At 65.1% G+C, this 227451-nt stretch carries 215 protein-coding genes and 3 tRNA genes (2 of these 218 running past the window's edge); 107 read left to right on the top strand and 111 right to left on the bottom strand.

Going from position 1 to position 227451, the window contains the following annotated elements; genetic code table 11:
* The 12 genes from J2805_RS02155 to dacB form a co-directional block, all read right to left on the bottom strand.
* Positions 1 to 1433 carry the 5' portion of a PH domain-containing protein gene (locus J2805_RS02155; RefSeq protein ID WP_309968435.1) on the bottom strand. The gene continues 205 nt to the left of window position 1, outside the view, so 1433 of the gene's 1638 nt are visible here — the first part of the coding sequence; its start codon is at positions 1431 to 1433; its stop codon lies beyond the left edge, outside the window.
* 14 nt (positions 1434 to 1447) lie between these two features.
* Positions 1448 to 1960, bottom strand: coding sequence for a PH domain-containing protein (locus tag J2805_RS02150; RefSeq protein WP_309968432.1), 513 nt, complete (start codon positions 1958 to 1960; stop codon positions 1448 to 1450).
* Positions 1941 to 2468: a DUF3180 domain-containing protein gene (locus tag J2805_RS02145; RefSeq protein WP_309968428.1), complete on the bottom strand. Its 528-nt coding sequence runs from the start codon at positions 2466 to 2468 to the stop codon at positions 1941 to 1943. The genes J2805_RS02150 and J2805_RS02145 overlap by 20 nt, the downstream gene beginning before the upstream one ends.
* Positions 2469 to 2471: 3 nt before the next feature.
* Positions 2472 to 3026: a 2-amino-4-hydroxy-6-hydroxymethyldihydropteridine diphosphokinase gene (gene folK, locus J2805_RS02140; protein WP_309968425.1), complete on the bottom strand. Its 555-nt coding sequence runs from the start codon at positions 3024 to 3026 to the stop codon at positions 2472 to 2474.
* Positions 3023 to 3382, bottom strand: coding sequence for a dihydroneopterin aldolase (folB, locus tag J2805_RS02135; protein WP_104175608.1), 360 nt, complete (start codon positions 3380 to 3382; stop codon positions 3023 to 3025). Before folB ends, folK begins: the two co-directional genes overlap by 4 nt.
* A gap of 13 nt (positions 3383 to 3395) precedes the next feature.
* Positions 3396 to 4331, bottom strand: coding sequence for a dihydropteroate synthase (gene folP, locus J2805_RS02130; protein WP_309968420.1), 936 nt, complete (start codon positions 4329 to 4331; stop codon positions 3396 to 3398).
* Positions 4332 to 4342: 11 nt separating this feature from the next.
* On the bottom strand, positions 4343 to 4996 hold the full coding sequence (gene folE, locus J2805_RS02125) for a GTP cyclohydrolase I FolE (RefSeq protein WP_309968417.1): 654 nt from the start codon (positions 4994 to 4996) through the stop codon (positions 4343 to 4345).
* A 9-nt stretch (positions 4997 to 5005) separates the two neighbouring features.
* The gene (gene ftsH, locus J2805_RS02120) at positions 5006 to 7075 is read right to left on the bottom strand and encodes an ATP-dependent zinc metalloprotease FtsH (protein ID WP_309968413.1); all 2070 of its coding nucleotides are present in this window, start codon (positions 7073 to 7075) and stop codon (positions 5006 to 5008) included.
* A 207-nt stretch (positions 7076 to 7282) separates the two neighbouring features.
* Entirely contained in the window at positions 7283 to 7834 is a 552-nt protein-coding gene (hpt, locus tag J2805_RS02115; RefSeq protein ID WP_011690021.1) for a hypoxanthine phosphoribosyltransferase, read from the bottom strand.
* Between the two features lie 29 nt (positions 7835 to 7863).
* Positions 7864 to 8925, bottom strand: coding sequence for a tRNA lysidine(34) synthetase TilS (tilS, locus tag J2805_RS02110; RefSeq protein ID WP_309969097.1), 1062 nt, complete (start codon positions 8923 to 8925; stop codon positions 7864 to 7866).
* 122 nt (positions 8926 to 9047) lie between these two features.
* Positions 9048 to 10163 carry a zinc-dependent metalloprotease gene (locus J2805_RS02105; protein WP_309968405.1) on the bottom strand — a complete coding sequence of 372 codons (1116 nt, stop codon included), beginning with the start codon at positions 10161 to 10163 and terminating at the stop codon, positions 9048 to 9050.
* Positions 10164 to 10290: 127 nt separating this feature from the next.
* Entirely contained in the window at positions 10291 to 11898 is a 1608-nt protein-coding gene (dacB, locus tag J2805_RS02100) for a D-alanyl-D-alanine carboxypeptidase/D-alanyl-D-alanine endopeptidase (RefSeq protein ID WP_309968401.1), read from the bottom strand.
* Between the two features lie 150 nt (positions 11899 to 12048).
* Here dacB and J2805_RS02095 point away from each other — a divergent pair, with 150 nt between their 5' ends.
* The 3 genes from J2805_RS02095 (at position 12049) to J2805_RS02085 (ending at position 14915) form a co-directional block, all read left to right on the top strand.
* Positions 12049 to 12537 (top strand): inorganic diphosphatase, encoded by a 489-nt coding sequence (locus J2805_RS02095; protein ID WP_214842693.1) that lies wholly within the window; start codon positions 12049 to 12051, stop codon positions 12535 to 12537.
* Positions 12538 to 12759: 222 nt separating this feature from the next.
* Complete coding sequence (locus J2805_RS02090; RefSeq protein ID WP_309968394.1) at positions 12760 to 14085, top strand: carboxylesterase family protein; 1326 nt, start codon at positions 12760 to 12762, stop codon at positions 14083 to 14085.
* Between the two features lie 77 nt (positions 14086 to 14162).
* A complete protein-coding gene (locus J2805_RS02085) occupies positions 14163 to 14915 on the top strand; it encodes a DUF429 domain-containing protein (protein WP_309968391.1) in 753 nt (250 codons plus the stop codon).
* Here the strand turns inward: J2805_RS02085 and J2805_RS02080 are convergent.
* On the bottom strand, positions 14912 to 17320 hold the full coding sequence (locus J2805_RS02080) for a phosphoketolase (protein WP_396134180.1): 2409 nt from the start codon (positions 17318 to 17320) through the stop codon (positions 14912 to 14914). The two genes, J2805_RS02085 and J2805_RS02080, sit on opposite strands and share 4 nt — an antisense overlap.
* Before the next feature lie 209 nt (positions 17321 to 17529).
* On the opposite strand from J2805_RS02080, the gene J2805_RS02075 reads away from it, so the two are divergent.
* From J2805_RS02075 to J2805_RS02065, 3 genes are read left to right on the top strand one after another with little or no spacing between them, the layout of a single operon-like run.
* On the top strand, positions 17530 to 18147 hold the full coding sequence (locus J2805_RS02075; protein ID WP_309968385.1) for a hypothetical protein: 618 nt from the start codon (positions 17530 to 17532) through the stop codon (positions 18145 to 18147).
* Positions 18140 to 18826 carry a hypothetical protein gene (locus J2805_RS02070; protein ID WP_309968383.1) on the top strand — a complete coding sequence of 229 codons (687 nt, stop codon included), beginning with the start codon at positions 18140 to 18142 and terminating at the stop codon, positions 18824 to 18826. The genes J2805_RS02075 and J2805_RS02070 overlap by 8 nt, the downstream gene beginning before the upstream one ends.
* A 54-nt stretch (positions 18827 to 18880) precedes the next feature.
* Positions 18881 to 19480 carry a MarR family transcriptional regulator gene (locus tag J2805_RS02065; RefSeq protein WP_309968379.1) on the top strand — a complete coding sequence of 200 codons (600 nt, stop codon included), beginning with the start codon at positions 18881 to 18883 and terminating at the stop codon, positions 19478 to 19480.
* A gap of 39 nt (positions 19481 to 19519) precedes the next feature.
* Here J2805_RS02065 and J2805_RS02060 read toward each other — a convergent pair whose 3' ends face one another.
* Positions 19520 to 20383 (bottom strand): HAD family hydrolase, encoded by an 864-nt coding sequence (locus tag J2805_RS02060; protein ID WP_309968376.1) that lies wholly within the window; start codon positions 20381 to 20383, stop codon positions 19520 to 19522.
* A gap of 232 nt (positions 20384 to 20615) precedes the next feature.
* Positions 20616 to 21899 (bottom strand): serine--tRNA ligase, encoded by a 1284-nt coding sequence (gene serS, locus J2805_RS02055; protein ID WP_309968374.1) that lies wholly within the window; start codon positions 21897 to 21899, stop codon positions 20616 to 20618.
* A 77-nt stretch (positions 21900 to 21976) separates the two neighbouring features.
* Between serS and J2805_RS02050 the strand changes: the two genes are divergently transcribed.
* The gene (locus J2805_RS02050) at positions 21977 to 23065 is read left to right on the top strand and encodes a diacylglycerol/lipid kinase family protein (protein ID WP_309968370.1); all 1089 of its coding nucleotides are present in this window, start codon (positions 21977 to 21979) and stop codon (positions 23063 to 23065) included.
* Positions 23066 to 23101: 36 nt separating this feature from the next.
* Here the strand turns inward: J2805_RS02050 and J2805_RS02045 are convergent, their stop codons facing one another.
* The 3 genes from J2805_RS02045 to J2805_RS02035 form a co-directional block, all read right to left on the bottom strand.
* Positions 23102 to 23311 (bottom strand): hypothetical protein, encoded by a 210-nt coding sequence (locus J2805_RS02045; RefSeq protein WP_214951831.1) that lies wholly within the window; start codon positions 23309 to 23311, stop codon positions 23102 to 23104.
* A gap of 93 nt (positions 23312 to 23404) precedes the next feature.
* Positions 23405 to 24388 (bottom strand): prephenate dehydratase, encoded by a 984-nt coding sequence (pheA, locus tag J2805_RS02040; protein ID WP_309968367.1) that lies wholly within the window; start codon positions 24386 to 24388, stop codon positions 23405 to 23407.
* 74 nt (positions 24389 to 24462) lie between these two features.
* Positions 24463 to 24789, bottom strand: coding sequence for a rhodanese-like domain-containing protein (locus J2805_RS02035; protein WP_309968364.1), 327 nt, complete (start codon positions 24787 to 24789; stop codon positions 24463 to 24465).
* A 114-nt stretch (positions 24790 to 24903) separates the two neighbouring features.
* On the opposite strand from J2805_RS02035, the gene J2805_RS02030 reads away from it, so the two are divergent.
* The 4 genes from J2805_RS02030 (at position 24904) to J2805_RS02015 (ending at position 29567) form a co-directional block, all read left to right on the top strand.
* Complete coding sequence (locus tag J2805_RS02030) at positions 24904 to 25644, top strand: Type 1 glutamine amidotransferase-like domain-containing protein (protein WP_309968359.1); 741 nt, start codon at positions 24904 to 24906, stop codon at positions 25642 to 25644.
* A complete protein-coding gene (locus J2805_RS02025) occupies positions 25637 to 27073 on the top strand; it encodes an amidase (RefSeq protein WP_309968356.1) in 1437 nt (478 codons plus the stop codon). The genes J2805_RS02030 and J2805_RS02025 overlap by 8 nt, the downstream gene beginning before the upstream one ends.
* A 147-nt stretch (positions 27074 to 27220) precedes the next feature.
* Positions 27221 to 28690 carry a peptide MFS transporter gene (locus J2805_RS02020; RefSeq protein WP_309968354.1) on the top strand — a complete coding sequence of 490 codons (1470 nt, stop codon included), beginning with the start codon at positions 27221 to 27223 and terminating at the stop codon, positions 28688 to 28690.
* A gap of 4 nt (positions 28691 to 28694) precedes the next feature.
* The gene (locus tag J2805_RS02015; RefSeq protein ID WP_309968351.1) at positions 28695 to 29567 is read left to right on the top strand and encodes a phosphotransferase; all 873 of its coding nucleotides are present in this window, start codon (positions 28695 to 28697) and stop codon (positions 29565 to 29567) included.
* A gap of 82 nt (positions 29568 to 29649) precedes the next feature.
* Here the strand turns inward: J2805_RS02015 and J2805_RS02010 are convergent, their stop codons facing one another.
* The gene (locus tag J2805_RS02010; RefSeq protein ID WP_309968348.1) at positions 29650 to 30087 is read right to left on the bottom strand and encodes a DUF4190 domain-containing protein; all 438 of its coding nucleotides are present in this window, start codon (positions 30085 to 30087) and stop codon (positions 29650 to 29652) included.
* Positions 30088 to 30209: 122 nt separating this feature from the next.
* Positions 30210 to 31154 (bottom strand): NERD domain-containing protein, encoded by a 945-nt coding sequence (locus J2805_RS02005; RefSeq protein WP_309968345.1) that lies wholly within the window; start codon positions 31152 to 31154, stop codon positions 30210 to 30212.
* 259 nt (positions 31155 to 31413) lie between these two features.
* Here J2805_RS02005 and pgm point away from each other — a divergent pair, with 259 nt between their 5' ends.
* Positions 31414 to 33075, top strand: a complete 1662-nt coding sequence (gene pgm / locus J2805_RS02000; protein ID WP_309968342.1) for a phosphoglucomutase (alpha-D-glucose-1,6-bisphosphate-dependent) — start codon at positions 31414 to 31416, stop codon at positions 33073 to 33075.
* Here pgm and J2805_RS01995 read toward each other — a convergent pair.
* Positions 33065 to 33589 carry a 2'-5' RNA ligase family protein gene (locus J2805_RS01995; protein ID WP_309968340.1) on the bottom strand — a complete coding sequence of 175 codons (525 nt, stop codon included), beginning with the start codon at positions 33587 to 33589 and terminating at the stop codon, positions 33065 to 33067. The genes pgm and J2805_RS01995 overlap by 11 nt on opposite strands.
* 190 nt (positions 33590 to 33779) lie before the next feature.
* Positions 33780 to 34385, bottom strand: a complete 606-nt coding sequence (locus tag J2805_RS01990; RefSeq protein ID WP_309968336.1) for a malonic semialdehyde reductase — start codon at positions 34383 to 34385, stop codon at positions 33780 to 33782.
* Positions 34386 to 34589: 204 nt separating this feature from the next.
* Between J2805_RS01990 and J2805_RS01985 the strand changes: the two genes are divergently transcribed.
* On the top strand, positions 34590 to 35945 hold the full coding sequence (locus tag J2805_RS01985; RefSeq protein ID WP_309968332.1) for a uracil-xanthine permease family protein: 1356 nt from the start codon (positions 34590 to 34592) through the stop codon (positions 35943 to 35945).
* A 195-nt stretch (positions 35946 to 36140) separates the two neighbouring features.
* Here J2805_RS01985 and J2805_RS01980 read toward each other — a convergent pair whose 3' ends face one another.
* A complete protein-coding gene (locus tag J2805_RS01980; protein ID WP_309968329.1) occupies positions 36141 to 36656 on the bottom strand; it encodes a prolipoprotein diacylglyceryl transferase in 516 nt (171 codons plus the stop codon).
* Positions 36657 to 36733: 77 nt separating this feature from the next.
* Positions 36734 to 37633: an SDR family oxidoreductase gene (locus tag J2805_RS01975; RefSeq protein WP_309968326.1), complete on the bottom strand. Its 900-nt coding sequence runs from the start codon at positions 37631 to 37633 to the stop codon at positions 36734 to 36736.
* Between the two features lie 195 nt (positions 37634 to 37828).
* On the opposite strand from J2805_RS01975, the gene J2805_RS01970 reads away from it, so the two are divergent.
* A complete protein-coding gene (locus tag J2805_RS01970) occupies positions 37829 to 38320 on the top strand; it encodes a DUF6328 family protein (protein WP_309968324.1) in 492 nt (163 codons plus the stop codon).
* A 57-nt stretch (positions 38321 to 38377) separates the two neighbouring features.
* Positions 38378 to 39040 (top strand): DUF6766 family protein, encoded by a 663-nt coding sequence (locus J2805_RS01965; RefSeq protein WP_309968321.1) that lies wholly within the window; start codon positions 38378 to 38380, stop codon positions 39038 to 39040.
* Positions 39041 to 39053: 13 nt separating this feature from the next.
* Here J2805_RS01965 and J2805_RS01960 read toward each other — a convergent pair whose 3' ends face one another.
* The gene (locus J2805_RS01960; protein WP_309968318.1) at positions 39054 to 40178 is read right to left on the bottom strand and encodes a glycerate kinase; all 1125 of its coding nucleotides are present in this window, start codon (positions 40176 to 40178) and stop codon (positions 39054 to 39056) included.
* A 156-nt stretch (positions 40179 to 40334) separates the two neighbouring features.
* Here J2805_RS01960 and J2805_RS01955 point away from each other — a divergent pair, with 156 nt between their 5' ends.
* Both J2805_RS01955 and J2805_RS01950 read left to right on the top strand, forming a co-directional pair.
* Entirely contained in the window at positions 40335 to 40661 is a 327-nt protein-coding gene (locus J2805_RS01955) for an ArsR/SmtB family transcription factor (RefSeq protein ID WP_309968316.1), read from the top strand.
* Positions 40658 to 41407, top strand: a complete 750-nt coding sequence (locus J2805_RS01950) for a cation efflux transmembrane domain-containing protein (protein WP_309968312.1) — start codon at positions 40658 to 40660, stop codon at positions 41405 to 41407. Before J2805_RS01955 ends, J2805_RS01950 begins: the two co-directional genes overlap by 4 nt.
* Here J2805_RS01950 and J2805_RS01945 read toward each other — a convergent pair.
* Both J2805_RS01945 and J2805_RS01940 read right to left on the bottom strand, forming a co-directional pair.
* Positions 41404 to 42243, bottom strand: a complete 840-nt coding sequence (locus J2805_RS01945; protein ID WP_309968309.1) for an alpha/beta fold hydrolase — start codon at positions 42241 to 42243, stop codon at positions 41404 to 41406. The two genes, J2805_RS01950 and J2805_RS01945, sit on opposite strands and share 4 nt — an antisense overlap.
* Positions 42244 to 42277: 34 nt before the next feature.
* Positions 42278 to 42529 (bottom strand): DUF6480 family protein, encoded by a 252-nt coding sequence (locus J2805_RS01940; protein WP_309968306.1) that lies wholly within the window; start codon positions 42527 to 42529, stop codon positions 42278 to 42280.
* A gap of 179 nt (positions 42530 to 42708) precedes the next feature.
* Here J2805_RS01940 and J2805_RS01935 point away from each other — a divergent pair, with 179 nt between their 5' ends.
* The 4 genes from J2805_RS01935 (at position 42709) to J2805_RS01920 (ending at position 45376) form a co-directional block, all read left to right on the top strand.
* A complete protein-coding gene (locus J2805_RS01935; protein WP_309968301.1) occupies positions 42709 to 43482 on the top strand; it encodes a histidine phosphatase family protein in 774 nt (257 codons plus the stop codon).
* A complete protein-coding gene (locus tag J2805_RS01930) occupies positions 43466 to 44410 on the top strand; it encodes an ADP-dependent NAD(P)H-hydrate dehydratase (protein WP_309968298.1) in 945 nt (314 codons plus the stop codon). The genes J2805_RS01935 and J2805_RS01930 overlap by 17 nt, the downstream gene beginning before the upstream one ends.
* A 137-nt stretch (positions 44411 to 44547) precedes the next feature.
* Complete coding sequence (locus J2805_RS01925) at positions 44548 to 44778, top strand: hypothetical protein (RefSeq protein WP_309968295.1); 231 nt, start codon at positions 44548 to 44550, stop codon at positions 44776 to 44778.
* A gap of 166 nt (positions 44779 to 44944) precedes the next feature.
* Positions 44945 to 45376 (top strand): hypothetical protein, encoded by a 432-nt coding sequence (locus J2805_RS01920; RefSeq protein WP_309968292.1) that lies wholly within the window; start codon positions 44945 to 44947, stop codon positions 45374 to 45376.
* Between the two features lie 27 nt (positions 45377 to 45403).
* Here the strand turns inward: J2805_RS01920 and J2805_RS01915 are convergent, their stop codons facing one another.
* Both J2805_RS01915 and J2805_RS01910 read right to left on the bottom strand, forming a co-directional pair.
* Complete coding sequence (locus tag J2805_RS01915; RefSeq protein ID WP_309968289.1) at positions 45404 to 46213, bottom strand: class I SAM-dependent methyltransferase; 810 nt, start codon at positions 46211 to 46213, stop codon at positions 45404 to 45406.
* A gap of 54 nt (positions 46214 to 46267) precedes the next feature.
* Complete coding sequence (locus tag J2805_RS01910) at positions 46268 to 46639, bottom strand: DUF7793 family protein (protein WP_309968286.1); 372 nt, start codon at positions 46637 to 46639, stop codon at positions 46268 to 46270.
* Between the two features lie 132 nt (positions 46640 to 46771).
* Between J2805_RS01910 and J2805_RS01905 the strand changes: the two genes are divergently transcribed.
* Positions 46772 to 48376: an ATP-binding protein gene (locus J2805_RS01905; protein ID WP_309968281.1), complete on the top strand. Its 1605-nt coding sequence runs from the start codon at positions 46772 to 46774 to the stop codon at positions 48374 to 48376.
* Positions 48377 to 48425: 49 nt separating this feature from the next.
* Here the strand turns inward: J2805_RS01905 and J2805_RS01900 are convergent, their stop codons facing one another.
* Positions 48426 to 48578, bottom strand: coding sequence for a hypothetical protein (locus J2805_RS01900; protein WP_309968278.1), 153 nt, complete (start codon positions 48576 to 48578; stop codon positions 48426 to 48428).
* A 143-nt stretch (positions 48579 to 48721) separates the two neighbouring features.
* Here J2805_RS01900 and J2805_RS01895 point away from each other — a divergent pair, with 143 nt between their 5' ends.
* The 3 genes from J2805_RS01895 (at position 48722) to J2805_RS01885 (ending at position 51745) form a co-directional block, all read left to right on the top strand.
* Positions 48722 to 49750, top strand: coding sequence for a hypothetical protein (locus tag J2805_RS01895; RefSeq protein WP_309968276.1), 1029 nt, complete (start codon positions 48722 to 48724; stop codon positions 49748 to 49750).
* Positions 49751 to 49878: 128 nt separating this feature from the next.
* Positions 49879 to 50217, top strand: coding sequence for a DUF7793 family protein (locus J2805_RS01890; protein WP_309968273.1), 339 nt, complete (start codon positions 49879 to 49881; stop codon positions 50215 to 50217).
* Positions 50207 to 51745: a putative bifunctional diguanylate cyclase/phosphodiesterase gene (locus tag J2805_RS01885; RefSeq protein ID WP_309968270.1), complete on the top strand. Its 1539-nt coding sequence runs from the start codon at positions 50207 to 50209 to the stop codon at positions 51743 to 51745. The genes J2805_RS01890 and J2805_RS01885 overlap by 11 nt, the downstream gene beginning before the upstream one ends.
* On the opposite strand, the gene J2805_RS01880 is transcribed toward J2805_RS01885, so the two are convergent.
* From J2805_RS01880 to J2805_RS01850, 7 genes are all read right to left on the bottom strand, one after another.
* Positions 51742 to 52542, bottom strand: a complete 801-nt coding sequence (locus J2805_RS01880) for a glycerophosphodiester phosphodiesterase (protein ID WP_396134178.1) — start codon at positions 52540 to 52542, stop codon at positions 51742 to 51744. The two genes, J2805_RS01885 and J2805_RS01880, sit on opposite strands and share 4 nt — an antisense overlap.
* 14 nt (positions 52543 to 52556) lie before the next feature.
* On the bottom strand, positions 52557 to 53375 hold the full coding sequence (locus J2805_RS01875) for an HAD family hydrolase (protein WP_309968267.1): 819 nt from the start codon (positions 53373 to 53375) through the stop codon (positions 52557 to 52559).
* Between the two features lie 86 nt (positions 53376 to 53461).
* The gene (locus J2805_RS01870) at positions 53462 to 53971 is read right to left on the bottom strand and encodes a YbhB/YbcL family Raf kinase inhibitor-like protein (protein WP_309968265.1); all 510 of its coding nucleotides are present in this window, start codon (positions 53969 to 53971) and stop codon (positions 53462 to 53464) included.
* A gap of 10 nt (positions 53972 to 53981) precedes the next feature.
* A complete protein-coding gene (locus tag J2805_RS01865) occupies positions 53982 to 55001 on the bottom strand; it encodes a carbohydrate kinase family protein (protein WP_309968262.1) in 1020 nt (339 codons plus the stop codon).
* 2 nt (positions 55002 to 55003) lie between these two features.
* Complete coding sequence (locus J2805_RS01860) at positions 55004 to 56428, bottom strand: MBL fold metallo-hydrolase (RefSeq protein ID WP_309968259.1); 1425 nt, start codon at positions 56426 to 56428, stop codon at positions 55004 to 55006.
* Positions 56429 to 56516: 88 nt separating this feature from the next.
* The gene (nhaA, locus tag J2805_RS01855; RefSeq protein ID WP_309968255.1) at positions 56517 to 57866 is read right to left on the bottom strand and encodes a Na+/H+ antiporter NhaA; all 1350 of its coding nucleotides are present in this window, start codon (positions 57864 to 57866) and stop codon (positions 56517 to 56519) included.
* 81 nt (positions 57867 to 57947) lie between these two features.
* On the bottom strand, positions 57948 to 58745 hold the full coding sequence (locus J2805_RS01850; RefSeq protein WP_309968252.1) for an alpha/beta hydrolase: 798 nt from the start codon (positions 58743 to 58745) through the stop codon (positions 57948 to 57950).
* A 77-nt stretch (positions 58746 to 58822) separates the two neighbouring features.
* On the opposite strand from J2805_RS01850, the gene J2805_RS01845 reads away from it, so the two are divergent.
* The 4 genes from J2805_RS01845 to J2805_RS01830 all read left to right on the top strand — a co-directional run bounded on the left by J2805_RS01845 (position 58823) and on the right by J2805_RS01830 (position 62920).
* Positions 58823 to 59929: a GTP pyrophosphokinase gene (locus J2805_RS01845; protein WP_309968249.1), complete on the top strand. Its 1107-nt coding sequence runs from the start codon at positions 58823 to 58825 to the stop codon at positions 59927 to 59929.
* A gap of 6 nt (positions 59930 to 59935) precedes the next feature.
* Positions 59936 to 61438 (top strand): SulP family inorganic anion transporter, encoded by a 1503-nt coding sequence (locus J2805_RS01840; RefSeq protein WP_309968247.1) that lies wholly within the window; start codon positions 59936 to 59938, stop codon positions 61436 to 61438.
* Positions 61439 to 61564: 126 nt separating this feature from the next.
* Positions 61565 to 61759 carry a YegP family protein gene (locus J2805_RS01835; protein ID WP_309968244.1) on the top strand — a complete coding sequence of 65 codons (195 nt, stop codon included), beginning with the start codon at positions 61565 to 61567 and terminating at the stop codon, positions 61757 to 61759.
* 120 nt (positions 61760 to 61879) lie between these two features.
* On the top strand, positions 61880 to 62920 hold the full coding sequence (locus J2805_RS01830; RefSeq protein ID WP_309968240.1) for a bile acid:sodium symporter family protein: 1041 nt from the start codon (positions 61880 to 61882) through the stop codon (positions 62918 to 62920).
* An 85-nt stretch (positions 62921 to 63005) separates the two neighbouring features.
* Here J2805_RS01830 and J2805_RS01825 read toward each other — a convergent pair whose 3' ends face one another.
* From J2805_RS01825 to J2805_RS01815, 3 genes are all read right to left on the bottom strand, one after another.
* Positions 63006 to 63620 carry a TetR/AcrR family transcriptional regulator gene (locus J2805_RS01825; protein WP_396134176.1) on the bottom strand — a complete coding sequence of 205 codons (615 nt, stop codon included), beginning with the start codon at positions 63618 to 63620 and terminating at the stop codon, positions 63006 to 63008.
* A 102-nt stretch (positions 63621 to 63722) separates the two neighbouring features.
* Entirely contained in the window at positions 63723 to 64442 is a 720-nt protein-coding gene (locus tag J2805_RS01820; RefSeq protein ID WP_309968237.1) for a PAS and ANTAR domain-containing protein, read from the bottom strand.
* Positions 64436 to 64849 carry a YegP family protein gene (locus J2805_RS01815; protein ID WP_309968234.1) on the bottom strand — a complete coding sequence of 138 codons (414 nt, stop codon included), beginning with the start codon at positions 64847 to 64849 and terminating at the stop codon, positions 64436 to 64438. Before J2805_RS01815 ends, J2805_RS01820 begins: the two co-directional genes overlap by 7 nt.
* A gap of 326 nt (positions 64850 to 65175) precedes the next feature.
* Between J2805_RS01815 and J2805_RS01810 the strand changes: the two genes are divergently transcribed.
* Complete coding sequence (locus J2805_RS01810) at positions 65176 to 65541, top strand: ArsR/SmtB family transcription factor (RefSeq protein ID WP_309968231.1); 366 nt, start codon at positions 65176 to 65178, stop codon at positions 65539 to 65541.
* A gap of 104 nt (positions 65542 to 65645) precedes the next feature.
* Here J2805_RS01810 and J2805_RS01805 read toward each other — a convergent pair whose 3' ends face one another.
* Both J2805_RS01805 and J2805_RS01800 read right to left on the bottom strand, forming a co-directional pair.
* Positions 65646 to 65855 carry a hypothetical protein gene (locus tag J2805_RS01805; protein ID WP_309968228.1) on the bottom strand — a complete coding sequence of 70 codons (210 nt, stop codon included), beginning with the start codon at positions 65853 to 65855 and terminating at the stop codon, positions 65646 to 65648.
* Positions 65852 to 67900: a beta-galactosidase gene (locus J2805_RS01800; RefSeq protein WP_309968225.1), complete on the bottom strand. Its 2049-nt coding sequence runs from the start codon at positions 67898 to 67900 to the stop codon at positions 65852 to 65854. Before J2805_RS01800 ends, J2805_RS01805 begins: the two co-directional genes overlap by 4 nt.
* A gap of 193 nt (positions 67901 to 68093) precedes the next feature.
* Here J2805_RS01800 and J2805_RS01795 point away from each other — a divergent pair, with 193 nt between their 5' ends.
* The 4 genes from J2805_RS01795 to J2805_RS01780 all read left to right on the top strand — a co-directional run bounded on the left by J2805_RS01795 (position 68094) and on the right by J2805_RS01780 (position 72448).
* The gene (locus tag J2805_RS01795; RefSeq protein ID WP_309968222.1) at positions 68094 to 69422 is read left to right on the top strand and encodes an ABC transporter substrate-binding protein; all 1329 of its coding nucleotides are present in this window, start codon (positions 68094 to 68096) and stop codon (positions 69420 to 69422) included.
* A gap of 113 nt (positions 69423 to 69535) precedes the next feature.
* Positions 69536 to 70504, top strand: coding sequence for a carbohydrate ABC transporter permease (locus J2805_RS01790; RefSeq protein WP_309969089.1), 969 nt, complete (start codon positions 69536 to 69538; stop codon positions 70502 to 70504).
* A 17-nt stretch (positions 70505 to 70521) separates the two neighbouring features.
* On the top strand, positions 70522 to 71412 hold the full coding sequence (locus J2805_RS01785; protein WP_396134198.1) for a carbohydrate ABC transporter permease: 891 nt from the start codon (positions 70522 to 70524) through the stop codon (positions 71410 to 71412).
* 19 nt (positions 71413 to 71431) lie between these two features.
* Complete coding sequence (locus J2805_RS01780; protein ID WP_309968220.1) at positions 71432 to 72448, top strand: LacI family DNA-binding transcriptional regulator; 1017 nt, start codon at positions 71432 to 71434, stop codon at positions 72446 to 72448.
* Between the two features lie 18 nt (positions 72449 to 72466).
* Here the strand turns inward: J2805_RS01780 and J2805_RS01775 are convergent, their stop codons facing one another.
* Positions 72467 to 72856, bottom strand: a complete 390-nt coding sequence (locus J2805_RS01775; RefSeq protein ID WP_309968217.1) for a nuclear transport factor 2 family protein — start codon at positions 72854 to 72856, stop codon at positions 72467 to 72469.
* Between the two features lie 166 nt (positions 72857 to 73022).
* Between J2805_RS01775 and J2805_RS01770 the strand changes: the two genes are divergently transcribed.
* Positions 73023 to 73835, top strand: a complete 813-nt coding sequence (locus tag J2805_RS01770; protein WP_309968213.1) for an SDR family oxidoreductase — start codon at positions 73023 to 73025, stop codon at positions 73833 to 73835.
* Positions 73836 to 73888: 53 nt separating this feature from the next.
* Here J2805_RS01770 and J2805_RS01765 read toward each other — a convergent pair whose 3' ends face one another.
* The 4 genes from J2805_RS01765 to J2805_RS01750 form a co-directional block, all read right to left on the bottom strand.
* Positions 73889 to 75652, bottom strand: coding sequence for an acetyl/propionyl/methylcrotonyl-CoA carboxylase subunit alpha (locus J2805_RS01765; RefSeq protein ID WP_309968210.1), 1764 nt, complete (start codon positions 75650 to 75652; stop codon positions 73889 to 73891).
* A gap of 7 nt (positions 75653 to 75659) precedes the next feature.
* Positions 75660 to 77369: a 5-oxoprolinase subunit B/C family protein gene (locus J2805_RS01760; protein WP_309968206.1), complete on the bottom strand. Its 1710-nt coding sequence runs from the start codon at positions 77367 to 77369 to the stop codon at positions 75660 to 75662.
* A gap of 48 nt (positions 77370 to 77417) precedes the next feature.
* Complete coding sequence (locus J2805_RS01755; protein WP_309968204.1) at positions 77418 to 78755, bottom strand: MFS transporter; 1338 nt, start codon at positions 78753 to 78755, stop codon at positions 77418 to 77420.
* A gap of 140 nt (positions 78756 to 78895) precedes the next feature.
* Positions 78896 to 79654, bottom strand: a complete 759-nt coding sequence (locus J2805_RS01750) for a LamB/YcsF family protein (protein ID WP_309968201.1) — start codon at positions 79652 to 79654, stop codon at positions 78896 to 78898.
* Positions 79655 to 79760: 106 nt separating this feature from the next.
* Between J2805_RS01750 and J2805_RS01745 the strand changes: the two genes are divergently transcribed.
* Positions 79761 to 80450: a GntR family transcriptional regulator gene (locus tag J2805_RS01745; RefSeq protein WP_309968198.1), complete on the top strand. Its 690-nt coding sequence runs from the start codon at positions 79761 to 79763 to the stop codon at positions 80448 to 80450.
* Positions 80451 to 80501: 51 nt separating this feature from the next.
* Positions 80502 to 81917 carry an MFS transporter gene (locus tag J2805_RS01740; RefSeq protein ID WP_309968195.1) on the top strand — a complete coding sequence of 472 codons (1416 nt, stop codon included), beginning with the start codon at positions 80502 to 80504 and terminating at the stop codon, positions 81915 to 81917.
* Between the two features lie 88 nt (positions 81918 to 82005).
* Here the strand turns inward: J2805_RS01740 and J2805_RS01735 are convergent, their stop codons facing one another.
* Genes J2805_RS01735 through uriH form a run of 3 tightly spaced genes read right to left on the bottom strand, consistent with a single transcriptional unit; the run spans position 82006 to position 85475 of the window.
* Entirely contained in the window at positions 82006 to 83013 is a 1008-nt protein-coding gene (locus J2805_RS01735) for a ribokinase (protein ID WP_309968193.1), read from the bottom strand.
* Positions 83010 to 84437: a uridine transporter UriT gene (uriT, locus tag J2805_RS01730; protein WP_309968189.1), complete on the bottom strand. Its 1428-nt coding sequence runs from the start codon at positions 84435 to 84437 to the stop codon at positions 83010 to 83012. The genes J2805_RS01735 and uriT overlap by 4 nt, the downstream gene beginning before the upstream one ends.
* Complete coding sequence (gene uriH / locus J2805_RS01725; protein WP_396134175.1) at positions 84438 to 85475, bottom strand: uridine-preferring nucleoside hydrolase UriH; 1038 nt, start codon at positions 85473 to 85475, stop codon at positions 84438 to 84440.
* 255 nt (positions 85476 to 85730) lie between these two features.
* Between uriH and J2805_RS01720 the strand changes: the two genes are divergently transcribed.
* Complete coding sequence (locus J2805_RS01720) at positions 85731 to 86708, top strand: LacI family DNA-binding transcriptional regulator (protein WP_309969080.1); 978 nt, start codon at positions 85731 to 85733, stop codon at positions 86706 to 86708.
* A 7-nt stretch (positions 86709 to 86715) separates the two neighbouring features.
* Here the strand turns inward: J2805_RS01720 and J2805_RS01715 are convergent, their stop codons facing one another.
* From J2805_RS01715 to J2805_RS01705, 3 genes are read right to left on the bottom strand one after another with little or no spacing between them, the layout of a single operon-like run.
* A complete protein-coding gene (locus J2805_RS01715) occupies positions 86716 to 87369 on the bottom strand; it encodes a DedA family protein (protein WP_309968183.1) in 654 nt (217 codons plus the stop codon).
* Positions 87366 to 87923, bottom strand: coding sequence for a hypothetical protein (locus J2805_RS01710; protein ID WP_309968180.1), 558 nt, complete (start codon positions 87921 to 87923; stop codon positions 87366 to 87368). Before J2805_RS01710 ends, J2805_RS01715 begins: the two co-directional genes overlap by 4 nt.
* Before the next feature lie 57 nt (positions 87924 to 87980).
* Positions 87981 to 89084 (bottom strand): FAD-dependent oxidoreductase, encoded by a 1104-nt coding sequence (locus J2805_RS01705; RefSeq protein WP_309969076.1) that lies wholly within the window; start codon positions 89082 to 89084, stop codon positions 87981 to 87983.
* Between the two features lie 317 nt (positions 89085 to 89401).
* Between J2805_RS01705 and J2805_RS01700 the strand changes: the two genes are divergently transcribed.
* From J2805_RS01700 to J2805_RS01685, 4 genes are all read left to right on the top strand, one after another.
* Positions 89402 to 89734: a YegP family protein gene (locus J2805_RS01700; protein ID WP_309968176.1), complete on the top strand. Its 333-nt coding sequence runs from the start codon at positions 89402 to 89404 to the stop codon at positions 89732 to 89734.
* 284 nt (positions 89735 to 90018) lie between these two features.
* Positions 90019 to 90420, top strand: coding sequence for a hypothetical protein (locus J2805_RS01695; RefSeq protein WP_309968172.1), 402 nt, complete (start codon positions 90019 to 90021; stop codon positions 90418 to 90420).
* A gap of 92 nt (positions 90421 to 90512) precedes the next feature.
* Entirely contained in the window at positions 90513 to 90914 is a 402-nt protein-coding gene (locus J2805_RS01690) for a YidH family protein (RefSeq protein ID WP_309968169.1), read from the top strand.
* A 2-nt stretch (positions 90915 to 90916) separates the two neighbouring features.
* A complete protein-coding gene (locus tag J2805_RS01685) occupies positions 90917 to 91264 on the top strand; it encodes a DUF202 domain-containing protein (protein WP_309968167.1) in 348 nt (115 codons plus the stop codon).
* Positions 91265 to 91305: 41 nt separating this feature from the next.
* On the opposite strand, the gene J2805_RS01680 is transcribed toward J2805_RS01685, so the two are convergent.
* Complete coding sequence (locus tag J2805_RS01680) at positions 91306 to 91482, bottom strand: hypothetical protein (RefSeq protein WP_309968164.1); 177 nt, start codon at positions 91480 to 91482, stop codon at positions 91306 to 91308.
* Positions 91483 to 91637: 155 nt separating this feature from the next.
* On the bottom strand, positions 91638 to 93122 hold the full coding sequence (locus J2805_RS01675) for an MFS transporter (protein WP_309968161.1): 1485 nt from the start codon (positions 93120 to 93122) through the stop codon (positions 91638 to 91640).
* Positions 93123 to 93206: 84 nt separating this feature from the next.
* Between J2805_RS01675 and J2805_RS01670 the strand changes: the two genes are divergently transcribed.
* A complete protein-coding gene (locus tag J2805_RS01670) occupies positions 93207 to 93584 on the top strand; it encodes a MarR family winged helix-turn-helix transcriptional regulator (RefSeq protein ID WP_309968158.1) in 378 nt (125 codons plus the stop codon).
* Here J2805_RS01670 and J2805_RS01665 read toward each other — a convergent pair.
* Together J2805_RS01665 and J2805_RS01660 are read right to left on the bottom strand one after the other, a co-directional pair.
* Positions 93581 to 94852 carry an FAD-dependent oxidoreductase gene (locus tag J2805_RS01665; protein WP_309968155.1) on the bottom strand — a complete coding sequence of 424 codons (1272 nt, stop codon included), beginning with the start codon at positions 94850 to 94852 and terminating at the stop codon, positions 93581 to 93583. The two genes, J2805_RS01670 and J2805_RS01665, sit on opposite strands and share 4 nt — an antisense overlap.
* Positions 94845 to 96164, bottom strand: coding sequence for an MFS transporter (locus J2805_RS01660; protein WP_309968153.1), 1320 nt, complete (start codon positions 96162 to 96164; stop codon positions 94845 to 94847). The genes J2805_RS01665 and J2805_RS01660 overlap by 8 nt, the downstream gene beginning before the upstream one ends.
* 48 nt (positions 96165 to 96212) lie before the next feature.
* Between J2805_RS01660 and J2805_RS01655 the strand changes: the two genes are divergently transcribed.
* The 5 genes from J2805_RS01655 (at position 96213) to J2805_RS01635 (ending at position 100373) form a co-directional block, all read left to right on the top strand.
* Positions 96213 to 97034, top strand: coding sequence for an IclR family transcriptional regulator (locus tag J2805_RS01655; protein WP_309968150.1), 822 nt, complete (start codon positions 96213 to 96215; stop codon positions 97032 to 97034).
* Between the two features lie 130 nt (positions 97035 to 97164).
* Positions 97165 to 98295 (top strand): cupin domain-containing protein, encoded by a 1131-nt coding sequence (locus tag J2805_RS01650; RefSeq protein WP_309968146.1) that lies wholly within the window; start codon positions 97165 to 97167, stop codon positions 98293 to 98295.
* A complete protein-coding gene (locus tag J2805_RS01645) occupies positions 98295 to 99131 on the top strand; it encodes a fumarylacetoacetate hydrolase family protein (RefSeq protein WP_309968143.1) in 837 nt (278 codons plus the stop codon). The genes J2805_RS01650 and J2805_RS01645 overlap by 1 nt, the downstream gene beginning before the upstream one ends.
* Positions 99131 to 99895, top strand: coding sequence for a maleylpyruvate isomerase family mycothiol-dependent enzyme (locus tag J2805_RS01640; RefSeq protein ID WP_309968140.1), 765 nt, complete (start codon positions 99131 to 99133; stop codon positions 99893 to 99895). Before J2805_RS01645 ends, J2805_RS01640 begins: the two co-directional genes overlap by 1 nt.
* 223 nt (positions 99896 to 100118) lie before the next feature.
* Entirely contained in the window at positions 100119 to 100373 is a 255-nt protein-coding gene (locus J2805_RS01635) for a hypothetical protein (RefSeq protein ID WP_309968137.1), read from the top strand.
* Between the two features lie 443 nt (positions 100374 to 100816).
* On the opposite strand, the gene J2805_RS01630 is transcribed toward J2805_RS01635, so the two are convergent.
* Together J2805_RS01630 and J2805_RS01625 are read right to left on the bottom strand one after the other, a co-directional pair.
* The gene (locus tag J2805_RS01630; protein ID WP_309968133.1) at positions 100817 to 102115 is read right to left on the bottom strand and encodes an Nramp family divalent metal transporter; all 1299 of its coding nucleotides are present in this window, start codon (positions 102113 to 102115) and stop codon (positions 100817 to 100819) included.
* Positions 102116 to 102262: 147 nt separating this feature from the next.
* Positions 102263 to 103198 (bottom strand): dihydrodipicolinate synthase family protein, encoded by a 936-nt coding sequence (locus tag J2805_RS01625; protein WP_309968130.1) that lies wholly within the window; start codon positions 103196 to 103198, stop codon positions 102263 to 102265.
* A gap of 164 nt (positions 103199 to 103362) precedes the next feature.
* On the opposite strand from J2805_RS01625, the gene J2805_RS01620 reads away from it, so the two are divergent.
* The 6 genes from J2805_RS01620 to ykgO all read left to right on the top strand — a co-directional run bounded on the left by J2805_RS01620 (position 103363) and on the right by ykgO (position 109071).
* A complete protein-coding gene (locus tag J2805_RS01620) occupies positions 103363 to 104385 on the top strand; it encodes a LacI family DNA-binding transcriptional regulator (RefSeq protein ID WP_309969073.1) in 1023 nt (340 codons plus the stop codon).
* Between the two features lie 316 nt (positions 104386 to 104701).
* A complete protein-coding gene (locus J2805_RS01615) occupies positions 104702 to 105667 on the top strand; it encodes a permease (protein ID WP_309969070.1) in 966 nt (321 codons plus the stop codon).
* 25 nt (positions 105668 to 105692) lie between these two features.
* The gene (locus J2805_RS01610) at positions 105693 to 106472 is read left to right on the top strand and encodes a TIGR03943 family putative permease subunit (protein ID WP_309968127.1); all 780 of its coding nucleotides are present in this window, start codon (positions 105693 to 105695) and stop codon (positions 106470 to 106472) included.
* A complete protein-coding gene (locus tag J2805_RS01605) occupies positions 106462 to 107712 on the top strand; it encodes a hypothetical protein (protein ID WP_309968124.1) in 1251 nt (416 codons plus the stop codon). Before J2805_RS01610 ends, J2805_RS01605 begins: the two co-directional genes overlap by 11 nt.
* A 74-nt stretch (positions 107713 to 107786) precedes the next feature.
* Complete coding sequence (locus J2805_RS01600) at positions 107787 to 108899, top strand: GTP-binding protein (protein WP_309968121.1); 1113 nt, start codon at positions 107787 to 107789, stop codon at positions 108897 to 108899.
* A gap of 49 nt (positions 108900 to 108948) precedes the next feature.
* On the top strand, positions 108949 to 109071 hold the full coding sequence (gene ykgO / locus J2805_RS01595; RefSeq protein WP_307050472.1) for a type B 50S ribosomal protein L36: 123 nt from the start codon (positions 108949 to 108951) through the stop codon (positions 109069 to 109071).
* 26 nt (positions 109072 to 109097) lie between these two features.
* On the opposite strand, the gene J2805_RS01590 is transcribed toward ykgO, so the two are convergent.
* Entirely contained in the window at positions 109098 to 109787 is a 690-nt protein-coding gene (locus J2805_RS01590; protein WP_309968114.1) for a GntR family transcriptional regulator, read from the bottom strand.
* A gap of 170 nt (positions 109788 to 109957) precedes the next feature.
* Here J2805_RS01590 and J2805_RS01585 point away from each other — a divergent pair, with 170 nt between their 5' ends.
* Positions 109958 to 111178, top strand: coding sequence for a glycerate kinase (locus tag J2805_RS01585; RefSeq protein WP_309968112.1), 1221 nt, complete (start codon positions 109958 to 109960; stop codon positions 111176 to 111178).
* A gap of 97 nt (positions 111179 to 111275) precedes the next feature.
* Here J2805_RS01585 and J2805_RS01580 read toward each other — a convergent pair whose 3' ends face one another.
* Both J2805_RS01580 and J2805_RS01575 read right to left on the bottom strand, forming a co-directional pair.
* Positions 111276 to 112307, bottom strand: coding sequence for a sugar phosphate isomerase/epimerase family protein (locus J2805_RS01580; RefSeq protein ID WP_309968109.1), 1032 nt, complete (start codon positions 112305 to 112307; stop codon positions 111276 to 111278).
* Positions 112304 to 113482: a Gfo/Idh/MocA family protein gene (locus J2805_RS01575; protein WP_309968106.1), complete on the bottom strand. Its 1179-nt coding sequence runs from the start codon at positions 113480 to 113482 to the stop codon at positions 112304 to 112306. Before J2805_RS01575 ends, J2805_RS01580 begins: the two co-directional genes overlap by 4 nt.
* Positions 113483 to 113634: 152 nt before the next feature.
* Between J2805_RS01575 and J2805_RS01570 the strand changes: the two genes are divergently transcribed.
* From J2805_RS01570 to J2805_RS01550, 5 genes are all read left to right on the top strand, one after another.
* Entirely contained in the window at positions 113635 to 114648 is a 1014-nt protein-coding gene (locus J2805_RS01570) for a LacI family DNA-binding transcriptional regulator (protein ID WP_309968104.1), read from the top strand.
* Positions 114649 to 114901: 253 nt separating this feature from the next.
* Entirely contained in the window at positions 114902 to 115900 is a 999-nt protein-coding gene (locus tag J2805_RS01565; protein ID WP_309968101.1) for a sugar ABC transporter substrate-binding protein, read from the top strand.
* 5 nt (positions 115901 to 115905) lie between these two features.
* Positions 115906 to 117435: a sugar ABC transporter ATP-binding protein gene (locus J2805_RS01560; RefSeq protein WP_309968099.1), complete on the top strand. Its 1530-nt coding sequence runs from the start codon at positions 115906 to 115908 to the stop codon at positions 117433 to 117435.
* Complete coding sequence (locus tag J2805_RS01555; protein WP_309968097.1) at positions 117432 to 118439, top strand: ABC transporter permease; 1008 nt, start codon at positions 117432 to 117434, stop codon at positions 118437 to 118439. Before J2805_RS01560 ends, J2805_RS01555 begins: the two co-directional genes overlap by 4 nt.
* 150 nt (positions 118440 to 118589) lie before the next feature.
* Positions 118590 to 118925 (top strand): hypothetical protein, encoded by a 336-nt coding sequence (locus J2805_RS01550; RefSeq protein ID WP_309968095.1) that lies wholly within the window; start codon positions 118590 to 118592, stop codon positions 118923 to 118925.
* A gap of 74 nt (positions 118926 to 118999) precedes the next feature.
* Here the strand turns inward: J2805_RS01550 and J2805_RS01545 are convergent, their stop codons facing one another.
* A complete protein-coding gene (locus J2805_RS01545; RefSeq protein WP_396134173.1) occupies positions 119000 to 119749 on the bottom strand; it encodes a LysR family transcriptional regulator substrate-binding protein in 750 nt (249 codons plus the stop codon).
* Between the two features lie 67 nt (positions 119750 to 119816).
* On the opposite strand from J2805_RS01545, the gene J2805_RS01540 reads away from it, so the two are divergent.
* Positions 119817 to 120221 (top strand): DUF5997 family protein, encoded by a 405-nt coding sequence (locus J2805_RS01540; protein WP_043479868.1) that lies wholly within the window; start codon positions 119817 to 119819, stop codon positions 120219 to 120221.
* An 85-nt stretch (positions 120222 to 120306) separates the two neighbouring features.
* Here the strand turns inward: J2805_RS01540 and J2805_RS01535 are convergent, their stop codons facing one another.
* Positions 120307 to 120780, bottom strand: coding sequence for a hypothetical protein (locus J2805_RS01535; protein ID WP_309968088.1), 474 nt, complete (start codon positions 120778 to 120780; stop codon positions 120307 to 120309).
* 306 nt (positions 120781 to 121086) lie between these two features.
* On the opposite strand from J2805_RS01535, the gene J2805_RS01530 reads away from it, so the two are divergent.
* Positions 121087 to 121728: a nucleoside/nucleotide kinase family protein gene (locus tag J2805_RS01530; RefSeq protein ID WP_309969067.1), complete on the top strand. Its 642-nt coding sequence runs from the start codon at positions 121087 to 121089 to the stop codon at positions 121726 to 121728.
* Here J2805_RS01530 and J2805_RS01525 read toward each other — a convergent pair.
* The 7 genes from J2805_RS01525 to J2805_RS01495 all read right to left on the bottom strand — a co-directional run bounded on the left by J2805_RS01525 (position 121697) and on the right by J2805_RS01495 (position 130017).
* Positions 121697 to 122635 carry a hypothetical protein gene (locus tag J2805_RS01525; RefSeq protein WP_309968085.1) on the bottom strand — a complete coding sequence of 313 codons (939 nt, stop codon included), beginning with the start codon at positions 122633 to 122635 and terminating at the stop codon, positions 121697 to 121699. The two genes, J2805_RS01530 and J2805_RS01525, sit on opposite strands and share 32 nt — an antisense overlap.
* A 91-nt stretch (positions 122636 to 122726) precedes the next feature.
* A complete protein-coding gene (locus J2805_RS01520) occupies positions 122727 to 124262 on the bottom strand; it encodes a glycoside hydrolase family 32 protein (RefSeq protein ID WP_309968082.1) in 1536 nt (511 codons plus the stop codon).
* The gene (locus J2805_RS01515; protein ID WP_309968079.1) at positions 124259 to 125329 is read right to left on the bottom strand and encodes a LacI family DNA-binding transcriptional regulator; all 1071 of its coding nucleotides are present in this window, start codon (positions 125327 to 125329) and stop codon (positions 124259 to 124261) included. The genes J2805_RS01520 and J2805_RS01515 overlap by 4 nt, the downstream gene beginning before the upstream one ends.
* A gap of 16 nt (positions 125330 to 125345) precedes the next feature.
* Complete coding sequence (locus J2805_RS01510; RefSeq protein ID WP_309968077.1) at positions 125346 to 126728, bottom strand: right-handed parallel beta-helix repeat-containing protein; 1383 nt, start codon at positions 126726 to 126728, stop codon at positions 125346 to 125348.
* A gap of 27 nt (positions 126729 to 126755) precedes the next feature.
* On the bottom strand, positions 126756 to 127769 hold the full coding sequence (locus J2805_RS01505) for a carbohydrate ABC transporter permease (RefSeq protein WP_309968075.1): 1014 nt from the start codon (positions 127767 to 127769) through the stop codon (positions 126756 to 126758).
* Positions 127769 to 128656, bottom strand: coding sequence for a carbohydrate ABC transporter permease (locus tag J2805_RS01500; RefSeq protein ID WP_309968072.1), 888 nt, complete (start codon positions 128654 to 128656; stop codon positions 127769 to 127771). Before J2805_RS01500 ends, J2805_RS01505 begins: the two co-directional genes overlap by 1 nt.
* A gap of 83 nt (positions 128657 to 128739) precedes the next feature.
* On the bottom strand, positions 128740 to 130017 hold the full coding sequence (locus tag J2805_RS01495; RefSeq protein ID WP_309968068.1) for an ABC transporter substrate-binding protein: 1278 nt from the start codon (positions 130015 to 130017) through the stop codon (positions 128740 to 128742).
* A 355-nt stretch (positions 130018 to 130372) separates the two neighbouring features.
* Here J2805_RS01495 and J2805_RS01490 point away from each other — a divergent pair, with 355 nt between their 5' ends.
* The 4 genes from J2805_RS01490 (at position 130373) to J2805_RS01475 (ending at position 135746) form a co-directional block, all read left to right on the top strand.
* On the top strand, positions 130373 to 130564 hold the full coding sequence (locus J2805_RS01490) for a hypothetical protein (RefSeq protein ID WP_309968066.1): 192 nt from the start codon (positions 130373 to 130375) through the stop codon (positions 130562 to 130564).
* 171 nt (positions 130565 to 130735) lie between these two features.
* The gene (locus J2805_RS01485) at positions 130736 to 131941 is read left to right on the top strand and encodes a NosD domain-containing protein (protein ID WP_309968063.1); all 1206 of its coding nucleotides are present in this window, start codon (positions 130736 to 130738) and stop codon (positions 131939 to 131941) included.
* A 96-nt stretch (positions 131942 to 132037) separates the two neighbouring features.
* Entirely contained in the window at positions 132038 to 134629 is a 2592-nt protein-coding gene (locus J2805_RS01480; protein ID WP_309968061.1) for a GH32 C-terminal domain-containing protein, read from the top strand.
* 58 nt (positions 134630 to 134687) lie between these two features.
* Positions 134688 to 135746, top strand: a complete 1059-nt coding sequence (locus tag J2805_RS01475; protein ID WP_309968058.1) for a LacI family DNA-binding transcriptional regulator — start codon at positions 134688 to 134690, stop codon at positions 135744 to 135746.
* Here the strand turns inward: J2805_RS01475 and J2805_RS01470 are convergent.
* Complete coding sequence (locus J2805_RS01470; protein ID WP_214952027.1) at positions 135736 to 135915, bottom strand: PspC domain-containing protein; 180 nt, start codon at positions 135913 to 135915, stop codon at positions 135736 to 135738. The two genes, J2805_RS01475 and J2805_RS01470, sit on opposite strands and share 11 nt — an antisense overlap.
* Positions 135916 to 135975: 60 nt before the next feature.
* Positions 135976 to 136365, bottom strand: a complete 390-nt coding sequence (locus J2805_RS01465) for a VOC family protein (RefSeq protein ID WP_309968055.1) — start codon at positions 136363 to 136365, stop codon at positions 135976 to 135978.
* A gap of 168 nt (positions 136366 to 136533) precedes the next feature.
* Here J2805_RS01465 and J2805_RS01460 point away from each other — a divergent pair, with 168 nt between their 5' ends.
* Together J2805_RS01460 and J2805_RS01455 are read left to right on the top strand one after the other, a co-directional pair.
* On the top strand, positions 136534 to 137115 hold the full coding sequence (locus J2805_RS01460) for a hypothetical protein (protein ID WP_309968052.1): 582 nt from the start codon (positions 136534 to 136536) through the stop codon (positions 137113 to 137115).
* A 96-nt stretch (positions 137116 to 137211) separates the two neighbouring features.
* Positions 137212 to 137817 (top strand): DUF6919 domain-containing protein, encoded by a 606-nt coding sequence (locus J2805_RS01455; protein WP_309968050.1) that lies wholly within the window; start codon positions 137212 to 137214, stop codon positions 137815 to 137817.
* 3 nt (positions 137818 to 137820) lie between these two features.
* On the opposite strand, the gene J2805_RS01450 is transcribed toward J2805_RS01455, so the two are convergent.
* The gene (locus tag J2805_RS01450) at positions 137821 to 138303 is read right to left on the bottom strand and encodes a pyridoxamine 5'-phosphate oxidase family protein (protein WP_309968047.1); all 483 of its coding nucleotides are present in this window, start codon (positions 138301 to 138303) and stop codon (positions 137821 to 137823) included.
* Positions 138304 to 138423: 120 nt separating this feature from the next.
* Between J2805_RS01450 and J2805_RS01445 the strand changes: the two genes are divergently transcribed.
* Positions 138424 to 138654, top strand: a complete 231-nt coding sequence (locus J2805_RS01445) for a hypothetical protein (protein WP_309968044.1) — start codon at positions 138424 to 138426, stop codon at positions 138652 to 138654.
* Here J2805_RS01445 and J2805_RS01440 read toward each other — a convergent pair.
* Positions 138651 to 140165 carry an APC family permease gene (locus J2805_RS01440; protein WP_309968042.1) on the bottom strand — a complete coding sequence of 505 codons (1515 nt, stop codon included), beginning with the start codon at positions 140163 to 140165 and terminating at the stop codon, positions 138651 to 138653. The genes J2805_RS01445 and J2805_RS01440 overlap by 4 nt on opposite strands.
* A gap of 84 nt (positions 140166 to 140249) precedes the next feature.
* Entirely contained in the window at positions 140250 to 141635 is a 1386-nt protein-coding gene (locus J2805_RS01435) for a flavin monoamine oxidase family protein (RefSeq protein ID WP_309968040.1), read from the bottom strand.
* A 140-nt stretch (positions 141636 to 141775) separates the two neighbouring features.
* Here J2805_RS01435 and J2805_RS01430 point away from each other — a divergent pair, with 140 nt between their 5' ends.
* Positions 141776 to 142465, top strand: a complete 690-nt coding sequence (locus tag J2805_RS01430) for a TetR family transcriptional regulator (RefSeq protein WP_309968036.1) — start codon at positions 141776 to 141778, stop codon at positions 142463 to 142465.
* Positions 142466 to 142608: 143 nt separating this feature from the next.
* Here the strand turns inward: J2805_RS01430 and J2805_RS01425 are convergent, their stop codons facing one another.
* Genes J2805_RS01425 through J2805_RS01410 form a run of 4 tightly spaced genes read right to left on the bottom strand, consistent with a single transcriptional unit; the run spans position 142609 to position 146152 of the window.
* A complete protein-coding gene (locus J2805_RS01425) occupies positions 142609 to 143013 on the bottom strand; it encodes a universal stress protein (protein WP_309968033.1) in 405 nt (134 codons plus the stop codon).
* A complete protein-coding gene (locus J2805_RS01420; RefSeq protein WP_309968031.1) occupies positions 143010 to 144542 on the bottom strand; it encodes a tripartite tricarboxylate transporter permease in 1533 nt (510 codons plus the stop codon). Before J2805_RS01420 ends, J2805_RS01425 begins: the two co-directional genes overlap by 4 nt.
* Positions 144543 to 144551: 9 nt before the next feature.
* Positions 144552 to 145127 carry a tripartite tricarboxylate transporter TctB family protein gene (locus tag J2805_RS01415; RefSeq protein WP_309968028.1) on the bottom strand — a complete coding sequence of 192 codons (576 nt, stop codon included), beginning with the start codon at positions 145125 to 145127 and terminating at the stop codon, positions 144552 to 144554.
* 23 nt (positions 145128 to 145150) lie between these two features.
* Positions 145151 to 146152 carry a Bug family tripartite tricarboxylate transporter substrate binding protein gene (locus J2805_RS01410; protein WP_309968025.1) on the bottom strand — a complete coding sequence of 334 codons (1002 nt, stop codon included), beginning with the start codon at positions 146150 to 146152 and terminating at the stop codon, positions 145151 to 145153.
* Between the two features lie 142 nt (positions 146153 to 146294).
* On the opposite strand from J2805_RS01410, the gene J2805_RS01405 reads away from it, so the two are divergent.
* The 5 genes from J2805_RS01405 (at position 146295) to J2805_RS01385 (ending at position 152306) form a co-directional block, all read left to right on the top strand.
* Entirely contained in the window at positions 146295 to 147182 is an 888-nt protein-coding gene (locus J2805_RS01405) for a LysR family transcriptional regulator (protein ID WP_309968022.1), read from the top strand.
* A gap of 146 nt (positions 147183 to 147328) precedes the next feature.
* The gene (gene kdgD / locus J2805_RS01400) at positions 147329 to 148243 is read left to right on the top strand and encodes a 5-dehydro-4-deoxyglucarate dehydratase (RefSeq protein WP_309968020.1); all 915 of its coding nucleotides are present in this window, start codon (positions 147329 to 147331) and stop codon (positions 148241 to 148243) included.
* A gap of 28 nt (positions 148244 to 148271) precedes the next feature.
* On the top strand, positions 148272 to 149888 hold the full coding sequence (locus J2805_RS01395; protein ID WP_309968017.1) for an aldehyde dehydrogenase (NADP(+)): 1617 nt from the start codon (positions 148272 to 148274) through the stop codon (positions 149886 to 149888).
* Positions 149885 to 151213 (top strand): enolase C-terminal domain-like protein, encoded by a 1329-nt coding sequence (locus tag J2805_RS01390; protein ID WP_309968015.1) that lies wholly within the window; start codon positions 149885 to 149887, stop codon positions 151211 to 151213. The genes J2805_RS01395 and J2805_RS01390 overlap by 4 nt, the downstream gene beginning before the upstream one ends.
* A gap of 172 nt (positions 151214 to 151385) precedes the next feature.
* Complete coding sequence (locus J2805_RS01385; protein ID WP_309968012.1) at positions 151386 to 152306, top strand: AEC family transporter; 921 nt, start codon at positions 151386 to 151388, stop codon at positions 152304 to 152306.
* A 32-nt stretch (positions 152307 to 152338) separates the two neighbouring features.
* Here the strand turns inward: J2805_RS01385 and J2805_RS01380 are convergent, their stop codons facing one another.
* A complete protein-coding gene (locus J2805_RS01380) occupies positions 152339 to 153166 on the bottom strand; it encodes a sulfurtransferase (protein WP_309968010.1) in 828 nt (275 codons plus the stop codon).
* Positions 153167 to 153348: 182 nt separating this feature from the next.
* Here J2805_RS01380 and J2805_RS01375 point away from each other — a divergent pair, with 182 nt between their 5' ends.
* Both J2805_RS01375 and J2805_RS01370 read left to right on the top strand, forming a co-directional pair.
* On the top strand, positions 153349 to 154476 hold the full coding sequence (locus tag J2805_RS01375) for an L-talarate/galactarate dehydratase (RefSeq protein WP_309968007.1): 1128 nt from the start codon (positions 153349 to 153351) through the stop codon (positions 154474 to 154476).
* 10 nt (positions 154477 to 154486) lie between these two features.
* Positions 154487 to 155182 (top strand): FadR/GntR family transcriptional regulator, encoded by a 696-nt coding sequence (locus J2805_RS01370; protein WP_309968005.1) that lies wholly within the window; start codon positions 154487 to 154489, stop codon positions 155180 to 155182.
* Between the two features lie 46 nt (positions 155183 to 155228).
* On the opposite strand, the gene J2805_RS01365 is transcribed toward J2805_RS01370, so the two are convergent.
* Positions 155229 to 156164 carry a LysR family transcriptional regulator gene (locus tag J2805_RS01365; protein ID WP_309968001.1) on the bottom strand — a complete coding sequence of 312 codons (936 nt, stop codon included), beginning with the start codon at positions 156162 to 156164 and terminating at the stop codon, positions 155229 to 155231.
* Positions 156165 to 156284: 120 nt separating this feature from the next.
* Between J2805_RS01365 and J2805_RS01360 the strand changes: the two genes are divergently transcribed.
* Both J2805_RS01360 and J2805_RS01355 read left to right on the top strand, forming a co-directional pair.
* Complete coding sequence (locus J2805_RS01360) at positions 156285 to 157586, top strand: glucarate dehydratase family protein (RefSeq protein ID WP_309967998.1); 1302 nt, start codon at positions 156285 to 156287, stop codon at positions 157584 to 157586.
* A complete protein-coding gene (locus J2805_RS01355) occupies positions 157580 to 158698 on the top strand; it encodes a 2-hydroxyacid dehydrogenase (RefSeq protein WP_309967995.1) in 1119 nt (372 codons plus the stop codon). The genes J2805_RS01360 and J2805_RS01355 overlap by 7 nt, the downstream gene beginning before the upstream one ends.
* On the opposite strand, the gene J2805_RS01350 is transcribed toward J2805_RS01355, so the two are convergent.
* From J2805_RS01350 to J2805_RS01325, 6 genes are read right to left on the bottom strand one after another with little or no spacing between them, the layout of a single operon-like run.
* Positions 158607 to 159332: a sulfite exporter TauE/SafE family protein gene (locus J2805_RS01350; RefSeq protein ID WP_309967991.1), complete on the bottom strand. Its 726-nt coding sequence runs from the start codon at positions 159330 to 159332 to the stop codon at positions 158607 to 158609. The two genes, J2805_RS01355 and J2805_RS01350, sit on opposite strands and share 92 nt — an antisense overlap.
* Positions 159329 to 160354 carry an ABC transporter ATP-binding protein gene (locus tag J2805_RS01345; RefSeq protein WP_309967988.1) on the bottom strand — a complete coding sequence of 342 codons (1026 nt, stop codon included), beginning with the start codon at positions 160352 to 160354 and terminating at the stop codon, positions 159329 to 159331. Before J2805_RS01345 ends, J2805_RS01350 begins: the two co-directional genes overlap by 4 nt.
* Positions 160347 to 161501 carry an ABC transporter ATP-binding protein gene (locus J2805_RS01340; RefSeq protein ID WP_309967985.1) on the bottom strand — a complete coding sequence of 385 codons (1155 nt, stop codon included), beginning with the start codon at positions 161499 to 161501 and terminating at the stop codon, positions 160347 to 160349. The genes J2805_RS01345 and J2805_RS01340 overlap by 8 nt, the downstream gene beginning before the upstream one ends.
* A complete protein-coding gene (locus tag J2805_RS01335) occupies positions 161498 to 162496 on the bottom strand; it encodes an ABC transporter permease (protein ID WP_309967982.1) in 999 nt (332 codons plus the stop codon). The genes J2805_RS01340 and J2805_RS01335 overlap by 4 nt, the downstream gene beginning before the upstream one ends.
* An 8-nt stretch (positions 162497 to 162504) precedes the next feature.
* Positions 162505 to 163434: an ABC transporter permease gene (locus tag J2805_RS01330; protein ID WP_028272355.1), complete on the bottom strand. Its 930-nt coding sequence runs from the start codon at positions 163432 to 163434 to the stop codon at positions 162505 to 162507.
* A 28-nt stretch (positions 163435 to 163462) separates the two neighbouring features.
* On the bottom strand, positions 163463 to 165019 hold the full coding sequence (locus tag J2805_RS01325) for an ABC transporter substrate-binding protein (RefSeq protein ID WP_309967978.1): 1557 nt from the start codon (positions 165017 to 165019) through the stop codon (positions 163463 to 163465).
* Between the two features lie 311 nt (positions 165020 to 165330).
* On the opposite strand from J2805_RS01325, the gene J2805_RS01320 reads away from it, so the two are divergent.
* The 3 genes from J2805_RS01320 to J2805_RS01310 all read left to right on the top strand — a co-directional run bounded on the left by J2805_RS01320 (position 165331) and on the right by J2805_RS01310 (position 168227).
* Positions 165331 to 166281, top strand: coding sequence for a 2-hydroxyacid dehydrogenase (locus J2805_RS01320; protein ID WP_309967975.1), 951 nt, complete (start codon positions 165331 to 165333; stop codon positions 166279 to 166281).
* Positions 166278 to 166670 (top strand): universal stress protein, encoded by a 393-nt coding sequence (locus J2805_RS01315; RefSeq protein WP_309967972.1) that lies wholly within the window; start codon positions 166278 to 166280, stop codon positions 166668 to 166670. Before J2805_RS01320 ends, J2805_RS01315 begins: the two co-directional genes overlap by 4 nt.
* 174 nt (positions 166671 to 166844) lie before the next feature.
* On the top strand, positions 166845 to 168227 hold the full coding sequence (locus tag J2805_RS01310; protein ID WP_309967968.1) for an MFS transporter: 1383 nt from the start codon (positions 166845 to 166847) through the stop codon (positions 168225 to 168227).
* Between the two features lie 148 nt (positions 168228 to 168375).
* On the opposite strand, the gene J2805_RS01305 is transcribed toward J2805_RS01310, so the two are convergent.
* A tRNA-Leu gene (locus tag J2805_RS01305) sits at positions 168376 to 168458 on the bottom strand.
* A 353-nt stretch (positions 168459 to 168811) separates the two neighbouring features.
* Here J2805_RS01305 and J2805_RS01300 point away from each other — a divergent pair.
* From J2805_RS01300 to pknB, 7 genes are read left to right on the top strand one after another with little or no spacing between them, the layout of a single operon-like run.
* Positions 168812 to 169558 (top strand): DUF3662 and FHA domain-containing protein, encoded by a 747-nt coding sequence (locus J2805_RS01300; RefSeq protein WP_309967965.1) that lies wholly within the window; start codon positions 168812 to 168814, stop codon positions 169556 to 169558.
* Positions 169555 to 170037 carry an FHA domain-containing protein FhaB/FipA gene (locus tag J2805_RS01295; RefSeq protein ID WP_104174632.1) on the top strand — a complete coding sequence of 161 codons (483 nt, stop codon included), beginning with the start codon at positions 169555 to 169557 and terminating at the stop codon, positions 170035 to 170037. Before J2805_RS01300 ends, J2805_RS01295 begins: the two co-directional genes overlap by 4 nt.
* Before the next feature lie 2 nt (positions 170038 to 170039).
* Positions 170040 to 171755, top strand: coding sequence for a PP2C family protein-serine/threonine phosphatase (locus J2805_RS01290; RefSeq protein WP_396134170.1), 1716 nt, complete (start codon positions 170040 to 170042; stop codon positions 171753 to 171755).
* Positions 171752 to 173212 (top strand): FtsW/RodA/SpoVE family cell cycle protein, encoded by a 1461-nt coding sequence (locus J2805_RS01285; RefSeq protein ID WP_309967962.1) that lies wholly within the window; start codon positions 171752 to 171754, stop codon positions 173210 to 173212. Before J2805_RS01290 ends, J2805_RS01285 begins: the two co-directional genes overlap by 4 nt.
* A complete protein-coding gene (locus J2805_RS01280; protein WP_309967958.1) occupies positions 173209 to 174669 on the top strand; it encodes a peptidoglycan D,D-transpeptidase FtsI family protein in 1461 nt (486 codons plus the stop codon). Before J2805_RS01285 ends, J2805_RS01280 begins: the two co-directional genes overlap by 4 nt.
* Positions 174666 to 176492, top strand: coding sequence for a protein kinase domain-containing protein (locus tag J2805_RS01275; RefSeq protein WP_309967954.1), 1827 nt, complete (start codon positions 174666 to 174668; stop codon positions 176490 to 176492). The genes J2805_RS01280 and J2805_RS01275 overlap by 4 nt, the downstream gene beginning before the upstream one ends.
* A gap of 56 nt (positions 176493 to 176548) precedes the next feature.
* Entirely contained in the window at positions 176549 to 178447 is a 1899-nt protein-coding gene (gene pknB, locus J2805_RS01270; RefSeq protein WP_309967951.1) for a Stk1 family PASTA domain-containing Ser/Thr kinase, read from the top strand.
* Positions 178448 to 178452: 5 nt separating this feature from the next.
* Here the strand turns inward: pknB and J2805_RS01265 are convergent, their stop codons facing one another.
* Entirely contained in the window at positions 178453 to 179094 is a 642-nt protein-coding gene (locus J2805_RS01265) for an aminodeoxychorismate/anthranilate synthase component II (RefSeq protein ID WP_309967948.1), read from the bottom strand.
* Between the two features lie 172 nt (positions 179095 to 179266).
* The gene (locus J2805_RS01260) at positions 179267 to 180061 is read right to left on the bottom strand and encodes a class E sortase (RefSeq protein WP_309967945.1); all 795 of its coding nucleotides are present in this window, start codon (positions 180059 to 180061) and stop codon (positions 179267 to 179269) included.
* A gap of 176 nt (positions 180062 to 180237) precedes the next feature.
* Here J2805_RS01260 and J2805_RS01255 point away from each other — a divergent pair, with 176 nt between their 5' ends.
* A complete protein-coding gene (locus tag J2805_RS01255) occupies positions 180238 to 180492 on the top strand; it encodes a cell division protein CrgA (protein ID WP_214843062.1) in 255 nt (84 codons plus the stop codon).
* A gap of 102 nt (positions 180493 to 180594) precedes the next feature.
* Here J2805_RS01255 and J2805_RS01250 read toward each other — a convergent pair whose 3' ends face one another.
* Entirely contained in the window at positions 180595 to 182877 is a 2283-nt protein-coding gene (locus tag J2805_RS01250) for an immune inhibitor A domain-containing protein (protein WP_309967942.1), read from the bottom strand.
* Positions 182878 to 183028: 151 nt separating this feature from the next.
* On the opposite strand from J2805_RS01250, the gene J2805_RS01245 reads away from it, so the two are divergent.
* On the top strand, positions 183029 to 183640 hold the full coding sequence (locus tag J2805_RS01245; RefSeq protein WP_309967938.1) for a DNA-3-methyladenine glycosylase I: 612 nt from the start codon (positions 183029 to 183031) through the stop codon (positions 183638 to 183640).
* A gap of 1184 nt (positions 183641 to 184824) precedes the next feature.
* Here J2805_RS01245 and J2805_RS01240 read toward each other — a convergent pair.
* Positions 184825 to 185694, bottom strand: coding sequence for a rhomboid family intramembrane serine protease (locus tag J2805_RS01240; protein ID WP_309967934.1), 870 nt, complete (start codon positions 185692 to 185694; stop codon positions 184825 to 184827).
* A gap of 6 nt (positions 185695 to 185700) precedes the next feature.
* Positions 185701 to 186246, bottom strand: a complete 546-nt coding sequence (locus J2805_RS01235; protein ID WP_028271893.1) for a peptidylprolyl isomerase — start codon at positions 186244 to 186246, stop codon at positions 185701 to 185703.
* Between the two features lie 154 nt (positions 186247 to 186400).
* Here J2805_RS01235 and J2805_RS01230 point away from each other — a divergent pair, with 154 nt between their 5' ends.
* Complete coding sequence (locus tag J2805_RS01230) at positions 186401 to 187366, top strand: hypothetical protein (protein WP_309967925.1); 966 nt, start codon at positions 186401 to 186403, stop codon at positions 187364 to 187366.
* 123 nt (positions 187367 to 187489) lie between these two features.
* Positions 187490 to 188365, top strand: coding sequence for a glycosyltransferase family 2 protein (locus J2805_RS01225; RefSeq protein WP_309967922.1), 876 nt, complete (start codon positions 187490 to 187492; stop codon positions 188363 to 188365).
* A gap of 51 nt (positions 188366 to 188416) precedes the next feature.
* Here J2805_RS01225 and J2805_RS01220 read toward each other — a convergent pair whose 3' ends face one another.
* Complete coding sequence (locus J2805_RS01220) at positions 188417 to 189331, bottom strand: DMT family transporter (RefSeq protein ID WP_309967920.1); 915 nt, start codon at positions 189329 to 189331, stop codon at positions 188417 to 188419.
* Positions 189332 to 189445: 114 nt separating this feature from the next.
* On the opposite strand from J2805_RS01220, the gene J2805_RS01215 reads away from it, so the two are divergent.
* Complete coding sequence (locus tag J2805_RS01215) at positions 189446 to 189814, top strand: cupin domain-containing protein (protein WP_309967919.1); 369 nt, start codon at positions 189446 to 189448, stop codon at positions 189812 to 189814.
* Positions 189815 to 189866: 52 nt separating this feature from the next.
* Here the strand turns inward: J2805_RS01215 and J2805_RS01210 are convergent.
* The 11 genes from J2805_RS01210 to dnaA all read right to left on the bottom strand — a co-directional run bounded on the left by J2805_RS01210 (position 189867) and on the right by dnaA (position 202168).
* Positions 189867 to 189942, bottom strand: a tRNA-Ala gene (locus tag J2805_RS01210).
* A gap of 72 nt (positions 189943 to 190014) precedes the next feature.
* Positions 190015 to 190167, bottom strand: a complete 153-nt coding sequence (locus J2805_RS01205; protein WP_309967916.1) for a DLW-39 family protein — start codon at positions 190165 to 190167, stop codon at positions 190015 to 190017.
* Between the two features lie 23 nt (positions 190168 to 190190).
* Positions 190191 to 190264: transfer RNA gene (locus tag J2805_RS01200), tRNA-Ile, on the bottom strand.
* Positions 190265 to 190363: 99 nt separating this feature from the next.
* Positions 190364 to 191011 (bottom strand): DUF3566 domain-containing protein, encoded by a 648-nt coding sequence (locus tag J2805_RS01195; RefSeq protein ID WP_309967913.1) that lies wholly within the window; start codon positions 191009 to 191011, stop codon positions 190364 to 190366.
* Complete coding sequence (gyrA, locus tag J2805_RS01190; protein WP_309967910.1) at positions 191008 to 193716, bottom strand: DNA gyrase subunit A; 2709 nt, start codon at positions 193714 to 193716, stop codon at positions 191008 to 191010. The genes J2805_RS01195 and gyrA overlap by 4 nt, the downstream gene beginning before the upstream one ends.
* Positions 193717 to 193778: 62 nt before the next feature.
* The gene (gene gyrB / locus J2805_RS01185; RefSeq protein ID WP_309967908.1) at positions 193779 to 195869 is read right to left on the bottom strand and encodes a DNA topoisomerase (ATP-hydrolyzing) subunit B; all 2091 of its coding nucleotides are present in this window, start codon (positions 195867 to 195869) and stop codon (positions 193779 to 193781) included.
* Positions 195870 to 196281: 412 nt separating this feature from the next.
* The gene (locus J2805_RS01180) at positions 196282 to 196836 is read right to left on the bottom strand and encodes a DciA family protein (protein ID WP_309967906.1); all 555 of its coding nucleotides are present in this window, start codon (positions 196834 to 196836) and stop codon (positions 196282 to 196284) included.
* The gene (gene recF / locus J2805_RS01175) at positions 196833 to 198038 is read right to left on the bottom strand and encodes a DNA replication/repair protein RecF (RefSeq protein ID WP_309967902.1); all 1206 of its coding nucleotides are present in this window, start codon (positions 198036 to 198038) and stop codon (positions 196833 to 196835) included. Before recF ends, J2805_RS01180 begins: the two co-directional genes overlap by 4 nt.
* Positions 198039 to 198074: 36 nt before the next feature.
* The gene (gene gnd, locus J2805_RS01170) at positions 198075 to 198959 is read right to left on the bottom strand and encodes a phosphogluconate dehydrogenase (NAD(+)-dependent, decarboxylating) (RefSeq protein ID WP_309967899.1); all 885 of its coding nucleotides are present in this window, start codon (positions 198957 to 198959) and stop codon (positions 198075 to 198077) included.
* 126 nt (positions 198960 to 199085) lie between these two features.
* Positions 199086 to 200210: a DNA polymerase III subunit beta gene (gene dnaN, locus J2805_RS01165; protein ID WP_309967896.1), complete on the bottom strand. Its 1125-nt coding sequence runs from the start codon at positions 200208 to 200210 to the stop codon at positions 199086 to 199088.
* 536 nt (positions 200211 to 200746) lie between these two features.
* Positions 200747 to 202168 carry a chromosomal replication initiator protein DnaA gene (dnaA, locus tag J2805_RS01160; protein ID WP_309967893.1) on the bottom strand — a complete coding sequence of 474 codons (1422 nt, stop codon included), beginning with the start codon at positions 202166 to 202168 and terminating at the stop codon, positions 200747 to 200749.
* A 469-nt stretch (positions 202169 to 202637) separates the two neighbouring features.
* Between dnaA and rpmH the strand changes: the two genes are divergently transcribed.
* The 8 genes from rpmH to J2805_RS01120 all read left to right on the top strand — a co-directional run bounded on the left by rpmH (position 202638) and on the right by J2805_RS01120 (position 208353).
* The gene (gene rpmH / locus J2805_RS01155) at positions 202638 to 202775 is read left to right on the top strand and encodes a 50S ribosomal protein L34 (RefSeq protein WP_003800212.1); all 138 of its coding nucleotides are present in this window, start codon (positions 202638 to 202640) and stop codon (positions 202773 to 202775) included.
* A 42-nt stretch (positions 202776 to 202817) separates the two neighbouring features.
* Positions 202818 to 203228 carry a ribonuclease P protein component gene (gene rnpA / locus J2805_RS01150; protein WP_309967890.1) on the top strand — a complete coding sequence of 137 codons (411 nt, stop codon included), beginning with the start codon at positions 202818 to 202820 and terminating at the stop codon, positions 203226 to 203228.
* Positions 203221 to 203616 carry a membrane protein insertion efficiency factor YidD gene (yidD, locus tag J2805_RS01145; RefSeq protein ID WP_309967887.1) on the top strand — a complete coding sequence of 132 codons (396 nt, stop codon included), beginning with the start codon at positions 203221 to 203223 and terminating at the stop codon, positions 203614 to 203616. Before rnpA ends, yidD begins: the two co-directional genes overlap by 8 nt.
* Positions 203617 to 203632: 16 nt before the next feature.
* Positions 203633 to 204613, top strand: a complete 981-nt coding sequence (gene yidC / locus J2805_RS01140; protein WP_309967883.1) for a membrane protein insertase YidC — start codon at positions 203633 to 203635, stop codon at positions 204611 to 204613.
* Positions 204613 to 205179: a Jag family protein gene (locus tag J2805_RS01135; protein ID WP_309967880.1), complete on the top strand. Its 567-nt coding sequence runs from the start codon at positions 204613 to 204615 to the stop codon at positions 205177 to 205179. The genes yidC and J2805_RS01135 overlap by 1 nt, the downstream gene beginning before the upstream one ends.
* A gap of 19 nt (positions 205180 to 205198) precedes the next feature.
* Positions 205199 to 205849: a 16S rRNA (guanine(527)-N(7))-methyltransferase RsmG gene (gene rsmG, locus J2805_RS01130; RefSeq protein WP_309967877.1), complete on the top strand. Its 651-nt coding sequence runs from the start codon at positions 205199 to 205201 to the stop codon at positions 205847 to 205849.
* Positions 205850 to 205936: 87 nt separating this feature from the next.
* Complete coding sequence (locus J2805_RS01125; protein ID WP_309967874.1) at positions 205937 to 207004, top strand: ParA family protein; 1068 nt, start codon at positions 205937 to 205939, stop codon at positions 207002 to 207004.
* 65 nt (positions 207005 to 207069) lie between these two features.
* Complete coding sequence (locus tag J2805_RS01120; protein ID WP_309967871.1) at positions 207070 to 208353, top strand: ParB/RepB/Spo0J family partition protein; 1284 nt, start codon at positions 207070 to 207072, stop codon at positions 208351 to 208353.
* Between the two features lie 7644 nt (positions 208354 to 215997).
* Here the strand turns inward: J2805_RS01120 and trxA are convergent.
* The 5 genes from trxA to J2805_RS01095 form a co-directional block, all read right to left on the bottom strand.
* Entirely contained in the window at positions 215998 to 216324 is a 327-nt protein-coding gene (trxA, locus tag J2805_RS01115) for a thioredoxin (protein WP_309967868.1), read from the bottom strand.
* A gap of 36 nt (positions 216325 to 216360) precedes the next feature.
* The gene (gene trxB, locus J2805_RS01110) at positions 216361 to 217317 is read right to left on the bottom strand and encodes a thioredoxin-disulfide reductase (protein WP_309967866.1); all 957 of its coding nucleotides are present in this window, start codon (positions 217315 to 217317) and stop codon (positions 216361 to 216363) included.
* Between the two features lie 222 nt (positions 217318 to 217539).
* Positions 217540 to 219165: an ABC transporter substrate-binding protein gene (locus tag J2805_RS01105; RefSeq protein ID WP_309967863.1), complete on the bottom strand. Its 1626-nt coding sequence runs from the start codon at positions 219163 to 219165 to the stop codon at positions 217540 to 217542.
* 165 nt (positions 219166 to 219330) lie between these two features.
* On the bottom strand, positions 219331 to 221430 hold the full coding sequence (murJ, locus tag J2805_RS01100; protein ID WP_309967860.1) for a murein biosynthesis integral membrane protein MurJ: 2100 nt from the start codon (positions 221428 to 221430) through the stop codon (positions 219331 to 219333).
* Positions 221431 to 221496: 66 nt separating this feature from the next.
* Positions 221497 to 221997: an NUDIX hydrolase gene (locus J2805_RS01095; RefSeq protein ID WP_309967857.1), complete on the bottom strand. Its 501-nt coding sequence runs from the start codon at positions 221995 to 221997 to the stop codon at positions 221497 to 221499.
* Positions 221998 to 222205: 208 nt separating this feature from the next.
* Here J2805_RS01095 and J2805_RS01090 point away from each other — a divergent pair, with 208 nt between their 5' ends.
* From J2805_RS01090 to J2805_RS01070, 5 genes are all read left to right on the top strand, one after another.
* Positions 222206 to 223696: a CCA tRNA nucleotidyltransferase gene (locus J2805_RS01090; RefSeq protein ID WP_309967855.1), complete on the top strand. Its 1491-nt coding sequence runs from the start codon at positions 222206 to 222208 to the stop codon at positions 223694 to 223696.
* A complete protein-coding gene (locus J2805_RS01085) occupies positions 223697 to 224281 on the top strand; it encodes a histidine phosphatase family protein (protein WP_309967852.1) in 585 nt (194 codons plus the stop codon).
* Positions 224282 to 224998: 717 nt separating this feature from the next.
* Positions 224999 to 225139, top strand: a complete 141-nt coding sequence (locus J2805_RS01080) for a hypothetical protein (RefSeq protein WP_309967848.1) — start codon at positions 224999 to 225001, stop codon at positions 225137 to 225139.
* A gap of 208 nt (positions 225140 to 225347) precedes the next feature.
* Positions 225348 to 226817 (top strand): glycosyltransferase family 87 protein, encoded by a 1470-nt coding sequence (locus J2805_RS01075; protein ID WP_309967845.1) that lies wholly within the window; start codon positions 225348 to 225350, stop codon positions 226815 to 226817.
* Positions 226810 to 227451 carry the 5' end (the start) of a phytoene desaturase family protein gene (locus tag J2805_RS01070; RefSeq protein ID WP_309967842.1) on the top strand. The gene runs 822 nt beyond the window's last position, so the window shows 642 of its 1464 coding nt (coding positions 1-642); it begins with the start codon at positions 226810 to 226812; its stop codon lies beyond the right edge, outside the window. Before J2805_RS01075 ends, J2805_RS01070 begins: the two co-directional genes overlap by 8 nt.

Below are 227451 nucleotides of genomic sequence, written 5' to 3'. Positions count from 1 at the left end.
GCCTGGGCGTCGAACAGTGCACGGGCTTCGTCCAGGCCGGCCTGGATGAGTCGCGGCGACACCGGGCCGGCTGTGGTGTGCAGGACCAGGTCCGCCACACGGAAGCGGCGTGCCAGCGGCCCCTGGTGCAGGGCCATCGACTGGGTACGCTGATGCGGAACCACCACCAGCTCGCGCCACAGCCGGCCGGAACGGATCAGCAGCGCCGTATCGGTGGCGGCGAAGCCGTTGCGGCGCCAGCCCAGCGGAGCCAGCAGCCGCACGCGCCGGGGACTGGTGACGAACCCGCCGTCGGACTCTCCGGACGAAGCGCCCCCGGCGGAAGTCCCTCCGGCAGGAGCCAGGCCGGCCAGGCCGGCGGTAAAGACGCGTGCCGGATCCTGCGTTCCCGGGTCCGGGAGCACCAGCGACAGCATCCTCATAACGTCGGCCAGGAGGCCCACCGGGAGAAGCGTGGTGCGTGAGGCACCCTCGCCATTGCTGCCGGGACCGCCGTACCCGGCCACGTTCACCTGCATCCGGTACCACCCGAAGATCCGCCACAGCGGCGGCTGCGTCACCTTCAGGGCCTGGATCCGGCCGGGTGGGAGGGTCTGTGCCTGCGTGTCCAGCAGCCCGTAGCGGAGCCGGATGCCGTCCGGCGAAATGGCGGCGGTGAAGTTGTAGCCCTTGTTGAACGATCCCCAGTACGCGGCGGCCAGGCCGAGCGCGGCCGGGATCAGGTAGAGGAAGAAGCCGCGGTTTTCGGTGATGGCGGACAGCACCACGGACGCCACCGCGCCGAGCACCACAAAGAAGCTTTGCTCGCTGAGGAGCAGCGAACCGACCAGGCGCGACGGCGGGACGGACAGGACCGGGAATTCCGGTGCCTCGGGCAGGGCTTCTTCGGGGCGCTCCGGATCGGGCTCCAGGCCGGCCGCGCGGGCCAGGATGGTGGCCCGGAGCTGGCGGGCGTCGTCGATGCGGAGGTAGGCCAGGCGCACGGCTGATTCGCCGGCGTCGGCCACTTCGAACTTGAGTTCGGCCAGGCCGAAGATCCTGGCCAGCAGCGGCTGGACGATGTCGATGGCCTGCACGCGGTCCAACCGGGCCTGGCGCTGCTGTTTAAACAGGAAGCCCGTGTTCACCCTGACGTAGCCCTCGGCGACCTGGTAGCGGGTGAAATACCACGTCAGGATGAATCCCAGCACGGACAGCACCAGCACCAGCCCGCCGCCGGCGATCAGGAAAGGCACCCGGCCCGAATACATCTCGTCCATGAGGGGCCGACCCTGCAGCATCCGTTCGAAAAAGTCGCGGCCGAAGAAGAAGCCGATGGCGGCCAGCGCCACCCAGCCCCGGATGAACGGTGACGCCGGATGCACGCGCAGCCACTCGCCGTCGGGCTTGACGGCAGCCTGCCCGCCCGCCGGCCCTGCGTCGTCAGAAGTCACAGCGGGCCCGGAGGTCACAGGCCGGCCAGCCGTGCCGCGCCCCGGGCGGACAGCTGTTCGCGGAGCCGTGCCCCTTCTTCAGCCGGCAGGCCGGGGATCTCCGCGTTGGTGCCGGCTGAGGCGGTGTGCAGCTTCAGCGTGCACAGACCAAGGCCGCGTTCCACCGGGCCCACGCCGATGTCCACGTACTGCATCCGGCCGTAGGGAACAACCAGGGTGCGCTGGAAGAAGATGCCGCCGCGGATCAGGAGGTCGTCGTCGCGCTCGGCGTAGCCGATGGCCCGCACCTGCCTCGGAATCAGCAGCAGCCGCCAGACAGCCAGGAGCAGCATGAACGCGGGGACCGCGATGGCCAGCCAGAGCGGCGGCCAGTACCACCAGCCAATCAGCGTGAACACCAGCGGCAGGGACAGCAGCCCCACTGCGATCAAGTTCCCGATAGCCCATTCGACCAGGCGGACGGTTACGTATTTGGGCGAAACCCGGAGCCAGGAGATCCCCGGCGGATCAATCGCCTCTGTAGGCATATTCGCCTTCCCCCTTGGGTTTACGTGCGCCCCGGCCGGGCATTCCCGTGGCGCCGTCGGCGTCGCCGTCCTCCGGCGGGATCCGGCAGAAACGTTCCACCACGAGTCCCACGATGATCATGGCCAGTCCCCCGCCGCCCATGGACAGGGCCAGCCAGGTGATTCCCTGGTCGCTGCGCAGGTTCCAGAGCCGCAGCAGGTCCAGGAAGATTCCCGCATGCCAGCCCAGCAGCACAGTCCCGGTGTAGGCGCAGGCCTGGGCGAGGACCAGGGTCCACGCGGCCAGGATGGGGTTGAGCATTTTCTTTTTCTTGCCGTTCCGCCAACGCAGCACTCGGATCCCCAGCACCAGCGTGAGCGCCACAATCACTCCCATGGTCACCAGGCCGGTCTGGGGCAGCACCGGTGTGGCCAGGCCGTAGCGGGTGGTCATCACCGCCGCGAACCAGCCGGCAATGGCCAGGACCAGCCCCACAACGATCAGCAGGAACGGATTGACTGGTTTCACGGGCTACTCCACCGCTCCGGCAGTGGGCATGCCGTCGAAGTCCCCGAAGCCGTCAAACGGAGCCAGGTCAGGGAAATCGGCGGCCCTGGCCGCCAGTTCCCCAACACGTACGCCGTTGAGCTCGGCCGCGGGGTCGATGAGCGACCAGGGGTACAGCACGAACGCCCGTTCCGCGGCGCGCGGATGCGGCAGCGTCAGCACAGGGTCAGCGCTCACCACATCCGCGTAGGTGATGATGTCCACGTCCAGGGTCCTCGGACCCCACCGCACCTCACGGACCCTGTGGTGCTTGTTTTCAACAGCCTGGCAATGGCGCAGCAGCTCCAACGGCGGCAGCGAGGTCTCCACCGTGATCACCATGTTCAGGAAATCCGGCTGCCCCTCGGGTCCGCCCACGGCCTTGGTCTGGACCACCGGGGACACCGCCGTCAGCCGCACTTCCGGGCGGTCCACGAGGTCGGCGACGGCGCTGGAGAGAGTGTCGTTCCGCTCCCCCAGGTTGCTGCCGAGCGCCAGGACGGCACGGACGTACGGGTTGTTCGAATACGGAGGGTTCATGACCGCCGCCGATGCACGCTGACGGATACGTCGCCGAACTCAACCTCGATGGGCGCCTTGGGTTTGTGCACCGTGATGTCCACGGCGGCCAGCGGGAACTCCTGCAGGAGGTCGTCGGCGATGCGCACGGCAAGGGCTTCGATCAGGTTCAGCGGCTCGCCCGTGATCCAGTGCTTGATGCGTTCGGCCACCTCGCCGTAGTGCGCGGTGTCCAATACGTCATCCGATGCGGCGGCCTTGGTGAAATCCAGGTGCAGCACTGCATCAACGATGAACGGCTGGCCGTTGCGGCGTTCGAAATCGAACACCCCGTGATGGCCGACGGCGGTAACACCGCTCAGCGTGATTGTGTCCATCGTGGCTGCCTGCCTAGTTGGTGGGACTGGGGTCGCCGAGCGGTCCGGGCGACATCCGTGCGGCAACCTTCACCGCGTCAAGGCTGGGTCCGACGTCGTGCACCCGCACCGCCCACGCGCCACGGACGGCGCTGATGGACGTGATGGCGGCGGTTGCGTAGTCCCGTTCCTCGGGAGCGGCGGCTTTGCCCGCCACGGACAGGAGCGTCCCGAGGAAGCGTTTGCGGGACGCGCCCACCAGGATCCTGTGGCCAAGGCCTTCCAGCGGCCCCATGTTGCGCAGCAGTTCCCAGTTCTGGGCATCGTTCTTGGAGAAACCCAGGCCCGGGTCCACGATGATCTGTTCCGGTGCCACACCGGCCGCGTACAGCTTGTCGCGCACACCCACCAGTTCGGCGGCGACTTCCTCCGCCACGTTGCCGTAGTCGGAGAGCGAGTTCATGGTCTTGGCGTCGCCGCGGCGGTGGGTCAGGACGTACGGCGCGCCCGTTCGCGCTGCCAGTTCCGCCATCTCGGGCTCAACCGTCAGCCCGGACACGTCGTTGATGATGGTAGCGCCGGCCTTGAGGGCGGCGGCCGCGGTTGCCGCGTGCGTGGTGTCGATGCTGACCAGGGCGCCGGCCTTGACCAGGGCAGCGACCACCGGCAGTACACGCCGCTGTTCCTCTTCAGGGCTGACTTCCTCCGCGCCGGGACGCGTGGATTCACCGCCGACGTCGATGATGTCGGCGCCGGCGTAGAACATCCGGAGGCCGGCCGCGATGGCTGTGTCCGGCGTCGGGTGCTTGCCGCCGTCGCTGAAGGAATCCGGGGTGACGTTCAGGATGCCCATCACCAGCGTGCGGTCCGTGGGGAGATCTTCAAACTTGGCTGCCGGCCGCGGTTTACGCAGGATTGGCAATGGGCTTGTTGCGGGTCCGGTTCCAGGGGCTGCAGCTAGGGAATCCATAGTCTGTTTTATTACCTTCCGAGTATGAGGCTCATGGCTTCGGCGCGGGTGGCCGGGTCATGGAGTTGACCGCGCACGGCACTGGTGACGGTCTTGGCGCCGGGCTTGCGGATACCGCGCATGGACATGCACAGATGCTCGCATTCGACCACCACGATCGCACCGCGCGGCTTGAGGTGCGTTACGAGGGCTTCAACGATCTGGGTGGTGAGGCGTTCCTGCACCTGCGGCCGCTTGGCGAACATGTCCACCAGCCTGGCCAGTTTGCTCAGGCCGGTGACTCTGCCGTCATGGGACGGGATGTAGCCAACGTGCGCCACGCCGTGGAACGGCACCAGGTGATGCTCGCAGGTGGAATAGAACGGAATGTCCTTGACCAGGACCAGTTCTTCGTGGTCCAGGTCAAAGGTGGTGGCCAGAATTTCCGCGGGGTCGTGGTGCAGGCCGGCGAAGACCTCCGCGTAGGCTTTGGCCACCCTTTTGGGGGTGTCCAAGAGCCCGCCGCGGTCCGGGTCTTCACCGATGGCCAGCAGGATTTCCCGCACTGCCGCCTCGATCCGCCGGCGGTCCACCTTGTTGTCCGAGCGCCGCGCGGAGCTGCGGGATGAACTGCCGGTTGAGGGATCTGCGGTGGCGGAAACGTCGTCGTCGTCGAAATGATTCACAGCAGAAGCTTAGCCGGGATGCGGTCCGCCGGCGCCGACGTCCGTAACACCGCCCCCGAAGGTCTCCTGTCCTGCGACGCCCTGCGGGTGCGGCGGCTCCGCGTCCAGCGGCTCCTCCAGCCGGGCTTCCTTGGCTTCCTCCTGGGCCTCGCGCTCGGCCCGCTCCTGGCGGGATTCCACCGGCCCGGCACTCTGCACCGGACGGGTTTCCTTGGACAGCCACACTTCACGGAAGTCCCGCTTGCGGATGTCCCGGAAGACGTGCGCAATCTCGGCCTGGTTCAGGGTTTCCCGCTCAAGGAGCTCAAGGGCCAACGAGTCCAGGATGTCGCGGTTTTCGGTGAGGATCGCGTACGCCTCGTCATGGGCCTGGTCGATCAGGCGGCGCACTTCCTCGTCCACAATGTAGGCGATCTGGTCGGAGTAGTTGCGCTCGTGGCCGGCGTCGCGGCCCAGGAACGGCTCGCCGCCGCCCTGGCCGAGGCGCACGGCGCCGACGCGTTCGCTCATGCCGAATTCCGTGACCATCTTGCGGGCGGTCGCGGTGGCCTTCTCGATGTCGTTGGAGGCTCCGGTGGAGGGGTCGTGGAACACGATTTCCTCGGCCACGCGGCCGCCCATGGCGTACGCCATCTGGTCGAGCAGTTCGTTGCGGGTGATGGAGTACTTGTCGTTCTCCGGAACCACCATGGTGTAGCCCAGGGCGCGGCCGCGGGGCAGGATGGTGATCTTGGTGACCGGGGCGGAGTTCCGCAGGGCGGCAGCCACCAGGGCGTGTCCGCCTTCGTGGTAAGCCGTGATCTTGCGCTCGTGTTCCTTCATGACCCGGCTGCGCTTCTGCGGGCCGGCCATCACGCGGTCGATTGCTTCGTCGAGGGCGCGGTCGTCAATCAGGTTGGCGTTGGAGCGGGCTGTCAGCAGTGCGGCCTCGTTGAGGACGTTCGCCAGGTCCGCGCCGGTGTAGCCGGGTGTCTTCTTGGCAACAGCCTTCAGGTCGACGCCGGGAGCCATCGGCTTGCCCTTGGCGTGGACCTGCAGGATCTGGTCGCGGCCCACGAGGTCCGGCGCTTCAACAGTGATCTGGCGGTCGAAGCGGCCCGGGCGCAGGAGCGCCGGGTCCAGGACGTCAGGACGGTTGGTGGCGGCGATCAGGATGACGTTGGTCTTGACGTCGAAGCCGTCCATCTCAACCAGGAGCTGGTTGAGGGTCTGCTCGCGTTCGTCGTTCCCGCCGCCGATGCCGGCACCGCGGTGACGGCCGACGGCGTCGATCTCGTCCACGAAGATGATGGCCGGCGAGCTGGCCTTGGCCTGCTCGAAGAGGTCGCGGACACGGGACGCACCCACCCCGACAAACATTTCGACGAAGTCGGAGCCCGAGATCGAGAAGAACGGCACGCCCGCTTCACCGGCGACGGCGCGGGCCAGCAGGGTCTTGCCGGTGCCCGGAGGGCCATAGAGCAGCACGCCCTTGGGGATCTTGGCGCCGACGGCCTGGAACTTGGCCGGTTCCTGGAGGAATTCCTTGATTTCCTGGAGCTCTTCCACGGCTTCGTCTGCGCCGGCGACGTCGTTGAACGTCACCTGGGGCATGTCCTTGTTGACCAGCTTGGCCTTGGACTTGCCGAACTGCATGATCTTGGATCCGCCGCCCTGCATGCGGGAGAGCAGGAACCAGAAGAGGACGCCCAGCAGGAGGACGGGCACCAGCAGGGAGAACAACCCGGAGAACCAGTTGTTTTCAATCGGCTGGTCCGTGAAGCCGCTGGAGGGGTTGGCATCCGTGACAGCCTTGACCACATCGGCAGCGCGGGCATTGACGAAGAAGAACTGGACGTTCTTGCCCTTGTCCTGCCCGTCGATTACCAGGTTGTCCTTGAGGACCAGGTCCACGCGGTTCTCCGCGTCGAAGATCTTGGCCTGTTCCACCTTGCCGCTGTCCGCGAGGAGCTCGAGGCCCGGTTTCGTATCGATCCGGGTCGACCCGCCGGGAGCGAGCGTGGCAAAGGCCAGCAGGAGCATTCCGACCACAACTACGATCCAGATGCCCGGGCCCTTGAAGAAACTCTTAGCTTTCATCTGATCGGGGGCTGGCCCCGTCCCTCCTGGTAGTGCTGCACGGCGACTGGTCTGCGCGCGTGTGGTGCTGCGTCAGCTTCTAGCTATACACCGTTCGGAGTGATTCACGCACGATGCAGGGCAAAAGTTCCCTCTAGGCGTAGCGGGGCAGGGCCGGGACCCATTACAGGACCCGGCCGGGACCGGGAGGGTGCCCCGATGGTGAACCTATTCGTAGACGTGGGGCGCCAGGGTGCCCACGAAATCCAGGTTGCGGTACTTTTCGGCGTAGTCCAGGCCGTAGCCGACGACGAATTCGTTCGGGATGTCGTAGCCGACGTACTTGACGTCGATCTGAACCTTGGCAGCCGTGGGCTTGCGGAAGGCGGTGCAGATTTCCACCGAGGCGGTGCCGCGGGATTCAAGGTTGGTCTTGAGCCAGGACAGGGTCAGGCCGGAGTCGATGATGTCCTCAACGATCAGCACATCCTTGCCCATGAGGTCCGTGTCGAGGTCCTTGAGGATGCGCACAACACCGGAGGACTGGGTCCCGGAACCGTAGGAGGACACTGCCATCCAGTCCATGGAAACGTGGCTGTGAAGTGCCCGTGCCAGATCTGCCATGACCATGACTGCGCCCTTCAGAACGCCGACGATGAGGAGCTCCCGGCCCTCGTAGTCCTTGTCGATCTGTGCAGCGAGCTCGGTAATCCGCTGCTGGATCTGATCCTTGGTGTAGAGAACGTGCTTAAGGTCTGCCTGGACGTCGTTTGAATCCACCAATGGCTCCTGTGTAGATGCGGGTGCGACTATTTTTGGGGCGGCCTTTGAGGCCGGAATACTAGCTTCCCACAGCGCGCGGCCTCGCGGGGACCGCCGGTGGCAGCATCCTGCGCAGGGCCGGCCTGATTCTGCCCTTCGCCGGCGAGGATCTGCGCCAGCGACAACCGGTAGGCTCTTACGCCGCCGGGAAGCTCCACTGGGCCGGCGGAACCTTGCCGGCGCAGGAGCGCCTCCGCTGCAAGCAGCCGCTGATAGCTCGGTTGCTGGCCTCCGACGGCGGCGGCCGCCTTGGCGATGACCCGGAACCGGATGGCGGGGGCAAGTTCGCCCAGCGCCGTTTCGGGCAGGCTGATTTCGGCCCCCGACTGCTCAGCCAACTGCTCGTAAGTGCTGTTCGCCACGTCGTCGAGGTAATCAGCGTCCAGCTGCAGGATGGCTGCCGTCCTGGCGAGGGATTCGGCGACACCGGGTCCGAGCTTCTCCTCCAGCAGGGGCAGGACCTCCACCCGGGTGCGGGACCTCGCGAAGGACGGGTCGGTGTTGCTGGGGTCGTGCCACGGATCCAGGCCCTCGACGGCGCAGATCTCCAGGGTGTCGGCACGGCGGAGGCCCAGGAAAGGACGCAGCAGAAGCCCGCGGACCGGCCGCATTCCCGCCAGCGAGCGCGTTCCGGAGCCGCGGGCAAGGCCCAGCAGCACCTGTTCCGCCTGGTCGTCCAGGGTGTGGCCGAGGAGGATCACGCCGGCTCCGGCCTCGGCGGCGGCGTCTTCCAGGGCGGCGTGCCGTGCGTCCCGGGCCGCAGCCTCGGGGCCAATCCCGGTGGATGCGACGTCAACCTGCCGCACTTCCACGGGAGAGAGCCCAAGGTCCCGGAGGACGCCGGCCGTTTGGTCGGCCACGCCGGCGGAGCCGGGCTGCAGCTGGTGGTCCACGACGACGGCGCCCACCGAAACGGGGTGGCCGTCCACGTGGCCGCGGCGGCCGAAGTAGGACGCGATGGCCGCGAGGGCCAGGGAATCCGGGCCGCCGCTGCAGGCGACGAGCACGCGTTCAGGGTAGCCGGCGTCGGCCAGGGCGTTCTGCAGCATCTTGCGCGCCTTGCCGACGACGGGCGACAGCCGGCCGGGCCGCCGTCGTCCGGTTTTTGCGGTGGTTGTTGCGCTGGACGGGGAGGCGCCGGCGGCAGCTTCTGGGACGCTCGGCACTGTGACTAGAGCCCCATCCGTTCGAGCCAGAGCTTGGCGTCATGGATCTCCGGCTCGGTGGGGAGGTTCCCGGCCGATTCCCAGACCCGGTTGAAGCCTTCCATGCCGGCCACGTCCACTACGGCGCGGACAAACTTGGCGCCGTCGGTGTACTGGCGCATCTTGGCATCGAGGCCCAGCAGGCTGCGGATGAACTTCTCCACGACACCGCGGTCCTTGCCGCGGGCGTTGAAGCGCTGCCGGATGGTCTTGACGGACGGAACAATGCTGGCGTCCACGGCGTCCATCACCACGTTGGCGTGGCCTTCCAGGAGGCTCATCACGGCTGTCAGGTGCGAGAGGGAGGCCTTTTCCTCGGGGTCCTGCAGCAGGTCCAGAATGGCGCCGCGCCCCGGAGCTGCTCCGGCGGCCGTGCGGTCCTTCAGCGACCGTGCCGCAGCCGACGCACGCTCGAGGAGTGAGTCGACGTTGCCCAGCAGGTGTTCGCTGAGGTTGTCGATTTCGTTCAGCATGTGGTGGCGCAGCCAGGGTGCGGCGGCGAACTGCACCCGGTGGGTCTGTTCGTGCAGGCAGACCCAGAGCCGGAAGTCCTCGGGGGCCACATTGAGTTCGCGCTCCACGTGGATGATGTTCGGTGCCACCAGCAGGAGGCGGCCGGCGGCGGGGGCAGTGGACCCCTCGGCCAGGGCTGCAAAGGGATCGTACTGGCCCAGGACCTTGCTGGAAAGGAAGGCGAGCACGGCGCCCAGCTGGCTTCCGGTGATGGCTCCGCTGACTGCCAGCGCGCCCGGGCTCATGGAGCCGCGGCGGCTTTCCAGCATCTTTTCCATGGCGGGTTTGAGCATGACGGCGAAGCTTTGGGTGTTGGCCCTGGCCCAGGAGGCGCGGTCCACCACCAGCACCGAGGAATCACGGAGGTCGCGCGCCGCTTCCAGTCCGGTGATGTCGTGGACGTGGGGTACGGAAATGTCCGCCATGAGGCGCAGGTTCTCCACGGCCGCCCCGATTTCGGAGGACCCCAGCGAGGGGCCCGCCGGAGCCAGGCGGGCGGCTGTTGAGGCTGCGAGCTCCCAGTTGATCAGTGCCTGGGCCTGTGCTGATGAATCGCCAGTTGACTCCATAGCCCCCATCAGATCACAGCACCCTGGGGTTGCGCCTTAAGTTCGCTGTCCGGCGAACCGTCCGCAGCCCGGATGGAACGCAGGCGGCGCATGAAGCAACCGTGCAGCTGGGCTCCGCTTCAGACAGCTAGCGGCATCCGCAGGAAGCCAGGACCGTCGCCGTGCGGTCCAGCGCCGCTTTGTTTCCGGCAGCGCCCGGTGCCAGTCCGTTCCCTATAAAGGAGAACACCAGGAGGCGTCCGTCGGCGTCCACAACATAGCCGCTCAGGGCGATCACGGAGTTCAGGGTCCCGGTCTTGGCCCGCACCAGTCCGGCACCGCCCTCTGTGGACGCGTCCGTGTACCTGCTGCCAAGCGTGCCGGTGAGTCCTGCCACCGGAAAGCCGCCGATTACGGCCCGCAGGCTGGGCTCGGCGCCGGAGGTAATGGCCCGGACGACGTCGGACAGCTGCCGGGCCGACACCTGGTTGCCCAGCGACAGGCCCGAGACATCGGCCACGCGGAGGCCGTCCGTGGAGATGCCCAGGTCCTGGACCTGCTTGTACACGGTGGCGGTGGCGCCGTCGTTACTGCCGGGCTGCCCCGCGGCGACGGCAGCCATCCGGCCCAGTACTTCGGCCAGGTAGTTGTCCGAGGTCTGCAGCATGAGGTCCACCTGCTGGCGCACCGTGGCTGACTGGATTTCGGCCAGCACCTGGCCCGGGCGGGCGGCAGCGGCTTTGTCAGCCGCATCGGCCTTGGCGCCGCCGTCGGTCGGATCTTTGTCAGCCGCATCGCCGTCGGCCGTTTTTGAGGCTGCCGTTTTTGACGTTACCGGTTTTGCGTCCGCGTCCGCGCCTTGCGGGGCCTGGCCGCGTACGACGCCGGGAGTGACAGTCAGGCCGGCGGCGGCACCGGCCGCCGTGAGCTGGGCGGAGAACGCCTCGCCCGCGTTCATTGCCGCGTCCTGCGGGCGGGGTCCGGTGGTGACGGAGGGGTCGTACCGGGCGGAATTGAGAGCCAGCGGGAACAGCGGGGCGGTCTCGCCGGCAGCCACGTCGTCCGGGCTCCAGGTCGGGTTTAGGGCCGGACCGGTGAAAAGGGAGTCGCCCAGCCGCACCTGCACCGGACCCTTGATGCCTTTTTCCTGCAGCGATTTAATCGTGAGCTGGGCGAGGGTGGCCAGCCCGGCGTGGCCCATGACGTTGTCCGGCGCGGACTCCCCCGCGCCGAGCAGCACGTCTCCGCCGCCGGTGAGGACCACTGATCCGGTTTCGGTGCCGGCTATCACCTTGGTAGTGAAGCGGTGGTCCGGCCCGAGGGCGCGGACCGCTGCGGCGGCTGTCAGGAGCTTCATGTTCGACGCCGGAACCCTGCTGTCCGCCCCGCCGCGGTCAAAGAGCACCTGGCCGGTGGCGGCGTCCTGCACCACGCCCGTAAACGTTCCGCCGCCGTCGGTCTTCAGGGTGGCGTTGAGCTGGGCGGCGAGCGTGTCCGGCCAGGGAACGGGGGCCGAATCCTTGAGGGGCGAGATGCCCTGCGGGAGGGACAGGTCCCTCGGAACCTGCTGCCAGGCGGGTACAGCTGACTCCGTGGCCTCGGGCTTCGGGCCAAAGCCGGCGAAGGAGGGCGCGACAAGCATGGCCGCCGGCACGGCGAGCGCCACGATCAGGATGGACAGCATTGCCAGGGGCAGGTGCCGCCTGATGGCGGCGAACCAGGGAAGGCTGGCCGCGCGGCTCATCATGCGTTTCATGCTGCTGTTGGTCCTTTAGTCCTGAAATGTCCCCACTAGTTCATGAAACCTGGGCCTATCGCTATATCCTCAATAGTAGTCGGCGGCACCGACACCCCTTTTGTTGTCCGTCCTGTGTGCCGCGAACACCCTGAAGTCGAGGAGCATTCCATGAAGCATGACGTGACAATCGAGATCCCCAAGGGATCACGCGTCAAGTACGAAGTCGATCACGAGACCGGCCGCGTCCGCCTGGACCGCGTCCTGTTCACCTCCATGCAGTACCCCACCCACTACGGTTTCTTCGAGAACACCCTTGGCGAAGACGGCGACCCGCTGGATGCACTGGTGCTCCTGCAGGACTTCGATCTGCACCCGGGTGTCATTGTTGAAGCCCGCCCCATCGGCGTCTTCAACATGACGGACGACGGCGGCGGCGACGCCAAGGTTCTCTGCGTGCCCACCGACGCCCGTTTCGACCACATCAAAGAGGTCAGCGACGTCAGCGAATTCCTGATCAAGGAAATCGAGCACTTCTTCACGCGCTACAAGGACCTGGAGCCGGGCAAGTGGGTCAAGGCCGAGGGCTGGGGCGACCGCGCCGCAGCCGAAGCCGAGCTGGAAGCATCCATCAAGCGCTACGTTCCGGCAGCACACTAGTCCCCACAGACGTGGGCTAAACACCGTCCCTGACGGCGTGGGCCCAGTTCGACGGCGGGTGCCGGGTTCGCGAGAGCCCGCACCCGCCGTCGTCGTTTAATCTGTCCCCTCCGAGCGCGAACGGACACTTGAGACCCGGAACCGCCCCGCGCGGGTCCAGGCCCCAAGTGTCCGCTCGGCCGTTTCCAGGGGTGTATCAGGAATTTGTGAAATTGTTGACTCATGAACGCCGCCCCCGCTTTTGATCCTCCCTGCGGTCCCGTCACCGGATGGCGGGACGGCGACGTAGTGCGGGCGACGGGCATCCCCTACGCCACCGCGGGCCGGTTCCAGCCGCCCGTAAGTGCTCCGGATTGGACCGAGGTCCGGGCAGCGACGTCGCTCTCCCCCGCGTGTCCGCAGGGTCCAGTGCCGTTCCTGGACGACATCCTTGGCACCCGTTACGGCGAGCTGCCCGGCAGCGAGGACTGCCAGCGCCTCTCGATCACCATTCCAGCCGACCTTTCCGACGGCGAGCGGGTCCCCGTCATGGTGTGGCTCCACGGCGGGTCCTACACTTCCGGTTCCGGGGATCTGGCGATCTTCGACGCCAAGTCCCTGGTGGCGGAGAACCGGGTCATCGTCGTCTCCGTCACCTACCGCCTGGGCCTGTTCGGATACCTGGCCACCGGCACGGGCCGGCCCGCAAACCTGGGGTTGTTGGACCAGCTTGAGGCGTTCCGGTGGGTGCAGCGCAATATCGTTTCCTTCGGCGGTGACCCGGAACGCGTGACCGCCTTCGGCCAGTCAGCAGGAGGCGACGCCGTCGCCCACCTTATGGCGACGCCGGAAGCACCGTCGCTGTTCCAGCGCGCCATCATCCAAAGCGCACCCTTGGGAATTGCCAGGGGCCGGGCGAAAATGAACGCCGCCATGGGCGTCGCAGCGGAAGCCGTCACCGAGGACACCCCGGCCATGGATGTCGTCGCCATCGAGGACCATGTCTCCCAAGTGGCCCGGAAGTACGGGCTGATGGCCGCCATGCCGTTCGGCACCCAGTATGGGCATGCCCCGCTGCCGCCGGAATACGGCATCGAGGCCGCGTGGAACACCACCGCGCCGCACATCGAGGTCCTGATCGGCCACACCTCCGACGAGGCGCGCCTGTTCCTGCCGAGCAGTCCCGTAGCCAGCCGGCTGGCGAAGATCCCGGTCCTGGGCGACGCGGTGGTTAAGGGCATCAGCTGCGCCGTGACCGAAGCGGTGTATGGCCGGCCGGCCCGGAGGTTTGCCCGCCGGCACGCCCGGGCGGGAGGCAAGGCGTACAGCTATGTGTTGCACTGGGCCGCGCCGGGGAACTTCTACGGCGCCGCGCACACCGTTGACCTGCCGCTGCTGTTCGGAAACCGACGGACCTGGGAGGGCGCCGGGCTGCTCGAGGGTGCCACCTGGGACGAGATCAATTCCCAGGGCCGCGCCCTCCGCGCCACCTGGGCCCGGTTCGCCTCCGGCCAGGGCCTCGAAAGCCGGGGAGAGCTTTCCGGTACGCTCCGCTACCGCGCGGTCTGAGCCGGTGTTCCAATGGCCTGCGTCCAATAGATTGTTCGCATGCGCCCGAGCCAGCTGACCTCCACCCCGGCGCGCCCGTGAGGACGCTGGGCGTGGACCTCGCGGCCGCCACCAGGAAAACGGCGGCTGCGGTGATCGACTGGACCGGCGGCGGTGCCCGGCTCGTCCACCTCTCTCTGGATGTCACCGACGAGGAGATCGTGGACCTGTTCGGCAGCGCCGACGCCACCGGCATCGACTGCCCGGTGGGCTGGCCGGACGCTTTCCTTCCCTTCCTTGCGGGGCACCTGAATTTCGAGGCTCACCCGGTGCTGGATTACGACGGGATCGAAGGCCGGCGGCTGCTGGCGTACCGGGACACTGATCGGTTCGTTACCGGCAGGACCGGGCTGATCCCGCTCAGCGTCTCCGCGGACCGGCTGGCACACCCGGCAATGCGCTGCGCCGTTATCCAGGCCAAAATCGCCCGGGACCACGGCCCGCAGGCCAGGGACGGCTCCGGCCGGCTGGCGGAGGTCTACCCCGCCGCCTCACTGAAGCTCTGGGGAATCAGCGCCCGCGGTTACAAGGGGCGGGGCACGGCGGAATCAGAGCGGCTGGGCCTCATTCTGGACAACCTCGAGGCTGCGGCGCCCTGGCTGGACCTTTCCGGGCACCGTGATGACCTGGCAGCCTCGGACGACAGGTTCGACGCCGTCATCGCCTCCCTCACGGCCCGGGCCGTCAGCCTCGGCCAAACGCTGCGGCCCGCCGGGGAACACGCCGCGGCAGCCCGCACCGAGGGCTGGATCCATGTGCCGTCCCACCAGCTGACTGACCTCGTCGGCTAGCCGCCGAGCGACCAACCGCGGATCTCCTCCAGATCCTCGCCGTGGCTGCGGGTGTGGTTGTGGGCCCCCATGCGCCGGTCCTGCAGCGACTGGCGGAACAGGGAGTGCCGCTCCGCCAGGCCGGGCACCCGGTCGATGGCGTCGATGGCCAGCTGGAAGCGGTCGATTCCGTTGAGCATGGCCATGTCGAACGGCGTGGTGGTGGTCCCCTCTTCCTTGTAGCCGCGGACGTGCAGGCCTTCCTGGTTGCTGCGCCGGTAGGTCAGCCGGTGAATTAGCGACGGGTACCCGTGGTAGGCGAAAATGATCGGCCTGTCCGCGGTGAAAATGCCGTTGAAGTCCCTGGACGTCAGTCCGTGTGGGTGCTCGCTGGCATCCTGGAGCCGCATCAGGTCCACCACGTTGACCACGCGGATCTTCAGCCCCGGCACCCCTTCCTTGAGCAGCTCGGCGGCTGCAACCGTCTCCACGGTGGGAACGTCGCCGGCGCAGGCCAGCACCACGTCCGGTTCCTCACCCGGCACCTCGGATCCCGCGAATTCCCAGATGCCCAGCCCCCGCTGGCAATGGTGGGCGGCATCAGCCGGCCCCAGCCACGTGGGTGAGGGCTGCTTGCCGCTGACCACGATGTTGACGTAATCCCGGGACTCCAGGCAATGCTCCATCACGGAAAGCAGCGTGTTGGCGTCCGGGGGCAGGTACACGCGGATGACCTCGGCCTTCTTGTTCACCGCGTGGTCGATGAAGCCCGGATCCTGATGCGAGAAACCGTTGTGGTCCTGCTGCCAGACGTGCGAGGACAGCACGTAATTCAGCGACGCCACGGGCTGGCGCCAGGTGAGCCCGCGATGGACCTTGAGCCATTTGGCGTGCTGGTTGAACATGGAGTCGACAATGTGGATGAAGGCCTCGTAGCAGCTGAACACTCCGTGCCGCCCGGTCAGGAGATAGCCTTCCAGCCAGCCCTGGCACAGGTGTTCGCTGAGCACCTCCATCACCCGGCCGGCCCGCGCGAGGTGCTCGTCGACGTCGTCGATCCGGTATTGCCACACCTTGTCAGTGACCTCGTAGACGTCCTGCAGGCGGTTGGAGGCGGTCTCGTCGGGGCCGAAAAGCCGGAAAGTCTCCGGATTTTGCGAAATAACGTCCCGCATCCAGGAGCCGAGGGCGATCATGGCGCTGACGCGGTCCACACCGGGCCGGGGCACCTCGACGGCGTGCTTGCGGTAGTCCGGCAGCTTCAGGTCGCGCAGGAGGATGCCGCCGTTGGCGTGGGGCGTGGCACTCATCCGCAGCTCCCCCGCGGGAGCGTTCTCCGCGACGGTGGACCGGAGCCGGCCGTCGTGGTCGAAGAGTTCTGCCGGCCGGTAGGATTCCAGCCACTGTTCCAGCTGGGCAAGGTGCTCAGGATTGGTGCGGACCTCGGACAGCGGCACCTGATGACTCCGCCAGGTGCCCTCCACTTGCTTGCCGTCAACACGCCCGGGGCCGGTCCAGCCCTTCGGCGAACGCAGCACAATCATGGGCCACCGGGCGGCACCGGCGTCGGCGTCGGCACCGGCGTCGGCACGCGGGCCGTCCGGCGACGCGGCGCTGCCGCGTCGCTCCGCCTGGATGGCGCGGATCTCCGCGAGGCAGGTGTCGAGCGCCGCGGCGAAGTTCCGGTGTGCGGAGGCCGTGTCCTCAGGATCGTCGACCGTCACGAAATGCGGTTCGTGGCCGTATCCGCGGAGCAACTGTTCAAGCTGGGCTTCGGGCATCCGGGCCAGGACCGTGGGGTTGGCGATCTTGTAGCCGTTCAGGTGCAGGATGGGCAGCACTGCGCCGTCCGCCACCGGGTCCAGGAAGTTGTGTGAATGCCAGCTGGCGGCCAAAGGCCCGGTTTCCGCCTCGCCGTCACCGACCACGACGGCGGTAATCAGCTTCGGATTATCGAAGACGGATCCGTAGGCGTGGGCCAGCGAGTACCCGAGCTCTCCGCCCTCGCTGATGGAGCCGGGTGTCTCGGGGGCCGCGTGGCTGGGAATGCCGCCCGGATAGGAAAACTGTCGGAAGAGCTCTGCCAACCCTGGCTCGTCGTCGCCCACATTGCTGTAGATCTCCGAGTAGGTGCCCTCGAGCCAGGCATTGGCCACCACCGCCGGGCCGCCGTGGCCGGGACCTGCGATGAACAGCATCGGCTGCCGGTCCCTGCGGATCACCCGGTTGAGGTGGGCATAGACGAAATTCAGCCCGGGCGTGGTGCCCCAGTGACCCAGGAGCCGGGACTTGGTGTCTTCAGCGCGGAGCGGCTCACGCAGCAGCGGGTTGGAGCGAAGGTAAATCTGGCCCACGGAGAGGTAGTTGGCCGCCCGCCACCAGCGGTCCACGAGTTCAAGTTCGTCCTGCACGCTGCTGGCCATCATCATCCTCACGTCGCGTTCGCCGCCGCGGCGGCGGCGGCCCTTGCTCCATCGCAACAGATGGCGGCGGCACAGGCAACCTTTGCCGCCTGATCCCAGGCGCCCGCCCAAAAAGCGGGCCGAATCCAATGGGCTGCCCTGCCCATCGCGGCAGTGGTTCGGCAGCGGGTAAGTTCTTAGGGTTGATTCGAAGCAGGAAGAGGGAGACCACCGTGGCAGGAACCCAGGGAGCGCCAGGAGCGGGACCCTACGCAGACCCTGCACTCCTGGAGAGTGCGCGAAAACGGACGAAAAACCTGGGGAACGGCATCCCCGTGGTCGAAGCCACCGGCTGGCAGACGTTCGGCGCATGGGCAGTGGATTTCAGCCTGATTGCCGTCCTCGCGGCCGTGGCGTCCGCAGCCGCGGCAGGTTCCGTTATGGCCACCGCAGGCCAGGTGGCAGCTGCAGCCGCCTCAGCGTGGATCGCGGCGCCCTGGCTGTACGGGTTCTGCTGCGCCGGCGGACTCTCCATCGGATCGCTGGCCACCGGTACGGTGCTGGTTCGCTTCGACGCCGGTGGCCGCCCGGGATTCCGGCGTGCCGGGTGGGTCATGTTTGCCAGGATGGTGCTGTTCCCTGTGGTCATCCTGCTCATACTCCTCGCCGCGGCCGGCGGCTCCAGCCCCGGCGGGGACGGTCCGAAAACCCGCCATCTCACCCTTGACCGGAGGTTTCCCGTGCCGCCTCTTCCCGTCCATCCGGACATCGCCCGGACCGCAGCAGATGATGCCGCTGCACGTCATTCCCGGCTTCCGGGCCTGTATGGCCAAGGGGGCCAGCGTGGCTGACACAGGGACCACCTGGCCGACCCGCCGCGCCGAAAAGCTCTACGGGGACAGGCTTGGGCGGCTGAGGCACAGCGAGCTTTCCTGGCATATCGCGTGGAAGTGGCTGCCTGCCCTGTTGCTCGTGGGATTCGTTTACGGCGCCATAGCGGAACTCACCGGGCGGCCACAAACCGGACGTGACCCGGCCCTCTTCTCGGACATTCTGCTCTTCCTCACGACGAGCGCCCTGACCGGACTGGTCCTGTGGAGCATCACCCTTTTCTGGAGCTTCCGCAGGGTGCTGGTATTCGACCGCGGGCTGTTGTACGGGTACGCGCAGAAGCACACAGCCCGCGCCATCTTCTGGCACGACATCGACCCCGGGTCGCTGCGGACCGTCGAGGCCCCGGTCGGCATCGCAGCGGACGGCCTGCTTAAGACCCTGGAGAAAGGCGGCAAGACTTCGCTGGGCGTAAGTGGGCGTTACGCCGTGGTGTTCCATGGTGCGCCGACGGCACTCGCGGCAGGAGTCGGCGCCTCAGGGCCGGGGTTTTTCACCTTCAGTACGGACCGGACCCCGGACCGGCTGGTCACTGAAATCCAGCGGGCCATGGCGGAATCCGGCATCCACCGGGCTGGATCTCCAGAGCCGGAGGCGCTGCCGCCTGTCCCGATCAGCTCGGCGACCCGCCTTGATTAGGCGCCGATTCCGGGCACTTGAGTGATCCGTACCACCGGGTAGTGTGTATCCAGAATGTTCACGCTGACCATCAACCAAACGGACAGCCGGCGCGACGGCGACCGGGTACCGCAGTTGCTCAAGGCTCTGCGGCACATACCTGCGCGCCTCGATTTTGACCGGTCCGTGGAGGACGAAGTCCAGGGCATCGTCGACTGTCCGCACCAGGCCGTGGATGCCGCCCTGGTGGCTCTCCGCTCAGGCAGCTGGTTTGTCGGGATTGGTGTGGGGCCGGTTAATGAGCCGTTGCCCAACCAGATCAAAGACGCCACGGGTCACGGCCTGATCTACGCGCGCCGGGCTGTGGACCGGCTGCACAACAGCAAGGAACGCATCCCTGTGGCGGTCGACGGCCCGTTGGCCGATCTCGCCGCGGAAGCGGAAGCCGTACTGAAGCTGCTCGGCCACATTGTCCATGGCCGCAGCGCGGCAGAGTGGCGTGTCCTCGATCTGCTGACGCCAGGCGTGCGCGGACAGCAAAAAGCCGTTGCCCAGGAACTTGGGATCACCACTCAGGCAGTCAGCAAGGCTGTGGCGCGAGCGCAATGGAACGAGGAGCACGCTGCCCGCCCGGCAGCGGCCCGGCTGCTCCGGCTGATCCTCGAGGTCCACTAGCCACTGTTCGGTCCGCTGTGGATGAACAAGAAGCAGCCCCTACGAAAGGAGGCTGCGCAGGACGTGGGCGGCGCCGTCGTCGTGGACGGACAGGGTCACCTCATTCGCCGCGGCAACCACTTCTTCCGGGGCCTGCCCCATGGCAACGCCGCGGGCGGCCCAGGTGAGCATCTCGATGTCGTTGCGGCCGTCGCCGATGGCCACCGTGAGGTGGGACCCGATGCTCAGGTGGCCGCGGAGGTGTTCCAGGGCACTGGCCTTGGTCACCCCTTCGGCGGCGATGTCCAGCCAGGCAGTCCAGCCCACCGAATAGGTGACGCCCGCCAGGCCGATGTGTTTGATGGCCTCGTTGAAGTCTTCAGAGGTGTTTTCGGAACTGAAGACCACCACGCGCACGGCAGTGGCATCAAGCATGGTCTGGAAGTCCACACCGATGGCCTCCACACCGAAGCTGGCGTCCTGGAAACGTTCGGTGGACAGGAAGTTGCCGTCCTCGTCCTCCAGCGCGTACTTGGCCAAGGGGAGCCGCTTGCGGAGGGCACGGAGGGCGGGCCCGGGGTCGAATGTGGCCTTCCGGATGACTTCGTAGCCATCGGGATGCGCCGGATCGAGGCGAAGGGTCACGCCGCCGTTGCAGCAGACGGCGTAGCCGGTTTCGATCCCGATCTGCTCAATGATGGGCAGGGTGGCATTCAGGGAACGGCCGGTGGCGATCATGACCTCGTGGCCCGCCGCGACCACCGCCTGGGCGGCCTCACGGACGGGGGCCGACATGTGGCCGTCGTGGTTGACCAGGGTGCCGTCGACATCCAGGGCAACCATCAGCTTCTGGGTCGAGTTGTTGTTTCGGTTATTTCGCTGGTCGTCGTTGCCAGCGACTGAGGTTTCAGTCAATGTTGTCATTCACCTAGTAGAGCAGACAGCCCCGGATGGCCGCTAGGACATATGCCACAGCCGGCTGTTAACTTCCGGTAAACACCCACAGCGTTGTCCACACTGTGAGTGTTTACCGCCGCGTCATGTAGCCGTCAGGAGGCGGTTGGCGGCCCGCCCGCCCCGGAAATCCCCGCCGCATGGACCAATCCCCCAGGCGTCACCCGGGGAACCGACCACGTGACGGGGATTTCTCAGGGGATCAGGAGAGGACCGGCAGGACTTCCAGGCCGCCGAGGTACTTCTGCAGCGCCCGGGGGACGTTAACCGAGCCGTCCTCGTTCTGGTGGTGCTCCAGGATGGCCACGATCCAGCGGGTAGTTGCCAGCGTCCCGTTCAGGGTGGCGACGGCGCGGGTTCCCTTCGGCGCCCCGTCCTCGTTCAGCACGCGCTCACGGATGTTCAGGCGGCGTGCCTGGAACGTAGTGCAGTTCGAGGTGGAGGTCAGTTCGCGATAGGCGCCCTGCGTGGGCACCCAGGCTTCGCAGTCGAACTTGCGCGCGGCGGAGTTGCCGAGGTCGCCGGCGGCGGTGTCGATCACCCGGTACGGGAGCTCGCACTTGGCCAGCATCTCCTCTTCCCAGGCCAGCAGGCGCTCGTGCTCGCCCGCAGCTTCCTCCACCGTGGTGTAAATGAACATTTCCACCTTGTTGAACTGGTGGACGCGGATGATCCCGCGGGTGTCCTTGCCGTGCGAGCCGGCCTCGCGGCGGTAGCAGGAGCTCTGGCCCGCATAGCGAATGGGACCGGCGGAGAGGTCCAGGATCTCGTCCGCGTGATACCCGGCGAGGGCCACCTCCGAGGTGCCCACCAGGTACAGGTCGTCTTCGGCGAGCCGGTAGATCTCGGCGTCGTGCTTCACGTCGAAACCGGTGCCCTGCATTGTCTCCGGGCGGACCAGGGTGGGAGTGATCATGGGAATGAATCCTGCATCTATGGCCTGCTCCATGGCCATCTGCAGAAGCGCCATTTCGAGCCGGGCGCCCACGCCACGGAGGAAGTAGAAGCGTGAACCGGACACCTTGGCGCCGCGCTCCATGTCGATGGCGCCGATCAGTTCGCCGATTTCCAGGTGGTCTTTCGGCTCAAAATCGGGGAATTCCCGGGGTTCGCCGACGGTCTTGACCACGATGTAGTCATCCTCGCCGCCTTCCGGGACGCCGTCCACGATCAGGTTGGGGATGGCTCGCAGCAGCTCTTCCTGCTGGGCCTGGGCAACGTCAGCTTCGGCCGAGGCCTCCTTGACCGACGCGGCCAAAACCTTGACCTCAGCCAGCAGCGCCTGCTTTTCCTCACCCTTGGCCTGCGCCACCTTCTTGCCGAACACATTCTGTTCGGCGCGGAGGTTTTCGAAGCGGATCAATGCTGCGCGCCTGGCCGCATCCGCCGAGATGATCGCATCCACTACGGACTCGTCGGCGCCGCGGGCGCGCTGGCTGGCACGGAACTTGTCCGGATTTTCGCTGAGGTCTTTTACGTCGATCACCAGACAAGAGTATCGAATCCGGCAGCCATGGCGCGGTGGGCCGTGCGGGCTGCGGCGCGGGATAGTGTTGGAGCACCATGAACGATTGGCTGCTGTACCTCATCATCATTGCGGCCCTGGCTTTCGCGGTCTCCAGCTGGTGGGGAGTGCGGAGCCTCAAGGCGCTCCATACGCGCAGCGCGGTCCAGGAGGACACCTACCATCCGGGCCTGTCCCGGCAGTCGGTGGCCGTGGTGATGAACCCGATCAAGGCGAAGTCCGCGGAAGCCACCGCGCTGATTAAGCGTGCCTGCCTCTTGGCGGGCTGGGACGCCCCGGTCTTTTTCGAAACAACAGCGGAGGACCCCGGATATTCGCAGGCCGAGGCGGCGCTTGCGAGCGGGGCCGACGTCGTCCTCGTGGGCGGCGGGGACGGCACGGTACGCGTGGTGGCTGAGAAGCTGGCCCGTACCAACGTGCCCATGGGCCTGATCCCGCTGGGCACCGGAAACCTGCTGGCAAGGAACATCGACCTGGATGTCTACGACCTGAACGGGAACGTCCAGACCGCCCTGTTCGGCCACCAGCGGCACATTGACATGGCCCGCATGGGCATCAGGAACTCGCGGACGGGTACCTCGTCCGAGCATGCGTTTTTGGTAATTGCCGGGATGGGCATGGATGCCGAGGTGGTAGGTGATACCAACGACGGGCTGAAGAAGGCAGTGGGCTGGCTTGCGTACACCGAGGCCGGCGTCCGGCACCTGCCCGGACGGCGCAAGAAGGTGTCCATCGCCTTGGACGACCAGCCCGAACAATCCCGGAAGATCCGCAGCGTGCTGTTCGCCAATTGCGGCCTGATCCCGGGCGGCATCGACTTCATCCCGCAGGCAATGATCGACGACGGAATGCTGGACGTGGTGGTGATGAGCCCGCGCAGTGCCATCGGGTGGATCGCGATGTACACGAAGATCATGTTCAAGCACAAAAGGAACCTGCCGGTCATGAGCTACTACCGCTCGGGCAAGATCGTGATCAAATGTGCCGAGCCGGTAGCCACGCAGATCGACGGCGACCCTTGCGGAGAAGCCACCGACGTGACCGTCCGGGTGGAGCCGAGATCGCTATTGGTTCGGGTTACGGAAAGCAAGGGCGGCGAAACGGCCGCAGGGGAATCAACCCCGTAGGCCTCCGGGAAGGCAGCCTGCCCGGAGGTTCCGGATTCAGGCGCTGGCCTTCTTCTGTTCAGCTTCCGCCGCGGCCTTTGCCGCCGCGCGGGCTTCGGACTGTTCGCGGATCATGGCCTGTTCCTCTTCGAAGCGCAGGCGATCCGCCCTGTCCGCATCGTCACCGTCCCAGTCCTGGTTATCGGCAGTCGGTTTGGGATTGACAATCATTCCCTGGCCGTCGTTGTCGGTACTGGATCCTGACATGACCCGCTCCTTCCGGTAGAGGTCTTCCCGCAATGGATCAGGCAAGCATACGCACTGCGCTGCAGGCGGGGAAGTACCCGAACGGGCATTTGTCTAAGCTGTTGGCGAACCGTGCGGCGCCTGGACGGGCTCGATGGATGCCCCTTTGAGTATCCCCGCAACCCATTCATGTGCAGCCTGGAATGCTTCGTCGGAGGTGTGGGGTTCCACTTCCGGGCTCTGCGCGTCAGCCTTGGGATAGGAACCCAGAAAGCGCGTGCCGGAGCTGATCCGGTGCAGCCCGGCCAGGGCGTCCGCCACGCGAGCGTCCTCCACGTGGCCGTCGGCGTCGATGCTGAAGAAGTAGTGGCCCAGATACTGCCCGGTGGGCCGTGATTCGATGCGGCTGAGGTTCACGCCGCGGGTGGCGAACTGGTCCAGGATCTCCATCAGTGCGCCGGGGCGGTCCTCCGGGAGCGGAACCACCACCGTGGTCTTGTCCGCTCCGGTGCGGTGCGGCAGTGCTCCGGGGCGGCTGACCAGGACAAACCGGGTCACCGCACCGGGGTTGTCCCCGATGTTCTCCGCGAGGACGTGCAATCCGGGCTGTTCAGTGGCCACGATCGGAGCGCAGATAGCAGCGTCGTAATGCACACCCTCCTCATTCAGCAGGCCCATGGCACCCGCGGCGGTGGAGGAGGCCGGAATGTATTCCACATCGGGCATGTTCGCTTCGACCCAAAGCCGGCACTGTGCCCAGGCATGGCCGTGAGTGGAAATCTTGCGGATATCGGCAATCTGCACCCCCGGACGGGCAACCAGGACAAAGCTGATGGGCACCAGCGCCTCGCGGATGATTCTCAACTCCTGGCCGGACGCGATGGCATCCAGCGTTGCCGTCACGCCGCCCTCAACGGAATTCTCGATGGGCACCATGGCCGCATCTGCGGTTCCGTCACGGACCTTGTCCAGCGCGGTGTTCACGTTGGAGGAGGGAATGCGGACAGCCTCGACGGCGCCCGGAACCTGCATCAGCGCAGCCTCGGTGAACGTGCCCTCCGGGCCGAGGAAGGTGTACGTGACGGGCAACGCGGGCATGGACTGTCCTTGATTGATCAGGTCAGTGCCGCCCGGCGGGCGGCACTGGAAACGGCGGGCGGCAGCCGCGAATACTAGAGGATCACCGGTTTGAGGCCGTTGTCCGAGACGAGCGGCAGCCCCGACTCGAGCCATTGGTCCATTCCGCCGGCCACATTGAAAGCGGAGTATCCCTGCCCCACCAGCCACTTGGCCGCACGGAAGGACCGTCCGCCGGTGCGGCAGATGACATACAGGTCCTGGTCCGGGTCCAGTTCGCCGATCCGGGCCGGCAGCTGGTCCAGCGGAACGTGCAGGGCACCTTCGGCATGCCCCGCCGACCACTCGTAGTCCTCGCGCACATCGAGGATTTTGGCGTCGGCGGGAATATCGGTGACGGTCACGGTTTCGAAGTCGCTCATGTAGGTCCTCTCCGGAGAATGAAGGTCTGTCTCCAGCGTATCCCTCGCCGGAGGCGGCGGCTCCGAATCCGGAGGCACGTTACGCTTCAAAGGGACCGCAAAGGAGAAACTTCGATGGCAGCCCAACAGCCCACCATTCTGGCTACGTCCGGCGGATACAAGGCCGGCCGGCGTTCGCGGCTGGAGTTCGACGCACTGCTGCATCACGCCGTCGAGCTCTCCGGCGTTACCGGGCGCGCCCCGCGCGTCACCCACATCGGCACGGCAGCGGGCGACCAGCGCTGGTTCAATGCGGAAATGGACCAGGCCGCGAAGATCGCCGGCTTCGAATTCAGCCACCTGAACCTGTTCACGATGCCCAGCGTCGAGGATCCGGAGGCCCACCTCATGGCGCAGGACGTCGTGTGGGTCAACGGCGGCTCGGTAGTGAACCTCCTCGCCGTCTGGCGGGCCCATGGCCTCGACGGAATCCTGCGGCGGGCCTGGGAAGGCGGCGTGGTCCTCGCGGGCGTCTCGGCGGGGTCCATCTGCTGGTATCAGGGCGGCACCACGGATTCGTTCGGCCCGCAGCTGCGTCCGGTGACGAGTGCATTGGGCTTCCTGCCCTACGCCAACGGCGTGCACTACGACTCCGAGGACCAGCGCCGGCCGCTGGTGCACCGGCTGGTGGCCGACGGCACGCTCGGCGAAACGCACTGCACGGACGACGGCGTGGGGCTGGTCTATTTCGGCACTGACCTTGTGGAGGCGGTCAGCGAGGTGCGCAGCAAGGCGGCATACCGCGTCACCCGACAGACCTCCGGGGACACCGCCATTGCGGCGGAAGAGCGGCTGGAGCCACGTTTCCTTGGCTGAAATCCACGAACTCTCCGCGGTGGGACTCCGTGACGCTCTGCATTCGGGAAAGCTCTCCGCCAGGGAGGCGACTGAGCATTTCCTGGCCCGGATCCACGCGCGGAATCCCGGCCTTGGGGCTTTCATTACGGTAACCGCGGAGCAGGCGCTGGCCGACGCCGCACGTGCCGATGCGCTGTACGCCCGATCACCGCGCTCCCGTTCGCCGGAAGAGCTTCCGCTCCTGCACGGCATGCCGGTGGCTTTCAAGGACCTGACCGACGTCGCCGGGGTGGTGACGACCCACGGCAGCGCGGCCCTGGAGCACAAACCTGCACCCGTGGACGGCGCGCTGGCAGCGGTGCTGAAGAAGGCGGGAGTCGTCTCGCTGGGGAAGACCCAGGTTCCGGAGTTCGGGCTGACCGCCTACAGCGAGAACCTGATCGCTCCGCCGTCGCGCAATCCCCATGCACTGAGCCGCAGCTCCGGGGGATCATCGGGCGGCAGCGCTGCCGCGGTTGCCGCGGGCCTTGTGCCGTTCGCGCCCGGGTCCGACGGCGGCGGCTCAGTCCGGATCCCTGCGGCGGCCTGCGGACTGGTGGGCCTGAAACCTGGGCGCGGACTTGTCCCGGCCGGTGAAAGCACCGGTGATCCGGCCAGGCTGGTGGTGGCCGGTCCGCTGACCCGGTCCGCGGAGGATGCCGCTCTGATGCTCGACGCACTCGTGGCAGCACCGGCGACTCTCCCCAGCACCACGTACGTCTCGTCCTTGGCGGCGCCCCCGCGGCGCCTGCGGATCGGCGTGACCCTGGACAGCCCCTGGCAGGCCATCTTCCCGTTCACTCCTGACGCCGAAGCCATCGACGCCCTCAACGCAGGCATCCGCCTGCTCGAAGCGGCGGGCCACACCACGGCGGAAACCGAGGTCCGGTATGACAACCGATACCCGGACGCCTTCACCACGGCGTGGACTGCCGGGGTGGGAAATGCGCGAATAGCGCCGCAGCGCGAGGCACTCCTGACCCCGCTGACCCGCACCTTCCGGCGGCGGGCGCAGCAGCGGAGTGTGTCCAAACTGAACGAGGCCCTGGGTTTCCTGCGGCAGTTCGAGCGGGACACGATTGCGCAGTACGCCGCGTGGGACCTGATCCTGATGCCGGCACTGGCGCAGGCACCGCGGCCGGTGGGCTGGTTTACGGGTTCCTCCCACGGCGACGGCTACTGGCCTGCGGCGGAATGGGCCGGCGACGCCGACGGTGACTATCGGAAGCAGTGCGAGTATGCGCCGTGGTCCTCCATGGTCAACGTGTGCGGCCTGCCCGCCATCAGCATTCCCGTGCACTGGACCGGAGGCTCACCCGGTGCCGGCCTGCCGATGGGAATCCAACTGGTAGGACCCAGCGGGTCCGAAGCCCTGCTGCTTCAAGTGGCGGCCCAGATCGGCTTCTAAACCTGGCGCGGCATGGGCAATGACACGGGGGCAGCGAGGCCCGCGGGCACGGGCAACACCCGCCGTAGGCGGCTGCACCGCGTGTCCGCCTTGCTTCCTGTCCCCTGGAATGTGACAATCGCGCGCCGCGGTGCCACCCTTAAGTAAATGAGCACAACTCATTTATCCGATCGCCCCGCTACAACGCCGGGCGATACGTCCTTCTTTGGCCACCCAAAGATGCTGGCCAGCCTCTTCTCCGTAGAAATGTGGGAGCGCTTCTCCTTCTACGGCATGCAGGGCATCCTCCTCTACTACATGTACTTCACCGCCGCACAGGGCGGCCTCGAAATCGAGCAGGGCCTGGCCGCCGGACTGGTGGGCGCCTACGGCGGCGGAGTGTATCTCTCCACCATTCTTGGCGCCTGGCTGGCCGACCGCCTGTTCGGATCGGAGCGGGTCCTGTTCGGCTCGGCCGTCCTGATCATGGCCGGCCACATTGCCCTGGCGCTTGTGCCGGGCATTCCCGGCCTCATCGCCGGCCTGGTCCTGGTGGGCGTCGGTTCAGGCGGGCTCAAGGCCAACGCGACCGCGCTGGTGGGCACCCTGTACGGGGAGAAGGACGAACGCCGCGACGCCGGCTTCTCCATCTTCTACATGGGTATCAACGCAGGCGGGCTGATCGGCCCGCTGGTCACCGGCTGGCTGCAGGAAAGCCAGGGGTTCCACTGGGGCTTCGGCGCCGCCGCCGTCGGCATGGCACTGGGGCTGGGCATCTACGCAATGGGACGCAAGAGGCTCCCCGAGGCGGCGCACCACGTGCCGAATCCGCTGCCGGCCGCGCAGCGGACCCGGTACGGGCTGATCTTCGCCGGGATCGCCGCCGCAGTGGCCGTGCTCCTGGCCACCGGTGCCGTGAACGCCGAAAACCTGGCGATGTCCATGGCCTACGCGGCGATTGGCGCCTCCGTACTGTACTTCGGCCTGATCTTCCGCAGCAGGAAAGTCACAGGAATGGAGCGCAGGCGCGTGGTGGCGTTCATCCCGCTGTACATAGCCTCGGCGGCGTTCTGGGCACTTTTCCAGCAGCAATTCACCTTCATAGCCGTCTACTCGGAGGAAAAGCTGGACCGGAACCTGTTTGGCTGGGAGATGCCCGCTGCCTGGGTGCAGTCCATCAACCCCGTATTCATCATCATCTTCGCCGGCGTCATGGCCGCACTGTGGACCCGTCTCGGCCACAGGCAACCGGGTTCCGCCTTGAAATTCTCCATCGGCCTGTTCGTGATGGGCCTGGCATTCCTTGCCTTTATCCCGTTGGCGGGCGGAGGCAAGACACCGCTCCTGGCCCTCGTGGGCATCCTGCTCCTGTTCACGCTCGCTGAGCTCTTCCTCTCCCCGATCGGGCTCTCCGTGACAACCAAGCTGGCACCCCAGGCCTTCCACACGCAGATGGTGGCCTTGTTCTTCCTGTCCGTTTCGCTCGGCACCACCCTGGCCGGCATCCTCGCCGGCCTGTACAACCCCGCCGATGAACTGCCGTACTTCACGGGAATCGGCGGCACGGCCATGATGCTCGCCGTTGGCCTTGCTGCGGCCTCGCCGGCGATCAGGAAACTCATGGGCGGCGTACGCTGACCCCATGAGCAAGCAGCTCCCGCCGGCTACGCAGAGTCCAGTGGATTCCCGCCTCTACCGGCCCGCCGGAGGCGAGGCGTCCGACGTCGAACTCATGCCCGCGGGCGACGTCACCGAGGGCGTGGTGCGGGTGGGCGGAACCGTCCGCCGCCCGCACCAGCCGCAGAGTTTCGCGGTGGCCGACTACCTCGACTGGCTGGAAAATGCCGGTTTCGAGGCCGCACCCCGGTTCCTGGGGCGGGATGCGGAGGGCCGCGATGTGCTCACCTTTGTGCCGGGCGACTGCGCCGGTCCCGTGCCCGAGCCCTGGGTGCAGTCGGAGGCCCTCCTGGCGTCCGTGGGCCGTTTGGTCCGCCGGCTGCACGCCGCCTCCGCGGGGTTCGTGCCGGCGGTACATCCGTTTCCGCCCCGGCCGGTCCGGCAGGACACTGCGAAGGGTGACCCCGCAGTGCTGGTCTGCCACCTGGACGTGACTCCGCAGAATGTGGTGGTCCGGGACGGCCTGGCGGCCGGGCTGGTGGACTTCGACCTCGCGGGGCCAAGCACGGCACTTAAGGACTCTTTTAACACCGCCATGCACTGGGTGGCGCTCCGGGACCCTGCAGACGCGTGGCCGGGCTGGGAGGAGTTGGATCCGTTCCGGCGGCTCCGGATTTTCGCTGACGCCTACGGCTGGACCGGAGACGAACGACGGCGGCTGCCGGGCTTCGGCGTGGACGCCGTCCGCCTGTCTTACGAGCGGATGGAACACAACGCCCGCACGCTGGGCGGCGGCTGGGCGCGGATGTGGGACGACGGCGTGGGCGGAGTCATTGAGCGACGGGCCGCCTGGCTGGAAGAAAACGCCACCCGACTGGTGCGGGCACTGACGGACTGACCGGGCGCTACCCAGTGCGGGCACTGACGGGCTGACCGGCGCTGCCGGATTGAGGGCTGTTTGCTTGCTGGCCTGCCGGCGGTCAGAAGCCGTACCCGGCGTTGGCGGCGGCGAAAATTGCCACCACGATAAACGTCAGCACGATGGCCGTCAGGGCAAGGCCGAGGTAGCCAAGGACCAGCCCGGCAATGGCCAGTCCCCTGCCGGCGGGTTCCCGAAGGTATCCCATGTGGCCCAGGATAACGGCTGCAATCTGCGGCAGGATGAAGATGCCGAGCCCCAGGAACACCGCAATCCCGCAGCACAGGCTGGCAATGCTCAGGTTCTTCGGCTCGGGCGGCATCCCGTAGTAGGACGGCTGGCCGTAGGTTACGCCGTATGGTCCCGACGGCTGGCCATAAGGGCTATTTGGTGATGTGGGCGGTGGCCCCTGTGGCGGAATGTGCTGCGGCGGAATGTAGTGCGGGGGCTGGTAGCCCTCCGGTGTCCCCTCATCGCCGGGGGCAGGCTGGTTGGTCATGGAATCCCCTTTTGAGTGGCTATGACCAGCCTACCAACGTGCCGCGCCGACGAGGGTTCCCGTCAGCACCCGTAATGCACCTGTGATGCAGCCGGCTTCCTCCGGCCTGCATGACAATGCTGCTACCGCACCCAAAGCGGTGCGGAGAGCGACAACGCCACAATCCCGAGAATCAGCAGACCCCACAAGCCGCCGGCTATACGGCTTTTGCGGTACCGGCTTCCGCGGTATTGGTTCCTGCCGAACTGGCCACTGGGGTACTGAGAAGGCTGCCGCGTGTTAGGTGGGGATGGCCAGCCAGTTGTGCCGCCGGCAACGGGGCCGTGATAGCGGCTGGGAAGCGGTGACGGATACCTCGCCTCCGGGTTCGGGCGCTGCTCCGGGTTCGGGGACTGCGCCGGATAGGGGCGGTGCACCGGCTTCGGCCCCGGCCGACGCGCCGGGCTCTGCGTGGGCAGCCCACGGTAGGTATGGGCTGCGGGCGGCTGGGGCTGCGTCAGCTGCTGCCCCAGATGGGAGTAGACGCCGACAACCGTCTGCGGATCCAGCACTGGCGGGAGCGCAGCAATCCGGGCAACAACACAGTTGATACCCAGTACCTCGACGCCGGAGCCAGTCACCGCGGCGAGGTCGGGCTGGCCGGTCAGGCAGATCAGGGACCGGACCAGGTGCCGGTGGGGTGCACTGAGCAGGGCAGCCACGGCAGCCGCCTGCCCCAGGGCAGAATCCACAGCAGGGTTCCTCGTGTAGCCGTTCTGCCTGAGCTCGCCGGCTACGACCTCAACGTTGCCGGACCAGGTCTTGGCATCCACCACAACGACGCCGCCCGGCCCCACCAGGACGTGGTCCAGGTTGGCCAGCGGGCGGCCGGGCCAATGGACATCATGCAGCAGGAACCAACCGTCCGAGGTCAGCTGGCTGAGCCGGCCGGCCGTGCGGCGTTCCCCGTCCGCACCCGCGCCCCAGGTCTCCGCTGCGCGTTCGGAGTGGGCCAGCTGGCGCTTCAGCCGGGCAATCCGCTCGGCCGCCAGCCGTGACTGTTCCGCCGCTCCGTCCCCTGCCGCCATTGATCGTCCCCTTGGACTCGCCGCAACACTGACGGCGGCGGAGGGCCCGCCGTCGTAATTTGTTTAGAAATTAGCAGCCCTGCGACGGCCGGTATATAGGTACTTTTGGCGCCACTACTCGCTTTTTCGCGGCCAAATACTGCCCCGAATTTAATGTGAATAGGAAGAATTGGTAAATGCCCGGTGAAATTCGGCGTCATAGGGGCCGGATTGCGGACAAACCGTGTTGCGGCCCGCCGTCGTCTGGCATGCTGGTGCCATGGCTAGCCGCGCGGGCACAGTTGCCCAACCCCAAGACCTTGTTGACCTCACTGCGCTCCTGGATGCGTACTACGATGTTTCTCCCGATCTGAGCGATCCGGGCCAGCGCGTTGCGTTCGGCACGTCCGGCCACCGGGGGTCCAGCCTGAAGGCTTCATTCAATGAGCCCCATATTGTGGCCATTACCCAGGCCATCGTTGAATACCGTGCCGGCCAAGGGATCACCGGCCCGCTGTACATGGCAAAGGACACGCATGCCCTCAGCGAGCCGGCGCAGAACTCCGCCCTGGAGGTGCTGGCAGCCAACGGCGTGAACGTCCTCATCGACGCCCGCCATGGGTACACGCCCACCCCGGCCCTCAGCCACGCCATCCTGACGCACAACAACAACGCCCCGGCCGGCGCCCCGCAGGCCGACGGCATCGTGGTTACGCCCAGCCACAACCCGCCGGGTGACGGCGGCTTCAAGTACAACCCGCCGCACGGCGGCCCCGCAGACACCGACGCCACCGGCTGGATCGCAAACCGTGCCAACGAGCTCCTCGAGAACGGGCTCCGCGGCGTCAAGCGCATCCCTGTGGCCGACGCCCTGGCCGCGGACACCACCGGCAAATTCGACTTCCTCAGCAGCTACGTGGACGATCTTCCCTCCGTACTGGACCTGAATGCCATCCGCGAAGCCGGCGTCCGCATCGGCGCCGACCCCATGGGCGGCGCGTCCGTTGACTACTGGGGCGAGATCGGCGAACGGCACCACCTGAACCTCACGGTGGTCAACCCCACGGTTGACCCGCAGTGGGCGTTCATGACGCTGGACTGGGACGAAAAGATCCGGATGGACTGCTCCTCGCCGTCCGCCATGGCCTCACTCATCAACCGGATGGCCGACTCCGGTTCCGGCAAAGCCGCGTACGACGTCGCCACAGGCAACGACGCCGACGCCGACCGCCACGGCATCGTGACGCCCGACGGCGGACTGATGAACCCGAACCACTACCTCGCAGTCGCCATCGACTACCTCTACCGCCACCGCACCGGCTGGAACCCGGAGTCGGTGATCGGCAAGACACTCGTCTCCTCCTCCATCATCGATCGGGTGGCCGAGAGCCTGGGCCGCAAGCTCGTCGAGGTGCCGGTCGGCTTCAAGTGGTTCGTCCCCGGGCTGCTGTCCGGCGAGGGCGCGTTCGGCGGCGAGGAATCCGCCGGCGCCTCCTTCAACAAAAAGGACGGCAGCGTCTGGACCACCGACAAGGACGGCATCCTGCTGGCACTGCTCGCCTCGGAAATCACCGCGGTCACCGGAAAGTCGCCCTCCCAGCTGTACAAGGGACTCACGGACCAGTTCGGCGACCCCGTCTACGCCCGCATCGACGCCGCCGCCACCCGCGAGCAGAAGGCCGCCCTGGGCAAGCTTTCATCCTCCGATGTCACCGCCACGGACCTGGCCGGCGAAACGATCACGGCAAAGCTCACTGAGGCTCCGGGGAACGGCGCTTCGATCGGCGGCCTCAAGGTTGTCACCGAGAACGCCTGGTTCGCGGCCCGGCCCTCCGGCACCGAGGACGTCTACAAGATCTACGCCGAGTCGTTCAAGGGCGCCGATCACCTGAAGCAGGTGCAGGCTGAGGCCAAGGCACTGGTTGACGGGGTTATTTCGTAAGTTCCCACAGGTGGAGGATGCGCCGGACGGAATGGTTTCCGTCCGGCGCCATGTCCACGAGCGCCACGCGGTCAAGCACGACGACGTCCCCGGGGCGGGTGCGCTTGTCACCGCGGTGCGAGACGTGGGGACGGTAGTTGTCCAGGGTGTGGTTCGGCGTGGGCACCCGTCCCGGCAGCTCCGTCACGGTCCCTACCAGTGACACGTGAAGTTCCTGCAGGGCCGGGCTCGGCTCGACGAGACTGACCGGAACGGATTCCAGCCGGCCGAAGCCGGCGTCGTCACCGATGGTGAGCCGGGTGCCGAGGGCCGCCCGCACGGACCGGTCGATCAGCCCGGCAATACGGTCGGCCAGGCTGGCGTCGGTGCCGCCGTCGTCGGGCTTCATTCCGTCATCGTGCTTCACATCGACGTCGAACCGCAGGAGGGTGATGTGCAGGGGCCAGTCGTCGCGGGGAAACACCAGCCCCTCCGCGACGGGCTCGGTAAAGGCCACCAGAATCAGGTTCCGCATAGGGCCAGTGTGCCACCGCGCAGGTCCGCGCGGCGGCACACTGGCACAGTAGCCAGACTGGCAATTTCGACTAAAATGGGAAGTGGCCCCGGACACATGCCATGCATTTACCTGCAGAAATGTTGCCCAGAGTGCCTCCGGCGTGTCCCCCATCGTGCCGGGGGCCTCTATGTGTGCGGATTCGCAGCCGCTAGACGGTGCGCACTACGTCTTCGTAAGCGAACTTGGGCTTCGCTTCGCCCCATGCCTCGGGACCGGGCTGGCCGATGTTCACCACCAGGAAGCTCTTCTGGTCCCCCGCGGGGAAGAACGCTGCATCGATGGCAGCGAAGTCAGCGCCGGTCATGGGGCCGGCCGCGAAGCCCAGCGAGCGGACCGCGAGGATGAAGTATCCGGCCTGCAGGTGGGCGTTGTTGTTTCCCGTGGCGGCCGCGAGTTCGGGCGCGGAATCGTACATGGCCTTGGGCGCGTTGTAGCCGGGCAGGAAGTTGTCCCACTGCTCCTGCCACGCGGTGTCATAGCTGAGCACGGCAACCAGCGGGGCGGACGCCGTCTTGGCCTTGTTGCCGTTCGAGAGGGTGTCCACGAGCCGGGCGCGGGCCTCATCGGAGCGAACGTACGTTACGCGCAGCGGCTGGGAGTTGAAAGCTGTGGGACCGAACTTGGTGAGTTCGTAAATAGCACGGGCCTGCTCATCAGTGACCTCGCCGGTAAAGGCGTTGGCCGTACGGGCTTCGGCGAAAATCGCGTCCACCGCGGCTGCGTCGATCACTGCTTCTTCATGTGCGATTGTCATGTTCATACCTTTCGCTGGAGCCCGCCCATCCAGGTGGCCGGCGGTTCTGCTATCAATAGTTGCAACTTCAAGCGAGCCTTTCCTCTTCCTGTGACTGCGCGTGACCTTCCGCACAGCGGTTCCCCGGGGCGCCCTGCGCGGTAATGTTGCTCCGGAAGATTCCTTCCTCCTCCCGCGATACCTTCTCTGGAAAGGCTCCCGGCCATGAGCATGCTCGGCACCAAATGGAAGCTCCACGGCAATGGAAAGTCGGTGCGGCCAGGCGAGGTGGTGGCCCCCGGCGAACGGCTCACCTGGCCGCTGACCATCGGAGTGGGAATGCAGCACGTGGTGGCCATGTTCGGCGCCACGTTCCTGGTGCCCATCATCACCGGCATGCCGCCGGCCACCACGCTGTTTTTCTCCGGCATCGGAACCCTGCTGTTCCTGGTGATTACGCAGGGCAGGGTGCCCAGCTATCTCGGCTCGAGTTTTGCGTTCATAGCCCCGATCATGGCGTCCCAGCAGCAGTTCGGGGTCCCCGGCGCCTTGGGCGGCGTAGTACTCGCCGGCGCCGGCTTGGCCGTCATCGGCGCGGTGGTCCAGAAGTTCGGGGCGGGGTGGATCAACCGGCTCATGCCGCCCATCGTCACCGGCGCCATTGTGGCCCTGATCGGGCTGAACCTTGCCCCCGCCGCCAAGAACAACTTCGACGCCGCCCCCGTCACTGCCGTGATCACGCTGGCCACCATCATCCTGGTCAGCGTGCTGTTCAAGGGGATCCTGGGCCGTTTGAGCATCCTGGTTGGCGTGGTGGTGGGCTACTTCGTCGCCATGGTCCGGGGTGAAGTGAACTACGCAAAAATGGACGCGGCAGCGTGGGTGGGCCTCCCCCATTTCCAGACCCCGGAGTTCCACCTCGGCGTGGTGGGCCTCTTCGTTCCCGTGGTCCTGGTGCTGGTTGCCGAGAACATCGGCCACGTAAAGTCCGTGTCCGCCATGACGGGCCAGAACCTGGACGGCGTTTCCGGCCGGGCCCTGATGGCCGACGGCGCCGCAACCGTGCTGGCCGGCTTCGGCGGCGGTTCGGGAACCACCACGTATGCCGAAAACATTGGTGTCATGGCAGCCACGAAGGTGTACTCGACGGCGGCCTACTGGGTAGCGGGCCTCTTCGCGATCATCCTGAGCTTCTCTCCGAAGTTCGGCGAACTGATCGCTACGGTTCCCGCCGGGGTGCTGGGCGGTGCCGCCACCATGCTCTACGGCATGATCGGCATCCTGGGCGTGAAGATCTGGGTCCAGAACAAGGTCAACTTCTCCAATCCGGTCAACCTGACCACGGCCGCGGTGGCCCTGATCATCGGCATCGCCGACTACACCTGGACCATCGGCGAGCTGACGTTCACCGGCATCGCCCTGGGATCCGCCGCCGCACTCGTGATTTACCACGGCATGAAGGCGATCGCGAAGGCCCGCGGCAGCGTTGCGGAGCCGGAGACCGAGCAGGCCGGACTGCAGCCTGCGGTCAAGGCCGCGATGAACGCCGCTGCCAAGCGGACACCGAAAAAGCGCCCGTAGGAACAGTCATCGGAACAGTGCCGGCCCGCGGCCAACCGGGGGCACTTCGACACGGACACGCGGCCGGCTGAGCCAGTTTCCACGGAAAACCCGGGTCAAAGGGCCCCACGACGGCGGCGCTGCAGCAGCGTCGGCTGCAGCGCCGCCGCGGGGGCGCACGCCGCGTGGCCCATGCCTCGTGGACGACGGCGGCCGTTACCCGGCGTCGAACGTGTCCTCGTCGCGGTCCTTAGGTGCCTTGCTGTCCGGCAGGTCGGTGCCGCTGCCGTCCGGGATTCCTGCCGCGTCCTGGTTCGGTTCCGAGGAGAACGGGCGCCCCGCGTCCGGGTCCTCGGTGTTGGACTCGTCCATTTCCGCCTCCGCGGAGGGCACGGCAGCGTCGCCGCCAGCTGTTTCCGCATTGTCCTCGAAGCCGGGCTCGGTGCTTTCGTTTTCTGCCTTCAACTGATCCTCCGTACCTCCGAAGCGTCCTGCTCCGGGTTCGCCTGCACTGTCCTGGTCCTCGTCGCCGAACTGGCTGAGGTCCGGCGCGCCGGCCGGATAGGTTTCGCCGTCCGGGCTGTCCTGGCTCAGGCCAGCCGCATCGAAGGCCTCTTCCTCGCGGGGCTGGGCGAACTTCTTCGAGTCCGCACCGCCCATTTCCTGCTCGACTGTTGGCGTGCCGTAACCGCCTTCCTCCTCGATGGGAGTTCCCTGGCTGTCGTTGGTCATCTCATTCCTCCTGGCTGGTTGAATCTGGATGGAAAGTCAGCGGCGCCCAGGGCAGATTGCCCTGCTGCGCCAGCGCGTCAGAGGCCTTTGCCGCCGGTCACCGGAAGTACAGCCCCGGATATGTAGGAGCCGTGGTCTGAGGCGAGCAGGACATATGCCGCCGCGAGCTCCGCGGGCTGCCCGGCACGTCCCAACGGAGTGTCCTGGCCGAACTTCGGCAACTTCTCCGGCCACTCCGTGGCGGGAATCAGCGGCGTCCAGATAGGGCCGGGGGCAACGGCGTTGACCCGGATGCCCTTGGGTCCCAACTCCTGGGCCAAAGCCTTGGTGAAGGCAACCTGCGCACCCTTGGTCATGGCGTAGTCGATCAGTCCCGGGGAGGGGTTGAATGCCTGGATGGAGGCGGTGGTGATGATCGACGCGCCGGCCTTCAGATGCGGTACTGCAGCCCTCGCCGTCCACAGCAGGGAGTACAGATTGGTCTTGAAAACCCGGTCGAACTCCTCGGTGGGAAGGGACTCAAAGCTGTCCCGGTTCTTTTGGTACGCCGCGTTCAGCACAACGACGTCGAGCCGGCCGAACTCCGCGAGCGCGTCTTCCACGATTTTGGTGCTGAACTCTTCGGAGCGGCCGTCGCCCGGAAGCAGCAACGCCTTCTGCCCGGCTTTGCGGATCCATGCCGCGGTGTCCTGGGCGTCGTCTTCCTCTTCGGGGAGGTAGGAGATTGCGACGTCGGCGCCTTCACGGGCGAAGGCAATGGCTACAGCCTTGCCGATGCCGGAGTCTCCGCCGGTTATCAGCGCCGCCTTGCCCGCGAGCGCGTTGCTCCCCTCGTAGCTTTCTTCGCCGTGGTCCGGCTGCGGCTCCATGGGCGCCGTAAGGCCCGGCTGCTCCTGCACCTGCTCCGGGAACGGGCCCGAGTGGTATCCCTCCCGGGGGTCCTTCGGCTGGTCTTGCTCCTTGTCAGAATCAGTCATAGTCCACCTCGCTTGTATCGCGGTTTTCTAGCGCTTCCGGTGCAACCGGCTCTTCGAAACTATCCCAGCCAAGTGGACAAGTCCACCGATTCGCACAACTTAGTCAGCAACCTTAGTATTGCTTATTATTAGGCTTCAAGCCTAGGTTGAGAGTTAGTTTGCGCGTCGTGGCGCGCAAGGCCCGGAGGTGAACTGATGTCAAACGGTGACGCAGTAGCAGGGGACGGCAGGAACGAGTCCGTCAATCAGCAGATGGACCGCAACTGGGGTGAGTTGCTGCAGGAACTCCGGGTGCTGCAAACAGGAGTGCAGATCCTGGCGGGTTTCCTCCTGACCATTCCTTTCCAGGAACGGTTCGAGACGCTGGACGACTACCAAGTGGGGTTGTACCTGTCCAACGTGGTGCTTGCCGCGCTCATCACCGCCGTCATCCTCCTCCCGGTCAGCGTGCACCGCCGGCTCTTTCGGAAGCAGCTGAAGTCAACGCTTGTGGCGAGTGCGGACCGGATTGCGAAGGTCGCACTAGGCGGCGTCGCGCTCCTTAGCGCGGGGACGGCGTCGCTCGTTTTCGACGTGGCCGCCGGGCGGGATGCGGGGTTCCTCGCAGGAGGCGGACTCCTCGCGGTCATGATCCTTCTGCTCGTTTTCGTTCCAATCTGGCTTCACAAGCGGGCTATGCGGAAGTAGCCCGGGTTTAAAAGCCCGAAATCCGCGGGAGTTCCACTGATTCCACCAGGAGGTGCCATGAAGAAATGGGCTAAGGAACACGGACTGCTGCTGGCCAACGTCGGGCTGTTCCTTGCGTTTTTTGGCGGCATGATTATCAGCGGCGCCAGCGACTACAGCGAAGACCAGGTAGCCCACGGACAGCCTGCGGTGGACATCGCGGGTTATCTGGCCACCGGAGCCTTCCTCGAAGCCACGTTTGAGAACTGGGAATCGGAATTCCTGCAGATGGGCATGTACGTCATTTTGACCGTGTTCCTGTTTCAAAAAGGCTCTTCCGAGTCAAAACCGATGGGCCGCACGGCACCGCAGGACCAGGATCCGCGGGATGCCACGGTGAAAGCCGCCACTCCCTGGCCGGTGCGACGCGGAGGACTGGTGCTCAAGCTCTATGAGCACTCGCTATCCATCCTGTTTCTCCTGTTGTTCCTCGCGTCCTTCGCCATCCATGCCATTGGCGGCAGGGAAGAATACAGCGAGGAACAGCAGAGCCACGGCCAGCCGGCAGTCACCCTGCTCCAATTTCTCGGCACCAGCCGCTTCTGGTTTGAGTCATTCCAGAACTGGCAAAGCGAATTCCTGGCCGTGGCAGTCCTGGTTGGCGCGTCCGTCTACCTGCGCGAACGGGGCTCACCCGAGTCAAAGCCCGTGGCAGAACCGCACTACGAGACCGGAGCCTAGCGGCACAGCACCGTCAGGCGCCTTCGAGGACCTGGCTTGTAGCCCAGGCGAGGTACTTGGCCGCGTTGGCGACGGCGTCCTCCGGGCTGGCTGCGACGTCCAGCAGCTGCGCTGCGGCCACCACACCGTGCTTGGCGAGGTCCTCCGGAGTGACCAGGATGCGCCCGGCCACCACAATCACCGGGATGCCGCGTTCGCGTGCCGCGTCCGCCAGCGCAATCGGGGCCTTCCCCGTCAGCGACTGCGAATCCATGGAGCCCTCGCCCGTGATCACCAGATCGGCCTCCGCCAGCTGAGCGGCCAGACCCGTCAGGCCGGCCACCAGGGCAAAGCCGCCTTCCAGCGTGGCGCCACTGAATGCCAGGAACGACGCCGGGAACCCACCGGCCGCGCCGGCTCCGGGAACGTTGACGTCGCGTCCCGTGGCCTGCCGGAGCACGGATGCCCAATTGCGCAGCCCCGCGTCGAGCAGTTCCGCGGCGTCCGCATCAGCTCCTTTCTGCTGGCCGAAGACGTGCGCTGCGCCGTCGCTTCCGAACAGCGGGTTTTGGACGTCCACGGCAATCCGGACCTTGACGGCGGCGAGCCGGGGATCCAGTCCGGAAATGTCAACGGCCACAACGTCCGTAAGGGATCCGCCGCCCAGGGGGACCACGTTTCCGGCAGCGTCCACAGGCTTCAGGCCGAGGGCACGCAGGGCGCCGCTGCCGCCGTCGGTCATGGCCGATCCGCCCACGCCCAGCACGATTTCCGTGGCCCCTGCGTCCAGTGCGGCTGCGATCAGCTGTCCGCAGCCGTAGCTGTGCGCGCGCAGCGCGTTCGCGGGCGTCGGCTCCATGTGTGCCAGGCCGGAGGCTTGGGCAGTTTCAATCACGGCGGTTGCGCCGCCGAAGGCGTCCTTGCGGATGGCCCAGGCCGCACCGATCGGCGCCAGGATGGGACCGACGACGGCATTCAGGCGCTCCTCGTAACCGGCGGCGACGGCGGCCTCGAGGGTGCCTTCCCCGCCGTCGGCTACGGGGAACTGGGTGGCCACGGCGTCCGGGTAGACGCGCAGCGCCCCTTCTGCGATGGCGCTGGCGGCCTGGGCCGCGGTCAGTGACCCTTTGAACTTGTCCGGAGCAATGAGAATGCGCATGGGTCCATCCTGCCAGCATCTGCCGGAAAGCGTTTGCCCCTGCAGGGATCCTAGGGCGGGGCAGCATCAGTAAAGCGGCCGGTGCCCGCACCAGGGGCGATCGACCCTCATTGATACAGGATGGTATGAATACATCGAGCACTGTACTCTGGCTGCATGGAACTGCTGATGCATGCGCCGGTGTTGGCCCGGTTTGGCTATGCCGTATCCGACCCAACCCGCGCCCGGATCCTGCTGATGTTGGCCACGAAGGCGGCCTATCCGTCTGACCTGGCCGACTCTCTGGGAGTTTCCCGCCAGAGCATGTCCAACCACCTGACCTGCCTTCGCGGATGCGGCCTGGTGGTTGCCGTGCCCGATGGCCGACGGACACGCTACGAGCTGGCTGATGTGAGGCTAGGCCACGCGATTAACGATCTCCTCGGCGTCGTGCTGGCCGTGGACCCGGATTGCTGCGCCTCGGACGGGACGTGCATGGCATGACGACCGCCCGTATCGCTCCGGATCCTTCTCGCCGGACTGTTTTGACCCGACGCATCCGCTTCTTCGCTGCCGCGACGATCACATACAACACGGTCGAGGCCGTCGTCGCCTTATGGGCGGGCAACGTCGCGGACTCGTCTGCTTTGATCGGCTTCGGCCTCGATTCAGTTATTGAAGTGGCGTCCGCTCTCGCGTTGTCCTGGCAGTTCTCAGCCAAGGATCCAGAGCGGCGCGAGCATCTGACCCTGCGGCTCATCGCGATTTCCTTCTTCGCCTTGGCCGCGTTCGTTACGGTGGACTCAATCCGGTCGCTGACTGGAGCCGGCGAAGCGCACCATTCCACGCCAGGCATCATCATCGCTGCGCTGAGCCTGGCGGTAATGCCGGTTCTGTCGTGGCTGCAGCGCCGAGCCGGACGGGAACTGAATTCCCGCACTGCAGTAGCCGATTCGAAGCAGACTTTGCTTTGCACCTACCTCTCCGCTGTTCTGCTAGTCGGGTTGCTGCTGAACAGCATCATGGGCTGGTGGTGGGCCGATGCTGGCGCGGCCCTGGTGATAGCTGCCATCGCCGTCCGGGAAGGTATCAACGCTTGGAAGGGCGACGTATGCTGCGCCATTCCCGGCGCGGCGACAGCCGACGATGACAGCGGTGCTTGCTGTGAGGGCTGCAGGTCCGGAACTGACGGGCAGCCTCTCACCTTGGGCCTGCGTCCCGGGAGCGGGCCTGGCGCGGGCCGGGACTAGCCGCGGTTGAGGGTCTGCTGCGTAGCATCCGAGCCGGGAAGTCCCGTGAAGGCGCTGATGGCATCCGCCACCTGCGCCGTGCCGGTGTGCTGGACCACGTGCCCGCAGCCGGGGATCTCCACGAGCTTGCCTGCCGGTGCCCTGCGGGCAAGGATCCGGCACCATTCGCCCGTGGCGATGGGGTCCGATTCGCCGCGAAGGATCATCACGGGCGTGTTCAGCCTGCGGATATTGTCCTCGGTCCGGTAATTCATCATGACCCGAAGCTGCTTGAGGTACCACCCCGGGCCGCAGCGCAGGTAATCGCTGAAGACCACCGCGTTGGACCCCGGAGTTTCGAACATGAGCGCGTCCTTGCTCAGGGCGAGCATCTGGCGCAGCACGGTGCGGTTCCTGACGTCCACCACAGGACCCATCAGCACCACATGCGGCACCTGGTCCGGCCTCTGCAGAGCTGCTTCCAGAACGAATTGCGCCCCCATCGAATGCCCAACCAGGACCCGGCGTCCCACCCCGGCGCGGTCGAGCACGTCATGGATGAACGCTCCGTGGTCCGCCACCGTGAGCTGGCGGTCCGGGTGCGGCGTGGAGCCAAAGCCGGGAAGGTCCAGCGAAACCGTATCCACCGTCCTGGCGAGGACCCGGTGCAGCCGGGCAAGGTACCGGTGGGAGACGCCAATTCCATGAATGAGGACAACCGTTGCGGGGAGACCTTCGGCGGCGCCCGGCGGAACGGCTGAGCCGGCCTCAGGGGGTCCTGCTGTGCCTGCACGCGAGGTATACATCCGCCCATGGAGGCCTCCCGCCTCGACGTCTGTTGCTACGGCACCTTTCATCCGTTGAGGATAGCCCTCCCTGGCGCCGATTCAGCTATTCCTCGTGACCCTGGTCCCGGCTCATCGAGTCTTCAGCCGGCGGTGTTTCGCCGGGGGGAACACCGCCGCCAGGCTCCAATCCGGTGACGTTGCCTTCCAATGGGTCAGGGTTCGCTGTGGCCGCAGAATCCTTGGACGTCCTGCGCTGTTCGTCCGTTTCCTCCCCGTCTGGCTGGCCGGACGCTTCTCCCGCTGTGTGGGGTTTGTCCGGATTTGAGGGGTCGTTCTCCGGGTGATAGCTGCTCATGGCTTTCTCCGTTCGTTGGGGAATGGGGAGACGTACAAGCTGATGGGTGGCCAGCCTAGCCTTCCCCGTTTGCCGCGACAAGGACGCGCGAGCAGTAGTAACGTGGACCTTCCTGAGCTATCGGCCGTCAACGCGTTCACGAATTAGCCGGGGAACGGACCCGTACCAAGGGGGTAGCAATGCCGCAATCCGATGACCAAAGTCCCGTCCGCATGGGATTGACCGAGCTTTTGCTGGTGCGCCACGGCGAGAGCCAGGGCAACGTGGCCGCCACAATGGCCAGACAGGCCGGAGCGCATGTCATAGAAGTCCCGGCCCGGGATGCTGATGTGGAGCTGTCCGCCACCGGCCGCGAACAGGCGCTGGCCCTCGGGCGGCTCTTTGCTGATTATCCCGAGGAACAGCGGTCCGCCGCTGTCTGGTCGTCGCCCTACGTCCGCGCCCGGCAGACAGCCGAGCTCGCCGTAAAAACCGGCGGCTGGCAGGCAGGGATCCTCATCGATGAACGGCTTCGCGACAGGGAACTGGGCATCCTGGACATGTTGACCTCCGCGGGCGTGGAAGCCCGGCTTCCCGAGGAAGCGGCGCGACGGCGGTGGCTGGGAAAATTCTATTACCGGCCGCCGGGCGGTGAGTCCTGGGCCGACGTCGTGCTTCGGCTTCGCTCCCTGCTGCTGGACCTCGAGCGGCAGCCGGGCGCCGACCGGGTCACCTTGGTGTGCCACGACGCACTCATCCTGCTGTTCCGCTACATTCTCGAAGGGCTCACCGAGCCGGAGATCCTGGATATTGCCGCCACTTCTACGGTCCTCAACGCCTCGCTCACGCGGTTCGTGCGGCCGGACGGAGCAGGTCCGTGGATCCTGGAGAGCTTCAACATGGCCGACCATCTGGTGAGCGAGGGCGTTCCGGTGACCGAACATGCAGGGGACGCCAATGTCCACCCCAGGTAGGACCGAGGCAGCCATTCCCGTTACCCCTACCCTGCTGCGGGACTGGCCGCTCCCGGGCGGCGGGTCCGGCAAGGACGATCGCGGCTCAGTGCTGGTGATCGGGGGCGCCCGGAAGACGCCGGGCGCCGCACTGCTGGCCGGCACCGCGGCCCTGCGCGCAGGTGCCGGGCGGATAACGCTGGCGGTGGCGGCTTCGACGGCGGTGCAGGTAGCGGTGGCACTGCCCGAGTCGGGAGTGGTGGGCCTCGAGGAGACGGACGACGGCGCCGTCCGGGGCTCCGGGGTGTCCGTCCTGGCTCAAGAACTGGAAAAAGCAGCGGCGGTCCTGGTGGGACCTGGCCTGGACGACATGGACGAGGCCGCGTCCCTCCTCAGGGAGCTCCTGAAACTGGATTCCGGGACCGGCGACACGGCCGGCAGGCCGGCTGTGGTTCTCGATGCCTACGCATTGGGCTGCCTGCCTGATCTCCTCGACGAGCTCGGCGCTTGGGCCGGGCGGCTCATCCTGACGCCGAACATCACCGAGTCCGGAGTCCTGTTGGGGCGGGACGTCAAGGACCTGCACCAGGACGCTGCTGAAATAGCCGAGCGCTACGGTGCTGTGGTGAGTTGCCAGGGCGTCATCGCCGTCCCCGCCGGACACGGCACCGGCGATCCGAAAGACGACGGCGGCCAGGCGAACGGCGGCCTGTGGGAAATCACCACCGGATACGGCGGCCTGGGCACGTCCGGCAGCGGGGACATCCTGGCCGGCGCCATCGCAGGACTGCGCGCCAGGGGCATCTCGGATGCGCAGGCCACCTGCTGGGGCACACACCTCCACGCTGCCGCCGGTGACCGGCTGGCGAGCCGTCTCGGGAGCCTCGGGTACCTGGCCCGGGAACTTGCCGACGAACTGCCGGCGCTCATGGTGGAACTCGGAACGTAGGGGGCGCCTGCGGAGAGGCGGCTCATGGCGTGGCCGCCTGCGCACGCCTTGGAACCCTTGCGGGCGCCTTAGCCGCAGTGCAAAGCTGAGGGAACGGGGCCACCCGGACCCGCCGGTACGAGTTGGAGGTTCTTGTCATGGCAAATCTTCTGGACCGCGTCATGCAAAAGTTCATGAAGCACATTGATCTGACGCCGAACAAGTCGGAAAGAGAAACCCGGATGAACGCCAAGGCGGCCGGGCCCAAAACCACCCGCGCGGCCGGTATGCACGGCCGGACTGCCCGGAATTCTGTTCCGCGGGTCCACGCCCGGACCCCGCATCAGAAGCACAGCAGGATTTCGGACCTTTTCCACCGCGGGCACTGACCGGCCCCGGCTATTGGCCACAATCGTCGCTGCCGAATAACTCAGCCGACAGTTGCACTCCCGACTCGCCGTCGGACTCTGGACTAATCGTAAGCATGCTGATAAATCTGGATTAACGACTGGCGCCCTCAGGCTTGCGCCGGAGGCGAAAGGGAGGAGTACGTCGATGGGCATCGGAGACAGCATCGAAGAAGCTGCCAAGAATGCAGTGGAGGACTTGGCAGGCACGGCCGACAGGACCGACGACGGCCACGTGCCGGATCCCGGCGATCCGAATGAAAAAATCCGGGTCCATTCCTCCATCAGCGAGGGTTCGAACGCCACGGATTCGGTGGATCCCACGGAGAACCCGCCGGGCGCGCCGCCGGAGCAGCCTCCTGCCCGACCGAACGACGTTCCGCCGCTCGATGACCCGCAGGGGACCCCCGCTCCGGGCGAAAACCCCGGACCTGGCGAGACCCCGGGTCTGGGGACAACCGGCGCCGCCCGGCAGGACGTACCTGGCCCCGGAGGCCTTCCCGCCCCTGACCCCGGGGAGCTTCGTGCGGATCCATCCGAGGCAGACGGAGACCCGTCGGCCAGCATGGGCCGCGGCTAGCACCCGCGGACGGGTCCGGGTTTTGCCTTAGCCGCGGGCTTTCAGCACCGCAAAGTAGCCGGGGATGAGATCAGCCCGGGTGGGACTGGACAAGGGCACCGTCTCGATCGTCGTGGGACCGTCCTCGATCAGCTCCCAGCGGTCGGCGGGAAAAGCCAGGCTGCGCTCCTTGGGGCCAAAGTGTCCGGGCATCGGCAGTCCGCGGATGGCACCTTCGAGCGGTGCGGGGATGGACCGGAGCGTTGCGCCCAGATGCGACACGTAGTCGACTGCATTTCCCCGGAAGTCCGTTTCGGCAAGGAACACCCGGCCGCTTGCTCCCGTTATGGCGCGAATATTTTCGGCCAAAGCGTACCGTTCACGTTCCCTCAGGACGTGGAGGACGCCGCGGACGAAAACATTCGCCCGGCCCTCCGCGCCAAGAACGGGAAGCTCCCCGCCCAGGCCGCTTCCGGAACCGGGTGCCGTCATGTCCCGGACGTCGTACGAAACGTTCGGCAGCCCGGCAGACTCGGCGCGGGCGCGCCGGACGGCATTGGCGGAGACGTCGACGCCGACGGCATGCGGGAAGTGCCCGGCCAGCCGACGGGTGAAACTGCCGTTGCCGCAGCCGATGTCCACCACAGGCAGCCTGGTGTCCAGGTGGCGGCGCAGCATGTCCACGTACCCCAGCATCTCGTCCTCGGTGCCGGCGTCCCAAAGTACGTCACCCGAAGTTCCGGTGGACTTCACGTTGGACCAGAACACGTCCCAGGCCACGTGCGGGTCCCGGGGCGCGCCCGCAGACAACCGCACGAGCTTGGGAACCATCAGATATTTTTTTAGGGCGGACAGCATTGTCCCAATATAGGTGGACCTGCAGAAGCCGTTGGAACCGTCGCGTCTCCGGGTTCAGGTCACCGCGAGCCACGCAAGGGCGTCGCGCTCGGATGTGAAGAACTTTGTGGGACAAGGCACCGCGTTGATGCCCAGGAAAAAATTGGCCAGAACCCGGTCAACCGGCGAGGATCCCAGCAGTGCGATCCGGGATGCCTGGCAGGGGCGGCCGAACACGGCGCGGGCACCGCGGCTGACATCCGCGGTGGTGGCCATGTCAACCAGCATGGGATGCCTGTTCTCGCCGCAAAGCTGATTCACCCGGAGCATCGCGCGCTCCGCATCCGCCGCCGTTATCACGGCGCCCCTGGGCCACTTCAGCCGGAGCATTCCATCGGCTCCCAGCGTCAAACCGGCCTCTGCGCCCTCCTCGCGATATCCGGACATATTTACCCTTCCTCCCGCCAGGGTTCGCCCGCACGGAATAAGTGCGACCCATGTCACCCTACAATGTACTCAACCGGGACCGAAGGGGGCAGTGTGGTTGCACAGGCGGCGGAAAAATCACTCGTACCACGCATGGCTATCGTGGCGGATCTTGACCGCGGCCGCTTGTCCGCCACGGCGGACGTCTTGGCCGCCGCAGGTTTCGAGGTGGCCAGGGCCTCGAGCCAGGAAAGCCTTGCCGGGCTGCTGGAACAGCACAACCCCAGCATCGTCGTCGCGGATCATGCTTTTGCCGGCCTTCCTGTGACTGCACCGCTGCTTCTTTTGATCGACCTGGAAGACGAGTCCGAGGCCGAAAGCGTCCGGACCCTGGGGATGGCGGACTACATTGCAAAGCCCGCCAAACCGACCGAGCTTGTCCACCGGGCCGATGTCCTGATCAGCCGTGCCGCGCAGCGCTCCGAGGCGCGGGAAAGCGCCGAACGGCTGCGCGAGAAGCTCCGGAAGGTGTCTTCCGCCGTGCGGGCGACGCACGATCCCCACGTAATTTCCGACCACCTGGTAAAGGGTTTCGGGGAAACGTTCGGCGCCGACCGCGTTCTGTTCTCCACCTTCGACGACGACCGCGTACCCCGGATTGCTGCCCAGTGGCACCGTCCCGGCCTTGCCCCGATCAAGGACGGACTGGGCATCCATGAATCCTCTGCCCACCGCGTTGCGGACCGGCTGTGGTCGGAGGCCGAGGTGCTTGCCGTGGACGACCACCACATCCATGAGTGGGCGCCGGAGGATCAGGGCCTGGAAGCGTGGACTGAACATATGCGTCCGTGGGCTTCCGCGTTTGTTCCCGTAGGCGAAGGAAAATCATCCCTCGGCGTCATCTGGATCGCGCAGCTCGACGAGCCGCGGGTCTGGACACGCACCGAAATCTCCCTGATTCAGCATGTCGCCGGCAACGTGGCATACGGGCTGATCCAAAGCCACCTGATGAGCGCTCAGCAGCAGGTGGTCAAGCAGCTGCGCCAGCTTGACCAGGCGAAAACCGACTTCCTGGCGACCGTCAACCATGAATTGCGGACACCGCTCACTTCCATCTCCGCCTATTTGGACATGATCCAGGACGGCGTGGGAGGGCCGGTTCCTCCCGAAGTGGACCGGATGCTGGACATTATTGTCAGGAATTCCGAGCGGCTCCGGCGGCTGATCGAGGATATGCTCACTGTTTCGCGGCAGGACTACGAGGGCGCCAACCTGCATCTGGCACCTGTCCAGCTGGGGCACACCTTGCAGATCGTGACGGTAGCGCTGCGTCCGCTGGCGGAGCTGGGCGATGTCTCCATCTCGCTGGAGCTCGACGACGGCGACCCGGTGATCGTCGCCGATGAAGTCCAGCTGGAACAGGTTTTCACTAACTTGGTTTCAAATGCCATCAAATTCACCCCGAGCGGGGGCAGGATTGTTGTCAGTTGCCGTATTGACGCAATGACAGATGGAGAGCCCGGAGTAAATGTTCATGTGCGCGACACAGGCGTCGGAATCCCGGCCGAAGAAATCCCGCATCTCTTTACCCGCTTTTTCCGGGCGTCCAACGCTACGTCCACCGCAGTCCCGGGCAGCGGTCTGGGGCTCGCGATTGCGTACGACATTGTAAAGGCGCACCGAGGGTATTTGGCGGTCAGCTCGGAACTCGGCGCGGGCACCACCATTACCGTGCAGCTGCCTATTTCCGGTCCTTAAACGGAACTGCCCCCCGGATCTGAATCCGGGGGGCAGCCTGCGTGTCGGACTAGTTAGGCCACCAACCGATGGAAGACTGGGTGGTCACAGTCTTGCTGGAGGTGCTTGCAGTGTCCGACTTCGGAGCGGCATTGGCGGGTGCAGCGAATCCTGCGACAGCCAAAACGCCGGTGAGCAAGAATGTTGCGGCAATCTTCTTCATCCGTTGGTCCTTTCAATCAATTAGGTGACTTGCATTGCGTGCGTCATTATACGGTCAAATCCTCAACATTAAAGCAAAGTAATACGGAGTGAATAGTTGCCGGCAGGACTGCCGAAGACGCCGCCCGGGTGGATAATTGGCAAATGCCGACTCCCCGGAAATTGACTCCCTACGTAGTGGCCGAGCTGCAGGCACGCGAAAGCGCAAGAAATCGCGACTACGCCGCAGCCAAGGCCCAGGCCTCCGCAGCCGCGGGGCTGGCCCTTGAAACCGGTGACCAGTCCGGCTGGTGGAACATGATCTACCTGAAAGCCGAATGCCTCCGCGACGAGGGATCGATCGCCGAGTGCCTGGAGGTGGCCAAATCCCTGGCGGAGGCTCCGCTATCCTCGGACCATCCGCTCTTGGCCGCCCGCGCATACACGCTGCTGGCGGTGGCGCAGCAGGGCCTCGGGAGGCTGCCGGACGCCGTGTCGGCGGCGGCAACTGCCGCGAACCTGGTGGCCGGCAACGCCGAGTATGTCTACCTCCACGTGGAAGCGCAACGTGCCCTCATTGCCGCCTTGGCCGAAAGCCGCCGGCTCGAGGAAGCGTGGGACCAGTGCCTCCTGCTGGAAGGCCTGCTGACGGAACTCGTTGACGAGGACACTGCCGGCAAGGCGTATTGGGTGATCGGCAACGTGGCGTTCCTCAGTGGCAGGCTTACGGATGGCGGCCGCTACCACGATATGGCGGCCGAGAGCCTCTCGCCGTCGAAGGACGTGGATCTCTGGGCCAGGTTCAACCGCGCCTCAGCGGTGATGCGCCTGGAGGCGGAGCTGACGGAGCCTGCCACCCTCCGGTGCATCGAGCGGGCCGAGCTGGCCACCGAGGTGGTGGGCGGCAGCGACCGGGACCTCCTTGAAATGTCCTTCGCCCGCGCGCACTGGCACTTCCTTACCGGCGACATGGCCAACGCAATCAGCATGCTCAGGCCACTGTGCTCCGAGTCCGGTATCCTGGCCACCCAAACCGCCGGCGAGGCCTCGTTCCTCCTCGGGAAGGCCCTTCTTGCCAACGGTGAAAACAACGAAGGGCTGCAGCGGCTGGAGGATGCGGCCGCGCTCTTTGACGATGCGGCGGCCTCGGAACGGAGCGCCCAGGTCCGCGCCTTCGCGGCAGGCGTGAGCTAATGGGCTCCGGACGCGGATTGACAGTGTATTTTTAGTCACACGGCATCATCGAAGTCCTGGAGGTGCCAGAGAGGCCAAAAGCCTCCTCTCATTTAGTCGGGGGAAGAATGTCTCAGCCGCTTGGATTGATGCAAAATCACATCGTCAGGATCGTGCTCCCCCGGGGCGAACACCTGGATGAGCAGTCAGCCCGCCTGCTGGCCGCGAAGCTTCAATTCCCGCCAGTCGGCTCGCCGGTGGCTGTGCTGATGGACCTGACAAATGTCGCGTCCGTCAGCCGGGGGGCCCGGGCCGTATTCGCCAGCCTGACCACAGTGGCGGCGTGGGCGCTGCTGGGCCAGACACCGGTGGACAGGATCCTGGCCCATTTCATTCTCGGCGGCGGCTTCAAGTCAGGGCCCGCCAGCTACTTCACGTCAGAAGCCGAGGCGGTCACCTGGTTGAAGGAACATGCCTATGTTCACTGAAGGTGATCCGCGCCTGGGCAAGCTGCTGGACGGCATAGTCCGCCTGGCCGCGGGAGAACTCCACTCCAGAATCGAAGTTTCGTCCGCGAGGGATGAACTGGATGCCGTGATCATGGGCACCAACCTCCTGGCCGAAGATCTGGAGATCATGTACCAGGAACTTGAACAGCGTGTGGAACTGCGCACCCGGCTGCTCAACGAAGCCCACCTGGAAATGCAGAAGATGGCGCTCACGGACTCGCTCACGGGCCTTTCGAACCGCGCCGCCCTGGTCAGCGCCCTCAACGAAGCACTGGCCGAGACGGAGCAGGACGGCCTGCCCCCCGCCGTCCTCCTGCTGGACCTGGACGCCTTCAAGGGCATCAACGACACTCTCGGCCACGCCGCCGGGGATCAGGTGCTGGCCGCCGTCGGCGAACGCATCAGGAGCTCAGTCCGCGACTCGGACACAGTGGCCCGCCTGGGCGGCGACGAATTTGCCGTGCTGATGCCGGCCACTACGCTGGCGCGTGCAGCGGCCGTGGGCAACCGGATCCTCTCGGCCATGGATGAGCAGGTGGAGCTCGAAAACGACGCCGTCCGCTGCGGAGCCAGCATGGGGCTGTGCATCGGCGGAGCCGGCCAAAGCGCCGAACAGCTGCTGATGGAAGCCGACGTGGCCATGTACGCGTCCAAGGCCGGCGGCCGAAACAGGCTCAAGGTCTTCGAACCGGCCATGCTGCATGCGCGCCAGCTGCGAAGCCAGCTCATTGAAGACCTGCGAACGGCAATTACCGAATCACAGCTGGTGCTTTATTACCAGCCCGTGGTGGAGCTCGCCACGGGCAGGATCGAGGGTGCTGAGGCCCTGGTCCGCTGGAAGCACCCTGCCCGCGGAATGGTGATGCCGGACGAATTCATTCCGCTCGCGGAGGACGCCGGGCTCATTTCCGAGCTCGGCGGCTGGGTGCTGCGCACCGCCGTCGGACAGCTCCGGGACTGGCGGGCCGCGGGCCGTGCCGGTGACGACTTCTCCATGCGCATCAACATCTCACCCACGGACCTTCAGCGCCTCGAGTTCATCGAGGAGGTCCGCGATGCCCTCAGCGGGGCGGAACTCAGCCCGGAGCTGCTTGTGCTTGAGCTGACGGAGGGCGCCATCGTCAGCGGCAACGAACTGGACCGGTACTCCCTGAATAGCCTGCGAAAGCTGGGTGTGGGGCTGGAAATCGACGATTTCGGCACGGGCTACTCGTCCATCAGCTACCTGCGCCGGCTGCCCGTGGACAAGGTCAAGGTGGACCGCTCCCTCCTGAAGGACCTGGGCACCGACCCGGCCCAGCCGGCCCTGATTGCCGCGATCCTCCAGCTGATCCGGGCCTGCGGCCTGGAGGCAGTCTGGGAAGGCGTGGAGACGGCGGAACAGGCGCAGCACCTGACCGGCATTGGCTGCGTCAGCGCCCAGGGGTACTACTTCGGGCGGCCGGTTCCCGCGGACGAGTTCGCCGCCGTGCTGGATGCGCAGCGGGCCTCACACCACGGCGGCTAGTCCGGCCGGTCCCCCTGGTCCCACTGGCCCCGGTCCTTCAGCACCTGCTTGAGGAGATCCGCCCGGTCGGTGACGATTCCGTCAACGCCCAGGTCCAGGAGCCGGTGCATTTCCGCGGGATCGTTGATGGTCCAGACATGGACCTGCAGTCCGTGCCGGTGGGCGCGGCGGACAAAGCCAGGAGTCACCACCCGGATTGCCCCGTAGGTGACCGGCACCTGGAGCGCGTGCACGCCCCGCAGCGCCCGCCGGAGGATGCGCACCGGAAGCACCGGCCCCAGCACGGTGAAGAGCGCGTTGGACACGATCCCGGCCGAGCCCGCCACGGGCCTGCTCAGGCGCCTGACGACGGCCCGCCGCCGGCGGTCGGAGAAGCTGGCCACCAGGACGCGGTCGTGGACGCCGTACTGCTCAATGGCCGCGGCGAGGCTGGGAACGGAGCTCCAGTCCTTGACGTCGAGGTTCAGCCGGACGCCCGGGAAGGCCGAAACGAGTTCCTCGAACAGCGGGATGGGCTCCACGCCGCCGATCCTTGCCTTGGCAACCGTCGCGGCAGGAAGGCGGGAGATGCGTCCTTCCCCGTCCGTGACGCGGTCCAGCGAGGGGTCGTGGAACACCAGCAGCACGCCGTCGGAGGTTGTGTGGACATCCGTTTCCAGGTACCGGTAGCCGAGTTCGACGGCGGCGCGGAACGCCGCCATCGAGTTTTCCAGTCCGTCCGGGGAGAATCCGCGGTGTGCCATCGCAATCTGCGCCGAGGGACTTCCGGCCGCGAAGAAGGGGTGGGACTCAGTCACGCCCGGACGCCCGCCTAGAGTGGCTTGACGCCAAGTTCGGCGAGTTTGGCCTCGAGGATCTGGGCCACGCCGTCGTCGTCGAAATGGGGTGCCTGCTGCCCTGCGGCGCGGATGGCCTCCGGGTGGCCGCTGGCCATCGCGTACCCGTCGCCGGCCCAGCGCAGCATCTCGATGTCGTTGGGCATGTCGCCGAAGGCCACCACGTCAGCAGCGTCAATCCCGAGGGTGGCGGCATACTCGGCAAGGGTCACGGCCTTGTTGATACCCGGCACGGCGAGCTCCAACATGGCCACCGTGGGTGCCGAGTGGGTGGCGGACGCGAGGTGGGCCACGGCCGGTGCCACCTCGGCCAGGAATTCGTCGGCCGTGCCTTCCCGGACAATTGCCAGGAATTTCACCACGGCATCGTCCGCCGTGAGTGTGCTGGCCAGCGGGGCCGGCGTGAACTCGGACAGCAGTTCGCTGGAGTCGTTCTCGATGAAGCCCGGTTCGAGGTGGAATCCGGTGAGGGTTTCCGCGGCGAACAGTGCGGAGGGCCGCAGCTCCTTGATGATGCGGCGCGTTTCGAAGACCGCGTCGAGCGCCAGGGGCCGGGCGGAAACCAGGCAGCCTTCTTCCAGGTCCCACACCACGGCGCCATTGGAGCAGATCACCGTTCCGGCGTGCCCCAGCTGGTCCTCCAGCGGGTGCAGCCACCGGGGCGGACGTCCGGTCACAAACACCAGTTCGACGCCGGCCGCACGGCAGGCGTGAAAGGCGCGGATGGTGCGGTCGCTGATCTTGCCGTCATGCCCGAGGATCGTTCCGTCAATGTCACTTGCTACCAGCCGCATACTGCCAGTCTACGTTGGGCCGGCAGCAGCTCCGTCCCGGGTCCAAGTCGCGGGCCCGGTAGCGCGAAGGTTGGGTGGCGGCGGGCTCAGCGCTCGAAGATGCCCGTGATAGTCCCGCGGCCCAGGACGTGCGGGGCCAGCTTCGGCTCCAGCTTGGCCGGGCTGAAACCGGCGTCCAGCCCGAGGTGCTCCACGTCCAGGGCATAGACAGTGACGACATAGCGGTGCGGCCCGTGGCCGGGCGGGGGCGCGGCGCCCAGGTAGCCGTGGAAGCCGCCGTCGTTCTTCAGCTGCAGCGCACCGGCCGGAAGCTGCCCGCCGCCCTCGGCGCCTGCTCCGGCGGGAAGGGAGGTGACGCCGGCGGGGAGGTCCAGCACGGCCCAGTGCCAGAAGCCGCCACGGCCCGGAGCATCGGGATCGAACATGGTGACCGCATAGGCCATGGTGCCGCCCGGAGCGCCGCTCCAGCTCAGTTGCGGCGACTCGTCCTTCCCGCCGGCGCGCATCTTGCCGCTGCGCTGGGCGGGCGGCAGCGTCTGGCCGTCGTGGAAGGACTCGCTGCTGACACTCAGGGATGGGGAATCGTGGGGAGACATCTGCTGCCTTTCAGTTGCTGGTGGAGTCGGCATTCCTCAGGTCGTCGTCGGCGAGCTCCGCGGCATTGCGTTCCAAGCCGTCGCGTTCCAGGCTTTCAAGCTCGAGGTGGTTGAGCTCGGCCCTGGTGGGCGGGTTGGCCCCGGGCCGGGATACCGTTACGGCCGCGGCCCAGGCGGCATGGGCCAGCAGGTCGCGGAGCGATTCGGCCGGGAATTCCCGCAGCTCCTGCCGGTTCTGTGCACCGTCCAGGCCTCTGTCCACCAGCCCGGAAATCAGCGCGGCCATAAAGGAATCCCCCGCACCGACGGTGTCCGCCACATCAACCTTGGGCGCAGGGAACTCGGCTTCACCGGCGGCAGTAATGCCCCACGGGCCGGCGGCGCCGCGGGTCACCACCACCAGGGCAGGGCCTTCGGATCCGCCCAGGGAGAGCCACCGCCGGGCCGAATCCAGGACGTCCACGCCGGGGTAGAGCCACTCGAGGTCCTCGTCGGAGGCCTTCACCACATCGGCGAGCGATACGAACTTTTCCGCCTGTCGGCGGGCATAGTCCACATCGGTGATGATGCTGGGGCGGCAGTTGGGGTCGAAGCTGATGGTGGCGGACGGGTGGGCGTGCTCGACGGCGGCAAGCACGTCCGCTGCGCCCGGCGCCAGCATGGTGGCAATGGAACCGGTGTGCACCAGGGTTGTTCCCTGCAGCATGAACGGCAGCCGATTGCTGAGTCCGGGGAGCTCCCAGGCGAGGTCGAAGGTGTAGGTGGCGGCGCCGTCGTCGTCGATTAATGCGGTGGCCACGCTGGTTGGCAGGGCATCCGGGCCCTGCGGCACCATCACCGAACTGGATTTCAGGTGGGCGGCCACGGACTCGCCGTAGGCGTCGCGCCCGAACCTGCCGATGAACTGCACCGGATGGTCCAGCCGGGCCAGCCCCACTGCCACGTTGAGCGGGCTGCCGCCCACGTGGGCCTCGATTCCCGAGGAGCGTTGGACAACGTCGACCAGACCTTCGCCAATAACTGTGAGCATGCTCATACTCTGCCAGAGAACGGGGCTCCACGCTCTCCCGTTTTGGCGTTCTCCAGCCGGACACCATCCCGCTGCAGTCGGGCCAGCTCGACCCCGGCCGCTTCGGCGTCGCCGAACCTTGCGTCCACGTGGACCACGTCCCTGCCCGCACGCTGCAGCAGGCTGGCCGCGACGCCGGCGCGGTAACCGGAGCCGCAGTGGACCCACAGTTTGCCGGCAGGCACTTCCTCCAGCCGAGCCAGGAGCTGGTGCACGGGGACGTTGACGGCCCCGGCTACGTGGGAGGCCGCGAACTCGTCCGGGCGCCTCACATCCAGCACCGTGTCGCTTTCGGCGCGGCCTGCCAGCAGGGCCTCCCAGCCCACGCGCGGGTAGGAGTCGACGGCGGCCTCCGGCGCCAGCGCCTGCGGTTCGGTTCCGACCGCAGCGTCCGGTGAATCGATGCCTATCCGGGAGAGGTCCCGGATGGCCTTTTCGACGTCGTCCCGCGAGCCCACCAGCGTGAGCTTCTCATCCCATGGCAGGACCCAGCCTAGGTAGGCGGTGAAGTTGGAGCCGCGGCCGTATTCGAAGCTGACGCTGCCTTTGAGGTGGCTGCTGGCGAAGGCCATGCGGCGGCGGAGGTCAACCACCCATTCGCCGTCGGCCAGCCGCCTGGTGAGCTCAGCGGGGTTCACGGACTCCGGGACGGCGAGGTCTGCAGGGCCGGGTCCCTTCGCGTTCCGGGCGCCCATGTGCGCGTAGTAGGACGGGTACGCGGAGAGGTTGGCGATGAGCTCCTGGACGAAGTGGTCCTCATCCGGGTCGGTCAGTGCGTGGTTGGCGCTGAGCTGCTCGCCCACCGTGGAGGAACCGGCACCGGAGGCCGGGCCTGATGAACAGAAGGAGCCGAAGCCGTGCGTGGGAAAGAGTGCGGCGTCCGCGCGGGCCTCGGCCACGAGCCGGCGCACGGAAGCGTACTGGTCATGGGTCAGGCCGACGGTGTCCGCCCCGGCCACAAGGTCCGTCCGGCCCACCGAGCCGTAGAGCAGGCTGCCGCCGGAGAAGACCGCCTGCCGTTCGCCGTCGTCCACGATGAACGACAGGTGCGTGTGGGTATGCCCCGGCGTGGCGACGGCCTTCACGATGAGGGATCCCACGCGGACGGACTGGCCGTCGGTGATGGCTTCGCGCTCGAAGTGGACCGCGTCCGCGGCGTTCACCAGGTACTTCGCACCGTGGGCTTTGGCGAGCTCCAGGCCGCCGGTGAGGTAGTCGTTGTGCAGGTGGGTTTCAGCGACGTGGGTGATGACCACCCCCGCGTCACGGGCGGCAGCTTCCACGCGGTCCGTATCCCGCTGCGGATCGATAACAAGGCCCACCGTGCCGTCGTGCACCAGGTAGCTCCGGTCCCCCAGCTGCGGGGTATCGATGACAACGACGTCCACGGCATCCTCCTCGGCGGGCACGGCAAACCCCCGGCCATACCGAAAGCATACCCCTAGGGGTATGCCGTTTCAAGGGATCTCTGGAGCGTCAGCGGCTTCCGTGCTCGTAGACGTCCGGAATTCCATCCTGGTCCGAGTCGACTTTCTCCCGCTCCTCGGCCAGGCGGTACTGGCGGTTCCTGGTCCGCAGCACCACAGTGGCCAGGATTGCTGCAAGAAGCGACGCCGCCAGGATGCCCACCTTGGCGTGGTCGTCATGCAGGCTACCGTGGCCGAAGCTGAGTTCCGCGACCAGCAGGGACACGGTGAAGCCGATTCCGGCCAGCAGCGAGACGCCAAAAACGTCGATCCATTTGAAGGACGCGTCCAGCCGCGCCCTGGTGGCCTTGGTAAGGATCCAGGTGGTGCCCATGATGCCGACCGGCTTGCCCAGGACAAGCGCCATGATGATGCCGATGGCCACGGGGTCGGCCAAGGCAGACCCCAGGCCTTCCCAGCCGCCCACGGCAACACCGGCGGAGAAGAAGGCGAAGATGGGAACGGCCACGCCGGCGGAGATGGGACGGAACCGGTGTTCGAAGATCTCCGCGAGGCCGGGGCCGGCTTCCGGACCTCCGCTGGCCTTCGAGCGGAGTACCGGCACGGCGAACCCGAGCAGCACTCCGGCCACCGTGGCATGGATGCCGGAGGCGTGCACCAGCGCCCACGTGGCAATGCCGAGCGGGAGAAGGATGGCCCAGGCAGCCATGAAGTGGGTGCCGAAAAAGCGGCGGTACTTCTGGGCCAGGAAGGCGTAGAGCGCCAGCGGGATGAGGGCGAGGAGGAGCGGAGCCGCCTGGATGTCGCTGGAGTAGAAGAACGCGATGATGCTGATGGCAATAAGATCATCCACCACTGCCAGGGTGAGCAGGAAGATGCGCAGGGCGCTGGGCAGGTGCGAGCCGATGATCGCCAGCACCGCGACGGCGAACGCGATGTCCGTTGCGGTGGGAATCGCCCACCCTCGCAGGGTTTCCGGGCTGTATATGTTCACTGCGGCATAGATCAGGGCCGGGACCAGAACGCCGCCCGCCGCGGCCGCCACGGGCACGATTGATTTGTTCAGCTGGCGGAGGTCACCCGCCACGAATTCCCGCTTGAGTTCGAGGCCCACCAGGAAGAAGAAGATGGCCAGCAGACCATCGGCGGCCCAGGCGCCCAGGCTCAGTTCGAGGTGCCAGGGCTCGTAGCCAATCCGGAAGTCCCGCAGCGCGAAGTAGCTGTCGGAGACCGGTGAGTTTGCCCAGATCAGCGCGATGACGGCCGCGGCCACCAGCAGGGCTCCGCCCACCGTTTCCTTGCGCAGGATCTCGCCGATGCGCAGCGATTCCGCGTAGCTGCCGTAGCCGAGGACGGTGCGCGGCTTGGCGCCGGGCGTGGGCAAGGGTGCTTGGCTCATAGGGAGTCCTAAAAGTTGAGTCGACAAAGTCATGCCGACCAGACTTCCCGGCGCACCTTCGTCCAGTCTAAGGGACCCGGTTCAGCACAGGAGCTCCTGGAGCAAATCCCGGCACTTCCGGTACGCAGGTGCCTTGGGGTCAATCAGCGCGAAATGGTCGCCTGGCACCTTCAGCAGCTGGACGGGTCCGCCTGCGGCCTTGGCCGCGCCGGCGTAGGACTCGGACTGGCTGGCGGGAACATCGTCGTCGTCGCTGCCGTGGACAGCATAAACGGGGACGCACAGCGGGACAGCGCTCATGGGATCGGCGAATTTGTGCCGCTTCGGGTACTTCCCCGACGATCCGCCCAGCAGGTTGCAGACGGCGCCGTTGCTGAGGTTGAGTTTTTCGGCGGCGGCCAGGTTGAGCAGCCCCGCCTGGCTGACCACGCCAGTGAGCTGCACGGCGCCGTCGTCGTCATTTTTCCGCTGCAGCTGGCGGTCCGCGTCAGGCGCACCGAGCTGCCCGAGCCTGGTCCGGCCGGCTGCCCAGACGGCGAGGTGCCCGCCCGCAGAGTGGCCCAGTGCAACCACCTTGTCGAGGCCAAGTCCGTGGATCCCGGCGACGTCCCTGAGCTTGTCGATTCCGGCCAGCACGTCCTCGAAGGTGTGCGGCCAGCCGCCGCCGTTACCGGCGCGGCGGTACTCCAGGTTCCAGGCCGGAATGCCGTGCATAGCAAGGTCCCGTGCCAGCGGCTCGCCCAGTTCGGCGCCGTACTGCGAGCGCCAGTACCCGCCGTGGATGATCACCACCACACCCCGGGTTCCGAGGCTCTCCGGCAGGAAGAGCTCACCCCATTGGCTGGGATCACCGCCGTACTGGTACTTGTGCCGCTTCATGTGCCGAGCCTACCTTGGGCGGCCGGCTGCGAGTGTCACCCCGCCTGGCTGTCGTATGCCCCCCGTAAGCTGGAAACATGGCTACCAACTGGGACCGCCTGGACGCAGGCCTGCGCGAGTCCGTGCAGGAAAACGTTGAGCTCTATGAGCGGGTCCGGCCTGCCCTGAAGCTGGTCACGCGGGAAGTCCTGCTCACGCTTCGGAGCATGCTCAAGGACACCGAGGTGACGCCGTTGTTCGTCACCGGCCGCACCAAAACAGTGGAGTCGTTCAAGGAAAAGATCTCCCGGACGGAAGAGCCGCTGGAACCGGGCGGCCCGCGGGTCCTGAAGTTCCCGGATCCGTTCCGGACCCTCAATGACATGGTGGGCGTCCGTGTCATCACCAAGCTGCCGGCGGAGAATGCGGTGGTGGCCAACCTCATCAAACGCCAGCGCCAGCTCTTCGACTGCCGGGGGGACCGCGAGAAGGACATCGGTTCCATCGAGTCCGGCACCTACGGCTACTCCAGCCGCCACCTGATCCTGCGGACCATCCAGAACGAGGCGGTCAAGGAGTACCAGCAGGTGTTCAACCCGGACCTCCAGCCCAACGGCAGCTACTTTTTCGAATGCCAGATCCGTACCGTTTTTGCCCACGCCTGGAGCGAGATCGAGCACGATATCCGCTTCAAGGCCGAGGACCCGCGCGCCTGGACGCCGCACTTTGACCGCCAGTTCACCGCCACGGCCGCGATGCTGGAAACAGTGGAGGGTGCCTTCGCGGACCTGCACGAGCGCTACGAAGAGGTTCGCGCCTACTGGGACATGGACGGAGACGGCGCCGCGCAGCTCACGCCCAACCGGATCCGCGACGTCTGGCGCACGCTCCTGCCCCACGTGGACCGTAAAGTGGATGATGACTGGGGCTGGGCAGCAGAACTCATGGCGGCCCACGGCCTCAACCAGACCGTGCAGCTTGCAGGGCTACTCAGTGCCAACCGGATCACCGAAGTCCGCAAAGCCCTGGACCACAGGTACTCCCCCGGCCCGGACCGGCTGCTGGATGACCTGCTGCTGTGGCAGTACGGCACCAAACACATTGACCTCACCGCGGAGGCGCCCGACGCCGTTCCTCACCCCCGGCGCGACAGCCTCCTGCGGCGGCTGAAGCAGATCGAGCGCTACCGCCAGACCAAATCATAGGAACAGATGAAGCCCGAACAACTCCAATCCGTCCGGGCTACGCTCCGTTCCCCGCGCCGCCTGAAGACTGAGGCCCTCGCCGGACTGGTGGTGGCGCTGGCGCTGATCCCGGAGGCCATTGCCTTCTCCGTCATCGCCGGCGTGGATCCCCGGATTGGGCTGTTCGCGTCCTTCACCATGGCCGTCACCATCTCCTTCGTGGGCGGCCGGCCCGCCATGATCTCCGCAGCCACCGGCGCGGTCGCCCTGGTGATCGCCCCGCTGATGAGGAGCCACGGCCTGGACTACCTGATCGCCGCGGTGATCCTGGCCGGGGTGTTCCAGATTCTCCTGGCACTCCTTGGTGTCACCCGGCTGATGCGCTTCATACCCCGCTCCGTGATGGTGGGGTTCGTGAACGCGCTGGCCATCCTGGTGTTCATGGCGCAGTTGCCGGAGCTGATCAACGTTCCGTGGCTGGTGTATCCGCTCGTGGCCGTTGGCCTGGTGATCGTCGTGGGGCTCCCGCGGCTGACCTCCGCCGTGCCGTCCCCGCTCGTGGCGATCGTCGCCCTCACCCTGTTCGCGGTGCTGGCCAACGTTGATGTTCCCGCCGTGCAGGACAAGGGTCAACTTCCCGAGAGCCTCCCTACACTCTTCATTCCCAATGTGCCCCTGACGTTGGAAACACTGCAGATCATCGCCCCGTTCGCGCTGTCCATGGCGCTGGTGGGACTGCTGGAATCGCTACTGACTGCCAAGCTGGTGGACGACATCACGGACACGCGCTCCAACAAGACCCGCGAATCCTGGGGCCAGGGGGTGGCCAACATCGTCACGGGATTCCTGGGCGGGATGGGCGGCTGCGCAGTGATAGGCCAGACCATGATCAACGTCAAGGGATCCGGCGCCCGCAGCCGGGTCTCAACCTTCCTCGCCGGGGTCTTCCTGCTGGTCCTGGTGGTGACGTTGGGCGACGTGGTGGGCCTGATCCCCATGGCCGCGCTCGTGGCGGTGATGATTTTCGTCTCCGCCATTACCTTCGACTGGCACTCGATCGCCCCGAAGACGCTCAAGCGGATGCCCAAGTCCGAGACCGCTGTCATGCTCATAACCGTCGGCACGGTGGTGGCCACGCACAACCTGGCGATCGGCGTGGGAGTCGGCGTGCTGGCAGCCATGGCCATGTTCGCCCGGCGGGTTGCCCACTTCGCCACCGTTGAACGTACGGAAATCGAGCTCAACGGGGAGACCGTCGCGACCTACACGGTGGACGGTGAGCTGTTCTTCGCCTCCTCCAACGACCTCTACACCCAGTTCGAATACGCCCGCGATTCCGCGCCGACCGTTGATCGCGTCATCATTGATCTCCACGCCTCGCACCTGTGGGACGCCTCCACCATCGCTGTCCTGGACGCTGTCACCGAGAAGTACCGCCGGCACGGCAGGGAGGTCGAGCTAATCGGGCTGAACTCGGCCAGCGTCCAAATGCGGGAAAAACTGGCCGGAAAGCTCAACGCCGGGCACTGACGCTCGCCGTGTTTCCCCCGACACATAGCGTTGTGTAGTTCATGTGACAAGAATTGTCATCTATGGTTGGAGAAGATAGCAGCGTGCGGCCAGACCGCAGGCGCACAACCTTGGGGGAGGTCCAGCATGGCAGGCAAGTTCGAACTGATCGCAGCGGAGCACGGCGGCGTCCGCATCCGGCTCGTCAACGGCGCCGGCAACGTCCTGGCTGTTTCGGGAATCTACCGGGACAGCGCCGCAGCGGCGTCCGGCGTCACCGAAATCCGCGAGCACGCGGCCACGGCGCACATTGCCGATTACAGCACGCCGCCATCTCAATAGGCCCTAAAGCAGCCCTGCCCGGCCGCAAGGCAGGCAATCCGGGCACCAGCACCTGACACAAATGTCAGACGTCTGTTCACGAACTGGCCCGACCAAGTGCCAGAGTGTGAGCATTATTGGATGCTCGAGGCAACAAAAACCAACGAAAAAACAGCTGCCGGCGCCGAAGCTGACGCCGGCCCGCTCAATCCGGCTTTGGCCGCAGAGGCAAAAATCGCACGGATTGCGGTGACTGTCTTCCCCATTTTGGTAGTAATCGCGGGCATTGCAGGCTTCCTGCTGCCCGGTGCCTTCCAGCCCATGGGCCCCAGCGTCCCTTACCTGCTGGGGATCATCATGTTCTGCATGGGCCTGACGCTCACCCCTCCGGACTTTGCATCCGTGGTCAAGCGGCCCTGGGCCGTGGTGCTGGGCATTGTGGCCCACTATGTGATCATGCCCGGCGCCGGCTGGCTGATCGCCGTGGCGCTCAACCTCCCGCCCGAACTTGCCGTGGGACTCATCCTCGTGGGCTGCGCACCGTCCGGAACCGCCTCCAACGTCATGGCTTTCCTGGCGAAGGGCGACGTAGCGCTCTCTGTGGCCGTGGCGTCAGTCTCCACACTGATCGCCCCCATCGTCACGCCCCTGTTGATCCTGTTCCTGGCCGGGTCCTTCCTCCACATCGATGCCGGTGCCATGGTCCTGGATATCGTGAAGACCGTTCTCGTGCCTGTGGTTGCGGGCCTTCTTGCCCGTCTTTTCCTCAAGAAGCTCGTCGCGAAGGTGCTGCCGGCCCTTCCTTGGGCGTCCGCCGTCGTCATTTCCCTGATTGTTGCGATCGTGGTGGCCGGCAGCGCCAGCAAGATTGTGGCCGCCGGCGGCATTGTTTTCCTCGCCGTGGTGCTGCATAACGGCTTCGGCCTTGGCCTCGGCTACCTGGCCGGGAAGCTGGGCCGCCTGGACGACAAAGCCCGCCGGGCGCTGGCCTTTGAAGTCGGCATGCAAAACTCCGGACTGGCCGCCACCCTGGCAACCGCACACTTCAGCCCGTTGGCTGCTTTGCCCTCGGCGGTGTTCTCGCTGTGGCACAACATCTCAGGCGCGATCGTTGCCGCGTGGCTGGCCCGGCGCCCGCTGCGCGAAAGCCCTGTGCCCAGCGCAGCAACACAGGACTCCTGAGCGTTCACACCAAAAGCAACGCTGACGGGCTCCGGGACCTCCCTGCGCCCGTCAGCTTTTTTGTGCCCGTCGGTTGCGGTGTTTGTCAGTTGCGGTGGTGCTCGATGAGCCAACCGGCCATCTGCTGCGCCCGCTTCGAAGCGAGGAAGTCCCCCTCGGTTGCCGAGATGATGGAACCTTTCATCAGGATGTGCCAGGAGCGCGCGAATTCCTCGGTGCGACGCAGCCCGGCCTCCTCCGCCAGCGCCTCGATGTGGCCGCGGATCCTGCTGAGGTAGCCGATGCTCGCCTTACCCAGCGGATGCTCCGGGCCCATCTCAAGCAGGACGTTGATGAACGTGCAGGCCTCGAAGTCATCGCGGTGGAACCAGTCGCCAAACACATCGAAAACGGCCAGGAGCCGCTCTTCGGGGGTGTTTCCGCGCCTTCGGGCTTCAGAGACGATGAGGTCCACGGTCCATACCTGGTCCCGGAGGGCCAGGAAGGCCAGGACAAGGGCATCCTTCGACGGGAAATGCCGGTAAAACGTTGCCTTGGCCACGCCGGAACGGCTAATGAGTTCGTTGGTCCCCACATCGCGGATCCCGCGACGGGAGAACAGCTCATAAGCGGTGGAAAGAATGCGGTCCACTGGGTCGTCTCGGCCCGCCATTGCCGCGGCGGGCAACAGGGTGGAACGGTTGGCATCTTCGGCAGTCATTGTAGAAGGAATTTTACATGCGGCCGGAGAGGCGCATGATGTTGCTGCGGCCCCAACGAGTCCGTTGTGCGCTGTGGTATCTGTTCGCGGTCTACCTAAACGCTACATGGAACGCTGCGAGCGCTTCACATGGTGCCGGTTCGTGCCGATAATCCTGGACCGGTGCCGCACAGGGCCGCGGTGGAGCGCCTGGATAAAGCAGTCCAGCAGGGCAGGATCCTTGGCGCTGTTGGCAAGGTCCACAAGCTCAGCGGCCGTCCTGGCCAGCTTGGTATTGCTGTGCTGGCTGTGGCTGACGAGCAGCTTGAATGCCTCCTCCAAACCGATATGCAGGGCGCCCATCAGGATGCCTTTGGCCTGTTCTATGGTGCTGCGGCTCGCGTTGGCCGCGGCGACAGCCGCCCTGGCGAATGCTTCGGTCTCCTTCTGCAGCGTCCTGGTGAGGTCAATGACAAATGCGTCGATGTGGCTTAATCTGCCCAACTCGTCGAGCACGGCTTCACCTGTGGTCAGGATCCTGTGCTCGCGGAGGCGCGCGTCGATGAGCCGGTCGTAACTGTAGAAAGTGCCACCGGTCTTTCGTGCCCGGGCGAAGATCTCACGGCTGCGCGTCCGGTCGTCCGGGTGCTTGTGGGAGAGGAAAAGATCGAGGGTGGGCACAATTTCGCCGCGGCAATAGCCGTGGATGAGGTAAACCTCCTCGGACCAGTCCACCTTGCCGCTGGCCGCGTCGAAGCGGAACGTTCCGACGATGCAATCCGCGCCCGCAAGGGCCGTGGGATACGCCTCCGGGGTGTCCCGCGCGGCCATGGATCTCAACACGTACGGAACTCGGCTACGCCGCCTCCCGATCCCAGGGATTGCCCCCATCGGACCAGGATCTGCTGTTTCCGGCTCGCCGCCCGCCCGCCGAGGGCGCGCGCTGCGGAGGAAACCCGTGCCCGCGGAAGCCTGGCCGGGTTAAACGACCCCGCGGGAATGGCTTTCCGCCTGTCCGCAGCTTCGCCTCCCGGCGCCGTCGTGTTTTCGGAAATGATTTCCGTGGCCGGAGCCGGAATTTCGGTGACGAAGCCCATCCCGGCGTACTCCCGCACCTCGGCAATGCCAGCCACCGCTGCCCGCTTGTCCGGGAAGGGCTTGGAGAGCGCCATGACTGTTCCGTCCGGAGCTGTCAGTTGAAACCTGAAGGAAGAATCTGAGTCGGCGAATATTTCGAACATGCCTGCCATTGAGCCCTCCTGAGCTTGGGATCATGCCGACTTCCGTGACCTCGTTGTCAGCGGAAGCAGCCTGAATCCATCCATGGGTTGCCGGCGAACTGTGATCTGCCGGAGCGAATTGATGAATTCATGAAAGTCTGAACTACTCCACCCGTGCGCGCAAGGGGTGGCCACTAACCGAAAGCCCGCCGCGCGGAGGATCTCCGAGGGCTACGATGTACATGGGAAATCGAGTTAGTAGGGCCGGTTGCAAGACAGACTTTTCTGTCTGTCCTAGTCTTTTAACCGTTGGACCACGGCTTATGCCGCACATTGGATGTAAGGAGGGAGGCCCGATGAAGGACGATCTGCCCGTAGCTCTGGTCCCGAGTGACGTTAAGGCCGAACTTTTTAAATCCATGGGGCACCCTGCCCGGGTGCAGGTCCTGGAAATGCTTGTCGACGGCCCGGTGGCCGTGAGCCGGCTCCGCGACGACACCGGCCTCGAGGCCTCGAATCTGTCCCAGCACCTCGGCGTGCTCCGCCGCCAGCGGCTGATCACCGCTTCACGCCAGGAAGGCAGGCTGTTCTACGAACTGTCCTGCCCCGAAGTAAGCATGCTGCTCCTGGCGGCCCGCTCGCTGCTGGGAACGGTGCTGCAATCGACGCGCCTGACCCTGATGGCGCTGGACGAACCCGCCAGGGAAGCGGCCGTCCGCTAAGACTGCATTGAAGGGCGAAGGGTGGGCCGCGGCCCACCCTTCGTCCTTTTGTTTTGCCCCGTTCTGCCTCCGGCCAGCCTTGGGGGGCTTTTTCGCCTCCCCGCCTAGCGGCTCTGTTCGCGGGTGATCCCGAATGGCACCTTGTCGCTGAGCGACACCGTGTAGTGGCCCGGGTTGAGCCGGGTAACCAGGATTCCATGTTTACGGGTACGGACGGCCACGTCCTGCAGGTTCCGGACGGCGTCATTGAGCCGTTCCTCGAGGTGCCGGGCCGTGTCCACTTTCACTTCGAGTACTTCAGTGGTGGTGTTCATGAGGTGTGCCTTCCTTCCTGCGAGTGGATGACGCGCACGGTGCCGCCGGGGATGACGGCCACGGGGGCGGACGGTTCTCCGGTGAGCAGGTCGCGTCCCCTGGCCGGGTATTCGACCTCCGCGTCGGAGTGGTTGATGAGGAAAGTGAAGCTGTCCGTCGAGTTGCTGCGGGTGATCACTTCCAGGCCTGCGGGCAGCTTGGGGGCAGCTTCCAGTCCGGCGGCCCGGACAGCGTCCAGTACGACGGCGGTGAGGTCGCCGCCGTCGAGCTTGGTGGAGACGTACCAGGCGGTACCGGCGCCGAAGGCGTTGCGCGTGATGGCCGGACCTGAGGCGGCCGGGCCGTCCAGATAGCTGGCCACCACGGTTGCCGTGGCGGGATGGATGTCTTCCGCCCACACGACGCCGGCACTCCCGTTGCTGAGGTTGGCCGTCTCTCCGGCGCGGAGAGGCAGGAACTCGTGGATTTCCAGTCCCAGGACGTCGCGGAGCCCGCCGGGTGACGCGCCGTCTGGAACGGTGTCGTTGAAGTCGACGATGCCGGAGAAGTAGGAGACCAGCAGGTGCCCGCCGCCGTCGACATAGTCCCGCAGGTTCGCCGCCGCTGTGTCTCCGACCAGGTACAGGGCGGGGGCGAGGACCAGGTCGTAGCCGGAGAGGTCGGCTTCGGGGTGGGCAAAGTCGGCGGTGATCCCGTGTTCCCACAGCACCGAGTAATAGGCCTCGATGCGTTCGCGGTGGTTCAGGTCGCTGCTGGGGCGCCATTCCAGGTCCTGGGCCCAGAACGATTCCACGTCCCAGAGGATCGCCACCCGGGCCTGGACGGTGGAGCCTTTCACGGCCGACAGCTTCTTCAGGTCATCGCCGAGTTCCAGGACTTCGCGCCAGATCCGGGTACCGGTTCCTGCGTGCGGAAGCATCGCGGAGTGGAACTTCTCGGCCCCGAACCGGGAAGCCCGGAACTGGAAGAACATCACGGCATCAGCACCGCGGGCCAGGTGGGAGATGCTGTTGCGGGCCAGTTCGCCGGGGCGCTTGGCGATGTTGCGTCCCTGCCAGTTCACGGCCCCGGTGGAGTGCTCCATGAGCATCCAGGGCCGGTTGCCGGCCAGCGATCGGGTGAGGTCGGCGTCCATGGAGAGCAGGATGTGGTTGTCCGTGCGTTCGGCCGCCAGGTAGTGGTCGTTGGAGACGATGTCCACCTCGCGGCTCCACTTCCAGTAGTCCGCGGCGAGGCAGTTGGTGGCCATGAAGTTGGTGGTGACCGGCAGCTCCGGCGTGTATTGGCGGATCACGTCCCGTTCGGCGATGAAGCATTTGAGCAGCGCGTCCGAGGTGAACCGGCGGAAGTCCAGGCGCTGGGCCTGGTTGCTGACACTGGCGGCGATCCGGGGAGCGTCGATTTCGTCCCATTCGCCGTATTTCTGGCCCCAGAACAGGGTTCCCCAGGCCTGGTTGAGGGCATCAAGGCTGCCGTATCGTTCCTGCAACCACTCACGGAAGGCCGCCACGGAGTACTCGTCGTAGGAGTCGCTGACCGGGGCGCCATACTCGTTGTGCACGTGCCACAGCACCAGCGCGGGATGGGATCCGTAGCGCCGGGCGAGCTGTTCGGTGATGTTGGTGGCCGCGCGCAGGTATTCAGGCGAACTGGGGCTGGCCATGCCGCGGGATCCGCTGCCCAGCGGTACACCCTCGCGGGTGACGGGCCGTCCCTGCGGATATTTTTTCCAGAACCAGGCGGGCGGCGCTGCCGTGGGCGTGCCCAGGTCCACGCTGATTCCGGCGCCGGCGAGCAGGTCCATCAGGTGATCAAGCCATTCGAAGTCATATTCGCCCTCGCGGGGCTCCAGCAGGACCCACGAGAAGATGCCGACGCTGACCAGGTTGATCCCGGCCTCCTTCATCAGCGCGATGTCTTCGACCCAGACCTCCCGCGGCCACTGTTCGGGGTTGTAGTCCCCGCCATAGCAGAGCCCGGCCGGACGCTGCAGCCACGGGGCCGGCGCGCTCCGGGGAGCGGTGCGCTGAAGGACGTCTGTCATTTCCTGGTCTCCTTAGAACTGTGTGCGGTCCCAGTTCTATCACAGTGGAAAGTTTGGAAGCTAGGGGGGATTCACCATTGACACACATCACAGTTGTGTGGATAACTGGAACCGCTCACAGTCATGCGGCCTTGGTTCGGATGAGCAGTGATAATTCAGACAGACCATCAAGCTTTTCGACAAGGAGGACGGAATGCGCAAGTCATTTCGTGCAGGCGCCGTAGCCATGCTCGCAGCGGCCGCCATGCTCACCGCAGGATGCTCGGGCGGAGCGGGAACAGGTTCCGCGGCGGAGTCAGCCGCAAGCAACCCCAACCAGAAAGTGGAACTCACTTACTGGGCCTGGGCGCCGAACCTGGACAAGGTGGTGGACCTTTGGAACCAAAAGAACCCGAACATCCACGTCACCGTTAACAAGCAGGATGGCGGAGATCCCGCAGTCACCAAGCTGCTCACCGCAGTGAAGGCCGGCAGCGGCGCCCCCGACCTCATCCAGGCCGAATACCAGAAGATCCCCACCCTGGTCGCAGCTGATGCACTGGCGGATCTGTCCGGCACGGAAGCCAACGAAACCAAGAGCCACTTCCCCGACGGCGTGTGGAACTCCGTGACCCTGGGCGGCGAAGCGCTGTACTCGGTACCGCAGGACACCGGTCCCATGGTGTTCTACTACCGCGCTGACGTGTTCGAGAAGCTGGGCCTATCCGTTCCCAGGACCTGGGATGAATACGCGGAGGCGGCCAAGGCCGTCCACGCTTCCGACCCCGAAGCGTACCTGGGGACGTTCTCCTCCAATGACGCCGGCTGGTTCACCGGCATGGCCCAGCAGGCCGGAGCCTCCTGGTGGGGCATCGACGGCGAGGCCTGGAGCGTCAAGGTGGACGAAGATCCCACGCAGAAGGTGGCCGGGTACTGGGGCGGCCTGGTCCAGGACGGCGTCATCGACAACAAGCCGATGTACACGCCCGAGTGGAACACCGCGCTGAACACCGGCAAGCAGGTGGGCTGGCTCAGCGCCGCGTGGGGTCCGGGCGTGCTGGCTGGCAACGCCGGCGCCACCGCCGGCCGGTGGAAGGCCGCGCCCATGCCGCAGTGGGACGCCGCCAACCCCGCCACGGGCAACTGGGGCGGGTCCTCCACCGCCGTGACGTCACAGTCCAAGAACGTGGATGCCGCAGCGAAGTTCGCCACCTGGCTGAACACGGACCCGGAGGCCGTCAAGGCCCTGGTCACCGAGACCGGAATCTATCCGGCAGACTCCGCCGGCGCGGAATCCGCCCTGACCGAGGCCCCTGAGTTCTTCAGCAACCAGCCCGACTTCTACAAGGTAGTGGGCGAGGCGGCGCAGAACGTCGGTTCCTTCACCTACGGCCCCAACGTCAACGTCACGTTCAACGCCTACAATGACCAGTTCGCGAAGGCCGCCCAGTCGAAGCAGAAGAGCACCTTCCTGGATGCCGTGAAGAGCATGCAGCAGGTGACGGTCGATGACCTGAAGAAGACCGGCTTCACGGTCAAGTAGCCAGTCAACGTGTTCATTTCCTTTGGGAGGGCGTCCCTGCGCCCTCCCAAAGGACCTCCCAACGCAACAACCCAGCCCCACCGAAAACTACGCAAGGAAGTGCACCCGTGGCAATGACCGTGACCAGGACCGGCCCGGCGGCGAAAACCGCAGCGCCCGGCTCCCCCCGGCGGGCGAAGAACTTCAAGTCCCGGGTGCTCGTCCCCTACGCGATGCTCGCCCCGGGCATCATCCTGTTCCTCGTCTTTATGGCGGCCCCGATCGTCTATACCCTGTTCCTGAGCTTCCAGAAGAAGAAGGTCAGCGGGCTGGGCCTCGGCAAGAACTCGCAGAGCCAGGTCTTCGCCGGCCTGGACAACTACGTCAGCGCCCTCACCGATCCCGAATTCACGGCCAGCGTCCTCCGCGTGCTGCTGTACGGCGTCATCCTCATCCCCCTCATGCTTGGCTTCGCCCTGCTGTTCGCCTTGCTGCTGGACTCCCGGCGCACCCGGGCAGGGAACTTCTCCCGGACCGCCATCTTCCTGCCCTACGCCGTTCCGGCCGTGATCAGCTCGCTGCTCTGGGGCTTCCTCTACCTGCCCGGCGTCAGCCCGTTCCATTTCGTGGCGCGCCAGCTGGGCGTGGAGCTCCCGTCCCTGCTGGACCCCAACCTGGTGACCTTCGCCATCTGCAACATCGCGCTCTGGGGCGGCGTCGGCTTCAACATGATCGTGATGTACACGTCGCTCAAGGCGGTTCCCACCGAGATCTACGAGGCGGCCAAGCTGGACGGCTGCTCCGAAGTGCAGACGGCCCTGCGGATCAAGATCCCGATCATCGCCCCGGCGCTCGTGATGACCGCCCTGTTCTCGATGATCGCCACCCTCCAGGTCTTCGCCGAACCCACCACGCTGCGTCCGCTGGCCAACAGCCTCTCCACAAGCTGGTCCCCGCTCATGCTCGTGTACCGCGATGCGTTCACCCGCAACGACGTCTTTTCGGCCGCCGCGACCAGCATCGTGATCGCCGCCGCCACCTTCATCATTTCCTTCCTGTTCCTGCGCGTGGTGCAGAAGCGGGCCTTCGGACAGGAGAACTGACCGTGACCACCACTGCCATCCGCAAGACAGCCCGGGGCAATCCCACCAAGGCCAGCGCCGCCGGCGCCAACGAGCTTCGCGAAAAGCCCAGCTTCCTCTCCACCGGCATCCTGATCCTCGGCGCCCTGTACTGCCTGTTCCCTGTCCTGTGGGTCCTCGCCGCGGCCAGCAAGAGCGGCACGGAGCTCTTCTCCACGTTCACGCTCGCGCCCAGCACGCACCTGTGGGACAACATCGTGGAACTCACCGCCTACCGCGACGGACTGTTCTGGCGCTGGATGCTCAACACGGCTCTCTATGCCGGCGTCGGCGCCGTGGTCTCCACCTGGATCTCGGCACTGTCCGGCTATGTCCTGGCCAAGTTCGATTTCCCCGGCAAGGCCGGAATCTTCAAGATCCTGCTCATGGGTGTGCTGGTGCCCGGCGTCATCCTGGCCATCCCGCAGTACCTGATGCTCGCCCAGGCCGGACTGACCAACACGTACTGGTCCGTGCTGCTCCCCCAGATCATCAGCCCGTACGGCATCTACCTGGCCCGGATCTACGCCGCAGCCTCCGTGCCCGGCGATGTCATCGAGGCGGCCCGCACCGAAGGCGCCAAGGAAATGTACATCTTCAACCGCATTGCGATGCCCATGATGCTGCCGGGACTGGTGACCATTTTCCTGTTCCAGTTCGTGGCCATCTGGAACAACTTCATGCTGCCGTACATCATGCTCGGCGACGACCACCTGTTCCCCATCACGGTGGGCCTGAATGGCCTGCTCAACCAGGGCGCCTCCGCCCCCGCCCTGTACACGCTGGTGCTCACGGGCGCCCTGCTGTCCATCGTTCCGCTCGTCATCATGTTCCTTCTCCTTCAGCGCTACTGGCGGGTCGACCTGGCCGCCGGTGCGGTGAAGGCTTAGCCCCGGATAGGCTTTAGCCATGTCTCAGCCTCCCGCCAAGAACCGCCCCAAGATCGACGACGTCGCCAGGGAAGCGGGCGTCTCACGTGGCACGGTTTCCCGGGTTCTCAACGGCGGGCACTGGGTCAGTCCTCCGGCTTTGGCGGCCGTGAATGCCGCCATCAAGAAGACCGGGTACCGGGTCAATCCGCATGCCAGGAGCCTCGCCACCAACCGGGCAAATTCGGTGGCGTTCCTGCTCACCGAGTCGCACGACCGCCTGTTTGAGGACCCGAACTTCGCGGTCCTGATGCGCGGGGCGGCCGATGCCCTGGCCGTGCACGACATCCCGCTGGTGCTGATCATGGCCGGCACCGACGACGAGCAGCGCCGGGCCACCGAGTTCCTCACCGCCGGGCATGTGGACGGCGTCCTGCTGGTGTCCTCGCACGCCACCCGGAAGGGCATCATCTCCGAGATCGTCAGCGCCAACATCCCCGCCATCGCGTGTGGTGTGCCCCTCGGCTTCGAAAAGAAGATGGGATACGTGGCCGCCGACGATTACGAAGGTGCCCTCGACGTTCTCCGCCACCTGAGCGACGGCGGCCGCAAGCGGATCGCCACCATTGCGGGGCCGCAGGACACTTCCGGCGGCATCCGGCGCCTGGATGCGTACCGTAACCACCAGGGCGCCGACGCCGACGAGAACCTGATTGCCTTCGGGGACTACAGCAGGGAAAGCGGCGCGAAAGGCATGCGGGACATCCTCAACCGTGCTCCCGACGTAGACGCCGTCTTCGCGGCGAACGACCTCATGGCGCTCGGCGCAATCGAGGTGCTCAAGGAGGCCGGCCGCCGCATTCCGGCGGACGTGGCCGTTGCCGGGTTTGACGACATCAAGGTCTCCGCCACCACCGTGCCCACGCTGACTACGGTCCGGCAGCCCTTCGAACGGATCAGCGCGGAGATGGTCCGGCTGCTCCTTGCCGTGATTGACGGCGAGCGGCCGGCGGCGATGACCATTCCCACGGAACTGGTGGTCCGCGAGTCCGCCTGAGGGAAAACGGATCGGCGTCTACTTCGCCTGACCCTTCTCCACCCACTGGGCACGCCATTCGGGCGCTTCGAAGGCCTCGCTCCAGTAGGCGGTTTCCTTGGCGATGCGGCCGTCCCGAAATTCGAAAATGAACACTGTTTCATACTGCGGTCCGTCGTAGTCCAGAGTGGCCTCCGCAACCACCATGTTCCCGCCGCTGAGCAGGCGGTGTGGGGTGATAATAGGCAGCTGCGGGAAGGCGTTGTAGATTCTCCGGCGGTTTTCCGCGCCGCGCACCAGTTCGCCGGATTGCGGCCAGTGCATCACCGCGTCGTCATGGAACAGCTCGTCCATGACCTCGATGTGCCGGTCGTTGATGCAGCCGATCAGCCGGTTGACTACCTTCTCGTTGGTGCTGGTTTCATCCACAGCCTGGCCCCGATTCCTGCAGGATTTTACGTGCTGCTAACGCCTCGCATTGTCCTCCTGAACCCCCGGCCCGCACCACGGTATTGGCCAAACCCATTTCAGATAATTGGAAAGCATGCTTACTATATAAGCTTCCGGAACAGATCACCCAACGAAGGGCGGCACTATGGAAGACACCGTCGGATTTACGCCGGCCACCGCGATCGTCACGGGTTCGGACTCTGGAATCGGGCGGGCCATCGCGGTCGCACTGGCCCGCGCCGGGCTGGACGTCGGCATCACCTGGCACTCCGACCAGCAGGGCGCCCAGGACACAGCGGAAGAGATCCGCGCCCTCGGCCGGGGCACCGCGATCCGGCAATTAGACACCACGGACATCGCCGGCTCTGCTGCTGTCATCGACGCCCTCGCGGACGATCTGGGCGGAGTGGATGTCTTCGTCAACAACGCCGGCACAGGCGACGGCGTGATGTTTCTGGACCTTGACGTGGACACTTGGATGAGGACATTGAACACGAACCTGAACGGTGCATTCGTGTGTATGCAGGCCGCGGCCCGCCGCATGGTCCTGGCGGGTCACGGCGGCCGCATCATCGCCGTGACAAGCGTCCACGAATCGCAGCCCCGGGTGGGCGCTGCGGCCTACGATGCGTCCAAGCATGGACTCGGCGGGCTGGTGAAAACGATGGCACTGGAACTTGCCAGGTTCGGCATCACGGCCAACAGCGTCGCTCCGGGTGAGATCGCCACCCCGATGACGGGACAAACCGACCAGGACCCCACGGCGACTGACCGGCCGGGCATCCCCCTGGGACGGCCGGGCGATGCCCGGGAGGTGGCCGCCGTTGTGGTGTTCCTTGCATCCCCCGCTTCGAGTTATGTCACCGGTGCCTCCTGGGCCGTGGACGGCGGCATGCTGCAGATGGGGCCGCAGGCCGGCTCCCACATCACCGCCCACGAATGGCGGGAAACAAACTAGGCGGAACAGGAACCCGGATCCAGGTGGCGCGCGCAGCGGCGTGCGAGCAGGAACTACCCGATCAGCGCCAGCACCGCCCCGGCAGCAACCACGCCGCCGGCTTTGGTACGGATGCCGGTCACCGTTCCGTCGCGGTGCGCCGCAACCTGCGTCTCCATCTTCATCGCTTCCAAAACGACGACGGCGTCCCCCGCCGCCACTTCGGCGCCCGGCTCCACGAGCCACTTCACTACCGTTCCGGCCATGTCGGCACGCAGCTCCTCCGGATCGGCGGCGGCCGCGCCGGATGAGATGGTGCCGCCGTCGGAATCCAGCGAGACGCCGGCGGGGAGGGCCGCGCCGGAGCTTGCCCAGCCGTCCAGCAGGTCCGCGGGAAGGCCGACGGCCAGGCGGCGGCCGTCCACGTCGACCGTGATGGTGCGGCGTTCGCCGTCGGGCACGTCGGTGCTGTAGCCGGGGTCCGCCGGGATCCGGTCCGCGAAGTCGGTTTCGATCCAGCGGGTGTGGATCCCCAGCGCGGTCTCGGAGGTGAAATCCGGGGACTCAAGCACGGCCCGGTGGAACGGCAGCACGGTGGCCACGCCGGTGATCTCCATTTCGGCGAGGGCGCGGCGTGCCCGGCGCAGTGCCTGTTGCCGGTCCGCGCCGGTGACGATCAGCTTGGCCAGGAGGGAGTCGAACTGCGGTGCCACGAAGGAACCGGAACGGACGCCCGTGTCCAGGCGGATGCCCGGTCCGGTGGGGCCGCGGAACTCTGCGATGGTGCCCGGCGAGGGCAGGAAGCCGCGCCCCACATCCTCGGCGTTGAGCCGGAACTCGAAGGAGTGGCCGCGGGGCACCGGGTCCGCAGTGATGCGCAGGTGTTCCCCGGCGGCAATCCGGAACTGCTCCTGGACCAGGTCGATCCCGGTGGTTTCCTCGGTGATGGGGTGCTCCACCTGCAGCCGGGTGTTCACCTCCAGGAACGCCACCGTGCCGTCGGCGGCGACCAGGAATTCCACGGTGCCGGCGCCGGAATAGCCTGCTTCCCGGCAGACTGCCTTGGCGGCGTCGTAGATCTGCTGCCGCTGGTCGTCGCTGAGGAACGGTGCAGGCGCTTCCTCGACGAGCTTCTGGTGCCGGCGCTGGAGGGAGCAGTCGCGGGTTCCGACGACCACGACGTTGCCGTGCGTGTCTGCCAGGACCTGGGCCTCGACGTGCCGCGGGCGGTCCAGGTACCGTTCCACGAAGCATTCGCCGCGTCCGAAGGCTGCCACGGCCTCGCGGACGGCGGAGTCGAAGGCTTCCTCGATCTGGTCCATGTTCCGGACCACCTTCAGCCCGCGGCCGCCGCCGCCAAAAGCTGCCTTGATGGCGATGGGCAGGCCGTGCTGCTCGGCGAAGGCGCGGGCCTCCGCCGCCGAATCCACCGGACCGTCGCTGCCGGCCACGAGCGGGGCTCCGGCGCGGACCGCGATCTCGCGGGCGGTGATCTTGTTGCCGAGCTGCCTGATGGCCTCAGGGGTAGGACCGATCCAGGCGAGTCCGGCGTCCAGCACAGCCTGGGCAAAATCGGCGTTCTCGGACAGGAAGCCGTAACCGGGATGGACGGCGTCCGCTCCTGCCCTTTCCGCCACGTCCAGCAGCTTGGGGATGTTTAGGTACGTGTCGGCCGGGGAGTTCCCGTCCAGGCTGAAGGCTTCGCTGGCGGCGCCGACGTGGATGGCATCGGCGTCGATGTCTGCGTACACGGCGACGGATTCCAGCCGGGCGTCCTCGCAGGCTCGGGCAATCCGGACGGCGATTTCACCACGGTTGGCGATCAGGACCTTGCGCATCAGTTACTCACTTTTCTTGGGAAGTATGGTCAGGGGACGTCTTGTCGGGGGAAGCCTGGTCAGGAGAAGTCTGGTCAGTAGAGTTCCGGTCGGGCACGCGGCGGAAGCGGATGCTGCCGCCGATCGGCACCTGGGCGGCCAGGTCAAGCTGGTGGTCCACCACCACACCGATCACCGGGTACCCGCCCGTGATGGGATGGTCGGCCAGGAAGAGCACCGGGAGGCCTTCGGGCGGGACCTGGATGGCTCCGGCTACGGTGCCTTCACTGGGCAGTTCGCCTTGCCGGCTGCGTTCCAGGGGCGTGCCGTCCAGCCGCATGCCCACGCGGTTGGACTGCGGTTTCACCACCCAGTCCTGCCCGCACAGGGACTTGAGGGCAGCCTCGTCGAACCAGTCGGCGCGCGGACCGGGCACGATGTCCAGCACCGTCACACCGTCCCGGGGAAAGTCCGGCTGGATTTCGGGATTGCCAACGACGCCGGAGTCGGTGACGTCGCCGGAGGCGAGGACCTGGCCGGCAGCAAGCGGCGCCGGCCCGATACCGGACATGGTGTCCGTGGACCTGCTGCCCAGCACCGGCGCGGTGTCCACCCCGCCGCGCACCGCAAGGTAGCTGCGGAAGCCGGCCTCGGGAGCACCCAGGGTCAGGATTTCGCCGTCGAGCAGGGCGAACGGCGTGGCCATGGGAACGTTACGCTGACGCGGCTGGTCAGCGTCGGCGTCGGATTCAGCGTCCAACGGCGAGTCGACGGTGAGCGCCGACGGCGCCCCCGCGACGGCCAGGACCTGGTCTCCGACCGCCTGCACCCTGAGTCCGCCTGCCACGCTTTCGATGGCTGCGGCCGAGGGTGCGTTGCCCACGAGCCGGTTGGCCCGGCGCAGCGAGGCGCGGTCCAGCGCACCGGCGGCGGACACGCCCAGGGCGGAATGACCGTGCCGGCCGAGGTCCTGGATGAGGCTTTGCAGCCCGGGGGAAACGATCCGCAGCCCGGAAGCGGGTTCCCGGCCCGCCCCGACGGCCGCTGCCGCCTCGGACGCCGGGCGCTCCGGCGACACGGTCACCACATCGCGGACGGCACGGAACCGGACGCGGTGGCCCGGGCTGGCCAGCGCCGGCTCGGCCCGGTCGAGATCCCACATGCGGGCCCCGGTGCGGCCGATCAGCTGCCAGCCGCCCGGGGACTTCCGCGGGTACACCGCGGAATAGTTGCCTGCCAGCGCCACCGATCCGGCGGGCACGGCGGTGCGCGGTGAGCTCCGGCGCGGCACTTCCAGCACCTGGTTCTCCCCCACCATGTAGCCGAACCCCGGCGCGAACCCGGCGAAAGCCACTGTCCAGACCTGACCGGTATGGGCTTCAATGACACCGTCCGTTCCCAATCCGGTGAGCCGTCCCACTTCGGCGAGGTCCTCGCCGTCGTACACGGTATCGATGTACACCAGGCCGCCGTCCTGCCGGACCGGAGCCGTGAGGTCCAGCTCCATCAGGAGTGCGCCCATGCGGCGGGCCGCCGCCGGCGACTCCGCGCGGACCATAACGGTCTGCGCTGCCGCCAGCACGTCCTGCTGGCCCGGCAGCGGCGATTCGAGGAGCAAGGTCTGCAGGGCGAGGACGTCCTGGGTTCCGGAAAGCTCCGCGAGCACCGCCCGCGTTCCCACGGGCCGCACCGAGAGGACCTTGTGCACGGTCAGGGTTTCCATTGCTACCGCTTCCATCGTTGGCAGTACTTGAACTGGGTTTCTGTGCTGGGGTTTATGTGCCGCTTAGGCGAGGGAGGCGGCGTCCGCCAGGAGGCGCTCTTCTTCGGCGGTCTGCGGGTTCCGGCCGAGCGCAAGGCCCACAACCGTCACGGCGGAGGCCACCAGGAGGTACGCCGCGATCAGGAACCAGTCGCCGGAGGCAGCGTAGAGCGCGGTGAAGATGAGCGGAGCCACGGCGCCGCCGATCACGCCGGCCAGCGTGTAGGCCAGCGAGCTGCCGGCGTAGCGCAGCCGGGCCGGGAACTGCTCGGTGATGTAAGCGGCCTGCGGGCCGTACATAAAGGCGTGGAAGGCCAGGCCGATCACCACGCCGATGGTCAGCATCAGTACCGACTTGCCTTCGATCATGAGGAAGAACAGCGGGATGTAGAGGGCGGTGCCCAAAGCCGCGATGCCGTACACGAGGCGGCGGTTGAAGCGGTCCGTGAGGGCGCCGGCCAGCGGGATCAGGAACAGCTGGAACGCCGAACCGATGAGGATTGCAGTGAGGACGTTGCCCGTGGTCATGCCGAGTTCCTTGGTGGCGTAGACGGCCACGAAGACGGTGAACAGGGCGTAGAGGACGTCGGGGCAGACGCGGGAGAGGGCCGCGGCCACGAGGGCGCGGGGTTCCTTGCGGAACACCTCGGTGATGGGGGCCTTGGGCTGTTCGCCGTGGGCCTTGATCGCCTTGAACACCGGGGTTTCCTCAAGCTTGAGGCGGATGACCAGCCCGAAGACCACCAGCAGTGCGGAGGCGAGGAACGCTACACGCCAGCCCCAGGAGAGGAAGGCTTCGGTGCTGAGGGATGCAGCCAGCACGGCCAGGACGCCGTTGGCCATCAGGTTGCCGGCCGGCGGGCCGATCTGGGCCGCGGAGGACCAGAAGCCCCGCTTCCGGGCATCGCCGAATTCGCTGGAGAGCAGGACGGCTCCGCCCCATTCGCCGCCGACGCCGATGCCCTGGGCCAGGCGCAGGAGCACCAGGATGGTGGGGGCAGCGACGCCGATCACCGAGTAGTCGGGAAGCAGGCCGATCAGGACCGTGGCGATGCCGATGAGCAGGAGCGTGACCACCAGGACGTGCTTGCGGCCAATCTTGTCTCCGAGCCGGCCGAAGATTACGCCGCCGATGGGACGTGCCAGGTAGCCCACCGCGAAGGCGGAGAAGGAGAGCAGGAGGCCGACGAATTCGTCATTGCCCGGGAAGAAGATCTTGGGGAAGACCAGGGCCGACGCCACCGAGTAGATGGCGAAGTCGTAGTACTCCAGCGACGTGCCGGTGAGGCTGGCGATGTAGGCCTTCAGGGCTCCGGGCGGGATTTTCCGGCCGGTGCGGGCGGCCGTGTGGTGTGTGGTCATGGTCTTTCCTTCAGGTATGCGGCGGGTGCTGCCTGTGCGCTGACTGGGGGTGGCGTTGCGGGAACGCGGCTGCCCGGCGGAGTTGTCCGCTCCGCGGAGCGCTAACGGGGCTGGGCGAACGCGGCTTAGGCGAAAGCGGGTCAGACGAACGGCTTGATACTGATGCCGGCGTCGGAAAGTGCAGTCTTGACTGAGACGGCCATGGCGACTGCTCCGGGGGAATCGCCATGGACGCAGATGCTGTCTGCGTCGATTTTCAGGATGGAGCCGTCCACGGCGCGGATGGCGGAGTCGGTGGCCATGCGCAGGACATGTTCGGCCACTTCGGCCGGGTCATGCAGAACGGCTCCGGGGAGCGAGCGGGAGACGAGGGAGCCGTCCGGGTTGTAAGCGCGGTCCGCGAAGGCTTCCGAAACGCCGCGGAGCCCTGCGGCCTCCGCGAGGCGCAACACCTCCGAGCCGGGCAGTCCAAGGATCGGCAGTCCGGGGTCCACCGACTTGACGGCGTCGACGACGGCACGCGCCTGGGCGGTGTGGGAGACGATCGCGTTGTACAGGCCGCCGTGCGGCTTGACGTAGCGGACGCGGCCGCCCTCGGTCGCAGCCAGCGCCTGCAGCGCGCCGATCTGGTAGACCACCTCGTCCGCCAGCTCGTTCGGATCCACATCCATGAAGCGGCGGCCGAAGCCGGCAAGGTCGCGGTAGCCCACGTGGGCACCGATTGTGATGCCGGCTGCCACGGCTTCGCGGCAGGTGCGGCGGATAACTGTGGGGTCACCTGCGTGGAAACCGCAGGCCACGTTGGCGCTGGACACGGACTGGAACATTGCCGTGTCGTCTCCCAGATTCCAGCGGCCGAAGGATTCTCCTACGTCGCTGTTCAGGTCCATGCTAACCATTGTGATCCTCGTCTCATCGATTTACTCCTACTAGGATGCACTAAATTTAGCGATTGTTCAACGATCCTTCGATTCAACGATGTGACGATCGTGTAAATTCTGGAGTATGGCCCTTTCAGAAGCAGCAACCCGAGGCATCTCCCCCGCGGCGGCAAGGCTGCGCGTCGCCGTGCCCTCCGTCGCCGACAGGGTGGCTGATGAACTCAGGTCACAACTGGCTGAAGGGGTTCTGCTTCCGGGCGCACGCCTGACCGAATCCACCATCGCGGAGGACCTTGGCGTCTCGCGCAATACCGTGCGCGAGGCCTTCGCCGAGCTTGCCAGCGAGCGGCTCGTGGTCCGGCACCCAAACCGCGGGGTCTTTGTGGCAAGCCTGGAAGCCGGCGATATCCATGACGTTTACACAGTCCGCCGGGCCATCGAAGTCAGCGCCATCCACGGCGGAGGCAGCCCGGAGGCCGTGGCAGCCGTGCGCGCGGCCGTGGAGGAAGGCAAGCTCGCGGCCGCCGAGAACGACGATGAAGGGCTGGGCACGGCGAACCAGCACTTCCACAAGGCGATCGTTGCCTTGGCGGGAAGCCGCCGGTTGAACACGATCATGGCCCAGGTGCTGGCGGAGATGCGGCTGTTCTTCCACAAGGCAACGATGGATGGGCACTTCTACAGCGGGTACCTCAAGGACAACGAGGAGATCTGCATGGCCTTGGAAGCCGGCGAACTGGACCACGCCGCCGAGCTGCTGCTGGCCTACCTGGACCGGTCCGAGGAGAAGCAGGCCGAAGTCCACGGCGAGTAGGACGGGCAGCGGCCGTGTCCGCATCGGTCAGTTCTCAGTAGACTGGGGCGCATGACGGAGCAGGAGCCGCGCCTGGCCGATCCCGACGCTATCGACACGTCCTTGCGCAGTCCGACACAGCGGTCCCGCACCTTTGCCGGGATTCTGGTGAACACCGCGCTGGCCAACATCACCACCAGCTACCTCTGGTTTGCCTTGACGTTCTGGGTGTACCTGGAGACGCGCAATGTCATCGCCACCGGGGTGATCGGCGGCGCGTACATGCTGTTGATCGCCCTTTCGAGCATCAGCTTCGGCACGTTCGTGGACCGGTACCGCAAGCTGGCGGTGATGCGCTTCGCTGCCGCGTTCACGCTGGTGATGTTCGTGCTGGCCGGAGTTATGTTCCTGCTGACGCCCGCCACCAGCTTGCTGGACCTGACGCTGCCGTGGTTCTGGATCTTTGCAGTGATCATCCTGGTGGGCGCGGTGGTGGAGAACATGCGCAACGTCGCGCTCTCCACCATCGTCACCATCCTCATCGAGCCGGACCGGCGGGCCAATGCCAACGGGATGGTGGGCATGGTGCAGGGGCTGGCGTTCATCGTCACTTCGGTGCTCTCCGGACTGTCGGTCGGGCTGCTGGGCATGGGCTGGACGGTGGTCGTCGCCATCGTCCTTACGGTGCTGGCCTTCGCGCACCTGCTCACGCTCCGCATGCCGGAAGAAGTGCGGGTGGCCGCCACGGACGCCCACGGCGCATTCGACCTGCGCGGCTCCATTGCCGCCGTGCTGGCCATCTCCGGACTGTTCGCGCTGATCCTGTTTTCGACGTTCAACAACTTCATCGGCGGCGTCTATATGGCGCTCATGGATCCCTATGGCCTGGAGATGTTCCCCGTTGAGCTGTGGGGAACCTTCTTCGCGGTCGGTTCCACCGGGTTCCTCGTGGGCGGCGCGTTGATCGGTAAGTTCGGCCTCGGGGCCAATCCGCTGCGCACCATGCTCATCGCGGTGGTAGTGATGGGGGCCCTTGGCGCGGTGTTCACCCTGCGCGAGTGGGCATGGCTGTACATCGCCGGCATCTGGCTGTACCTGGTCCTGATTCCTTTCGTGGAGGCTGCAGAGCAGACCGTCATCCAGCAGGTGGTGCCTCTGCATCGGCAGGGCCGGGTGTTCGGATTCGCCATGGCGTTCGAGTCAGCGGCCGCACCGATCACCGCATTCCTCATCGCGCCGATCGCCCAGGTCTGGATCATCCCGTACGCGCGGTCCGCGGAGGGCGCCGCCCAACTGGAACCCCTGCTGGGAGAGGGCACGTCCCGCGGCATCGCCCTCGTCTTCCTGGTCGCCGGGATTATCATGATCGCGGCCGCCTTGCTGGCCTTCCTGACCCCGGTCTACCGCCGGGTGTCGGCGTCGTACGCGCGGGCAGCGGCGGAGGCTCCGTCAACGGACGGCGACGCCGACGCCTCACCCTCCCGCTGAGGATCAACGTGCCGTGACCGGGACTGTGCCTTCCTGCTTCGGCGGCAGCCCCGTTCCTGGCCGCCTGGGTTACAGGAAGACCTCCGTGCTAAATATGACCGCGGCCCCGCATCCGTTCCACGTCCGTGACTCCGGCGTAGGCGGCCTGCGTGCCCTTGCGGGTGGCGGCAAGCGCCGCAGCCACGGAGGCAAAGGCTGCAGCTTCGGCCAGCGGTTCACCGGCGGCCAGGCGGGCGGCCACGGCACCGGTGAAGGCGTCACCGGCGCCCGTGGTGTCCACAGCATTAACCCGGACCGGCGCGATCCGGGTGACCTGCCCTGCCCCGGCGGCCTCGGAATCGAGGACCACCGAACCGTTGGCGCCGAGCGTGACCAGAACCCGCTGCAGTCCGCGGTCGGCGAAACGCCGGCGGACCGTGTCCCAGGCGGCGTCATCCGCGTCCGGACCAGGCATGTCAGCTTCGGCCACTAAACGGCTGCCCATGTTGCGGCTGCCCAGGAACAGCGACGCCTCATGGGCGTTGACCAGCAGCACGTCGGTCAGGTCCGCCAGGCTTTGCGGGATTTCGCCGTACGGCGAGAGGTTCAGCAGCACTGTTGCGCCGGCGTCGCGCCCCTTCCGGGCGGCGGCTTCCACGGTTTCGACGCTGACCTCAAGGCAGAGGCACACCACGGAGGCGCCGTCGAACGCGTCCGCGGCCGCCGCGACGTCGGCAGGGGTGAGGGTGCCGTTGGCCCCGGCGGAGATGATGATGTTGTTCTCGCCGCGCGCGTCCACGGCGATTACTGCCACTCCCGTGGCGGCGGACTGGGAGGTTCGAACGTGCGAGATGTCCACGCCGGCTCCCGCGGTGGAGGCCTGGAGCATCTCGCCGTTGGGGTCGTCCCCCACGGCGCCGATGAGGCTGACTGCCCCGCCCAATAGGCTGGCGGCCACGGCCTGGTTGGCGCTCTTGCCGCCGGGGTTGACGGCGAACCCGGTGCCGTGGACCGTCTCGCCCGGCAGCGGGAGGCGTTCGCAGTAGATGGTCAGGTCGGCGTTAAGGGACCCGACGACGACGACCCGGCCGTGCGTGCCGGCTGTCCCCGCGCTCACTCGGCCACCTCGGCCTCAACCGGCTTGGGGATCAGCAGCGAGGCGCCGAAGGCCGCAACGGTGATGACCAGGCCGGTAACCACGACGGTCAGGTACGACGCCTGGGTATCGCCGAGCGCCGACGTCGCCACAAGCACGGCGGGCAGCACCAGGAAGCTCAGCCCGGCGCCCAGGTTGAAAGCACCGGCGTTCATGCCGGGCAGGAAGCCCGGGTTTCCGGCGGGAGAGAGCACAACTCCGAGTCCATTCAGCATGATGTTGACGGTACCGGCGTACATGATGCCCAGCAACGCTGTTCCGGCAATCATCATAGGCAGGCTGCTCAGGCCGAAGAACGCAATCAGGGCAAGGGCGGCGATGCTGCCCAGCAGCCCGATGCGCAGCACTTTGGTGTAGCCCAGCACCGGCGCGAGCCTGCCGCTGAGCGGACCCACCACCCAGCCGAGCAGCGCGTACGGTGTCAGGATGATCAGCGACATCTCGGTGGGGCCGACGCCGAACCCGGGCGAGGCAGCCTGCACGTAGGCGGGCACGATCCCGTTGATGACGGCGAAGATGCCGGTCATGGTCAGCGTGGTGGTCAGCAAGGGAGCCCAGGTGGCGCGCTGGCGCAGATGGACTGTTTCGACCATGGGCTGCTTGGACCGCTTCTCCACTGTCCAGAACGCGAAGAACGCGACGGCGGACACCGCCACCAGCCCGACGGCCAGCATCAGGGTGCCCGGCGAGAAGCCGCCGACAAGCTTGGAGCCCTCGTTGAGGGCCGTGAGCAGTGCGCCGACGGCCACCACGATGAAGAACACGCCGAGCCAGTCCATGCTGGTGCCGGCCGCAGGCTTGCTTTCGCCAGCCAGGAACGCAACCAAGGCCGTAGCCACAAGTGCCAGAACCACCATCAGCCAGAAGATGCTGCGGAAGCCGAAGTGTTCGGCGAAGTAGCCCCCCACAAAGGAGTCCACGCCGGCAACGCCGCCGTTGACCGCCGTGATGAGGCCCATGAGCGTGCCGTACTTGCGCGGGTTGCTGACGGCGGAGCGCAGCATGATCAGGCACAGCGGCACGGTGGGCCCGCTGACGCCCTGGATGATGCGCCCGACAAAGAGCCAGGTAACGTCCGGGGCCAGGGCGGCGATGACCGAGCCGACGGCCATGAGCAGCATCATGCCGATCAGGATCTTCTTCCGGCCGATGATGTCGCTCAGGCGGGGCAGGAAGAGGGAGAACAGCGCGGCTGCAGTGAAGAACCAGGTCTGGGACAGGCCGATGACGGCCTGGTCGGTGTTGAGTTCATTGCCCATGGTCACCAGGGCAGGGCTGAGCATCGAGGCGTTGAGCTGGAACGCCACGCAGGCGGCAAGCAGGGCGACCATCAGGGCGGTCACGTTGCTGCGGGTGGTCTTGGCGGCTGTGATGGTGGCAGTCATTTACTTGACCCCTCCGGCGGTGAGGGCCGCGCCTTCGGGACGTTCGCCGTCGGACGGTTCGCCCGGTTCGCCGATGCGGATGAGTGCGTCCGTGACGAGGTCCCAGAACCTTTCGTGGTCCAGGTCGACAGCAACGCTGGTGTGGCAGTCCGCCGGCGCCGGGGCACGGAAGTCGGCCACGGTCATGCCGAGCGTCAGCCTGCCTTGGAGTTCGATGTCCACGGGCACCTTGCGGGTGGTGACGATGCTGGGGTCAATGACGTAGGCCACGGCGCAGGGGTCGTGAACCGGCGGGTAGTCGAAGCCCTGGGCGTCCTTGTAGGTCTTGGTGAAGAACTCCATCAGTTCCATCACGAACTTGGCGGGCTTGGTTCCCACAGCGGCGATCTTCCCTACCACCTCGGGAGTGGCCAGCGCCTGGTGCGTGAGGTCCAGGCCCACCATCACCACGGGCCACTTCTCGTTGAACACGATGTGCGCGGCTTCGGGGTCGATGATGATGTTGAACTCAGCCACGGCGCTCCAGTTGCCCACGTGGTAGCCACCGCCCATGAGGACGACTTCCTTGACGCGTTCGACGATGCGCGGCTCCTTGCGGGCGGCCATCGCAATGTTGGTGAGGCCTGCGGTGGGGACCAGGGTCACGGTGCCGGGTTCGTGCGCCATGACCGTGTCAATGATGAGGTCGACGGCGTGGCGCGGGTCCAGCCTGATGGCCGACTCGGGCTGGGCGGGCCCGTCCATGCCGGTTTCGCCGTGGATGTCCGGTGCGGTTTCGATGGTGCGCACCAGGGGGCGGTCGCAGCCGGCGGCGAACGGGACGCCCGTGATGCCGGCGATCGTGCCGACGGACAGGGCGTTGCGGGTGACTTTTTCGAGTGTCTGGTTGCCCACCACGGTGGTCACGGCAAGCAGTTCGATGTCGGGGTTGCCGTGCGCAAGCAGCAGTGCCACGGCGTCGTCATGCCCGGGGTCGCAGTCCAGGATGATCTTCTTGCGGGCAGGGTTCACGGGGTTGGGGTCCACGTCTATCTCCACGTCGTTGGGGGCCCGCCGGGAGGCGGGGAACTAAAGCAATCAGGGTGATCATGGCATCCCGGCACCGTTTACGTCAAGCGCTTAACGTTCGATGCGTTAAGCGCTTGATGCCATGCGGGGCAGCGAACAGCACAAGGGCGGGCTCCGCCTACTACGATCGAGGGTATGGAATCCGCGCACCGCACAGAGGACCAGGCCGGCACCGGCCTGCGGGCCTTACCTACCCGGGCCGCAACACCGCGCGTCACGGCGGCGATGGTTGCCGCGCGCGCCGGGGTGTCCACGGCCACCGTTTCCCTGGTGGCCAACGGCAAGACACGGGGCCGGGTGTCCGAGGACAACATTTCGCGGGTGCGGGATGCCATCGCCGAGCTGGGATACGTGGTGGACGGCATTGGCAGCTCCCTGGCCAAGGGCGTGAGCTCGATCGTCATCCTGGTGGCGCCGGACATCTCCAATCCGTTCTTCGCCAAGGTGATCGCCGGCGTACGGGAATCCCTTGGTTCCGATTATCAGCTGCTGCTCTCGGTCACCGACGCAGGCGAGTTTCCCCAGGCCGACGACGTCCGGAGGCTGATGGCGCTCCGGCCGGCGGGCCTGCTGGTGGATGCCCCCAACGCCGAATTCCTGGAAGAGCTGTCCGCCGCCGGGCCGCTGGTGCTGCTCGACGCCCCGGGGCTGGAGGGCTATGCCCCGTCGGTGAATCTTGACGTGGCGTACGGCGCCCGCGAGCTGGCCGCACACCTGGCCGAAGCCGGGCACAAGTGCGTGGCCTACGTGGACAGCGTGACCGGCACGGCCACCTTCGATGTGCGGCGCCGGGCGTTCCTGGAGGAGGCCGCGGCGCGCGGGATTTCAGTGCCGCCCGAATGCATGCTCAGCACCACCATCGACGTCGGGGCTGCTGCCGCGGCCTTCGCCCTCGCCTGGCCGCAGTGGCAGCGTCACGGTGTCACCGCCGTCGTCTGCGGCACCGACACGCACGCCTACGGCGTGCTGCAGGAAGCCCGCGTCGCCGGGGTCCGCATCCCGGACGAACTGGCGGTGGCAGGCTTCGACGACCTTCCGTACTCCGCAACCAGCAATCCCGGCCTGACCAGCGTGCACCTGCCGGCCACGCCCCTGGGACTTAAGGCGGGGCAGCAGCTGCGTTCCCTCATGGAGGGCCGCCCCTTGGACCAGCCCCAGCTGACGCTGGAGAGTTCACTGGTTGTGCGCGGCTCCACCGCCTGAACCGCCGCTAGCGCTGGTCCTGGCCCACGCGCTCCCGCTTGCGCCTGTAGGCCCTGACCAGGAGCCAGGCAACGGTGGCTGCGACGCCGGCATACACGGCGTAGTTGAGGTACTTGGAGTACTGGTCGATGAGGTGGTACTGCGCGCCCAACAGCACGCCGAGGCCGATCAGCAGGGCGTTCCACAGCCCGCTCCCGGCTATCGTGAAAATGCTGAAGGTGGCCAGATTCATCTTCCCGGCACCGGCGGGGACGGAAATCAGGCTGCGCACGCCCGGGAAGAACCTGCCGAAAAATACCGCCGACCTGCCGTGGCGTTGGAACCAGTCGGCTGCCTTTTCGAAGTCCTCCCGGTCCACCAGGGGAAGCCTGGACAACCCGCTGATCGCCCGCTCCAGGCCCAGCCTGGCGCCCAGCCAGTAGAGAAGCAACGCACCGGCGTAGGCGCCAAGTGTGCTCGTGACAAACACGAGGACCAGGCTCATGGTCCCCTGCCTGGTGAGGAACCCCGCCAGCGGGAGGATGACCTCGCTGGGGATGGGCGGAACGACTGTTTCGGCAAGGGTGAAGAGGCCCACGCCCCACTCGCCCATGGCGTCGATGCCGCGCGCAGCGAAGCCGGTAATCCCGGTGAGGTCATCTGCGGCGCTTCCGGTCATCATGACCGGGCCCGGGCGGCAGGACGGAACCTCATGAAACCGAAAGCCGAGGAGAGCACCAGCATCCCGCCGCCGATGGCAACCAGGTATCCGGCCACGGGAATGGACCCTGCCTCGGCCCTGCCGGAATCGGGCAGGGCCGCCGTCAGCATTCGCGTTGACCGGGACGGGGTGGGCGCCGCCGCCGGAGGGGCCGCAAAGGCCGCGGCCGAGGGCGATCGCGGAGACGCTATGGGGGTCGGCGAAGATCCCAGGCCGGACACGGCTTCCCGGGACGGCACACTTTCCACGTCGGAACCGGTGGCTGCGGGCTGGGTTTCAGCGGGACGGGCGCCCCCCTGCCCGGACCCGGGGTTGTCAGGATCAGCAGGGGAAGGCGCCGACGATGTGGGCGCCGGAGAAGGCGGGCCGCCTTTCACGCAGAACCCGCCTGCGGCGGCCGGAACCTGCTTGTCCGGACACGGTGCGGCGCTTGCCGGCCCCGCCAAAGACAGGACACCGGCGGCGACGAGGGACAGCACCGCGAGGACGCAGAGAACCAGTCGACCGTTGCACATGTCATCCAACGCTACCCTGTGGAGCGGGCCGCCGGCCTGCTGACCGGCAGCCAGGCCCTACCGGCGGGCGGTGAAGCGCGCTGGTGCGGCGCCGCCGTCGGCAAGGTCCGCGAGCACCCGGCCCACGGCCGGAGTGAACTTGAAACCGTGCCCGGAAAAGCCGGCGCCGACCACGATGGGACCAAAACGGTCCAGCACGAAATCCTCGTTGGCGGTGCTGGTGTACGTGCAGCTGATCGGCACAGCCGACGCGGGATCAACGCCCGGGAGCCACTCGCGGACGTACCGCACCAAGGCATCCAGCTGGACAGGTTCGGGCGTGAAACTGCGGGCGTCGGGGTCGGTCACCGGCCCCACGCCGTGCCAGCCGGCCTTGATCCCCTCGCCCGGAGTGAGCATTCCGTAGACCGGGCTGTACCAGTAGTCATCCCGGGGATCGTCCGGGTCGGGGTTGTGATTGAAGCTTGGCCAGGCCAGCGAGTCATCCAGCGGCGTGAAGTGCGCGGGTTGCTCCTGCGTCACCACGAGCCTGGGAAGCCGGACCAGGTTCCCAAGCAGCTTGCTGGTCCACGCACCCGCGGTGACTACAACGCGGCGCGCGGTAATCTCGGCGGAGTCCGTCACGACGACCGCACGGTGGTCACCGGCAACGCGGATGTCGCGGACCGGCGTCGAATACTCAAAGCGTGCGCCGTGTGCCTCTGCGGCCTCGCGCAGCGCCGCCAGGGCTTCGGCGGCGCGGACCCGCCCCGAGCCAGGCACCACCAGGACGTCGCCCCGGAAGTTCATCCCCTGCCAGCGGTTCGCCGCCTCGGACGCCGTCATGAAATGGCTTTCGATGCCCCGTTCGGCGTGCGCGGAGCGGACGGCCTTCAGCTGGCCTGCGTTGCCATGGTTCACCAGGCCCACGAGGTCCAGGAACTGCCTGCCCGATTCACCTGCGAGTTCGTCCCAGAGGTCCTTGGCCTCGGTGACCAGGTCGAGGTAGTCTGCCTCCGCGTACGCCATGTTGAAATTGCGGGTAGCACCGTGGGATGCGCCGATGTGGTGCCCCTGCTCGAACTGCTCCAGCAGGACAACAGACCGGCCGCGCCGGGAAAGCTGCCATGCGGCAGCGGATCCCATCGCCCCTCCGCCGACTACGACGACGTCAACTTCCACCACAGCTCCACCCAACTCAGTCCCGAAGCCTCCTCTTGAGGCCTGTTGCCGGTACCTATTCTGCCAATTTCAACAGTGGCCGGGGTCCGGGGGCCCGGTTGCCCGCCGGTACAGCATCCCGTTGCACGCATTTTACGTGGGCTTAACTTGATCGGTCTTGTGAGGCCACAGGGACCCGCGACAGACTTAAAGCACTCGATGAACCGATCAATTCTGATCGTTCGACCAGACCAGCGGATGACGTTCGCAGAGATGCGTCCGGCCTGTTTGCGGCGAAGCCGCCGGCGGACAGGCTCCGCAGACCGGAAGGATTAGTAATGGCCGGCAAGTTTGAAGTTTTCGTTGACGCAGAGGCCCAGTACCGTTTCCGGCTCACCGCCCCGGACGGAGCAGAACTTGCAGTGTCAGGTGCTTTCAGCGACAAAGCGGCGGCGGTGGCCGGCATCGAGGCAGTGCGCGAATGCGCAGGCATGGGGCTGATCAGTGATCTCTGCCCCGCCGGGTCTGCCCCTGTTCCGGCGCCGGCTGCTGCAACACCGGCCCCGGTCCCCGCGGCCTGCGAACCGCGACGCGTGCCGGTTGACGGCTTCCGCAAGCACGCCACGGCACGCCGCGCCGTGGCCATGCCGCACTGGTCAGGCGCAGCCTAGGAAGTGCAGCCCGAGTGGCTCCTTTAAGAAATCCCGCCTAAGGGATTCCGGGCCGCTGCCGCAGCATTCCGACGCCCGATGACGCCAGGAGCATGATCCCGGCGAACGCCAGCAGGTATCCCGCGAAGCCTGTCGTCGACGCCGGCGGCGTTTGTTGGCCTGCCGCCATCCCCTGCGCCGGGCGCCCGGAGGAGGCGTCGGCTGGTATTGCGGGGAGTTGTGATGCCGGCTCTGCAGGAGAAGCGGACGACGACGGCGTGACTGCAGCGTCGCCCGGATGTTCTGTGCTTACTTCCGGTGTCTGGAGTCCGGGTGCCGTTGGCACCACCTCCACCGTCGTAGTGCCTGGGCCGGGCGGGCCCGAAACAGCTCCGCCTGGTGCGGGGGCCGCCGTCGGCGTTTCCGTTGGCGAAGGGGCCGCCGTCGGCGACACTGTAGGCGACGGTGGCGGCGTCGTCGGGCGGGGAATCAAAGGTGTCAGGGGGACGCAGACCCCGCCTCCGCCCACCGGAACCTGGCCGGCCGGGCACGGCTCCGCCGCTGCCGTCGCCGCGATCGTCAGCACACTGATGACGACGGCGGACCACAGCGCCAGAATGCCCAAAACTTTCCGTCGGGTGCCCACGCCGTACAACGCTACCCAACAGACGCAGGAAACCCGGGGACCGTCGGCCGTGGCCTCCTGACGGCTGCACCACCTGGGCGCACCTGACCGGAGGCGGGAAACGTGGTAGGCAGGAGGGGTCAGCGGCAGACCGCCGTGCACGGAAGGGCCACCTTGACAGAACATCCGAACAGCGGCGAGCCGGACGCGAGGCACCGCCTGACGTCCCGGATCCTGCGCGGCGGCACCGAGCCTGATCCGCGCTTCACCCTGGCGAACGAGCGCACGTTCCTTGCCTGGATCCGGACGTCGCTGGCGCTGCTTGCCGGCGGTGTCGCCGTCGAGGCGTTTATGGCAGACCTCCTGGGGCCCGAACTGCGCAAGACCATTGCGGTGCTGCTGCTGGTCCTGGCTCTGGTCATCGGCGGCGGTTCCTTCTTCCGGTGGCTGAACGTGGAACGTGCCATGCGGTCAAAGACGCCGCTGCCGCTCCCCCTCATCGCCCCGGTACTGGCCATCGGCGGTGCCCTCGTGGCGGCCATCATGGTGGTGTTCGTCATCGCCCGGCCGGCCTGAGCGTGGCTGCCCGGCCCGATGCCGACCGGCACGGCGATTCCGGACTCCAGCCTGAACGCACGGACCTTGCCTGGAGCCGCACCACCATGGCTTTGGTCGTCTCAGCAGCAGTCTTCCTGCGCTGGCTGCCGCATCACGGCTGGTTCGTCGGGACGCTCGTCGGAGGCGCCGTCATCGCTGCCCTGGCCATCAACCTCACCCAAAAACGCCGGTTCCGCCGGGCCGTGCGCGGGATAGCCCAGGAAACCATGCCGCCGAATATCAGGTCGACGGCGGCCGTCGCCGCCAGCGTGGTCATCCTCGCCGCGTTGGGAATCTACACCGTGCTGTTCCTGCCGCTGCAGCCGTGACGGCGCGGGCGCGAGCAGTGCGATGGGCGTGGTCAGTGCGATCAGAAAAGACGCTGCTGGCCGTCCGCTGATCCGTCGGCGTCGGGCGAGCCCCACTGCGGCGGGGTCATTGCCAGTACGTCCCTGAAGCCCGGAAGCAGGTCGCCGATGCAGGTCTGACCCTCCAGGACGGGGATCACCACCGTGTTCGCACTGCCTTCGGTGCTTGAATCTGCCACTGGGAGAGCTTACGGCAGGGCACCGACACCGGTGCGGTTCGACACCCTGCCCCAGACCGCTTTGGGGCTATTACGCCTTAGGCGAGCTCTCCAGTAGGGCCTCTGGCCCCTGCCCTGGTGACCCTGTTCCGGGGGCAGGACGGGGGCCGTTCGGCTCACGCCGCCGGTTGCGGGGCAGTCCGCCGCTTTCGCTGACGTGACGGCGCCGCTGCAATGAGGAGGGCGGTCACGGCCACCGCTGCGCTCAGGATCAGGCCCGGGCGGTACTGTTCCAGCATCGCTGCCGCATCCGCGGCGGCACCGTGGCCGGGCGCAGTGCCGTGGCCGCTGACCAAGGCTGTGGTGACGGCCAGCACCAGGGCGGCACCCACTTGCGTGCTGGTCTGGATCAGTCCGGCGGCGAGCCCCTGCTCAGCATTCCGAATCCCTGCAGTGGCCTGGACGTTGATGGACGGGAAGGCCAGGGCGAAACCAACGCCCAGCAACAGGACCGACGGCAGGATGTCCGTCACGTAATTGGGCGAGGTGCCCACGCGCAGGAACAGCACGTAGCCGAGCGTCAAGGACGCCAATCCCGTGAGGATCAGCCTCGGAGCGCCAAACCTGTCGATGAGCCGGTCCGCGAAGGGTGCGCTCGAGGCCACCAGCAGGCCGGTCGGAAGCAGCGCCAGGGCCATGCCGAGGGGGCTCCATCCCAGCACGGACTGCAGGTAGAGCGTCAGGATGAACTGGAAGCTCAGATACGAGCCGAACAGCCCTACGGCACTGAGGTTGGCCCGGGCCACCCAGCCTTCCTTGAGGATGCCGAACCGGATCAGGGGGTGTTTGACGCGGTTTTCGATCACGGCGAATGCTGCCAGCACGGCTGCGGAGGCCACGAATCCGGCGATGGTTGCCACAGATCCCCAGCCGTTCGCGGGTGCCGAAACCAGCGTGTACACGAGCCCCAGCATGCCGGCAGCGAGGGTCACGGCGCCCCAGACATCGTGACCGCTGTCTTCAGCTTCGCCTGTTGTCTTGCCGACGGAGTCCCGGGGGATGTACTTGAGGCCAAGAATCACGACGGCGACCGCCACAGGCACCGAGACCAGGAAGGTCCAGCGCCAGCTCAGGGCAGTCATGAGCCCTCCGACCACCAGGCCGAGGGAGAAACCGCTTGCACCGAACGTCGTGAAGATGGACACGGCGCGATTGCGTTCGCGGCCTTCCGCAAAGTTGGTGGTGATGATCGAGAAGCCGGCCGGAGCCGTAAATGCGGCGGCCAGCCCCTTGATGAATCGGGTGGCGATGAGGAGGGCGGGGTCATCCACCAGACCGCCGAGGAGGGATGCCGCCGCGAAGACGCTGAGCGCAATAAGGAAGATGCGCCGCCGGCCAAGCAGGTCCGCCATCCGCCCGCCCAGCAGGAGCAGGCTTCCGTAGCCGAGCACGTAGGCGGAGACGATCCATTGGAGGGATTCGGTTCCGAGGTTGAGTTCGGTTCCGATCGAGGGCAGCGCCACGCCGACCATTGATACGTCCAGTGCGTCGAGTGCCAGAACGGTGCACAGGACCAGGAGGAGCATCCATTGAGCACGGGTCCAGCGCACAGGGGCAAGCCGTTCTCCGGCCGATCTTTCAAGGGTGGAAGTTGAAGTCATGGCAACAACTTATATGACGCGTCATTGAATGACAAGGAATATTATGACATGGACTTTTAATTCGTCATCAACTAGAATCGCAGCATGGCAACACCGCAGGACCAACAGCTGGTTGAGCAATGGCGCAGCATCCAGAACACCTATTTCCGCACAGCCGGCGCAATAGATCGCGCCCTGGAAGCGAGGTTCAGCATTGGCCTGACCGAGTTCGAGATTCTGGATTTGGTGGCCGATAGCACGGACGCGGCCTGCCGGATGAAGCAGCTCGGTGAACGCACCCCCATGACCCAGAGCGCCATGTCCAAGGTGGTGGACAGGCTTGAGAAAGCCGGCCTCATCGCCCGTCATTCCTGCGAAGATGACCGGCGCTCACTGTTCCTGGAGCTCACCGACGCCGGCCGCGCCCTGCACGGCGAGGCCGCCGTCGAACACCGCGCCCTGCTCAAGGAAAACCTGGCCTAGGCAGAAATCCGGTCCGCCAGCCTGGGCTGGGCGGCGCGAGCTGCCGGAACGCCGTCGCCGTCCTGGCCGTACAGCCAGTCGTTGTACTGGAAGTCGTTGTCCTTCCGGCTCTTGAAGAGCAGGTTGCGCAGCGTCCGGGCCAGTCCCGAGACGTGCCAGGATTCGCCCCAGATGCGGGCCGTGCGCTGGACCCGGGCAGTGCGGCCGACGCGGAGGTTGTTGAATTCCCGGATGGCGTCGTCCCAGCCTGCCGGATTGACGCCATCCGGGGTGAATACCGTGCCGTTGCTGGCGTCCTGCAGCACTGCCGCGTCTTCGAGAGCCTGGCAGGCGCCCTGGGCAAGGTACTGGAGCATCGGGTGGGCAGCGTCGCCCATCAGCACCATCCGGCCGGCGACCCAGTTTTCGATGGGATCGCGGTCGTACATGGGCCAGCGCATGCTGGTGCCCAGGTTCTTCAGCGCATCCCGGACGGCCGGGACACAGTCCTTGTAGGCAGCCTCAAGCTCGTCCACTCCCCCGTACTGCTCCTCGCCGCGCTCAAAGGAGGCGGACTTGAAGACGGCCACCGTGTTCAGCAGCTCGCCCTTGCGCAGCGGGTACTGCACCAGGTGGCAGTTCGGACCGAGGTAGACGATGACGTCCTCGAGGTCGGCCTTGGGCGTGTTTTCGGTGATGGGTACAGTGCCGCGGTAGGCCACGTAGGCGGACGGCACCGGCTCGTCGCTGGCCACGAGCGGACGCAGGGTGGACTTGAGCCCATCGGCACCGATCACGACGTCGGCATCGAAGTCCACGCCTGCCGCGGTGTGGGCAACGCCCCGGCCGTTGACGGTTTCCACGCTCTCGACCATAACGTCGTTGACCAGCTTGACGCCCGCGGCTTCACAGCCCTCGAGCAGGACCCGGTGCAGGTCGCTGCGGTGGATCACGACGTACGGCGCGCCGTAGCGTTCGGCAAATTCCCCGCCGAGCGTCTGGCGGGTAAGCTCCTCGCCGGTCACGGCGTCACGGAAAACGAGGTGCTTGGGCTGGACGCCGATCTCCAGTGCTTTTTCCAGCAGGCCCCAGCGCCTGAGGACGCGGGAGGCGTTGGGGGCCATCTGCAGCCCCGCGCCCACCTCGCCGAATTCGGGGGCCCGCTCCACGAGCGTGACGTTGGCGCCGTTTTCACGCAGCGCGAGGGCACCGGCCAGTCCGGCCATACCCCCTCCGATGACGAGGACATCGGTGGACGGTACATCGGCAGACGGGGCGTGCTCAGACATTGCTTGCTCCTGTTGGTGAAGGTGAAATAGAGAGTTTTGACTTGAGTTTGAGGCCGACGGCGGCCAGCAGCACCGCCGCGATGGCAGCTGCTCCGGCGAAGGCCAGGAAATTGGAATTGACGCCCAGTCCGGCGGCCAGCAGGAGGCCGCCCACCTGCGGTGCGACAACGGCGCCAATCCGGCCAGTGCCGAGCGCCCAGCCCAGCGCAGTCCCCCGCAGATGGTCCGGATAGTGGCTGGCGACGGCGGCGATGATGAGGCACTGCGTGCCATGCGTACCGACCCCGGCGAGGACCAGCATGAAGTACACGACGCCGACAGGCGGCCCGATCACGAGGACCACCAGCGCTCCTGCGGCGACAGCGGCGGCCGCGATCGCCGTCGGGATCGGTCCGAAGCGGGTGCCTGCCCAGGCCGTGATGACCGAACCGGCCACAGCCCCGAGGTTGAGGGCCAGGGCAAAGGTCAGGGCGGAGCCCAGGTTGTAGCCGGCCAGCTGCATCAGGTTGGGCAGCCAGGTGCCCAACCCGTACCAGGCGAAAAGGGTGGCAATCGTCGCCACGGCGAACAGCACGCTGACCCCCAGGTACGGGGCACGGAGCAGGGAACTGAAGCCGGACGGTTCCTTGACCGTGGCGGCTTTGTCCGGGCCGCCCACCGGGGCCAGCGTTTCCGGAAGGCACTTGAGTCCGAGCGGCACCACGATCACCAGGGCGAGCACTGCCACCAGGAACATTGACTCCCAACCGAAGGCGGGGATCATCTGAATGCCCACGAGAGCAGCGAGGGATCCGCCGATCGGGACGCCGGACATCATCAGGGTGGCAACGGTGGAACGCCATTTGGCGGGCACCAGCTCGGCAACGAGGGCGTTCGCCGACGGCACCAGGCCGCCGAGACCGATGCCGGCGAGAAGCCGCAACGCGCCGAAGACGGCGGCGTTGGGAGCGAAGGCGCACAGGATGGTGAAAATCGAGAAGATGACGGCGCAGCCCAGGATGGTGCGGCGCCTGCCCCACGAGTCGGCCATCCGGCCCGCGAAGACGGCACCGATCATCATGCCAAGGAAAGCCATGGAACCGATGGTTCCGGCGGTCGCCTTTGTCAGGCCCCAGCCGGCCTCCGAAATCAGGGAAGACTGCACCGTGCCGTAAACGATGAGGTCGTAGCCGTCGAAGACCACCAACAGCCAGCAGACCAGGACGGCCAAGGCCGAGCCTTTGGAGAACCGCGGCGCGGTGCCGGGAGTGTCGGCGGCGACGGCCCCGGGTGATGACCGCCGCAGCACTGCAGCGGGAAGTGTGTGATTCATCCCACCACTTTCAGGTGAACGCCAGGCGAAGCACCATACAATTCTGTTGTGCAGAAGAAGCCGGCGTCGACCTCACGCCCAAAACCCGTGCAGAAGCGGCCAACGTATTCCATCGAGGCAGTGGACAACGCCCTGCAGCTCCTTCAACTGCTTCGTGACGGCGGGGCGCTTCGGCTTAAGGACGCTGCAGCGGAGTTGGGCGTCGCCCCCTCCACGGCCCACCGCCTCCTCGCCATGCTGGTCTACCGGGGCTTCGCAGTGCAGGATGAAAACCGCCGCTACGTACCCGGTCCCGCAATGGGGGTCGGGCCGGCCGGGCTCAGCTGGACCAGGCTGCTGCGCGACCTGGCACAACCACACATGGAGCTCCTCTCCGCGCAGCTCAACGAAACCGTCAACCTCATGGTCCGGGTGGGCACCAAGGTCCGCTTCCTTGCCACGGTGGAGGGCGGCAGCGTACTGCGCGTCGGCGACCGGCAGGGAACGGTCATGCCGGCGAACAAAACCTCCGGCGGAAAAGCCATGCTCGCCGAGCTGGAACCTCCGATGATCGAGCAACTGTTCCGCAGCCACAACGCAGAAATCGGCGGCGACACCATTCCGGACACCGAGTACGCCGCCTTCAGCCGCGAACTCGAGGCCATCAGGAACAACGGCTTCGCAGCCAACTTCGAGGGCACCGAAGAGGGCGTGAGCGCCCTGGGCATCGCGCTGCACAACCGGCACGGCACGGTAGTCGGGGCGCTCAGCGTCGCCACGCCCGCCACCCGGTTCCGGCGGGTGTTCGACGACGGTCTGGTCGCCGCCCTGCGCGAGACCTGCCGGCAGCTGGAGATCGACATCGCGGCCAACCCGGCCGAGCCGGACTAAGCCACCCACCGGCAGGGCCCGGACCGTCGTCGGGGATAATTCTGACCAGCAGAATATGCTGGGGCTCACACCCGCGCATCCGTAGGGTCGAACTACGCCAAAACTGTTCGAACCTATCGAGGAGGCCTACGTGTCCATCAGCGCCGAGAACACGACTCATGAATCTGTGGCCGCCAGCCACGCCTTGCCGGAACCGACTCCGGAAGAGGCTGCCCAGCTGGAGCAGCTGTACAAGGACTTCAACAAAGAGAACCTGATCCCGCTCTGGACCGAGATCGGCGACCTGATGCCGATGGTGCCCACACCGAAGGCCGTCCCGCATGTCTGGCGATGGAGCGACCTGTATCCGCTGGCAGCGCGTGCCGGCGACCTGGTTCCGGTGGGCCGGGGTGGCGAGCGGCGGGCCATAGCCCTCGCCAACCCCGGCCTGGCTGGTACCCCGTATGCCACACCGACGCTGTGGGCAGCGATCCAGTACCTGGGCGCCCGTGAAACCGCGCCGGAGCACCGCCACTCGCAGAACGCGTTCCGCTTCGTGGTCGAGGGCGAGGGGGTCTGGACCGTGGTGAACGGGGACCCGGTACGGATGTCCCGCGGGGACTTCCTGCTGACCCCGGGCTGGAACTTCCACGGCCACCACAACGACAGCGATGAGCCGATGGCCTGGATCGACGGGCTGGACATTCCGTTCGTGCACTACGCCGATGCCGGGTTCTTCGAGTTCGGCACCGAGCGCGTCACAGACGAGGCCACCCCGGACATCTCCCGCTCCGAACGGCTCTGGGCCCACCCTGGCCTGCGCCCGCTCTCGGGGCTGGATGACACCACCAGCTCCCCGATCGCCGCGTACCGCTGGGAACACACCGACCGGGCGCTGACCGAGCAGCTTTTGCTCGAGGACGAGGGCCACCCGGCCACCGTCTCCCAGGGCCACGCGGCCGTCCGGTACTCGAACCCGACCACCGGCGGGGACGTAATGCCCACCATCCGGGCAGAATTCCACCGCCTGCGCGCCGGAGCCCCCACCGAAGCCGTCCGCGAGGTTGGTTCCAGTGTGTGGCAGGTCTTCGAAGGCACCGGCACCGCCGTCCTGAACGGCGAAACGAAGACGCTGGCCAAGGGCGACCTGTTCGTCGTCCCGTCCTGGCAGGAATGGTCGCTGCAGGCAGCAAGCCAGTTTGACCTGTTCCGCTTCAGTGACGCCCCCATTTTCGAGCGGCTGAACTTCAACCGCACCTACACCGAAGGACGCAACAAGTAATGAAACTCCTGACACTCCGCCTCTCGAATGAGGGAACAACAGTCACCAGGGCCGTCCGCCAGGACGGTGACAGGCTCACCGAGATCACCGGCTTCGCCGACGTCGGCGAACTCCTGCGCACCCCCGGCTGGGAAGCGACCGCGAAGGCCGCCGACGGCGCAACCCATCCGCTCGAGGGCGCGGACCTCGCCGCCGTCGTGCCCTCCCCGGGCAAGATCATCTGCGTGGGCCACAACTACCGCAACCACATCAAGGAAATGGGCCGGGAAATCCCGGAATACCCCACCCTGTTCGCCAAGTACCAGGAATCCCTGACCGGCCCGAACGACGACCTGGCCCTGCCGCAGGAATCGGACACCGTGGACTGGGAAGCCGAACTCGCCGTCGTGATCGGCAAAAAGGGCCGCCGGATCAGCGAAGCCGACGCCAAGGACCACATCGCCGGGTACTCCGTGCTGAACGACGTGTCCATGCGCGACTACCAGTTCCGCACCATCCAGTGGCTGCAGGGCAAGACCTGGGAGAACTCCACCCCGTTCGGGCCCGCCCTGGTCACCACGGACGAATTCAGCGCCGGCCCCCTGATGACCTCCGAGGTGGACGGCGAGATCCAGCAGAGCACCCCCACCGGCGACCTCGTCTTCACCCCGGAATTCCTGGTCTCCTACATCTCCACCATCATCACCCTGAACCCCGGCGATGTGATCGCCACCGGCACCCCGGGAGGTGTGGGCCACGCCCAGGACCCCAAGCGCTACCTTCAGGAAGGCCAGCTCCTGGTCACCACCATCGAGGGCCTGGGTCAGCTGAAGAACCGCGTGGTCAAGGAAGCCTGATGGTTGCCCGCACCGACCGGACGACTGACCCGGAGCTCCTGCAGGCACTGCTGCAGGCGCGCCGGGGGACGGCGTTCTTCGCCCGCAAGCTCAACGAACTCTCCGACGCCCAGCTCGACGGCGAGTCACTGCTGCCGGGCTGGACCCGCCGCCACATCACGGCCCACATCGGCTATAACGCACGGGCCATCGCGCGGCTGGTTGAGTGGGCGGCAACCGGAGTGGAGACACCCATGTACGCCTCCACATCAGTGCGGGACCATGAAATCAACTTCGGCGCCACACTGTCCCCGATCGCGCTGCGGCACCTCTTCGACCACTCCGCCGTGCACCTGAACGTCGAATGGCGCGACCTGCCCGAGGACGGCTGGCACCACAAAGTGCGGACCATCCAGGGCCGGGAAGTCCCCGCCACGGAAACCGTGTGGATGCGCACCCGCGAAGTCTGGATGCACGCCGTCGACCTCGCCAACGGCGCCACCTTCAACGACATCCCCGCGCCTGTGCTGGAGCGGCTCCTCGAGGACATCACCGGCGCCTGGAAGGCCCGCGGCACCGATGCGGGCCTCCTCATCAAGGTGACGGGCACCGACCTCACCTTCGGGGACACGACGTCGGCCTCCCCCGTGGTGGTTTCCGGCCCCCTGGCCGCCGTCGTCGAGTGGGCCGCAGGCCGCGGCGCCCACGGCGTGACGGCAACAGGCGTCGCCGCCCACGGCGGCGCAGCCACAAACGAGGTTCCGGCCGCCCCGAAGTGGATTTGAGCGTTATTCCGGCAGCGCAGTGGAAAAGCCCCTCGCCGAGGGGGCTTTTCCAGCCTCGAACGACGCCGGCAGCCCGGGCTCTGGACAGCAGCGGCCAAACTTCGTAAATTCTTAACAGTCCCACATCTTTGGTGGGGACCCTTTGGCGCCGGGTGCACGGCGGCAAAGAGCGCCGCTGTAGCCGAACGGTGGCACATTGATGCACCCGCGGAAAGGGCCCGTCATGGCCATCTCGCACTTCGATCGATTCCTTCTCGATGCCACTGTTCCGGATGACACCCACTGCCCCCTGGGAGCGGACTGTCTCTACGGCCTGTACACAAGCTGGTGCCTGTTGCACAGCATCACCCCGGTTGGCGACATCACCTTCCGGTCCGCCATGCAGCGCCGGGGAATCGACCTGCAGAACAGCCGACGGCGGATGATTGGACCCGCCGCCGCTGACTACATTCTGTCCAGCTACCCGGCGACTGCCTGAGCGGGAGCCGAAGTAGGGTCTAAGGTCCCTCGTAGCCGTCGCTACTGACCGGGTGCCCGGTAGGCGGGTGTTTTGCCTACACGGAATCCAGGGCCTTGACGACTGCATCCCGACGCTTTGACCCACCCTCCTGTATCAGGCCTTTGATGCCCTGGCCCACATAGTTTGCTTGGAAGAAATACTTGGACATGGCTGACTTCTGCTCTGCTTATGCCCAGAACACGAACCAATCCGCACGCCCAGAACATCGGAAGAGTGAAGGGTTCTGGAGTTCTCCCCGAGAGGGGTTGTGGGCCGAGTCTCGGCCTGTCCCCTGCGACTGCCAACGGCCGGCGGCCCACGGAAGGGCGCTCTTAGGCGGCGAGGGACCAGAAAACACCGAGGCAGCGCCCTCGCCGGCCTGGGCGAGGGCGCTGCCTGTTTTTGGTTGGTGCCTCCAGGCCCTAGCCGAGGAGGGTGCTGATGAGCCTGAGTGATGAGGCGATGATGGTGATCAGTCCGATGGCGCCGAAGAGGTTGTGCCACCACTTGTTACGCAGCCCGCCCATGACTGCGGTTTTGTTGGCCATGATCAGGATCAGGATGCCCAGCAGGGGGGCGATGAGCACCGTCAGGGACTGGGCGATGACGATGAGTCCGACGGGTGAGGCCTGGAAAGAGATGGTAATGATCAGGCCGAAGGCCAGGATGATGCCGGTGAAGATGCGGGCGGTGGGCGATCCTGCCCTGGCGCCCCGGCCGAGGCCGTCGGACAGCATGGTGCCGCCCGCGGTGGCATTGGCAATCATGGATGAGAAGGCCGCGCCGGAGAGGCCAAGGGCGAAGAGCATGGAGCCGACGGGTCCTGCCAGCGGTGCGAAGATCGAGGCGAGGGCACCGATTGACGTGGCTTCCCCTCCTGTCTGGCCGAGGACTGCGGCGGCCACCATAATCACCAAGGCTGTCATGATGCCGGGGGCGACGATGCCGGGAATGGTATCGACGAGCGTGATGTCCCGGTAGTCGGCGCGGGTGCGGCCGTTTTCCTTGATGCCGTAGGAGGTGTAGAACGCGGCGTTGATGGAGAAGTTCGTTCCCACCAGGGCCACAATGAGGATTTCGCTGCCTGCCGGCAGGGTGGGGACCATTCCTTCGAGGGAGCGGTACCAGTCCGGCTGGGCGACGACTGCACTGGCGACGAAGGCGACCGCCATGAGGGCGACGATGGCCAGCAGGGCTTTTTCGACGATGCCGTAAACGTTGCGGAAGGCCAGGACGAAGGCAACAGCTGCCGTGCAGACGACCGTCCACAGGACCGGAGATCCGCCGAAGACCAGTGACAGTCCGAGACCGGAGCCAACAGCGTTGCCTACCGAGAACATCAGGGTGATCCCAAAGACACCGAATCCGGCCAGCACACCTACCCATTTGCCGAGGTGGTCTTTGATGGATGTGATCAGGGATGTGGGGGTGACGATGCCGAGCCGGACGCTCATGTCAGTAAAGAAGATCATGAGGACGGTGGAGACGGCGATGACCCAGACCAGGGTGTAGTCGTATCGGCTGCCGGCCTGCACGGCGGTGGTGAGGTTACCGGGGCCGAATTGCCAGGCTCCCACCACGAAGGCCGGGCCCATGAGGGCGAGGTAGCCAAGGAAGGTACGGCGCCTGGACGGTGGCGCGGAATGTGATGCGCCGTCGGGGGTGGCCGTCTGCATTGGTTGTTCCCTTACTGCAGAGGCGGTCTTGTTCGGCTCGCGCATGGCGAGTCCTCCTTCTCCAGCTGCGGTGCTGGGGGTCGTCGTTGACCTTATTGGAGAATAAAGCATTTGGATAAGGATGGCGGGCGGGTGCCCGCCATCCTTGGGAGATCCGGGTCTTGAGATTCGGGTCTTGAGAGGTCCGGACAATCAGGCGGGAACGGTGACGCTGCCCAGGTTCGCGGATTTCAGGGCAAGGGCGATTTCATCGCCGGCGCCTTCGGCCAGGGGCAGGAGCGGGGGCCGGACAGTGGCGTGCTCGAGGATGCCGCGGGCGACCAATCCCTCCTTGAGGGCCACGGTGCCTTCCATGTGGGAGCCGCGGTGGTAGACGTTCTTGGTCACCGGCAGGAGGCGGTCGTGGATGGCACGGGCGGCCGCGTAGTCCTTGGCCTTGCCGGCGGCGATGAGCTCCACCAGGGGCTCGGGGGCGAGTCCGCCGTAGCCCACGAGCGCCCCGTCGACGTCGAACATGGTGTGCAGCAGGTACTCGTCGTGGCAGGTGAGGATCTGCAGGTCAGGGAATGTTGCCCGCAGGACGGGAATTTCGGTGTCCCAGCGCTTCATGTTCCGGACGCCATTCTTGGTGGCGAACACGCCTTCCTGGCCTGCGATTTCCAGCTGGGTTTCCAGGTCGTAGGTGGCCTTGGTGGCGTCCGGGTACTGGAACAGGATCAGCGGAAGGCCGGACGTTTCGTAGATTTCCTTGTAACGGGTCTGGGGTGCGCCCTTCTGGTAGCCGAAGCGGAGCCACCCGTGTGACGGGTAGACCAGGCCGGCCTCGGCACCCGCCTCGACCGCGCGCTTCGCTTCCAGGGCAGCGACAGTGTTGCCCTCACCGGTGATGCCCGCGATGATCGGCAGTTCGCCGTTGACGGCGTTCTTGAACTCCCGGATGACGAGTGCCTGCTCGTCCTGGGTCAGGAAGGTCCCCTCGCCGGCGTGGCCCAGGACCACGAGGCCCTTGACTCCTTCAACGCTGGCCAGCCAGCCGCCGAGGCGGTGGATCGCGTCGACGTCGACGCTGCCGTCACGGTTGAACGGGGTTACAGGTGCGGGAACGAGCCCGCGAAGATCGATGGTCATGAGAGCTTCCTCTGTCTTGTGGATCGGTAGTCCCGGCAGGATGTGAGAACGTTTGCGGGAACGTTTTCATTCTGCGACGTGGTCCAGCTCACTGTCAAGGGGCAAGTTCCGAACGAGGAGGAAATAGAGTGTCTACTAAGACCATCCCGAACAGGAGAATGCGCATGGAACCGGCTTCCCCAGGCACGAACGTCACCCTCCGGGACGTCGCGGCCGCCAGCGGAGTGAGTCTTTCCACCGCCAGCCGCGCGCTGGACGAGCGGGGCACAGGATCGCGGTCCGCGGCAGCTGCCCACGTACGGAAGGTGGCCGAGGAGCTCGGATACCGCCGGAACTCCTTCGCTTCCAGCCTGCGCAGGGGTGAAACCCGGACGCTCGGAGTGCTTGTGCCGCGCCTGAGCGACACGGTGATGGCATTGATGTTCGAGGAATTGGAACGCGCTGCAGCGGCCCGCGGCTACTTTGCCATGGTGGCTACCAGCGGGGACGATCCGGACGACGAACGCCGCGCGGCGGAAACCCTCCTCGACCGGAATGTGGACGGCCTCATTCTGGCCACGGCCCGGCTCGACGACGAGCTCCCGCGGCTGCTGCGGAAGCGCGGCGTGGCCCATGCCCTGGTGCTGCGCACCGACGGGGAGAGCCCATCGGCGCTCGGGGACGACGAAGTGGGCGGTTACCTGGCCGTACGCCACCTCACCGACCTGGGACACCGCGATATCGCCGTCGTCACCGGTCCCGCCTTCACCTCCACCGGCATCGCCCGGCTCGCCGGCGCCCGCCGGGCAATGGAAGAAGCAGGAATCGCGGCGCGGGACGAGTGGCTGATCGCCGCCGGCTACGGCATTGAAAACGGATATACGGCAGGGCAAAACCTGCTGGCGGAAACCACCGGAAGGCGTCCGTCCGCCATATTCGCTGCGAACGACAACATTGCCATGGGGATCATGGCAGCTGCCCACCGATGCCACGTCACCGTCGGAGCAGACCTCGCGCTCGTCGGCTACAACGACATACCGCTCGCGGCGATGCTCCCCACTCCCCTGTCCTCCGTTCGCGTCCCCTTGGACCAGATTGCCGGAACCGCCATTGATCTCATCGTCAACCCCGGCAAGGAGCCTCGGATACGCCGGGCCATGCCCACACTCATTCCGCGCGAATCCAGCGGCGCACCAAGGCACGCCTGAGCCGAATCAGCACAGAACGCCACGTCCTGATACGTATGAGGCTGCTGCTACGAGTGGTGCCGCGTGCTAACTCAGGTAGTGGCCACTCAGGAGCCCCGGGAGCCCGCTGCCTAGACTAGGCCCATCGCGCCGGATCGGGTGGCGCTGACAACAGGCCGAGTCAGTCCCACCCCGTCCAGTGCTGCGCAAGGCGGAGCCGATTCAGTCGTAGGGGGTACCTGTGCCGCTGCCAGCGACAGATCAACGCGTCCAGGCATCACGCGACGCGCACTCTCATCCGCCTCCTCCGGGTCGGCGGCGGGCAGCCGTGGGGCTGATGATCGGGGCGGCGGTTTTTGCGGCCCTGATGGCGCTGCGGATGCTGGCACCGGCGGGAGGGGGAAGCACCCGCCTGGCGGATGCTGCCCGCGATTTTGTTTCACTGTCGATCAGCGTGGTTATCGAATCCCTCCCGTTCGTTTTCCTTGGCATCGTGCTCTCGATCGGAGTGCAGATCTGGTTGCCGGATGGGTTCCTTCTCCGTCGGCTCCCTGCGAGTCCGGCTCTGCGGCGGCCGATCCTTTCCCTGCTGGGCATGCTGCTTCCGGTGTGTGAATGCGGGAATGTTCCGCTGGCCCGGGGGCTGATCGTCCGGGGACTGACCGTGCCCGAATCCATGACGTTTCTGTTTGCTGCGCCGATCCTGAATCCGATCACCATCATCACCACCCAGCAGGCATTTGGCTGGGACAACGGGATCCTCATTTCCCGGATTGCGGGCGGCTTCCTCATCGCCAACCTGATCGGATGGATCTATAGCCGCCATCCCCGACCCGAGGCCCTGTTGACGTCCCGGTTCCAGGAGGAGTGTTCCCTCGAGGACCATGCCGGGCAGGCCACGGGAAGGGTGGGACGCAGCATCCAACTGTTCGTCCGGGAGACCGGCGCCATGCTGCCGGCGCTATTCATCGGTGCCGGCATCGCGGGCCTGATCCAAGTGGGGGTTCCGCGCGACGTACTGGTCTCGGTGGGGAACAGCCCGGTCTGGTCCGTCGCGGCGCTGATGGTCCTCGCGTTTGTTGTGGCGGTGTGCTCCAACGTGGACGCCTTCTTCATCCTGTCCTTCGGCGCAACGTTCATGCCGGGCTCCATCGTGGCGTTCCTGGTTTTCGGACCGATGATCGATGTGAAGATGCTGGCCCTCCTTCGCACCACCTTCACGGCGAAGACACTCCTGCAGCTCACCGTGGTAGTGGCGCTGTGCTCCGCCGCCCTGGGATTGGGGGTCAACTATGTTCTATAGGCGGCTTCTTGACCGATGGCTGGGCGTGCTGCTGAGCATCATCGGGGTGGTTGCCACCCTGTGGCTGGGCTTCACCGGGCAGCTGGCACTTTACATCCATCCGCGGTACTTCGTGTTCACCATCGTCATGGCCGTGGTCGCGGGGCTACTGGCGCTGGCCGCGTTCGCCCTGGTTCCCGACGGCCCGCACACGAACGGCCACGCGCACGCCGACGGCCCGCACGCTCACGGGGACGCGCACGGGCACGCCGACGGGGACGCCCGACCCGGCAACCGCCACTGGAGGCGGCTCGGAACGGCAGGGAGCACACTGATCGCGGCCGCCGCCGTCGTAGGACTCCTGGTCCTGCCACCGTCCACGCTCAGCAGCGCGACGGTCACCCAGCGCGACCTCAATGGTTCCGCATCGACGCTCTCGGGAAACGCAGCGGCGGAACTCATGGGTGCCGATTACGCAGCGTTCACGATGAAGGACTGGATATCGCTGCTGCGACAGGGAGTTGGCGAGGAATTTCTGGCCGGCAAGACGGCAACCGTCACCGGGTTCGTCACACCGGACAAGAGCGACCCGGAGAACGTGTTCTTCGCGGCCCGCTTCGTCGTGACATGCTGCGCTGTGGACGCCCAACCGATCGGCCTGCCCGTTTACGCCCCGGGCTGGCAGGACCGGTTCGAAACGGACAGCTGGGTCACCGTATCCGGCGGCTTTCGGACCAACCCCAGCCAGGCCAGCGATCAGGCTCTGGTGATGGTCCCCGACTCCATCACCCCTGTTCCGGAACCGGACTCGCCGTATGTCTACTAAGCGCTCCGCGGCCCAGCGCAAACGCCCCCTTCCGGTCAAACGCCCCCCGGCACCTGTCCGACGGCGGCGCGGGCTCCCGTTCGCCGTCCGCCTCCGTGGCACGATCGCGCTTCTCCTCGGACTCTGCGCGGCCCTCACGGCCGCGAATATCGTCTCGGAACCACGCCCGAACGCCGTGTCGGCGCTGGAAGGAACGGCCGGCACAGCCGGTTTCGAGCTCTACACGCTCGAACGCGACACAGGGTTCGACAACGCCGGGAAGAAAAAGCCGGACGCCGTCCGGGGAACCAACATCGCCGATTCGGGCGACGGCGCCGTCATCCTAACCGCCCCCCGTATCCAGGAATATGCCGCGCTCCCCACCGTCCTCGCCGCCGTCACGATCAATGACGACGACACCAGCTCCCTTGAAATCGTTCACCTCTCCGGCGGACAGGAAACCCTGGTGCCGCTTCCTGGAGCCGGCAAGGTTGAGCTCCTGCACGCGGCGTCCAAGAACCTCATCGGCTTCGCCTTCTCCAGCGCTCCGCCGTCACAGCAGCACTGGAAGACCCTGTTCGTCTACGACACTACGGACCCTTCCACCCCGCCGCGGGAAATCCACGGCCCCGATGGAAAGCCCGTATCCGTCCTGGAGTGGGACTTCGTTCCGGACACTTTCTCACTCGTGGTGCAGAACGCTTCCGGAGCCATGTTCCTCGTTGATGCCCTCCGCACCGGAAAACCCGCGCCGCTGGGCCTGCATGCCGAGTTTCGCGGCTTCATTCCGGGAACCCGGGAAATTTACGTCGTTGACGCATCATCGGACCCCACGGACAAGCTCGCAAAGAACCTAAGCATCGATCTGAGCAACGGGACCGTCCGCCCGCTCGACCTCAAGGCAGTCGTCCGAAGCGACAGGTCGTGGCCGGGCGCCACGGTGCTCCTCAACGGAAGCGGACGGTACGCCCAAAGCATCAGCGAGAACACCGCAGGCAAGGTGACATCCGTCCTCACAGCGACCGACGCAACGGGCTCAGAGACACTCTTCCAGCCCGACCCCGCCTGGTCACGGATCGATGGCTACTGCCTCTCGCCGGACGGAAAGTTCATGGCGGTGGAAGCCACAGCGCCCGAAGGTACCGCCGACCGCTACCCGGTCCTGCCTGCCCATTCACCCATGCGGACCGAGATCATTGAGCTGGATACCGGCAGGCACACCCGCACCCTCGCGGGATTCCTCCCGAGCTGGTGCAGATAACAACCACGGCCGGGTATCGGAGGACCGTCGCAGGCCACTTGTAAATGCGAACCATTCTCATTTAGAGTGATGGAATGCTTCTAACAGTCGTCAGTTCCCTCGACACCCTCTGCCGCCAGCGCGCCTGCGAGATGTTGACCGCCGCGCACCCGGCGGCACTTCTCGTTGTGCATGACCTGCTGGACGACGGCGTCGTTGTCCGCCGCGTCTTCGGCCCCGACACGCCGATGGACCGGGAAGAGAACAGCTTGGAGCACGGATGCCTCAGCTGCACCGTACGCCTCGACGTGGTCCCGACAGTTGAACGCCTGCTGGCCCGCGGTGCCGGGCACATCATCATCGCGCTGCCTCCGGCCGTCCCCGCCGCGGCAGCGGTCAACGCGCTGAAGCAGGGTCTGAACAGCCGCTTCACCGTCGGTTCAGTGATGCTGGCATGCGCTCCGGACACCTTCGAGGACCAGATCTGGGACCATCACACCCTGTTCGAATCCGGATTCACCCCGACGCCGGAGGACCAGCGCACGCCCGGGGAGTTCCTCATTGGTGAACTTGCCTTCAGCGACACTGTCCTGCTGGCCGATCCGCTGCTCTTTCCGGTTGACCCGGACCAGCGCGCCCGCGGCGAGCAGCTCCTTGGTGAGCTGGCACCGCATGCGCGCCTCACTGACGGCGCCGACGTCGAACGTTGCGGCAACCACGACTATGCCGAGGCGGTGGGGAGGACCGTCCCGGGTTCCGTGCGCATCCCGGCCGGGGCCTCGGCGTCGCCCTTCGTCACTGTCACCCAGAGAGTCCGGCGCCCTCTCCACGCGGAAAGGTTCCGGGACGCACTGGCAGCCCTGGCCGAAGGGTGCTGCTGGCTGCGCGGCCGGCTGTGGATCGCCACAGCCCCCGGCTGCAGGATTGCCATCCAGGGAATCGGGCCGCGCGTCTGGCTCGAGAACACCGGGCCCTGGCTGGCCGACCAGACGTCCCAGCCCTGCGCCGGCCGGGCAACTGACAGTGACGCCTACCTTGACTGGCACCCCGAATTCGGCGATCGCGGAACCGTAATCGCTGCAACCGGTGAGCACCTCGACCCGGCGGAAATAGCCAGGCTGCTCGAGGACTGCCAGCTCACCGACGCCGAAATGGACGCCTGCCCCGCCGACCTCCCTGACCCGTTCGACTTCAGCCTGACCTCGTAACCGAGGCAAACCGCCCCCATCACAGCACCCAACCAAGTAGGAGAAACCCATGAAAGTACGAAACTCACTGCGGGCACTGAAGAAACTACCCGGCGCGCAGATCGTGCGGCGCCGCGGCAGGACCTTCGTCATCAATAAGAAGAATCCCCGGATGAAGGCCCGCCAAGGCTAGGTCCGCCCGGCTGCCGGCCGCCGCCCTCAGGTGTCCAGCGACGACCCGAGCTCGGCCTCGGGACCGGGCACGCCGCCCACGGCCGCAACCAGGCGTTCCCGGGGCCGGCTCAGGTGCTCATCCAGGAAGGCGCTGGCAGCCGCCCCATCACCGGCCCCGATGAGGTCGAGCAGGTGCTGGTGCTCCCGGACAATGCGTTCGGGCTGCACCAGCTCCAAACCCTGCACCTGCGCCATGCAGAGCCTCACCTGGGAGACGAGCGATTCATACATGCGGCTGGTCCGCGGGCTGCCGATACTGTCCACGAGCGCCATGTGGAACCGCATGTCCGGCTCGACTGTGTCCAGGCCGGAGCCGGAGTCAATCCGCTCCAGGTCCTGCTGGGCTGCGACGGCGGCCGGCGGCACGCTGCGCGACTCTGCCAGCTCGAGCAGCACAGCCTTCTCCAGCCGCGCCCGGGTGAGGTAGATGTCCCTCACGTCATCCGACCCCAGCGTGATGACTTTTGCGGTCTTGTTCGTCCGACGTTCCAGCATCGACTCTGCGACCAGCTTTTCTATTGCCGCCTTTGCGGTGGGCCGTGCCACTTCGTACCGGGCGGCCACATCCGTCTCGGTAAACGCTGTGTCCGCCGGATACTCCCCGCGCAGGATCTTTGAACGGATATCGTCGGCAATCGCCTGCACGGCGGATACGGTCATCAACTGCACTGCCACGGCACTCTCCTCACGTTCGGAGCAACCGCTATGCCGCCCCGAAGCACAAGACTACCCGCTAAGCATGTGTACTTGCTAGACAATACTCATGAGACCATGTGTACTTGTTAGACAATCCAGGGCCGACAAGGGCCAAAATCCAATCCAACGACCCCACCGGAGGCTTGAGCATGCTTGAATCCGCCAACACCACTCACGGAACCGACGATCCCCGGGCCGAGGGCCTGCCGGACGCGACGCAGCCTCTTCGTGTCCTCATCGCACCGGACAAATTCAAGGGCTGCCTGACCGCGATCGGCGTTGCCGAAGCCGTCCGTTCAGGCATCGAGTCCGCGGCGGGCGGCACCCGACTGGAGGTCACCGTCCTGCCACTGGCCGACGGCGGGGACGGCAGTGTCGAAGCGGCGGTCTACGCCGGCTCCCGGCCGCGGACAGTGGAGGTGACCGGTGCTAACGGAGAATTGACGACGGCGCAGATCGCATTTGACGGGACCACCGCCGTCGTCGAGGTGGCCGGGACATGCGGCCTCGGCACTCTTCGGGGCCCGTTGCGCCCGCTGTCGGCGTCCAGCCGCGGGCTGGGTGAGGCGATCCTGGCCGCCGCCCGACTTAAGCCGGAGCGCATCGTGGCGGCTCTGGGCGGGAGTGCCAGCACCGATGGCGGCGCCGGAATGCTGGCCGCGCTGGGTGCGGTGTTCCGGGATGCCCCCGGGAACACTGTGGAACCTGACGGCGGTTCGCTGGGCCGGATCGCCCAGGTAGACCTCAGCGGCATTTTCGATTTCAACGGAATCCCAATTGTTGGTGCCAGCGACGTCACCAACCCGCTCCGCGGGCTGCAGGGGGCAGCACACGTTTTCGGGCCGCAGAAGGGGGCGGATGCTGCCCAGGTCGCGCTGCTGGACCGCGGACTGGACGGCCTGGTCAATGCCTGCAGGCCGCTTCCGGAGACCGACGCCGATGCCCTCGCCGAGACACCCGGTGCAGGCAGCGCCGGAGGCATCGGCTTCGGACTGCTGCTTCTGGGCGGATCACTTGTCTCCGGGGCGGACTACTTCCTGGACCTCCTGCGCTTCGATGACCTTGCAATCCGGGCCGATCTGGTGGTGACCGGGGAGGGCCGGCTCGACGCCCAGACGTCCGACGGCAAGCTCATTTCCGCCGTCTGCGCACGCGCCGCGGGCACTCCGGTTTGGGCCGCTGTCGGCACGTCGATGCTCGATCAGGAAGCCGCCCGCAGTCTGGGCCTGTCCGGGGTTGTGGCGCTCACGGACATCACTCCCCTGGACACCTCCAAGGACCCCGACCTGGCGACGGAAGCCCTGAAACTGGCCGGCCGAACCATTGTGCAGCAGGTCAGGGCTCACGGCCCGGCCTTAGCCGCCGGATAGCGAAAAACGGATCAGCGCCGAGCGGCGGTTGCGGACGTTGAAGACCACAACCGCCGCGGGTGCAGGCCGGCTCACGCCGGGCCCGTTCCAACAGGCCTTACGACGTGAGGTGCAGCGCCGCTGCATGCGACGCAGTCAGCGCCGCGTCAGCATCCCGCAGGACCTTGGCCGCCACCTGGAGGCCTTCGATCCGGCCAAGGGAGGTGTCCTCGTGCTCAATGTTGACGAGCATGTTGGGGTCCACCTCATACAGCGCGCGCAGGAACTCGGTCCAGTAGGCGGTGTCGTGCCCGCGGCCGAGTGCCACGAAATCCCAGGCGGAGTTCTTGGGCCACTCGTTGGCCCACTCGTCGCCGCCGAGGTTGGTACGGTTTTCCTCCGGTGCGAGCCGGCGGAAGCTGTTGTCGAGGACGCCGTAGAGCGCGGCGTTCCCGGTGTTGACCCGGACGTCCTTCGCGGCAGCCTGGAAGACCAGCGGGCCGAGTTCACGGACAACCGCGACCGGATCCATCTGCTGCCAGAACAGGTGCGAGGCGTCCAGCTCGACGCCCACATGGGTGGCGCCGGTGAGCTCGATCAGCTTGTGGACATCGGCGGTATTGAACACGATGTTCTGAGGGTGCAGTTCAAGCGCGACCTTGACGCCGTGGTCGGCTGCGAGGCGGTCGGTTTCCTTCCAGAAATCGGCGGCGATGCCCCACTGGTAGTCGAGCACGTCCAGGGCAGCGGAGTTCCAGGCGTTGACCACCCAGTTGACCGTCGTGGCTCCGGGCTCACCGCCGGGCAGGCCGGACATGGTCACCACGCGGTCCTGTCCCAGCCGGTGTGCCAGCCGGATGGAGCGGCGGATGTCCTCGGCCTGCTTCTCGCCGATCTCACGCTTCGGGTGCAGCGGGTTGCCGTTGCAGTTCAGCCCTGCGATCGAAACGCCGGTCCCGTCGAAGATCGCCAGGTAGTCGTCGCGGGCCGCGTCGCTTTCCAGGATCTGCTCCATGTTGGGAACATGGACGGCAGGCAGGAATCCGCCGGTGTTGATTTCGATGCCGGTCAGCCCGAGGTCCGCGATGACCTTGAGGGCCTCGGGAAGCGGCCGGTCGTGCAGGATCGCATTGTAGACGCCGAGTCTCATAGCGTGATCTTCTTTCCGTTGTTCAGCGCGGATTCCGTGACGGCGCCGAGCAGCTCCATGTTGCGCACGCCTTCATCGAAGCTGGCGCACCGGGGCAGGGATTCTTCTTCGCTGAGGCCTGCAACCTCTTCGAGGAACGCGCGCGCCTGGTAGCCGAACGCGTCGTTCTGGCCGAAGCCAACTTCGGGGGCGTCCATGGCGAGGCCGCCGGCGATGTACGGGTGGCCCGGACCGAGGATAACCTGGCGATAGCCGTTCTCGTTGCCGGATCCGTCGTTGAGGAAGAGCTGGATTTCGGAGGGGCGGCGCTGGTCGAACTTGGCGGCACCGTTCTCGCAGAACACTTCGAAGTTGAGGCTGTTGGCGTGGCCGGCTGCAACACGGGAAACTTCGAAGCTTCCGGCGCCGTTTTCGAACTCTGCGTTGAAGGCTGCGTAGTCGTCGTTCTCTACGGCCTCGAAGGTGTCGCTGACAGCAGCGTGGTCATGCCCGATGACTGCGCCCAGCGGCAGGGGCCGCTTGTCGATCGCCGTGCTGAGGCGGCCACCGCTGATGGACGTAATGTCGCCGCAGAGGAATTCGGAAACGTAGGCCAGGTGGCTTCCGACGTCGGCCAGCGCACCCGAGCCGGGACCGCCCTTGTAGCGCCAGCTCATGGGCGCTGACGGGCTAAAGCCGTAGTCGGTCCAGTAGCGTCCGCTGAAGTGGAGAACCTTGCCGAGCACACCGGTGCGGATGAGGTCCCGGATGTAGGCGATGCCGGGAGTGCGGCGGAAGGTGAAGCCAATACGGGCGATGCCGGCGGCGCTGCGGGCCGCATCGGCCATGGCGCGGGCGTCTTCAAGTGAGTCGCTCAGCGGCTTCTCGCAGAGCACGTGCTTGCCGGCGGCGAGCAGGCCTTCCACCACTTCGCGGTGGAGGGAGTTGGCGATGACCACGCTGACGACGTCGATGTCATCGGCCTCGGCGATTGCCTGCCACGAGGTGTCGTTGCGTTCGAAGCCAAAGCGGCGGGCGGCCAGCGAGCCGAACTCGGCGTTGACGTCGCCGATCGAGACCAGCCGAACCGGCGGAAGCACGGGGCTGTAGAGGGCGGATGCCGTGCGGTACGCGGCGGCGTGGGCTTTGCCCGCCATGCCTGCACCGATGACGGCGACGCCGAGGCTTTCAGCCATTGATTTCTCCTTTGAAATTCGGCCAGGCTCCTAGCCTGTCCGGAAAATTGTAGCGCTACAAAAATCATCGCTGGAAAAAGCGTAGTCATGTACATATGTCCTGTCAATACCCCGGACGGTTATCCTCGGAGCAGATGTGAAAGGCTCTACAGATGACGCAGAACACTCCCAGGTCGCGCCGACCGACGATCTACGACGTCGCCACCACCGCAGGCGTCTCTCCGTCCCTGGTTTCGCTTGTGCTTCAAAACCCGTCCAAGGTCAGCGAGAAGCGCCGGAAGGCAGTCCAGGCGGCGATGTCGGAGCTAGGATACCGCCCCAGTCGGGCCGCGACCACGCTCGCGAGCAGCCAGACCAAAAGCATCGGGCTGGTCATTGACGACTACCGGAACCTATGGTTCGTGGACCTCCTCCGTGGCATGGAATCCGCCCTTTCGCCGCATGGCTACCAAGTGACTTTGGCGGATTCACGGCCCGGGGAGAACCGCATCACAGAAGCTACGGACGGCCTGCTGGGCATGCACGTAGAGGGGCTCGTCATCGCGGCCGAACCCAGTGAATCCATGCTGGCCGGAACGTGGATTCCCGCCGTCGTGGCCGGCTGGCGGAACGACGTCCCGGCCGGCGCCGACCTCATCACCAACGACGACGCCGGCGGCGGCCGCATGGCTGCCGAGCACCTGCTCAGCCTCGGCCACAGCCGCATCGGGCACCTCACGGGCTCCGGGGGTGCCGCGTCCCACCGCCGCGAAGGCTTCCGCAGCCGCATCCTTGAGGCCGGCGTCGAGGTGCGGATCGCCGGCGAGTCCCAGGGGACTTCCGAGGAGGACGGCTACGCGGCCGCCTGCTGGCTGCTGGACCACCACCCCGACACAACTGCCCTGTTCGCCGCCAATGACACCATGGCCCTGGGCGCCTTCGCAGCGGCCAAGGCACGCGGCCTGTCCGTTCCGGACGACCTGTCCGTGATCGGCTACGACAACTCCCCGCTGGCCAAGTCGCGCTACCTCGACATGACATCCGTGGACAACCGCAGCGACCTCGTCGGCGTCGATGTCGCGAACACCCTGCTGGCACGGATCCAGGACCCAGCCCTCAAGCCCAGGCGCAAGCTGATCGAGCCCGCCCTCATCGTGCGGGGCACCACGGCACGCCTGTCCAGCTGAGCCTGCGGCCGGGCCGCCGGAAGCGTGTGAAGTCGCCGTAGCTTTCCGGCGGCCCCGCGGCGTTGCGGCGACTTCGTGCGCCGCCGAAAAATTGGAGCGCAACAATTTTCTTCCAAATCTCTTGTGATCTTCATTATTGGAGCGCTACAGTTTCTTCATCCCGCATTTGTCCTGACATTAGAACGTAACGACATCGCGGTTCCAAGCACCCTCCCCCTGTGCCAGTCCAACGAAGAACTCCCAGGAGAACCCCATGCACAAAATCACCAAGGCCGCTGCCCTGAGCGCAGTGGCTGCCCTCGCCCTCGCCGGCTGCTCCGCAGCCGGCGCCGGCACCGAATCAGGAAGCGGAACCAAGGAAAAGATCGGCATCGCCCTTCCCGCCGGCAACCAGACGTTCTGGACTGGCTGGCAGAACGCCGCGCGCGACGCCGCCGCGAAACTCGGCGTCGACGCCTCCTTCTCCGACGCGAAAGGCGATGCAAACACCCAGAACGACCAGGTCAACAGTCTCCTCGTGGGCGGCGCCAAGGGCATCATCATCGCGTCCGTTGACCCCAAGGCCAACGGTTCGGTGGCCCAGGCTGCGTCCGACGCGGACGCCATCCTGATCACCGGCAACCGGACCCTGGAGGTTCCCTACGGCGGGCTGGAGGGCGCCAATCCACGCGTGCACGTCGGCTTCAACGATGTAGCCATCGGCAAGATGCAGGGCGAACTGGTGGTTCGAGCCTGCAAGGACATCAACCCCTGCCAGGTGGTCCTACAGGAAGGGACCCTCGGGTCCACCCCGCAGATCGAACGGTCGGCCGGCCTCATGGAGGGGATCAAGGAGGCTTCCAACATCAAGATCATCGACAAGCAGTCCAATGACTTCGACCCCACCAAGGCAGTTGAAGTCACCCAGACCCTCCTGCAGAAACACCCCAAGGTGGACATCATGCTGACTCAGACAGATCCTGAGGCCGTCGCCGCCGCCCGCGTCATCAAGGAGCAGGGCCGCCAGGACGGCATCAAGGTGATCGGCATCGGCGGCAGCATGGAAGGCACGGCCGCCGTCGCATCCGGCGAGCTGTACGGCACCGTCTGGGTGTCCGCGAAACAGGACGCCACGGCCGCCGTCGAAACGCTGGTCAAAATCATGCGCAAGGAATCCGTCACCACGACTACCCTCAGCGACCGTCCCACGGTTGAGGTTTCCGCCGTCAAGGTGACGAAGGAAAACGTTGGCCAGTACCCCGGCGAGTGGTGAGACCTGTGTCTGCCGCCACTGAAACACCCCGTGTGTCGGCGAAGGGCATCCGCAAGCTCTTCGCCGGCGTGCCGGCCCTCAAGGGAATCGACCTCGACCTGTATGCCGGCGAAGTGGTGGGGCTGCTCGGCGAAAACGGCGCGGGCAAGTCAACGCTGATCAAGGTCCTGTCCGGTGTCTACCGGCCGGACGGCGGCACCATTGTCATCAACGGCACGGACACGCACTTCAAGGAACCTTCCGAGGCCCTGGCCGCCGGGATCGCCACCGTCCACCAGCACTCCATGCTGGCCGACAACCTGACGGTCGCCGAAAACCTGGTGCTGGGCAAGGAGCCGGGCACCAAGGCCGCAAAGTTCTGGATCCGTAAGCGCGAGACCCTACGGCGGGCCCAGGAACTGGTGGACCGTTCCGGTATCGAGCTCCCCCTCAGGACCTTGGCCGGCGACCTCACGGTGGCCCAACGCCAGCGGGTGGAGATCCTCAAGGCCTCCAGCGAGGCCGGAACCCTGATCATCCTGGATGAACCTACCGCGGCCCTGAACCCGGACGAAGTGGACGAACTGTTCGACGTCATCCGCAAACTCAAGGCCCAGGGCATCCCGGTTCTCTACGTCAGCCATCGCCTGGACGAAATCCCGCGGATCTGTGACCGCGTGGTGGTCCTGCGTGACGGCTCCTACGCCGGCGAGCTGGACAAGGAACACTCCGTGCCGGACGAGATCATCCCGCTCCTGGTGGGCCGACAGATCACCGACCTGTACCCGGAGCTGCCCGCCGTCGGCGCCGACGCCGTCCTGGACGTCGACCGCGTGTCCGGAAAGCGGGCACGCGATGTCAGCTTCACCGTCCATACCGGTGAAATCCTTGGCATCACCGGAGCCATCGGCGCCGGCCAGCGGAACATCGCACGCATCATCTTCGGCGCCGACACCGGCCGCGGGACTATGACTCTGAACGGCAAACCGCTCCCGCACGGCCGGCCCGACCTGGCCACAGCGGCCGGAATCGGGTACGTCTCCGGCGACCGGAAAACGGACGGCCTGATCCCGTCCCTGTCAGTCTGGCGGAATGCCACCCTGGTCAAATCCCACCGGCTGGGCCGCCTGGGAGTCCTGAACCCCCGGGCCGAGAAGAGGATCGGCCTGGACCTGATCAGCAAATTCGACGTCCGCTCGGCCAGCCCGAACCAGGAGATTGTCACCCTCAGCGGCGGCAACCAGCAAAAGGCCCTGCTGGCACGCTGGGCCGCGGTTTCCCCGAAGCTGCTGATCCTGGACGAGCCCACGCTCGGCGTCGACGTCGGCGCACGGCGCGAAATCTACGACCAGATCGTGGAGCTGACCGCAACGGGCATGGCCGTCATCATCGTCTCGGCGGATCAGGCCGAACTACAGGGTATGAGCCACCGCGTCCTCGTCTTTGACGAGGGCCGCGTTGTGGCCGAAATGAGTGGCAAGGACGCCACCGAAGAAGCCGTTCTCCGGGCCCGCATGGCCTCCGAGGAACACCTCAAGCAGGGAGCAAAGCAATGACGATCCAATCCACGGCACCCACGGCCACACCGGATGGTGTGCAGCTGCCCAAGGCACCATCCCGGGCCGACTGGACCAAGCAGCTTCGACCGGTTCTTCGGCGCAACGGCCTCATCATCTTCTTCGGCGTCCTGCTGCTGGTCTTCGCGGCGGTGCGGCCGGAGTTCCTGTCCGAGGGCAACATCCGCAACATCCTCCTGAGCGCCTCGGTGATCGGCATCCTCGCCATCGGCCAGACCGTAGTGATGCTCACGGGCGGGTTCGACCTCGCCGTAGCACGCACCGCCGTCGTCGCCGGAATGGTGGTAGGCCTGGTCAGTCCCCTGGGCATGTTCCCCGCCATCGCCCTGGCCGTACTGTCCTCCATCATCGTCGGCCTGGTCAGCGGCACACTCATCTCGAAAGCCAAGGTCAACCCGTTCGTCGTGACCCTGGGCATGTACACGATCCTCACGTCCGTGGCACTGCTGATTAACGACGGCGGTTCCGTCAGCAACCTCCCGGGCTGGCTCACCGGCCTGACATCCCTGAAGATCATGGGCGTCTCCAGCATCGTGTTCTGGTTCGTGGGTATCGCAATTGCCGCCCACATCGTCCTGGCCCACACGCGCTTCGGCCGCCACATCTACGCCATCGGCGGAAACTTCGAAGCCAGCCGCCTGGCCGGCATCAAGGTCAACCGGGTGCTGACCATTGCCTACATCGTCTGCGCGGTCTGCGCCGGCATCGCCGGCATCCTGCTGACCGCCCGGCTCCAGACGGCTTCCCCCGTTGCCCTCCCCGGAGCCGAACTGGACGCCATCGCGGCCGTGATCATCGGCGGCACCCGGCTCAGCGGCGGTTTCGGATCCGTCCCGCGCACCATCGTCGGAGTTCTCATCCTCGCCTCCCTCTCCAGCGGCCTGGTCCTCCTCGGCGTCGCCGCCTACTGGCAAGGCATGGTCAAGGGCGCGGTCATCATCCTCGCCGTGGCAGTCGACGTCATCTTCAACAAACGCAACTAGACACCCTCTTTCTGAGCTTGCCGCCAAGTCGCCGGAAGCGCGTGAAGTCGCCGTAAGGTTCCGGCGACCCCACCCGCTTTGCGGCGACTTCGCGCTTCACGCAACGTTCCGCCGGGTCCGACTCCAGCCGTCGCTTGCTAGGGTGGAAGCATGAAATCAAGCCTCGCCGCCCTGTCCGCTGCCGCCCTCATCGTTCTCCTGACCGGTTGCGGCCAGGTCCAGGAAGCAGCCGAAAAAGCGGTGAGCGACGGCGCATCCCAGGTGGCCACCGCGGCCGCCGACCAGGTCAAGGGCCAGATCTGCGCACTCGTTGAGGACGGGCTTGTCAGCGTCAAAGACAAGGAACTGCTGGGCGGCCTGGTGGCCGGCGCGGAGACCGCGGGTGTGCCCTCGGAGATCACCACTCCCCTGCGGCAGATCGCCGAAGCCGGCGACCAGGTTCCCGCTGAGTCCGTCACGGCCCTTAAGGACGCCTGCACGGCCTAGGGCCGGCTCAATATAACTGAGTCAGCATATAACCGGGTCAGTTCGAGCCCCGACTTTACTCAGACATCAAAGCCTTAGCGTTTGCCCTTTTTGCGTGAACCCTTTCCGCGGCCCTTGTCCGGATTGGGGGCATAGCGCTGGGCAACCTTCGGCTTCTTGACGCCGGTCCCGCGCCGGTCCGGCTTCGGCTCCTTCTTGGGTTTCTCAAGCTGCGCCGACGGCTGGCGGGAGCTCTGGGCTGTCCGCCCGCGGACAATCCCGATGAACTCCTCAATGACCTCGTCCACGTCATCCTGCGGGGCTGCCTGGGGCCAGGCCAGCGCGATCTGCGTGCTTGGGGCGCCGGTGAGTTTCCGGGCAACGGTGTCCTTCACATTGAAGTGGCGGGCAACGGACATCGGCAGGATGGCGAGGCCTGCACCGGAGGCCACCACTTGAAGGGCCATTTCCGGCCCGCCGAGTTCAGCCACATCCAGGAACGTTTCCGCGGCAAGGTCCGCCAGCGCCACCTCTTCGAACACCGAAATTTCGTGGCCCTTAGGGGCAACCACCACGGGCTGCTCTTCATACAGGGGAATCACGTTCAGGCCCTCGCGCTCCACCGGCAGGCGGACAAAGCTGAGGTCCGCGGCGCCGTCGCGGAGAACCGCAAGCTGCGCGCCGTCGTCGGACATAAAAGAGTGCAGCGGAACGTCCGGCATCCGCTCTTCCCAGCGCCGGATCCATTTCCCCGGCGTCACGCCGGCAACGTACGCGAAGCGCAGCACCCGGCCTTCCGGCTCCGAAGGTGCGGGGGCTTGCGGGAATTCTTCTTCAGCGGACACACGTTCACAGTACCGCCAGAGCCGGTGGATGGTGCCCTGCAGGCCACCCGCCGGATACCCTTGAACCATGACCTCTGCAAACTCCCAGTCCATGAAGCCGGCCACCGTTGCCAAGAAGCTTGGCATCTACCTGCCCGCAACACCCCAGGAGTTCCAGGATTCGGTTATCACCCGCGCCGATTTCGCCGAGCTCCAGGCCAACCCGCCGGAGTGGCTGGCCGAACTCCGCCGCAACGGCCCGCACCCCCGCCCGGTCGTGGCACAGAAACTGAACGTTTCCATCAGCGGCCTGGCCCGCGGCGGCGTCGAAGAAGCACTCACGACGGCGGAAATCACCGCGCTGCTCCAGGCGCCCCCGGCCTGGCTGGTCGCCGAGCGCTCTACGCACGCGGCAGTCCGCGCCGAAGCCCAGCGCGTGAAGGACGAAGCCGCCAAGAAGGACGCCAAGAAGGCCCGCGCCAAGGCCGAGTAGGGCAACGTCCCCGGAAACTCCCGGGCTTGTCCGCGGATCCGCGGCTTGACGGCCATGATCCGCCGACAGGCTCATCTTGCGGAAACTAGCGCACGGGGCGCAGTTCGTCCGGGTCGTCCCGGTGGAACATGCGCCGGGGTGCGACGCCCTCGAAGAGAACCCATACGGTGGAGGCATCCTCTGTCATGGCGTCCACGATGCCCGACGCCGTGACGCGGTTGCCGCGCACAATTGACACCCTGTCGCCGGGGCGCAGCTCGGACCAGTCGGTTCCGGCCGACGCCCCGGATGCGGAGTCCGCGGCCTCTCCGTGCGGAATCTGCGGAGCTGCCCCGAAGAGCCACGCGGAAACGTCGCTGCGCAGCACAAGATGGGGTCCGCCCGTTGCACTCACGCTCCCGGTGGGCACGTAATAGCCTCGGCCGGAACCTGACCCACCAGCCGCCCTGTCTAGGGCGTCGACGAGTTGCCTGGTCAGGTGCCCCTGGGGACCAATGGCCCGGAGCTCGTCGAGCTCTTCCGGGGTGAGCCGTCCCAGCACAGCAGCGATATCGGCCATGATGGTTCCCTTCTAGCGGATAGTGCCTGAGGAATCACCCTAGAAGTCCGCCATTAACGGCGGATGAAATCCGGACGGCGAACAGCGAACAAGTTCGGCCGCCACCGTTGAATCCATCCCCACCCGGGGCGCTCCCGGAGCCGCCGTCAAAGCCCAAACCCGATAGCCCGCGGTGTTGGTCGGGGACAACCGGGGACGGTCCCTCGTTGAGTCTTTAGACCCGGCGGCCCGCCGCCCCGGCTCCCGAACCTGCAAACCGCACCCAAACTGCGGCGCACCAGCTGCCGCCCGACGAAACGAGCCATCCTGCTGATTGTCCTGACCGGAATCGACGGTGCCGGAAAAACCACTGCCGCCCGTGGAGCCGTGGAAGCCGCGCGTCTGGCCGGAGGCAAGGCGCTGCTCCTGCGCAACCATGCCGGACGCCGGAACCTGACGCAGTGGTCGGCCCGCACCGGAGTTCCCCTCAGCCCCCGCCTGGCGGATGCCTTGGAGACCGTGATCCGGACGATCAATGTGCTGGTTTCCCACGCCCGCGCCCACAGCTTTCCCGGCCTGGTGGTGATGGACCGGCACCTGTACTGCCAGCTGGGGCTGCGCAGCGTCCGGGGGCTTCCGCACGGCCGGTTCCTTCCGTGGCTGCTGCGGCGCCTGCCTAAGCCTGACCTCGTGATCCACTTCGACATTGCCCCGGAGCAGGCACTGGAACGCATCCTCCTGCGTGGCACCGACACCGAAACTCTCGAGGAACTGACAGCGCTCAGCGAGGGCTACCGGACCCTTCCGGAGTTCCCCGGATTCCTCCGGATCGATGCCGGCGGCGCCCCGGACGAGGTCCTGCACGCCCTCACTGACGCGATCAACGGGGCAGCCACGGGGGCTGGTTCCGGAGGGGCAGCTGCCGGCGCCGGTCGGATTAGCGCGAAACAATCGACGCAACTGCGCTGACAAAGGGAGGCAAGGCCGCCACTGCCGCCACGCCGAGAACTCCGCGCCCCGCCCAGTCAATGACCGCTCTGCGACGGTCGGCACTTGGCGGCTTGGCTGCAGGTACCCCCTCGCCGGCACCCGGCCGCCGCCTGGACCGGACAAAGTCATCCAGCCGGGTCCACACCATAACTGCCAGCGCGCCGGCTCCGAGCAGCACACCCGCAGGCAGGAAGATGACGGCCGCCAGCAGGGGCAAGTAGTATTTCCAGTTTTGTCCGAACGGCAGCGGAAGGCGTCCGCTGAAGGCGCCGGCCACTGCGGCCACGACGGCACCATGCAGGACGGCCAGTGCGGAGAAGAGCACCACTGACAGCCAGCCCGGTCCTACGATCCCGAAGTCGATGTTGTCGGACCGGAACGGTTCCACAGAGGCGCCGAAGACCAGAAGCAACAGCGTTCCAAGCAGCGGGCCAGCCCACCTTCCGGCCGGGAACCAGCGATGGAGCAGGACATAGATGAACGCCGCGGCGAAACCTGCCGGGAGTCCCCCAAAGAACAGCAGGGCAATGCTGCCCTCGACAGTGGGAAAACCGACGTTGGCCTGGGCCTCGGTCAGGCGGCCCTGGGCTGACGCCGGTGAGGTGACGGCCAGGACCCGCATCACCAGCCTGCCGCCGGCCCATGCCACCAGCAGCCCGGACGCGACTGCAGCCACCGTTGCCACGTTGGCCCACCACAGGTAGCGGCGCATCGCGGAAACCTGGGCACTCGCCGCAACATCCTGTGCGGGCACCGACAAAGGAACCGGATCGGCCGTCGGGACGGCCTGCAAGGGCTCTCTTACGGAGCGCCCACCCCAGGCGATCACCATTGCCAGGGCAGCCAGCAGCATAAACGTGCAAACGACCACGATTGCCACCGCCACGCGTCCACCACCAAGGTAAAGGTGGATTCATTGTGCCCCCGTTGCGGAGCGTTGAACAGGTCGTGGGCGGGAGCCGTAAGCGGTGCTGTCTTTAGGACAAGGCCGTGACGGCCAGTTTCCGCACAATGGCCGTGCCGCCTACCACGCGCAAGTCGGTGCCCCGGTTCCCGGACAGTGGGAACACCAGATCGCTCAGGACAACCCTGCCGCCCTGGGCGAAGACCTCCACCGAGCACTGGTCGACGATCACACGCAGCCTCAGCACGCCGCCGTCGAGCTTCACGGGTGCCGACTCAGCCGACGCAAACTTTGCGTGGAAGGCGGTGTTTCCGGAGTTGCGGCGATCCAGGCTGAGCCGGCTCGTCACGGCATCAAAGCTGAGAACCGTTGCGGCGCTCCCGCCCGCTGCGGCGAGAAGCCTGAAAGTGACGGTCCGGGCCGTGCCGGGCAGGATCTCGGCCTCGATCAGCTGGGCTGATCCGGGCACCGCGTCCGGCAGTTCCAAAGTGGAGTCGTGAAGTTCCAGGTCCCGGATGATGCGGGCCGGCTCCCCACAGCCCAACGGCAGCACCGGGCGCTGCACCAGGCGCGGCAAACCGTCCACCGTCACGAGCTGGACCTCGCGGGCAAGAGACATCCCGGAGCGCCACGGAGACGTGGGCAGGGAGTTGGCATAGTCCCAGTTGTTCATCCAGCCGATCATGATGCGGCGGTTCTCCGGCGCATTGCTGAAAGAAACAGCGGCGTAGTAGTCACGTCCCCAGTCGAGCCACAGACAGTGTCTGAGATCCGTGGTCCCCTGCGAATCCGCCGGAACGAGGGAATCAGGGTCAGCGGTGAACTGCACCCCGTCGAAATCGCCGACGAAGTACTGCCCTCCCGAGCCGCCCGCCACGGCACCCGGGTTGATGTTGACCACCAGGACCCACTTGACGTTGCCCGGGTCTCCGTCGACGGGGAGCGGGAACAGGTCGGGGCATTCCCATTCGCCGTCTGCGGCGTTGGCCGGGCCGAAGGTGCTCAGGTATTCCCAATCCTTGAGGTTGGCCGAGCGGTACACCACAACCTGCTGCTGCTGGGCCTCCACCGCCACCATGACCCACCAGGAACCGGCCGGCCCCTCGTGGCGGAACACCTTGGGATCCCGGAAGTGGGCCGAGCCGCGGCCAAGCACCGGGCTGCCTGAGTATTTGGTCCACGTCATGCCGGCGTCCGTGGAGAACGCCAGGGACTGGGCTTGGGTCCCTTGGCGCACCGAGCCTTCCTTGAAGGCGCTCGTGTAGATGGCCACCAGGGCCGGATGCTTCACTGTGCCGAATCCCGAGGTATTGCCGTGGTCCACCACGATGCTGCCTGAAAAGACGTCTTCTTCCTCATCGCAGGCGATGGCAACCGGGTGTTCGGTCCAGTGCAGGAGATCGGTTGAGGTGGCATGTCCCCAGGACATATTGCCCCAGACATTGCCGAAGGGGTTGTTTTGGTAGAAGAGGTGGTAGACACCCTGGTGCCACACGAGTCCGTTGGGGTCGTTCAGCCAGGTGTTTTTGGCCGTGTAATGAATTACTGGCCGTAAGGCGGGGGCTGTGTCTTCGGCGGGGCCGGCACGGTGCGTTGTTGTTTCAGTCATCGGAGTTCTCCATTCGAGGCGCCCTTGTGTCTTGGGGAGCTGACGGAATCGCGAAGAACCATGGGACAGGGAAGAGCTGTCGGATGAGCGGCGAACAGCTGCAGGTCCGTTTTTCCCTCGATGGCGTCGATCAGGTTTTCGGTTGCCCATGCACCCATTTCGTAGTGGGGCAGGGTGACGGTTGTCAGCGCGGGGTAGAGATTTTCAGCGATCAGTTGTTGGTTGTCGAAACCGACAACGGAAATGTCGTCCGGAATCGTAAGACCAAGTTCCCGGGCCGCCCGGTAGGCGCCCATGGCCATGCGGTCGTTGTAGCAGAACACGGCCGTGGGCCGGCTTTCAGGTCTTAGCAGGCGCAGGGCCGCCTGGTGGCCGCCAGGCACCTCCGAAAGCTCCGACTGGACCAGTTCTTCGTGAAACGGTAGCCCGGCATCTGCCAGCGTGTCCTTGAAGGCCCTGAGCCGGGAGTACGTTGCCGGCACGTCGTCAGTGTTGTTGAGCATCCCGATCCGGGTGTGCCCGGCGTCGATCAGGGTTTGCACGGCCGACCTTGCGCCGCCCATTTCGTCGGGGATGACGCAGGAAACGGTGTGGCTGATGTCTTCGGAGTCCACCAGGACCGCCGGAAGTCCGGCCAGGTTCTTAGGGACAGCCAGCTTCCGGTGATACATCGTGGCGTACAGGATGCCGTCCACCTGCCGGTCCAGCAGATCCGCCACCTGGCTCTCCTTGGAATCCTGGGAGCTGGTGCTGGTGGAGTTGATGATCATGATGCGGTACCCGCGGGCCCGAGCCGTTTCCTCGGCCCCGAGGATGATCCTGCCTGCGTGCGGGGTGGTGGCAATTTCCTCGCTGATGAACCCGATCATCCCGGAGCGTTGAGTGCGCAGGGCCTGGGCGAGCCGGTTGGGCCCGTACCCCAGCCGTTGGGCCGCTTCGTGGACCCGCTCTCTTGTTCCCGCGCCCACCCGGGCGTAGGCAACGTCATTGAGGACGTGGGAGACGGTCGTGACAGAGACCCCGGCCGCGGCCGCCACATCCTTGATGCCGACTGATCTATTGGTCATTTGGTCTCCTACGTCCTCATGGTGTTGGCGCTGATAGCGCAGGTGCCGTCTGGAAACCGACCGTGGGTGTGGCCCTCAAGGCGTTAACAGCCCTGTCTGCGATAACTTGGGCGTCACTTCCGGAATCAAGGATCGTATTCCGGGCTGATTCGGAATCGACCATGACGGCCGTAACGGCGAGGCCGTTGGCAGCCTCGGTGGTCAACAGAGCGCCCACTTGGGCCTCGAAGCAGGAGTCACTTGACGTGGAGTGAACGTCCATCGCCACCACGTGGTTGTTGGAGACGAAGTTGCCAACCCCCGCCATGAGCCGGATGATGACAGGCGTCGCACCCGCTGGCCGGATGCTCTGTCCGTCGATGATCTGGGAGAAGTGGTTGCCTACGACAGAGTTGTTGCTGCCGCTGACAGAGAGAAGTCCGTTGAGGTCGTCCAGTCCGTTGTCCACTCCCAGGAAGGGCGTCCAGGGTTCGTGGTCACGCAGGAAGTGATTCGTGGCCACGAGGTTTTCCGAACTGTTCGCGAGAATCAGCATTCCGGGGTAGAACGAATGCAGACGGTTGTTGGTGACGCTTGACCGCGTGACGCCGTTGAAATGGACGCTGCTCGCACCACGGGGGAAGACGTTGTTCGCGGTTATCAGGAGCCCGCCATGGTTCTCGGCGTAGATCGAGTGACCCTTAGGGCCTGCTCCGACCAGGTTGTCGGTGATCTTTGATGCCTGTCCCCACCCGCGCAGCTCGATGCAGCTTCCGCATTCAGCGATGAAGTTGTCGTGGATTGAAAGCGCGTCCGCGTTGTAGATGGTGAGCGCGTTCTCAAGATAGACAAAGCCCATGCCGTTCACCCGGAATGAGTCATTGGCGTTCGCGACATAGATCCCGGTCTTACCGTTGACGTAGGTGTTCTCCGGATGCATCCCCGAACCATCCGGGTTGAAGTGCAACCCGTCGATGCAGAAGTTGGAGAACTCGACCGAGCTGATCCGCGGGCTCCCGTTTCGCTCAACGTAGAAGGCGGCTCCCTTGGATTCCTCCCCGGCTCCACCTCCTTCTCCATCGAGGGGAATGTCGACGATAACGCGACTCCCGCCGGGCCACAGCTCATGCAGGTCGGGCCATTCGTCTTCGGGAACGTTGAACCGGATGCTCGACGACGTAAAGCCATGACCCGAGCCATGGATCCTGAGGAAGCTGACGTCGATGACAACCTGCGTGCGGAGGTGGTAATCCCCGGGCGGAATGTAGATCACCGCGCCTGGCTTTCCTCCATCGTTCGCATCGCCGACCGTCTGCCGGTCCTTGATGTCGGCGATGATGCTGTTGATTACTTCACCGACGTCCTCGGACGGATTGCCGACGGGCCACGTAGTCACGTCGTAGCAGTTGTTGCTTGACATAGGTTCTTCCCTTTGTGCTGTGGTTTCTCAGCCCTTGACGGCGCCGAGCGTCATGCCTGCGACGATCTTGCGCTGCAGGAGAAGGGTGAGGAGGATGACCGGGATCGAGTAGACGGCAGCCAGTGCCGTCATGGATCCCCAGTCGAGGCCGAACTGGGTCTGGAAATTCGCGATGACCACGGGGGTGGTCTGGGAGCGGATCGCCGTCATGAGGAGGGCGAAGAGGAACTCGTTCCAGGAGGCCAGGAATGCGAAGATCGCGGTGACGGCGATGCCGCCGGAGACCACCGGGATGACCACCCGCCACAGGGCGCCGAGCCGGCTGCAGCCATCCACGGTGGCCGCTTCCTCCAGGTCCTTGGGCACGGCTTCGAAGAAGCTGGACATCAGCCAGATGGACAGCGGCAGCGAGATGGTGGTGTGGGCGATGGAGAGGGCAATCGGGGTGTCCGAAAGTCCCACGGAGGACATCATCGATGCCAACGGAATGCCGATGGCTACAGGCGGCACCATCCTCGTGACCAGTGCGGCCATGATAAACACGCGGCCGCTCGGTGTTTTGTAGCGGGTGATCCCATATGCCGCGGGAACCGCCAGGACCAGGGACAGCAGGGTGCTGATGATGGCGGTCTGCGTGCTGTTGATGAACGAGGCCAGAACCCCGCTCCGGCCGAGGGCGCTGGTGTAGTTCTCCAGTGTCCATTCCCGGGGCAGGATGGTGGGCGGCACGGCGATGGTGTCGATCGGGGTCTTGAAGGACGTGAACAGCAGGTACAGGAACGGAAAACCGTAGAGCACCATGGCTGCCGCCAGGAGGATCCACAGCAGGGTCCGCGTGCTGCGCTTTCCGGCCTCGAGGCCTTCGGCGTGGTGCCGGCGCGGACGGCGCTTGTTGCCTGCCGTCGTCGAAACCTCCGGGCCGTTGTTCGGGCTGGAGCCGGAGTGCACAACACCGTCGCGCCGGGGACGGTAGGCCACCTCCCCGGCGGCGTTTCCGCTGGTGGTTCCTTCGCCGGCTTGGCGTGTTTTGGCGATGCTCATCAGTTGTCCTTTCCTGGCCGCCAGATGGTTGCCACCGCGAAGAAGGCGACGGCGAGCATCGCCAGCAGATAGATGGTGCCCATAGCGCTGGCCAGGCCCGGATCGCCGAAGCGGATCATGGTCCGGTAGATCAGCAGGCTCATGGTTTCGGAGGCGGACTGCGGACCGCCGTTGGTCTGGATGAGGATGGTGTCGAAGGCCCGGGCGGCGTCGATGCCCCGGACCACCAGTGCAACGGCGATCACCGGGCGGAGCAGCGGCAGGATGATCCGGAACAGAAGCGCCGGAGCCCTTGCACCGTCGAGGCGGGCAGCCTCAATGAGGTCTCCGGGAATGTTCTGGAGTCCGGCGAAGAGGACCAGGCACATGAAGGACGTGGTCAGCCAGATATCCGGAACGGCCACTGAGAACAGCACGATGTCCGGGTTGGAGAGCCAGCCGATCTGGTTAGGGTTCTGCAGGATGCCGGCCTGGTGCAGGAGGGTGCCGATCAGGCCGAAGTTGTCGATCATCAGGAACTTCCACAGGAGGCCGGCGACGATCGGGGCAATCATCAGCGGGTACAGGAACACGGTCCGCCAGATCTCGGATTTGCGTCCCAGGGTGGTGAACAGCAGGGCCATGCCCAGGCCGAGGGCGAACTCGAGGGTGACCACCACCAGGGTGTAGGCCAGCGTGCGCCAGCCTGCCCCCATGAAGGCCTCCGAGGTGAATGCTCTGACGTAGTTGTCCAGGCCGACGAAGTCGCGGGGGCCGCCGGCCATGGGTGAGATCTTGTAGAAGCTGTCCGCGATGAGCCGGAACAGCGGATAGGCCACGAACACTGCCAGGAACAGGGCCGCCGGGGTCATGAGGTAAAGGGCGAAGCGGCGATCGGAGATGCGCACGGTTTTCTCTTCTGTTGGTTGGGGCCACGGCCGGCACCGCACTTGCGAGCGGTGCCGCGCTGGCTGGTGCCGGCCGCGGAGTCTTACTTGAGGAGGTCCTGGATCTGCTTCTTGGCGTCCGCCAGGAGGGCTGCGGTGTCGCCGCCGGCCACGGCCTTCTGCAGGACGGGAATCAGCACGGTGTCCACGATCTGCTGCCACTTTTCGGTGGCGGGCCGGGTGGCCGTAGCGTCCCCGTTCAGGGTTTCGATGAGCGGCTTGAAGCTTTCGTAGCCGGCCTTGTCCTGGTACTTTTCGAAGGCCGAGATCCGGGAAGCAAGGCCCAGGCTGGATTCAATACCGAGGCTGTTGTTGTCGTAGGCGCACTTGATGAACTTTTTGGCGTTGTCCGTGTTCTTGGTTGCCTTGGGAACAGAGAGGTACCACGGTCCGGGGACGCCTGCCACCCCGGCGGAGCCGCCGATCATCGCCGCGGTGCCCACCTTGCCTGCGACCGGGGAGTCCGTGGGGATCTGCCGGTAGGCGTGGGCCCAGAAGCGGGTCATGGCGGTCTTGCCCTGGTTGAAGAGGTTCTGGGCGGCGGCCCAGTCCACCTGCGCGGCGCCCGGGGGAGCCGACTTTGTCATGCTGACGTAGAAGTCGAGGGCTTCCTTATGGGCGGCGTTGTCCACGACTACGTTGTTGTTTTCGTCCAGGACCATGGCGGATCCTGCCTGCAGGACGTGGGCGAGCCATTCGGTCTCCACGGCACCCTTGACGTCGGTGCCGTACATGCCGTCCTTGGTGAAGAACTCGGAAATGTCCTGGTACTGCTTCCAAGTGGTGGGCGCCGCCAGGTCGTAGCCGTACTTGGCTTTGAACTCGGCCTTGTTCTTGGCATCCTCGAAGAGGTCTTTGCGATAGAGGATGATCTCGGCGTTGGTCCACGCCGGCATGCCGATGAAGTGCCCGTCCACTTCGGCTTCCTTCACCAGGGCCGGGAAGATGTCCTTCTTGGCTTCGTCAGTGAACAGTTCATCAATGGGCTGGACGGCGTCCTTGAAGCTGGGGATCCAGACGGAGTCCAGGGCAGCGACGTCGAAGGAGACGGTGCCGGAGGAGAACTCGCTGGAGAGCCTGTTGAACAGGCCGTCGTACGGGAGCTCGACGAAGTTGACGTTGAGTCCGGTGTCCTTCTTGCATTGTTCGGCAACGCCGGCCAGCTCGGCGTGGCCGCCGGCTTCAACCAGGACGTTCACGGTGCTACCGGAGCTACCCGACGACGCCGGGCCGCCAGCGCCGCAGCCCGTGGCCACAAGGGCGACTGCGGTGCAAAGGCCGCCGATGGAGGCGAGCCTGGAGATGGTCTTTCGAGTGGACATCGCTGTCGACTTTCTCTCGGAACGGGATGGCAAGAATGTTTAGGGGTGGAGAATCGTTTTGCCAAAACGACTTGGCATCACTTTAGGGGTGCCGATTGGAGGGTGTCAAGCGTCACAACGCGAAATATTTTGGCCCTTGACGGACGGCCCGGTGCGGCCCTAGAGTCATCGGCGCAGGCAGACAAACCGTTTTGGCATATTTTGGCTGATTTGGCAAGTTTTGGCATTCGCCGTCTGCCTCCGCTTCCCGCCGGACGGCGCACCCTCCCGTCCGCCGGCAAACCGCTCTTAGCGTTCGGACCCCTTCCCAAACTGTCGTACGGCTCAGCCGGGGACCCCATTCAAAGGAGAACGTATGAAACCCATGCCGGACATCAGCCGCCGGAGCGTGCTGCGCGCCCTCACGGCGTCGGCAGCAGTGGCAGGCGCTGCCTTCACCTTGGCAGCGACCGGCAGTGCTGCAGCCGCAGCACCCGGTCAGGTGACAGAAACGGCCGAGGCAGGCGTACCGCCGTCGGGACACCGCCACCTGATCGGCGTCCTCTAGTCCCCACTGCCTCCCTGACCTCGCTGACGCTCGGCCAGGGAACCCGGGCAGCGTGGGCCCACCACTGCATTCCTGACCTCGCTGACGCTCGGCCAGGGAACCCGGGCAGCGTGGGCCCACCACCGAAAAGCACCAACGTTCAGTCCCCCAACGATGTGAGGAGAACCAGCTTTGACCACCGTCTATGACGTCACCACCTGGAGCGTGCCAGGGAACCCGTCCGCCACCCCGTACAACGACATCGGGCTCATCATCAACAGCATCATCGCGGACATCAAGAGCCAGCAGACCAGCCAGGCGTCCAAGCCCGGCGCCGTCATCTACATCCCCCCGGGAGACTACTCCCTCAAAACCCGCGTCAACGTGGACATCAGCTTCCTGACCATCCGCGGATCGGGCCACGGCTTCAACTCCCTGAGCATCCGCTACAACGCCGGCAGCACCTCAGGCTGGCACGAGATCAATCCCGGCGGCAGCCGCGTCCGGGTGGAAAACACCGACGGGAACACCGACGCCTTCCGGGTCTACCGCACCGGGGATCCACGGCTCAGCGCGGTGGTATTCGAAAACTTCTGCCTCGACGGAGTGTCCTTCGGGTCCAACGAGAACGACTACACCAATGGCAAAACGGGCATCCGCTTCGATTCTGCCAACGATTCCTGCCGCGTCGAAGGCATGGGAATGGTGTATCTCGAGCATGGCCTCGTGGTGAGGGATACGGACGCCCTGAGCGTCAGCGGCAACTTCCTGGCCGAATGCGGATCATGCGTGGAGCTGGCCGGATCGGGCCAGGCCTCGAAGGTCACGGACAACCTCATTGGGGCCGGCTTCGTGGGATTCTCGATCTTCGCCGAGGGACACATGGGCCTGCTGGTCACGGGCAACAACGTCTTCCCGAGGGGCAAGAGCAGCGTGCACTTCAAGGACTGCATGCGTTCCTCCATCACGTCCAACCGTTTCCATGCGTTCTACCCCGGCATGGTGAATTTTGAAGGAAGCTGCACGGAAAACCTCGTGGGGGCCAATCACTTCCTGCGCCAGATGGAACCTTTCGATCCCCTCAAGCCCTACAACAACGGGCTGGACGATCTCTTCGGACTGGTGCACATCGCGGGAAGCAACAACACCGTCACGGGAAACCACTTCAGCTTCGACGTGGCCTCCGGGTCCGTCACCCCGTCGGGGCAGACGCCCACCATCATCCTGGTGGCTTCCGGAAACAACAACTACATCGCCACCAACAACACGGTGTCAGCCATCACCGTGCACACCGTTGTGCTGGACGCGTCAACTTCCGGGTCGAAGGTGCTGGACAGCGGCGATAGCAACCAGGTGGTGCGGTACGCCTCCAACTACGCGTTCAGGCCCACGCCCTAACCGCACGGCATGAATACGGACGACGGCGGACGCCGCCCCAAGGGTGGGTCCGCCGTCGTACTGCAACGCAAGCCTTAGACGAAAGGTCTGTCAAAGATGACAAGTCGCATCAAAGCCTTCATGTCGATCGGGGCGGCGGTGGCGCTCAGCGCCGCCTCATTCACCGTTGCCGCCAGTACCGCCCAGGCCATCGACCCGGACCCGGCCACCCAGCAATACCGGCCGTACGTGCACTACACGCCGGAAGCGAACTGGATGAACGACCCCAACGGGCTCGTCTACCACAACGGGAAATACCACATGTATTACCAGTACAACCCCAACGGGACACGCTGGGGGGACATGAGCTGGGGCCATGCTTCCTCCACCGACCTGATCCACTGGGAGGAACAGCCGCTCGCCATTCCGCGGGGTTTCAACGGATCCGGCCAGGTCATCGAGGAAATCTTCTCCGGGTCCGTAGTAGTGGACACCCAGAACACCAGCGGACTGGGGACTCTCCAAAATCCGCCACTGGTGGCCACCTACACGAGCAATTACACTGCCGCCCATCCCACCCTCGCCGGCAAACAAGCGCAGTCACTGGCGTTCAGCACAGACGACGGGCAGACCTGGACGAAGTACGGCAACAACCCGGTCCTCAACAGGAACACGTCCAGCTTCCGCGACCCCAAGGTCTTCTGGTACGACAACCCGACCGGTCCGGACTACTGGGTGATGGCCGCCGTTGAAGCAGACGAGCACCGGGTCCTCTTCTACAAGAGCAACGACCTGTTGCAATGGAACTATCTGGACGACTTCGGTCCGGCAAATGCGACGGGCGGGCAGTGGGAATGCCCGGACCTTTTCCCCCTTGCCGTCGACGGAGACCCTAATAACGTCAAGTGGGTCCTCGCCGTGAACATCAACCCCGGCGCCGTCGCGGGCGGCAGCGGCGGACAATACTTCGTCGGATCCTTCAACGGCACAACGTTCACCGCCGACAACATCGATCCCGCCGACCAGCTTCCAGCCGGGAACGTCCATGCCGGCTTCAACGGCGGCAACTACAGCGGCTGGAACGTCCAGAACGATCCGTCAAACAGTTCCGGCCCCTGGGGAAGCGCCCCCGCCCCCGGAAGTCTTTCAGGACAAATGGCGGTCACCGGCAACATTGGAGGCGGGCTGGTGAACGGCTTCCACGGCGGCGACAACCCGGTTGGCACCATGGAATCAGCACCTTTCACGCTGGACAAGGACTACCTCAACTTCCTTGCCGGCGGCGGAAAGCACCCGCAGGAACCCGGCAAGCAGTCGGGAAACCAGGCCCCTCCGGGCTATCTGCTGTTCGACGGCTTCGACTACCCCGGGACGCTCACCCAAGCCGGCTGGCAGCTCGCCGGCGACTTTCAGGCGGCAGTCAACCCCTCGGCGTCGGGCGGTGAATTCGCCATCGGAAAACGGATCAACACCTTCGAAGGCGGGCCGTATCAGGACAACAATGTGGGCACCATAACGTCCCCGGAGTTCTACCTCACCAATACCAATATCGGTTTCCTTCTTGGCGGTGGCCACCGCCCTGACGGTCAGCTCCAGGTCGAACTGCTGGTGGGCGGCGTGCCGGTACGTACCGCAACCGGCACGAATTCCGGCGACCTGAACTGGCAGAACTGGGACGTTGCCCAGTACTTCGGCCAGATCGCGCGCATCCGGGTTGTGGACAACGCAACGGGGCCATGGGGCCATCTGACGCTTGACCACATGGTGCTGGGGTCGGAGCAGGCGAAGCCCCGGAGCAACGAAACCACGGTGAACCTGGTGGTGAACGGCCAGACCGTCCGGACCGCCACCGGCAACGACTCCGAACACCTGGAGTGGAAAGCCTGGGACGTCAGCGCCTACAAGGGCAGTCAGGCCACCATCAGGATCGTGGACAACAACCGCGGCGGCTGGGGACACCTCCTGGCGGATGAGTTTGTTTCCTCGGACGCCTCCCACCTCGAGCAGCACGACTGGCTGGACTGGGGCAGGGACTACTACGCCACGGTGTCCTTCAACAATGCTCCCGGCGGCAAGCGCATCATGGTGGGCTGGATGAACAACTGGGACTACGGCCAGGACACCCCAACCACCACCTGGCGCGGAACGATGGCCTTGCCGCGTGAAGTCGTACTGACCCAGACGTCCATGGGCCCGCGGCTGCGGCAGCAGGTGGTGTCCCAGGCCGATGGGTTGAAGAACACGGCAGCCACGTACACGGCGCCGGCCCAGGACATCGTGCCGGGAACCACCACGCTTCCGGTCGCAGGGGACGTGGTACAGATCGATGCCGAGTTCTCCCCCGGCACGGCGTCGTCGTTTGGCCTGAAGGTCCTTGGCAACGGAACCGAAGCCACCCGGATCGGCTACGCTCCGTCCACGAAACGGCTCTCCATCGACAGGACCAGCTCCGGCAACGAGGGGTTTCATCCAGCCTTCAGTTCAGTAGAGGACCCGCGGGTCGAGTTGATCAATGGCCGGCTCCGCCTGCGCCTGTACGTCGACCGTGCATCCGTGGAGCTCTTCGCCCAGGACGGCCTGACGACTATCACGGACCAGGTCTTTCCGGACGCTGGCGCGACCAACATTTCGCTCTTCTCCGAAGGCGGAACTGCCCGGCTCGAAAGCATGACGGTGACTCCCCTGAACCGGGCCATGTGGGGAGGCTGACCGCGGCCCGTGTGAGCCGCACGTAGAATCAGCAACAACATAAGGACGTGGGAGACGCATGAGCAAGTCAGTGGGAATCAAGGACGTAGCAGCCGCGGCCGGCGTGTCCGTCACCACCGTCTCCCACGTCCTTAACCATGTTGCCTACGCGCGGGTGGGGGCTGAAACCCGGGAACGGGTCCACGAGGCTGCCCGCCGGCTCGGGTACGGCCCGAACCGGCTGGCGCAGGCGCTGCGGACCCAGCGCTCCGGGATGATCGGGTTCATCAGCGAGGAAATCGCCACTACTCCGCACGCCGGCAGGATCATCCTGGGCTCGGAAGAAACCGCCAAGCGCCGCGGCTACAACATCATGATCATCAACTCCACCAGCACCGGATCGGCGGATTCAAGGGAGAACGATGTTGCCGCATTGCTGGACCGCCAGGTCGACGGCATCCTGTACGCCACGATGTACCACCGCCGGTTCAGCGTGCCGAAAAGCCTGGCCGGGCTTCCGTCCGTTCTGGTCGATTCCGAAGACGTGGGCCACACCGTCCCGTCGGTGATCCCTGATGAGGAGGGCGGGGCGCGGGCGGCGGTCCAGACCCTGATCGACGCCGGGCACACCAGGATCGGGATGATCAACAACACCGATGACGTCCCCGCCACGCACTCCCGGCTCAGGGCCTTCAAGGAGACCCTCGCGGATGCCGGCCTGGAGTTCCACCCCCGACTGGTCCAGTCCGAGCACTCCGAAGTTCCCGGTGGCTACCAGGCGGCACTGCGCCTGCTGCAGTCGGAGGACCGACCAACGGCCGTGTTCTGCTATAACGACCGCATGGCCATGGGCCTGTACCGGGCTGCCGGCGAACTTGGCATCAGGATTCCGGACGAGCTCTCGGTGGTTGGCTTCGACAACCAGGAACTCATTGCCGAGAACCTCCATCCGGCCCTCACCACCGTGGCATTGCCGCACTACGAAATGGGCGTCTGGGCCACTGAAAACCTGATTAACGCCATTGAAGGCAAGTCTGATCTGGGGCCCTTCGCAGCCCACCCCACCGTCTTGGAATGCCCCCTGGTGGTGCGGGATTCGGTGGCGGCACCATGCTCAATACGGGGAGTCACTCCTTAGGCATAACGATCCACAACGCGATGTAAACCAATTCACCCACGCCGAACAGTCCGAACAGCACAAAGCCGATGCGGACGAGGGCTTTTGAAATACCAAACCTGGCTGCGAGGCCGGCGCAGACGCCGGCGATCATCTTGCCATTCCTGGGCCGAACCAAAGCTGCAGTCATGCGGCCACAGTACGCCGGCCCCGGGGGCGGGTCCAGAGCCCGGCGCCGTTCATCCCGCCGTCAGTCCTGGTGCAGCTGCACGAAATTCCCGCAACCGTCGTCCAGCACCGCCGAGATGCCCGTGGGGTCTTCGGTCGGTTCCGCCTGGAAGATAACGCCCAAGGCAGTAAGACGCTTGTACTCGGCCCGGACATCGGGGACGCCGAACACGACCGCCGGCATCCCGGCGTCGTGGAGGCCATTCATGTAATTGGCACCAAGCGGATTGTCGCTGGGTTCCAGCAGCAGCCCCACGGACGCGGAACTGCCCCCGTCGGAGCCGGGGTCCTTCACGATGTACAGGTTGTATTCGGGCATGACCATGAGGGTCTCGAAACCCAGGGTCTCCGTATAGAACTGGTGGGCCGCGGCCGGGTCCTTGACGTGAATGCTGCACATTTTCAGTCGCATGCTGCCTAGGCTACCCGGGCGCCCGCCGTGCCGGAACGGCTACGGTCCGCAAGAGACCGGCGGCAGGACCCGTCCGGAGATCTGCCCATTGACGGCCGCGCCCTCCGGGATTCCAATGGAATTAGCGGAACCCAGCCACTCCGGTCAGGTTCCGTTGGAGGTGGAGCGGTGTCTGTCATCACGGAATCGGTCCCCATGGGGCCCCTGCAGCTGGCCGTCTGTGCCGTCGTGGTGGTGTGCGGCGTGGCCGGTGCGGTCTTTTCGGCGCGGTACCATGCCAGGCGCGACGCGGGGCAGCTGGACGCCGTCTTCTGGGACGCCTTCGCCGGGCTGGTCATAGTGTTCCCTGCTGTCCTCATCCCGTCGCTCGCGTCACCATGGCTTGGCTTGGCAACGGGTTCCCTCGCCGCGTTCACGGCCGTGGCATCGTTCGTGTGGAGTCCCCGGGTGCTGACCTGGCAGGAAACACGGCTGGACCGGGCAGCCACCCACCAGGACCTCGAGGCGGCGGCCGCGCGGCACCGGACGGTGCTTGCCCGATGGCGACGTTACGAGCTCGATCCCGCCTTCTGCATCGACTTCCCCGACATGACCGACGTGCGCAGACCCGAAACGGCCGCCCTCATCAAAGCCATGAAAGAGGCCGAACGCCTCCGCGCCGCCGAGGCCGCGGGGTACCTTCCCGCCGTCGCCCGGCTGGAACATGCCCTGGGCCGGGCGGAAGCCGCAGCCGGGGTCCCTTCACCCTGAGTCGCCTCGCCCAGGGAGGACATTCGCCGCCCCGGACGTTAACCGGTGTGTCGGTGACATTGGGACGGCCTGAGCCGGCGGCGGTAGCATCCCATAATGGAGCCTTTAGTCACGGACACACGAGACCAGCACGGCAGGTTGCGATCGGACCGGGGAGTCTGGCGGCAGGCCATCACGCTCGCGGCGGCCGGAGAACTCACCGCCCGGTGGCTTGAATCCCGGAGCGAATACCAGCCCGGCACCTTTGCACCCAGCTTCGACGACGAGACCCGGCCCATCGCCGCAGACCTTGCGGCGATCAACAGGAGCGGGCTCTTTACGAAGGAATCCCAGCCCGGCGTGCGTTCAGACGACGGCCATGCCCAGCGCCAGTACGTCACCGGTTTCTGCAACGGTGAGGTGGCGGCTGAACTCATGGCCCTGTCCACCCGGTCCGAGCTCATCACCATCGGCCACGCCCCCGGTGAAACGAGCGCGGCGGCGATACCGGTTACGTTCGACGGCGCCGAGGTGGTGACGGTGCTCGGGTCCAGTGAAAACCCCGTGGACGACGACCAGCTCCGCGACTGGTCGGACGAAACCAACGAAACGCTGGCCCTGGTCCTGGCCGATTCCTGGTACGTGGAGGTCCTGGACCCGCTGTGGGGACGGAACGACGTGCTGCTGCCGGAGGTTATATCAGCACTCCGGCAACAGCAGTAAGGACTACAGGTCCACCGTTCCGCTTTCACCGACGCTCATGCGGCTGTGCGTGACTTTGGACTTCATCCACTGAAGCACCGTTGCTGCCCTGCCGCCGGGGCTGGTCCAGTACTCCGCCGAGTCCGAGTCGACCCGCAGCAGGACCACCTCCGGCGTGTCCGGTCCGTCCGGGAACCATGCTTCAACCACTTGGTTCCACATGTCGTGGATTTTCTGCCTGTCCGTGACCACTTCCGCCGTACCGGCCACCGATACCCATTCGGTATTCTTGCCGAAGGACACGTTCACCCGCGGATCGGCGCGGACGTGCGCCACCTGGGAAGTTTCCGATGACGTGAAGAACCACATATCGCCGTCGTCCATTACTTCCTGGACCGCAAGCGGCCGGCTGACGAGGGCGCCTTCTTCGTTGATGGTGGTCAGCATCCCGATGTGCGAATCGTTGATGATTTCCGTGACTTTGCTGATGTTCTCAGTGTCAGACATGCTATTCACCCCGTTCTGGTCCAAGCTGGGGAACGTCCCCACCCGGCCCAGCCTATTAGTAAGCGTACTTAGTTTCAACGGAGGCTTGATTTGGCCGCCGCACCCAAGCCAAGGAGAACCATGACCACCCCGCACACCACTCCCAAATCAGACCGACCCGATTGGCTGATTCCGGTCATCGTGACCGTCGTGACCGGCCTGCTCGCCATTGTCCTGGTCGCAATGAACGGCCTCTACTGGATGGGAGCGGCCATTGCCGCGCTGGAAGCGATCAGCATCACGATGATGATCAAGTCTTCCAAGGTGCGCGCCGCCCGAAACAGCGGCGCCTCGGATCCCGCCCGGCCTTAGATCCCGCGCGCCAGGACCTGCCCCTTGAAGAACTCCGGACGGAGCCTGGACATCACCAGCATGAGCACAACGCCCAGCAGGATCACTCCCATGCCGAGGATGAACACCAGCCCCACGCCGCCCACGGAGGACCCGGAACCGTAGGCGGGGTCCATGGAGTCGTAGGCCGTCTTGACGAACATGACCAGCAGGATGACCCCGCCCAGCAGGGGCGCCAGGAACGTGAAAAGGAAGGCGCGGACTCCGCTGAAGGCCTGGGCGCGGAAGAACCAGACACAGGCCAGGGCCGTGATGCCGTAGTAGAAGCAGATCATCATGCCCAACGCGGTAATGGTGTCCCACAGCGCGTTCTCGGACGTGGTGCGGGTGATCACGTAGAAGGCGGCGGCTGCCGCCGCGGCGGCCACTGTGGCATAGCTCGGTGACTTGTAGCGCGGGCTGACCTTGCCGAACTTCGGCGGCAGCGCCTTGTAATGACCCATGGCCAGCAGGGTCCGGGCCGGCGACACGAACGTTGACTGCAGCGACGCGGCCGAGCTGCTGAGGATGGCCAGTGACATGAGGATGGCGAACGGGCCCATGACCGGGCCGGCGAGCACGGCGAAGATGCTGGACTGGTTTTCCGGATTTCCCGCGCCCAGCCCCTCCTCGCCGATTCCAGCGAAGGACAGGGTGGCCAAGGCCACCGTCATATAGATGACCACGATCACCAGGACCGTGGCGGTCGCAGCCCGGCCCGGCGTTTTTTCCGGGTTCCGGGTCTCCTCATTCATGGTCAGCGTGACGTCCCAGCCCCAGTAGATGAAGATCGACAGCGACACGCCGGCGGCAAATGAGGAGAAGGAGTCCACGGCGAAGGGATTGAACCAGTCCGGTGAAATGGCCGTGGCATCGAAGGCCGAGCCGTTGGCGACATGACTGAACGCCGCCACTGCGAACCAGCCGAGCACCAGGAGCTGGAACGCCACCAGCACATACTGCACGCCCTTGGTGGCTTCCATGCCCCGGTAGGAAACCCAGCAGGCCAGCGCAATGAACACCAGGGTGGTGGCGATATTGAGGGGCAGGTTCTTGCTCAGCTCGCCCAGTTCAGGGTTGCCGAAGAGCTGCGCCAGCATGAGATAGAAGAAATCCACCGCAACGGCAGCCAGGTTGGACAGCACAATGATGGTGGCGGCGATCAGGCCCCAGCCGCCCATCCAGCCGATCCACGGCCCAAAGGCGCGGGTTGCCCACGTGAAGGAGGTTCCGGCGTCGGGCATTGCGTTGTTGAGCTCGCGGTAGCCCAGCGCAACGAGCAGCATGGGGATGAAGCCCACCAGGAAGATCGCCGGCAGGTGCACGCCCACCTCGGAAACGGTGGGCCCGAGGGCCGCGGTGAGGGTGTATGCCGGGGCAATGCAGGACACCCCGATGACGACGGCGCCGACCAGCCCCACCGATCCGGCCTTCAGTCCCTTTTCGCTCAGGGTTTTGTGTGCAGCCTTGCCCGGCTGGGTGGCGGTTGACATGGGGGTTGCCTCTCAGGAGGATTCATTCGACGTTGAATGGCAGGGCGCCCGGTTCCGGCGGCAGGCACCGCCGGAACCCGTTCCCTAGGCCGGGGCGGTGACCCTGGCGACGGCGGCTACGCGAGCGGCGGTCTGCTGACCCATCCGGATGGCTCCGTCGACGTGCTGGTACCCCTCGGCCGCGAGGTCGGAGGAGCTCCAGTAAATGGGGCCGACGGGCTGGTGCTGGTCCTTGCCGTAGCGGTGGAGGCCGCCCAGGTCGTAGCTGGAGGCATAGGCGCCGCGCGTCCATTCCTCGGAGCCCCAGTCGGATTCGTAGTACACCTCGGGCTCGAGGGCTTTCTCACCCAGGAAGGCCGCGATGGATTCGAGGATGGCGCGGCGGCGGTCTTCGGCACTGAGCTCAAAGACGGCGTCGGCCTTCTCGTCGGAGATAAAGCCCACCAGGGTGCCGCGGGAATCGCCGTGGTTGGTGTTGTCGTAGACCTCCTGCACCAGCGAGCCGGCACTAAAACAGGTCCCGGACAGCCCGTCTTCGCGCCAGAACGGCGTCTTGTAGACGGCGTGCACCTTGATGACCAGGCCCAGGGACTGGTGCTGGTGCATCTGGTGCTGGCGGCGCGGCAGCGGCGGGTTGAAGGAGACGCGCGAATACAGGTTCGGCGGTACGGCCATGATCACGTAGCGGGCGTTGACAGTCGCCCGTTCCGACACGACGGTGACGCGTGGGCCGCCGTCGTGCTCTTCCGTCCAGTTGATGGTGCGCACCGGGCTGTCCAGCACGACGTCGTCACCCAGTTCCCGTGCCTGCAGCAGCGAGACCTGTTGCATTCCGCCCACCACACGCTTGTCCAGAATGAAGTCTTCATCGGTCAGGTGCGTGAACGATCCCGCGGAAGCCGCCATCAGGACGGCCTGCAGCGCGGAGAATGCGTGCGCGGGCTTGGTCAGCATGCCGCCGGCAATGAACAGGCCGATGTTGTTGCATGCCTCTTCATCCGGGGAGTTCTGGCGGAGCCAGTGGTGGAAGGAAATGGTGTCCAGCTCGCGCGCCTTGGGGTGGGCCCAGGGCTCCGTGGGGCCGATTTCCGCCGCCAGCCCGTCCAGCAGGCCAATCAGCTTGTCCATTTCGGCCGCGGTGGTCTCACTGACCGGGAAGGAGCCCCCGGTGTAGCGGGTCTTCCTCCCGTCGGTGCCCACGTAGATGGACTCACCGTCACGGTAGCGGGAGTAGGTCTCCAAGCCGAGTTCGTCCAGGAGTTCCAGGAGTACCGTCTGGTCCGGCGACACCCACTGGCCGCCGATTTCCAGCATGGCGCCGTCAACGGTGTCGGTCCAGGTGCGGCCGCCCACGCGGTCCCGTGCTTCCAGCACGGCGACGCTGAGGCCCGCCTTCTTCAGTTCGCGGGCTGCCGTGAGGCCCGAGGGGCCGGCTCCTACGACAACGACGTCGCGGTCAAGTTCCAGCATGATGTCCTCTCTGTGGCCGCCGGAGTGATGCGAACCACTAAATGAATGCCATTCATTTATGAAACTATAGCGGTTCACCCGACGTACCGGAAGGGGTCGATGGAATAATGCTGGGGACCCCGCCAGCAGAAAGGCCGACGATGCCGGCAGCCGCACGCCCAGCCACGGACTCCCGCCACTCCGAAATCCCCGCGAAGCGCCGCGCGGGAAGGCCGTCCTCGGCAGTGCTGGACCAGGCGGTTATTACGTCTGCCGCGCTGGAGCTGATCGGCAAGAGCGGCTACGACGGCCTCACGATGGCCGCACTGGCACGCTCCCTGCACGTGGCGCCGTCGGCCCTTTACAACCACGTGACGTCCAAACGGGACGTCCTGGTCCTGGTGGAGGACCACCTCGCATCGCTGGTGGATGTGTCCGCCTTCGGTGCGGAACCGTGGGACGAGGCCGTGCGGCAGTGGGCATGGAGCTACCGGGACGTTTTTTCCCAGCACACTCCGCTGATCCCGGTCATCGCCGTCCTGCCGGTTACGGACGCACCCCAGACCCTGGCCATGTACGAGACCGTCAGCGAGGGACTGCGCCAGGCCGGGTTCCCGCAGGAGCGCATCGTCTCCTCGATCGTGGCTTTGGAGTCGTTCATCTTCGGTTCGGCCTACGATGTGACAGCGCCTGCAGACATCTTCGATCCGGGCAGCATGGCGGAATCCACGCCCAGTTTCACCGCAGCAGTGCGCAGCCTCGCCGATCAGGGCTACGAAAAGCCCGCCGATGTCGCCTTCAGCCTGGGCCTGGAAGCGCTGATCTCCGGGCTGGGGGCCTTGCGGGCGTAGGCGGGCCTGTTGTAGTACGTACGGGAAGGGGCGGCCGCCTACCTGTGAAGGTCGCGTGCCGCCCCTTGAATGCGGGCTGCCTGCCGGACGGGCCGCTTGCCGGCCGGCCGCGGTGTTGAGCGGCGCCCGGCCATGGATCCGCGTTAGAAGTTGGCCCCGTCTGCTTTGACTGCAAGGACCGGACGGTCAGCCTGCATCAGGATGCGCTGGGCGTGGCTGCCCAGGATGAACTTGCCCACCTGCGACCGATGGCGCAGGCCGATGACGATCAGGGACGCATTCGCCTCGCGGGCAACTTCCAGGAATTCATCCGCCAGGTCATGCTGATAGGGCGGCTGAATGACGGTTGCTTTCACGCCGGCATCCGCGGCGCGGCGGGCTGCCTGCTCCAGCAGATCCTCGGGGGCCACGGACTTGTCCACCAGCGCGCCTTCCCTGGCGGAGTTCACAATGAGGAGGTCCTCATTCCTGAGGCGTGCTTCGGCGATGCCGGCCACAAGCGCGGCCTCCCCTGCGGGTGTGGGGACGAATCCGACGATGATGCTCATACCTTCTCCTTGATCTCGGCCCTGGCGGCTGACGTGGCAGCGGGGGACTTGCGCTTTGCGATGGTGCTTCGGATGATCGGCAGTACTGCCACGAGGACAAAAACGGCCAGCAGCGTCGCCGAGATTGGCCGGCCAAAGAAGCCCAGCGGATCGCCGCCGAAGACCAGCAGTGAACGGCGCATGGAGCTTTCCAGCAGTTCACCCAGGACAAAGGCCAGCACCAGCGGACCCGGCTCAAAGCCGAACTTCTTCATCAGGTAGCCGATGATGCCGAACACGACCACCAGCGTCACGTCGAACATGCTGTTGTTGATGGTGTACGCACCCAGGAGGGTGATGAGAGCCGTCACCGGTGCCAGTATCGCGGCGCGGACGCGGAGGATCTTCACGAAGATGCCCACCAGCGGAAGGCTCATGATCAGCAGCAGGATGTTGCCGATGTACATGGAGTTCACCACGCCCCAGAACAGCTCCGGGTTCTGCTCCACCAGCTGCGGCCCGGGAGTAACGCCCTGGATGAGCAGCGCTCCGAACATCAGCGCCATGGTTGCGTTGGCCGGGATACCGAGCGTCAGCAGGGGGATAAAGGACGAGGTTGCGGCCGCATTGTTGGCCGTTTCCGGGCCTGCGACGCCTTCCGGGGCTCCCTTGCCGAAGCGCTCAGGATGCTTGGCGCGCTTTTTCTCCATGGCGTAGGAGGCCATCGACGCAATGGTAGCGCCGCCACCCGGGAGGATGCCGAGGAAGAAGCCCAGGACGGAGCCGCGCCCGATCGCACCGGATGCCTGCTTCAGGTCCTGGCGTGAAGGCCAGACGTTTGCCACCTTTGACGGCGCCTTCGCGGCCCGGTGGCGTTCCTCCAGGTTGTAGAGGATTTCACCCAGCCCGAAGATGCCCATTGCAATCGGCACGAAGTCGATGCCGTCGGCGAGCTGGAGGCTGCCGAACGTGAAGCGGCTTTCGCCGGTGAAGATATCCCGGCCCACCGTGGCGAGCAGCAGTCCAAGCGCCGCGGCGATGAGGGCCTTGGTTTTGGAGCCGCTGCTGATGGTGGCCACCAGGAGGATGCCCAGCATCGCCAGGGCGGTGTACTCCGGCGGCCCGAAATCCAGCGCGAAGCTGGCGACGACGGGCGCCAGGAACGTCAGCCCGATGATGGCTGCGGTGCCGCCGATAAATGATCCGATGGACGCAAGGCCCAGTGCCGTGCCCGCCCTGCCCTGTTTGGCCATCTGGTAGCCGTCGAAGACAGTGACAACCGAGGACGCTTCACCGGGAAGCCGGAGGAGCACGGAGGTGATGGTGCCGCCGTACTGCGCGCCGTAGAAAATACCGGCCAGCATGATGATGGCCGTCACCGGCTCGACGTTGTAGGTAAGCGGAAGAAGGATTGCGATGGTTGCCGCGGGCCCCAGTCCGGGCAGGACGCCGATCAGCATGCCGATGACGACGCCGATCAGGCAGTAGAGGAGGTTGGTCGGCTCCAGGACAACCGCAAATCCGTTGATGACGGGATTCAGAAAATCCACGGGGGTCTCCTAGAAGAGATGGGGAATGGAAGTGTGGAGCGCCAGGACGAAGATGCCGTAGAAGGCGATGACGACGACGGCACTGACCAGGAGGGTGGAGCGCCAGGTTTCTCCACCGAGGAAACGCATCCAGATGACGCACAGCACCAGGGCCGGCAGTTCAAAACCGATGAGCGGCATGAGGGCGACCATTGCCGCCAGCGTCACGAGTCCGGTGAGCGGGGCGGTGGACATGCGGGTGAACTTTTCCGCATCCCGGTTGTGCCGGCCAAGGACGAGCTGGAACAGGCCGAGCGCCACCATCACGCAGCTGATGATGAACGGCCAGAGGCCAGGCTGCGGGCTCGCCGGGGTGCCAAGGCCCATGGCCACGGACAGGACGACGGCGCCGACCCCCACTCCGAGAACCACCAGTGAGGACGCCACGTTGGCGAGGGCACCGGCAGCGGGGGGCTTTTCCTCTTCCCATTGCGCTGCAAGCTGTTCCGGCGTCAGGTCATCAAGGACGTCGCCTGGAGCGTCGTCGAGCGGGCTGCGGGCGTCCCCGCCGGAGGAAGCGCTCTCGCGGCTTCCTCCGGCGGGCACTGCGGGAGTTCCTTTCACAGGAATCACTTATTTCCGCTCAGGCTGATGTCGTACTTCTCCACCAGTTCCTTGTACTTTGCTGCGTATCCCTTCCATTCGGTGACCACTTCCTCACCGGAAATCTCTTTGGGCGTCAGCATGTTCTTCTTGTTGAACTCCTTGTAGGCATCCGACTTGAAGGTCTCCTTGAAGGCCGCGAGCAGCTTGTCCTTCACGTTCTGGAGCGTGCCCTTGGGGGCGGCGACTGCCCGGTACTGCGCTACCGGAACGTCATAGCCGGCTTCCTTGGCAGTGGGGGTGTCCGGCAGGAAGCTGTTGCGCTCTTCGGAGAAGACCAGGAGCGGAGCCACCTTTCCTGCCTGGATCTGCGGCATCGCTTCACCGAGCTGGATGGTGGCGAGCTCCACCTGATTGCCCAGGACTGCCGTGAGGGCAGGCTTGCCGCTGTCAAAGGGAATGTCGGTGCCGGTGACTTCAGCCTGTTTGAAGAGCACAGTCTGGGCCAGCTGGCTTCCGGTGCCAACACCGGTGGTGCCGAAGGTGACGTTGCGGCCGGCGTCGGTCACATCCTTGAAGCTCTTGAAACCGGACTGCGGGCTGGCCACCAGGACGTAGTCGTCCTGCGACAGGCCCGCAATGATGTCCAGGTCGTCGATGTTGACGGCTTCATCAGCGGAAACCGCCAACGGTGTGATGGTGATCAGCGAGGCGGTCAGCAGAACCAGCTCCTGGCCATCGGCGGGCTTGCCGGCTACTTCCTTGGTGGCGAGGGCGCCATTGGCACCGGGCTTGTTCACCACGGGCATCGGCTGGCCAAGGCTCTTGGAAGCACCTTCGGCGATGGCGCGGGCAATCAGGTCGGTGCTGCCGCCGGCCGCCTGGCCAACTGTGAGGTTGACGGGCCCGCTGGGGTAGTTGGCTGATTCGCTTTTTCCTCCGGCGACGTTGCCGCAGGCGGTCATGGCCAGCAGAGTGATCGCTGATGCTGCGCCGAGCACGGTGCGGCGGGTGGGGAAGTACTTCATTGGAACTCCTCATAATGACTCCGGGGTGGCCCGGGAGAATGTTGTGAACCGAATCACTTCGCGTTCGCTAGGACGAGTTTAGGGACGCGCTATGATGCATGTCTAAGCCCATATGAGCATCAGGTGATACCCGAAAGGCATCATGTTTACGTTTGACCAACTGGCGGGCTTCATCGCCGTTGCCGAGGAGCTGCACTTCGGCAGGGCGGCGGAACGCCTCAACATGACGCAGCCGCCCCTGAGCCGCCAGATCCAGAAGCTTGAAAAAAGCATCGGAACGGAACTGCTTGAGCGGGACAACCGAAAGGTCCAGCTGACGGCGGCAGGGCGGGCCTTCCTGGACGAGGCCCGCCGGCTGATGGCTCTGGCTGACCGGGCGCCGGTCACGGCGCGGCGCATCGCCACCGGCCGCTCGGGACTCCTGCGGATCGGCTTCACGGCTGCCAGCGGCTTCAGCATTCTGGGGCCGCTGCTGGAGGAGATCGCCGAGATCGTCCCGGACGTCGACATCGATCTGCAGGAGCTCGTCACCGGTGAGCAGATCCAGGGCCTGCTGACCGGAGGGCTCGACCTGGGCCTCGCCCGGCCTCCGTTTGACCGGGACATCTTCGATTCCCACCTTCTTTACCGCGAAGCAATGGTGCTCGCCGTGCCGTCGGACCACAGACTCGCGGAGCTTTCCCGTCCCATCGCGGACTCGGACCTGAAGGACGAACCGCTCATCATGCATTCGCCCACCAAGGCGACCTACTTCTACGACCTCGTGGTCAGGATGTTCCCCATCCAGCACTCAAACGTGATCCACACCGTAAGCCAGATCCTGACCATGGTCTCCTTGGTCGCAGCCCGGCGCGGCGTAGCGTTCGTCCCGCACTCGGCAACACTGCTGGCAATCAAGGGGGTGGAGTTCCTGCCCCTTGCCGGCATGGAAAGCGAACAGCCCGTGGAGCTCCACGCGATCTGGAACCGCAAGATTGAAAACCCCGCCCTGCGGCGGCTTCTCCAAGACCTGGAGTTCCGAACGGAGTAGCGCTCTGCCCGGCAGGCACCACGATGCATCTTTGGCATCAATGCATACACAAATACACTTAGACAGGCATAACGTCCTCTGCCTAACCTGAACAGGAACCCACAACACCAGCCGCCCCTCAAGGCGCTCACACGGAGGACGACATCGTGGCAAAGTACACCCCCCAGGAACTGGCAAACACCCTTAAGGACGGCCTGCTGTCGTTCCCCGTGACGTCGTTCGACGCCCAGTTGCAGTTCGACGAGGAGAACTACCGCAAGCATCTGGCCTGGCAGGCAAGCTTCCCGGTGGCAGGCCTCTTCGCCGCGGGCGGCACCGGCGAGGGCTTCTCGCTCACCCCCACCGAATCGGCCCGCGTGGTCCGCGCCGCCGTCGAGGAAGTCGGCAGCACCGTTCCCGTCCTGGCCTCGGCGGGCGGCTCCACCGCCCAGGCCATTGAAAACGCCCAGGCCGCCGAAGCAGCCGGCGCCGACGGCATCCTGCTCCTGCCGCCGTACCTGACCGAAGCGGATCAGGGCGGCCTGGTTGACCACGTCAGCGCGGTCTGCAGGTCAACTTCGCTCGGCGTCATCATCTACAACCGCGCCAACGCCATCTACAAGGACACCACCGTGGCCACGCTGGCCGACCGCCACAAGAACCTGATCGGCTTCAAGGACGGTGTGGGCGACCTCGAACACGACGCCCGCGTTTACGCGAAGCTCGGCGACCGCCTGTTCTACCTCGGCGGCCTGCCAACGGCGGAAACCTTCGCCCTCCCGCTGCTGCAGCTGGGCATGAGCACTTACTCCAGCGCCATGTACAACTTCGTCCCCCAGTTCGCCCTCGACTTCTACCGGGACGTGCGCAACCAGGACCGCGTCGCCGTCAACAGGAAGCTCAACGACTTCGTCATCCCGTACCTGGACATTCGCGACCGGGTCAAGGGCTACTCTGTTTCCATCGTCAAGGGCGGCCTGGACGCCATCGGCCGTTCGGCCGGCGGAGTCCGCCCGCCGCTGCAGAACCTCGCACCGCAGGACCTGGCGGACCTCAAAGCGCTCATCGCCACCGTCTCCTGATCAACGTCTCTCCTAAGGAGTCAGCACCATGACACTCACCGGACATTCCCTGATCGCCGGGCAGCCCGTCGTAGGCGCAGGCAAGACCGCCTTTGGCTTCAACCCTGCGAGCAACGAACAGCTTGAACCTGCCTACTCCCTGATCACCGAAGAGCAGCTCAAGGCAGCCACCGGCGCGGCTGCAGAGGCGTATGCCTCCTTCAGCACCCTCGACCCCGAGACGCACGCCGGCTTCCTGGATGCCATCGCGGACAACATTGAAGCCATCGGCGAGGAGCTGATCATCCGGGCAGGCCAGGAGACCGGTCTGCCGGCCGCCCGGTTGCAGGGCGAACGCGCCCGCACCACCGGCCAGCTCCGCCTGTTCGCCTCCGTGGTCCGCCAGGGCGACTTCCGCGGCGTCCGCATCGACCCGGCACTGCCCGAGCGCACCCCGCTGCCCCGCGCCGACATCCGCCAGCGCCAGATCCCGCTCGGCCCCGTCGCCGTGTTCGGTGCCAGCAACTTCCCGCTGGCCTTCTCGACGGCGGGAGGAGACACCGCCTCGGCCCTCGCCGCCGGCTGCCCCGTAATTTTCAAGGCCCACAACGCCCACCCCGGCACGGGCGAGCTCGTCGGTCAGGCCGTGGTCAAGGCCGTGCGCGACTCGGGGCTCCACCCCGGGGTCTTCTCGCTGATCTATGGCCCCGGTGCCAGCATCGGCCAGGCCCTCGTGGCCGATCCGGCCATCAAGGCCGTAGGCTTCACCGGTTCCCGGGCAGCCGGCATCGCCCTGATGCGCACCGCCGCCGCCCGCCCCGAGCCCATCCCGGTCTATGCGGAAATGTCCTCGCTCAACCCTGTCTTCGTCTTCCCCGGCGCCCTGAACGGCTCCGCCGAACAAATCGATGCACTGGCCCAGCAGTACGTCACCGCCGTCACCGGCAGCTCAGGCCAGCTCTGCACCTCTCCCGGCCTGCTGTTCGCCCCGGCCGGTGAGGCAGGCGACAAACTCGCTGCCGCCGTCGGACGCGCCGTATCCGCGTGTGCCGGCCAGACCATGCTGACCGAAGGCATCGCCGGCTCGTGGAACGCCGGCACCGAGGCACTGGGCAGCGCAGCCGGCGTCGACGTCGTCGGCCGCGGAACCGAAGGTGCTACGAAAAATGCGCCGGCTCCCACGATTTTCGGAACCCAGGTCAGAGACTTCGTCTCCAACCACGTGCTGCACGAAGAGATCTTCGGCGCCGCCAGCCTGGTGATCCGCTACACCACTACCGATGAACTGATCGACGCCATCAACCGGCTTGAGGGTCAGCTCACCGCTTCCCTGCAGCTCACCGCAGAGGACTACCCGACCGCGGCCCGTCTGATCCCCGCACTCGAGCAGAAGGTGGGGCGGATCATCGTCAACGGCTGGCCCACCGGCGTCGAAGTGGGCCACGCCATGGTCCACGGCGGCCCCTTCCCCGCAACCTCCGACACCAAGACCACCTCGGTGGGAACACTGGCGATCAACCGCTTCCTGCGGCCCGTCGCGTACCAGAACCTGCCCCAAGAGCTGCTTCCGGCACCGCTGCAGGACGACAACCCCTGGCACCTCAACCGGCGGATCGATGGAACGGTTGAAGCCGCAGCCGAGGCCAAGGATGAGGTCAACGCATGAGCACCCAGCCCACGATCGCCAAGGTTGAGGTAGTTCCCGTCGCGGGCTACGACAGCATGCTGATGAACCTCAGCGGCGCGCACGGACCCTTCTTCACGCGCAATGTGGTGATCATTACCGACTCGGAAGGCCGCTCCGGCCTCGGCGAGGTCCCCGGCGGCGAGAAGATCCGCACCACCATCGAGGAGGCCGGGGCATTCATCTCCGGCAAGCCGGTGGCCCGCTACCGTTCCCTGCTGCGCGAGATCGCGGCCGAGTTCGCGGACCGCGACGCCGGCGGCCGCGGACTGCAGACCTTCGACCTCCGGACCACCGTCCACGCCGTCACCGCCGTCGAATCGGCTCTGCTGGACCTCCACGGCCAGTTCCTCGGCGTCCCCGTCGCGGAACTGCTCGGCGACGGGCAGCAGCGCACCTCGGTGCCGATGCTTGGTTACCTCTTCTTCATCGGCGACCGCCGCCGGACCGATCTGCCGTACCTCGTGGAGGACGCCCCGGCAGACCGCTGGGAACGGCTGCGCCGGCAGGAGGCCATGACCCCCGCAGCGGTGGTTGCGCTGGCCGAAGCCGCGCAGGAACGCTACGGCTTCAGTGACTTCAAGCTCAAGGGCGGCGTCCTGTCCGGCGACGACGAAGTCGATGTAGTCACCGCCCTGGCCAAGCGTTTCCCCGATGCCCGGGTCACGCTGGACCCGAACGGCGGCTGGCTCCTCGAGGAAGCCATCCGCCTCGGCAAGCGGATGCAGGGCGTTGTTGCCTATGCCGAGGACCCGTGCGGTGCGGAAGGCCGCTTCTCCGGGCGCGAGGTCATGGCGGAATTCCGCCGTGCCACCGGGCTGAAGACTGCCACCAACATGATCGCCACGGACTGGCGGGAAATGTCCCATGCCATCCGCAGCAACGCTGTGGACATTCCGCTGGCGGATCCGCACTTCTGGACCATGCACGGCTCCGTCCGGGTGGCGCAGCTCTGCCATGAATTCGGCCTCACCTGGGGCTCGCACTCGAACAACCACTTCGATATCTCGCTGGCCATGTTCACGCACACCGGCGCAGCAGCCCCCGGCGAGATCACCGCTTTGGACACGCACTGGATCTGGCAGGACGGCCAGGGGGTCACCAAGGAACCGCTGCAGATCAAGGACGGTGCCATCGAGGTTCCTGCAGCTCCCGGGCTGGGCATCGAACTGGACCGCGATGCCCTGGACAAGGCGCACCAGCTGTACCTGGAGCACGGACTGGATGCCCGCGACGACAGCATTGGCATGCAGTACTACATCGACGGCTGGGCGTTCGATCCGAAGCGCCCCTGCCTGGTGCGCTAGGAGTTACTGGCGACGGGTCCCCGGATTCGCGCCGGACCCGGCAGACGCCGGACTCAGTTTCCGCACGGCCGGCCCTCCCTTCGCAACGGGGAGGCGGCCGTGCGGAACCGCGCCCGGCGACGCTCACGGTTATTTGCAGGAACTATTGGACAGCTAAATAGAAGGGCGCATTTTGGGCGGCGTTGTCTCCGGAATACTGATCATCTCCGCCGTCATTGCCGTGGGCTATTTCGCTGCCCGGCTCCGGATCCTGGGGCCCGAAGTCCAGGGTGCCCTGACCCGCACCGCCTATTACGTCACCAACCCGGCGTTGCTGTTCACAGTTGTTGCCGGCAGCGATATCCGGGCCGCGCTCGGCACGGACGCCCCTCTGGCGCTGCTCTCGGCAGCGATAGTGGGGCTCCTTTATTGCCTGGCTAGTTTCCTGTTCTTCCGCCGCCCGGCAGCCGAAACCGCGGTGGGCGCCATGGCCAGCAGCTATGCGAATGCAAACAACATCGGCATACCGGTCTCCCTCTACGCCGTGGGCACCGCACAGCACGTTGCCCCCGTGCTCCTGGTGCAGATCCTGGTGATGGCGCCGTTCTACCTCACTGTGCTGGGCGTGGCCTCCGGCTCCAAAATCTCCTGGAAGAAGCTGCTTCTTCAGCCCTTCGCCAACCCGATGATCATCGCCTCCGGACTGGGCGCCGCCGTCGCACTGACCGGCTGGGCCGCCCCCGAGCTGCTGCAAAAACCCATCGACATGCTCGCCGGCGGCGCGGTACCGATGGTGCTGCTGGCCTTCGGGCTTTCGCTCGCCGGCCGGGCTCCGCTGCAGAAGGGCGATGGCCGCACTGAGACGCTCGTGGCAACATTCCTGAAGATTGCCGGGATGCCGCTGGTTGTGTGGGTCCTGGGCCGCTTTGTCTTCGGGCTGGAGGGGCAGCACCTGCTGGCGAGCGTCATCATGGCTGCGCTGCCCACCGCCCAGAATGTGTTTCTCTTCGCCTCCCCGTACGGCCGCGGAATGACCGTGGCACGAGACGTAATCCTCTGCACCACGTTGTTGAGTGTCGGCGCGCTGCTGGTTGTCGCTTGGCTGGTTCACTAGCTCCGGTGCCTGCTGTTCAGCGGCCAGCCGCGTCAGGCCGTTTCGACGGGCCTATCAATAGCGTGCCCGTATTGGGACCAGCCGCCGACGAACAGCCTGCCGCGGCCCAGTCCCACCTGCTCCATTACAAGGAGGTTGTGGCACGCAGTGACACCCGATCCGCAATATGCAATTGTGTTCTCGGCCGCGGCAATTCCTGCACGTTCAAAATTCGCGCGCAGGCGCTCGGCCGCGAATAGTCTTCCCGATGAGTCGAGGTTCTCTCGGCAAGGCACATTTACTGCTCCTGGTATGTGGCCGGGGCGAGGGTCGACAGGGTCTTGATGTCCCTCAAAGCGGTCACGGTTCCTCGCGTCCACGACCCTGTATTGACCCGAAGACGCTTCTGCAATGTCCGCTTGCAGAGCCGTGGGCCATCCTCGAACTGTAAATTCGCTGGCCGATCTTTTCGGCTCATTTGTATCGAGCTCCCCTGGGTAACTGCCAATACCACCGTCGAGGACTGCAGCACTTCTCCCTACCGACCGAAGCATCCATACGATTCTCGCCGCTATGACGCCACCAGCGTCGTCATATGCAACGACGACATCGGAGTCAGCTATGCCGCTTTCCCGCATCCCTTGTGCAAACACTTCGGGGTCGGGCAGCGGGTTCCGACCTGCCTCTCTGGAGGCCGGGCCGGAAAGCCACTTATCCATGTCGACGAACACGGCACCGGGGATATGGCCCGCACGGTAAGCGTCCCTACCCGAGGAACCATCGAGATACCATCGCGTGTCAACGAGGACGTACCCCCTTGGATTGCTGGCGCACCAGCTCCAGTCGACAAAGGGCTGCAGGTTGGGATGGCCGTTGCTCATACGTTGGATTCTAAAAGGCACCACCACATAATGAGATGCTGATCTCAGCATGTGAACTACCCTGTCCTGCATCATCCGAACCCCGCTACCCCCACCAAACTATACTTGTAATACAAGTTAGAAACTTATATCCTAACTAGGAGGGCAATGTAGCCCGGACATCCTGCCTTCAAGGAGCACCCATGAGCACCGTAGACCTCATCCGCCACGTAAAACTTTCCACCGCGAGACTTCCCCTGGCCGTGCCGATCAGCGACGCCAAAGTGTTCACGGGCCGCCAGAAGCCCATGACCGAGGTAGTCTTTCTGTTCGCCGAAATCACCACCGAGCAGGGACACAGCGGCATCGGCTTCAGCTACTCCAAGCGCGCAGGCGGGCCCGCCCAGTACGCGCACGCCAAGGAAGTCGCCGAGGGAATCATTGGCGAGGACCCCAACGACATCGGCAAGCTCTACACGAAGCTCCTCTGGGCCGGCGCTTCCGTGGGCCGCTCGGGCGTAGCCACCCAGGCCCTTGCCGCCATCGACATCGCCCTCTACGACCTCAAAGCCAAGCGCGCCGGCCTGCCACTGGCCAAGCTCCTGGGCTCGTACCGTGGCTCCGTCCAGACCTACAACACGTCCGGAGGCTTCCTCAACGCCACCCTGGACGAGGTCAAGGCACGCGCCACCCAATCCATCGACGACGGAATAGGCGGCATCAAGATCAAGGTGGGCCTCCCCGACAGCAAAGAGGACCTGCGGCGTGTCGCCGGGATCCGGGAACACATCGGCTGGGACGTGCCGCTCATGGTGGATGCCAACCAGCAGTGGGACCGTGCCACTGCCCTGCGCATGGGCCGGCAGCTGGAGGAATTCAACCTCATCTGGATCGAGGAGCCGCTGGACGCCTACGACTTCGAGGGTCACGCCCATCTGGCCAACGTCCTGGACACCCCAATCGCCACCGGCGAGATGCTGGCCTCCGTGGCCGAGCACAAGGGCCTGATCAACGCCAACGGCTGCGACATCATCCAGCCCGACGCTCCCCGCGTCGGCGGCATCACCCAGTTCCTGCGGCTCGCCGGACTGGCGGACGAGCGGGGTCTTGGACTCGCCCCGCACTTCGCCATGGAGATCCACCTTCACCTCGCCGCCGCCTACCCTCGCGAGCCGTGGGTGGAGCACTTCGACTGGCTGGACCCCCTGTTCAACGAACGCCTTGAAACCAAGAACGGCCGCATGCTCGTTCCGGACCGCCCGGGCCTCGGCGTGACCCTCAGCGACCAGGCCCGCGCCTGGACCACCGAGTCCGTGGAGTTCGGCGCGTAACCTTGAACGCATGAGCCGGAACCTGACCGCGGACCTCGCCGCCGATCTTCGCACGCGCATCGTTGACGGCGCCATCCAGCCCGGCGAGAAGCTTCCCAGCGAAAATACGCTGATCGGTGAGTTCGGCGTCAGCCGCACGGTGGTCCGGGCAGCCCTGACCCGGTTGCAGGCCGAAGGCCTGGTGGAAACCGAACGGGGGCGGGGCAGTTTCGCGCTGACCCCGCCCCCGCACGGCGATCCGCCTGCACCGGGTGGCCGGCCGGTGGCCAGCATGGAGGACCGGCTCCACCTGCTGGAGTTCCGCATCGGCGTCGAGACCGAGGCCGCCGCCCTGGCTGCCCGGAACCGCACGGACCGGCAGCTGAAAGCCGTGCTTAACGCCTTGGAGGAGTTCACTGCCAGCGGCGAGCACCCGGCGCATGCCATGAAGTCCGACTACGAATTCCACAAGGCCATCGCCGCGGCGTCGGGGAACCCCTTCTACTCGGACTGTCTGGCGTCACTGGGCCAGACCATGATCGCCATGCCCCGCACGCGACTGATGACCGGCGTCGAACACTACGCCCGCGACCACTTCGAACAGGTGGTCCATGAGCACAAGTCCATCTATGCGGCCATCGCGGAAGGCGACGAACCGTCGTCGTCGGCTGCAATGCGCAGCCACCTGGCCAACTCGAGGCGGCGGCTCCGGGCCGGACGCCAATAGTCCCGGGACAAACCGCCCACCGCTGCCGGCGTCTTGCCGTCGGGGCTCAGGCCTGAAGGTCAGCCTGCTGCTCAGGCGTGTCGATCAGCCGGAGAAGGCGCAGGACAGCAGGGTTGGCTGTTTCCTCATTCCACGCCAACTCCAGGTCCACCCTGTTTAGTTCCCGGATGCCGTGCCGCCCGTCGATCTCGTGGAATTCCACGCCTGCGGGCGCGAAGGCCATGGCCGAGGCGGGGACAAGCGTCACCCCCAGGCCGGCCTGGACGAAGGCGAGAAGGGCCGGAACCTGACTTGCGTACTGGGTGATGTTCGCATGGGCGCCGGCGCTGGCGAACAGCCGGAGCACCAGGTCGTGGAAGTACCGGGCCTCCTTGGTGGAGTACATCAGCAACGGCAGCCTGTCCAGGGATCCAAGCGGCAGCGGCTCCCCCGGCGGCGCCGCCATGTTTCCCAACAGCGAACTCCCCTCGGGCAACGCCACCACCAGCCGGTCCTGCATAAGCGGTCTGGACACGACGCCCGGGCGGGCCACGATGGGCCGCAGCAGGCCGATGTCCACGCTTCCCTTCACCAACCCGTCCATTTGGTCCGTTGATACCAGCTCCCGGAGGACAAAGGACACCCCCGGCATCCCCTCCGCAGCGCGACGCAGCATCACCGGCAGTGCACTCTGCCCGGCTATGGCGGTGTACCCCACCGTGATGGCACCGGCTTCGCCGGAGGACACCCGGCGGACATCGAGGTCCGTCTTGATACACATGTCCAGGATCTGCCGTGCCCTCGGAAGCAGGGTTGCGCCTGCGGCTGTCAGCTCCACCTTCCTACTGGTGCGGCCAAAGAGCTGGGTGCCCAGCTTCTTCTCAAGCATCTGAATCTGGCGGCTCAACGGCGGCTGGGTCATGTTGAGCCGCTCAGCCGCAGCGCCGAAGTGAAGTTCTTCAGCTACGGCCACGAACGCTTCTAACTGGGCTAGGGAGAACATTCATACCTTTACTGAATTCTTGAGTGCACAAATTAGCTTGGACTTGGATCGATGACTCCCCTTATGGTCGGTGAACGGGGCAGGTAAATCAACCCCTAGCCAACCAAGGAGCACAGCGCAGTGGAGCAGGCATACGATCCCTTCCAGTACCTCAACCGTGCCAGGATTACGGGCGTTTCCATCACGCCGGTGGCCTTCAAGGACCCGCCGCTCCTGAACACCGTCGGCGTCCACGAACCCTTCGCACTGCGGGCCATCGTGGAGGTCCAGACGGACGCCGGGGTATCTGGGTTCGGTGAAACCTACGGCGATGCCGGCCATCTTGCCCGGCTGCAGCTCGCGGCCGCGGCCGTGCACGGGACGGACGTTTTCAACATCAACGGGCTGCGAAGCCGGATCGCCCGGGCACTGCAGCAGGACAATATCCAGGGCGGCCACGGCATGAGCGGCATGGTCACCGGTTCGAGCACAGCCGACCGCGTGCTGTCAGCGTTTGACGTCGCAGCCCTGGATATCCAGGGCAAGCTCCTCGGCCGGCCGGTCAGCGACCTCCTCGGCGGCGCCGTCCGGGAATCGGTGCAGTTCAGCGGGTACCTGTTCTACAAATGGGCGGGCCACCCCGGCCAGGACGACGATGCCTGGGGTGCCGCCCTGGATCCTGCCGGCATTGTGAAGCAGGCCCGGACCATGGTGGACAACTACGGTTTCAGCGCGCTCAAACTCAAGGCCGGTGTCTTCGCACCGGAAGAGGAAATCGCAGCCATCCAGGCCCTCCGCTCGGAATTCCCCGACCTTCCCCTCCGCATCGATCCCAACGGCGCCTGGACAGTGGAGACCTCAATCCGCGTGGGCAAGGAACTGGACGGCGTCCTGGAGTACCTCGAGGACCCCACCCCGGGCATCGAAGGCATGGCGGCCGTCCGCCGTGAAGTGGCTATGCCTTTGGCAACGAACATGTGTGTGGTCAGCTTCGCGGACGTCGCACCTGCCGTTGCGGCCGGCGCAGTGGATGTCATTCTCTCCGACCATCACTTCTGGGGCGGGCTCCGCCGGACCCAGTTCCTGGCCGGCATCAGCGAGACGTTCGGCCTGGGGCTGTCGATGCACTCCAATTCCCATCTGGGTATCAGCCTCGCGGCCATGGTCCACCTGGCGGCCGCCACCCCTAACCTTGACTACGCGTGCGACACGCACTGGCCGTGGAAGGACCCGTCCGAGGACGTCATCGCCGGCGGCGTTTTCACGTTCCAGGACGGGGCAGTCCACGTGCCCACCGGACCGGGCCTGGGGATCGAGGTGGACCGCGACGCCCTGGAACGCCTGCACCGCCAGTACCTGGACTGCGGGATCAGGAGCCGGGACGACACCGGCTACATGCAGCGGCTCCGCCCCTCCTATGAGCTCCAGAGCCCCCGGTGGTAGACGCCGGGGAGCCTGCGGCTCCGCGCCGCCTGCAGTCCCTGAAGATCGTGGTCACGGACCCCATCATCAGCCGCTTCGAGGAACGATTGAGGGCCGACGGCGGCGCCCACCAGTGGGACATGGCTGCGGCCCGGACTCCCGAACGCCGGCTTGACGCCCTGGCTGGCGCCGACGTCGTGGTTTGCTCTTCCCTGGGCCCTGCGGAAGCGCGGGCTGCCGGCCGCGTGCGGCTGGTCCACGTCACGGGTGCAGGCTACGACAGGATTTCCTTCCCGGATCTGGCGCCGTCGGCCCAGGTGGCCAACACCTTCCACCACGCACGGCCCATCGCCGAGCACGTCCTGATGGTCATGCTGATGCTTTCGCGCAATGTTGCCGCCGCCGACCGCGAGGTCCGCCGGGGGAAGTGGCGGACCATCGCAACGGACGACGACGTGCCGTTCCATCCCGTTCTCGCCGACCTGACGCTGGGGTTGGTGGGACTGGGTTCCATCGGCGCCGAGGTGGCCCGCGTGGCCGGAGCGCTGGGCATGACGGTCCGCGCTGTGCGGCGCAACCCTTCGGCCGCCCTCCCGCAAGGCGTCAACCTCGACTGGGTGGGGGGAAACCATGAGCTCCACGGGCTCCTGGCCACGTCCGACGTCGTAGTGGTGTCCGTACCGCTGGATTCCGGCACAAAGGGGTTGATCGGGGCGGCGGAACTGGCCTGCATGAAACCCTCGGCGCTCCTTATTAACGTGGCGCGCGGACCGGTGGTTGATCAGGCCGCGCTGTATGCGGCCCTGACGGAGCGGCGCATCGCCGGGGCCGGGCTCGACGTCTGGTGGGGGTCGCCCGCGGACGGTGTGGTTCCGCCCGCGGAGCTGCCCTTCGCATCCCTGCAGAACACCGTGCTGACCCCGCACCATTCCGGACATGCACGCATCACCTTTGACCGAAGGGCGGCGGACATTGCCGCCAACATCGGCCGGCTTGCACGGGGGGTGGAACTCATCAACCTGGTGCCGCGGCCCGTTCCCGCTACGCGGCCGTCAGAACCAACTGCACGATCAGCAGGGCGCTTCCCAGCGCCGACGCCCCCAGGGCCAGAGACTTCAGCCGTGCTGCGTTGAGGAAGCGATTAACGAACCGGGATGCCGCGTAGCCGCCAACTGCCGCCGGAACCATCCAAGCTGCAAGGGAAAGCACTTCTGCGGTGACCGCGCCGGTCATCCACAGCATCACCATCGAAATCGACGATCCCACCATAAAGAAGGCGCTCATGGTGCCCCGCAGCCGGGGGCCGTTGTGTCCTTGCCAGATCAGGGCCATCGGCGGGCCGCCGATGGAGGTGGCCGTACCCATGATTCCGGAGGCTGCGCCCGCAGCGATCAGGTTGGCGCGGACCGGCCGGGGCGCCCAGCCCCGGCCCGCGAGCACCAGGCCTGTCAGCACCACGGCCACCACCACCCACGCCAGCCCTTCCCTGGACAGTGCCGTCACCAGCCACGCGCCGAGGAAGCTCCCGGGAACCCGGCCCACAAGTGCCCAGCCCGTGCCCCGCAGGTCCAGGCTTTGCCGTTCCCGAACCGTCACCATTACCGTGACCAGGAAGGCCAGCAGGATCAGCGTGGCCGGGAGCAGCGCCCGATCCACCATCGCGATCACCGGCGCTGCGAGCATGCCCATGCCGAACCCGCTGGATGCCTGCAGGCAGGCAGCCAGGAAGATCACTCCGGCGATGACGGCATACTCTGCACCAGTCACTGGGCCGAGGCAACGGCGGCAGTCAGGCCTTTGATGGACTCAAGCGGGAAATGGCATTCTGCAACGTGCTTCGTGCCGTCGGGGGCCGCCAGGACCTGCGGTTCCGGCGACACATCAGCGCAGATGTCCTGGGCTTTCCAGCACCGCGTACGGAACCGGCAGCCCGACGGCGGATCCAGCGGAGAGGGCAGCTCTCCTTGCAGGACAATCCTGTCGCGCCTGGTTCCGCTGACGTCCAGCTTCGGGGACGCCGACATCAGGGCCGCCGTGTACGGGTGCCGGGGATGATCAAAGACTTCCTCGGTGGCCCCCGTCTCGATGATCCGGCCGAGGTACATCACGGCTACCCTGTCCGCCACATGACGGACCACGGTCAGGTCATGGGAGATGAAGATGTAGGACACCCCGAGCTCCTGCTGAAGCTCGTTGAGCAGGTTCAGGACCTGCGCCTGGACGGAAAGGTCCAGGGCCGACACCGGCTCGTCGAGGATGATGACGTCCGGGTTAAGCGCGAGGGCGCGGGCAATGCCGATACGCTGGCGCTGGCCGCCGGAGAACTCCTGCGGCGACTTGCGTGCGTCGGAGGGACGCAGCCCCACCATGTGCAGCAGTTCGCGGACCCGGGCTTCGCGTTCCCTGGACGACGGGTAGAGGCCACGGTGCGTGGCCCACGGCTCGGCGATGATGTCGCCCGCGTTCATCCGGGCGTTCAGGGAGGCAAACGGGTCCTGGAAGACCATCTGCACGCGCCGCCGCCAGCTCAGCAGTTCCTTGCCGCGAAGCCCGAAGGGGTTGGTCCCCTCAAAGCTCACGGTCCCTTCATCCGGTGTTTCCAGCATCATCAGGGTCCGCGCCAGGGTGGACTTGCCGCAGCCGGACTCGCCTACGAGCCCAAGGGTCTCCCCACGGCCTACGGTGAGGCTGATTCCGTCCAGGGCCTTGAGCCGGGTGTTGCCGCTGGCGCTCTTGGCCACGTGGAACGTCTTGGTCAGGCCGTCGATTCTCAGAAGCGGCTCAGACATTGTTGATCTCCTCGCTGAAGTGGCAGGCCGCCGTGCGGGCAGGCCGCGGATCCTGTCCGGAAGGGACGTTCGATGCGGTACCGGTGACCGGTGTGACGGCGGTTCCAGTGACCGGTGTGCCGGCGGTTCCGGTGACCGGGCGGAGCACGGGCCGCTCCGCGCGGCAGATGTCCTGCACCAGGGGGCAGCGGGACTGGTAGACGCAGCCGGCCGGAATATCGTGGAGCTCCGGCGGGCTCCCGGCAATGGACTTCAGCTGGGCGCCCCTTTCCAGGTGGACCGGCACCGATTCCAGCAGTCCTTTGGTGTAAGGATGGCGCGGGTCGGCGAAAACCTGGGATACGGGTCCGCTCTCCACCACGTTGCCGGCGTACATCACGGCCACTGAGTCCGCTTCTTCCGCTACCACGGCAAGGTCGTGGGTAATAAGGATGACGGCCATCTGGCCCTCCTCGCGGAGCTTCCGCAGAAGCTGCATGATCTGCGCCTGGACAGTGACGTCCAGCGCGGTAGTGGGTTCGTCGGCAATCAGCAGGCGCGGATTGAGGGCCACCGCCATGGCGATGAGGATGCGCTGGCGCATCCCTCCGGAGAACTGGTGCGGGTACGAATTGACCCTGGATTCCGGCTCGGGGATGCCAACGCGCTTCATCAGGTCAATCGCCTCAACCCGCGCTTCCTTGGCACTGAGGCCGCGGTGGATGCGGAAGGCCTCACCCAGCTGCGTGCCCACCGTATAGACGGGGTTCAGGGCAGTCAGGGCGTCCTGGAACACGATGCCCAACTCAGGCCCGGCAAGTTTCAGCCGCTCCTTGGGGCTGAGTACCGCGAGATCGGTGCCGTTTAGAAGGATCTCCCCGTCAGCGAGATCGCAGACGGGATCCATGATCCCGGCGAGTGCCTTCGCCGTCATGGATTTTCCGCAGCCTGATTCCCCGAGCAGCGCCAGTGTCTCACCGGCGCGGGCTTCGAAGGCGACGCTGTTGACAGCGCGCACGGTGCCGCGGTGCGTGCGGATGTCCACCGCAAGGTCGCGGACCCGCAGGACGACGTCGTGCGCCTTCGCCTGCGCTGTTGCTGTGCCTGCGGCGGCTGTGGCTGCGCCACGCGAGCCTTTGGCGGGCGCTTGGTCGGTAGCTGTTCTCATGGCTGTGCCTCCTTGGCTGGGATGCGGACAATCAGCCGCTTGCGGGGAAGTGCCAGGCGCCAGCGCTGGGCGGGATCGGTGGCGATCCGCAGCCACGCGGCGAGGACGTTGGCGGCGATGGTGGTGACTACGATTGCGACGCCGGGGAAGATGGACAGCCACCAGGCGGTCTGCAGGTACTGCCGGCCCTGGGAGACCATCAGGCCCCAGCTGACGTCCGGCGGCTGGATCCCGATCCCGAGGAAACTCAGGGAGGACTCGGCGAGCATCACGTAGCAAAATTCGAGCGTAGCCAGCGTCAGCAGCGTCGGCAGCACCACGGGGATGACATGCCGGCCGATGATCGCGTTCGGTGTGGCACCAAACGTCCGCGCCGCATCCACGAAGGTCCGGCTCTGGAGCTCCGCCGATTCGGCGCGCGCGGTGCGCAGGTAGATAGGGATTCGGGTCAGCGCCAGGATCAGGACGATGTTCGCTGCGCTCGGGCTGAACACGTAAAGCACGACGACGGCGAGCAGCAGCGACGGGAAACTCATGATCACGTCGGCGATGCGCATGGATACGTTTTCCCGCCAGCCACGGTGATAGCCTGCCCACACACCCCAGAGGGAACCGACGACGAGCGCAACGGCCACAGCAGGCAAAGCGACAGACAGGGTTGTTCGGCTCGCCACGACCAGCCGCGCCAGCATGCTGCGGCCCAGGGAATCGCTGCCGAGGAAGTACTCCCAGCCGTGGGCGAGCGTAAAGGGAGCCTTGTTGGCGAACAGCAGGTTCTGTTTGGTGGCCAAATCGCCCATGAGCGAAGGGCCCACCAGGGCGGTCAGGCCAACGATGATCAGGACCAGCGCAGAGACGGTGGCAAAGCGATCCTTGAGCAGGAGACGGAAGAGGCTCAGCTTTCCATCCTGGTTTCCGGCCTTCATATCGTTCTGGTGTTCGTGGGCCGCCGGCAGCTGCTCCGGCACCGCACCCTCGGTCAGTGAACTCTTCATGGCTACTCCTAAGCCTTAACCGTGACGGGACGGACGCGCGCGTCCAGCAGCGCGTATCCCATGTCGATGAGGATGTTCAGGGCAAAGATCGCGACGGCGGTGAGCAGCACGGCTGCCTGCAGGACCGCGAAATCCCGTTGCAGGATCGAATCGATCATGAGCTTGCCAATGCCGGGCCAGCCGAAGATGGTCTCCACCACCACGGCGCCGTTGACCAGGCCCACGGTCAGGTCGCCGGCCACCGTCAGCGCGGGGGCGGCCGCATTGCGCAGCGCGTGGTGGGTGACCACCCGGAGTTCGCCTGCTCCGCGGCTGCGGGCCAGTTTGATGTAGGGCTCCGAGAGGGCGGAGACCATGGAGCCGCGGACAATCTGGACCAGCACGCCGAACGGTCGCAGGAGCAGCGTGGCGATGGGCAGTACCCAGGCACCGGCTCCCGACACACCTGATGTCGGGAGCCAGCCCAGGGTGATGGCGAAGACCCAGATGCCAACAATCGCCAGCCAGAAATCCGGGATCGAAGCGGCAGCCATGGAGACGAAACTTGAGATGCGGTCCGCAATGCCGTTCGGCTTCAGCGCCGCCCAGCAACCGACCACCAAGGCCAGCAGCACGGCCAGCACCATGGTGGTGGCCGCCAGCTGCAGCGTGGCCGGGAAGGCACGCAGCGCCATGGCTGCGGCATCCTGCCCCGTGCGCAGTGACTGCCCGAAGTCGAGCCGCAGCACTCCGCCGAAGTAGTCGGCCATCTGTACCAGCAGCGGCTGGTCCAGTCCGTTGCGCGCGGTGAAGTCGTCGCGCATCTGTTGGGTCGCATTCAGCGGCAGGTACAGGCTGGCGGGATTTCCCGTCATCCTGGCCAGTGCGAACACACCGACAATCACCACCACCAGCGGCAGTGCGCTGGAGACAATCCGCTTTCTCAAGTAGATCAGCATGGCTGTCCTTTTCTCCCGGAGGTCCGTGCTAGCTTGCCGGGGTCATTTCCGAAATACGGAGCTCGTCCCCACTGGACGAATTGGGCGTGTACTGCACGGATTTGGCCTTGCCGATGATGCCGGTCTGGTGCGAGATATGGGCAAACTGGACCACCTCGTCGTTCTGGTAGGCGAAGATCTCCTCGAAGGCTTTCTTCCGCTCCTCGCCGGAAGCCGCATCAGCTTTCTTGATCATGGCGTCGAACTCGGGGGTGCCGAAGTAGCTTTGGGCTCCGTTGGACAGCATGTACTGATCCACGGTGAAGGCAGCATCGCCGGCCTGGTTGCCGTGCTGGGTCATCAATGCCACCGCGCCTTCATCGTCGGGGAAGGGACGGACCTGGTAGGTCAGGTGCTGGCTGGTTTCGAGCATCTTGAGCTTGACGTTCAGGCCGGCCTGGCTCAGCTGCTCCTGGAGGACCTGGCCCAGTTCAGTGATCTTCGGGAACTGGGCGCTGCGGACCACCAGCGAGATCTGCTTGGAGGTGTCAACGCCGGCGGCCTTGGCCTCGGCAACGAGGGACTTCGCCTTGTCCAGGTCGAACGGCCAGCCTTTCAGTTCCGCGTTGTGCCCCACAATGCCTTCGGGAACCAACTGGGCAGCCACCTGGTGCTTGCCCTGGTACAGCGAGTTGACGATTCCCTCCTTGTCGATGGCGTAATTGACTGCCTGGCGGACGCGGATGTCGTTGAGCGGTGCCTCGTTGGCGTCGAGCCGCAGGGCAACCGTCTCGTTGTTGGGGTAGTCGACGCCGAGGTCTCCGATGTTGTCGTCCGGGCTCAGTCCCATGGCAATATCAGCCTCGCCGCTGGTGATCATGGCCGCGCGCACCGAACTCTCGGAACGCCACTGGTACTCAGTCTTGGCGTATGCGGGCTTGTCTCCCCAGTAGCCGTCCCAGCTGGCCAGTGTGATCTTCTGGCCGGCGTCCCACTTCTCGATCTTGTACGGACCCGTGCCGATCGGCTCGCGGACTTTCTCCGTGGCACTCGTGGATGTCGGAACCACTTCAAGGAACGAAAGGCGCAGCGGCAGGATGGGATCAGGTTCGGGAGTGGTGACGGTCAGGGTGGTGGCATCCACGGCCTTCACGGCGAGGTCCGCGTCGCCGAAGACGTAGCCCTCCACGTTGCAGCCAAGCTTGGAGTTGACCGCCCTTTCGATGGTGAATGCTGCGGCTTCGGCATTGAACGGCGTGCCGTCCTGGAAGGTCACGCCTTCGCGCAGCTTCAGGGTCCACTCGGTATCCGAGGTGGCTTTCCATTCAGTGGCCAGCTTGGGCTCGAGTTCGCCGCTCTGCGGGTTGCGTTCGATCAGGGGTTCGGTGACATTCGAGCGCACCACAACACCGGTGGACGTCAGGTTCGACTCACAGGCTTCCAGGGTGGGCGGTTCCTGGCCGAGCACCACGCGCACCGTATCCGAGGTGGCCGTGCCGGCGTCGGAATTGGCTACTGAACAGCCGCTGAGACCAAGCACCGCGACGGATGCCAGGGCCGGCCATCTGAGCAAGGCGGCGGTAAATCGGGGCTTTGAAGAAGACATCATTGGATTCCTCCGGGTCGGGTGTTTGCGGCAGGGGGCGCTCTTGCACCAAGTGGAACCGGGCAACAGATCAGGTGTTTCGGACCGCGCTGGACTCAAGCTAGTTGAGGTCAAAAGGCTCCACAAGGTTTTTGCCGGCCGCCGGGAGCGTGCGGCGGGGCCCGCTCCGGGCGCCGACACCCTGTGACGGGCACCACTAATCCCGGAAACCCGCGTAGTTCCGCCGGAGTTGTCCAATCAATTCAGTTCGGGCATCGAACTATGCCATTTACATGTTGGACGCGTATGGATCGGAAACCTAGGGTGCAGATATGAAGAACACCGCCGTCCTGCAGGTAGGGCCACTCATGCCAACCGTCCAAGAATCCATCAGGAGCGAGTACGATGCCGTGCGGCTCCCCGACACCGCCCCTGAGCGTGACGAATTCCTGCGCCACCACGGCGGGGCTTTCGAAGTTGCCGTGACCTCCGGGAAGTTCGGCGTCGGCCCGGACCTGATGCGCGCGCTGCCCAACCTTCGGGCAGTCATCAATTTCGGCGTAGGCTATGACACCACGGACGTGGCCCAGGCCGCCGAGCGCGGCATCACGGTCAGCAACACCCCCGACGTCCTCAATGACTGCGTGGCGGACACGGCCATCGCCCTGTACCTGGACGTCCTGCGCAGGGTAAGCGCCGCGGACCGCTTCGTCCGCCGCGGTGACTGGCTCAGCAAAGGCAACTTCCCGCTGGCCACCAAAGCCAGCGGAAAGAGGGTGGGCATCCTCGGACTCGGCAGGATCGGGCGGGTCATTGCCCGGCGGCTGGAAGGCTTCGACTGCAGCATCAGCTACCACAGCCGCAATCCGGTGGAGGGGGTCAGCTATGAGTACAAGGCCTCACCGCGCGAACTTGCTGCCGGTTGCGACGTGCTGATCGTCGCCGCGGCCGGCGGGTCCGGCTCGGCCAGGCTCGTTGACGCCGACGTCATCAAAGCAATCGGTCCCGACGGCTATCTGATCAACATCGCCCGGGGATCCGTGGTGGATGAGGACGCCCTCGTGGCCGCCCTGCTGGCCGGTCGCCTGGCCGGGGCCGGGCTGGACGTGTTTGCGGAGGAGCCGAAGGTTCCGGAGGACCTCCTCGCCCTGGACAATGTAGTCCTCCTGCCGCACCTGGGGAGCGGGACACACGAAACGAGGGCGGCTATGGCGGAACTTACGCTCGCCAACCTGCGGCAGTTCGTGGCCACCGGTTCTGTCCTGACGGCGGTACAGCCATGAGTGTGGCCGTAGGATACGTTGCCAGCCAGGAGGGCCGTGCCGCCCTGAGTGCCGCCATTGACGAGGCGGTACTGCGCAAGACCGCCCTGCAGATCATGGGCCCCATTGCGGGCGAAGCGTCCGCCGAGGCGGATTCGGACATCCGCGACGCCATAGCCGCTGCAGCGGCGGCTGGCGTGCAGGCCTCGCTCCGCCCCAACGAAGGCACTGATGCAGCCGACTTCATGATCGATGCCTCCTATGAGGAGGATGTTGAACTGATTGTGATCGGAGTCCGTCGGCGCTCCCCGGTGGGAAAGCTCTTTTTGGGCAGCACTGCCCAGCGGGTCATCCTCGAGGCCGGCTGCCCGGTGACGGCAGTAAAGGCAGACGTCGGCCCACGGAACTGAGTTAGGGGGACACCGGCGTTGCCCGGGAGGTATCAAGCCATGCAAAATATGTGTTGGACGTGCATTACTGCGGGTGAATAAAGTCGATGGGTAGCTGTGGTGGGGACCACAAGGGCTGGCCTCCCGATCCCCCGCAGCGTGAGCTCTATTCATCTATACAGAGGATTTTTCCCCATGCAGTCTGTAGACATCGCTGTCACGGATCTGGCGTCTGCCACCAGGAAGTTCTTCCGGCGCGTCCTGCCCATCATGCTGGTTATGCTCGTCTGCAACCAGCTGAACCGATCTAACATCGGTTACGCCCACGAGCATCTGGAGGCGGATGTCGGAATCGGCGCCGCGGCCTACGGTTTCGGCGCGGGCCTGTTCTTCATTGCGTACGCAATCTTTGAACTGCCCAGCAACGTGATGATGGAGAAGTTCGGCGCGAGGGTCTGGCTCACCAGGATCATGGTCAGCTGGGGCATCGTCTCCTTCCTGATGGCCTTCGTGCAGAACGAAATGATGTTCTACGTCCTGCGGTTCCTGCTGGGTGCGGCTGAGGCCGGGTTCTTCCCCGCGGTCATCTTCTACTTCGCCCGATGGGTTCCGGCCGGCCAGCGAGGCAAAGCCACCGCCATCTTCATCGCCGGTTCCTCGGTTGCCGCTGCACTGTCCGGGCCCATCGCAGGAATGCTGCTCAGCCTCCAGGGCGCCCTCGGTTTCCGCGGCTGGCAGTGGCTCTTTGGCTTCGAAGGGCTGCTCTCAGTGGTCGTAGGCATCACGGTGTACTTCCTCCTGGATGCGCGGATCGAGGACGCCAAATGGCTGACCGGCAGGGAGAAGACGGCCCTCATCGGCGCCATTGCCGGCGAGGACGCCGAGCACGCCACCGCCGGCAAGGACGCTACCGGCAACGACCGGAAGGTCAACCGCTGGAAGATGCTGCTGAACCCACAGATCCTCCTGCTGTGCGGCATCTACTTCTCAGTCCAGCTGTCCATCTACGCCAACACCTTCTGGCTGCCCAGCATCGTCAAGCAGATCCCCGGCACCACGGACCTGAGCGTCGGCTTCCTGTCCGCCATTCCGTGGGTCTGCGCCGTCGTCGCGATGTATTTTGCGGCCAAGTGGCAGGACCGAGCAAAATCCAAGCGCCCGCTGCTGGTGGTCGCCCTGCTCGTCGCTGCAGTGGGAACGTTCGCGGCGGCCGTCGCCACCCCGGTCCTGGCTCTCGTTTTCCTCGCCGTCGCCGCGATGGGCTTCAAGAGCGCGTCGCCGCTGTTCTGGACCATCCCCCAGTCGGGCCTGCACCCCCTGGTGCTCGCGCCGGCCATTGCCATCATCAACTCGCTGGGCAACCTCGGCGGCTTCGTGGCTCCGTTCGGATTCGGCCTCATCAAGGAGCAGACCGGAAGCGTGGTTCCTGGCCTGTTCGCGCTGGCAGCGGCTTCCACGCTCGCCGCCGGCCTGGTGTACTTCCTCAAGGAACGGACGACGACGGCGGCACCGCCCGCCGCTGAAGCCGCACCAGCCGCGGGCCCTGCGGAAACCCTGGCGTCTGCCGCAGCCCGCTAGGCAAAGGCCCCTCCACGACTCCTTCCCGCCCCGCGGCGCAATCCCCCGGCAACGCCAGGGGGAACGGACCGCGAGGCGGGGAGAAGTCGTCTAAAGGCAGTTAAAGCAAAGGAACCCCGGTCCTAAGACCGGGGTTCCTTCATTTGCGTGCGCGAGGGGGGATTTGAACCCCCACGCCCTTTCGGACACTGGCACCTGAAGCCAGCGCGTCTGCCGTTCCGCCACTCGCGCGCAACTTCTTTCACCCGGCCGGACTTCCGATTTCCGGACTTCCAACCTCGTAAAAGCAGCGAGATCAAGCATAACGGACAACCACGGAAAAACACCAATCGGGTCCTTTGTGCGTCCCTCCGGCCGGGAATTCGCCTTGGAATCCGCCCGCCGGGTGACCCCGCCCGAACCGCGCCGGGGCGGGCCTAAACGAAGTATTCTCCGCGCCCCGGCGTTGTGCATTAAGGTCATTCACAGCCCTGCCCAGTAGTATCAGATGTAGGAGCGGCCGTCCCCGGCACGCTCACGGCAATGTTGTGAACTGAGTTCCGAAACGTGCGCTGCAACGCAGCCGTCAGGAGAGGAGAGATGCCATGGGAATGCTGGACAAGGTCGAGCGCGGCATCGAAAAGGCCGTCCGCGGTGTCTTCTCCACCGGTTCGCGCGCCCAGGTTGAGCCTGTGGAAATCGCCAGCCGGCTTCGCCGGGAAGTGGACCACAAGGCCATCACCATCGCCGCCGGACGCACCCTTGCCCCCAACGTTTTTGATGTCCGCCTCAGCGACGACGACTTCAAGCGCGCACAGGAATGGGGCACGCCCCTGGCCGAGGAACTATGCGACGTGGTGATCAACCACGTCCGGAGCCAGGGCTACACGCTCCGTGGTTCGGTCCGAATCTCCTTCCGGCGCGACGGGGAAATCCGCGCGGGCGATTTCGAAATTGACTCGAAGACAGAGAAGGCTTCCGGCACCCCCGCGGCACCGCCCGCGCCGCGGAACAACGTCCCGGCTGCTCCGAGCAGGCAGCCGGTGCGGCTCCAGCCTGTCCTGGACATCGACGGCCAGCGTTATTCGCTGAATGCCGCGTCCATCGTCCTGGGCCGGTCGTCGGAAGCGGACATCCTGGTGGACGACACGGGGGTTTCCCGCCGCCACCTCGAAATCCGCACCGCCAACGGCACTACGGAGGCCGTCGACCTCGGATCCACCAACGGCAGTTACGTCAACGGACACAAGGTCGTAGGCAGCGTAGACCTTACTGACGGCTCCACCATCACGATGGGACGGACCAAAATCATCTTCCGCCTTTTGCCCGCCAACTCCGGTGGCCGCCCGTGAGCGAACTGACCATTACGGCCCTGCGCTTCGGCTTCCTCCTGTTGCTGTGGGTCCTCATCTTCAGCATCGTGTCCGCCATGCGCCGGGACCTGATGATCGGTCGCAAGGCCGCCATGGGTGCCCCCACAGCCCGCCAGGTACGCAAACACCCCGAGCTGGCTGAAGCTGCTCCGCCGCCTGCGAAACAGCAGGCACGCCAGCTGGTTGTCACAGAGGGGCCGCTCAAAGGCCATACCATCCCGCTCGCAGAGAGTCCCATCCTCCTGGGCCGCGCCCAGGAGGCCACCCTGGTCCTTGAGGACGACTATGCCTCGGGCCGGCATGCCCGGCTGTTCCCGCAGGGCAGCCGCTGGTTCATCGAGGATCTTGGCTCGACCAACGGCACGTATCTGAACAACCAGCAGCTCACCCGCGCCCTCCCGGTGGAGCTCGGTGTCCCCGTGAGAATCGGCAAGACGGTCATCGAATTGAGGCCATAGCCGTGGCCGTCCCGGAGATTCCCGCTGAAAAGGGCCCCGCCCCGATGCGGCCGCTCATCATGCGTTATGCCGCCCGCTCGGATGTAGGACGCATCCGCGCCAAAAATGACGACTCCGCCTACGTCGGCCGGCACCTGGCCGTTGTGGCAGACGGCATGGGCGGACACGCCGGGGGTGACGTGGCCTCCGCGGCGACTGTGCTGGACATGCTCCATCTGGACCACGGACATTACAGCGGAGACGCCGGAACGGTACTGGCGGATGAGATCCAGACCGCCAACTCACTGCTGTCCGAACTGGTCCACATCAATCCCAAGCTTGCCGGAATGGGCACCACCGTCACCGCCCTGCTGCTGGCAGAAGGCAAACTGCACTTCGCCCATATTGGCGACTCCCGGGCCTACCGGCTGCGCAACGGCGAATTCAAGCAGATCAGCGTGGACCACACGTTCGTCCAAAGGCTCATCGACGAAGGCAGGCTTCGGCCCGAGGAAGCGGAGACACATCCGCATAAGAATGTGCTGATGCGGGTCCTGGGCGACGTCGATGCCAGCCCTGAGCTCGATCTGGCCACCCTGGACGTCGAACCCGGCGAACGGTGGCTGCTTTGCTCCGACGGTTTGAACTACGTTGCGGGGCACGTGGTGGAACGCACGGTCCGCGAAACCAAGGACCTGCGGGAATGCGTCGAAACGCTGGTGGACCTCACCCTTGAAGCAGGCGCCCCGGACAACGTCACTGTTGTCATGCTGGAAATAGCGGAACAGACTCCCGACGACGTCCGCACGGCCGCCGTCGACATCGTTCAGCCCCAGGCGGGCAGCACCGGCGCGGCCGCCTTGGCAAGTACCCCGACGCCCCCGACACAAGCCCCCGACGAGAACGCACAGCTTCCGGGCGGGACGGGCGCGGAAAAGCCCCCGGAGGCCGCCTCCAAAGCCGGAGATGGCCCCGAACCGAAGCCTGCCGGGAACGCCCCGGACAGCACCCCTGAGCCTTCGCCAAAGCCGGGTGAACCCTCCGCCACCACGGACCCGCACCTGGGCGAGCACCTTTCGGCCGCCGTCCTCCGCGAGGAACTTTCCACTCGTCCGCATGAACTGGTAGGCGCCGCGGTAGCCGCAGCCGAGTCCGGCTCCATCCCCACAATTGCCGGACGGACCGTCGCCCGCCGCGCCGCAACCGTCCTCACGCACAAATCTGACCAGGGCCGCGAGGAAACCGACGAATACAAGCCCGCGGCCAAACCTCGGCGCTGGGTGACCATCGCCACGGCAGCCGCCCTCCTTGTCATCCTGAGCGTCGGACTGTGGCTCGGCTATGCGTGGACTCAAACCCGTTATTACATCGGGGAATACGACCAGCGTGTTGCCATCTTCAACGGTGTTTCACAGCGGCTGGGCCCCATCCAGCTGTCCACCCTGGAGACAGTGACTGAAATCCGCATGTCCGATCTTCCTGAGTTTTCGCAGCAACGGGTCCGCCAGACGGTTCCGGCCCGCGACCTGTACGATGCTCAGCGGATCGTGAAGAATCTCGACCTGACCGGCACAACCTCCCCGTCGGACGAGTGCGTGTCCCCGTCCCCTACCTCCACCGCCGGCCCGTCGGCCTCCGGAACCGCGCCGGCACCAACCGGCACCGCGGCGCCGCCTGGAACGTCGTCGCCCACCGCAACAACCAGCCCGTCCGCCAACGTTTGTGAGGAGGCCAAGTGACACAGATTGAGGCCGTCCCCAAGCCGCGCAGGAATACCGAGCTGGCCCTCCTGCTCCTGGCCCTTGCCGTCGGCATCGGTGCCAATGCCCTGGTGGGCGTTGACCAGGAAAAGGCGTTTGACACGGATTTCTGGTTCCAGTCCAGCCTGCTGGCAATTGCCGCCCTGGTGTTCCACGTCGTCCTGCGCATCCGGGCAAAGTATGCCGATCCGGTTATTCTTCCCTTGGTGGTCGCCCTGAACGGCCTGGGCCTCGCCATGATCCACCGCCTGGATCGGGTGGGCGAGGACACCGGCAACAACCAGCTGCGCTGGACCCTGGTTGCCATGGGCGTCGCCATCGCCGTCATCTGGTTCCTGAAGGACCACCGGATCCTGCGCCGGTTCACGTACATTTCCTTGGCAGTGAGTGCCCTGCTGCTCATTCTGCCTCTGGTGCCCGGCGTCTCCGCGGGCGAAATTCTCGGCGCCAGCGTCTGGATCAAGATTGGTCCCATGACGTTCCAGCCGGGTGAGGTCGCCAAGATCACGCTGGCTATATTCTTCGCAGGGTACCTTTCCTCCAACCGCGACCTCATCCTGCTGGCCGGCCGCAAGATCGGCCCGCTCCAGTTCCCGCGCTTCAAGGACATGGGTCCCATGATCACGGCCTGGCTCGTGAGCATCGGCGTCCTGATCTTCCAGCGCGACCTTGGCTCCTCTGTGCTGTTCTTCGGCCTGTTCATCGTGATGATCTACGTGGCCACGAGCCGCATCAGCTGGGTAATCATCGGCGTGGGCCTGCTGCTGGGCGGCGGTTTTGTAGCCTCCCGGGTTTTCTCGCACGTGGGCCTGCGCATCGACGGCTGGCTCAACGCCTTCACGGACGAAGTTTACGGACGGCAGTACGGCGGCAGCCTGCAGATCGTTGAGGGCCTGTTTGGCATGGCCAACGGTGGCCTTGTGGGCACGGGCCTTGGTCAGGGACGGCCCAACCTGGTCCCGTTTGCCAACAGCGACATGATCATCGCCTCCTTCGGCGAGGAACTCGGCCTGATCGGCCTCTTTGCCATCGTGCTGATGTACCTGCTGCTGTTCACTCGGGGTTTCCGCGCTGCCCTGGGCACACGGGATGCTTTCGGGAAACTGCTTGCCTGCGGGCTGTCATTCGCCATCGCCCTGCAGTGCTTCGTGGTGATCGGCGGCGTCACACGCCTGATTCCGCTGACCGGACTCACCACTCCGTTCCTGGCAGCGGGCGGTTCCTCGCTGCTGGCCAACTGGATCATTGTTGGCCTCCTGCTGATGATTTCGCACACCGCACGCGGTCCCGTGGACACCACGCCCATGCCGCACAGTGCGGAGCCCGGTGAGAACAAGCCCGCTCCACCCTCCCCGCCGCGTCCGGCCAAACAGCCCGGCCGGCAACCTTCCTCCGCCCATCCCGACGCGCCAACTGAAGCGGTGAAACAGCTGTGAACCATGCCATCCGGAATTCATGGATTGCCGCGGTAGCCATGTTCGCGCTCATCTTCGGGGCCCTCAGCTATGTCCAGGTGGTTGGCGCGGACGAACTGCAGGCGAACCCTTGGAACAAGCGCGCCATTCTGCAGAACTACTGCAACGACCGCGGCGCCATCATTGTCGGCGGAAAGCCCATCGCCCAGTCCGTTGCCGCCTCCGAAAGCTGTAAGTTCCAGCGGACGTACACGGAGCCGGAACTGTACGCGGGCATCACGGGGTACTTCTCCCGGAGTTTCGGCGTCACGGGCCTGGAAAGCGCCCTCAATCAGCAACTGGCCGGCAGCTCGGACCAGCTCTTCCTGGACCGGGTGGGCCAGCTGTTCCTCGGTAACCAGCCCAAGGGCGCATCCGTTGAACTCACGCTGGACCCGGAGATCCAGAAGCTCGCCTACGACCTGATTCCGGACGGCCAGCGGGGCTCCATTGTCGTGACGAACCCGAAGACGGGCGACATCCTCGCTATGGTGTCCAAGCCGTCCTACGACCCCAACCTGATCGCAACCCAGGACCCGGTGGCCGAGGCGGCCAACTACAACGAGCTGAACAAGATCCCCGGGATCAACCTGAACCAGAACGTCAGCGGCCCCACCGGTGCGCTGCTGGCGCCGGGTTCCGTGTTCAAGCTCGTGGACACGGCCGCGGCGCTCAGCTCGGGCAAGTACAACAAGGACAGTGTCCTGCCCAACCCTGCCGAGATGAGCTTCCCGGGCATCCAGTACAAGCTGCCAAACTACGCGGGCGGCAACTGCTACACCCAGAACACGGCGGACTTCGCCTTCGCACTCCAGCAGTCCTGCAACACTCCGTTCGCGGAGATTGCCCGGGACCTGGGCCAGGAAGCGATCGCAGAGCAGGCCGCGAAGTTCGGCTTCGGCGAGGACCTCGGTGACCAGCTGAAGCTGGACTACGCCAGGAAGGCCTTCCCGGAAGAAGAGCTTGACCCGGCAGGGCTGGCCCAGTCCGCCATCGGCCAGCGCGATGTCCGGGCCACGCCGCTGCAGATTGCGCTGATGACGTCAGCCATCGCCAACGGCGGCGTCCAGATGCGGCCCAACCTGATCAAGACGTTGCGGTCCCCGGACCTCCGGATCATCAGCGAACCGAAACCGGAAGTCCTCCGGACCTCCACCAGCCCCGAGATTTCCCAGCAGATCACCGGATGGATGACCAGCGTGGTCAGCCAGGGCATCGGCCGCGGGGCGGCCGTGCCGGGCGTCCAGGTAGCCGGCAAGACCGGCACCGCCGAGCTGGGAACAGACGGCTTGAACAATTCATGGTTTACCGGGTTCGCCCCGGCCAACGATCCGCAGGTGTCGGTGACCATCGTCATGCAGGGCGTGGACATCACCACCGGCGCACAGCTAACCAGTCCGAACGCGAAGAAGATTTTTGAGGCGGTGTTGAATAAGTGAGGCCTACATCGGGAATCACCCTCGGCGGGAGATTCCAGCTGACCACGCGTATTGCGATTGGCGGGATGGGTGAAGTCTGGAAAGCCAAGGACCTCATCCTTGGCAGGATTGTCGCCATCAAGGTGCTCAAAGAGGAGTACACGGGCGACCCCGGGTTCCTCCAGCGCTTCCGTGCCGAGGCGCGCCACACGGCACTGCTGAACCACGTGGGCATCGCCAACGTCTTCGATTACGGCGAAGAAGAAGGCTCGGCCTACCTGGTGATGGAGCTGGTACCGGGACATCCGCTGAGCAGCATCATCGAACGCGAACAGGTGCTGTCTCCGGACCGTACGCTTTCCATGATCGCCCAGACGGCCCGCGCCCTGTCCGTGGCCCACTCCCAGGGCCTGGTGCACCGCGATATCAAGCCGGGCAACCTGCTGATCACCCCTGAAGGCCGGGTCAAGGTGACCGACTTCGGCATCGCCCGGCTGGCGGACCAGGTCCCGCTGACCCAGACCGGACAGGTCATGGGCACGGCCCAGTACCTCGCCCCGGAACAGGCCACCGGCCAGACCGCCACTGGCGCCTCGGACATCTACTCGCTCGGCGTCATCGGCTACGAATGCCTCACCGGTCACCGTCCGTTCTCCGGTGAATCGCAGATCGCCATCGCGCTTGCCCAGGTGAATGACGCTCCGCCGCCGCTGCCGGAAACGCTGCCGACCCCGGTACGGGCACTCCTGATGTCCATGCTTGCCAAGGATCCCAAGAACCGCCCGGCCAACGCCATCAAGCTGTCCGAGGCAGCCGAAGCCATCCGCAACGGCGACATCGCCGCTGCACACGCCGCCGTTCCCGGAATGCTGCTCTTCGAGGCTGCCACCGGACCAATCACCGCACCCGTGGACATCCCCACCGCGGCGACCGGCGTCATCGAATCCAGTCCGGAGAAGGATAAATCGACGACGGCGACTTCCGCCCTTCCGGTGGTCGGCGCCGCAGGCGCCGGGGCAGCCGCAGGGCTGGCCGCCGGTGCTGCCGGCGCGACCGGTCCGCGCAGCACCCTGTCACGCGCCGACGCCCTTGCCGCCGAACGCAGTTGGGAGCAGGAGGAGGAGCAGGACCGCTACGACGAACCCGTGGATGAGCCTCCGCGCAAGGGCCGCAGCCCGTGGACGTGGCCGCTCATCGCCCTGATCGTGCTGGTCCTTTTCGCACTGGCCGGTGTCCTGCTGACCCAGACAGGGATCTTTTCCCCGTCCGCTCCGGCAGAGTCCTCGTCGACGTCAACCAGCACCAAGCCCAGCAGCGCGTCGCCGACGTCCACGTCGGCCAGCCCCACGGCCACCAGCGCGACCCCGACGCCTACCCCAACGCAGAGCACCCCGGAGACCATCAACCTGATCCCGGACGCCTACTTGGGCCGGCCGTACAACGAGGTCCGCAGCGCGCTCGTTGGCATGGGACTACAGGTCATCGGCGAGCAGGTCTTCAACGATGCTCCGGCAGGGACCGTCACCAATATCGAGCCGTCGGGTCCGGTAAACCCCGGGCAGTCCATCACCGTCACCTATTCGAAGGGACCCGACCCCAGCAAGGAGTCGTCAGTGCCGGCAATTGGCGTTGGCAGCTCTGAATCACAGACGCAGCGCGCCATAGAGGATGCCGGGCTCCGCTGGCAGAAGGGCGAGGATGTTGCAGGCAGCGCCGGCCAGGAACCCGGCACGTTCGTCAGTTCAGAGCCTGGCGCCGGCAGCAGGGTACCCGCCGGTTCCGTTGTGACGTACCACCTTGCCCGGGAAATCCTGCCCACGCCCAGCAACTCGACGTCGAACTAGGACGCATCGTGCCCGACTCACCCCGTATCCCGTCGCACAGAGAGGACAGCCTCCCAGTGAATACCCAGCGCGTCCTCAACGGGCGGTACGAGCTTGGTGAGCTTATTGGCCGTGGAGGCATGGCTGACGTGCACCGTGGCGTTGATACCCGGCTGGGCCGGACAGTGGCCATCAAACTGCTGCGGCCTGACCTCGCCCGGGACCCGCAGTTCCAGGCCCGGTTCAAGCGTGAAGCGCAGGCCGTGGCCGCGTTGAACCATCCCTCGATCGTCGCCATCTACGACACCGGGGACCACGCTGTTCCGGGAGGCCCGGAGGACACCGTCCGGGTGCCCTACATTGTGATGGAGTTCGTGTCCGGCAAGACCCTCAGGGACCTTATCCGCGCGAAGGAAGTCAGCATCGACCATGCGATCGACTTCACCCTTGGCGTGCTCTCTGCCCTTGAGTACAGTCACAAGGCAGGCATTGTGCACCGGGACATCAAGCCGGCAAACGTGATGTTCTGTGAAGACTCGGACACCATCAAGGTGATGGATTTCGGCATCGCCCGGGCTATGGCCGATTCCTCCGCCACCATGACCCAGACCCAGGCCGTTGTGGGCACCGCGCAGTATCTTTCGCCGGAACAGGCCCGCGGCGAGACTGTGGACGCCCGAAGTGATCTGTATTCCGCGGCATGCCTGCTGTACGAAATGCTAACCGGACGGCCGCCCTTTGTTGGGGACAGTCCGGTGTCCGTTGCCTACCAGCACGTCCGCGAGATTCCGGAACCTGCCAGCAGCCTGAACCCCGAGGTTTCGGAGGCTCTGGACACTGTCCTGGCCAAGGCCCTCCAAAAGAACCGGGCAGACCGTTTCCAGGATGCGGCCGCGTTCCAGCGTGCCCTCCGAGCGGCACGCAACGGAATCCCTGTGCCGGACGAGGCGGCTGGCGAGGCAGCGACGGATCCCAACAATACGGTGCCGGCAGCGGAACGGACAGCCCGGACCGCGCCGTATTCGGTCACGGGGGCAAGCTTCCTTGATGATTCGCCGGGCGGGCGGCTCCGGCCAGTCCAGGACACCCTCGGCGATGACCGGGCGCTTCCCGCCCAAGTTTACGAACCCTCGGAGGCGAGCGACCTTCCGCTCGGTCTTCCGCCGGAACGCGAGCGTACCCCGCGGCAGAAGTCCCGCCGTCGGACCTGGATTGCCACCCTTGTGATCTTCACCCTGCTGGTCCTTGCCGGGGGTGGCCTTTGGCTCTACAACATGATGAACCAACCGCCCCCTCCGGTGGCCAAGATCCAGGTTCCCTCAGTATCGGCGCTCACCGAATCCGAGGCTCTGCAGCGCCTGTACAACGCCCGGCTCAGTCCGCAGATCAACCGGCTCCAGCACGACACCATCACCAAAGGCACGGCCATCGGCACGGTTCCGGCGGCGGGAACATCGATGGAACCGGACTCCAGGGTCACATTGAACATTTCGGACGGTCCGAGCGCCGTTAAGATCCCGGATGACCTGCCCGGCCGGACGGAGGCCGCTGCCCGGGATGTCCTGCGGCAGATCGGCCTTGCCGGCGCCCCCGGCACCACCATGGCAAACAGCCCGTCGGTGCCCGCGGGACTCGTGATCACCACCAAGCCCGCTCCGGGCGACACCGTCGCGATCGGAACCACCGTGGAAATTGTGGTGTCCACCGGCAAGGTGGCCATGCCGGAACTCCGCGGCCTGCCCCAGCCGGAGGCGGAGGCGGCCCTCAAGAACCTCGGCCTCAGCATCGCCGTACGGGAAGTCGAAAACTCCGAAGTTGAACCGGGGAAAGTGACTGAGCAGAGCGATCCGGCCAACGCGTTGGTGGAACAGGGCAAGACCATCAGCGTGATCGTGGCCAAGGCGCCGGCCCCCAAGCCGACTCCGACGCCCACCCCCACACCCACCGGGACCGACAGGGATCGGGACCGCGGGTAGAAGAATCAGTGCTGGATGAGCGGGCTCAGCTTGGCGGCCCGTTCGGCTGCGCCCACCATGCCCAGTGATTCCAGCCAGTTGCCCAGCATCTGGTAGCCGCCCTCAGTGAGGACCGATTCCGGGTGGAACTGCACGCCGCAAAGCGGCGCCGTCCGGTGCTTGAGGCCCATGATCACGCCGTTGGCCGTCTGCGCGGTGATTTCCAGGACGTCCGGGATGGTCTCGCGTACCGCAGCCAGGGAGTGGTACCGGGTGGCCGTGACAGGGGAGGGGAGCCCGGCGAAGACGCTTGTTCCCTCGTGTTCCACCAGGGACGTTTTGCCGTGCATCAGCTCGGGCGCGTGCGTCACAGTGGCACCGTAGGCTTCCGCCAACGCCTGGTGTCCCAGGCAGACGCCGAACATCGGCTTGTCGTTGCCGCCGCACCATTTGATCAGGTCAATGCAGACGCCCGCCTCTGCAGGTGTGCCTGGCCCCGGCGAGATGAGGACGCCATCGCGGGCGTCCACCATCTCGATTGCCTCGGCCAAGGTGACGTCGTCGTTGCGGACCACCGTTGTCTCGGCGCCGAGCTCCTGGAGGTACCCCACCAGGGTGTAAACAAAGCTGTCGTAGTTGTCTACGACCAGGATCTTGGTGGTGCTCATTGTCGAGTTACTAAACCAATCGTTGAGTCGGTGAACTGGGTGAACTGTGACATCCAGGGAAAGAGGAACTGAACCATCAATACCAGCACGCCGGCCAGCAGCACCAGCGATGTGACGATCCTGAGCCATAGCGGGCCCGGCAAGTGGCGGAATATCCATCCGTACATAAACGTCAGCCCTTCCCGAGCGCCTTGGCCACCTGGGCCGCTATTTCCGCCGGCGGCCCGGCAGACGCCGGCTGCCAGTGATCCAGGATGGAATACGCAATGATGCGTTCCTGCGAGCCGAAGCGCGGATTGCAACTTGTCATGGTGAGATAGGCCTCCGTGGGCCGTGCTGCGGGCTGGGTGGGTACCGGCAGCAGCACGTCTGTGGCTGAGGGAAGCACAATCTGGTTGTTGCGGAAGACGTAGACATAGAATCCGTCCTTGGTCTGGACGTAGATCTTGTCGCCCGGAACCAAGGTGTGGATATTGTCCAGGACAGCCCCGTGCGTCTGGCGATGACCTGCCACCGCGAAGTTGCCCGTTGCCCCCGGCATCGCCGTATTGCTGTAGTGGCCCAGGCCGAGCGTATCCAGGACATCCATGGACGTTCCCTGCACGATCGGCCGGGTGTAGTCCGCCCCGAACCGGGGAATATACATGATGCCGATGGTTCCGCCGTGTCCGGGCGCCTCGGCAACCTTCGGCGGACCGTAGTCGGCAGGCGCGGCAGCAGTCCCGCCCGGCGGGGCGGAAGCCACAGGCCCCTCGGAACCGCCCAGTTCCTGGGCGAAATTCCGGATTGTCTCACTCTGCCTGGCATCGGACTCAACGTTGGTCCACCACAACTGCCATGCAACGAACAGGAGCAGGACCACCCCCACCGTGATCAGCAGCTCGCCAGCGATCTGAATGAGTTTTCGGAGAACCCCGACGCCGCGTGCCGGCACGGCGGAGGCCGTCCCCTTCTCCAGCAACACCACGTGATCTCCTCAATTGGCAGCGCGGGCGGGCGCCGCCGTGTTCTGAACTACAGCTAGAATTGGCTGCTAGTAAGAATTCAGACCTGACCAAAGGCGCCAACACCGCCGGCATCTTCCTCCTTGCAGGATACCAAGCCGGAGGCTCCGCCCTTGATTCAGCCCGACAAGGAGGACCCGTGCCCGAGTCAAAGCCACGAAAGAAGACCGCCGCTGCGGAAAAGCCGGCTTCTGCATCGCAGGCATACAAGCCCAACGCGGTGTGGTTCAAGCCTGTCATGTTCGGCCTGATGATCATCGGGCTGCTGTGGATCATCACCTTCTACATCAGTGAAGGCGCCCTGCCTGTCAGGGCCTGGGAGTCCTGGAACATCGTGGCCGGGTTCGGTATTGCCATCGCCGGGTTCCTGATGACCACACGCTGGCGTTCCTGACCACACGCGTCCACGGGCGGACTACCTTTACAGACACCCCTCTTCCAGCAAAAAGTCGGACCGGCACAACATGTGCCGGTCCGACTCTTTTGTCTCTGGAAACTACGAACCGGGATTCACCACGTGAATCGCGAGGTCTGAACCGGCGTCGGACGTTACGGAAATCTCCACGCCGTGCCCCGCAACCTTGACGCTTCCGTACGGGTTCTCCGCGCTGTAGTAGGCCAGCGGATCGATGTCCCTGAAGACTCCGATCGGCGCGCTGCTCAAGGCACAGGCGTCCAGCGAGGCAACAGCCGGATTGCGTTTGGTACCCGTCTGCACTTCCTTGGCGATGCACAGCGTGTCCGTGGCTTCCAGCCCGAACGTTGCATCGAACGGCTGCCGGCTGTTGCCGGGCATCGTGCCGTCGGACCATTTCAGCGGAGCGGGCCGGGCATCAACCGGCAGCGCCGAGCCTGCACCCGGGTGGGCCGAAACGTTGTTGTCCGCGTAGGAATCGTCGACGTACCAGACCAGCATGCCGTTCTGGTACTTGAAGAAATCGACCCAGTTCGGCGCGGTAATACCCTTGGTGAAGACGTACGGCCCCTCCGCCAGCGTGGCGTCAAAGCCCAGATATTCACGGTTTTCCACGAGGTAATACTGTTCAGTGGTACGGGTCACCGAGCCGGTGCTCAGCTGCCACTGGCCGTCGGCCAGCCACTGTCCCTGGCCGTGCTCGGCGTCGTCGCTAAGAATTACGGTCTTTCCGGCCGAAATCTTCACGTCGTCAATGAAGGCGCCCGGGGCGTGCACGCCGCCGTCGGTCTGGTACCTGAAGCGGAACAGCGAGGCGACGCCGCCGGCGTCGTAGGAGTAGCGAACCTGCCCCCATCCGGCGGCGCTGCTAAGCGGACGTCCTGCGGACTGCCAGGTTGTGCCGCCATCGGTGGAGTATTCACCGTAGAGGAAGTCGTAATCGGCCTCGATGTCGTACCAGGCGTTGGCCGTGACGCTCACCCTCGTCTGCGCCGGGACGGCATGGGTCAGGGATTCATTGAGGTTGTCTGCGCTGCCGGTCCACCATGCATTGGTTCCTGACGCCGGGGTGGCGTAGTCACTGGTGGTTGTCTTATCCGGAAGGTTGACCCGGACGGCCTGGTCCTTGCCCTCCACCTGGAGCTGGGCCGGATTCAGGACAAAGTCACCGCTGGTGCGTGCCTGCACGGTGCTGTGGTCCAGCCAGCCGAGGAAGAGCTTCTCTTCGGGTCCCATCAGGCCCGGAGTGGTGCCGATCCCTTCGTTGGCCGCCGACCCGTGGCCAAGCCAGGATCCCGAGCTCATGAGCGTCCAGAAGGCGGTGCTGTTGGTTGCCGCCCCGGAGGTGTCATAGAAGTCCGGCAGGCCAAGGTCATGGCCGAACTCGTGTGCAAACACACCCACTCCACCGTTTTCAGGTTCCGTGGTGTAGTCGCCCAGCCAATATTTGGAAGACCCGATCCTGGTTCCGCCGGAAAGGTTCCCTTCGGGGCCTGCGGAGCCGAATTCGTTACCGAAGGCATACCAGCGGTGGGACCAGATCGCGTCCTCGCCCAGGGCGCCGCCGCCGGCTTCCTCGCCTTCACCGGCGTGCACTGCCTGAAAGTGGTCGATGTACCCGTCGGACTCATCGAAGTTGCCGTCGTTGTCGAAGTCATAGCGGTCCCAGACATCGAACTGTGCCAGATACGCGTCGATTTCCGCCGGTGTTTTGCCCGCGGCAACCTGGGAATTCCACCACGCGTTTCCGGAGTCCCTGATGAAGGCCCACGAGCCGCCGGTGTCCTCCGTGGCGTTGTCGCCATAGAACGATCCGTTGTTGGGGACCTTCACCCAGTCCGTCACAGTATTGGTCACGGAATACTTGCCGTTTGAAACTGCCTCGTAGTAACCCTTCATCGATTCGCCGTTGCCGTTGAAAAGTTCTTCGTAGTGGGCGGGGCTGAAGTCCCGTGTCCACAGGGTGGTGTTGTCCACGGAACGGTCCGGTTCAGCGATCGAATTATGCAGCGGACCCGGTGCGGTTCCTAACCTCCCTGAGCCTTGGTCACCAAATTCGGCGAGGACGGTGAAGATCCTGTCCTGTTTGGTGGTTTCGATTTCGGCGAACTTGTCCTCCGACAGCTGCACTACGCCGTCGTCGTTGGCTTTCGTCTGGCCCCTTGCCACCTTCTCGATAGCCGCCTTGCGCTTTTCAACGAGTTCCTTCGTCCGCGGTCCGGGACGGTTGTCTTGCCGGACCGCTGCACCTGACCCCGTCGCCGCGTCGTCGACAGGTGGTGCGGCTACGGCCGGGGCGTGGATGCTGAGCATCCCGAGAACGACCCCCGCGACCCCGGCCGCGGTAATTCTGTTTTTCCTCACACGTACCTCCCAGTATTTTGTGATCAGAGCCACAGCATAATGTGAGAGTCCGCCTTCGGCTATGAACTTCGCCAAGGCGGAGTCATGTCGGCTGCTTGCCGCTGAATATGCTGTAAGCAGCACCACGGCGCAGCAATGTTAAGGAACCCAGATGATCCCGGATGAACGCGGCACCATAGTCGGCAGCGATGGCCTTGCCCGCCCGCCGTGGGCCGCCACGGACCCCCTGCTTCAGGAGTACTACGACACCGAATGGGGCATGCCTGTCCGCGATGAGCAGGGATTGTACGAACGCATCAGCCTTGAGGCTTTCCAGGCTGGCCTGTCCTGGGCCACCATCCTGCGGAAACGGCCGGCCTTCCGGCTGGCCTTCCACAATTTCCAACCCGATATCGTTGCCGCCTTCACCGAAGAGGACGTCGAACGGCTGATGCTCGACGCCGGCATCATCCGGAACAGGCTCAAGATCAGAGCCGCCATCACCAATGCCCGAGCCACCATCGCCCTGCGGAGTGAAGGCGGCCTGGTGGATTTTGTCTGGAGCTTCCAACCGGCGGCAACCCCCAACCCCCTGACGCACGCAGAAATACCCACAACGTCCCCTGAGTCCGTCGCCCTTTCCAAAGCGCTGCGCAGTAAAGGTTTCGCATTCGTTGGCCCCACCACGATGTACGCCCTCATGGAGGCGATCGGCATGATTGACACCCACCTGGCGGATAGCCATCGCCGGGGCTCGTCCGGTGTGTGGGCGGATCCGGCCTGAGGTTTTCCCATCCCTGTGGGGAAAGTTATCCACAGTGTGGATAAAAATTTGCTCCCCAGTCCATCGTTCCGCAAGGCATGGCTCCTCAACGACACACGTCGAGCGTGAACCACATCCTCGTAAGTTATTAACACTGTGGATTCACTGTGGATAACCGGCCACTCACCGGATTGGCCGGACAACCCGCCGTTCAGGGACTGACCTGCTATCCCATCCTGCGATACGCCCTGTCCCCTCGTTCTCCAATGTAAGGGGCCTCCTTATCCACTTAAGAACAGCACTATCCCCAGAAGTTATCCACAAGTGGGGATAACGCGGGGGATAATCTGCCGGCCGGGGCCGGATCAAGCTCCATGCCGGTAAATTCGAGCGAGATGCACAGGTGCGCCGGGTTATTAACAGTGTGCATAACCTGTTGACGAGTAAGCCCCTCTGTCCAATTTTCCCCAGCATCCGGAGTTTTACGCCCGCTGGGCGGGACTGCCACATGGTGGTTTTCATCGTCACGGCGGCCTCGCGCTTCCGTCGGGGCGTCTTCTGCGCCGCTGACTGAGTGGGCGAGCCCAGGAGCGTGCCGCTAAGTTGTCCACTTAACCACAGCCGCTAGGAACATCTTTATCCACAGATGTGGACAAAAAGTAGGCCAGCTGTCGATAATCGCCAGCTGGCAAGGGCAGAACGGGGGAGAGCCATTGAACTACAAGCGTGTAAGTTACCAACAATGTGGATAACACCTGTGGAAAACTTTCACGGTCAGGGACTGGTGGGAGATACGCACCGGCATGACGTCGCCTGCATGGTACAGCGCTGGGCCACACTGAGGCCGGGAACCAGTCCGCAAAGGGGTTAAAGGGTGCACGGGTGAGTGGCTGGTGTGCGTGGCAGTCCAGCGCCAGGGTGCCTGCCCGGCCGGTGTAGGTGGCAGTCCCGCGTCGGGGCGCGGCCGGTGCCAGGTTGTGCGCGCCGGAGCATGCTCGCAAGGCTGTCAGGGACACGCGTGCAGGGTCGTGGGTGCGGGGCGGGTTCCCCGGGCTGGCGTGGGTGCGTGGACCGTCGTGTGCGCCCCGGGAGATGCGGCGTGGCAGTCCTGCGGACCGGGAGGACCGGGAGGACCGGGAGGACCGGGAGGACCGGGAGGACCGGGAGGACCGGAGTATCAAAGACTCCGCGGCGAAAGCGGAAGCTTAGACGCCGGCCATTCTCAACCAGGTGGCGCCAATGAGCAGGCCCAGGACCAGCACCAGCCCGGCCGACTGCCACAGCAATCGCCGCGGACCGTGCGGTGCGTAGGCAATAGCTGCCGCACACGCGGCCCCGGTAATCAGGCCGCCAAGATGGGCCTGCCAGGCAATCTGGGGAACGATGAAGCCAATGGCACCGTTTATGGCGATCAGCACCCAGAGCTGCTTCGTATCGCCGCCGCGATGTCGTTGGACCACCAGCATGGCGCCGAACAGTCCGAAGATGGCGCCGGAGGCGCCCACAACTCCGGAAGGAGGGAGGACGGGGGTGAGCAGGAGGAATCCTACCGAGCCGCCGATGGCAGAGATGAGGTACAGAGCCAGGAAGCGGAGCCTGCCGAGGAGCGGCTCCAGCGCTTGGCCGAACATCCACAGCATGTACATGTTGAGGGCAATGTGGAGGATGAATCCCTGCGAATGCAGGAAAGCCGAGGTCAGCATCCGCCACGGTTCAAAGTAGCCGAACTCGGGCGTGGCATACACGGAGGCGAACGCGAGGTTCTCCTCGACCGACCGCCCCGGGATCAGCCACTGGAGCACGTAAAGGAGTGCACACGCGGCAATGATTCCGAACGTCACCAGGGGCCGCCCGGTAACGGCGGTGCCGCCGTAAACGGACCTGGCCGCCGGCGTCGTACGTTTTGTTTCGTTGACGCAGTCAATGCATTGGAATCCGACGGCGGCCGCCCGCTGGCATTCCGGGCATGCCGGACGCCCGCAACGCTGGCACCGGACATAGGAAGGCCTATCCGGGTGCCGGGGGCACACCGGAATCTGCGCGGACGGCTCAGCCGCCGGAATTCCGTAACTCATGGAGTGTTAGAGCTGCTCAACATCGATGCTGTTAATAACGACGTCCTCGACGGGGCGGTCACCCATGCCGGTGCGGACACCTTCGATGGCGTCAACGACCTTCTTGGATTCCTCATCGGCAACTTCACCGAAGATGCTGTGCTTGCCCTGCAGCCAGTCGGTGGGGATGGTGGTGATGAAGAACTGCGAGCCGTTGGTGCCCTTGCCCATCTGGATGCCGGCGTTGGCCATCGCCAGCTTGTACGGCTGGTTAAAGGTCAGTTCCGGGTGGATCTCGTCGTCGAACTTGTAGCCCGGTCCGCCAACGCCGCGGCCCAAGGGATCTCCGGCCTGGATCATGAAGTCCTTGATGATCCGGTGGAAGATGGTGCCGTTGTAAAGGGGCGTTCCGGTCTTGTCCTCACCGGTCTCCGGGTGGGTCCAGGCCTGCTCGCCGGTGGCCAGGCCGACGAAGTTCTTGACCGTCTTGGGCGCGTGGTTGCCGAAGAGGTTGACGACGATGTCGCCGAGGCTGGTGTGGATGGTTGCTTTTGCAGTTGCGATGGCAGTCATAGGCCCATTGTTCCACGTCGGGCTATCGAGCTGCAGGCCTGCCGGACAGTTCCGCGCTCGGTGAAATCGGCCTGAAATGCACCTGAAGAATAGCCGGTGACTACCAATCCACGTAGGCTAACAAAAGAACCGTCACATTAATCGGGAGGTAGTTGTGAAGAAATCGGATCGTATTGCCCGTGACCTGGAGCAGTCAGTCAGCAGCGCGGTAGAGAACGCCAAGGATTGGGCAGCCCCCCGCGTAGAAGCAGCCGTGGACTGGGCGGTTCCCCGCCTGCAGCACGGCATCGACACCGCTTCCCCGAAGATTCAGGAAGGGCTCAAATCGGCAGCCCACAACCTGGCCGACGGCGTTGCCACCGTGACGCCGCGCATCCAGGACGGACTGGCCCACCTCGCGCCCAAGATCCATGACGTTGTGGATAACGCCACGCCACGCCTGCACGAGGCACTGGACAAGGCCACCCCGGTCATCTCCCAGGCCCGCGACCGCGTAGTGGTGGAATACCTGCCCAGGCTTTCGGACCAGATTGGCTACGCTTCGGAGGCCGTGCACCGTACGCTCGAAAGCGCACCGGCCCATGTTGATGCCGTCGCCCAGAGGCTTGCTGATTCCGGCGTTGTGCATTCCATCCAGGACCAGGCCCAGGCCGCGAGCCACCAGCTCAAGGCCGCTGCAGCCGAAGCGACCCGCGTTGTTACCGGAGAAGTGGCCAAGCCGCAGAAGCCCAAGCACCGCGGACTGCTGATCTTCGGCGTGATCGCTGCCGCGGTTGCCGCCGGTGTGGCCGCTTGGAAAGCTTCCAAGCCGGTGGAGGATCCCTGGAAGACTCCGGCTCCGGTCACGCCTGCCCCCGTCCCCGCCGACAGCGCCACCACCGTCAATGACGTCACTGCGACATCCTCCGCTGAGGCTGGCCCTGCGGCTACCGTCGGTGAGAAGGCTGTCGACGCGGCGGACGCTGCTGCTGACTCCTCCGAGGACGCCGCCGAGAAGGCCGCGGATGCGGTCGAGGACGCCAAGGACGAGGCCGCCAGGGTTGCCACGGACGCCAAGACTGCTGTGAAGAACATCGCTTCCAGCATGAACAACGGTGCCGCAAAGCCCGCCGACAAGTAATCCCGGCCGTTATCGGACGGCAGCATATCTGAGGGGTCCCGCAGTGCGGGGCCCCTCAGTTGTTTGCCCGACCTTCACCCGGCGTCCCGGGCAGCAACACACAAGGGTGCTAAATTTGTGGTGATGTCACCCGATAGATCCGCCGAGGATGCCTCGCACGACGCTGCGCTTATGCCGGGCGTATCCATCGTCATACCGGCATATAACGAAGAAAGCGTCATCCGGCAGTGCCTTATCGCGGCTGTGTACCAGTCCGTGCCTGCCGCGGAGATCATCGTTGTGGACAATATGTCCAAGGACCGCACAGCGGACATCGTGCGCCAGATGCAGCAGGAATACCCCGAGAGCCCCATCATCCTGCTCAGCCAGGACCGGGACCAGGGCCTCATCCCGACCCGCAACTTCGGCCTCAACCACGCCACGGGTGACGTGCTGGGCCGGATCGATGCGGACTCCGTGGTGGAACCGGACTGGGTGGAACAGGTTCAGAAGGCCTTCCTTGACCCGACGGTCCAGGCTGCCACCGGCCCCGTGGTGTACTACGACATGCCGATGCGCCGTTTCGGGCTCAAAGCCGACGATAAGATGCGGCAGCTGATGCTCAAACTGGCCAAACACCAGTACCACTTCCTTTTCGGGTCCAACATGGCACTCCGCCGCTCGGCTTGGGAAACCATCCGCGACGAGACCTGCCGGGATGAGAAGGACGAGATGCACGAGGACATCGACCTCTCCCTTCACCTCGCCGACCATGACCTCAGGGTGCAGTACTGGCCCCAGATGGTGTCCGGAATGTCCGCCCGCCGGCTCGAGGATTCCCCCCGCGACTACCGGTACTACGTCACCAGGTTCGACCGGACATACAAGGCCCACAACGTCAAGAAGATGGCCCTCAAGGCGCCCATGGTGGTGTTCTTCTCCGTGTATTTCCCGGCCAAGCTCCTGCGCGCCATCCACACTGTGAACTCCGCCCAGCCGGCGCGCCGCGGCGGGCAGTAGTCTTTAGCCGCGCCCTCGCGGGACCTGCTGTCGTACACCCGACAACGGGTGTCAGTCCGTTCCCAGCTCGGCCACGCGGGTTGGCTCGGGCGGTGCGGGCCTCCTGCGCCGTTGACCGGCGACGACGACGGCGAGCCCAACCAGAATCAGCGCCAGTCCTGCGTAGGTGCCGGCCGGGAGCGTCTCACCCAGGAACACGGCTGCCAGCAGCGCGGCACCGGGAATCTCCAGCAGAATGATCATGGACACCAGCAGCGGGCTCATGGTGGCCAGCAGATGGTTGAACGCGGTGTGTCCCACCAGCTGGGCGCACACAGTGATCGCAAGGATGCCTATCCAGCCTGCGCTGTCGAATCCCACCAGCGGCTGCTTGGCGAATAGGGCCATCAACGCAACCAATGCGGCGCACATCCCGTAGCAGAGCGTCGTATAAGTACCGGTGCGCATGGTCTCACGCGCTTTACCGCCTGCAAGCGTGTAGAGGCCGGCAAGGGCGCCTCCTGCCACCGCCAGCAGGTCACCCAGCAGCGCTTCCGGCGAGGTGCCCATATCGAAGCCGGTGATGGCCACAACGCCACAGAACGCCATTCCCAGGCCAACCAAGACTTGCCAGCGATGGCGGACGCCCCGAAACAGCTGGAAAACTGCGATCCAACCGGACTGAAGGCAGACCAGCGCCGTAGCGGCGGCGACGGATGTGAGCTGGAGGGAGGTGATGAAGCAGGCGAAGTGCAGTGCCAAGGCCACGGCGGCAAGGGTCGACCAACGGAACTCGCGAGCTGTCACCTTCCCGAACTGCCTGGCATCGGTCACCAGGACCGGGGAGGCCATAACTGCGGCTCCGATGGCGTTGCGCCAGAACGCAATGGCAAAGGCGCTAACGGTGGTGGCTCCCAGCGTGGCGGCGATGAGCGGCCCTGAGGAGGCCACGCCGAGCACGCCCAAAGCGGCGAGGAAGAGGTTCACTGTTCCAACAGTAGTGCTGGCTCCAAAGTCCCGGTGATATCTGTCCTTGACGGTGGAATACCGCGGTGCCAGTCTTAAGTCCCGGTCTCACTGTTATCCGCGAAGGAGACCATCATGGCGCAAATGATCCGCAAGAGCCTGGATAAACCAGAGGAAACCCGCCCCTTCGAAGAAGGAATGGGTCAGCTGGACCTCGTCAATATCGATGCAGGAGCCGTTGGACGCGCGACCTTCCTGCCGGGCTGGCAGTGGTCCAAGCACGTCAAGCCCATCGCTAAAACGGACAGCTGCATGGCGAGCCATATGGGCTACACAATTTCGGGTCGGCTGAAGGTTGTCATGGACGACGGCGAAGAGATGGAGTACGGCCCCGGTGACTTTGGCATCATCCCGCCCGGACACGACGCCTGGGTGGTCGGTGATGAGCCCTACGTGGTCATCGACTGGCAGGGCATGGACGATTACGCCAAGCGCAAGGACTGAGGCAAAGCAAAAGGCCCCGGAGTGCGTTTCCGCATTCCGGGGCCTTTCCTTATGGTGGAGGCACGGGGACTCGAACCCCGAACCCCCTGCTTGCAAAGCAGGTGCGCTACCAATTGCGCCATGCCCCCATAAGAAGCAACCCGTCAATCATACCCTAGTTCCGGAGCCGTTCTTACCAGCGTCGGGACCGGGAATCCGGACTATTCGACTGTGTCAGTCGAATCGCTCCAGACCGTTTTCCGGGCTTCGGATTCCTGCACTTTCCTGACGAGCAGGGCGCCTGCGATAGCAACTGCGACAAACAGCAACTTCTTCACATGCACCCCGTTCCGGCCCGGTTTTACCCGAACCATTTCCAAAACCTGTGCAGGTTCCGTGGGCGTACCAGGACTTGAACCTGGGACCTCTTCGTTATCAGCGAAGCGCTCTAACCGCCTGAGCTATACGCCCCGATGCCTCATCGGGCCGAGACATGACTTTACAGCACATCCCGGCCCGATCTCAAATCGAGGCATTTCGCCGGTCGAATTCCGGCGAAAATCCGCGGACTTAGTCGTCCGTCAGGGTCACGCCGATGCCGCCTACGAGGGTGGCGGAGATGTTGTAAAGCACGGCTGAGAGCATCGACAGGGCAGTCAGCAGCACAACATTCACGACGGCGATGATGACCGCAAAGGAAGCCACCTGGCCGAGGGAGGCGACCTTCTTCAGTTCGAATCCGCCACCTTCGGAACCCGCCAGCGTTCCAAGCAGGCTGTCCACCTGGTCAAAGATGCCGGTCAGGTCCAGGACCGTCCAGAGGACGATCGCGGCGACAACCGTAACGATGCCGAGCGCCACTGAGAGCAGGAAGGCCATCTTCAGCACGGACCAGGGGTCCACCTTGCTGACGAGGAGCCGGGCACGGCGGACCTTGGCCTTCGGGGCCGGCTTGACCAGCCCAGGGGCGCCCTGGGCGGCTGCCTGCGCCGGGCGCTGCCCGGGAACGCCGGGGCGCTGTCCCTGGGGCGCCTGGGCGGGACGTTGTCCCTGTGCAGGGCGCTGGCCGGGGACCACCGGACGCTGCGCCGGGGCGCCAGGCGTCGAAGGCCGCTGCTGGGGGCGTACGGGGGCGTTCACGCGCGGAGCGGACGCCGGCTGCCTGATCCCGCCGGGAGTGTTGCTGTTCGGCTTGGGATATGAGTCGGAATTACTCACTCGTTACCTCCGGTAATTTCTTCGTCCAGCTCAGCGTCGTCCGATGACTCTTCGGACTCCACGGCCGGTGCTGAATCTGCCTCTGCGGACCCGTCATGTGATCCGGCACCTTCAGCCAACGTTACGTCATCCCCGGCCGCAGCCGGGCTTTCGCCCGGGTTTTCCGGGTCGGCGGTTTCGGTCTCGTCACCTTCCAGGCCGCGTTCACTGTTGCGCGCAACCTCGATAATGCGGTCGTTTTTGTCCGGCTTGGCGAAGATGACACCCATGGTGTCGCGGCCCTTGGCAGGCACGCCGGCCACCGATGACCGGACCACCTTGCCGCCTTCCATAACCACCAGGACTTCGTCCTCTTCCTGGACAATCAGGGCACCCACGAGATGGCCCCGCTCTTCCTGGTACTTACCGACCTTGATTCCCAAGCCGCCGCGGCCCTGGAGGCGGTATTCCTCCACGGCCGTACGCTTGGCGTACCCGCCTTCGGTGACGATGAAGACGAACGAGCCGTCCTTGACGACGTCCGCGGCAAGGAGTTCATCGTCCTCGCGGAACTTCATGCCCGTCACGCCGGAGGTCGCACGGCCCATGGGGCGCAGTGCATCGTCCGTTGCCGTGAAGCGGATGGACTGGCCCATGCGGGAAACCAGCATGAGGTCGTCCGTTTCCGAGACGAGCTGCGCGGAGACGAGTTCGTCGCCGTCGCGCAGGTTGATCGCGATGACACCCGCGGACCGGTTGGTGTCGTAGTCCTCCAGGCGGGTCTTTTTGACCAGGCCCCGCTTGGTGGCCAGCACCAGGTAGGGGGCGTGCTGGTAATCGCGGAGATCCAAAACCTGGGCGATGTGCTCGTCCGGCTGGAACGCCAGCAGGTTCGCGACGTGCTGGCCCTTGGCGTCACGACCCGCTTCCACGAGTTCGTAGGCCTTGGCCCGGTAGACGCGTCCCAGGTTGGTGAAGAACAGCAGCCAATGGTGCGTGGTTGTGACGAAGAAATGCTCCACGACGTCGTCCCCGCGCAGCTGGGCACCCTTGATGCCCTTGCCGCCGCGCTGCTGTGAGCGGTAGTTGTCACTGCGCGTGCGCTTGACGTACCCGCCGCGGGTGATGGTGACCACCATTTCCTCTTCGGGGATCAGGTCCTCCATGGACATGTCACCGTCGAAGCCCATCAGGATCTTGGTGCGGCGGTCATCCCCGTGCTTGGCCACGATTTCGGCAAGTTCGGTGCTGATGATCTCGCGCTGGCGTTCTTCGGAGGCCAGGATCGAGTTGTACTCGGCGATCAGGGCTTCCAGTTCGGCGTGGCGGTCCTGGATCTTCTGGCGTTCCAGGGCGGCAAGCCGGCGCAGCTGCATGTCCAGGATGGCCCGGGCCTGCAGTTCATCGATGTCCAGCAGTTGCATCAGGCCGTCACGGGCCGCTTCCGTGGTGTTGGACGCGCGGATGAGGGCAATGACCTCGTCCAACATGTCCAAAGCCTTGAGGAGTGCACGCAGGATGTGTGCTTCCTCTTCGGCCTTGCGCAGGCGGTAACGGGTCCGGCGTGCGATGACGTCCATCTGGTGGGTGACCCAGTGCCGGATGAAGGCATCCAGGCTGAGGGTCCGCGGGACACCGTCAACGATCGCCAGCATGTTGGCCGCGAAGTTGTCCTGCAGCTGAGTGTGCTTGTAGAGGTTGTTCAGCACCACCTTGGCCACGGCGTCGCGCTTGAGCACGATCACCAGGCGCTGGCCGGTGCGGCCCGACGTCTCGTCGCGGAGGTCGGCGATGCCCGAGATCTTCCCGTCCTTGACGAGTTCGGCGATCTTGATGGCCAGGTTGTCCGGGTTGGCCTGGTACGGCAATTCGGTGACCACCAGGCAGGTGCGGCCCTGGAGTTCCTCCACATTGACCACGGCACGCATGGTGATGGACCCACGCCCGGTGCGGTAGGCATCTTCAATGCCTTTGTGGCCCAGGATGGTGGCACCCGTGGGAAAATCAGGTCCCTTGATGCGCAGCAGGAGCTCTTCCAGCAGCTCTTCGCGGCTTGCAGTCGGGTTGGCCAGGTACCACTGCACGCCATCGGCAACCTCGCGGAGGTTGTGCGGCGGAATGTTGGTGGCCATGCCGACGGCGATGCCCGAGGAGCCGTTGACCAGCAGGTTGGGGAAACGCGCCGGCAGGATGGTGGGTTCCTGGTTCTTGCCGTCGTAGTTGTCCTGGAAGTCGACGGTTTCCTCGTCGATGTCGCGGACCATCTCCATGGCAAGCGGAGCCATCTTCGTTTCGGTATACCGCGGAGCCGCAGCGCCGTCGTTGCCCGGCGAACCGAAGTTGCCTTGGCCGAGCGCCAGCGGGTAGCGCATGGTCCAGTCCTGGATCAGGCGCACCAGGGCGTCGTAGATGGCCGTATCGCCGTGCGGGTGGTACTGGCCCATGACCTCGCCCACCACGCGGGCGCACTTGTTGAAGGAGCGGTCCGGACGGTAGCCGCCGTCGAACATCGCGTAGAGAACCCGGCGGTGGACGGGCTTGAGGCCGTCACGGACGTCCGGCAGGGCACGGCCAACGATAACGGCCATGGCGTAGTCGAGGTAGGAGCGCTGCATTTCCGTCTGCAGGTCCACCTGTTCCACGCGGTCGACCAGCACGTCGCCTTCCAGGACGGGCTCGACGGGGCCGGCGGATTCGGCCGGAACCTCGGGTGTTTCGTCACTCATAGTCTATGTTTTCCGTTTCAGGTATATGTCGGATCAGGAATATCTAGGCCCTTTTGGGCTTCCTAGATGTCCAGGAACCTGACGTCCTTGGCGTTCTGCTGAATGAAGTTTCGGCGGGACTCAACATCCTCGCCCATCAGCACGGTGAAGATCTGGTCTGCCGCGAGGGCGTCATCCATGGTGACCTGAAGCAGGGTCCGGTTGTCCGGGTCCATGGTGGTGTCCCACAATTCCGTGTAGTCCATCTCACCAAGGCCCTTGTAGCGCTGGATTCCGTTGTCCTTCGGAATTCGGCGCCCTGCAGCCTGGCCGGCCACAAGCCGGGCGTCGCGTTCGCGGTCACTGTAGACGTAGTCGTGTGGAGCGTTTGACCACTTGATCCGGTACAGCGGCGGCTGGGCCAGATACACGTACCCGTTTTCAATCAGCGGGCGCATGTAGCGGAACAGGAGCGTCATCAGGAGCGTGGTGATGTGCTGGCCGTCAACGTCTGCATCGGCCATGAGCACGATCTTGTGGTACCGGAGTTTGCTGAGGTCGAAGTCCTCACCGATGCCCGTGCCGAAGGCGGTGATCATGGACTGGACCTCGTTGTTGCCCAGGGCCTTGTCCAGCCGTGCCCGTTCCACGTTCAGGATTTTGCCGCGAAGGGGCAGGATTGCCTGCGTTTCCGGGTTGCGTCCGCGCTTGGCGGAACCGCCGGCGGAGTCACCCTCCACGATGTAGACCTCGCACTTGGCCGGGTCCTTGGAGGAGCAGTCGGACAGTTTGCCCGGCATGCCGAAGGATTCCAACGGGCTCTTGCGCCGGGCGTTGTCACGGGCCTTACGGGCGGCCATGCGAGCCTGGGCAGCCGAAATAGCCTTGCGGATGACATCGCGGGCAGGCCCGGGGTTGCGTTCCAGCCAGTCACCGAGGCCGTCGGTGACCACGCGCTGGACGAAGCCCTTGACCTCGGAGTTACCAAGTTTGGTCTTGGTCTGGCCTTCAAACTGCGGTTCGGCCAGCTTCACGGAAATGACGGCGGTGAGGCCTTCACGGATGTCATCACCCGTAAGGTTGTCGTCTTTTTCCTTGATGATGTTTTTCTCGCGCGCATAGCGGTTGATGAGCGAGGTCATGGCGGCACGGAAACCCTCTTCGTGGGTACCGCCCTCATGCGTGTTGATGGTGTTTGCGTAAGTGTGGACGCTTTCCGAGTAGGCGTTGGTCCACTGCATCGCCATTTCCAGGGCGATTTTCCGATCCTTGTCCTCGGTTTCGAAGGCGATGACGTCCTCGTGGACCACGTCAACCTTCTTGCCGGAGTTCAGGTGCTTCACGTAGTCCAGCAGGCCGTCGTCGTACTGATAGACAACCGTCCGGTATTCGGCGGCGACTTCGCCTTCGGTGGGAACGGTGTCGAGATCCAGGTCCCCGTCCTCAGAATTTTCGAGCGTGCCGCGACGTTCGTCCGTCAGCGTGATGCGCAGGCCCTTGTTCAGGAACGCCATCTGCTGGAAGCGGGCGCGGAGCGTCTCGAAATCGAATTCTGTGCTCTCAAAGATGCTGTCATCGGGGTAGAAGGTCTGCGTGGTACCGGTCTGGTCCGTCTCTTCACCCTGGACGAGGCTGCCCTGGGGCTTGCCGCCGTCGGCGAATGACATCCGCCAGACGTGGCCTTGGCGCCGCACCTCGGTGTCCACCCGGCTGGAAAGGGCGTTGACCACCGAAATGCCAACACCGTGGAGGCCGCCGGATACGGCGTAACCGCCGCCGCCGAACTTTCCGCCGGCGTGCAGGATGGTCATGACAACCTCAACCGTGGGCTTGTGCTCGGTCGGGTGCATGTCCACGGGGATGCCTCGGCCGTCGTCAATCACCTTGACGCCGCCGTCGGCCTGGAGAACAATCTCGATGTGGGTACAGTACCCCGCCAGGGCTTCATCTACGGAGTTGTCCACCACTTCGTACACCAGGTGGTGGAGGCCACGGGGTCCGGTGGAACCGATGTACATGCCGGGGCGTTTGCGGACGGCTTCAAGTCCTTCAAGGACGGTGATGTCGCTGGCACCGTATCCCTTGCGCTCGGCTGCCTTCGCCGGCGCGTCAGTTGCACGGGCATCCTCAGCTGCGGGTTCCACTGCCGGGATATCTGCATTGTCGTTAGCCACAGGCGCTTTCGACTCCTCTGTATTCGTATGGCCGGCCGTCACCGTCTCCAATAGAAGAGGTTCCCGCCAACAGGCACGTGACTGTACACGCCGATTACTTCGGTGACTGGCGGAACCGTACCCCGGCCGCAGGAAATGCGCCGAAAAACGGACTCAGTCAACGTTTCACCGGCGCCCAGTTATCTACCCCGATTCTACCGTGCGGGAAGGCGTAATCCCGCATTCCAGGGCCGCAAACGCGGCGGAAAGTGGCGCTGGCAGGCCATTGGCTCTGCCTGCAAGGCTCCAGGGGTCCGGTCTCTGGGTTCCTATACAGCTCAGGGTCGTTTGAGCGCCCTACACGCCATTTGGCCATTTTTCAAGGGTGAGGAGTGCCGGCAGCAGGCATCGCACCCGCCGTCGTGGTGTCCGACTATCCGTAGGTGTCCCGCGGACCGCGGCCGTTGACTGTCCGGCCGCCCTTCCGCCAACTGGGTGCCGCCGGTCCCAGGACCTGGATTTTGGTGACAACGCCTTCACCCAGTTCCGTGCGGAACTTCTCCAGGAGGCTGAAGCTGAGGAGGCGGAGCTGGGTGGCCCACGCCGTGGAATCGCACCGGACGTGGAGCGTGGTGTCGGTGAAGCTTTCCGGGGTGCAGTGCGCCGAGATCTCCGGACCCACCAGGGTGTTCCACTCCGCCATGACCGAGCCGACCGCCACCGGGGAGGTCCAGCCGCGTTCTGCCACCAACCGTCCCACCACCTTGCCCAGACCGAGCGGATCGCGGCCGGTGCCGTGGAACTGGGTGAAGCCGCGGGTTCCCGCGCTGCGCCCCGGCTTTTTGGCTCCGTTTGCGGGCAGCGGGTGCTTGCGGCGGATTTCACCGCGGGCGGCCGCCGCTTCGCGCATGCGGTTGAGGGCTGCCTGGGGAGCATCGATGTCGTCGGGGTCGCGGCCAGGCTGCAGACCTCCGGTGTCCTTATTCATGGGGATTCCGACTCATCGATTCCTCCCGGGATGACCTTCACCCGCCGCCCGGTCAGTTCCTCCGGAATGTCGGCATCGACGGCGGCAGTCACCAGCACCTGTTCGGCGCCGGATACTATTGCCGCCAGTTTACGCCGCCGCTGGACGTCGAGTTCGGCAAACACATCGTCGAGTATGAGGATCGGCGCAGACCCGCCGGTGCGCGCATCGTCCAGCATCACGTAGTAGGACGCCAGCCGCAGGGAAAGGCACATGGACCACGTTTCGCCGTGGGATGCGTACCCTTTTGCCGGTGCCTCGCCGAGGATGAGTTCGACGTCGTCGCGGTGTGGCCCCACGAGGGAAACGCCGCGTTCCAGTTCCTTGCGGCGGGACGCCGCGAACGCCTGAACGTAACGTTCGGTCAGCTCATCGACGGACAGCACCCGCAGGTCCTCAACGCGGCCGACGGCGGACGGTTCGGCAGCGTAGCCCGCGCCCGCGCCGTCGTCGTCCAGCAGGTCCTGGAGCGTGGACCGGTAAATCGCGTCCGCCTCCTTGGACCCGTCGGTCAACTGCGCATAGGCCTTGTTGAGATGGGGCCTGAGCCGTTCCACCAGTTCAAGCCGGGCGTGCAGCAGTTCGGCGCCGGCCCGGGCCATGTGCTGGTCCCACACATCAAGGGTTGCCTCATGACCTGCCGTGAATTTTCCGGCACGGCCGGATTTCAGGAGGGCGTTGCGCTGTTTGAGGACGCGGTCGTAGTCGCTGCGCGTGGCGGAATGGCGCGGCATGAGGCTGACCAGCAACTCGTCGAGGAAGCGCCGCCGGTTGGAAGGATCCCCCTTCACCAAGGCAAGGTCTTCCGGGGCAAAAAGCACCGTCTGGCAGATACCAAGGATGTCGCGGGCACGCACCGGGTTGCTGCGGTTGATGCGCCCCCGGTTGGCACGGCTTCCATTGATTTCGAGTTCCAGTACGGTGGATTGCTCACCCCGGACCAGTTTGGCCCTGATGAGGGCACGTTCGGTACCGAACCGCAGCAGCGGAGCGTCTGTACTGACCCGGTGCGAACTCAGGTTGGCCAGGTAGCCGATGGCTTCCATGAGGTTGGTTTTCCCGATGCCGTTGTACCCCACGAGCACAGTCACCCCGGGTTCGAAGGTGAGATCCACCTGGGCATAACTGCGAAAATCGGTCAGCGAAAGCTTTTCTAGGTACACGCCGTCTTCAGGATTCCCGGACTGCTCGGACTGCCGCTACTTGGCCGGACGGGTGGCGTGCCCGCCGAACTGATGCCGCAGTGCAGAGACCATCTTCATGGCCGGCGAGTTGTCCTCACGGGAGGAAAAACGCGCAAACAAGGCAGCAGTGATGGCCGGCGCAGGAACCGCGTTGGCGATTGCTTCTTCAACGGTCCAGCGGCCTTCGCCGGAATCTTCGACGTAGTCATCAATGGAGGCCAGGCCCGGATCTTCGTCCAGTGCCTTGACCATGAGGTCCAGCAGCCACGAACGGACAACCGTGCCCTTCTGCCAGGCGCGGAACGTTCCCGGCAGATCGGTGACGATGTCCTTGGCGGCCAGCAGTTCATAACCTTCGGCATAAGCCTGCATGAGTCCGTACTCGATGCCGTTGTGCACCATCTTGGCGTAGTGTCCCGCACCAATTCCGCCGACGTGGACAAAGCTGTCTGCCCGGTCACCCTCGGGACGGAGCGCATCAAAAGCCGGCATGGCCCGTTCGATGTCGGCAGCATCGCCGCCGGCCATGAGACCGTAGCCGTTCTCCAGTCCCCACACGCCGCCGGACACGCCGCAGTCAGCGAAGCGGATGCCCTTCTCAGCCAGCGCGGCACCATGTTTCTGGTCCTCGGTAAAGCGGGAGTTGCCGCCGTCAATCACCAGGTCACCGGCGTCGAGCTTGGAACCGAGCTCCGTGATCACGGCATCGGTGATTTCACCTGCAGGGACCATAACCCAGATGACGCGCGGCGCCGGAACGGCCGCAATGAGCTCGTCAACGGTGGCCACATCGGTGACATCCGGGTTGCGGTCGAAGCCGGTGACCTCGACGCCGCCCTTGCGCAGCCGTTCGCGCATGTTGAAACCCATTTTGCCAAGGCCGATCAGTCCGATGTGCACGATGCGGGTTCTCTTTCTGCATTGGTTGTCGGTTGTCGTTTTGGGGCCCAGAACGACACCAACCGTCTGGGCCCACGCCGCCAGGGTTCCCTGGCCGAGCTTGCGAGGCGAGGGTGGCGGTGGGGACTAGTTGGGCAGGCGCACCGGCATGACCAGGTAGCGGTAATCGTCCTGGTCTTCGCCGTCGGCGTCGACCTGTGCCGTGATCATGGCCGGCTTGGGGGCCGTGGTGAAGGAGAACCGAACGTACTTGGTTTCGATCACGCTGAGGCCCTCAATGAGGTAGTGCGGGTTGAAGGCAACAGTAATTTCGTCACCGGTCAGCTGTGCTTCGAGTTCCTCGGAAGCCTGGGCGTCCTCGCCTGTGCCGGCGTCGAGGTGGAGCTGGCCTTCGGTGAAGGCAAGCCGGACCGGGGTGTTGCGTTCGGCAACCAGGGAGACGCGCCTTACGGCTTCGACCAGTTCCTGGGTCTGCACCGTTGCGTGAATGGGCGTGGTGTCCGGGAAGAGCGAGCGGATTTTGGGGTAGTCGCCGTCCACCAGGAGCGAGGTGGTGGTTCGACCGCCGCTTTCGAAGCCGATCAGCCGGCTGTCGTCGTCGGCCAGGGCGAGGTTGATGTCCCCGCTGTTGCCGAGTGTTTTGGCGACCTCGTTGAGGGTTTTCGCCTTGACCAGGGCGCTGGTGGAAATTCCCGGAGTGACAGGCTTCCAGGGTACTTCGCGCATGGCCAGACGGTAGCGGTCGGTTGCCAGCAGGGTGATCAGGTCGTCCTCGATCTCCATGCGGACGCCGGTGAGGATCGGCAGGGTGTCGTCCTTGCTGGCGGCGATGATCACCTGGGAAACGGCCTGGGCGAAGGAATCCCCGGGCACGGTTCCGCTGATGGTGGGCAGCGCAGGCAGCGGTGGGTATTCGGCCTCGGGCATGGTGGCGAGGTGGAAGCTGCTGCGGCGGCAGGTGAGCGTGACCTTGTTGCCATCGGTTTCGACGTCAACGGGGGCAGACGGCAGGCTGCGGCAGATGTCCGCAAGGAGGCGGCCGGAGACCAGGATGGTGCCTTCAACGCTGATGTCAGCCGGGATTTCGAGGCGGGCCGACGTTTCGTAGTCAAAACTCGAGAGGCTCACGGTGCCGGATTCGGCCTTGAGGAGGAGCCCTGAAAGCACCGGAACCGGCGGCCGCGGAGACAACGACCGGGCGGTCCATGTGACGGCTTCTGCCAGGACGTCCCGTTCGACTCTGAACTTCACGGAAGGGTGCCGCCTTTCATTGCTGCTGCCATTTTCTCAACGGGAACTCCTCAGGGAGTTCAAAAGAACCTTGCTCCCAAACACCGGAACCTGCATGGTCCGCGCTTGCTGAACCACAAACAGACCCAAGGATGGGAGCGCTGCTGACAGCTTAGCCGGAACACTCGGGATTTCCCCATCCCCGTCTGGGACGCCGGCCCTTCCGGGCCGAGGCCACGAGGCTGTGCGGGGCAGGGAACGAGATTGTTGTTTGAGGGAATTTCAATTTTTTGGGATTAGTAGTGTTAATAACTGCTGTGGAAACTGTGGATAACTCGGTTTCACGGCGCGATTCCGCGGTTAAGCCCTGTTCATCCGTTGTGGGCGAAGCAGGTTTTAAACAGGGTGTGGATGGGGACAACTTTTTTGGCCGTTTCGCTGATCCACAGATGCCTTAAGGGTTTTAAGCCCATTAACCGCGGTTGTCCCCTTAACTATCCACAGGCTTATCCACATGTCCCTGTTAATAAGGTAAGGATGCGGGCCGGAACCCTAGCTCAGGAATCCCGCTGCTGCTGCTTGATGCGGTTGGTCAGCTCCGTAACCTGGTTGTAGATCACACGCCGCTCGGCCATCAGTTCGCGGATCTTCCGGTCCGCGTGGATCACGGTGGTGTGGTCGCGGCCGCCGAGTTCCTGCCCGATCTTGGGAAGCGACATGTCGGTCAGCTCGCGGCAGAGGTACATGGCGATCTGGCGTGCAGTCACCAGGGTGCGGGTGCGGGACTTGCTGCAGAGCTCCTCCATGCTGAGCTTGAAGTAGTCGGCCGTCTGGGTCAGGATCTGAGCCGAGGTGATCTCCTGGGCACCGTCGTCCGTGATGAGGTCCTTGAGCACCATTTCGGCCAGGGCAACATCCACCGGCTGCCGGTTCAGGCTGGCGAAGGCGGTTACCCGGATCAGGGCGCCCTCGAGTTCGCGGATGTTGCTGGAGATCTTGGACGCGATGTATTCCAGGGCGTCGTCCGGCGCGGAAAGGCCTTCGCTGAGGGCCTTCTTGCGGAGGATCGCGATTCGGGTCTCCAGTTCGGGCGGCTGGATGTCGGTCAGCAGGCCCCACTCGAAGCGGGACTTCATCCTGTCCTCGAACCCAGCGAGCAGCTTGGGCGGCTGGTCCGAGGTGATGACAACCTGCTTGTTGTTGTTGTGCAGCGCGTTGAAGGTGTGGAAGAACTCCTCCAGCGTGCGGTCCTTGCCGGCCAGGAACTGGATGTCATCGATCAGCAGTACATCCACGTTGCGGTAGGTGGTCTTGAAGCTGGTGCCCTCATCGTCCCGGATGGAGTTGATGAAGTCGTTGGTGAATTCTTCCGAGTTCACGTAGCGGACCCGGATGCCGCTGTAGAGGCGGCGGGCGTAGTGACCGATCGCGTGCAGCAGGTGGGTCTTGCCCAGGCCGGAATCACCGTAGATGAACAGCGGGTTGTAGGCCTTGGCCGGCGCCTCGGCGACCGCGACGGCGGCTGCATGCGCGAACCGGTTCGAGGAACCGATCACGAACGTGTCGAAGACGTACTTCGGGTTGAGCCGGCCGAATTCGTGGGACGTGCTCGGCAGCATGGGCTGCGGCTTCTGTTCCACGGTGGGATCGGTTGCGAGGGCGAGCTCGACGGCGGGTTCCGGCTCCGTGTGGAGGGGCACCAGATCGGTGTCGACATCGATGGCGCAGCGGATGTCATCGGAGAAGACGTTGTGCAGGGCGTCGTCGAGGGCTTCCTTGACCTGGGTCTGGAGGACTTCGCGGGTGAGTTCGTTGGGCACCGCTACCAGAAGGGTGGACCCGATCAGTCCCTGTGCCTGAGCGAGGATTACGAAGCCGCGCTGCCGGGGTGAAACCCGGTGGTCCTGCTCCAGGAGGCTCACAACCCGCCGCCAGGAACTTCCGACAGTATTCGCGTGGTTGGCTTCGTCTACTGTCATCAATCAGTTCCTCAAACTTGCTTGCCTGCATTACCTGCAGCCACAAGTCCTGAACCAGCGGGCTGATTCCGGCTTAATCCACAGGGTTATGCACAGAGCGTGGATAATCGGCTACTGAGCCACTCTAGGGGATGAAAAGCCTAGAAGATAGCTGGGTTGAGGGTTGTGGATAATTACACGGCTGTGGTTCGAAAACACGGCCTGTGAGCCACTTCATCCACAGGCTGTGGGCAGAGGTTAACCACAGCGGCTGCAGGTCAGTGACCCGTGGCCCGGTTTGACTAGGGCACGCTTTTTGGCCTAACGTTGTGAAGTCCTTTGTGTCCGCTTTTCTACCTCATTTGAATCTCTCTGACGTTCTGCGTCCTACGAGCCGAGGTCAGCGTGTGCACATACAAAACTTAGCGTCGGCCAGTTCTTCCCCTTTTTGATCGGGTGGGCGCACCTTTGATCCACTGGAGTAACTAACGTGAGCAAGCGGACTTTTCAGCCGAATAACCGCCGTCGAGCCAAGAAGCACGGCTTCCGCCTTCGTATGCGTACCCGTGCCGGCCGTGCCATCCTGGCAGCCCGTCGTGGCAAGGGCCGCACCGAACTGTCGGCCTAAATACACTGACTCGTCGGTCACCATCCCTTTGCGAGTTTAACGGTGCTAGCCACCAGGAACCGTCTGAGGACATCAACCGATTTTTCAAAAACTGTACGTTCCGGCGTCCGCAATGGACGCCGGAACGTAGTGTTATATACGGTAGCTATTGCTGCTGACGAACCAAGCCGGATCGGATTCATCGTTTCCAAGAGTGTTGGGAACGCTGTTGTCAGGAACCTCGTTAAGAGGAGACTGAGGGAAGCCGGTGCTTTGTCGTTGCAGGAGTACGGTACCGGGTTCGCCATTGTGGTCCGGGCACTGCCTGCGGCCGCGGCTGCCAGCTGGGACCAACTGCTGGCAGACTACAACGCCGCTCTGGAAACGACCATGAAACGGCTGGGCGGCCGCCTTCCTCGGGCCGCGTCAGCGGTTTCACGGGAAACAACACAGGAAGGGACACCGCGTGCGTAACGCCATTGCCGCCGTCGTCCGTTTCTTCAAACCAGCAGCGCTGCTTGTGGGCACGACGCTCTGGAACCTGCCCCGCAACTTTCTTATCCTGCTGCTGATGACCTACCGCAAGGTGATTTCACCCTTGTACGGCCAGGTTTGCCGCTTCTTCCCTTCGTGCTCGGCCTACGCCCTCGAAGCAATCACGGTGCACGGTGCCGTGAAGGGAAGCTGGCTGGCGGCCCGGCGCCTGGCGCGCTGCCACCCCTGGAACGCCGGCGGCGTGGACCATGTCCCCGCCGGCCATCGCCACTGGCCCGATCACCGGACCCCCACAATTGTTGTACTGAACAACCCGGACAAGTACCTGGCTGCGCAGTCTGATGGAGAAGGCCGCACTGCGGCCTGACGAATAGGGATATCGTATGGACTTCTTTGAAACAATCATGTTTCCGTTCAAGTGGCTGGTTTCCATCATCATGGTGGGCTTCCACGAGGGCCTGACTGCCATCGGGCTGCCTGAGGCGTCCGGCTGGACGTGGACTCTGTCCATCATCGGGCTGGTGCTGGTTATCCGTGCCGCCCTGATCCCCGTGTTCGTCAAGCAGATCAAGGCGCAGCGCGGCATGCAGCTGCTGCAGCCGGACCTGAAGAAGCTCCAGGACAAGTACAAGGGCAAGACCGATCAGCTCTCCCGCCAGGCCATGGCGCAAGAGCAGATGGCCATGTACAAGAAGCACGGCACTAACCCGTTCTCGGCCTGCCTTCCGATGCTGATCCAGATGCCGTTCTTCTTCGCCCTGTTCCAGGTGCTTTCAGGCATCAGCACGAACGCCCGCGAGGGTGAGGGTGTGGGTGCGATGAGCCACGAGCAGGTGGTGCAGTTCGATCAGTCCAGCATCTTCGGCGCTCCGCTGTCCGCAACCCTGCTTCATGGCACGCCGCCGGGCGGCAACGAGGTGGCAGTGTGGATCCTCTCGATCCTGATGATCCTCGCGATGACGGCGTCCCAGTTCATCACCCAGAAGCAGATCATGGCCAAGAACATGTCCGAAGAGGCCATGGCCAGCCCGTTCATGCGCCAGCAGAAAATGATGCTCTACATCCTGCCGATTGTGTTCGGAGTGGGCGGCATCAACTTCCCCATCGGTGTGCTGATCTACTGGACCACCACCAACCTCTGGACCATGGGGCAGCAGTTCTTCGTGATCCGCCGTATGCCGACGCCGGGATCCCCCGCCGCCAAGGCCCTCGCCGAGCGCCGCGCCGCCAAGGGCCTTCCTGCCCTGCCCATCCTGGGAGGCAAAAAGGCCGACGTCGAGGCTGAAGCCGCCGCTGCAGCCGCCGTCGCCGAGGCCAAAGGCCAGCGCATCCAGCCACAACGTAAGAACAGGAAGAAGAAGTAATGTCTGTCGATAGCACCGAAAACGCCGTTACCGCCGAGGCCACTGAAGACCAGGACGACGCCCGCGACGAGAGCCAGGATTCGGGCAAGGGTTCTTCCGCAAGCCGGCTGGAAGAAGAGGGCGACGTAGCAGCTGACTATCTCGAAGAGCTGCTGGACATCGCCGACATTGACGGCGACATCGACATCGAGGTCCGGAACGGACGGACCTACATTTCCATCGTGGCCGAGGAAGAGTCAGCAGGGCTGGACAGCCTCGTAGGCCGTGACGGCGAAGTGCTGGAAGCCCTGCAGGAGCTGACCCGCCTCTCCGTGCTTTCCGCCACCGAAAACCGGTCCCGGCTGGTGCTCGACATCAACGGGTACCGGCAGGAGCGGGCCGGCCACCTGCAGAAGATTGCAGAGGACGCCGTGGCCTCCGTGAAGGAATCCGGGAATGCTGTAGCGCTGGAGCCGATGAGCGCTTACGAGCGGAAGATCGTCCACGACGCTGTGGCTGATCTTGGATTCGTGAGCGAATCCGAAGGCGAAGGTGCCGGGAGGCACATCGTTGTTTCCGCAGACTGAAGACGCCGGGACCCTGACAATGGTTGACATCACGGACGAGGAGCTCAAGGCGGCCGAGGCGATTTTTGGCGACCGCCTGGACCTGGCCAAACGTTATGTGGAACACCTCGCCACATCCGGCACTGAACGGGGGCTGATCGGCCCCCGTGAAGTTCCCCGGCTCTGGAGCCGGCACGTACTGAATTGCGCCGTTATTGAGCGGGAAATCGCCGAAGGCAGCCACGTTGCGGATGTGGGGAGCGGTGCGGGACTGCCGGGGCTATGCCTGGCCATTGCCCGCCCCGATCTGGAACTGACCCTGATCGAACCGCTGGAACGCCGAGTGATTTGGCTCCAGGAAGTCGTCGACGATCTCGGGCTGACCAACGTGACCGTCATGCGCACCCGCGCCGAACTGGCTGTCGGCATGGTGAATGCCGACGTCGTCACGGCGCGGGCCGTTTCCGCGCTGTCCAACCTCGCCGGGCTCACCATCCCCCTGCTCGCGGGCAAGGGGGAGGTCGTAGCCATCAAGGGACGCAGCGCAGGTGAAGAAATCGAGAAGGCAGCCAAGGCCATCCGGAAACTCGGCGGCGTGCAGACATCCGTCGTTGTAGTCGGTGAGGACCTCCTCGAGGAACCCACCACTGTGGTCCGAATCATCGTTAATAAGACGCAAAAGATTGCCTAGCCGCTGGCCCGGTGCCGCAGGACTTTAGGGGGAAGCGGTTAGGCTAGTGAACGGCAGAAAAAGCCGAATGAGAGTGAGTGTGTCACAGTGACCAGTAGCGAAGCCTCCACACAGCGGATACCACCGTTCGTGTCCCTGGGGTCCGCACGGGCCATTGTTGCGCCCTCCATAGCGCAGAGTGACTCGTGGAACCATCTGAATTCGGTTTCAAACCGCTCCAAATCGGCAGCAGTTTCACGTGAAACCGTCGAGTCGATCGGCGGGAACATCATGGACTCCATCGATGACTCGAGCCCCATTGCCCGGGACCTGGCCCATGAAAACAAGCGCCGGGAGCGGTTGATCGGACGTCAGCTTCCCAAGCCGGAGAAAACCCGCATCTTCACGGTTTCAAACCAGAAGGGCGGAGTTGGCAAGACCACCACGACGGTGAATATCGCAGCTGCCCTTGCGGCTGCAGGACTGAATGTCCTCGTCATTGACATTGATCCCCAGGGCAACGCGTCCACAGCCCTTGGGATAGAACACCATGCTGACGTGGACAGCATCTATGACGTCCTGATCAACGACGTGCCCCTCAAGGACGTTGTGGCGCCATGCCCGGACATTTCCAACCTGATTTGTGCTCCCGCCACTATTCACTTGGCCGGTGCTGAAATTGAACTCGTCTCCCTCGTTGCGCGGGAACAGCGGCTCCGCCGCGCGATCGATGTCTACGCCAAGGAACGCCAAAAGGCCGGCGAGGCACGTCTTGACTACATCTTCATCGACTGCCCGCCGAGTCTGGGCCTTCTGACCGTCAATGCCTTCTGCGCCGCCAGTGAGGTTCTGATCCCCATCCAGTGCGAGTATTACGCCCTGGAAGGACTCAGCCAGCTCCTGAAGAATATCGAGATGATCCAGAAGCACCTCAATGCCGATCTGGTTGTTTCGACGATCCTCCTCACCATGTACGACGGCCGTACCAATCTTGCGGCACAGGTGGCTGCCGAGGTACGTCAGCACTTCCCTGACCAGGTCCTCGGTGCTGTAGTCCCGCGATCCGTCAGGATCTCGGAGGCACCCAGTTACCAGCAGACTGTGATGACCTACGATCCGTCCTCCAGCGGTGCACTCTCCTACTTGGAAGCCGCAGCGGAAATCGCTGAACGTTAGAATTTTCAACAATTGCACTAGCCAGAGCCGGGCCTGCCGAGCTCTTCCATTGGAGGGATTTACCCATGAGCGATAAGCGACGCGGCCTCGGTCGTGGTCTTGGCGCACTCATTCCAAGTTCCGCTCCGGCTAACGCTTCCGGCAATGGCGCAGCACCTTCGCGCCCTGTTGACCTGTTTTTCCCTGAGGCAAGGAAGAAGCCGACAACGGCTGCCGGCGTTCTCATTGAAGAAGACGCTGCTGCTTCGGCGGACGTAAAGTCTCGTGCCGGGAAGACGCCTGCTCAGAGTACCCCGACAGACCTATCCTCCGACGACCGGTCAGCTTCAGCCACGCCTGCGGACGAGGCTGCCTCGCCGGCATCGGAGAAAGCAGCGGGCAGCGCAGCACCGTCTGGTTCGAAGGCCCCTGCGAGGAAGACCGCTGCCAGGACGGGTGCCGCAGCGCAAGCCACCGACGATGCTGCCGTAGGTAACGGGGCCGGGACGACTCCGGCCCCAGCCACCGACGACGGACCTGAACTGGTGGAAGTTCCCGGCGTCAGGTTTGCGGAGATTCCGGTCGGCGACATTCATCCGAACCGCAAGCAGCCCCGTTCCGTCTTCGATGAGGACGACATGGCGGAGCTGATTCACTCGGTTCGCGAAATAGGCGTCCTCCAGCCAATTGTGGTGCGCACTTCAACCGAAAAGGGTGGCGAACCGTTTGAGCTCGTCATGGGTGAACGTCGCTGGCGGGCAGTACAGGCCGCAGGACTCGAAACCATCCCGGCAATTGTCCGCGACACCACGGATGATGACCTGCTTCGGGACGCACTTCTCGAAAACCTCCACCGCAGTCAGCTGAACCCCCTTGAAGAAGCGGCCGCCTACCAGCAGCTGCTGGAGGACTTCGGCACGACGCACGAGCAGCTTGCTGACCGCATTGGCCGCTCGCGCCCCCAGGTGTCAAATACCCTGCGTCTCCTCAAACTGCCGCCGCTGGTCCAGCGTCGGGTTGCGGCGAGTGTCTTGTCCGCCGGCCACGCGAGGGCCCTGCTTGCCCTTCCCGATGCGGCCGCTATGGAACGCCTGGCACAGAAGATCGTCGCCGAAGGAATGTCCGTTCGCGCAACGGAAGAGGCTGTCACGCTGTACCAGAGCCCGGCTGCTCCGACTAAGAACAACGTGCCCCGCCCGGGTGCCCGCCACGAGCGCTTGGACTACCTGGCCTCATCGCTGTCGGACCGGTTGGACACCAACGTCAAGATCTCCCTCGGCGCCAGGAAGGGTCGCGTAAGCATCGAGTTCGCCAGCGTGGAAGACCTGAACCGGATCATGGAAGTTCTGACACCGGGTTCCGAGAACTAGCAAGACTACAGCTTTGAGCAGGGCCTGTTTCACGTGAAACAGGCCCTCTTGTTTTGCCTGCGGTATTGCTTGCGGCTTTGCCTCCGGCCATGCCAAATGGTGGACTGCAATTTCCAAGCCCGGTGTAGCAGTTGTCTTTCGCTACTCGTTGATGGTGAGGAAAAATGCTGTGCCGCTAGCTGCCATTCGGGGATAGGTATAACGTGTACCCGATGTCGGATTCCTTGCTGGTTCCGGTAGCGATGCTTTTCTGGTTGCCAGCGTTGGGCTGGCTGACCGGGTTCGCTGCGCCCGGTAGCAGGTGCCGACGCCTAGCGTTGGTTTGTCGCCAGCTGCCCGGATGCCTGCCCCCAGCTGGTCTCCAGGCTCCCGCCTGAGGTGGGATCTGGGGGCCCCTACCCTGGTCTGCGCCTCTGATCCGAGGGGGCGCCCCTAAGGTGCTAGACGGCGCTGTATGAGCCCCGGGCCGGTGTGTGGCCTTTATGAGGAAAGCTCTAGTTGTGACGCCACCCAGTGGTCACGCAGTCCTCCAAGCGTCTCTGACGGGCATCAGACGCCGCTGAAAGAGGATCCCGTGGGCAAATATTCGCCTAGGAATGCATGTGGAGGCCGAGTTGAAGACTCTCAGACTGACACTCGCCGACGGGGAACTTTCCAATACTAATCGGCGCGCAAGTGTGTCCATTGTTGGGCATCGTACGGGTTCCCTTAGTGGTAGTGCGACGGCCTTTGCGGATCGGGAGTCTTGTTGAGGCACTCCCGATCCTTCCGCCCGGGCAAGCGGGGGTGCTGCTTTCTGGTTTATTCGCGATGGCAGCCGACATCGGGGCATATAGCCTTGATGGCTACATCGTCCTGGGTGGCGCCGTGTAGCCGTGTCGCCGTATCGCGGAGAGTCTGGCGTGGGGAGGGCGGGTGGGCCGCATGCCCGAACCGTTCGATCCTTTGAACGTCGACTGACGAGCGGCCAACTCGTTAGACGTGCGATCAAGCGAAGCTGGGCCTCAGTGGTGTTCGGTCTTACTCCCCTGGTCCCCTTTACATACGGATTGGTGTCCGTGGTCTGCCTGTTTCACGTGAAACATGGCTCCGCTGTTTGTTCTATGGGTTGGTACGTGGATGCTGGTCGTCTCTTAGCAAGAGAATTCCATTAATGAGGAACTGCAAGGTGTACATAGCAGCAGAGCAGCTTAGTCCTGGACAGTATCCAGTGACAGACCAAGGCGCAGTGCTCATCTAGGTGGACGCAATTTGCCGGGCCTGCCGGAAAGGCCGGCCATCATTCGGGTGGCCAAACTCGGCGTTGACTGCCGTAGGCACCCCGAACAAGTCGATGGCCACCGGCAACTAGGCTGCGAAGCGCCGCCAGGGTGAAGATGATACCTATGACTGCAGGTCAAGATAGTACTAGCACTGCAGCGGTAGCGGCTCCTTGGCATGGTGCCAGTGACGCACTCTTTTCATTCGCGGGTCCCGGCTCCGGCCTTTCGTGACTGCCGACCGCTCTGCTTTCACTTCTCGCGACGGATTGGTCATCGGTGATTACTCCGAAGATCGCACCGCTGGGGCAAAAGACTGTAGTGTCCGGCGGCAGTAGTAGTTGGAACTGATCTGGAACTCAGGCTCATTCCCCTGCCCATTGGCGGTTTGTGAGGGACGCATCGTCGGTCCTGTGGCACGGCCGCCTCTTTGTCAGCATGACGACAGGCGCTGGTTCGATCGGTACGGGACAAAGAGCTCTTGGGAAGCCAAGAACTCTTTGTCGCATTGTTTCACGTGAAACGTGGGACCGACTTTAGGAAGCCAGGTCCTTCTCTATATGCGACCGGGGCGCCTTAGGAATCTGGGCTGGCAACAGACGTTCAATCGCTGATGCGCCTTTCATGCTCTCTTGGGCGTTGGCTCATTGCGACATGAAGATAGCGGCTGTCGCTCACCGCCCGCTTTCCCTCCTCTGTCCTACGGCGGGCACTGCTGACTGAGTGGTCAGGTGACAACTGCTGAACTGGTCACCGCATGAGGTGCAGAGACCAGGTCACGACCTGGAAGCAGATCGAAGAGGCAGCTCCGGAGTGTCTTCGAAGTGACGTTCCCTGAGCGTGCAAACTCCTCCGGCCGGATGTGTTTGTGACGCCGCACCAAGCCTAGATTAGGCCGTTCCGGTCAGCGGGCTAAAGAGGGTGCTGCCTGCGTCCGGTTGATACGACTCATATCTAGGACGCGCAGCCACACGTAAGGGCCTTGATGACGACTGACAGGATGAGCCGTCGATCGTCGAGTCCTCCTCTCCCGCCTGGACCGATGGGAGTGTTTCACGTGAAACATGAGAGGGGCCTCGCCCAGTCAAGTAGTCATACTTAATCAGGCCTCGTACGCTTCAGCGCCGGTGGACAGGTCATCGCGTTGGATCGCCGATGAAGAACCCCGACCAAGGGTCCTCACAAAGCTCGCGAACCGATTCAACGCCGTGATGCACCAGGTAGTCCGTCACCATTCGTTTCCGTTGTCGTCAGCAGCCGATGGGCATGCGGACTGAATTCGGCGAGGTGCCCCAGATCTTGCATGACAAGTGAGTGTCCTGTCGGCTTTAGCCTGCCTACTCCGGGAGAAGGAAAGGAGCGACCACGCCGGTGCTCAGTGGCTGATGTTAATTTCAACAGGTAGACCTGCCAGTGCCACGGCACTGATGGATTGACCGTGGCAGTCTGCCCGCGGCCTACTGCGACAAGACTATTCAAGTGGTGAATGCGGACTCCCCCGCTGGATGGCCACCCCGTAGACCCAGGGGGTCATTCGCTTTGCGCCTGCACGTCCAGGACTTGGTTCGCAGAATTCCGTGGCGATGCTCGGCAACAGTGGACCGCCTTTCAAGCGTGAGTACTCCCTGGCCCTAAGGTGTTGCACTGATAGCAGCCTGAACCGATTGGTGGTCCATAGCCGAGGGGTAGTCACCCCTCCGCTTAGATCCTCACTGGTTGTGTGCGTGCTTTCCCGTGGTTCAGATTCACCGGCTCTGTTCGAATTGCATCAGTATTCCCCGGTCCGCTTCTCCATTTTGTGTGGAGCGAGCAGGCAGCCTCCGAGGAGGGGGGCGATGGTGAAAGGTGGGAAAGAGCCTGCGTCCCGCCACGATGCCTCATGTGCCTGCCTCAGCCGGGCGTGTTGTCAGGAAGAGCAGAGAGGGCTTTCTCGGTTTTCTGTGCCTGGGAACATCTCGCGCTTGCTGCCACTCGGCGTCTTTTCGGGTGCTCCGAACGGGGTCCAGGCTGCCGCCGATCCAAACCCCGAGGCGGGTTCAGAGATTGGATGTAGTGCATAAGCCGGTGCATAACGCGGTGGATATCCCTGTGGATAACTTTGTGGAAATAGCCTCTACGCAGAGTACATCAGCGGAGGCTCTGGAGTACCAACGGCACATGGCCAAAGCTGGACAAACCAGCCCCAGTTGTCGTGTTTCACGTGAAACATGTTTTACCCTCCTACACAGCCCAAAAAGTAGCTCGAAACCGCCGATATTAGCCAGTAGGGCGCGATTTCGGGGCGTTTGACGCTGTTTAATGATGACTGATCAGCACACTTCACAAGCGGCCCATTAAGTGACTCCTGCCACACGCGCGGGCGAGTCTGCTGCGGCGCCGGCCGTGGCGAGAATCACAGTAAGTGCCCGGTTTCCTACGATGTGGATAACCCTGTGGATATCCTCTGTGGAGAATGGAGGCGCATCTGGGGAAAACTCAGTTCCACGATAGATCCAAGCGGAGGAGAAGGTACGTCCGCGGAACATTCGCCGACCCCCTGTAGCGACGATCTTTGACTGCACAACAGACGACTCAAACGAATGGGTTGCTGCCATCGCTCCAATCCTGACCGATGGTACTGCGCAATCGTGCCGGCTTTGGCCTTCTAAGTGTGCTGTGTCAGCATTGCTTAGCCCCCTGGGCGGCGCCGAAGACAGCGCCTGTCGCCCCCTAAGACGACACCCATCATGTCCCCAACCAGACTTTGCTGTGGATCTCTGTAGCGCCGTTCCTGAAGAATATTGATCCGCGGGAGGAGACGTCTGGATCGGGGGGCGCTTTTAGCTTCCCTGACTCTTCGAGGCTCAGCCTGTTCTGTCTGGGTTGGCCAACGCAATGGTAGCTGAAAATGAGCGTGTCAGGCCTACGCGAACGCCCGATTCGTACCCCACCGAACCCGAAGAGGCGGGGGTTAGGGTGGAACGCAGGCACCAGGCGAACGGGGCGTGGTCTATCTACAACGGCGCAGGCAGGGCCTTCCTTCCATGTCCATGGGTAGATTGCGGTCAAGGCCAATGAGCTCGAAGCGTCTCAGGGAATCTCTGGTCAGTGTGGTGTTGTCTCTGCTGGCTTCTGGCAGGTGCGTGTGCAGTCTTCGAGGAGGCGCTGAGGACGCATGGACCGATGACTGCAAGAGCAGGCAAGCGCGCCACGCGTGCGTTTTAGCCCGGGTTCTGCTGGGGAAGGCGCGGCGGCAGCTCGTCGTCAGTCTGACTCTTGGCGCTGGCATGGACAGGCTGAGTTCCGAAGTGGCGGCTGAGTCGCTTCCTGGAACTGGCACTTCAAAGAGAAGACCCCGCGCGTTCGTTCATCGATAGCAAGAGTGACCGACAGCAAAGTGTTCCGCGCCAGGCCTCGGCCAATCGCGAGCCAGCGGTCTCAAGGTGGATGTTGTCTACCCCGCCGTATGTGTGAGTGCAGAACACATCTTAGGTTGGGCCGAATCTTCTTGCCTTGTCTCGGACCAGGTATGAACGTCGATCTGGGATTCCCAGGCCCACGATGGCCGCTCGAAGGTCGCCGGCCCACGAAAGTCCCTGGCCCACGAATAATTTATGGGTCCGAAGGTTCGTCGGTCTGCACGACGGGGCGCACACGGTCGTTCCCCCTCCTCGAGGTAGCGCAGGGCAGTTTGGAGGTCTTCGCCGGATTGGCAATCTCCTCCCTCTCCCCTGCCGTGTAATGACCGTCCATGGTTGCGGATTGTAGTCGTGGGACCGTCTTTCAGCACTTCGCCGTTCATTTGTCCGCTCGGGGCTTGTATTGAAAAATTGATTGACCACCGGCTCCTGGCAGATTGACGTTTCACGTGAAACATACCGATGGTGCTTATGGGCTCCACGGGGACGGCGACTGATGATGCTGCCTCGTTCTCGTCCATGCTCTCAACCGGCACAGTCCTTGCCGCAGGCGAGCCCTTTCCATCGACAAGTCAATTGCCGTCGGCTGAGGCTGCGGAGAATTGCTCACCGAAGGGGCATTGACAGTGCGGTCCGGGTCCCTGGCCCCTTGGCGGTCGGTGTCCCAGGCACTAACCAAAGGGCTTCTGCGGGCTGCAATGGGCACCACCATCCATTCCGGTTTGGCGCCTGGTTTCAGGCATTCCATCTCTTGCCAGGATGGGAAGCCGGATCAAAGTGCGGCAGGGAGGTGGGCGCTTCTGCGTGCGAGCCGATTCTTGGCGCGGTATGGATCCCGGAGGGGTGGCGAGGGGTGAACCGATGGCACGACAACTGATGAACCCAGTTCTACGAAGGGATGCAAAAGTTCGGCCGTAGCACTGACGGAGGGTGGTGGATCTGACTGGCCATGGGATCTAAATCGGGTTGTGGCGGGTTGGTAGAACCGCTACGTGGGCATTCCGATCGAGCAGCCTGACATCGCAGTTGTGGTTGTAGTTTGCTGCTTTGAGAACGGAATCAGCTGATACCTGGCTCTTCTACGGGCCATTCTAGGGGCCGCAGAGCAGTCTTCAGATTTTTGAATGGACCAGTAACAATTCTTGTCCGGTTCTACAAGGGCGCTGTTTGTTCCACGAAGGCGGGGGTTGCGGTCCCACACTTCGTGCTGATGTGGCTGAACGGGCAGGATGTTGCATTCGGGCAGAGCGAGCTGCGGACCGTTCCTTGGCTGAGATGTTTCACGTGAAACAAACTCCTCCCGCAGACGTGGTGCCCCACGTGAAACGTGGACCCGGCGCAGGCGCGACCTAGATGTTGGCGGGAGCGGTGGGTGCCTCGCCCCAACCCTGCCCACCTGAGCGGCCGGCGCCGCACTGCCCACTTGCACGGCCACGCCGCCACGATAGATGACGTACCGTGCCTGGCTCCAATTGATGTTTCGACGACAGCCTCCGAGATTGCTACGGTGAGCGTGCCGGGCTCGATGCACTCGTTCTCTTCTTTGGTCCACATCGACCGGGAGCATAGATTCGCTTCGCAGTGAGCGGTGAGCGCTGGGCGGTGAGTCGTGGGCGCTGAGCGGTCTGGCAGACATCGAAACTCGACGTTGTGGGGTCCAGGGCAACTTCGGGCTTCCTCGCGTCCGTGGACAACGCCTCTACAGAGTGCATTCAACGACACCATGGGACGTTCGGTGCGACTATATGGGTTTCACAACGACTGTCACTCCCGCGCCGCTTATGTCCTCAAGCATCCAGGGTGTTTCGGACTTCGTTCGCTCAGCAGCTCGTCACCCCCGCTTCACTCAAACCTGGGGAATTCGGATCCACCAACCCCAATTCACAGCTCACATGCTGGCTTCCCTCGCACATGACCATCAGCCAACTCGAGTGCCGGACGCGTTCAAGTGGGCTCCCATTCCCGGAGCCGGCGCCCAGCAAGGAGGGCCTGTAGCGAACCATATGACCATTGTTCTGTGCCCTGTCTCAGGGGGCTCGTCCTAAGTGTCGTCCGAGGCAGCGCCATTGGTGCCCCTGCTGGGCTCAGATGCCGTGGGCCCTTAGGCTGTGGCGTCTGTGACGGTTGGTGGTACACCCTCGGCCGGGTGAGCATATGACGATGAGAACAGGCCGCCTTCCGTGCATTTAGAACGCGTGGGGCGCGGAACGGGATGATGATTCTCTTGCTCATCAGCCCTGGTCTCTTCGGCAATGTTTCACGTGAAACATCGCCTTGACCCCGTCGCTAGTCCCCCGCGCCTCAGGTTCACGCCGGCTTTCGGCCATGCGCAGCTGCCTACCCCCGCCCGGACTGCCCGGGGCGCTCTGCTCTCTGATTCGACCGGCGTTCGCATGCGGGCTGTCTTCGTGGGTCGCAGGTGTGGTTTTCCAAGAGATCCGTAGTGCACCGCAGGCGCCGGGGTATTGGTCGGGAGCCGGGAACAACCGGAACTTTGTATTGCGCGGACGGTGGACTTCGCGACACCCGATGTTTCACGTGAAACGGTCGCCCGGCAGGCGTATAGACCAGCCAAAGACAAACGGATCAAAACGGCCGATTCTTCCAAGTCCACCGTTCACTCTCCGATTTATTGTGCTTTTGCCACGCCAAGCACGGTCTCTTGGACCCGCAAAAAGTATGGTTGTGCCTACCCCCGGTCGCACGGAATGCCGGCAGCAGCAGGAGCCGGCTCTGACAAAAAGCATCTCCCGAAACAACTCACCATAGTTGAAAGACCGACAAAAGTGCGTTGTCGACCCCGAGGCGTGTGCCCGTGCCAGCACCCAGCGACTCCCCACCTCCCAGGCGCCGCCCCGTCAGAAACGAAAAACGGTGACCATCACCTTGAATAAGTGATGGCCACCGTTTCGTGCCTTGCGGGTCGTGCCTGAAGTTCCCGGCTGCACGTGAACCGCCTTAGGCGGTCACAGTGCTAGCTATAAGCGCTACGACAGGACGTCAGCGAATTCCTTCTCGAAGAACTGCTTCGGCTTGGCGCCGATGACAGTGTTCTTCACTTCGCCACCGTGGAACAGGTAGACGGCCGGGATCGAGGTGATGCCGTACTCGGCCGCGATGGCCGGGTTGTCATCGACGTTTACCTTAACGACGTTGACCTTCTCGCTGTACTCGACGGAGATCTCGTCCAGGATGGGGCCCAGCTTGCGGCAGGGGCCGCACCATTCGGCCCAGAAGTCCACGATGACCGGCTTGTCGGCCGACAGTACATCCGTGCTGAAGCTTGCGTCCGTTACGTCTTTTGCGTTGCTCATTATTGTGTTGTTTCCCTTCGGATCAATAGTGCGCTGTTAGGCGTGGAAGTCTGCGAGGTAGTGCTCTACGTCGATAGCTGCAACGCAGCCCGATCCCGACGCAGTAATTGCCTGGCGGTATGTGGGATCCACAACGTCTCCGGCAGCAAACACGCCCTTGACGCTTGTCTTGGAACTGCGGCCCTCGACGGCGATGGTTCCCTCCGGCGTGAGGTCCAGCGTGTCCTTGATGAGGTCAGTGCGGGGATCGTTTCCGATAGCGACGAAGACGCCGGTCACAGCCAGCTCCGATTCGGTGCCATCCACAAGGTTCTTCAGCTTCAGGCCGGTGACTTTGTCTCCGCCGAGGACGTCCTCAACAGCTGTGTTCCACACGAAGCTGATCTTCTCGTGGGCCTGCGCGCGGTCGCCCATGATCTTGGAAGCCTTGAGCGTATCGCGGCGGTGCACCACGGTAACCGACTTGGCGAACTTGGTGAGGAACAGTGCTTCCTCCATTGCGGAGTCTCCGCCGCCGATGACAGCGATGTCCTGATCCTTGAAAAAGAAACCGTCGCAGGTTGCACACCAGCTAACGCCGTGGCCTGACAGTCGCTTCTCGTTCGGAAGGCCCAGCTCGCGGTAAGCCGAACCGGTGGAGAGGATGATGGAACGGGCCTGGAAGGTCTCCCCCGTCGCGATAGTGACCGTCTTGATGTCGCCGTCGAGGTCCAGTGCGGTCACGTCCTCGAACTGGATCTCCGTTCCGAAACGGGCGGCCTGCTTTTCGAAGTTCTCCATCAGGTCCGGACCCATGATGCCCTCCGGGAATCCGGGGTAGTTCTCCACGTCGGTGGTGTTCATCAGTTCTCCACCGGCCGTGACGGACCCGGCAAGGAGCAGCGGCTTCAGGTTGGCTCGTGCCGTATAGACTGCAGCTGTGTAGCCTGCAGGGCCGGAGCCGACGATGATGACATCACGTACCTGGGACGCGGTGTTTTCTGCGTTGCTCACTGAACGGTGAACCTCTTCCTTAGTCGATGCGCCTGCTTTTGCTGGCCGGCCACATGGCACAACCCATTGTTGGTGCTGAATATTCCGGGTAAGCCGGTAGCCCAACAAGACGCCACCACTCAGGGTACCGTCTTGCCGGGCTGGCGACGCCTTGTTACCAGGCGAGGAACGGCGGCTTGGCCCGGTGCAGGCGGACCCGAGGCTGCCTACTGAACCGTCTGCCTACTGAACCTTGATCTCGGCGAGACGCAGGCCGTAGCCGAAGCGCGTCTTGGGCGCCGCAAGCTTAGGGAGGTTCTTGATTGACACAATCACATACTGCGCCGTGGCAGGCTCAGGGAGCGGCATGGTCAGGTCCGGCGAGGTAAAGCTGTTGCTTCCAACCTGCTTGGCACCCTCCAAGGACGGGCGGTCGTTCGTCAGCACGCTGATGCTGCCGCCGGAACCGCCCAGCTGGCTGAGCGTGATGGAAGAGACTTTCGAAGGACTCTTCAGTTTGACCACCAGTGACACATCGGGAGCCAGGCCGCCCCAGTTGTCCGTGGCGAACTCCATGTCCGACCAGTAGCTTGCACCGTTACCGTCAAAGGTCTTTGACAGGTCTCCGTCGTAGGTGGCAGCAAAGTCAAAGTCGCCGAGGCGGGATACGCCATCGACCGACGGCGGACCTGCCACCGGCGCAGTGGACTGGTTCGGCGTCGCCTGCCCGGACGTCTGCGGCTGGGCGGTGCCGGACGTTCCCGGAACAGGGTTACTCTGCGGCTCGCTCTTGAACAGGCTTCCAAGGTTGGAGACGGCGAAGATCAGGCCTACCACCAGCACGGCAGCCAGGAGCCCTCCAACGAGCCAGCGCATTGACCGCGGCTCGCGCTCCGGCGGTTCGTCGTCGTCGTAGTAGTCGTCTGTTTCGGAGTCCCGATCGTTCCGGGCGAAAGCCGGAAAGGTGCCGGCCATGCGTTCCCGTGCTGTTTTGGCTGGCCCGGTGGAGGGTGCCGCGTCATCCCCGTAGTGGTAGTCCTCGTCTTCCCACAGGGACACCTTGGGAGATTCCGCAGCCGGGGCCTGGGCGCTTAGCGCTTCGGTGTTCCGCTGTCCGTTGGGCGTCGCCGCCGGCGTGTCGGCCTGCCGGGGAACCGCCCGCTGCGGGGTGGTCGCCTGGGGCGCGGTTGAAGGATCCTTGGATGACGTGCCCGCACTTGCCGCACCTGCTGCAAGGCCTGCCGCCCCAGCAGCTGCTGCGGCCGCAGCCCCCGCACCGTTTCCGCGTGCACCGGAGGCGCCGTTGCCGGAGGAGCCAAGGGAAGGGGCCGACGACGGTCGCACGGGTGCAGCCCGCGGCGGCACTACAGGGGGAACCACCGGGGGCGACGACTGTTTGCGTCCCTGGCCGGCGGGCTGGCTGTTGCCGTAATTGATGTAGCCGGCGTCCACCTCTTCTTCGTCATACAGGCCGTCATAGGTCTCGGGCTCGTGGGACCGTGCCTGGCCGAAAATTTCGCTGCCGAGGGTGTCCGTAAAGAAGGGCTCCACGTAGGGCGGGTTGGATGCGACCACAAGGTCCAGGAGATCGGGAGCGGACGTGTGATTGGTGATCAGATACGTTGTGGAATCACTGACACCAAGGTCCAGGATCTGCACATTTCCGGGGCGTTCGCCGGTGGCAACCTCGCGGGCGCTTTGGGCAACCTGCTCCGCATTGTCCGGACCCGCAACGAGGATGCTCACCGGCCGGTTGAGGACTTGGTCAACACCATCCAGCACCAGATCATGGTCGTGTGAGGTCAATACGGTGGCGGTGACCTTGTAGCGGCCGCCGAGCACTGATCCAACATCGATCGGGTGGGACACGGGTTCCTCCTAGACTGTCCGGGGAATCGCCGCCTCGGCGATGCCAAAGCGGATACACCGGTTAGCCGGTTAATTTCTGGTCTGTAATTACCCTAGTTAGCTTCTGATCCTAGCCGATGCAGCATAACGCCCGTGTGAGACAGGCGCTGTGAAACCGCCGCATTGTCACCTTTTCTTCCTCCGGCGCTTACTGAAGTACGGGTTGCGGCCGGCCGTTCCCTGGAAGGTCCGGCGCCCGGGCAGCGGGATCTCCTCGCGTACGATGCTCCCTCTGGCGGTGTTGGGCACGTCCTCTGCCGGGAGGTATTCGCCGGCTGAGACGGGCTGCTGCGCGTCGTCGTGCCGGGCCGGTTCTTCAACCTGCGGACCCGCACGGAACGACGCGGCGTCGAACTCTCCGGAGATTCTCGGAATCAGGCCGGTGTCAACCGAAACGGTGGCCCGCTCCGCCGTCGTCCGGTCCCGTGCCGCAGCGGAGTCCGCCGGCATCCGGCGCCCCTGCGAAGCAGCGGACCCCGCCGTCGCATGGGCCGGCCCGGAGCGCCGGCCCAAGCGCCCGAGGAGGGGCTGCAGGAGGTCGCGAAGTTCCGTGACGCGGAAAAGCTTCAGCAGCAACAGGTACGCCAGGAGCATCACGGGCCCGACGACGACAATGGTCACCAGGGCCTCGAGCCGGCCACTCCAGGCGAAACCGTCCGCACTGTAGCTGCCCATGAGCCAAAGCGCGCCGGCGCCGGCCACTGCGGAACCCAGTGCTGCATAACCCATCCGGATGTAGGAGTTGGCGATCCGGGGTCCGTCCAGATGACCCAGCAGACGGCGGAGGAAAATCGCGCTGACAATCACGGACAGGATGTTTCCGCCCGTGTACAGGATGGCAATGGCGAAAATGATCTGGTCGAAGGGCAGGAACTGAATGCAGAACGCTGCCACGACATTCACGAGAGCCAGCACCAGCTGGATGTAGAACGGCGTCCGGGCATCCTCGTTGGCGTAAAAGACCCGGGACATCATGAAGTTTGCGCTCATGAACGGCGTGCTGAGGGCAAGAATCGTGAGCGTCTGGGCGAGCATCACGCCGTCCTGCTCTTTTCCGCCGGAGAAGAACATGCCCAGCGGGCCGGCGAGGGCGAAAAGTGCCAGAGCCCCGAAGACCGTGGCCACTGCCATGGTCCTGAGGCCATGCGACAGCGCGTCCCGCAGCTCGGCGCGGTTGCCGTCCTGGACGGCCCGGGTCATCCGGTTGAACAGCACAGTGGCAAGGGACAGGGCAATGATGGAGTGGGGCAGCAGGTAGAGCTGGCTGGCCACCTCCAGCACGGCGTTGCCCGGAAGCTTGGCAGCGGCGGTGAGGTCCCCCGCGCGCTCCAGGCGAAGCCGCTCGGCACCGGGAATGGTGGCAATACGCATCACATAGAGGAAGGCGAGCTGCCCGACGGCGGCAGTGAGGAGCGTCCAGACGCTCAGTTTTGCGGCGCGTCCGAGGCCAACCCCACGCCAGCCGAACCTGGGACGGAGGCCCAGCCGGAGCCGGAACACCGGAATCAGCAGGATGGCGGTCTGCGCCACCACGCCGACAGTGGAGAACCCGGCCACCAGGAAGGTTTGGGTGGGACCCCAGTTGTCCAGCGTGTGGGGATTCGTGAGGTTGGGCCCGAGGATCCAGATGAACATGCCCAGGCCGGCAATGGCCACGATGTTATTAAGGATGGGTGCCCACATGGCGGGACCGAAGGCCCCGTTGGCGTTCAGTACCTGCGTCAGCAGGGCGTAAAGGCCGTAGAAGAAGATCTGTGGCAGGCACCAAAACGCGAAAGAGACCGCGAGTGACTTCTGTTCGGCCGAGTACCCCTGCGTGGTCAGCTCGATGACCCAGGGAGCCAGGAGGGTGACGAGCAGGGTCAGGCTCAGAAGCACCAGGACAGCCAGGGTGAGGAGCCGGCTGATGTAGTCCGCTCCCCTGTCCGGCGCCTTACTGGCCTTGATGATCTGGGGCACCAGGACGGCGTTGAACACGCCGCCGGCCACCAGCAGGAAAATCAGGTTCGGCAGGTTGTTCGCGTTGATGAAGGTGTCATTGACCGTGGAGCCGAGGCCAAGGGCAAAACCCAGCATCCAGGTCTTGCCGAAACCAAGGAAGCGGGAAACCAGGGTTCCTGCCGCCATGATGGCGCTGGAACGTGCCTCTCCTTGCTGGACAGCCCTGGAATCGGCCTGGGAATCGGCCGAGCCTGGCTCGGGGGTAGCTGGATTGGCTGCTGACATGGCCTTCATCGTCTCAAAGGTGCGCAGTTACGCACGCGGGCGCTTCATGGAATCAGTCACATGACCTCAGAGGTGTTCCGGCAGGACTTCTCTGGCGAGGTCGGCAATCCGGCGCTCATTCGGAAAGGACAGCTTGCGTGCGAGCTCCTGGATGGGAACCCAGGCGACATCCACGGCTTCCTGGTCGGGATCGTTTTCGATGGTCAGTTCGCCGCCTGTGGCCCGGAGCAGATAGTGATGGACGGTCTTGTGGACGCGGTGACCGCTGACAGTGAACCAGTAGTCGATGCTGCCGAGCGGTGCCAAAATGCTGCCGCTGATGCCCGTTTCCTCGGCGATCTCGCGGACCGCCGCTTCCTCGTTCTTTTCCTTGCCCTCCGGGTGGCCCTTCGGCAGGCACCATTCGAGGCGTCCGCCGCGGTTAAGGCGGGCGATGATCGCAACCCTTAGCTCGCCGTCGGACGTATCAACAACAACGCCTCCGGCCGAGACTTCCTCGACGGTGGGCAGCGACGCCGGCCCGGGGTGCTGGGCGGGCGCGACATGGGCACCGATTGCCGACGGCAACGGTGGGTTTGTCCTCCTGCCAGGAGCACTCGGTACGGGATGGGCCATGAAGTCCACTCTAACGACTCTTGCCCCTTGGTGATGACCGGAACATGACAGGAAAGTGGACTGCGTGTGACGCAGTTTCCGGAACCCGCGGCGTAACGGCGTGGTTCGGCGACCTCTATTGGTGCTTGTTGGCGTGGTTTTCTGACAAGCTTAAGAAACTATGGCGCACGCACATCAAAAGTCCGACTCCCACACCGTCGAATTCCAAGTGGACCCGGTGGTCCTGGAGCTCGGGCAGCGCTTCGTCGACGCCGGGCATGAACTGTCGCTGGTGGGCGGCCCCGTGCGTGACCTCTTCCTGGGCAGGCGATCCCCCGACCTCGACTTCACCACGGACGCCACACCGGACCAGACCCTGGCGCTGATTCGCAAGTGGGCGGACAACTTCTGGGAGATCGGACGGGCATTCGGCACCATCGGAATGCGGAAGTCCGGTTTCCAGATTGAGATCACCACCTACCGGGCCGACGCCTACGATCCGGAGTCGCGAAAGCCCGCCGTGGCGTTCGGCTCCTCGCTGACGGATGACCTCCTGCGCCGGGACTTCACCATCAATGCCATGGCGCTGCGCCTGCCCGCGATGGAACTGGTGGACCCCTTCGGCGGTGTCCGCGACCTCCACGCCTCCGTGCTGGCCACTCCGGGCGCGCCGGAGACATCCTTTTCCGATGACCCGCTGCGCATGATGCGGGCGGCCCGCTTTGCCTCCCAGCTCGGCGTGGCGGTCCGCGACGACGTCAAGCAGGCGATGACGCAGATGGCGGAGCGGATCACCATCATTTCAGCCGAGCGCGTCCGCGAGGAGCTGGTCAAGCTCATCTGCGGATCGCATCCCCGTGTTGGCATTGACCTGCTGGTGGACACCGGCCTGGCCGAATTCGTCCTGCCGGAAGTGTCCGCCCTGCGGCTGGAGGCCGACGAGCACCACCGGCACAAGGACGTCTACCAGCATTCCCTCCAGGTTCTGGAGCAGGCCGCAGGGATGGAGACCGACGCTGACGGCCCCGTACCCGGCCCGGATTTTGTGCTGCGGTTTGCGGCACTGATGCACGACGTCGGCAAGCCGGCTACGCGCCGCTTTGAGCCGGGCGGTGCGGTGAGTTTCCGCCACCACGACATGGTGGGCTCGAAACTGACCAAGAAGCGGATGAAAGCCCTCCGCTTCGACAACGACACCACGAAGGCAGTGGCACGGCTGGTCGAGCTGCACATGCGCTTCTACGGCTACGGGGAGGCCGGCTGGAGCGACTCCGCCGTTCGCCGCTACGTTACTGACGCCGGTCCCCTTTTGGACCGACTGCACCTGCTCACGCGCTCCGACGTGACAACCCGCAACCAGCGCAAGGCGGACCGGCTCTCCTTTGCCTACGACGACCTTGAAGCGCGCATCGCGGCGCTGCGGGAACAGGAATCCCTGGAGGCTGTCCGGCCCGACCTCGACGGCGGCCAGATCATGGCCTTGCTTGGCCTGAAGCCCGGGCCCGTGGTGGGCAGGGCCTACAAGTTCCTGCTTGAACAGCGAATGGAGCACGGCCCGCTCGATGCCGCCGTAGCCGAGGCAAAGCTGCGTGAGTGGTGGGCGGACCAGCCTGAAGCCGCCCAACACGAGCCGGCCACCGGCGTCGACCTTTCCACTACCGAGGAGTCATAAGTGACGTCACTCAACAGCACTGCCCGCCCCCAGCTCTGGATCCTGCGCCACGGCGAAACCGAATGGTCAAAGAGCGGCCAGTACACCGGACTTACCGACCTTCCCCTGACAGTGGAGGGCGAGCAGCAGGCGGTGGAGGCACGGAAGGTCCTCGATAGCGTCGACTTCGACCTCGTGCTGACGTCGCCGCTGCGCCGGGCGCGCCGGACGGCGGAACTGGCAGGCTTCCCCGACGCCGAACAGGAACCCCTTGCGGTGGAGTGGAACTACGGCGACTACGAAGGCATCAGCTCGGACCTGATCCGCAAGGACAATCCGGAGTACCTGATCTGGACCCACGGTGTTCCCAACGGCGAAGCCCTGGAGGAAGTGGCAGCGCGGGCGGACAAGATCGTGGCCCGAGTGCTGGAGTCCGGGCTCGACAACGTGCTCATTGTGGCCCACGGACACTTCTCCCGGATCCTGACTGCGCGCTGGCTCGGACTGGACCCCCAGGAAGGCCGGCACTTCATCCTCGGCACCGCAAAAGTCTGCACGCTGGGATGGGATAAGAAGACCCCCGCCGTGGTCCGCTGGGGACTATAAAGACGATTTATCAAATATTTCTGAGAATTTTCTGAATTCAGTAGGCAAAAGCCCTGAGCTTAGTGTAATTTTATTTCTGACTCCAGTGCGTCCTGCCAGGGTCATCGGCGCGCGTTGTTCGGTTAGTCAACTGAGCAACGGCATAGCAGAAAAGGAGGTTGGGAAAAATGATTACTTTGACTAGCGGATGGAAGATGACCATCACCGCGTCCCCGGCCTCTGTTGCTGACTCGCGCCCACATCACGGACTGCTCGGCTCCTGACCCGCTGACTCCGGCTTTGCGGCCGGAATCCTGGTACCGGCTTCCTGACACAGGAAGCCGTGCGACAGTCAGCCGTCCACGCGGGCCCATGCGGTTACGCAACACCCCATAGTTCGGAACCCAGCTTCTTGTTGGGGACTGCGGCGTAACTGTATCCAGGGGCCATCTTTCGCATCGCGAAAACCACACCATTTGTTCTGCATTTTCGTGCGGACATATTCACGGGCATTTCCGTGCCTTTATTCAGCCATTAATTTTCCGATTATCTGGCTCTAATTGCCATGTCCAATTTCAGCCATTTTTGCTAATCAGCTCAAACAAAGGATCCAGCGTGAGCACTCCTGTCAGTACGGTCGAGGCCAAGCGCCCTGCCCCGTCCCGCCCGGTTCCATCCCACCGCGCCCAATCCCGCCGCACCCAACGCCGGCGAAACAAACCCCGGGAGGAGGTAACCATGATGAAAAGACTCCGGAGCGTTCTGCGCCTTGGCTGGCAGCCTGCCCTGAAGGACAAGACGCTGTTTGACGGCCAGCTCCTCGACCAGAAGCGTGAAGACGTATACGTCGTACTGCACCAAATGGGCGTCATCCGCTAAGGCAGGACCCTTCGTTTTCTGAACTCCCCGGGCTACAGCCGGGAACGGAACAACCAGGAGGACCTGATGGCTCCCGATATCCATGCACAAAAAGCCCACGCGGGGACGCGTGGGCTTTTTGTTTGCCCGCGCCGCCCCCGCGCCGCTCCCCCCGGGCGGGCCGACTTGGCGGACCCTGATCCCGCTGGAGCGCAGGTAAGCTCGAGGAATGCAGGAGACAATGCCGCCGGCGCACCGAAAACGGTCCCGCCTGGTTATTCCGAGCCGAAGCGACCTCCTGCTCAGGAACTTCACGGAGCTGATCGGCGGCCCCATGGGTCACCGGGCCGCACCGGGCATCGTCTCACCCGGAATTTTCACTGTTGAACGCGTCCTCATCATCCTCACCGTGCTTGCCGCACTGGTGAGCGTCATGGTCAAGAACTACTGTCGGGTAAACGGCTGGGAGTCGCCGTCCCAGTTCTATTCCACCTGCTACTCGGACTTTCCGGAACTCTTCCGGAACCGCGGACTGGGAGACGGCACCTTTCCCTTTTTCAGCGAGGGCAGCTTCTTCGAATATCCCGTCCTGATGGGCGTCATCGCCGGACTGACAGCCATGTTGGTTCCCGGACAGGGTGCCACGGACGCGCGCATCCTCGGCTACTTCGACGTCAACGCCACACTGATCGCCGCCGTCTGGATCGTCACTGTCCTGGCCACCGCGCGCATGAGCCGTCGCCGGCCGTGGGACGCAGCCATGGTTGCCGTTGCACCGGGAATCATCCTCGCCGGAGTGATCAACTGGGACATGTGGGCCGTTGGACTCCTGGCGGTCGGCATGTACTTTTTCTCGCGGGACCGGCTGGTGCTCGCCGGCATCCTCATCGGCCTGGGCACGGCCACCAAGCTGTATCCGGTCCTGGTTTTCGGTGCCATCCTCCTGCTGACCCTTCGCACGGGGAAGATCCGCCCGCTCCTGGTCACCGCTGCCGCAGCAGCAGCGGCCTGGCTCGCGGTCAACATCCCCATAGCCGCCATGAACCCCTCCGGCTGGAAGTACTTCTACCAATTCACGGAGGACCGCCCCGCCGGCTACAGCTCCCCCTGGTTCGCCTACAACCTCGTGGCCGGACGCCTGCAATGGCCGGTCATGGGTCCGGAGGCGATCAACTCACTCGCCCTTAACCTCTTCCTCATCAGCTGCGTGCTCATCGCAGCCCTGGCCCTGACGGCACCCCGCCGCCCCCGGCTGGCACAGCTGGCCTTCCTGATCGTGGCTGCCTTTATCCTGACCAACAAGGTGTACTCACCCCAGTTCGTCATCTGGCTGATCCCCCTGCTGGCGCTGGCCCGCCCGCGCTGGCGGGACTTCCTCATCTGGCAAGGGATAGAAGGACTGCACTGGGCGGCCGTCTGGATGTACCTGGGGCAGGTGACCAGCGGCGGCCCGACCCAGCACAATATCGATATGCCGTATTACGTGTTGGCGGTGGCCCTGCACATGATTGCCACGGCCTACCTTATGGTCCGCGTGGCATGGGACATTTGGGACCCGGGCTATGACGTCATCCGTCGCCATGCTTTGGACGATCCCCAGGGCGGCCCGTTCGACGGCGCCCGGGACTGGCTGCGGTTGAACCCGGGAGATCCCGCGGCCTCGGTCCTCCCCTGGCGGCGGGCGGCCAGCAATGCCTGACGTCGTCGTCGTCGGTTCCGGACCCAACGGGCTCGCCGCTGCGGTGACCATGGCACGCGCCGGCCTCCAGGTGCACGTGTACGAAGCAGCAGGCACGCCGGGCGGCGGGCTCCGGACCTCCGAGCTGATGCAGCCGGGCCACCTGCATGACATTTGTTCCGCTGTGCAGCCCATGGCCCTCGCGTCCCCGTTTTTCCGTGCTTTCGAGCTGTCCCGACGCGTCGACCTCATCACGCCCGAGCTTTCCTTCGGATCGCCTTTGGACGGCGGCCGGGCAGCCCTGGCGTACCACTCCCTGGACCGGACAGTTGCGGGACTGGGGCGCGATGGTCCCGCGTACCGCCGCCTGATGGCCCCCCTTGTGCGGCGGGCTCACGGTATTGCCGACTTCACCCTCAACCAGCTCCTGCGGATCCCGCACGATCCGATCGCAGCGGTCCTCTTCGGGCTGCGGACACTCGAGCAGGGGTCGCCGGCTTGGGGCGCCAGGTTCCGGGAGGATCTGGCGCCGGCGCTCCTGACCGGGGTTGCCGCGCACTCCGTGGGACGGTTGCCGTCCCTGGCGCCCTCAGGGGCCGGGCTGATGCTCGGCACGCTTGCCCACGCGCAGGGCTGGCCCATACCCGTGGGCGGC

Source organism: Arthrobacter oryzae, assembly GCF_031454875.1.
Classification (GTDB): domain Bacteria; phylum Actinomycetota; class Actinomycetes; order Actinomycetales; family Micrococcaceae; genus Arthrobacter; species Arthrobacter oryzae_D.
This window is presented reverse-complemented; position numbering and strand designations above follow the sequence as displayed.

Bases quoted from the DNA above. Each gene is read 5' to 3' on its own strand.
- J2805_RS01120 (WP_309967871.1), top strand. From the start codon at position 207,070: ATGAGCGATAAGCGACGCGGCCTCGGTCGTGGTCTTGGCGCACTCATT.
- ykgO (WP_307050472.1), top strand. From the start codon at position 108,949: ATGAAAGTACGAAACTCACTGCGGGCACTGAAGAAACTACCCGGCGCG.
- J2805_RS01975 (WP_309968326.1), bottom strand. From the start codon at position 37,633: ATGACTGATTCTGACAAGGAGCAAGACCAGCCGAAGGACCCCCGGGAG.
- J2805_RS01520 (WP_309968082.1), bottom strand. From the start codon at position 124,262: ATGACTGAAACAACAACGCACCGTGCCGGCCCCGCCGAAGACACAGCC.
- J2805_RS01970 (WP_309968324.1), top strand. From the start codon at position 37,829: ATGTCAAACGGTGACGCAGTAGCAGGGGACGGCAGGAACGAGTCCGTC.
- J2805_RS01410 (WP_309968025.1), bottom strand. From the start codon at position 146,152: ATGAAGTACTTCCCCACCCGCCGCACCGTGCTCGGCGCAGCATCAGCG.
- J2805_RS01895 (WP_309968276.1), top strand. From the start codon at position 48,722: ATGCCGACTCCCCGGAAATTGACTCCCTACGTAGTGGCCGAGCTGCAG.
- J2805_RS01080 (WP_309967848.1), top strand. From the start codon at position 224,999: ATGATGAAAAGACTCCGGAGCGTTCTGCGCCTTGGCTGGCAGCCTGCC.
- J2805_RS01550 (WP_309968095.1), top strand. From the start codon at position 118,590: ATGAAATCAAGCCTCGCCGCCCTGTCCGCTGCCGCCCTCATCGTTCTC.
- J2805_RS01885 (WP_309968270.1), top strand. From the start codon at position 50,207: ATGTTCACTGAAGGTGATCCGCGCCTGGGCAAGCTGCTGGACGGCATA.
- J2805_RS01075 (WP_309967845.1), top strand. From the start codon at position 225,348: ATGCAGGAGACAATGCCGCCGGCGCACCGAAAACGGTCCCGCCTGGTT.
- J2805_RS01580 (WP_309968109.1), bottom strand. From the start codon at position 112,307: ATGAGACTCGGCGTCTACAATGCGATCCTGCACGACCGGCCGCTTCCC.
- J2805_RS01135 (WP_309967880.1), top strand. From the start codon at position 204,613: ATGTCTGTCGATAGCACCGAAAACGCCGTTACCGCCGAGGCCACTGAA.
- J2805_RS01405 (WP_309968022.1), top strand. From the start codon at position 146,295: ATGTTTACGTTTGACCAACTGGCGGGCTTCATCGCCGTTGCCGAGGAG.
- J2805_RS01340 (WP_309967985.1), bottom strand. From the start codon at position 161,501: ATGAGAACAGCTACCGACCAAGCGCCCGCCAAAGGCTCGCGTGGCGCA.
- J2805_RS01800 (WP_309968225.1), bottom strand. From the start codon at position 67,900: ATGACAGACGTCCTTCAGCGCACCGCTCCCCGGAGCGCGCCGGCCCCG.
- J2805_RS01660 (WP_309968153.1), bottom strand. From the start codon at position 96,164: ATGAATCACACACTTCCCGCTGCAGTGCTGCGGCGGTCATCACCCGGG.
- J2805_RS01510 (WP_309968077.1), bottom strand. From the start codon at position 126,728: ATGTCAAGCAACAACTGCTACGACGTGACTACGTGGCCCGTCGGCAAT.
- J2805_RS01490 (WP_309968066.1), top strand. From the start codon at position 130,373: ATGAAACCCATGCCGGACATCAGCCGCCGGAGCGTGCTGCGCGCCCTC.
- J2805_RS01495 (WP_309968068.1), bottom strand. From the start codon at position 130,017: ATGTCCACTCGAAAGACCATCTCCAGGCTCGCCTCCATCGGCGGCCTT.
- J2805_RS01665 (WP_309968155.1), bottom strand. From the start codon at position 94,852: ATGTCTGAGCACGCCCCGTCTGCCGATGTACCGTCCACCGATGTCCTC.
- J2805_RS01780 (WP_309968220.1), top strand. From the start codon at position 71,432: ATGTCTCAGCCTCCCGCCAAGAACCGCCCCAAGATCGACGACGTCGCC.
- J2805_RS01995 (WP_309968340.1), bottom strand. From the start codon at position 33,589: ATGCGGAACCTGATTCTGGTGGCCTTTACCGAGCCCGTCGCGGAGGGG.
- J2805_RS01760 (WP_309968206.1), bottom strand. From the start codon at position 77,369: ATGGAAGCGGTAGCAATGGAAACCCTGACCGTGCACAAGGTCCTCTCG.
- J2805_RS01630 (WP_309968133.1), bottom strand. From the start codon at position 102,115: ATGCGCGAGCCGAACAAGACCGCCTCTGCAGTAAGGGAACAACCAATG.
- J2805_RS01395 (WP_309968017.1), top strand. From the start codon at position 148,272: ATGACACTCACCGGACATTCCCTGATCGCCGGGCAGCCCGTCGTAGGC.
- J2805_RS02080 (WP_396134180.1), bottom strand. From the start codon at position 17,320: ATGATGGCCAGCAGCGTGCAGGACGAACTTGAACTCGTGGACCGCTGG.
- J2805_RS01090 (WP_309967855.1), top strand. From the start codon at position 222,206: ATGGCGCACGCACATCAAAAGTCCGACTCCCACACCGTCGAATTCCAA.
- J2805_RS01555 (WP_309968097.1), top strand. From the start codon at position 117,432: ATGACGATCCAATCCACGGCACCCACGGCCACACCGGATGGTGTGCAG.
- J2805_RS01675 (WP_309968161.1), bottom strand. From the start codon at position 93,122: ATGACTTCAACTTCCACCCTTGAAAGATCGGCCGGAGAACGGCTTGCC.
- J2805_RS01345 (WP_309967988.1), bottom strand. From the start codon at position 160,354: ATGTCTGAGCCGCTTCTGAGAATCGACGGCCTGACCAAGACGTTCCAC.
- J2805_RS01640 (WP_309968140.1), top strand. From the start codon at position 99,131: ATGGTTGCCCGCACCGACCGGACGACTGACCCGGAGCTCCTGCAGGCA.
- J2805_RS02035 (WP_309968364.1), bottom strand. From the start codon at position 24,789: ATGAGCGACTTCGAAACCGTGACCGTCACCGATATTCCCGCCGACGCC.
- J2805_RS02010 (WP_309968348.1), bottom strand. From the start codon at position 30,087: ATGACCAACCAGCCTGCCCCCGGCGATGAGGGGACACCGGAGGGCTAC.
- J2805_RS01265 (WP_309967948.1), bottom strand. From the start codon at position 179,094: ATGAGCACCACCAAGATCCTGGTCGTAGACAACTACGACAGCTTTGTT.
- J2805_RS01875 (WP_309968267.1), bottom strand. From the start codon at position 53,375: ATGCGGCTGGTAGCAAGTGACATTGACGGAACGATCCTCGGGCATGAC.
- J2805_RS01325 (WP_309967978.1), bottom strand. From the start codon at position 165,019: ATGTCTTCTTCAAAGCCCCGATTTACCGCCGCCTTGCTCAGATGGCCG.
- J2805_RS01740 (WP_309968195.1), top strand. From the start codon at position 80,502: ATGACGGAGCAGGAGCCGCGCCTGGCCGATCCCGACGCTATCGACACG.
- J2805_RS01960 (WP_309968318.1), bottom strand. From the start codon at position 40,178: ATGCGCATTCTCATTGCTCCGGACAAGTTCAAAGGGTCACTGACCGCG.
- ftsH (WP_309968413.1), bottom strand. From the start codon at position 7,075: ATGAAAGCTAAGAGTTTCTTCAAGGGCCCGGGCATCTGGATCGTAGTT.
- gyrA (WP_309967910.1), bottom strand. From the start codon at position 193,716: ATGAGTGACGAAACACCCGAGGTTCCGGCCGAATCCGCCGGCCCCGTC.
- J2805_RS02060 (WP_309968376.1), bottom strand. From the start codon at position 20,383: ATGACAACATTGACTGAAACCTCAGTCGCTGGCAACGACGACCAGCGA.
- J2805_RS01465 (WP_309968055.1), bottom strand. From the start codon at position 136,365: ATGCGACTGAAAATGTGCAGCATTCACGTCAAGGACCCGGCCGCGGCC.
- J2805_RS01830 (WP_309968240.1), top strand. From the start codon at position 61,880: ATGCTCGAGGCAACAAAAACCAACGAAAAAACAGCTGCCGGCGCCGAA.
- J2805_RS01180 (WP_309967906.1), bottom strand. From the start codon at position 196,836: ATGAATAAGGACACCGGAGGTCTGCAGCCTGGCCGCGACCCCGACGAC.
- J2805_RS01370 (WP_309968005.1), top strand. From the start codon at position 154,487: ATGAGCCGGAACCTGACCGCGGACCTCGCCGCCGATCTTCGCACGCGC.
- J2805_RS01365 (WP_309968001.1), bottom strand. From the start codon at position 156,164: ATGTTCTCCCTAGCCCAGTTAGAAGCGTTCGTGGCCGTAGCTGAAGAA.
- J2805_RS01795 (WP_309968222.1), top strand. From the start codon at position 68,094: ATGCGCAAGTCATTTCGTGCAGGCGCCGTAGCCATGCTCGCAGCGGCC.
- J2805_RS01845 (WP_309968249.1), top strand. From the start codon at position 58,823: ATGGCTACCAACTGGGACCGCCTGGACGCAGGCCTGCGCGAGTCCGTG.
- J2805_RS01390 (WP_309968015.1), top strand. From the start codon at position 149,885: ATGAGCACCCAGCCCACGATCGCCAAGGTTGAGGTAGTTCCCGTCGCG.
- J2805_RS01605 (WP_309968124.1), top strand. From the start codon at position 106,462: ATGTCTACTAAGCGCTCCGCGGCCCAGCGCAAACGCCCCCTTCCGGTC.
- J2805_RS01235 (WP_028271893.1), bottom strand. From the start codon at position 186,246: ATGACTGCCATCGCAACTGCAAAAGCAACCATCCACACCAGCCTCGGC.
- nhaA (WP_309968255.1), bottom strand. From the start codon at position 57,866: ATGAGCCAAGCACCCTTGCCCACGCCCGGCGCCAAGCCGCGCACCGTC.
- dacB (WP_309968401.1), bottom strand. From the start codon at position 11,898: ATGAAACGCATGATGAGCCGCGCGGCCAGCCTTCCCTGGTTCGCCGCC.
- J2805_RS01440 (WP_309968042.1), bottom strand. From the start codon at position 140,165: ATGTCAACCGCCACCCAGCCGGGCAAGGCTGCACACAAAACCCTGAGC.
- J2805_RS01840 (WP_309968247.1), top strand. From the start codon at position 59,936: ATGAAGCCCGAACAACTCCAATCCGTCCGGGCTACGCTCCGTTCCCCG.
- J2805_RS01585 (WP_309968112.1), top strand. From the start codon at position 109,958: ATGCTTGAATCCGCCAACACCACTCACGGAACCGACGATCCCCGGGCC.
- J2805_RS01245 (WP_309967938.1), top strand. From the start codon at position 183,029: ATGATCCCGGATGAACGCGGCACCATAGTCGGCAGCGATGGCCTTGCC.
- J2805_RS01445 (WP_309968044.1), top strand. From the start codon at position 138,424: ATGACCACCCCGCACACCACTCCCAAATCAGACCGACCCGATTGGCTG.
- J2805_RS02050 (WP_309968370.1), top strand. From the start codon at position 21,977: ATGAACGATTGGCTGCTGTACCTCATCATCATTGCGGCCCTGGCTTTC.
- uriT (WP_309968189.1), bottom strand. From the start codon at position 84,437: ATGACTGCCACCATCACAGCCGCCAAGACCACCCGCAGCAACGTGACC.
- J2805_RS01380 (WP_309968010.1), bottom strand. From the start codon at position 153,166: ATGAGCAACGGCCATCCCAACCTGCAGCCCTTTGTCGACTGGAGCTGG.
- J2805_RS02105 (WP_309968405.1), bottom strand. From the start codon at position 10,163: ATGGAGTCAACTGGCGATTCATCAGCACAGGCCCAGGCACTGATCAAC.
- J2805_RS01425 (WP_309968033.1), bottom strand. From the start codon at position 143,013: ATGAGCATCATCGTCGGATTCGTCCCCACACCCGCAGGGGAGGCCGCG.
- J2805_RS01900 (WP_309968278.1), bottom strand. From the start codon at position 48,578: ATGAAGAAGATTGCCGCAACATTCTTGCTCACCGGCGTTTTGGCTGTC.
- J2805_RS01750 (WP_309968201.1), bottom strand. From the start codon at position 79,654: ATGGTTAGCATGGACCTGAACAGCGACGTAGGAGAATCCTTCGGCCGC.
- J2805_RS01645 (WP_309968143.1), top strand. From the start codon at position 98,295: ATGAAACTCCTGACACTCCGCCTCTCGAATGAGGGAACAACAGTCACC.
- J2805_RS01455 (WP_309968050.1), top strand. From the start codon at position 137,212: ATGGAGCCTTTAGTCACGGACACACGAGACCAGCACGGCAGGTTGCGA.
- J2805_RS01950 (WP_309968312.1), top strand. From the start codon at position 40,658: ATGACGACCGCCCGTATCGCTCCGGATCCTTCTCGCCGGACTGTTTTG.
- J2805_RS02005 (WP_309968345.1), bottom strand. From the start codon at position 31,154: ATGGCGGCAGGGGACGGAGCGGCGGAACAGTCACGGCTGGCGGCCGAG.
- J2805_RS01615 (WP_309969070.1), top strand. From the start codon at position 104,702: ATGATCGGGGCGGCGGTTTTTGCGGCCCTGATGGCGCTGCGGATGCTG.
- J2805_RS01515 (WP_309968079.1), bottom strand. From the start codon at position 125,329: ATGACCAATAGATCAGTCGGCATCAAGGATGTGGCGGCCGCGGCCGGG.
- J2805_RS01475 (WP_309968058.1), top strand. From the start codon at position 134,688: ATGAGCAAGTCAGTGGGAATCAAGGACGTAGCAGCCGCGGCCGGCGTG.
- J2805_RS01700 (WP_309968176.1), top strand. From the start codon at position 89,402: ATGGCCGGCAAGTTTGAAGTTTTCGTTGACGCAGAGGCCCAGTACCGT.
- J2805_RS02150 (WP_309968432.1), bottom strand. From the start codon at position 1,960: ATGCCTACAGAGGCGATTGATCCGCCGGGGATCTCCTGGCTCCGGGTT.
- J2805_RS01935 (WP_309968301.1), top strand. From the start codon at position 42,709: ATGCCGCAATCCGATGACCAAAGTCCCGTCCGCATGGGATTGACCGAG.
- J2805_RS01635 (WP_309968137.1), top strand. From the start codon at position 100,119: ATGGCCATCTCGCACTTCGATCGATTCCTTCTCGATGCCACTGTTCCG.
- J2805_RS01930 (WP_309968298.1), top strand. From the start codon at position 43,466: ATGTCCACCCCAGGTAGGACCGAGGCAGCCATTCCCGTTACCCCTACC.
- J2805_RS01890 (WP_309968273.1), top strand. From the start codon at position 49,879: ATGCAAAATCACATCGTCAGGATCGTGCTCCCCCGGGGCGAACACCTG.
- folP (WP_309968420.1), bottom strand. From the start codon at position 4,331: ATGGATTCCCTAGCTGCAGCCCCTGGAACCGGACCCGCAACAAGCCCA.
- J2805_RS01770 (WP_309968213.1), top strand. From the start codon at position 73,023: ATGGAAGACACCGTCGGATTTACGCCGGCCACCGCGATCGTCACGGGT.
- J2805_RS01335 (WP_309967982.1), bottom strand. From the start codon at position 162,496: ATGAAGAGTTCACTGACCGAGGGTGCGGTGCCGGAGCAGCTGCCGGCG.
- folB (WP_104175608.1), bottom strand. From the start codon at position 3,382: ATGGACACAATCACGCTGAGCGGTGTTACCGCCGTCGGCCATCACGGG.
- J2805_RS01300 (WP_309967965.1), top strand. From the start codon at position 168,812: ATGGGAATGCTGGACAAGGTCGAGCGCGGCATCGAAAAGGCCGTCCGC.
- J2805_RS01920 (WP_309968292.1), top strand. From the start codon at position 44,945: ATGGGCATCGGAGACAGCATCGAAGAAGCTGCCAAGAATGCAGTGGAG.
- J2805_RS01910 (WP_309968286.1), bottom strand. From the start codon at position 46,639: ATGTCCGGATATCGCGAGGAGGGCGCAGAGGCCGGTTTGACGCTGGGA.
- J2805_RS01480 (WP_309968061.1), top strand. From the start codon at position 132,038: ATGACAAGTCGCATCAAAGCCTTCATGTCGATCGGGGCGGCGGTGGCG.
- J2805_RS01535 (WP_309968088.1), bottom strand. From the start codon at position 120,780: ATGGCCGATATCGCTGCTGTGCTGGGACGGCTCACCCCGGAAGAGCTC.
- J2805_RS01435 (WP_309968040.1), bottom strand. From the start codon at position 141,635: ATGCTGGAACTTGACCGCGACGTCGTTGTCGTAGGAGCCGGCCCCTCG.
- J2805_RS01215 (WP_309967919.1), top strand. From the start codon at position 189,446: ATGGCGCAAATGATCCGCAAGAGCCTGGATAAACCAGAGGAAACCCGC.
- J2805_RS01565 (WP_309968101.1), top strand. From the start codon at position 114,902: ATGCACAAAATCACCAAGGCCGCTGCCCTGAGCGCAGTGGCTGCCCTC.
- rsmG (WP_309967877.1), top strand. From the start codon at position 205,199: ATGGTTGACATCACGGACGAGGAGCTCAAGGCGGCCGAGGCGATTTTT.
- murJ (WP_309967860.1), bottom strand. From the start codon at position 221,430: ATGTCAGCAGCCAATCCAGCTACCCCCGAGCCAGGCTCGGCCGATTCC.
- J2805_RS01810 (WP_309968231.1), top strand. From the start codon at position 65,176: ATGAAGGACGATCTGCCCGTAGCTCTGGTCCCGAGTGACGTTAAGGCC.
- tilS (WP_309969097.1), bottom strand. From the start codon at position 8,925: ATGCTGCAGAACGCCCTGGCCGACGCCGGCTACCCTGAACGCGTGCTC.
- J2805_RS01570 (WP_309968104.1), top strand. From the start codon at position 113,635: ATGACGCAGAACACTCCCAGGTCGCGCCGACCGACGATCTACGACGTC.
- J2805_RS01825 (WP_396134176.1), bottom strand. From the start codon at position 63,620: ATGACTGCCGAAGATGCCAACCGTTCCACCCTGTTGCCCGCCGCGGCA.
- J2805_RS01450 (WP_309968047.1), bottom strand. From the start codon at position 138,303: ATGTCTGACACTGAGAACATCAGCAAAGTCACGGAAATCATCAACGAT.
- J2805_RS02015 (WP_309968351.1), top strand. From the start codon at position 28,695: ATGAGCAAGCAGCTCCCGCCGGCTACGCAGAGTCCAGTGGATTCCCGC.
- J2805_RS01865 (WP_309968262.1), bottom strand. From the start codon at position 55,001: ATGCTCACAGTTATTGGCGAAGGTCTGGTCGACGTTGTCCAACGCTCC.
- folK (WP_309968425.1), bottom strand. From the start codon at position 3,026: ATGAACCCTCCGTATTCGAACAACCCGTACGTCCGTGCCGTCCTGGCG.
- J2805_RS02095 (WP_214842693.1), top strand. From the start codon at position 12,049: ATGAAGCATGACGTGACAATCGAGATCCCCAAGGGATCACGCGTCAAG.
- J2805_RS01470 (WP_214952027.1), bottom strand. From the start codon at position 135,915: ATGACTGCAGCTTTGGTTCGGCCCAGGAATGGCAAGATGATCGCCGGC.
- J2805_RS01980 (WP_309968329.1), bottom strand. From the start codon at position 36,656: ATGACCAACGACAGCCAGGGAACTCCCATCGAGGAGGAAGGCGGTTAC.
- J2805_RS01850 (WP_309968252.1), bottom strand. From the start codon at position 58,745: ATGAAGCGGCACAAGTACCAGTACGGCGGTGATCCCAGCCAATGGGGT.
- J2805_RS01945 (WP_309968309.1), bottom strand. From the start codon at position 42,243: ATGAAAGGTGCCGTAGCAACAGACGTCGAGGCGGGAGGCCTCCATGGG.
- J2805_RS01790 (WP_309969089.1), top strand. From the start codon at position 69,536: ATGACCGTGACCAGGACCGGCCCGGCGGCGAAAACCGCAGCGCCCGGC.
- J2805_RS01320 (WP_309967975.1), top strand. From the start codon at position 165,331: ATGAAGAACACCGCCGTCCTGCAGGTAGGGCCACTCATGCCAACCGTC.
- J2805_RS01430 (WP_309968036.1), top strand. From the start codon at position 141,776: ATGCCGGCAGCCGCACGCCCAGCCACGGACTCCCGCCACTCCGAAATC.
- J2805_RS01745 (WP_309968198.1), top strand. From the start codon at position 79,761: ATGGCCCTTTCAGAAGCAGCAACCCGAGGCATCTCCCCCGCGGCGGCA.
- J2805_RS01985 (WP_309968332.1), top strand. From the start codon at position 34,590: ATGAGCATGCTCGGCACCAAATGGAAGCTCCACGGCAATGGAAAGTCG.
- dnaA (WP_309967893.1), bottom strand. From the start codon at position 202,168: ATGACAGTAGACGAAGCCAACCACGCGAATACTGTCGGAAGTTCCTGG.
- J2805_RS01225 (WP_309967922.1), top strand. From the start codon at position 187,490: ATGTCACCCGATAGATCCGCCGAGGATGCCTCGCACGACGCTGCGCTT.
- J2805_RS02065 (WP_309968379.1), top strand. From the start codon at position 18,881: ATGTTCACGCTGACCATCAACCAAACGGACAGCCGGCGCGACGGCGAC.
- J2805_RS01715 (WP_309968183.1), bottom strand. From the start codon at position 87,369: ATGATGACCGGAAGCGCCGCAGATGACCTCACCGGGATTACCGGCTTC.
- pheA (WP_309968367.1), bottom strand. From the start codon at position 24,388: ATGCCCGCGTTGCCCGTCACGTACACCTTCCTCGGCCCGGAGGGCACG.
- J2805_RS01765 (WP_309968210.1), bottom strand. From the start codon at position 75,652: ATGCGCAAGGTCCTGATCGCCAACCGTGGTGAAATCGCCGTCCGGATT.
- J2805_RS01240 (WP_309967934.1), bottom strand. From the start codon at position 185,694: ATGAGTTACGGAATTCCGGCGGCTGAGCCGTCCGCGCAGATTCCGGTG.
- yidC (WP_309967883.1), top strand. From the start codon at position 203,633: ATGGACTTCTTTGAAACAATCATGTTTCCGTTCAAGTGGCTGGTTTCC.
- J2805_RS01315 (WP_309967972.1), top strand. From the start codon at position 166,278: ATGAGTGTGGCCGTAGGATACGTTGCCAGCCAGGAGGGCCGTGCCGCC.
- J2805_RS01710 (WP_309968180.1), bottom strand. From the start codon at position 87,923: ATGTGCAACGGTCGACTGGTTCTCTGCGTCCTCGCGGTGCTGTCCCTC.
- J2805_RS01870 (WP_309968265.1), bottom strand. From the start codon at position 53,971: ATGTCTCCCCACGATTCCCCATCCCTGAGTGTCAGCAGCGAGTCCTTC.
- J2805_RS01625 (WP_309968130.1), bottom strand. From the start codon at position 103,198: ATGACCATCGATCTTCGCGGGCTCGTTCCCGCACCTGTAACCCCGTTC.
- J2805_RS01575 (WP_309968106.1), bottom strand. From the start codon at position 113,482: ATGGCTGAAAGCCTCGGCGTCGCCGTCATCGGTGCAGGCATGGCGGGC.
- J2805_RS01990 (WP_309968336.1), bottom strand. From the start codon at position 34,385: ATGACAATCGCACATGAAGAAGCAGTGATCGACGCAGCCGCGGTGGAC.
- J2805_RS01670 (WP_309968158.1), top strand. From the start codon at position 93,207: ATGGCAACACCGCAGGACCAACAGCTGGTTGAGCAATGGCGCAGCATC.
- J2805_RS01540 (WP_043479868.1), top strand. From the start codon at position 119,817: ATGACCTCTGCAAACTCCCAGTCCATGAAGCCGGCCACCGTTGCCAAG.
- J2805_RS01720 (WP_309969080.1), top strand. From the start codon at position 85,731: ATGGTTGCCGCGCGCGCCGGGGTGTCCACGGCCACCGTTTCCCTGGTG.
- J2805_RS02090 (WP_309968394.1), top strand. From the start codon at position 12,760: ATGAACGCCGCCCCCGCTTTTGATCCTCCCTGCGGTCCCGTCACCGGA.
- J2805_RS02030 (WP_309968359.1), top strand. From the start codon at position 24,904: ATGGCAGCCCAACAGCCCACCATTCTGGCTACGTCCGGCGGATACAAG.
- J2805_RS01375 (WP_309968007.1), top strand. From the start codon at position 153,349: ATGAGCACCGTAGACCTCATCCGCCACGTAAAACTTTCCACCGCGAGA.
- J2805_RS02020 (WP_309968354.1), top strand. From the start codon at position 27,221: ATGAGCACAACTCATTTATCCGATCGCCCCGCTACAACGCCGGGCGAT.
- J2805_RS02045 (WP_214951831.1), bottom strand. From the start codon at position 23,311: ATGTCAGGATCCAGTACCGACAACGACGGCCAGGGAATGATTGTCAAT.
- J2805_RS01905 (WP_309968281.1), top strand. From the start codon at position 46,772: ATGGCTATCGTGGCGGATCTTGACCGCGGCCGCTTGTCCGCCACGGCG.
- pgm (WP_309968342.1), top strand. From the start codon at position 31,414: ATGGCTAGCCGCGCGGGCACAGTTGCCCAACCCCAAGACCTTGTTGAC.
- J2805_RS01310 (WP_309967968.1), top strand. From the start codon at position 166,845: ATGCAGTCTGTAGACATCGCTGTCACGGATCTGGCGTCTGCCACCAGG.
- J2805_RS01940 (WP_309968306.1), bottom strand. From the start codon at position 42,529: ATGAGCAGCTATCACCCGGAGAACGACCCCTCAAATCCGGACAAACCC.
- J2805_RS01915 (WP_309968289.1), bottom strand. From the start codon at position 46,213: ATGCTGTCCGCCCTAAAAAAATATCTGATGGTTCCCAAGCTCGTGCGG.
- J2805_RS01835 (WP_309968244.1), top strand. From the start codon at position 61,565: ATGGCAGGCAAGTTCGAACTGATCGCAGCGGAGCACGGCGGCGTCCGC.
- J2805_RS01620 (WP_309969073.1), top strand. From the start codon at position 103,363: ATGGAACCGGCTTCCCCAGGCACGAACGTCACCCTCCGGGACGTCGCG.
- J2805_RS01330 (WP_028272355.1), bottom strand. From the start codon at position 163,434: ATGCTGATCTACTTGAGAAAGCGGATTGTCTCCAGCGCACTGCCGCTG.
- J2805_RS01755 (WP_309968204.1), bottom strand. From the start codon at position 78,755: ATGACCACACACCACACGGCCGCCCGCACCGGCCGGAAAATCCCGCCC.
- trxA (WP_309967868.1), bottom strand. From the start codon at position 216,324: ATGAGCAACGCAAAAGACGTAACGGACGCAAGCTTCAGCACGGATGTA.
- J2805_RS01805 (WP_309968228.1), bottom strand. From the start codon at position 65,855: ATGAACACCACCACTGAAGTACTCGAAGTGAAAGTGGACACGGCCCGG.
- J2805_RS01205 (WP_309967916.1), bottom strand. From the start codon at position 190,167: ATGGTTCGGGTAAAACCGGGCCGGAACGGGGTGCATGTGAAGAAGTTG.
- J2805_RS01925 (WP_309968295.1), top strand. From the start codon at position 44,548: ATGGCAAATCTTCTGGACCGCGTCATGCAAAAGTTCATGAAGCACATT.
- J2805_RS01505 (WP_309968075.1), bottom strand. From the start codon at position 127,769: ATGAGCATCGCCAAAACACGCCAAGCCGGCGAAGGAACCACCAGCGGA.
- J2805_RS01600 (WP_309968121.1), top strand. From the start codon at position 107,787: ATGCTTCTAACAGTCGTCAGTTCCCTCGACACCCTCTGCCGCCAGCGC.
- J2805_RS01965 (WP_309968321.1), top strand. From the start codon at position 38,378: ATGAAGAAATGGGCTAAGGAACACGGACTGCTGCTGGCCAACGTCGGG.
- J2805_RS01815 (WP_309968234.1), bottom strand. From the start codon at position 64,849: ATGGCAGGCATGTTCGAAATATTCGCCGACTCAGATTCTTCCTTCAGG.
- J2805_RS01955 (WP_309968316.1), top strand. From the start codon at position 40,335: ATGGAACTGCTGATGCATGCGCCGGTGTTGGCCCGGTTTGGCTATGCC.